Here is a 224,987-nt window from a genome sequence, read left to right as displayed (position 1 = left end):
AGCCTTGAGCGCTTAGCGCCCGAGCCCGCTTCGCCGATCGATTGGACACAGCACCCTGCCTATCTGTGGTCGGGCAGCGCGCCTCATGCTCTTGCAAAACTGGACGCGCTTCCATTGGATCGCTTGCGCGCAATTGACGCCCAGAAAAGCGCCGTGTGTGATAATCTTGGACGGTTGGCTGGGGGCGCTGCTGCACATGATATGCTCCTTTGGGGAACGCGCGGTATGGGCAAATCGGCGCTCATACGCTCTGCAGTTCATGCCTTGCAGGACGCCGGAGCAAACCTCACGCTGGTCCAGGTCACCACCGATGGTTTGGCAAGCATCGGGCATCTGATCGAAGCGCTTGCGGGTCAGCCGCGCAGCTTTGTGCTCTTCATCGACGATCTTGGCTTTGGCGAAGATGATTTACAGGCAAACCTCGGCCTTCGTAGCTTGCTCGATGGAGGCGCATTGGGTCGCCCTGCCAATATCCGGATCGCAGTGACTTCAAACCGCCGCGCGATTGTCCAAAGAGAGGCCACATCGCCAAGCGACCTGCACGAGCGCGATGAGCGCGACAATGCTCTGGCTTTGGCGGATCGTTTTGGTCTGACCGTTCCTTTCCACCCGTGTGATCAGGCGGATTATGTCGCGATAGTCCGCTCTTACTGCAAACCGCTCGGCCTCACCTTTGACGAGGTCGAAGCGCAAAGCTGGGCGATTGCGCGCGGCAACAGGTCAGGGCGCACAGCCTATCAATTCGCCTGCGAACTTGCCGGACGCGCGGGGCTTGCCCTTTAGAACGAGCGGCTAGCGGGCTCGCTTAATTGCCTTCAAGCTCAGCTGCCCGTTCGCGCAGATATTGTTCTTCGAATTGGGCGCGCGGATCAACCAATTCACGCTGCGGCCGAAGAGGTTCGCCTGTCACTCTGGTGATGCCAGCGCCCGGTTCACTGTCAGGAACCAGTGTCCGCCAAATGATGCCGGCTGTATCGTCCGAGACAAGAAGCGAGCCATCATTGGCCCATTCCACCCATGTCGGGCGGCCTTTTGTGCTGCCATCTTGATTGAGGAAACCGGTCAGAACGGGAATCGGCTTTCCTTGCGGATTGCCGCGCTCGTCAAACTCGACATAGACCACGTCATATCCCGAAGGCGGTTTGCGGTTCCAGGAGCCATGGCGCGCCACAAATGCGCCGCTGGCAAACTTGTCACCCATCCGGTGACCCTCGGTGGTAAAGACGAGGCCTAACGCGGCGACATGCGGACCCATCGCAAACTCGGGATAGCGCGTGTACTCGGCGTGGAAATTGGGCATGCGTGCCTCAACGCGGCGATCGACATTGTTTTTGTAATAAAGCCACGGCCAACCATATTGCGCACCAACGGGAACATTGGTGAGGTAATCCGGCACCAGGTCAGAGCCGAGCATGTCGCGCTCGTTCACGGTGGTCCAAAGCTCGCCCGACCACGGGCTGAAATCCAGGCCGTTGGGATTGCGAAGACCCGACGCAAAGGGCCGCGCGCTTCCATCCTCGATATTGTACTCCCAGATCATGGCCCGGCCTTCCTCTACCGCCATGCCCTGCTCGCCAATGTTCGAAACCGAGCCGACCGCGATGTAGATCAGGTCACCATCGGGATTCACTTCGATATTGCGCATCCAGTGGCCGCCGCCGCCCGGCAGATCCATCAGCTTGCGCGCTTCGCCAGAAACAGCATCCGCGCCCAGCTCATAGTCGAAAGCCATAAGCGCATTGTGGTTGGCGATATAAAGCGTGCCATCATTCCAGCTGATCCCTGACGGTGAATCGAGCCCATTATCGGCGTTGAGCAGCACCTCTTTGATCTCGGCAACGCCATCGCCGTCCGCATCACGCAGCAGGACAAGCTCGTTGGCAGAAGGGCCGGCAGCGCCTGCTTTGCTAAAGAGAAATCCTGCGATCCAGCCGCGAACCGTGTCAAAAAACCCTTGGCTCGCGGCGTCCTCGTCGCTCGCAGGTGCCCGGGTCAACGTGACAAGCACATCGCCATTGGGAAGCGCATAAAGCACGCGGGGGTGGTCCAGCCCTTCGGCAAAGCGATTGGTGACAAAGCCATCCGCGCCCACAGGTGCATCGCCTTCTTCCCAGCCGACGGGTTCAGCAATCTGTACTGTCGGAAAATTCTCGGCAGAAGGTTCTGCCAGGACAGGATCGGTCCCGGTCACTTCATCAACGGAAAGCTCGGCTTTTTGACCTTGTGCAAGGTAGAACAAGCCTGCTCCTGCAACGATCAGAAAAACGACTGCGCCAATTGCGACTTTTCGAAAAATACCCATGTCGGGCGCAATAATGCAGCCCCCCGCATGTTACAACCTTGTGCCTCTTTCAGGCATGCACTTGCCATAACCCCTCACCTGTCCAATAGCGCCCCGATACGCGATGCTGGCATCTTAGGAACCCGACCAATGTATGATTTCAAACCGGATCCAGCGCTGGGAAAAGCGGAAGTGTATCGCCAGTTGCGCGATGCGGGCGATGCGCTGACACACGGAGAAAGCGACACTGTTGCCAACATGGCGAATGTTGCCGCGCTTATGTGGGAGTTTCTGCCTGACCTTAACTGGGCAGGGTTTTATCGCATGGGCGCGGATGGGTCGGGTAAAGACGAGCTTGTGCTCGGGCCTTTTGCCGGAAGGCCGGCGTGCATCCGCATCCCGATCGGCATTGGCGTGTGCGGCGCAGCGGCAAAGACGGGTGAAACACAACTTGTGGAGGACGTTCACGCCTTTCCAGGGCACATTGCTTGTGACGCGGCGAGCGCGTCCGAACTGGTTGTGCCCGTGACACGCAATGGCAAAGTGATTGCGGTGATTGATCTTGATAGCCCCAACAAAGCCCGCTTCACGCCAGAAGATGCAGCCGGGATCGAAAGCCTTGCCACAATGCTGGCGGACCGGATCTAGCTTCTCCGGTCAATTCCACCTCTTACCATTCGCGCATCATTCGCCCCGTTTCGAGACACGGTGCTTCAGGCGGTTTGGCGTGCCGTGCGGCGTAATGGTAACGAATTGCTAAGTATTTTTCTTAGGCGTTCGCGCGATTCGCAAAGCAGCGATCCGTGGTTGGCGCAATAGGGGACCCATGATGACATTCACTGCTCTAACCCGCACAACTTTGACCGGGATCAGCCTGGCAACCGCTGCGATGGCTGTTCCAACAGCGGCTTTCGCTCAAGACTTCATGCCTGATGTTCAGCCGCTTAGCGTTGAAGAAACGCGCACTTTACCGCCTGAGCTGCAGACGGCTCCTGTGCCAAGCTCGCCCCTTTCGGAAACCACCATCGGCGCAGACGGGGTCGAGACCATCACTCGCACGCGCCGCATCACGCGGTCTGCGCCTTATCCCCAGGCGACCACTGAATATGTGACGCAGGAAGAATACGAAGTAGAGCTTCCCCCGCTTCCACGCGGGACAGCCCAGCGTCAGGTCCACACGACTCATGCCTATGCCCCGGCTTACGCCCCTGCATACGGTCATGCTTACGCGCCCGCCGCTCAGGTGTTTCAGCGTGAGCAATGGATTGCCGAATGCGAGCGTCGCACAGACGGCTATAGCGGCAAGCGCAAAGGCGGGATCATCGGCGGCCTGCTCGGCGCAGTTGCCGGCGGGATCATCGGGAACCGCGCATTCGATAGCGAACGGCTGGGTGGAACCCTGCTCGGTGTCGGCGTTGGCGGTATCGGCGGCGCCCTCTTGGGCAGCCTGATCGGTGGCGGGCGCAATGATCGCGGCGAATATGACTGCGAGGCCGCGCTTGACGCCTATCTGTCGCAATATGCAGCTGGCGGTCCGCGGATCGCAGCGCGCACAATTCCAGCCCCTGCACCTGTTTATGCAGCACCAGCATACGCACCGGCATACACTTACGCGCAGCCACAATATTACTATCAACCGCCACAGCAGATCACCTATGTGCCGGTCGAGTATCAGCAGCGCCAGCGTGTGATTGTGCGCGAGACCGTACGCGAAGAGGTCATTCCGGGCGCGCGCCGTGTCATTCCGGCCCCTCAGCCAGTGGCACCGCGGCCAGCACCACGCCCGATCAAGGGTGAGCCGCGCTACATCAAGGGCAATTAAGACCGATTATTCTGAACTCACTGCTGCAATAACCGGACCCGCTGGCCCAGATGGTGTTGGCGGGTCTGTTGCATCTGCGCGGATCAATTTGACGGTTCCAAAGCGGATGACATCTTCGTCCCGATTGAGCCTGAAGGCTGACCGGCCATCTTTCAGCGTCAGAGTGGGTTTGACATCCAAGGCCTTTGCCGCCTCATCAGAGATCCGCAGGCTATATTGCCCGTAAGGGATACGCTGGAAGAGGAAGAAGCCGTCGAACTCGCTGACCGTCTCGGCTGCAATCGCGCCTCTTTCATCTATCAGCTGTAGCCTCACGCCAGACTGGTCAGTGCCGGTCACGCTTAACAGCGAGCCTTCGATTTCCCCTGTTGGAGACACCGCCAGCTCGACCTGCGCCGCCACACCCGGGCGCGGTGTCACCACTATCCCTTTGGATGACGGCGCCAGAAACGGATCTTCGAGCGAACTTTCATCGATCCCGACCAGAACAGGCTGGAACGGGCGCAATTCGTCGACGATTGCTGTGCCATTTGCGCCGGTCACTGCATCGGTTGAGCGAAGGCCTGCCTCGACCAAGATGTTCTCGAGCAGCGGTTCACCGGCATCCCGGCGGTCGTTGCCATTGTCATCGCGGAACACCGTGACTGCGGCCTGACCGTTGCGCGCCAGTTTTGCGTGGGTCACCCGAACTCCGCCAGAGACGGGATCCGGACCAAGGCTAAAGGCTGCCTGTATGCCGGCACCAACACCGCCGTTCGAAGTGACAAAAGCGTCCCCGCGAAGGGAGAACTCTCTGAAACGGTGAGTATAACCAGCCGTCAGGCGGAATTCATCATTGCTCGCAAGGTAATCCAGATCGCCCTGGAGCGCACCGTCCTCTCCAATGTCGGCCTCGACCCGCACAGTGGCGGATTCAAGGCCTTTGTTTGGTCCATTTGCACGGAAAGTTGCGTTTCCGCGCACTCTAAAGTCGCGCCAACGCCGGTTCGCAATCAAAGTGACCTCTGTGTTGTCATTTTGTGGGCGCCCACTGTCTTTTTCGTGCGCAATCTGGGCGGAAAGTGACAAGCGGCCCGAGGTCACCGATGTGATGAGGTTGAATCCATTGATCGTGTCACCATTGTTGCGTTTTGCATGGGTCACGGCGCCCTGGATCGGGATGGACAATCGACCTGCGCGCAGAGCGGTCGAGAAATTGACCCCGCCAAGATAGGCAATGTCGTTCTCCGCGAACTCCCCTTCGAAGTCACCGAAGAACACTCGCGCATTCGCGCCAAAGTTGACGTTTCCAATACGACCCAGCGTGTTGAGGTTGGTCACGACCCCTCCCCCAAACTCGTGTGCCGCCGCCAGTTCAAATTGAGCGAACGACAAAGAGTGTGTGAGAGTGGCCTCGGTATAGGTATGCCGGGCTTCGTTCCGGAACAAATTGTGGACACCGAAGCCGACGCTCGTGCGCTTGCTGAGCCCACGCTCGACACCTGTGCCCCAGCGCCACTTTTGGGGCAGGGTCGCCTGCCGCACGGTAATTGGTTCGAGCTGAATCAGATCGCGATTGTCCTGCACGACCCCTGCCCAGTAATAGGTCTGGCCCGGCTCAATCTGGTTTACGCCCACAGGGACGGAGGATCGTTCCCGCCGGATTTGGCCTTGCGGACCATAAAGGACCACTTCGAAGTCGTTTCGACCAAAGAACAGTTCGATATCGATGAATTCATACCGGCCGTCCTGGCGCGAACCCTGGAATGCGATCAACTGACCATTGCGATAAAGCTCGGCGTCCCAACCCGAGGGCAAAGTGCCGCGAAGCACCGTAGTCGAGAAGCGCGAGGTTTGATTGAGTGGGCGGTTTGTGACGAATGCGCCGCGGCCCACTGCGGTCTGACCCACAAGTCTTCCCGGAACAGTCTCCACATCGCCAATTGCGACATCGGTCGCATCAAGTGGGCCCAACAGGCCGCCTTCTGCATTGCTGCGATAGGCTCTCACCCGGACCGCTTGCGGACGAAGCTGGTTATCGGTGCTGATCCGTGCGGTGTAGCTCGCGCCCAGCGCCTCGCCCGCTGCAAAGAATTCAACCCGGCCCGCAAGACCGCTCTCTTTGCGCGCTTCCACATCGGCAACCACATCCACCGAAGGCGTGCGCCAGTTGCGATATTCCATCTCGGACGTCGGGTATTGCGAGAGATCAAAGGTGACGTTGCGCGGCCTGATACGTTCCGCCCGCTTGCGCCGCTCGATCGCCTGCATAAACGGCAATTCGGTCTCGGACTCGAGCTTCACCGCAGCGTTGAAAAGATCCGGCGTAAAATCGACGCCAAACCACCGCGAAAGAGCGCGCGTATCGACACACCACCCCTCCGGCGTGTCGTAAATATCGTTGGCCAGAGGTGCCGGACCTGTGTTCACGTTTTGTACCGTATTGGAGTCACGGTCAATCGTGATTTCCTGATCCTCGGCGAACAACCACCCAGTTGCGCGGCGCGACTTCTTGTCGATGCGGATGGGAAGGTCGAGAGATTGCACAACGTCTGCCAGATCAAGGCAGACACCGCGATCGGTTTGATAACCGCGCACTTCGTAACTCAGTTTGAAGTTTTTGATCTTCATCTGGAGGAGAAGATAGTCATCCTCATTCGCCTGCCAGCCGCTCGGGTTGGTGGCGCTTTGCTGCGCTTTCGCCGGCGCAGCTGACGCAAACGCGCTAAGCGCCACTGCGGTAATCGCAGCGGCGCTTAGAATTCGTTGGCGTAATGCAGTCATGAGAATTGATCCGGGACCGGGTCCCGACTGATCCGGCCAGGTTTAGCCGATCATCCCGTCAACAGCGGCGATCAGTGCACCGCCCTGCTCTGGCAGTTCGCGATACTCGATCCGGCCAGGGCCCTTGATCTGTGCAACCTGTTCATCGGTGAGCTTGATCCGCACCTGGCGCGAACCGATTTCGGGATAAACCGCAATTCCACCCGCAAGAACAATGGATTCATCAAGGCCGGGCTTCACAACGCTCAAAACACCGTAGGTCGAGCTTTCACCCGAACGCTCGATAGACATTGCGAGTTCAGGACGACCATCATCGCCTGTAATGATGCTGGGCTGGGTGAGGGCAACCTGCGCCTCCACCCGGCCATGGCGCACGATAATCGGAATAGTGATCCCGTAGATCGGCACGAGTCGGAATGTCACTGCATCCGATTGGGGCTGTTCCTCGGTCACCTCGCGCGGACGCGGGATCGCTTTGAAAGACATGTGAACGCGGTATTCGCCATCAGGCAGTTCGGCTCCCGGGCGTGCGGCAAGCCGCACAGCCTGTGGTTGGCCAGGAGGAAGAGCGATGCGGCGAGGCGCATACCGGATCATGCCAAGCGAAGCCTCTTCAACGCCGTTGGCTTCGCTCTTTTCAACCTCAACCAGGCGACCCTCTTCCGTCATGCGGCGCAGTTCAAGGCCGATCCGGTAAGTCGCTTCTTCTGATCCGATATTGCTCAGGATGACTTCTGTCCCGCGCGAACCATCAAGGATCACCCGCGTAGGTGCGACCAGCAGATCCCCTTGGGCCTGCGCTGGCGCCGAAAGAACGCCTGACAATCCGGCCACCCCCAGTGCGACAGCACAAACAGCGGTTTTTATCGTTTTTTCGAATGACTTCAGTGACATGGTACCCGTAGCTCCCTTGTATGGAAGCTCATCACCACCTGAGCCTCCACGCGTTTTCACGTATAGGTGGTAAGCAAATAGGGTTAAGATTGGTTAAAGATGACACACTCAAAACCTTGAAACCCATAAGCAAAAAGCCGCAGCCCATGGTTAGGGTGCGGCTTCTTGTTCTGGTCTCTTGGCGAGCAGCAACCCGGTGGGCTGCGCTCGCCTCTAAGAGATTACTGGTACTGAACAGTTACGTCGAACGAACCTTCGTACGTGCCAGCGATTTCGGTTCCGTCGAGCGAGATCGTACCGCCAACGTTGAAGGTCTCGTTGCCGCTGAACGCGGTGAAGCCACCAAGCGAACCATCATTAAGCGCCGTAAGTTCGATCACGTGCTCGTTGTTGGTTGAACCCGCAAAGCCTGTGTGTGTCAGGACGACAGGATTTGCCACCAAGTCTTGCACCGCTACCGATACGTTAGTGCCTGCTGCACCTGTTACCGTGAACGCAGCAGCCTGCTCAGCGCCACCTGGGCCACAAATCACGTCGCCAGCACAGTTACGGAAACCGGCAGCGTCAACATCAACAGAACCACCAGTCGAACCAGCGTTCACAACAATCGCACCAAAGTCGAGGCCAGCGTCGTTGGTCAGCTGCAGAGCTGCAAGAACTTCTGCAGTCGCATCAGCGCTCTCAGTAACCTGTGCGTGAGCTGTCGAGCCGAGGCCTACAGCAGCGAAAAGTGCAACACCAGCAGCGGCAGTGCGAAACATTTTGGTCATTATATGGTCCTTCCGAAAATTCTTTTCCCGTAGTCAGGGTGAAGGACACTGCACTTTCGCGACCCGTCGCGAATCACTGCACCAATCCACCCTAACCGAACGAGTTTTCACCCCGTTCGCCACCCCTAGGTAGAAGCCCTGGGTTCCGCTTTCGTTTTTAGGTATGGTTAACAGTGCAGTAGGAATTGCGGCCAAAAAAGTGCAAACAACTGAAAAACAAGGGTATCGGTGAAGGCTGGTCGCGAATTTTCTTCTTAAAAATCGCCGCCAGTTAGGCGCTGACACAGCAGATCAAGCTGGTCGAGCGAGCCATATTTGATCGTAATAGCCCCGGACCGGGGGTCAGCATCCGCCTTGATCCGGACATTGAGTCCCAAAAATTCCTCAAGATGGCGCTGAACCGCAACGATATCAGCATCTTCACCCGCCGCAGCGATTGTGGGCTTGGAGGCTTTAGTCCCGCTGACCTCTTTGGCGACCTTGCGAACGAGCTTTTCGATCTCGCGCACAGACAAATTGTCATTCACCGCCTGTTTCGCAAGCACCGCCGCATCGTCATGCCCGACCAGCGCCCGGGCGTGACCCATCGAAAGTTTACCCCCCTCAACCAGATCAAGCACCGCTCCCGGAAGACCCAGAAGACGTTGAATATTCGCAACATGACTGCGCGATTTCTCGACCATGCGGGCAATCTCCGCCTGGGTCATACCTTCATCATCGGCCAGGCGCTGATACGCGCGCGCTTCCTCAACGGGGTTCAGGTCCTCGCGCTGGAGGTTTTCAATAAGGGCAAGCGCCATGACCTCGCGCTCGCTAAGTTCGCGAACAATTGCAGGGATCTGGTGCAAACGCGCCTTTTGGGCCGCTCTCCAACGCCGCTCACCAGCAACAAGCTGATAACGGCCCTTCCCATTGGGGCGCACGATAATGGGCTGAATGACCCCGCGCGAGGCGATCGAGGCAGCCAATTCTTCAAGCGCAGCCTCATCAAAGTGCTTACGCGGGTTGCCCGGCAAGGGCTGGATCGAGGCAATCGGCAGGGACTTTAGCGCAGAATCGCCTGAACCGCCTGTATTCTCCGCTGTTTGCGCAGCGTCACCATCGTTCGGCCCACCCCCGGCTTGAACAAGCGGTTCTTCGCGCTTTGTCTCACCCAGGAGAGCGCCAAGCCCCTTGCCAAGCTTCTTCTTGCGATCGGCCGGCGTGCGCTGTGGCACGGAAAAACGGATGGGGTCTGTTGTCTTGCCGCTCATGCTGCAGCCTGCCTTTCAGGAGGAAAACGTCCAATCAATTCGCGCGCAAGCGCAATATAAGCTCGGCTACCCACGCAATTGTGATCATAGACCAGCGCCGGAAGTCCATGGCTTGGCGCTTCGGAGAGACGCACGTTGCGCGGAATAACGGTCTCAAAAACCAGATCGCCAAGACAATCGCGTACATCGTCGGAAACCTGGTCGGTCAAACGATTCCGGCGATCAAACATCGTCAGCGCAACACCAATGATGTTGAGTTTTGGGTTAAAGCCCTGCTGGACACGCTCAACAGTCTGTAAAAGCTGACTTAATCCTTCAAGAGCAAAGAATTCGCATTGGAGCGGCACAAGGATAGAGTCCGCTGCGCAAAGTGCATTTAGCGTCAGCAAACCCAGCGAAGGCGGACAGTCGATAAAGCAGATTTCGTGCTCAGTGTGGCCTGCCAATGCCTTGCGCAGGCGCTCGGTTCGCTCTTCGACGGAAACCAACTCTACCTCAGCGCCGCTCAGGTCGACGGTCGCTGGAACAACGTCCAGGCCGGGAATATTCGTCTCCATCGTCGCCTCTTCGAGCGGGAGACCTTCGACAAGCAGATCATAGCTCGACACGTCCCGTGAAGCGGACTCAACACCGACGCCGGTGGAGGCATTCCCTTGCGGATCGAGGTCGATCAGAAGTGTGCGCCAGCCTGTTGCAGCCATTGCTGTGGCCATATTGACGGCGGTTGTGGTCTTACCCACCCCACCCTTCTGGTTCGCAATGGCAATTGTAAGCACTGGGCTCTCCTATGATTGGCGCTCGCGAGAGCTATTTGCTCACGATGATGCCTGCTTCGGCGTCGGTCAACGAGTGTTTCACGTGAAACATTCTCCGAATTGACGATTTCGCCTTCCCCAATTCGTGCGCCGCTGATCGGCCTTTGGGCAAGAGGTAGCGGGTTTGCTTTGTGGAGAAGGGTGAGGATAAACGCAGGAGCTTTTCAAGGGGAGCAAAGGCGCGTGCCGAAATGACACGCGCGTCAAAGGGCTCAACCCGCTCCAAACGCTCGCCGAGAACGGTGCATTTGCGAAGTCCGAGCTCTGCAACGCAACGCTCGAGAAACTCCGCCCGCCGCCCGCGAGATTCCACAAGCACAACTGTCATCTCAGGGCGCAGGATCGAAATAACAAGCCCGGGCAGCCCTGGACCACTGCCCAGATCAAGCCAGGGTCCTTGGTCGGTACCACCGGTAACGGGATCAATATGCTCAAGGAGCTGCGCGCTATCAGCAATATGACGGACCCAAAGCGACGCTTCGCTAGGCTTGCTTATCAAGTTCTGACGCTGGTTCTCTTCGAGTAACAGCCCTGCATAGCGCTCAAGCCGCTCACCAGCCTTTTCACCGCCAAGGCTCTTCGCATATGCGCGCGCGTCAGCTTCATTACTCAGGATTTGGCGCTCGCTCATGCAGCGCTTTGCCAGCGGCGGGCATGTACAAGCAATGCAGAGAGCGCCGCCGGCGTGATACCAGAGACACGGCCTGCAGCCGCCAGACTTACCGGGGCCGCCTTGGTCAAGCGCTCAACCATTTCATTGGAGAGACCAGGCACCTCTGAATAGGGAAAATTCGCCGGAAGGCCGAGCGTTTCGCTCGCCCGTAGATCGCGCAACTCCGCCTCCTGCCGCGCCAAATAGGGCGCATAGGCCGCATCCTCCGCCATTTCTGCGACAAGATCGGGGTCAACACCGTCCAAACCCTCGAGCCATGGCTCGAGCGTCGAGAGGTCCACACCGCCGTGCCGGAGCCACTCTTCTACAGGCTTCTCGCCGCCGTCCCTTCGCACATTCAAACCCGCGTCTGCCAGTTCGCGCGAATGGATCTTCACGCCAAAGGCCGCGCTGACTGTTTCACGTGAAACATCGCGGGCTTTGAACCACCTCTCCCGCTCTTCACCGACGCAGCCTGCATCGATGCCAAGCTGGGTGAGCCGCGTTGACGCGTTGTTTGCTCGAAGGCGAAGGCGATACTCGGCACGCGATGTGAGCATGCGGTATGGCTCCGAGACGCCTTGGAGTGTCAGATCATCGATCATGACCGCGACGTATGAGTTCGCCCGATCAAGCGTTGGAGCGCTCTTGCCCAGGCTCGCAGCGGCAGCCTCCAGCCCCGCAACCAAACCTTGTGCAGCGGCTTCCTCGTACCCTGTCGTGCCATTGATTTGGCCGGCGCAGTATAGGCCGGGGATGGCGCGCAGCTGCAAATCAGGGGTTAGTGCGCGCGGATCGATGTGATCATACTCCACTGCATAACCCGGAACAGCCATCTCGACCTCACCAAGGCCCGGCATCAATCTCAACATATCATGCTGCACATCGACCGGGAGAGAGGTGCTTATCCCGTTGGGATAAACAAGATGCGTGTCGAGACCCTCGGGCTCAAGGAAAACCTGATGTCCGTCGCGGTCGCCAAACCGGTGGATCTTGTCTTCAATCGAGGGGCAATAGCGCGGCCCTGCTGCACCAATAGCGCCTGAGAACAGCGGCGAGCGGTGCAGGTTTTCACGGATGATATCGTGCGCCGCCTGTGTTGTGCGGGTGATCGCACAGAAGACCTGTCGATTAACACGCGCCTTTGCCATGGCGGACATTGTCCAATTGTCGGCGTCTGAATGCTGCTCATCAAGCTGTGACCAGTCAATCGTGCGTCCGTCAAGCCGAGGCGGTGTTCCAGTTTTCAGTCGCGCCATCGGGAGGTCCGCGCCGCGTAATTGCTCAGCAAGCCGCGCAGCGGCGTTCTCGCCGATACGCCCGCCCTCAAAACGCTCTTCACCGCGAAAGAGAATGCCCCCCAAAAACGTTCCGGTGCACAAGATTACGCGCTCGGCGTGAATGATGGTGCCATCACCAAGCTCAAGCCCCGCAACCTTCCCACCCCTTAAGGAAAGCGCAGCAGCCTCCCCCTCGACGAGCGTAAGGTTTTCCTGCGCGCGCACGATGCGCTGCACTTCTGCTTTGAACAGCTTGCGGTCAGCCTGAACTCGCGGGCCCCAAACAGCGCTGCCCTTTGAGCGGTTGAGCATGCGGTAGTGGATTGCGCCTGCATCGGCAGCACGGCCGATTACTCCATCGAGCGCATCAACCTCGCAGACCAGATGCCCCTTGCCGAGCCCCCCGATAGCGGGATTGCAGCTCATTGTTCCGATTGCGTCGAGATCAAAGCTGATCAGAGCCGTGCGCGCACCCATGCGCGCCGCCGCGCAGGCTGCTTCAACACCGGCGTGCCCGCCACCGACCACAAGAACATCGAAATTGTGCATGGGCTGCCAAATAGTGACTCACCCCCGCCCCGTCAAAGACCTAATGCTTCAAAACTGTTCCACGTGAAACAATTGGCGTCGTCCAAGCACACCCAATCACTTGCCGATACAAAATCGCCCAAAGAGCGCATCGAGCATATCTTCGGTGGAAGTGCGACCAATCAGGCGATCGAATGCGAAGCGAACATTGCGCAAATCCTCACCGATGAGGAGAAAGTCGCCCTGCGCTTTGGCAGACATCAGCGCTTCATGAGCTTCGATCAGCCGTTCGCGTTGCCGCGCGTTTAGCGCCGCATCACCAGGTTTCGGTAGTTTATCGCGGCCAAAAGCAACCAACGCGTTCTTGAGCTGCGCCAACCCCTCGCCCGTTTTCGCCGAAACGCGGTGGCTGGCCGAAGGTTTCGCGACAAAGTCTGCACAATCAGACCGTGCCGCGACCTCCCATGCGCCTTGAGGTCCCTCGCCCTCTGCACCCAGCCACAGAACGCAATCTGCCCGTTCAAACTCGTCATTCGCGCGGCGAATTCCGATCGCTTCTATCTCGTCTGTCCCCTCGGAGCGAAGCCCGGCAGTATCGATGAAGACAAAGGGAACCCCTTTGATCGCGACACTGCGCTCGATCACATCGCGCGTTGTCCCGGCAATGGGAGAGGTAATGGCCGCTTCACTATCCACCAGAGCGTTAAAGAGCGTAGATTTGCCCGAGTTTGGGGGTCCGGCAAGGACAATGCGCAAACCTTCCTTCAGACGCTCGGCCCGCGGCCGTGTGAGCCAATCTTCGATCGAAGCGGCCAATTCATCTATATTCTGAGCAAAAGTGGGTGGCAGCTCGCTCACATCATCCTCGTCGGAGAAATCCAGCGCTGCTTCGATTTGTGCAGAGAGATGCAAGACACGCTCTCGCCAGCCCTCGACCTTATCGGAAATCGCACCGCTAACACTGCGCATGGCTGCTGCGCGTTGCAATTCGGTCTCTGCCTCGAGCAGATCAGCGAGACCCTCTGCCTGAGCCAAGTCTATCCGACCGTTTGCAAAGGCGCGGCGGGTAAACTCGCCCTCTTGTGCCGGACGAAGACCATCCATAGCCCCCAGAGCGTCGCACACTGCCGTGAGGACAGCGCGCCCGCCATGACAGTGAAGCTCGGCCAGATCCTCACCAGTCGCCGTCGCAGGGCCCGGAAACCACAAAACAAGCGCCTCATCGAGTGTTTCACCAGTGTTGTCCCGTAATTTGGCCAATGATGCGCGCCGTGGATCAATATCGCGTCCGGTCAAAGCGCGCAAAGCAACCCCGGCTCTGGACCCACTCACCCGAATGACACCGATGGCTGCCGGTGGAGCACCGCTCGAAATTGCGAAAATGGTGGGCAGGTCGCCGCTCATTTCAATGACACTCGCCCCTGCAATCTGCCCTAAGCCGCATCAAGATCAATCGTCGGCGCCACTTTTGGATTTTCCGCCGCCAACGCCGGCTCCGCGCATGCCGCCTTCGACAAAGCTTTGGAACATCTTGAGGCCCATTTGGCCCATAGGTGCCAGAGCAGAGGCGTATTCCTGTAATTGTGCAGGGTTTTGAACGCCTTTCATCGCTTTTGTGATGCTCTCGACATACATGCTGTTTGCTTCCGTCACATCGGGAAGGCCCAAGAATTCACGCGCCTCCTGGGGTGTGCAATCAAATTCTATGTTCACCTTCATCACACTCTCCCTGTGTTTACGCGCCCTTTTTTGAGAACACATTTGGGTTTGCATCAAACCCTGAGCAATGGCTAGGCTTGATTCGCCTCTGATTATGCCGAGCGAGATTTTGATGTCCCAGACCACTACAACAAGGCCCTCCACCACTAAACCTTCACCCGCAATCGCCGGACTTGCCCATTGGCACGAGGTTCTTGCCGGAGGGAGCAGCATCGAAGGGCTCACGTCCATCCTGCACGAAGATGTGGTTTTTCACTCTCCAGTTGTTCACACTCCGCAAGAGGGGCGCAAGATCACAACCGCCTATCTTTCTGCTGCGGGGAAGACCCTTGGCAATGACAGTTTTCAATACTTGCGCGAGGTCGCTAGCGACCATTCAGCCGTGCTGGAATTCCAGACTGTCATGGACGGAATTCAAGTGAACGGTGTCGACATCATCACCTTTGACGATGAGGGAAAAATCATTGATTTCAAAGTGATGGTCCGCCCGTTGCAAGCGGTCAACAAGGTTTGGGAGATGATGGGGGCCCAGCTTAAGAAGGGTTGACCAGAAAGTAGTCAGCTTTCCCTTGTGGGTGCACGGGTACCATGAATGTGTCCAACACCGCCAAACCAACCGGATAGACAGGTGTTGGGAGGCTGGTGCTAATCGAGCTTGTGATAAGGACGCCCAGTTTGATACCAAGCCACACCAACAAAAACCGGATTAGAGCCCAACGCGGCAATCTTCGCCTTGGTATGTCATCCAGTACTCGGGATTGCTGTATTATTTCAGAGGCAACCACATGATCGTCCTCTGATATCCAGAGCCGATATCCACCAAAAGCTTGCGACCAGTATTCGGTCGAGCCTTGTCGATCTCCACCGATGTGTACGGGAATGCCATAACCCTCGAGCATGGACGCAACAACCAGTGCCTCAGCCCGCGAAACAGCAATAGAAATCGTGACCAGATCAGTCACAAAAAGTCCTAATTCAGCATCGCAAAGTTCAGAACAAGCTTGCGGATGCCAGGCTCAATCGCGCTTGGCAGTTCCTCTTCGAGGCCCTGTTGCCGAACCTCGATGGCTTCGGCAATGGCGATCCGCTTCATCGCCCAATCAGGGCAAACGCGCGTCTCGACCTCGCCTTTATGCAGAACGGAAACACCGGCATGGCGCGGGTCAACCTCAATCGTGGACATCAGCCTGTCAAGAGCGCCCTTCTCCCCCTCCAGGAGTTGGAGAAAGTTGCGACCATTGTAGAGCAGAAGACCTGTAATGCCTTGCTCCACATTGTTGCGCGCACACGTATCAAGGATTGCGTCGATCTCTTCACGAGAAAGGCCCTGCGCAGTGCTGATATATACGTACTGACTAATCAAGCTTCGGCCCCTCCGTTGGCCCTGTCCAAGCCGCGATGCCCTACTGGTTCATCGTATCGAAGAAATCTTCGTTTGTCTTGGAATCCTTCATCTTGTCGAGGAGGAATTCCATCGCATCTACGGTGCCCATCTGCATGAGGATGCGGCGAAGGACCCACATTTTGGAAAGCTTGTCCTTCTCGACCAGCAGTTCTTCCTTGCGCGTACCCGATTTGCCCACATCGAGCGCCGGGAAGATGCGTTTGTCGGAAACCTTGCGATCAAGGACGATTTCCGAGTTACCGGTGCCTTTGAACTCCTCAAAGATAACCTCATCCATCCGGCTACCGGTGTCGATCAAAGCGGTTGCGATGATGGAGAGCGATCCGCCTTCTTCAATGTTACGCGCCGCACCAAAGAAGCGTTTTGGACGTTGCAGAGCGTTCGCATCCACACCGCCGGTGAGAACTTTACCCGAGGAAGGCACAACCGTGTTGTAGGCGCGGCCAAGGCGGGTGATCGAATTGAGCAGGATGACAACATCGTTCTTGTGCTCAACCAGACGTTTAGCCTTTTCGATCACCATTTCAGCGACTTGAACGTGACGCGTTGCAGGTTCGTCAAAGGTTGAGGAGATCACCTCACCCTTCACGCTTCGCTGCATATCCGTGACTTCTTCCGGGCGTTCGTCGACGAGAAGCACTATCAGGAACACTTCCGGGTGATTGTCGGTGATGGCTTTGGCTATGTTCTGCAGCAAAACCGTTTTACCTGTACGCGGAGGCGCAACGATCAAGGCACGCTGGCCTTTACCTTGCGGCGAAACGATATCGATGACGCGGGCCGATTTGTCTTTGACCGTCGGGTCAAGCGTATCGAGGCTCAGTTTCTCGGTCGGATAAAGTGCGGTGAGGTTATCGAAATTGGTCCGCATACGAACCGCATCAGGATCTTCGAAGTTTACGGTGCTAAGGCTGGTCAAAGCAAAATAGCGCTCGCCATCTTTGGGTGCGCGGATTTCGCCTTCGACTGTGTCACCTGTGCGAAGACCCCATTTGCGGATCTGGTTGGGCGAGACATAGATATCATCAGGCCCGGCGAGATAGTTCGCTTCGGGTGAACGCAGGAAGCCAAAGCCATCCTGCAGCACTTCAATCGTGCCGATGCCCATGATCTTCTCTTCATATTCTTCATCCTCGGCAAGCTCGCGCAGGATCGAGAACATGAGGTCCTGACGGCGCATGGTCGATGCGCCTTCGACACCAAGCTCTTCCGCCATGGCGACAAGATCGGCCGGGGTGCGTTCTTTTAAGTCTTTGAGATGCATGAGAAACAATATTCCAAATCAAAAGGACGCATGAATTTCGTGCGCCAGGGGATGACCGGTTGTCAGTACCTCTTTTGAGAAAGAGGCGCCTTTTCGCTTCAAAGAGACGAAAGGCTGGGCTTGGAGAAAGCAGACTGGCCGCCCATGAACTGGGCAAGCCTACCGGATGAGCGAAGAGTGAAATACGACCTGGGAGTGCCCGGGTCAATCCATCAATCGCGTAAGGCCATCAATCGCGCCAGGAAAGCGCAATCTGCTCTGTCAGGCCAGATGAATACGACCAATATAGAGCACGACGATAATCAGAATGAGGAGAATGCCAGGTATTTCACCCGCCAGGCGAAGCGCTTTCTCGCTCAGAGGTCGTTCGCCGCGTGCCATCTTCTTCGTCTTGCCAGTCAACCACCCGTGATAACCTGTCAAAAGCACCACGAGCGAGATCTTGATGTGCAGCCACCCTTGCGTGAACATCTCCATCGCAACGGCCTGTGTGAGGCCAAGGACCCACACAATGATCAGGCTGGGCGTTAGGATGATCTTGCGCAAAAGGCCCATACGGTGCGCCCACAAGGCCTCTTCGGGTGAGCCGGGGGCGGCATCATGCATGTAGATGCACTGGCGCGGCAACATGAAGAGACCCGCCATCCAGAACACCATGAAGATGACATGGCCCACAGTCAGCCATGGATAGATCGTCAAAAGCATCTCTTGCATGACAATCAGCCCCGCACCGCTTTCAGTAGTGCTTCGACATGCTCTATCGGGGTGAATTGGCCGATGCCGTGGCCCAGATTGAACACATGGGGGCGATCCTCGAAAGCTCTGAGAATAGTCTCGATGCGTTTGGGCAACATTTCGCCGCCAGCCTCTACCAGAAGCGGATCAAGATTGCCTTGCACCGGCATGCCTTCGGGAAGGTTTGCATTGGCCCAATTGGGATCAAGCGATTCATCAAGACCAACCGCATCAACGCCCGTTTCGCGGGCATAGGCAGGGAGCTTCTCGTTCGCGCCTTTTGGAAAACCGATCACCGGCGTGTCAGGGTGGCTTTCCTTGATCGCCGCGGTGATTTTTGCATTGGGTGCAATCACCCAGCGTTCAAACTCGTCAGGGGCAAGGGTCCCAGCCCAGCTGTCGAACAGCTGCACCGCTTCGGCGCCAGCGTCGATCTGGCCTCGCAAATAGGTGATCGAAACATCTGCAATGGCATCACAGATCGCCTGAAACCGCTCCGGATGCTGATAGGCCAGAAGCCGCGTCTTGCCCTGATCCTTCGATCCTTCGCCAGCCACCATGTAAGTCGCAACCGTCCACGGAGAGCCCGCAAAACCGAGCATTGTCACTTGGTCGGAAATTTGCGCGCGTGTTTGCCGCACAGTCTCGTAAATCGGATCGAACCGCTCATACTGCGCTGTGAAGCTATCAAGCTGCGTCTCGAGCAAAGTGGGTGAGAGCTTGGGTCCCTCGCCTGCCAGAAACTCCAACCCTTGTCCCATTGCGTGAGGGACAATCAGAATATCGGAAAACAGGATTGCCCCGTCAAAACCAAACCGCCTGATTGGCTGCACGGTAATCTCGGCGGCGGCCTCGCTGTCGTAGACAAGCGCGAGAAAGCCACCTTTTTCGGCGCGAAGTTCGCGATATTCAGGAAGATATCGACCCGCTTGGCGCATGAGCCAGACAGGAGCGGTTTCTTGGCGGTTACCCTTCAGGGTTTCGAGCAATGGACCAGGCATGGCGTTCCTCTAAACAAATAAATTATAATTATAAAAGGTTTGATGGAGTCTGTTGGCCCTGTGGATACCGGGAATTACCGTACTTTCCCCTATACAACCCGAAAGGTCCAGCAGGATTTACACATAGCGAATCCCCACGGGCTCTTGGTCAAGCGGTTTCTATCCCCAGTCTTCCCAGCCTGTGCACATTCGCGAAAATCCGTAGACAAATATCTTCAGGAAAAGCCCCGTATCGGGCACGAAAAACTGTCCCTAGCTTGTCGACGGTTCTCTCCCGTGGTTTATGCAGCATTCTGTCCACAAGCTGATCAGGACCACTCGCGAATCGATCTATGAGCCGCCTCAACCTCCATTTAGTCTCCGATTCCACGGGCGAAACTCTCGAAATGATCGCCAAAGCAGCGCTTGCGCAATTTGATGATCCCGATGTCAGCCGGCATTTCTGGCCGATGGTTCGCTCGCGCCAACATCTGGACCGGATTGTGCCTGATTTGGCGGATAATCCAGGCCTTGTTCTGTTTACCCTCGTAAATCCTGAAACGCGCGCCCGGCTGGAGGAGCATTGCCGGCATCTTGGCCTTCCCGCAGTGCCTGTTCTTGATCAGGTCACCGCCGCGCTTGAATCGCAATTGGGTCAAGAAGCCCACGGCCGGCCCGGTCGTCAGCATTTGATGGATGAAGACTACTTCAAACGCGTGGACGCTATCCAGTTTACCATCGCGCATGACGATGGCGTGGGATGGGAGAACTGGGAAGAGGCCGATATCGTGCTTGCCGGCGTATCGCGCAGCTCTAAAACACCGACCAGCATCTATCTTGCCAACCGCGGGTACAAAACCGCCAACATCCCGCTGGTTGTAGAAAGCCCGCCGCCAAAGGCTCTGTTTGGTCTACGCCACCCACTGGTGGTTGGTCTTACCACCGCGCCCGAACGGCTGGTTCAGATCCGCCGCAACCGCCTCTTGTCGCTGAATGAAGGTACACAAACTTCTTACGTCGACAATGACAAGGTGAAGGACGAGCTGACATTTGCGCGCCGTATGTTTGCCGATAATGGCTGGCCGGTGATTGATGTGACCCGCCGTTCAATCGAGGAAAGTGCAGCCGCAATCATCCGCCTTGTTCAGGAACGCCAGCGCAAAGACCGTCAGGTCGACGGGTTGAGTAAGCCGATATGACCAAACTTATACTCGCATCCAAATCGGCCTCGCGCCGGGCGATGCTTGATGCTGCCGGTGTGTCCTATGAGGCGGTGCCAGCCGATGTTGACGAGCGCGCGATTGAGGAAAGCTTGAATGGCGCTTCTCCAGCCGGGATTGCCGAGGCGTTAAGCGTCGCCAAGGCGGCTGAAGTTGCAAAGAGCTATCCCGAACACATCGTGTTGGGGAGCGATTCCCTTGTTGTGGTGGATGGCGAGCGTTTCGATAAGCCCACATCGCGCGAAAATGCGCGTGAGCACCTCACTTTCTTCTCGGGCAAGACCATCGAATTGCACAGCGCGGCCGCTTTGGTGCGCGGTGGTGGGTGCGAATGGAGCCATCAGGACTGCGCGCGACTAAAAGTACGTGAGTTGTCGGCCGAATTCATCGAGCACTACCTTGATGCAGAATGGCCTGAAATCGGCTACACCGTCGGCTGCTTCCGGATTGAGGCCATGGGGGTTCAACTGTTCGAGAGCATCGAAGGCGACCAGTTTACCGTTCTGGGTATGCCGCTTCTCGCTGCGTTGGGAGCATTGCGCGACCAGGGCGTTCTCGTCGCATGAGTTCTGAGACCCCGCTTGCGCATGTAATCGGCGATCCGATCGCCCATTCCAAATCGCCGCTTATTCACGGGTTCTGGCTCGATAAACTTGGAATTGCGGGGGAATACATACGCGTTCAGGTGACCCCCGATGAGCTCACCGATTATATCGCTGCGTCAAAAACTGACCCGCGTTGGATTGGCAGCAACGTCACCATGCCGCACAAGCAGGCGATCATCCCGCTGCTGGACCGGCTTCATCCTCAAGCCAGAAAACTGGGCGCGGTGAATACCGTGGTTCGGGCCAAGGACGGCGCGCTTGTCGGCTACAATACCGATACAGACGGGTTTCTTGAGCCCTTGCGCCCGGCCCTCGGGCAACAGCATTTGTTTCGAATGGCCCGCATCCTAGGCACAGGCGGGGCAGCGCGGGCCATTATCGCAGGCTTGGCTGATCATGGGTTCACATTGGTCGTTGCCGGACGCAATCCTGAAAAAGCGCGCGCTTTGCTGGATGAACTTGCACCAAGAGGCGAACATCATGCGATTTCCCTCGATCATTTTGCGCAAGTCACCGATTTTGAATTCGATGACCGGGATCAATGCTTTGATATCATCGTCAACGCGTCGCCTTTGGGGATGACGGGCAGTCCCCCCCTTCCCTTTGACTGGAGCCATGCCCCGCCGGGAAGCGTCGTCTATGATATTGTGACCAGCCCCAAGGACACAGCTTTCCTGCAAGCTGCAACCAAGGGCGGGCACGAGACGATAAACGGCTTTGCAATGTTGATCGGACAGGCGGCCTCCGCATTCGAGAAATTCTTCGGCGCGGCGCCCCCTCGCGAATATGATGCTGAACTAATGGAAATTTTGACCAAATGAGTAGCAGCTCTTCTCGACCGAAGATCATCGGTCTCACCGGCTCTATCGGTATGGGCAAATCAACCGTAGCCGCTATGTTTGAGCAGGCTGGCATCCCTGTCTTTGACGCTGATGCCGAGGTGCGGGCAATGCAGGGGCCTGACGGCGAGCTGGTTCCTGCCATCGAAGCGGCCTTTCCCGGGTCAACAGGCCCGGAGGGTGTAAACCGCGATGCCTTGGGCAAGCTGGTGTTTGCCGACAAGGAAAAGCTGGCAGCATTGGAGGCCATTGTTCACCCTGCAGTGGGCCTTAAGCGCGCACAATTTCTCGAAGACCATGCCAAAACGCCGCTGATCCTGTTCGACATTCCGCTTCTTTTTGAAGGCGGTGGTCATGCCATGGTCGATCATGTTGTGGTGGTCTCTGCCCCCGCCGATGTCCAACGCGCGCGGGTCCTTGCAAGGCCCGGCATGACGCCTGAGAAATTTGAGCATGTCTTGGGTCTTCAAACGCCCGATGAAGAGAAGCGTGCCCGCGCCGATCATGTCATCGACACCGGGGTAAGTCTTGAAGAAACCGAAGAGCAGGTGCGCGCGCTCATAAAGGTGCTCACCGCTTGATCCAAAGCCCTCAATCTTAAGCCCTTGCGCTATCCATCTGATGGGCCGATAGTCATGCAAATGCGCGAAGTGATATTCGATACAGAAACAACCGGTCTGGACCCCAAAACCGGGGACCGCATGGTTGAAATTGGGTGTGTCGAGATGATTGACCGGGTTGAGACCGGCAATAGCTACCACGCCTATTACAACCCCGAACGCGATATGCCTGCCGCTGCCGAGGCGGTGCACGGGCTTTCGGCTGATTTCCTCTCTGAAAAGCCGCTGTTTTCGCAAACTGCGGACGAATTGCTCGAATTTTTGGGCGATGCGCCTCTGGTTGCGCACAATGCCAGCTTTGATTTCGGGTTTCTCAACAATGAGCTTGAGCGGATTGGCCGCGAACCGATTTCCATGGACCGCATGGTCGACACGGTCGCTATCGCTCGCAAGAAGCACCCTGGCGCGAAACTATCGCTCGATGCGCTTTGCACACGCTACGGTGTGGATCGCAGCCACCGTGTCAAACACGGCGCGCTGCTTGATGCTGAACTGTTGGCGCAAGTTTATGTCGAGCTCAAAGGCGGTCGCCAGATCGGTCTTGAACTGGCCGCCGAAGCGCCAAGTGTAAGCAGCGAAATGGCCCCTTCACCCGGTCAGGATCGTGGATCTTCCCCAAGGCCTGATCGACCGCGAAGAGAGCCGCGCCCACACACGGCCAGTGCCGAGGAATTGGCGCGCCACGAAGTGTTTGTCGCCGAGATCAAGGAAGCGATCTGGGTGCAATGAATTGAATCAAGCAAAATTGGAGGATGAGCAAAAATGGAAATGCGTATCTCTGGCCATCAGGTCGAAACAGGTGCAGCCCTCCAAGAACATGCGTCAGACAGGCTTGGCGGCATTGTTGAAAAACACTTTGACCGCGCCCTTTCCTCCCATGTGACATTTGGCAAAGGTCCTGGCAGCGCTTTCACCTGCGACATTGTCATGCATGTGATGCAGGGCCTGATCCTAAAGGCACAAGGCCGGGCCCATGACGCGCACCAGGCCCTGGATGATGCGGCTACAAAGATCGAAAAACAGCTGCGCCGGTACAAAAGACGCCTCAAAGACCACCACGAGCAAGCAATGCATGCCAGAGCCGAAGAAGAGGCGGCCTACACCATCTTTGCCGTCGATGACGAGGTCGAAGAAGTTGTTGTCGATGCCCCGCCAATCATTGCCGAAACCAGCGTTGATGTCCCGGAAAGCAGTGTCGCAGATGCGGTGATGATGCTTGATTTGCGCGATACGCCTGCACTATTTTTCAAAAACGCTGGAACTGGACGGCATAATATGGTTTATCGCCGCGCCGACGGGTCGATTGGATGGGTAGAACCCAACTAAAGTCGCCCAAAAAAGGAAAAGGGAAATCCGGAAAAGCGGTTGGGAGCCGCCGGGAAAACCGGATCAATCCAAACCAGACAGATGAGTGAAAGCGCACGCCATAATTGCGGCACTTTTGCTCGTTATTGGCAAATTTCATTGTTCTCTTGGGGGAGGGAGCACGCAGATTTTTGGGATGTACATGGACGTTAATATTGCAGTTCAGCCTGAAGCGATTGCGGTCGCACGTGCTGAATCCAGCCAACAGATTTTGAGCCAGATCTCTGACTTGTTTGCATCGGTTTACGGACTGGATGCGGGCGATGTACTGGATGGTCTGGAACAGCGTGAAGCCTTGGGCAGCACCGGCTTTGGCCGGGGTGTTGCTATCCCCCACTGCCGTCTGGCGACAGTGACCCGCCCGACGCTCGTGGTGCTGAAACTTGAGCAACCGGTGGATTTCAAAGCTGCTGACGCTGTGCCTGTGACGATTGCTTTTGGCCTTGTCTCGCCTGAAAATGCGGGCGCAACCCACCTTCACGCTCTGGCCGCGATCTCGCGTCTGATGCGCGATGAGAATATGATCAATGCATTGACCGAAGCGCCTGATTCTGAAGCGGTTTATGCCTTGCTCACCAATCAGTTTCTAAGCCGCGATGCCGCCTGAAGAAACTGGGGCTGAGCAAACGGCTGCTGGCCAGGAGGGAGCGCAGCAGCATTACCGCGCGCTCGAACGGCTTTATGCGTCTGCGCCAGTAAACTCCAAGTTTCAATCAAACCTGGAAATCCCCGGTGAAGGCATTTCCCGGCTGACCTTTGCGATCACGCAAGATGTCTATCACGCGGCGGGCGCTGCGCATGGGACGATCTATTTCAAGATGCTCGATGATGCCGCCTTTTATGCGGCGAACACGCTGGCGACCGACACTTTCCTTCTCACCACCAGTTTCAACCTGCACTTCACCAAGCCTGTTCGCGAAGGCGAAGTTGTGGCTGAAGGCAAATGGGTTAGCGGCAAGCGCCGCGTTATGGTGGCCGAATCGCGGTTGGTCGATGCCGAAGGCGAAGAAATCGGCCGCGGAACCGGCACATTCATGCGTTCGCGCATCCCTTTGTCCAGCCTGCCCGGATATGTGAGCTAAGGCCCGCTGGATGAGCGAAAGGCTCCCGGCCCACCTTGAAGTTTCCAGCCTGATGCGCCTCGCCGAATTAAACGGCGGCTTTGCCATGGTGTTAGCTAAAGGCGAGCGCGATGCAGGTACTATCCTCATTGTAAGTATGTTTCGCGGGGCCGATGCGCGGCTTTACGAAAGGATGCCGCAATTGGATGGAACCCGGCCTTTCGTGCTCACAAAAACACAAGATATTGAAAATAAATCAGAATTTGACGACTATATTTCGCGAAGGCGGTTTCAGGACCCGGATATTTGGGTTGTGGAGGTGGATATCGATAATCCGGAACGGTTCATCGCGCTTTTGCCCAGGTGAGAGGTCGTTAACTTGACATAGTTTCGTTTGAGACTAATTGCCCCCCAGCTTCCAAACGCGCAGGCCTGATGCAGAGCAATTCAGCTTTGTCGACGGCACGCAGACGGGGGGCAGCCGGCAGGCTTTTGAACCACCTCTCCAAACCCGCGACATAATCGCACTTCAGGTTCCGCCTGCGTCTGGGCTCGCTCACCGCATAAAAAGTAAAGTTCATGAGTCGTAAGACTTATTCATATAGCGCGCTCGCCATTGCTGCGGTCGCCGGATTGAGTTTCTCCAGCGCTGACGGTGCTGAGGCCATCGCGCAAGATACCCTCGCCCAAGAAAGCGATGCGGTAAGCGAAGGCCAGACCTCTGAGGCTGAAACGATCGAGATCGTGCCTCAAACCCCTTCTTCTCAAGAAATCACCTTTGTGACCAATGAAGTGGTCCAACCTGTCGTCGAGCCTGCGGCTCCGGCTGATGTTGAAGCATCTTCTTTGCGCGAGCTTGTCTCGACCATCGACAAAGATGCCGAACTGACCGAACAGCTGCGCTGCCTGGCAGGCGCGGTTTACTTCGAGGCACGCGGTGAGCCACTTGATGGCCAGCTTGCGGTTGCCGAGGTTGTGATCAACCGGGCGCAAGATTCGCGTTGGCCTGCAAGCTATTGCGGTGTCGTTTATCAACGCGCGCAGTTCTCGTTTGTTCGCGGTGGCAGGATGCCGGCGATCAACACGTCGAAAGCGACATGGCGACGCGCCAAAGCTGTCGCAAAGATCGCTCATGAGAATCTCTGGCAATCAGAGGCGAACGAAGCTGTTTACTTTCACGCGAACTATGTTCGCCCCGCATGGAGCCGGAAGAAAACACGTGTCACACAGATTGACACCCACGTTTTCTATCGCTGAACCCGTTTCTATCGCTGAACATTGCATCAGCTGATGGCTTAAGGCCCTGTCCTCTCCCCCCGAGGGCGGGGTCCTTTTGCATCAAGGGTCAATCGCGAAGTATCGCCCATGTTGGAGCGTGGTCACTCGCTTTTTCGCGCCCGCGGTGTTCGCGGTCGACGCCAACCGCATCCAAACGGTCAGCCAGTTCGGGAGAAAGCAGGATGTGATCGATCCGGAAGCCGTGATCGCGTTGCCATGCGCCCGCTTGATAGTCCCAATAGGTCCACACTCCCCCGCGCGGGTTGAGAGTGCGCACGGCATCGGTCCAGCCATCGGCAAGCATCCGGCTGTAGGCTGCGCGCGATTCGGGTTGCATCAAAGCATCGGACGCCATGGCCTTGACCGCATAGACATCATCGTCTTGCGGAATAACGTTGTAGTCACCCAAAACCGCCGCCGGCACTTCTTCTGACCAGATTTGCGCCATGCGTGCCCGCAATTTTTCCATCCAGGCGAGTTTGTAATCGAACTTGGGTCCGGGCTGCGGGTTGCCATTGGGCAGATAGATACAAACGATCCGCACGGTTTCACCGTCTTTGGTGACATCGGCTTCGAGATAGCGGGATTGTTCACCCTCGCCCTCTTTGGGTCCATCAATGCCTAGCCCGCGCTGGACTTCGCTTAAGGAGTAACCCGCCCTGGTATCGACGAGGATAGCGACGCCGTTGAAGGACTTTTGCCCATGCCAAATGAGCGAATATCCCAGCGCCTCAAATTCGTGAGCGGGGAAGTCTTTATCCTGGCTTTTGATTTCCTGAAGGCAGGCGACAGAGGGCCGTGTCTCTTCAAGCCATTCCTTGAGCCGCGGTAGCCGCGCCTTCACGCCATTGATGTTGTAAGTTGCAATCTTCATGAGCGCTTTCATGAAGGATCAACGACGCCCCGTCCATAACTGGCGTCCACAATCGCGTCTGTCGCAAGTGTGATTAAATCCCGAAGCTGGAACCGCAGCCACAACCGGCTGCTGCATTGGGGTTTTCAACGCGGAACGCTGCCCCGCCCAGGGATTCGACAAAATCAACGACGCTACCACCGACCAGATCGAGGCTGACCGGATCGACTACAAGCTTCACGCCGTCGGTTTCGCTGACGCTATCATCGCCATCAGCGCCATCGGCCAAATCAAACTTGTACTGAAAGCCCGAGCACCCACCCCCCTCGACAGAAAGGCGCAGAATTGCAGGCTTCGTCTGTTTCTGAGCAATCAGGGCAACACGTTTTGCCGCTGCAGGGGTGAGGGTGAGTGTTTCTGCCATAGGCTCCATTTAAGTCTCGGGCGGTCAATCCTCAAGGGGAGTGATCGGTTTAGACGGTCTGAATATAGTCACGCAAAGCGGCAGCTTCGTGCTCTACCTCGTCAATCTTGTCCTTCACCAGATCGCCGATAGAGACAAATGCGACGAGAGCTTCGCCTTCGACCACAGGGAAATGGCGGAAACGCCGCTTGGTCATAAGGGCAAGCGCGTCGTCAATCTTTGTCGAAGGCTCGATCGTTACAGCCGGCGATGTCATGATCGCTTCGACAGGTCCGGTAAGGCACGAAGGACCAACACTTGCGAGCCGGTAGATAATGTCGCGCTCCGAGACGATCCCTGCGACCTTGCCTCCGCGCAAAACAGGCAAAGCGCCAATGCGTTTCCCTGCGAGCATTCCGATGACTTCATTAACCGGTGTGGCCACATCGCAAGAGATGATGTCCGTCTGATCGCGCTTATCGATGATCTTTGCAATTGTCATAGGACTCTCCTGTTTGATGCATCAAAATGCCATCAATCCCGCAAAATAGCGAGTCTGATAGGGATTGAACCCTAAGCGGGGCACCCTTCGTATCTAATCCATTGCAAAGTCCCCTCGCTCGCCGCATGGAGCCCCAATGGTCAACAAGTCGCCTCTCGATGATCCGGAAAACGCTGCTCACGCATGGGCGCGCTATCGGCAGATCATGCGTATTTTGATGTCGGTGACGGTGGTGACTGTTCTACTCGCAGTGGGTATTTTATATGCCTACAACGGGGCGATTTCGGTGCACTTTTACATCGCAGTCGCGCTCGGCATCAGCTTTACGATGCTTCTTGGCGGCGGCTTGATGGGTTTGGCGTTTCTTTCAAACGGGACAGGGCACGACGAGTCGGTCGATAACCGCCTGCCTGATCCCGATGAGCTTTGGTCACCAAAAGACGAGGATTAGTCCTCTTGCGGCTCTTCTTCGGGCTGTTTCAGCCAGCGATCAAGCCAGGCAAACACCGTTTCATGCCATTGCAGCGAGTTTGCAGCGCCCAAAACCCAGTGGTTTTCATCCGGGAAGACAAGCAATTGTGACGGGATGCCACGCTCTTGCAAGGCGGTGAAGCTTTGCAGGCCTTGGGTGTAAGGCACGCGGAAGTCCCTTTCGCCCGCAATCACGAGCATTGGCGTTTGCCATTTGTCGACGTGGTTTACCGGGTTCCACTTTTCATAGGTTTCCGGATTCTCTGCATAAGACCCGCCAAAATCCCAGCGCGGGAACCACAGTTCCTCGGTCGAATAATAGAAGCTGCGCATGTCAAACAGGCCATCGTGCTGGACCAGACAGTCGAAACGGTCCGCCCATTGGCCCGCGATCCAGTTGACCATGTATCCGCCATAGCTCGCCCCCATGGCGCATGCGCGCTCACCATCGATTTGGGCGTCGAGCTTGAGCGCAGCGGCCAGACCTTTTTGCAAATCTTCCAATGGTTTGCCGCCCCAATCACCATTGATTGAGTCCATGAATTCCTGCCCGTATCCCGATGATCCGTGGAAATCGACTGAGATCACGGCATAGCCTTGGCTTGCCAAAACACGCGGGTTCCAGCGCGAGGACCATCCATCAAGGAAAGAGCCTTGCGGGCCGCCGTGGATGTAAAGGATTGCCGGGATAGGGCCTTCCTGATCTTCCAAACGGGTGATCTGGCCCCAGACGGTGTCGCCCTCTGCCCCTTCAAAGCTGAAACGGGTTGTTACGGTTGAGGCCATGTCTCCGATGCGAGTGGTCACTACATCGGTCAGCGGCATTGCCTTGGCATTGCCTGTGGCGATGAAAAGCTCTTTTGCAGCGCCGATGGAATCGCGGGTGAAGAGCAGACGGTCGCCCACAATGGGGGTAAGCGCGCCAATATGCGCTTCGTTACCAGCGATAAGGTTGAGTTCTTTTACCGCCCCCGTCTTGGGGTCAATCCGGTAGGCCGGTACATCCAGAACATCGGTCGCTGTTGCAAGGAGTGCGCTTCCGTCTGCGGTCCAGCTTAGACCGCCAAAGGACAAATCGGTGTCCTGGGTAAGGGCGCGGGTCTCTCCGGTTTCAAGATTGCGAAGGTGCACAACCATGCGATCGGATTCGTATCCGGGGCGCGCCATTGCGAGATATGCGAGGTGTTTCCCGTCGGGCGAAGGTGCCGGGCTTGAATCATGCGCTTCATTGGCTTTGGTCAAATCCGTCGGAGCCTTGCCCGACAGGTCAGACCAATAAATGTCGAGATCGGTCGAGGTGGGCTCTTTCGCATCAGCGCTGCGCGCAACGAAGTACAGGCCCGATCCATCTGGTGCCCAGGCGATGTCTTCGCCTCCGCCAAACGGCTTTGTCGGGGTGTTGCCTATGGCTGTGCCACCATCGGCTGCAACGCCGTCGCCGGTGACTCCGCCATCTTCAAGGCCGAACACAAAGACGCGGCTAAGCAGATCGGGTTCAACCCAGTGGTCCCAGTGCCGGTAAAAGCCACCATCGCCTTGATACAGGCGGCCTGAGCCTGTGGATGCCTCTTCAGGAACGCAGCCAAAGCGCGGACAATCGCGGCCGATTTCAGCCCAAAGCGCGATTTTGTCGCCGCTAGGGGCAATTTTGAAGCCTGCGATGTCGGTTCCGGCAATATCGGCGACGGGCACAGGGCCTGTGACATTACCATTGCCTTCAAGTGCCACGCGCCAAAGGCGTGAGCGGGGCTCCGCACCCTCGAAAGTGCTTTGTGAACTCAGGAAGTAGAGGAAATTGTCAGGCCCGAAACTCAAGGAATGGCCCGGCAGACCCAATTCAAATTCAACCGGCGTAGAGCCAGGAATCGCAAGGTCGAGAAGGTAGTGTTTGGGCGCGCGTTCGAGCGTTTCGGGATCTGTATAAGTCACGGAATAAACCGCGTACCTGCCAAACGGCGTCACAGTCGGTGCACCAAGGCGCGGCATAGTGATCAGATCGCGCGCGGTCATGGCCGGCTTGGCCAAGCCCGGGATGGCGTTTTCGTCGCCAGAATGGTCATCAGCTGCAAGCGGTGATGTGAGGAAAAGCGGAGCAGCCCACAAAGGCAGCGATTTGTTGATCAGTCCCATGGGCCGAATGCTAACGCCAACGCCCGAAGGTTTCCAGTGAAACCGGAAGTTTGGCCGTGGTCGTTAGCTGCGCTTGCCAGCGATCCGTGCGATTTCTGCCTGCACAAGCTTCTCGACCATGCCGGGCAGATTCTTGTCGAGCCATTCGGCCAGCATCGGACGCATCAATTCGCGGGCCAAGCCTTCCAAAGAGGTTTCGCCAGAGCGCACGATTTGCGGCCTTGCACCCGGTTCTGCGAGCATTGCGAGGGCTGCGAGGTTTTCCTGCATCGCGCCGCGGGTTTCTTCGCGAATCAGAGGTGCATCTGCATCATCTTCGATTTCGGCCGCGTCGAAGTCGACCACATCCGACAATTCAAGCTCACCAAGATCGAGAACCTCGTCTTCTGAGGCCTCTTCAGCTTCGCCAATGCTCCGGTTTGCGGCCAATTCCTGACCTTCGGCGCGATTGCGGCGCTTGGCATCGGCGGCAGATGCGCGGCTGTCACGCTCCATCACGTTCTTGATCGATTCAAGGATCTCTTCGACCGAAGGTTCGCCGTTCTTGCTCAAGAAAATACCCCATTCTCTACGTTAACCATTACAAATCGCATATTAGCGCGCTCCGTCTGGCTCCAATACCGGCCCTATGAAAGCTTCAGCAGCTTCAATGTCAACGGTTCTCGTCGATTTTGGCTCGGGTTCCGGGTCGCGGTCCCAATCCCACAGCTTGCCGCGCACACGCTCGTAATTGACCTGCGGATCGTAGAGTGGCCCGCCTGTATCAAGGTTCAGATCGCGTGCTTCGGCGCGGCCCATAGCGGCAAGCAGGCTAAACCCTGCGACATAGGCATTGCGGCGGGCGGTCACGAGGTTAGCTCTTGCTTGGAGCAATTCCTGTTCAGCGTTGAGTACGTCGATAATGGTGCGATTACCGATCGAGTTTTCCGCGCGCACCCCTTCCAGACTGACTTCAGCCGCCGCAACCGCTTCTTTCGAGCTTTCGATGACGGCGTTCGAAGCCTGCCAGCTTGCGTATGCGGCTCTTGTTTGCTGGATAACGCTGCGTTCGGTTGCAATCACTTGTTCCAAAGCTGCGTTTTCACGCGCAAAGGCTTGACGTTGCAAGGCAGCGGGGCGCCCACCTTGAAACAGGGGAATGCGTAAAGAGATACCGGCGTTGATCCCGACAAAAGTCTGGTCGCTTTCAATCACACCTGCTCCTGGGTTGGCGGGATCAATGGGGAAATCGGGAATACTTCCAAGCGTATTGGTGTATTCATGACGGCCAAACAGAGACAGTGTCGGAAGTCGGCTGGATCCCGCAACCTCGCTGGCATAGCCCGCCGCATCAGCGCTTTCTTTGGCAGCGATAAGGTCTGGATTGTTCTCCAACGCTGTCACCACAGCCATGCCAACCGTTTCGGGAAGGCCGGGGAGGGGTGGAGGCGCCTCGAGGTTGTCTGGTGCCCGGCCGACCAGTTGAATATAGGTCTCGCGTGCGCTTACCAGATTGGCGTAGGTTGTGCGCAGATCGCCTTGCGCAACGGCAAGACGAGAGCCTGCCTGGGCAACGTCTGTGCGGGTCAGGTCACCGATTTCAAACCGGTCGCTGGTTGATTGAAACGTCACCTCAAGCACTTCGACCTGGTTTGCAGCCAACTGCGTCAGCGCTTGTGTGCGCAGAACATCCATATAGGCGGCGACGGTTTGGCTGAAGATGGTGCTTTCAGTCCCCCGAAGCTCTGCTTGTCCCGCCTGTACGAGCTCCTTGTCACGGCGAATGGAGTTTCGCACCGCGCCACCGTTGTAAATCGGAACGCTAATATCAGTGTTCGAGGTTATGAGACGGTTTGGGTTGAAGAAGTTAGCGCTGTTCTGCCGGATCAACTCATTGAAAGTCGTGTTGTTTGTGACTGACGGCAGGCCATCAGCACGCGAGATCGGCACACCTTCATCGGTTGCGCGCTGGTTTGCCCGCGCCGCTTCGAGCGTTGGATTGGTATTATAGACCGAGACCAGCGCATCGCGCAGTGTGTCTGCTTGAGCAGCACTCGCTCCCACCAACAGGGCCACGGCGCTTGTGCAGGAGGCGACCTTGAGGGCCCGAAGGAAACGAGTGTTTGCTGTCACGAAAAGGTCCATCCTTTGGGTTTGTCAAACGCATGAAGCACCGGAATTCCAAGGTCTTCGACAGGCTCAAGCGAGAGGTGACCGACAATCTTGCGACCTGATGCAAGGCGCGTGACTCCGCGAAGGAGCAGGCCGGACACAATCGTGCCCTCTTCTTCGAGTGCATCAACGAGGCTGTCAGTAAGGTCTTCGATCGCGCCATCGACAAGGATCATCGAATAGGTGCCCTTGAGCGCCGACCCTTCGGCTGCGTCCTTGGCAGAGATCACAGTCACTTCCGAAACAAGCGGGCGCACCAGTTCAGTGAGGTAACCCGTACCACCCTCGACAATCAGAACGCGGTCTGACCGGGCGGGCGCCGCTTCGAGAAGGAGTTTTCCGTAAAACAAAGGCGATGCAAGATGCGCATCAGGCCCGATAGGTATTGAGCGATCAATATAGGCAAGGCTGGCTTTGTCTTCGGGCAGAAACGCCTCGCGCGGGACGGAACTCATCCGGCCAAGCACAAATTCCTCGTTCACGCCGCTGGTGCGAAGCTGGCTATCGATCATCGCCTTGCGGGCGATATGGCTGTCCCCGGTTTGATTACTGGCGGTCTCGGTAAGTGACATGGTTGTATCGCTCATAAGTGTTCTAGGGCACTGTATTATTCATATAACACAGCTCGTCAACTCTATGTAGACGTCGCATGTGAGACTTCCAAGTCAATAGAGCAAACAGCGCTAGCTTCCCTTTGACCTGTCACCGTTTGGCGTCATATGGGGCGCTACGTATTACCGTTATCCCGGTTCGACCGAAGAATGGAGAGTTTCGATGAGTGACATGGATCAATCCGGCGGCGCTAATGGAAAAGATGCCCGCAGCGTGCACAATGATGGTTCCATCTTCGGTGCAACCGGCGAAGTGCGTATTGAGACCGACTCCCTTGGCGAAGTGGCTGTTCCGATCGACGCGCATTGGGGCGCGCAATCACAGCGCAGCTTGTATAATTTTGCCATCGGTACAGAGACAATGCCTGCGCCTTTGGTAAAGGCGCTGGGTATTCAAAAGCAATCGTCGGCGCGCGCCAATATGGAGCTTGGCGTTCTGGCTGACGAGATCGGCAATGCGATTGTGGCTGCGGCCGGCGAAGTGATCGACGGAACGCTTGCCGATCAATTCCCGTTGAGCGTTTGGCAAACGGGGTCGGGCACCCAGTCCAATATGAATGCGAACGAAGTGATCGCGAGCCGCGCCAATGAGATTCTCACTGGCGTTCACGGCGGCAAGGAGCCGGTGCACCCCAATGATCACTGCAATATGGGGCAAAGCTCCAACGACACATTCCCGACCGCCATGCATATTGCAGCCGGGTGTGAGACGATTGAGCAGCTGATCCCAGCGCTTCAGCATCTTCACGGCGCGCTTGATGCCAAAGCGAAAGACTATGCCGATATCGTCAAGATCGGCCGCACCCACTTGCAAGACGCAACGCCGCTGACCCTGGGTCAGGAGTTTTCAGGCTATGCGAAACAGGTCGAATATTCGATCGCCCGCATCGAGAACGCGCTTCCTCGCGTGCTTGAGCTTGCCCAGGGCGGCACGGCTGTTGGGACCGGCATCAATTCCAAGGCAGGCTTTGCTGAAAAGTTTGCCGCCCACGTTGCTGACATCACGGGCCATCCCTTTGTGACCGCGCCCAACAAGTTTGAAGCGCTCGCGGCGCATGACGCTTTGGTTGAAATGGCAGGCGCACTCAATTCTACCGCGGTCAGCCTGATGAAGGTTGCCAATGACATCCGCCTGCTCGGCTCTGGCCCGCGTTCAGGGCTCGGTGAGATTGCTCTTCCAGCCAATGAGCCAGGCTCTTCGATCATGCCGGGCAAGGTGAACCCGACCCAGTGCGAGGCGCTCACCATGGTGTGCGCGCAGGTCATGGGCAATGCGACCACGGTAAGCGTTGCGGGCAGCCACGGGCACCTTGAGCTCAACGTTTTCAAGCCCGTCATGATCTACAATGTTCTGCAATCGATCCGCCTGCTGTCTGATGCCTCGCGCAGCTTTGCCGACAATTGCGTTGTCGGGATTGAGGCCAACACGGCCCGCATCGATCAGCTGATGAATGAAAGCCTGATGCTCGTCACCGCATTGAACCCGCACATCGGTTACGACAATGCGGCCAAGATCGCGAAGAAGGCGCATGCTGACGGGACGACCCTTAAAGAAGCAGCGCTTGAGCTTGGTCTTCTGACCGAAGAGCAGTTTGCGCAGTGGGTGGTCCCTGCCGACATGATCAAGCCGCGCGCCTGATTTCGCTCGTTCAACGCAATAGTCTGTTCGACCAAACGGGTTTTGGCGCCGACGACCGGTTGGCGCTTTTGCTCGCAAAGCGCTATCTCGGCATCTGATTATGGATTTGAGCCGCACTCCCGACACGCAAACCAAACAAAGCTCGGCAAGCGTACCGTTTCGCAAGGTGCTCTTGTCGGCGGCGATGCTTTGGGGTGCGTATTTCCTTCTGATTACGCTTCGCACCTATGTCTTTGAACTGGACATGCAGGTGGAGATGGCGGCGAGGCGTTTTCTGGTCACGCTTGCCGGAATGGGGCTCACGCTTGTCTTGTGGGCAATCTTGCGGCTTGTTGATCGCAAGGCGCTCTGGATCAAGATCACCGCGGCCAGCCTGTTTGCAATCCCTGTCGCTATCGCAATTGGCCAAATCAACCATTTCGCGTTCAAGGATGTTCAAACCAAGCTTGAGCAAAAATTCGCCGAAGAGCGCGGCTTTCGCTTCGATGATGAGGGCAACCTTCTCTACGACCTTCCCGCAGGCGCTTCGATTCAGCCACCCGGGCCGGAGGGTTCGAACTCCTTTGACCAGTCCGAATCGCTCCTGATCGTCTCGGCCGAGCAGACACAAGGATCGTGGCGTTCGGTGTTGGAGATAGCGCTTGGGCGGTATTTCCTTTTGCTCGCGTGGGCCTCGACCTATTTTGCGCTTCTTGCAGGAACACAGGCGCGCGTTGCTGAACGGCGCGAGCAGCAGTTTCGCTCGGCAGCAAAGGCCGCGGAACTAAGGTCCTTGCGCTATCAGGTGAACCCGCATTTCCTGTTCAACACGCTGAACTCTTTGTCCGCCCTGGTGATGACCGGCAAAGCCGAACAGGCTGAACGCATGATCCAGACCATCAGCCGCTTTTACCGCCATAGCCTTGCCGACGAACCGACGAGCGATGTGACGCTCAAAGACGAGTTTGACCTGCAAAAGCTCTATCTTGACATCGAAGCAGTGCGCTTTCCCGAACGATTGAGGCCTGTCTTCGATCTTCCCGAAGATCTCGAAGAGGCGCGCGTGCCCGGCATGATCCTTCAGCCTCTGGTCGAAAATTCGGTAAAATATGCGGTTTCGGCGGTGACGCGTCCGGTGACCATCACTGTGGCCGCGCACGAAGAGTTTGACCGGCTGGTCATCACAATCAGCGATGACGGCCCCGGCGTTCCCGAAGGCGCGCCGCACGGGTTCGGCATCGGTCTTGCCAATGTCAGCGACCGCTTGGAAGCGCGCTTTGGTTCCGATATTGCTTTTACTTCAACCCCAATTCCGGGCGGCTATCGAACGCAAATTCGTATCCCGCTGTCCAAACCCAGAGAACCCCGGTCGAAAGACAGTTCAATCAAGAGGTGATTTTTGGCGATTGCTGAAAGCGACGATACCCAGGTCAAGCTTCGGACATTGATCGTAGACGACGAGCCCTTGGCGGTGGAGCGGATCCAGGTCATTTGCGCCGAATTGCCAGCCATCAGTGTTGTGGGCACCGCGAGCGACGGTGCAGCCGCGCTCCGCCTTGCCGAAAAGCTCGAACCCGATCTCGTTTTGCTTGATATGACAATGCCAGAGCTCGACGGGCTTGGTGTGGCGCGCAAATTTTCAGAAGACGACAATCCGCCCGCGGTGATATTTGTGACCGCTCACGATCATTTTGCGGTTGAAGCCTTTGATCTTGAGGCGATCGATTACGTCTTGAAGCCTGTTTCATCTGATCGCCTGGACCGGGCAATTGAACGCGCAGTGGCAAGGAAGGGCGAACGCAAAGCGCCGGCCAGCAAATGGCTCGACGAGCTTTGGGTCCCGCATCGGTCCGAACTGCTGCGCATCGCTGTGAGTGAAGTGCACCAGATCGATGCCGAGCGTGATTATGTGCGCCTTCATGTTGGCGATCCGGCCGAGTGCGCGGAGGCGGGTCGTTCTTACTTGCTGTTACAGACCATTGCCGGTCTCGAAGCGAGATTGGACCCCGAGCAGTTCATCCGCATCCACCGTTCAACCATCCTGCGCCGCGACAATATTCGGGGCCTTCGGCACGACGGGCTTGGTGTGTGGTCAGCGGAACTGCAAAATGGCGAAGCTTTGAGGATCGGGCGGACCTATCTCTCCAAAGTAAAGGCTATGGCGGGGCGCTAAGGGTATCAGCGCGACGGTGCTCTCGGACTGGAACAGTCCGCAAGCACGACCGTGCGCCCGCAGCCGGGAATAATCCCGGCGAAGGGACAGCGCCGAGGACCCCGAACAAGAAAACGGCCCGAACCCTGGGACTGAGTAGGGTTCGGGCCGCAGTGTTTGCGCTCTCATATCGGGGTATTGATCCGGAGCGCAGGAGTGAACGCGAGTGTTAGCCGCCGCGTCGTTGATCGGACATGATGGTTGCGACCTGCTTTTTGGCGCCAGCGCGGGCATTGGCGAGGCAGGCGTCAAGCTCTGGCGAGCGAAGGCGTGTGCCGATGCGGTTTTCGTAAACGCTGCAGACGCTGCGTGCAGCCGCCTCAATGCGTCGTTCGAGCCGCTCCTGACCTTCCGGTGAGCTGAGGTTCAGATCAGCGTAGTCAACCATCTTGGTGTGGACCTCGTTGCTGCCGGCCAAAGCGGGGCTGGCCGTAAATGCGAGGGCGAGGGTGGCGGTTGCCATTGTGGCAATGTTGCGGGTTTTCATATCTACTCTCCATCAAAGCAAAGACGGCGGAGTTCGAAGGGGGCCGAACCGAGCCAGAATTTGGGGATACCGCCATCTGTGCTGTGATCATTAAGTACCCAATGCCATTGGCGCGGTCATTTGATGCTCGACGAAACCGCTTGTAGTCGTCGATTGGCAGCGTGAGAAATGACCGAATGCCATGGTTCGCTGACGAACGGCCTATTTCAAAGGACGAGCGTTTACTTCATATTGTCATACGTGATTTTGGGCCTTGCCATCGTCTTCCTGCTCGGGGTTTTGAACTTTGTCCTGCACAGCGCGGTGCTTACAAGCGGTCACCCATTGATGGAAGAAATGCCTGATATCTGGCGACTTTTGGGCGGTAGACTGTCTTTGGTGGCGGAATTCCTTGTCCTGCTTGCAGCTATGCTTTTGGTCGCTAATGGGTGGGAAATCCTTGCCTGGGCCTATGGGGGCTACAGCGCGCTCAACGCTTTGTCGGCGTGGCTGATTCTAACGCGGCGGATATGATGCACCCTAGGTTCTACAGTTCATTCGCCGTGATGTGTGTGCCTTTTTGCTTGCATGAACGATGCGATAAGGCTTGGGCCTTACAGCTATGACGACCCGCCTTTTCCATATTAGCGATGTCCATTTCGGGGTTGAGAACCGCGAGGCTCTCGAAAGTGTTGCGCAGGCCGTGCACGATGAAAGGCCCGATGCGCTTGTCTGTACTGGCGACCTCACACAGCGAGCCACGCGGGCGCAGTACGCGGCAGCAGCGCAGTGGTTTGGCCAATTTGATGTGCCTGTCTGGGTCGACCCGGGCAATCACGACATGCCCTATTACAACTTGTGGGAGCGCTTCACGCGGCCTTACGACAGGTACAATGACTTGCGCAAAGCGGTGGCTGTCAGCCGATTTGAAACTGATGATGTGGTTCTGGTCCCGCTTAAAAGCACGGTGCGATCACAAAACAGGTGGCCTTGGTCTGACGGACACGTAACCGAGGCGTCCGAGGTTCGCACAACCCGGGAACTGGCGCAATTTGCGGATGATCCGCGCCACATTATCGTGACCGCACACCATCCGCTCCATGGCCCAAAGACCGAAGGGCCAAATGCCACAATTCGCGGGGACGAGGTGATGGCGAACCTTGCCTCGAAAGGCATGGATGCGGTCCTGACCGGCCATATTCACAAACCTTTCTCGCAGGTTCGGTCCGGGCCTGATTGGCAAACCCATGTGATCGGAGCGGGCACACTTTCAACCCGGCTGCGCGGCGGCATTCCTGCGTCCTACAATGTGCTCACTTGTGTGAAAGGCAGCGCGATTGAGGTCGAGGTCAGGTATTTTCCCGAGGGCTAATGTTTACCTCACGCGTACGAAATTTAACCTTTCTTAGGGGTTCGTACTTAACGCTTTCCTACCATTAATAGTCGGCCATGTGGTTCAGGCTTGGATCGCGATTCGGCGACTGTCGGCTCGTATCTATTGGCCAGTATTCATTGGAGTGTGATCGATGGACCTGTTCAAAGCGATGGGATTGAGCGCCCTTTTGACGCTCTGCATAGCGCTGGTGATTGGCTCTCAGGGGACCAGTGGTGGATCTCTGGCGATTTACGCCATCACAATCGACGGCCTGCGCTTCTTCTGGTCGTGGCCCGTGTTCATTTGTGGCAGCGGCCTTGGCTGGGGCATAATGTTGCTTCAGCGGTAGGCCAGATCAGGCACGGGCACAGTAGCGGCCAGAAAAAAGGGCGGCTCCCATATCGGGGCCGCCCTTTTTTGTTCCCACCGACGCACAAAGGCGCCGGAGAAGAGTTCGATTAACGTTTCGAGAACTGGAAGCTACGGCGTGCTTTCGCGCGGCCGTATTTTTTACGCTCGACCACGCGGCTATCGCGGGTGAGGAAGCCGGCAGACTTCACAGTGCTGCGCAGCTCAGGCTCATACTTGGTAAGAGCCTGGCTGATGCCGTGCTTTACCGCGCCAGCTTGACCCGAAAGGCCGCCGCCTTTGACGGTTGCAACGATGTCGTACTGACCAACACGGTCAGTGATGCTGAACGGCTGGCTGATGACGAGGCGCAGGGTAGGGCGCGCAAAATACACTTCCTGATCCTTGCCGTTGACGGTGATCTTGCCGGTGCCAGGCTTCAGCCAAACGCGGGCTGTTGCGTCTTTACGACGACCGGTCGCATAGGCGCGGCCCTGTGCGTCGAGCTCTTGCTCGCGCAAGGGAGCAGCCGGGTTCTGGGCAATCTCAGCTGCATCTGCAGCCGGTGCATCCGCAGCGATCTCTTTCAGATCCGCGAGATCGGAGACGGTTTCGTTATTGTCAGCCATTATGCAGACACCTTGTTCTTACGGTTCATCGAAGCAACGTCGAGCACGGCCGGCTTTTGGCCGTCATGGGGGTGCTCGGTGCCAGCGTAGAGGTGCAGTGCGCGCATTTGATCGCGGCCCAATGGACCACGCGGGATCATGCGCTCGATTGCTTTTTCAAGCACACGCTCAGGGAAACGGCCTTCGAGAACTTTCTCAGGCGTAGTTTGCTTGATGCCGCCGGGGTGACCGGTGTGCTTGTAATAGATTTTGTCGGTGGTTTTCTTGCCGGTGAACTTCACCTTGGCAGCGTTGATGATGATCACGTGGTCACCGCAATCAACGTGCGGGGTGTAGCTCGGCTTGTGCTTACCGCGCAGGATATTGGCAACGATCGAAGCGAGGCGACCGACCACAAGGCCGTCGGCATCGATAATGTGCCATTTCTTTTCGACCTCTGCCGGTTTCGCCGACGCGGTCTGTTTGCTTAAGCCCTTCATGGCTGATGCGTCCTTAAATCAAGGGTTTCTCGGAAACTGTTGCGCGCTCCGAACGGGCGAATCACGCGTGCGACCAACTGCAGCTGGTCACTTTGGAAAGGCGCATTTGTCGCCGATAGCCGCTTAAGTCAAGCAAATCCGGGCCTTGCAGGAGAGGTAAAATAGTACCTCATCCACTTTGCCGCACCCGATTTCACTTGTGCCCGGGCAATCCGCCGAGCCAGTTCAAAGTGTCCGGATGCGCTTTGTCGCATGTCCATCCAACGATTGCGGGCGTGTCGTAAGGGTGTTGCTCACCCAGCCGCGTCGTGGCCCGATCGAGCAAGGCCGCTGTTGTCTTCAAAAGCAGCCCTGCCTCGTTCTCGCTATGCGTCTCGCCCTCCCATTCGAAAACCGAGGTGATCTCTGGCACAATATTGGCGCAGGCTATGAGCTTTTCCTTGAGCAATTGCTCTGCAAGGCAGCGCGCGGTTTCGGGATCGGGGCAAGGGCACCATATCAGCGCGGCTTGCAGGCCATCGCTCATGCGCTGGCCTTGCGCTCGCCGTCTGAATGCATCGCCCATGCGGTTGAGGCGACCAGAAGCGCTCCGGTGAGTTGGTGGGCTGCTGCTACCCAAAGCTCAACCTCGGTGAGCACTGTGGTGATGCCGAGGATAACCATGACGCCGAAGGCGCTATGGACTGCTATTGAAGCGGCGCGGTCGCTCTTGCGCACACGGCGGGCAAGGTAAACCAGCGCTGCAACCGCGATCCATGCCCACCAGCGGTGGAGGAAATGCAAGAGGAAGGGGTCATTGGTCAGCGTTGCAAAGAACCCGCCCTCAAAGCTGACCTCTGGGATTAGGCGTCCATTCATAAGCGGCCAGTCATATGCGGCATGGCCAGCATTGAGCCCCGCCACCCATGCGCCAAGGAGCAGCTGGATAAACAATACGCCCGCTACAATCGCAGACGGGGTCGTGAGCTTTGCTGGTACCGCGTCGGGATTGCTCGCCAGATTGCGCAGGTCCCGCGCGGTCCAGACAAGCCCGCCGAGCAGGAATAGCGCGGTGAGCAAATGGGCGGACAGGCGGAAATGGCTGACATCGGTAAGGTCGGTGCCAACGCCCGAGTTCACCATATACCAGCCAAGCGCACCCTGACCGCAGATCAGGGCAAACATGGCGAGCAGGCGCGGTTTGTAGCCTGTCGGGATTGCTTGTTTCACCCAGAACCAGACCATCGGCAGCAAGAAGGCAAGTCCGATCACCCGGCCAAGGATGCGGTGGAACCACTCCCAGAAATAGATGAATTTGAACTTGTCCAGATCCATCCCCGCAGGGCCGCTTTCAAACTTGTATTCGCCCGTCTGCTTGTAAAGCTCGTATTCGGCCAGCCACCCAGCCTCGGTCAGCGGGGGGAGGATGCCGGTCACAACGCTCCAATGGGTGATCGAAAGGCCGCTTTCAGTGAGGCGGGTGATGCCGCCCACCAGAACGATAATCACAACGAGAAATGCGACAGCCTCAAGCCAGCGCCCAAGCGCGAGGGGCCGCGACAATGCGGTTGGCGAGGCTGGAGGAGCCGAAGAATGCGCGGTTGTGGCCATGACGCGGCTCTAAATGTGCGCTGACCCTCACGCAAGCAAGTGCAATTGCGGAAAAGCGCGAGGCATTCCATGCAAGCCCCCAATGGATGGTCCCACCCCAAGCAACACTTGCGCCGGTGTGCGAGGGCTCTATTTGAGGGGCCATGAGCGACACTATTTCCATCACGCTGAACGGCGAGCCTCGCCAGACCTCTGCCATCACTATCGCCGCGCTAGTGCGCGAGCTTGAATTGGAGCCTGCAAAAGTGGCGGTTGAGCGCAATCGGGAGATTGTCCCGCGCTCAACTCTGGAAGACGCGGCGCTGGCCGATGGCGACACGTTGGAGATCGTGCACTTTGTGGGTGGGGGCGACCATCAGGCTGATACTTGGACCGTTGCTGGCCACACCTTCACCTCGCGCCTGATCGTGGGCACCGGCAAGTATAAGGACTTTGAGCAGAACGCAGCCGCAGTCGAGGCAAGCGGCGCGGAAATCGTCACCGTGGCCGTGCGACGGGTAAACGTCACCGACCCCAAAGCGCCCATGCTCACAGATTTTATCGACCCCAAGAAGGTCACCTATCTTCCCAACACTGCAGGCTGCTTCAATGCTGACGACGCAATCCGTACATTGCGGCTGGCGCGGGAAGCAGGGGGCTGGGACCTCGTTAAGCTCGAAGTGCTGGGCGAAGCGCGCACGCTTTATCCCAATATGAAAGAGACCCTTGAGGCAACCGAAGTGCTCGCCAAAGAGGGGTTCAAGCCGATGGTGTACTGCGTCGACGACCCCATCGCGGCCAAGCAGTTGGAAGACGCAGGCGCGGTGGCGATCATGCCATTGGGCGCGCCGATTGGTTCAGGGCTTGGGATTCAAAACCAGGTGACCATCCGCCTGATCGTAGAGGGCGCGTCAGTGCCCGTGCTGGTCGATGCAGGCGTTGGCACGGCTTCAGATGCAGCGGTTGGTATGGAGCTCGGCTGTGATGGCATCTTGATGAACACCGCCATTGCAGAGGCGAAAGACCCCATCCGTATGGCCCGCGCCATGAAGCTGGCGGTCGAAGGCGGGCGCGAGGCTTATCTTGCTGGCCGCATGGGGCGGCGCAAATATGCCGATCCGTCCAGCCCGCTTGCTGGCCTGATCTAGCCTTTCAATATCCTGACCGATTTGTAAATTAGTCGCTCTGGTTACTACGTATTAACCATAGAGTGTCACACCCGTTTTCTGAAGTCAGGAGACGATGAATGACACTTGCCAGCACCTCGACCTTGACCATTGGCGAAATGCGCGAATTTGCAGGGTTTACCCCCGCCGAGCAGCGCTACATCAAGCGCAGCCTCGATATCGGGCTCTCGCGCTGTGATGCTTTTCGCCTGTGGGGCCGCACAGAGGACGAGAATGTCGCAATCCGCCGGCAATATGTCGCCTATCAGGACCTTCGTTCTTTGCGTGGTCTAGTCCCGCAAGAAGGCGGCATTGGCGAGATCGAGCGCTTCGTCGGCAAATGCATCCGCATCGCTGCTTTTGACCTCGGGCAAGAACGGATCGAAAGCTTCTCCGCCTTCCGCTTCCTTTATGAGCGGCTCTTGGGAGCCCAAGTGCGCCCCTATCTGCCAAGCGTATTTTGCGCCGCCGCAGCCCTACCGATCATCCGCCCAGACCATCGCAAAGTCCTCTTGCAGTCCCTGAGCGAAGCCGCTGCGACCGCCCCCGCTTGGTCAGACCGTCAGCCAAGCTTCCTCCCGGAATATGTCGAGGATGTTGAGGCGGCTTAGGAGGCGCTACTTCAAGTTGATGTAGAGCTTTAACCACGCATCGAAGGACTCGGCCACTAGCTCAATGGTGTCGAAATCATGGTCCCAAAACCAGATTTCATCCTCGTTTTTTGAGGGTTTGGTGTTGAAGGCAAACTGATTTCCTGAGCAATCATTCGCAATCGCGACTAAGTGCGAAGGCATTCCAGCTTCACGCCAACCCGTCGTCGAAGCTGCAATCTCAGCCGGGCCATGAAACTCGCTAATATCTGGCAGTTCGAGCTCTTCGTCATCGATAAACTCTAAGAGATCGATTGTGGTCTGAGGTAGTCCAAAACCCAGAACAGCAGTCTTGTAGGTAGCCGGAAGCGTAAATCCGATCTCCTGCTCCGCTGCCTCCAGTGCCAGCGGGTCAACCGTCTCGGGTGGATAGTTGATTGAACCCCAAGCCTTTTGGAAAGCCTCTAGTGCAAGAGCGCTCACCTCCGATACATCCCATCGATCCGCTCTTGATACCGATCACGGATCTTATGCCGACGGATCTTCATGCTTGGGGTCATCTCCTCGTTCTCAATGGTGAAGGCCTCGTCCGCAAAGGCGAAGCTCTTGACCTTTTCGACCACGGAGAGGTCTTTGTTTGTCCGGTCCACCGCTGCTCGTACAGCATTCTTGAACGCGGGTAGGTCTTGCAGGGCGGCGAGATCAAATTTCTCATCATTCGCGCGCGCCCATTCGAGCGCCCATTCGGCATCGGGCACGATCAGACCCACGACATAAGGCCGGTTATCGCCGCTCACCATCGCTTGCGCAATTTCAGGTTGCAGGGTCAGCATGCCCTCGACCTTTTGCGGGGCAACATTGTCGCCCTTGTCGTTGACGATCATGTCTTTCTTGCGGTCGGTGATCTTGATCCGGCCACCTTCGTCGATCAGGCCAATATCGCCTGTGTGGAGCCAGCCGTTCTGGATCGTGCGCGCGGTCTCTGCCTCGTTTTGCCAATAGCCGTGCATAACAAGCTCGCCCGCGCACAAAATTTCGCCATCGTCCGCGATCTTGATCTCAACGCCGCGCATCGGCGGGCCAACCGTATCCATACGAAGCCCGGTTTTGGGCCGGTTACAGCTCATGATCGGGCCAGCCTCGGTCTGACCGTATCCTTGCAACATGGTAAGGCCCATCGCTGCGAAGAAATTGCCAACCTCCGGGTTAAGCGGCGCGCCGCCCGAGACCATGGCTTTCAACCGCCCACCAAACTTTGCGCGGATTTTCGGGCGCAGGGTCTTTTCAACCAGCATATCCAGTGGCCGGTCGCGCAGCCGCTTTTTGCCGCCGCGCGATTTTTGGCTGATCTTGAGAGCGGCATCCATCATGAAATTGGCGACTTTGCCCTGTTTTTCGACCTGTTTCATGATGCGCGTGCGCAGCACTTCGAACAGGCGCGGGACCACGACCATGATGGTGGGCCGGGTTTCCTCGATGTTGGAGGCGAGCTTTTCGAGGCCTTCGGCGTAGAAAATCTCTGCGCCCACACCGATGGGCAGATATTGCCCGGCGGAGTGTTCGTAAGCGTGGCTGAGCGGCAGGAAGGACAAGAACCGCTCGTCCGAGATGCCGAAATCATTAATGAGAATTTCCGCAGCGCCCGAGACATTGCACAGGATTGCGCCGTGGTGCTGCATAACGCCGCGAGGTGCACCGCCCGTGCCGCTGGTGTAAATCAAACAGGCGGTGTCATTGCGGCTAATATCCGCAATCCGCGCATCGACCCCCGCACGTGCAGCTTTCGCGTCGCCAGCGGTCATATCGTCCCAATTGTGATACTCGAAGCTGCCGGCCTGATGACGTTTGAGGTCATCGATGCCGATCACAAAGTCGGTATTGCCCGTCTCACCAATCGCGCCGACCAGCGGGGCAAGCAGCTTCTCGTTAGAGACGATCACCGCGCGTGCGCCCGAGTTGTCGAGGATATGGGCGTGGTCGCGCTGTGTGTTGGTGATGTAAGTGGGAACCGAGATGCATCCGGCGGCCATGATTGCCAAGTCTGCGATGCACCATTCAGGGCGGTTTTCGGAAACCAGAGCCACACGCTCACCCGGCTTAAGGCCAATGCGGCGCAGGTTCTCGGCCAGCAAACACACCTTATCGGCGATTTCGCGCCAGCTTTGCGTAACCCACTCGCCATCTTCCTTGCGGCCAAGGAAAGGCGCATCGCCTTTTGCATCGGCGCGTTTCAGGAAAAGCTCGACCAGATTTCGGGCAGCGTCAACATCCTGCAAGATCGGGTCGTCATTCGGGTCAATGACAGGCGGTGAATAGGGTGCGTTCACGGCAATTGGCTCCTCTTCGCGCTCACTCACACCAAAGATGGATCAGATGGGCGCTCTTATCTCTCTCAAAAATTGAAATAAGCGATGATTGGCAGCGCTACAAGGTAGGGCGCGCGCGGCTATGGCGCGTTGGCCGCGCTTTCCTTTGGACCCTCTTCTGCAGGGACATAGGACAAAAGCTCGGCAATCCGCGGGTCTCCGGCAGCTTCCCAGCCCCCTTCGATACGGCGCAAAGCATTGGTTTTGCCTCGCGGCGCAATCACTCTGATCTGGTCATGTCCCAGAGCTTTCAGCTCATCCACCATATCGGCAATGGTATTGCCTTCTTCGGTGATGGCAACAGGTCCAAACGCCATGAACAACGGCAATCCCAGCGCCTCTTCAGCGGTCATGCCGAAATCGAGCACGCCGATGATGGAGCGGGTGACTTGTACGGGAATGGTCGGCCCGCCTGCAGCACCGATAACGAGTACGACTTCGCCCCGCTCATCGAAGACGATGGTGGGTGCCATGGAAGAACGCGGGCGCTTGCCCCCTTCGACACGGTTGGCGACAGGCTTTCCGTCCGCGACAGGGTTGGTGCTGAAATCGGTGAGCTCGTTGTTGAGGTAGAACCCGCCCCAATGCAGGCCCGATCCCCATGCGCCTTCGATGGTGGAGGTGTAGCTGATCGCATTGCCTTCCCCATCGACGATGGAGAAATGGGTTGTGCCGTTTTCAACCGGCTCATTTCCGTCCGCCCTGGCCAGCGGTGCGCCAGGCGGCGTTCCGGGTTCCGCTTTCTCAAGCGCTTTGGCGGGGTCCAACAGAGCGCTGCGGCTGGCGAGGTAGGCTGGATCAACCAGACCTGCGACAGGGACTTCGACAAAGTCGGCATCGCCGATGTAAAGCTCGCGATCGGCATAGGCTAGTCGCTGGGAATCGAGGAACAGATGCCAGAACTCCGGGCTGTTGGGGCCAAGGGCAGCGACATCAAAGCGCTCCAGCTGCGCCAGCATCTGGCCAACTGCGACCCCGCCAGATGACGGCGGGCCCATGCCGCAAACCTTGTAAACGCGGTAACGCACACAGACCGGTTCGCGTTCTTTGGCGGTGTAGCTGGAGACATCATCGGCGGTCATTGCGCCGTCTTGCGGGGTTTCGCTCGCGACATAGGCGGCGAATTCGGCGGCGCTTTCGTCGTAAAATGCGCCGGGCCCCCTGACCGCGAGGCGCACAAGCGTTTCGGCAAGTTCAGGCACCTTGACAGTTGTCCCGACGGGCAGAGCCTCACCATCACTGCCATAGAAAATTGCGCGTGCCGCTTCGGTTTTGCCAGCGCGTTCCTTGCGACCGCTCAGCGATGCGTGGAGCCGACGGTTCACAACAAAACCGTCCCGCGCCAAGGTGATAGCGGGCTCAAACAGATCAGCCCAAGGCAATTTGCCGTATTGTTCATGCGCTTTGGCAGCGAGGGCGAGATTGCCCGGAACGCCGACACTCAGCCCCGATATGACGCGGGTTTCAAACGCGAGGCGCTCGCCGTCTTCATCAAGGAAGCGTGTGCCGGTTGCCGCTGCGGGAGCTGTTTCGCGTCCGTCGAAAGTTACGATGCCATTGTCCCCCGCGCGGACCATAAATCCGCCTCCGCCAATGCCAGAGCTTTGCGGTTCGACCACAGTAAGCGCGAGCATTACCGCGATTGCTGCGTCGGTTGCAGAACCGCCTTTTGCCAGAATTGCTTCTCCCGCTGCCGTTGCGCGCGGATCAGCGCTGCTTACAGCTCCGGTTTCAGCAGCGGCGATAGGTGGGGGAGTGCTTGCAACCGATGGAGGTGCGTCTGCACAACTGGGCAGAGCAAGAGCAATCGGCGATAGAATAGCGACATGTTTTAGCATGGGATTGTTTGCTATTCGCTTCCCACCGCCTCCGCAATGGTTTCGAAGCCTTCGGATTCCATTATTCGCTCGAGACCCTTGGAAATTTGTTCGCCCAGCGTTGGCCCGTGATAGACCATAGCGGAATAGAGCTGGACGAGGCTTGCCCCTGCACAGATGCGTTCCCATGCATGTTCGGCTGTTGCAATTCCGCCCACCCCAACAAGCGGTATATCGCCCCCGGTTGCCTTTCGGAAATCACGCACCCGTTGAAGCGCAAGTTCGCGCAATGGTTGACCCGACAAGCCGCCGGTTTCGCCCGCGTGGCGAGAGGTTAGCCCCTCGCGGGAGATAGTCGTATTCGACACAATTAGCGCGCCAAGTTTCTTGTCGAGAGCGATGCGTGCAATCGCGTCAATATCCTGCGGCTGCAAATCGGGCGCAACCTTCAAAAAGATCGGAGGCAATGTGTCGCCTGCTGCCTGCGCGCGCGCCGCGATCACGCCATCAATCAAAGCTGACAGAGCGCCTTCATCCTGAAGCGCCCGCAAACCCGGCGTATTGGGGCTCGAAACATTGACAGCAAGATAGCTTGCATAAGGCGTCATCACCCGCGCCATTTCAGCGTAATCCGCGATCCTATCTGCGGAATCCTTATTGGCTCCGATGTTGATCCCGACCAACCCTGCCCGACCCTTGCGAGCTTCCAATCGCCCGACTGCGACCTCGGCTCCTGCATTGTTGAAGCCCATGCGGTTGATGACGCCTTGATCTTCGGTCAGGCGAAACAGGCGCGGTTTGGGATTGCCTGCCTGAGGGCGCGGCGTGATTGAACCGACCTCGGTAAATCCGAACCCGAGCGCCAGGAGCGCGTCCGGAACCTCTGCATCTTTGTCAAAACCAGCAGCGACACCGACGGGATTGGGAAAATCGAGCCCGGCGACATTTATTGCCAGTTTCGAAGGCTTCTGCGCCCGCTTGGTGGAGGCACTGATTGGCACAGCCTTCAACGCTTTGATCGCGAGCTTGTGGCCGGTCTCCGAATCGAGCGCAAAAATCGCGGGGCGGGCAAGGTCAAACAGTTTGAACGGGTTCAGCATTGCCCATCGCTAAGCCTTAAAATCGCGACGTTGTCGAGTGGAAACCCGAGCGTAAATACCGGAAAACGCGGCAATCATGCAATTTTTGCAATCAGCAAAGCTTGTCGCTTCAATACAATTAATTCCCTCGCACCTTCGCTAGATAAACATTGCGACCCGAAGGGCTCGAAGCAGTGATGCAAAGAGTTCCTCAACTCACATGGGCGGCTTTCCTCAAGTGAAAGCCGCCCTTTTTTTTGCGCAATCGCTCTGTTAACTCTACCTACGCTTGAAGGTAGGGGCGCAAATGGTTGAGAGTATTGACGCAATTCCCGGCCTTCAGGGGGTCGAGGCAGCTGATCTGGACGTTGAGCTTACCGCGAGTGATCTGATCACCGTTGACTACATAGCGCCGCCTTCTGCGATCAGCGACTTTGTGACCACGCTTTATCACTTCCGCTGTGATGAGCCGGAAATCTACGATATTCAGCCTGCATCTGTCGGGCATTTCGCGATTTTTCCAAAGGGACGAGGCGAGATGCTGTTTCGCGATGGGCGGCGCGATCCCAATCACGCAAGCGTTGTGATGACGCCCCAATCCAGTGCTCATCCGATCCAGGTCAAAGGCCCCATGCACACGATTGGCGCAGCGCTTTCGCCTCTCGGCTGGGCCGCGCTGACCGGACTTCATGCCGGTGACAATTCCGACCGGCTCCTTTGCGCAGGCGATGTCCTTGGGCAAGATGCGGTGGACTTGGGCGACACGCTTAATGCGCGCTACCTGGCGGGAGAATTGAGCGGGCATGAATGCGCATCTGCCATTGGCGATTTCTTGAAAGGCCGCGTGAAGAAGGTCAATTCGCGCCATGCGGAGTTGATCAAGACGGTCAACACCTGGCTTGGGTCCTCGCTCAACCCCGATCTTGACGACCTCACCAAGGCGGCGGCCTATTCAACGCGCCAGGTTCAGCGTTTGACCGAGAGGTATTTCGGCCTGCCACCCCAAGCGTTGGCGCGAAAATACCGTGCTCTTCGTGCTGCTGCCCTTTTGTCTTTTCCCAGCCTCACCCCCGAATTCGAGGCGCAGTTGGCAGGCGCCTTTTTCGATCAGTCCCACATGATCCGCGAGATCAATCTCTTCGTCGGGCGCACACCTGCGCGTCTGCAGGACCCGGATACGCCGTTCCTGTCCGAGATGATCGCCCCGCAAAACTTGCGCGAACTGGACAGCTGAGCCCTTCTTTGCCGGCAATATCGAGAGTGAGGCCCTGCCGGCGCTCCCGCTGCGCTTGAAATCGGAGCATATTGCGCGTATTTGAAATAGGAACGAATCAATCCGATTTAAGAACCACTCGCAATAAGGCCCCTTTTTCCTCTCTCATGCGCCTCTCCAATCTTACCGATTATGCCATCATTACGATGTGTCAGGCGGCGACTCATTGCGGGGATGGCCGGGTGAGCGCGGCTGAATTGGCGAATGAGACGGGGCTTCCTGTTCCTACGGTTCAACGTTTGGTGTCAAAACTCACCGCGGCGAGCCTTCTGCGTTCTGTGCGTGGAGCGGGTGGAGGTCTGCAATTGGGCCGTCCGGCTGCTGCGATCACGGTAGCTGACATCGTCGAAGCGGTGGAGGGGCCGATTGCCCTTACCGCCTGCCTCGACAACGGTGACTGCGATTACGAGGCTGGCTGCAACATGAAGCCGCACTGGCCGATGATCAACGCCAAGCTGCGCGGCGCGCTTGCCGAAATTACTCTGGACGATCTGCGTCCAAATTCACCCTCTCAAACAATTTCACAAAAAGAGCTTACGGCATGACCGACAATCTCGACCTTCAACCGGAAATCGATCAGGACGCCAAGGACGCAGCGGCGGCTGCGACCGAATATGAGCATGGCTGGTCCTCGGATATTGAGACCGAGTTTGCTGAGAAAGGCCTGACCGAAGACACGGTTCGGTTTATCTCTGGCAAAAAGGGTGAGCCTGAATGGATGCTCGACTGGCGCCTGAAAGCCTTCCGCATGTGGCAGGAAATGGAAGAGCCCGATTGGGCCAAGGTCGGCTATCCCAAAATCGATTACCAGGACGCCTATTATTACGCCGCGCCGACCAAGAAGGTAGAACTCGATTCGCTCGACGATCTCGATCCCGAGATTAAGCGCGTTTACGACAAGCTTGGCATTCCGCTTGGCGAACAAGAAGTGCTTGCCGGGGTCAAGGGCGCGAAGAAAGTCGCTGTGGATGCCGTTTTCGACAGCGTGAGCGTCGCGACCTCGTTCCGCGATGAGTTGATGCGCGCAGGCGTTATCTTCCGCTCGATTTCAGAAGCGATCAAGGAATATCCTGAGCTCGTCAAAAAGTGGCTGGGCCGCGTTGTGCCCACGCGCGACAATTACTTTGCCTGCCTCAATGCAGCTGTTTTCTCCGATGGCACCTTTGTATACGTGCCCGAAGGCGTGCGCTGCCCGATGGAGCTCTCCACCTATTTCCGCATCAATGCCGAGAACACCGGACAGTTTGAGCGCACTTTGATCGTGGCGGAGAAGGGCTCTTATGTCTCCTATCTCGAAGGCTGCACAGCGCCGATGCGCGACGAAAACCAGCTCCATGCCGCCGTGGTGGAATTGGTCGCGATGGAAGATGCGGAGATCAAATATTCGACCGTCCAGAACTGGTATCCCGGCGACGCTGAGGGCAAGGGCGGCATCTACAATTTCGTGACCAAGCGCGGGCTTTGCCAAGGCGACCGCTCCAAGATCAGCTGGACGCAAGTTGAAACCGGCAGCGCGGTGACGTGGAAATATCCGTCGTGCGTGCTCAATGGCGAAGACAGTGTGGGCGAGTTCTACTCAGTCGCGGTCACCAACAATTACCAGCAGGCCGACACCGGCACCAAGATGATCCACAATGGCAAGGGCTCGCGCTCGACCATCATCTCCAAGGGGATCAGCGCAGGCCATTCCAACAACACCTATCGCGGGCTCGTTCGCGTGGGGCCAAAGGCGGAAGGGGTGCGCAACTTCACCCAATGTGATTCGCTGCTTTTGGGCGATGAATGCGGCGCGCACACTGTACCCTATATCGAGGTGAAGAACCCCGGCGCTCAGATCGAGCACGAGGCGACCACCTCCAAGATTTCCGATGAGCAAATGTTCTACGCCCAACAACGCGGCCTCGACGAAGAGGAAGCGGTGGCGCTGATCGTCAACGGCTTTGCCAAGGATGTGCTCAAAGAGCTGCCGATGGAGTTTGCTGTGGAAGCGCAGAAGCTGCTGGCGATCTCGCTTGAGGGGAGTGTTGGGTAGTGTTTTTCGGTACTCCCAACCAAAACGAGAGCCCTTGGTGGCCGCTGTTCATGACGGTGCTTTGCGCTGGCCTTTGTGCGATATCTTTGTGGTATGAGCGCGCCCTAGGTGCATCTTTAGTCGGCCTTTTTGGGGCTCTCCAGCTGTGGCGTTTTCTGGCCGCTTGGAAACGGTGGCGTCTCGAACGAAACCTAAAACGCGATCCGGAACTTTGGCGTCTTTATCAAGAAAGGCGGCCCAATGACTGACCGCAAAACCCTAGGCCTGCGCGACACAAGCGACACTGACGCCCCCGAGCTCCCCAAAAAGGGGCGCGGCTGGAAGATTTCGGATAAGCGTCTCGATGCCCTTCACGACCGTGCGCGCGAAATGCGGCGGTTTGCCTCCCCTGCGAACAAGGCGCTCGCCAAGAAGTTCGCCGAGGCCGACCTTGGCCGCTACACTTTCAAGCGCTTTGCCGTCGTTGGCTCGGCCATTGTCGACTTCAACTGCCACAACCTCGGCATGGCGATCATGATCGACGAAGAGGATCAGGACGAAACGCTCGCCAAGCGGCGAGACAAGAGCCTTGAGAGCGTCGGTATTCGCATCATGCGGATCAAAGCGACCGATATTCTCGATGACATGGACGCCGTGCTCCAGCGCATTACCGCCGGTATGCGCATACGCATTGGCGACAGAAAAGACGCGGCCCGCGCCCACCGCGAGGCCAATCCCAATCAGGATTACTCCCGGCCAGATCGCAAAGACAATCGCGGACATGACCGCGATGACGGTGGCCGCCAATGACCCGTTTTACCCCCTCCCGTCATGCCGGATTTGATTCGGCATCCCGCTTTTTTGCCACTGCGCAAGAGGTAAGCTGGACCCCGGATCAAGTCCGGGGAGACGAAAATTGCTATGGAATTGAAACAGATGCTTAAGATCACTGACCTCCACGCAACCGTTGGCGAGGCCGACCCCAAGCCGATCCTAAAGGGCCTCAGCCTCGAAGTTAAGGCGGGCGAAGTCCACGCGATCATGGGCCCCAATGGCGCGGGCAAATCGACGCTCGCCAATGTCCTTGGCGGCAAGCCCGGATATGACGTGACCAGCGGCTCGGTTGAGTTTGCAGGCGAAGACCTGTTCGACCTCGACCCGCATGAGCGCGCGGCCACTGGCTTATTCCTTGGCTTCCAGTACCCGGTTGAAATCCCCGGCGTCTCCAACGTCCAATTCCTGCGCGAAGCTTTGAATGCTCAGCGCAAATTCCGTGGGCAGGAGCCACTGTCCGGCGGCGAGTTCCTGAAACTCGCCAAAGAGAAAGCAGCGCTCCTCAAAATGGACATGGAAATGCTCAAGCGGCAGGTAAACGTCGGCTTTTCCGGCGGCGAGAAGAAGCGCGCCGAGATGGTCCAGATGGGCATTCTCGATCCCAAGTTCGCTGTGCTGGATGAGACCGACAGCGGCCTCGATATCGACGCGCTTCGCATTGTTGGTGAGGGCATCAACTCGATTATGCGTGCGCCTGACAAGGGCGTGCTTCTCATCACCCACTACCAACGCCTGCTCGACGTAGTAAAGCCCGACAAGGTGAGCATCCTCGCCGATGGCCGGATCGTCCAAACCGGCGGTCCTGACCTTGCGCTTCGCCTCGAAGACGAAGGCTATGATGCTGTCATGGCAGAGGCCCTTGCATGACCGACACAGCAATCCTTCCCACAAAGCGCGACGAAGCTTGGCGCTACGCTGATATCGACGCGGTCGAACGGCTTGGCCTTGCCGGCATTTCCGAATGGCAAGACATCGCGTTGGCCGCTGGCGAGACCAAGCGCACGTGCATGGTTGTCGGCGGCGATGCTCCCGAAGTCACGCGCATCCGCTTGACCGTCGGCGATGGCGGGCGCGCCGAAGTCTTCGCGACCAGCGCTGGTGATGACTACACCCGCCTCGAGATCGAAGTGACCCTTGGCAAAGGCGCTCATTTCGAATTTGGCGGCGTGACGATTGGTGGCGGTGATGCAACCCGCGAATTTGTGACGCAAACTGTTCACGCTCAGCCCGATGCCACCAGCAACCAGATCGTCCGCAGCGTCCATTGGGGCACGGCTGCGGGTAATTTCCTCGGCGAGATCAAAGTCGCGCGCCACGCGCAAAAAACCGACGCCGCGCAGGATTTCAAAGGTTTGCTCCTCGAAGCAGGGGCCAGCGCCAATGCGGTCCCACAGCTTGAAATCTTCGCCGATGACGTGAAATGTGCGCATGGCGCGACCGTTGGTCAACTTGATGAGGCGGCGCGCTTCTACATGGCGGCACGCGGGCTTTCCCCTGAAATGGCACGGCGGCTTTTGGTGCAGGCCTTTATCGGTGATGCCTTTGTAGAACTTGAGGACGAGGAAAGCCGCGCGAAGCTTCTCGAAGCAGCGCTTTCTAAATTGGAGGGTAAACTATGATCATGAAAAGTTCGAAGCTGGCGGTTCTGCCCGTTATCGCATTGCTGGGCGGCGCGGCCGTGACGGCTTCAGCGCAAGACGAAACAAGCGCGCTTATGCTCCCGTCGAGCGAGTTTGCACCGATGCAGCGGTTCGACACCAATTACGAAAAGCCCAAGGACATGGCGGAGTTTTACGTCCGGATGCTTGGTCTTTCGGCACGCGATGCCGATTATGAAGAAGGACGCAACCCGCGCAATAACAGACACAAAGTCGTCATCGCGACCATCGAAGGCATTGATGATCCGAAGGTCACCGCGGTTCAATGGCGCCTTGAGCTAAAAGCGGAAAGCGGCGGCTGGGAAGCTGTTGAGGCGGGCCTTCGTCGCAAATGCCAGAATGGTCCCAACACAAATCAATGGACGAGAGAAGTTTGCCCCTAGCCCTTGCCAATCGACCTGCAGCCGACCTGCGCTCTGACTTTCCTGGTCTTGTAACCAGGGACGGCGCGCCTTGGCATTACCTCGATACCGCTGCGACAGCGCAAAAGCCGCAGGCGGTGATCGAGGCGATGTCGCGCGCGCTCGGGCAAGACTATGCGACCGTTCACCGCGGGGTGTACTCGCGCTCAGCGGATATGACTTTGGCCTATGAGAATGCAAGGCGCACGATTGCCTCGCTGATCGGTGGCGGAGAGGACGAGATCGTCTTTACCCGTGGCGCGACCGAGGCGATCAACCTTGTCGCCAAAAGTTGGGGCAAGGCGAACCTCAAATCAGGCGACCGCATTCTCCTTTCGCAATTGGAGCACCACTCCAACATCGTGCCATGGCAAATGCTTGCCGAGGAAGTGGGCGCGCATATTGATGTCGTGCCGCTCACAGATGATCACCAGATCGATCTGGATGCAGCCGAGGCCATGCTGACCGAGAGCCACAAACTGGTCGCCTTTGGTCATGTATCCAACGTTCTGGGCGGCGTGCTCGACGCCAAACGCGCGGCGGATCTCGCTCACAAAGTCGGCGCGAAATTGCTCCTCGATGGCTGTCAGGCGGTTGCGCATATGCCGGTCGATGTCGCAGCGCTCGATTGCGATTTCTATGTTTTCTCCGCGCACAAGCTTTATGGCCCCACCGGCATTGGTGCCTTGTGGGCGCGCTCTGAAATCCTGCTTGAAATGCCCGCCTGGGAAGGCGGCGGGGCGATGATCGATCGCGTGACCTTTGAAAAGACCACTTACGGCAGCGGACCCCAACGTTTTGAAGCGGGCACCCCTGCGATCACCGAGGCGATCGCTTTTGCCGCTGCCACTCAATACGTTCAATCCGTTGGCCTTGGCGCGATGCACGAGGCAGAAGGCGAGCTTGTCGCCAGACTTCGCCGCGAGCTGACCGCGATGAACGATGTGACCGTATACGGTCCTGAGGCAAGCGCAGGGATCGTCAGTTTTACCATCGACGACATTCACCCCCATGACCTTGGCACTATCCTTGACGAAGCCAATGTCGCCATTCGCGCAGGCCACCATTGTGCACAGCCATTGATGGATTATCTCGGCGTATCAGCCACGGCGCGCGCCAGCTTCGGGCTCTATTCCACTCAGGAAGACGTAACCGCGCTTCTTGAAGGCATCGCCCGCACTCGGCGGATTTTTGGAAAAGGCATTTGAGTATGACCACTCCCAACCAAACCCAGGAAAAACCACCCCGCGCTCGTGTTGACGACGCTGTCGATCCGGACACATCGGGGGCGACCGCGCCTCGGACCCGCGATTATCTCGACGGTTTCCTACACCAGAAGCCGGCCAGCGACGCGGCTGGCGGTCCGGGTGGCGATTTGCAGCAGGCAGTGATTGATGCCCTCAAAGAGATTTACGACCCCGAAATTCCGGTCAACATCTATGATCTGGGCCTGATTTACGGGGTTGAAGTGGATGATGAGTGCGATGCGACCGTCACGATGACGCTCACGACCCCGCATTGCCCGGTTGCCGAGACTATGCCGGGTGAAGTGGAGCTGCGTGCCGCGTCTGTGCCCGGCATCCGCGATGCGGAGGTGGAGCTGGTCTGGGATCCGCCATGGAGCCCTGAAAAAATGTCCGACGAAGCCCGTCTCGAACTGGGGATGTTGTGATGACCGAGACAACGACAAAGACCCGCAAACTGCCCGCAGCTGTGGTCCTGACAAAGGGCGCAGAGGAGAGGATTGCCCATCTGATGAGCCAGGCGCCCGATGATGCGATCGGCGTAAAGCTTTCAACCCCGCGCCGCGGGTGCTCCGGCCTTGCCTACTCGGTCGACTATGTCACCGAAGAGGCGAAGTTCGATGAAAAGATCGAAACCCCGGGCGGCACATTCTACATCGACGGGGCGAGTGTGCTTTATCTGGTGGGATCGACCATGGATTGGGTCGAAGATGACTTCACCGCCGGTTTCACCTTTGAAAACCCTAACGCCAAGGGCGCATGCGGGTGCGGTGAGAGCTTTATGGTCTGATGGCGCGGGATGTCGAATTGACGACAACGCTTGACTGCGGGCCTGACGAAGCGTGGACCTATTTGCGCACCTCCGCGCTTCTTGACTACATTGCAGCGCCGCTGATCCGGTTTGCGCCGCGTGGGGGGAAGCCGTTCCCGCCAGACTGGACCGTGGGTGAGCACCGCGCCTGGATGCTGCTGTTTGGCATCATCCCCATCGGCTGGCAGGCGATCGTCATCAGTTTTCCAGAGCCCCAAGGCGAGGTCCGGATGCTGCGCGATAATGGTTATGGCCCGATGATAAAACGCTGGGACCACTGGATCGAGATTGCGCCCGAGGCAGGCGGGGCCGCGACGCGCTACACCGACCGGGTGACTATCGATGCAGGCCTTCTAACGCCGCTCGTTGCAGGCTTTGCGCGCATATTTTACACGCATCGACAAAAGCGTTGGCGCTCGCTCGTGGCGAGCGGATTTGCACCAGTTAAGCGTTGAACTTTAGTTGCTTTGGGCGATGCGTGCGATCAGCTTGCGCTCAAGATCGTCGAGTTCACCGTCGGCGTCGACCATAGCGTTAACCCAGTCTTTTTCAGCCTGAGTGACCTGCGCTCCTTCGATGGACGCTGCGACAATATTTTCTCCAGCGCTTTCCGACATCGGACCGCCTTTGCGCTTCCCGAACACAACACCCATCGCATTTGCGAAGTTTTGCGACACATTGGGTGCGCCGCGGACCATGTTGCCCATAAAGCGGCCTACATTCGCCTCATTATCAGCAATGAAGTTTTGCAGCTCAACCTTGCGATCATGGCCCAGTTGAGCGTTGGCCATGGTGAAGCCTTTGAGATAGTTCTCGACCCCGTCGAGGAACAATTGCTCCCACTCAGGCGCGTTGGCAGAGGCCAGCGTCGCATCTTTCAGGCGGAATAGCATCTCGGCCTCGAAGCGGCTGACCGCAGCAGGGCCACAGCCACCGCTGGCAAACACCACACGGCGAAGGATATTGGCCTCGGTGCTGGTGATATGCGTGTCTGACAATTCACCGCCACAGCGCGTGGGGCCGGTGCCGGTGAGAACTTCTTTTTCAATCTGTGCAACCACATAGTCTTTAAGGAAGCCCGGCACATTCTCCGCACGCTCGATAATGCGCACGATTGTTTCCAGTTCAACCACGCTGTCCACCACGCCGTCATGGTCGATCTGTTCGATCAGCCAGCGGGCCTCCGCATCATCGCATTGCAGGCGCGGGGGTGTGCCGTTCAGGACGAATTCGCCGATCGCCTCAACGAAGAAGTCGCACCATTCCTCGTCGCGCTGATCGAGGGCATTGTTGAGCGCAAACAGCGCCTCTGCCTCGTCGCGTGCGATGATTCCGTCGCCCCAACCTTGGCGGCGAAGCGCGAGGACTTCTTGTGCATCGACCTTTCCATCGACGGCGGCAGCTTTGGCGAGTTCAGTAAAATGCGTGGTCATTTTGGTCGTAACCCCTTTGATATGGGCACTTTCATGACACAATGTGCTTAAAGCCGAGTTACCAAGCTGATCTATCCGCCCGCCTTATCCGTTCGCCCTATCCTCCTGCCCTATCCGCTCGCACGCGCGCTACGTTCGACTTCTGCGATACACCGCGCCCGGTCCGCACTCTCACCGCCCACTCGCCTTCGCGCCTCTACATGGGTCGCAACCGGCTGCGCATTGGATCTTAGGGGGTAGAGGAAGATATCGAGCACGCAGCCGTTCGAGACAAACTGCAATTTGCGCGCGTCCCCTTCGGACAGGTCAATGCGCGCATCGCCAAACCGTCGGGTCAGCGATAATGCATCCTTGCCGATAACGCTTTCAAGATCCTGTTCGCGAAGGATGCGCGGGGCCGAGACAGCGCCTGTCGATGGAGCAGGGCGTGCAGAAACCGAACCGCCACCAGATCCTGCCGAACAGGCGGAGAGGAACAGCGCGGTAAGGCTAAGGATTGCCCACCCCCTACGCATTGGATGCGGCCTCCCGATTGCCGGCCACCGCGCCGCCCATGGCGTTGTGCGCAAGATGCGTGCCCGCCGCTGCGCCCAGAACGGGGGCGATGAAGTTCACAAACGGCACCGTCATGATCGCAGCGATTGCCGCCCCCAGCAAGAACCGCTGAGTGCCCGGTACAGGAGTGGCTCCCGCACCCTCTCCGCCTTCTCCGCAATGCCGAAACCATGCCATATCGGTAAACTCGCGGCCCAACAGCACGGCATTGACGACGAGGAACACGATCGCAGGCCCCATCACGGTAAAGAACAGGACAATTGCAAATGGGAGCGCAAGAGCGTTGAACAGCAGCGCCCGGCCAATCCCGCGCACACTGTTCGCAAGGTCGCGGCGAAACGGCAAAGCGCGCGCCTGCAAAGCAGCCTCGGGATAGTGCATCTGCTCCACCGCAATCACGATTTCATCGGCGAAGAACTGCAAGACCGCCAAGGCAACGATCCTGAACAACAGCCAGAACATCACAATCGACAAGAAGAGTGCAAGCACCACAGCCGCTGGCCCTTCGTAGTCGTCCGGCAATATCGGAGCCATCGCCCATTGCAGCCCTGCATCAATCGCAATCCACAAAGCCCAGCCAAGCCCTGCAAACACCAAAAGCGTAACAAGGAGGCTCTTGAAAAGCACTTTCATCACTTTGGGATCGAGCAATTGGCCGATCGCCTTTGCCAGAGCTGAGAGAACTGCATTCATGGGCTTACTCGTGGTTCCTTCTCCTGGCCCAGTCAAACCGCTGCGGTGCGCTATCACCCCTTTATCCTCGCCTCCGGATTTGCCCACTCCCTGCTTTGCCACGCTTGTTTAGGCTTGGCCTCTCACCTCCTTGCCGCTAGGCGCACCCAAGCTTAGGCGCACAACATTCCCAATTATTCGATCCAAGGACCTCTCCATCGTGTCAGACACTTCCACCCGCTATGACGTACTCGCCATTGGCAACGCTGTTGTTGATGTCATCGCCTCTTGCGAGGAAAGCCTTATCGAAGAGCTTGGTCTCAATCGCGGTGGTATGACATTGATTGACGAGGCTAAGGCGGACGAGCTTTACGACGCTATGCCGCCAGCACGCGAGGTTTCCGGCGGGTCTGCTGCGAACACCTTGGCCGGGATTTCGACCCTCGGGCTTCAATGCGCCTTCATTGGCCAAGTCGCCGATGACCAGCTCGGCAAGGTATTCCGCCATGACATGCGCGCCACAGGTATTGACTTCGACACCGCTGCGCGTGCTGGTGAGCCGGCAACGGGCCGTGTTCTCATTTTCGTGACGCCCGATGGCGAGCGCACGATGAACACCTTCCTTGGCGCAGGCCAGTTCCTGCCCGCCGCGGCCCTCGACGAAGAGCTGATCGCGAGCGCCGCCATTCTCTATCTCGAAGGCTATCTGTGGGACCCCGAAGAGCCGCGCAATGCCATGCGCCGCGCCATGGGCGTTGCCAGAGCCGCAGGCCGCAAGGTCGCGTTCACCGCATCCGAAAGCTTCGTCATCGACCGTCACGGCGATGATTTCCGCGCCATGATCGAAGAGGGGCTGATCGACATCCTCTTCGTCAATGAAACCGAACTTGCGAGCCTCACGGGTGAAGACGATTTCGAAACCGGCTTCGACATGATCGCGCCCAATGTCCCCGTCCTCGTCGCTACCCGCAGCGCCAAGGGCGCCGTTGCCAGCGCATATGGCGAGCGCGCCGTTGTTGCCGCAGCGCCGGTTGCCAAGGTTGTCGACACCACAGGGGCAGGCGACCAGTTCGCTGCCGGTTTCCTTGCCGGTTTTGCCCGCGGCGAGAAGTTGGAAGTGTGCCTCAAGCGCGGAGCCATTGCAGCCGCCGAAGTGATTTCACACTATGGCCCGCGTCCAGAGGCCGATATGAAGGCGCTGATGGAGCAAAGTCTGTAAGCTTCTGAAATTGGGACAAAATACGCAAGTTTTGACACACTTGACACACTGTCCTGGGACAGAAAACCGTTCGATCAATCGGGCACTCACTTATCGGTTTTGCCGATTGAACCGGGTCCAGCATCTCGGGAAGTGAAAAAGCCATAGTTGAGGTTAGCGCGCTAAGCTCGAGTAGGAAAACTCGCTACTCCACCGGCACGTAATCGCGCCGCCTGAGCGTGATCATATAGTCCGCGACCTCGTCGATGTGCTCTTTGTCGAGGTCGAAATCCATGACCTCGGGATAATTGTGCGCGTTTCTGAGCCAGCTTTTGATCGTTGATCTGCTGACACCAGGCCGATTGGCAATCGCCTCGAAATTGGGCGCACGGGCATTGGGAGAGAGGAACGGCGGCTCCACCGCATGACACCCCCCGCACGCAGCTTCGACAAATGCGGGCGCTGGCGCAGGCGAAGCCGCCGCCACCCGAGGCGCATCCGGGTAAGCGGACTGGCAAGAGGCAAGAAGCAGACCTGCTGCGGCGGAGATGATGAGGCGATGGGTCATATTGGCTGTATGAAACCATAAAAGCTAAGTGTCTTTGACCTAGATCAAGTTTGATGTGCGTTTTGCTCGCGTATCAGGGTCAATATCCGGCCCAGAAGATTTGCCCCCTTCCACTCACCCGGGTTTTGATTAGCTGGGTCGTCAATTTGGAGGCCGTTTCCCCAATTCCAGTCGCGCGGATTGGCCTCGACCAGCATCGTTGGCGCTGTGTTGATCAATTGGCGCAAAGCTCCGGCGTTATGAGCAAATTTGGCGCGATTTGCCGTGTAGACGATATGCACCCTCCACCGGTGCCAAGCTCCATGGTCGAAATCCCGTACTTGGGCTCCAAGTCGCTTTTGGAGAGCGGGATCATCAGTTTCGGCGATCTTCGCAGCAATTCCGAGGTCTCCCATTAGAGCTGCTTTTGCCAGCATCATATATTGCTCGGCGCAGGTGTAAGTACGCCCTTCGACCTCGAATGGTGTCGGGTGCCATTGGCTGAAAACACCCTTGATGAAGGGGTGAAAGCTCGAAAATGTATCGGCTTCGGGCAGATCAGCTTCAGTGATTGCAGGCGAGGCAGGGAATTGAATCATCACCCCTCCCGCGCGACCTCTTTCCAGCCGATATCGCTGCGGTAAAAGCCGCTCGGGAAATTGACCTTGGCCACCGCTTCGTAGGCTGCCGCCTTTGCCTGTGTCACATTCGCGCCGCTTGCCGTCACGTTGAGCACGCGGCCACCGTTTGCGACCAGAGCGCCATCCACCAGCTTTGTGCCTGCATGGAAGACCTTTGCGCCGTTTGCTTGCGCCGTGCCCAGATCAATGCGCCCGCCTTTTTCCGGCGTTCCGGGATAGCCATTGGCGCACATCACCACGGTGAGAGCGGTTTTCTTGGCGAAACCGGCTTCGACCCCGGCAAGCTCACCATTGGCACAGGCCAGCATGACCGCTGCCAGATCGCCCTCGAACCGCGTCATCAGAACCTGACATTCCGGATCGCCAAAACGGCAATTGTATTCGATCAGCTGCGGGCCGGTCGCCGTCAGCATGAGGCCTGCGTAGAGCACGCCGGAATAAGGCATTCCCTCGGCGCGCATCGTGTCGACGGTCGGCTGGATAATTTCGGCGATCACGCGGGTCTGGAGTTCGTCGGTCAGGACGGGTGCGGGCGAATAGGCACCCATCCCGCCGGTGTTGGGGCCGACATCGCCCTCGCCCACCTGCTTGTGGTCTTGCGCTGTGCCAAAGGGCAGCACATTTGTGCCGTCGGTGATCGCAAAGAAGCTTGCTTCTTCGCCTTCGAGAAATTCCTCTATCACGACCTGTGCGCCTGCATTCCCGAATGCGCCATCGAACATATCGGCAAGCGCGGCTTTCGCCTCTTCGAGCGTGGCGGCGATGACAACGCCTTTACCTGCCGCAAGCCCGTCGGCTTTGAGCACGTAAGGCGCGGTGAATTTGGTGAGAGCCTCGCTCGCTTCTTCAAGCGAATGGGTGCGCACATATCCGCCTGTCGGGATATTGGCGCGCGCGCACAGATCCTTGGTGAAACCCTTGGAGCCCTCCAATTGCGCGGCCTTTGCGCTTGGTCCGAAAGCGGGGATGCTGGCGGCGGCAAGACTGTCGGCGAGGCCATCGACCAGTGGAGCCTCCGGGCCAATCACAACAAGGCCAATGTCCTTGGTCTTGCAGAAATCCACCACCGCTCCGTGATCGCCAATATCAAGGGTCACGATTTGCGCTTCCTCAGCGATGCCCGGATTTCCGGGGGCGGCGTAGAGCTTGGCGCAAGACGGGGATTGCGCGAGCTTCCAGGCTAGCGCATGTTCGCGGCCACCCGACCCGATCAACAGGATATTCATGGCTCGCAGCCCCTCTTCAAACGACGACAGTTCCGGCCTGCTAGCGCGCAGCAGACAGGGCGACAATGCCGAACCGCTCTCGATCAGCGAGATTTCCCAATGCTTGAAGCGCACGGTCGAGGATCGCTTTGGCTATGTCCGGCTTCGCGGGGAGCTTTCGGGCGTCAAACGTGCGGCCTCGGGCCATATGTATTGTGCGCTGAAAGACGACAAAGCGGTGCTCGACGGGGTGATGTGGCGCGGGAATGCGGGGCGGCTGGCGTTCGTGCCCGAAGACGGGCTTGAGGTGATCGCGACCGGCAAGCTGACGACTTATCCCGGCCGTTCCAAATACCAGATCGTGATGGACAGCCTCGAGATTGCGGGCGAGGGCGCTTTGCTGGCGCTTCTGGAGAAAACCCGCGCACGGTTGGACGCCGAAGGGCTGTTTGCACCCGAACGAAAGCGCCGCCTTCCGTTTCTGCCGCGCACTATCGGGGTGGTGACATCGCCTACAGGTTCGGTGATCCGCGATATCCTGCACCGCCTTGCCGACCGCTTCCCCAGCCATGTTCTGGTCTGGCCGGTTCTGGTTCAGGGGCAGGGCGCTGCTGAACAAGTGGCGGGCGCAATTAGAGGGTTCTCTGAAATTCAACCCGGCGGTCCGGTGGCGCGGCCCGATGTGGTGATTGTGGCGCGCGGGGGCGGGTCGATTGAGGATTTGTGGTCCTTCAATGAGGAGATTGTGGTTCGCGCTATCGCCGAATGTACCATTCCGGTTATCTCTGCCGTAGGTCACGAAACCGACACCACATTGGCTGACTACGCCGCAGACCGGCGCGCCCCGACACCAACGGCGGCCGCCGAGATGGCGGTTCCGGTGCGGGTCGACCTCGATGCGACCATCGCCGATTTCGCCGCCCGCCAACGCCGCGCAGTGCATCGCCCGCTTGAGCTTGGCCGTGAACGGCTGGAAGCGCGCGTGCGGAGAATGCCGAAGATCGAGGCGCTGCTGCAGCCCCAGGCGCAAAAGCTCGACGATCTGTCAGAGCGTCTTCGCCGTGGTCTTCGCGACCGGGCTGGGAAGGGGCGCGAGGAATTGGCCGGGACCGCCGCGAGGCTCAGCCCGCGTCTTCTCACCCAAGCGCTTGATGGCCGCCGTGACCGTTTGGGTCGGGTACGGCTGTCGCCCGATCTTGTCATGCGCCCGATTGAGCAAAGGCAAAACCGGCTCGACGCGCTTGCAAGACTGGCGGAGCAGCTTCACCCGAAGAAGCCGCTTGAGCGTGGATATGCGATGGTGCGGACCAGCGAGGGCAAGGTTGTCACGACCTTTCAAGAGGCTGCTTCCAAGACGGCCCTCAACCTTGAGTTCAAGGATGGCGAGCTTTCCGTGGGCGTTGGCGACGCACCGCCACCTGCGCAGACCGCATCACCACCGCCGCCATCAGCCCCTCCCAAACGCAAATCCCGCCCACCGGCTGCAAATCCGCGCCAAGATGATTTGTTCGGATAGCTTCGGCTTGCTATAGACCCGCCTATGTTGATGTCATCCGGCGATAAAACCGCCAAACTCCACTATGGCCCCTCCGGTTTCCGCGTTCTTCGGCCGGGCCACCATGTCATTTGCGCTGTCTCGGCGGCGGTGATTCCCTTGGAAGAGCTGCGCTATTGGAGCGCCGAGCATCAGGAGGCCTACGCCAGCCCTGAAATCGCGACCAAGCGCCTGCTTGAGCAAGACTGAGGCAGGAGCACGATGAGCCGGACGCTTGGAATTGTCGCAGCTATCGGCTTGCTTGCCCTTGCAAGTTGCACCGCAAGCGAGGCGGCGACGGAAGCGGCGGCGGAATCGGTGACTGGGGTGGCGACTGGGTCGGCAGCACCTGCTCCGTCCGGGGCGACCCCATCTGAGCCAACGGGAGAGTTATCTGCCGAGCCAGCCCCCGAATCTGCGACCGAGGCGCCATACCTTGGTCAAAACACACGGTTTTCCTTTTCCGGCGAGCTCACCCAAGGCGGCTTTATCCGCGGCCTGGTCCCCGATGGCACAGTCACAGCATCGCTGGGCGATCAAGTGCTGGATATTGCCGAAGACGGTTCATTCTTTGCGGCCTTCGACCGGGACAGCCCGGCAAGCCTAAGCCTTGCAGCACGGCTCGACAGCGGACAGATCCACGGAGAAACCCTCTCCATTACGACGCGCAATTGGCAGATCGAGCGGGTGAATGTCGCCAAGCGCCAGCTTCGTAATCCCGAAGCATATTGGCGTCAGCGCGAGCCGGAATACAATGCGATTGTCGCCGCGCGCGCCAAAAAAACCGATGCGCAAGGTTGGAAACAGGATTTCATCTGGCCGGTAAAGGGGCGCATTTCGGGCCGCTTTGGGCGCCAGCGTATCTATCGCGGTGAACCGGGCAGTTTTCATTCGGGCATTGATATCGCCAAACCCAATGGCACTCCTTTTGTGGCACCGGCGGACGGGGTCGTTGTCCTTGCCCGCACAGGTTTCAGCCTTGAAGGTGGCCTTCTGATCATCGACCATGGCAATGGCCTCAACAGCGCGTTCCTGCATTGCAGCGAGATCGTCGTGAAAGAGGGCGACACCGTGCGTCAGGGCCAGCACATTGGCGACGTTGGCTCGACCGGGCGATCTTCGGGGCCACATCTTCACTGGGGCCTTAAATGGCATGATGCGCGCTTTGATCCGATCCTTCTTACAGGCCCAATGAACTAGAATGTCTAGAGCAGTCCGGGTCATCGCGGCTCTGGCTGTGGCTGGTATGGTGGCACCGGGCACATGGCTGCGAACACCGGTTGAAAAGCAAAATCCCGAAAGCATTGAGCTCGCCCGGTTGGCTGGCGCTTCCCAAGTGGGCGTGCCCGGCTGGCGGGTCGAGGGCGTGTGGCATTATTCAACCGAGCCCACTTTACGCTTTGGCGGTTTTTCGGGGCTTTTGCCGGTAGGGGGAGGGCGATTGCGGGCCTTTTCCGACCGGGGTTTCCTCTTCACCTTTATCGAGCCCGACCGCGCCGAAGAAAGCGCCAATATGCGACTGATTGCGGGCCTGCCTTATGATGATCCTGATCTCTACCCGCTTTTGTGGGACATCGAATCGGTGACCCGCGATCCTGTTTCGAAGGGTGACTATTGGGTCGGTTATGAAAACACCCATGCGATCCACCGCTTCTCGTACCAGACCAGGCCGGAGAAGGTGCGGATCATTCAGGACGAGGTGGATTGGTACGCCAATGCCGGACTGGAGGCGATGGTGCGCCTGACCGATGGGCGATTTCTGATCATCCCGGAGCGGCACGAAGAGGCATTGATCTACGCCAGCGATCCTGTCGAGGGAGGCGCGCCGCGCATGCTGACTTTTGCCAACCCTGCTCCAGAGTTTGCGGTGACCGACCTTGCGCAATTGCCCGATGGCAGGCTGCTTTATCTGATGCGTGATGTGAATTGGGGCAATTACCCCCCATTTGCAGGGATGCTGGCGATATCCGATCCGCCCGCCGCAGGCTCGGCGGAGCCCTTGTCGCCGCAAGTGCTTTTCCGGTTTGACGATGTTCTGCCGCCCGAAAACTACGAGGGGCTAGCGGTGCGCCCGCTCGGCGATGGCCGGGCGGCAGTCTGGGTTATTTCGGATGACAACATCGCCGCGATGCAGCGGACTTTGCTGGTTAAGCTGATCTTTGATCCTGCTCTCAGGGAGTGAAGCGGTAGGACAACAAAAACGCAAAAAAGGCGTGAGCGCCTATTGCGCCACGCCTTTCCAGCAATTTCCAAACGCCATTAGGCGAATTAAGCGGTTGCGACAGCTTTCTTGAGCTCGCGCTTGACCTTTTGGGCTCTCGTCGAAAGCTTTTCGTCTTTCGTTTTCAGCAGCCAGTTGTCGAGCCCGCCATTGTGCTCAACCGAACGCAGACCGTGGGTCGATACGCGGAACTTGAAGCTGCGGTCCAGCTTCTCGCTCATCAGGGAAACGTTCTGCAGGTTAGGCAGAAAAACCCGCTTGGTGCGGTTCTTGGCGTGGCTGACGTTGTTGCCGACCTGGCGGCCTTTGCCAGTCAGTTCGCAAATGCGCGACATGATAAATCTCGTCTCGTTTACTAGAGGGGCGCTGCCGCCGTGATGGCGTCCCTTGTGACGATAAGCGCCATAAGGGTGTCCCGGAAAGCGCGCCGCATAACCCCCCATTGCCGAATCGTCAATTGATTCGTGCGGGTTTGAGAGTTAGCGCTGCGCTTGCATGACCCGCTGGCCAATCCCCCAACCGATGCAAACCGCGCTGGATGTTGCAAGAAAAGCGGCCGAGGCGGGCGAGGTGCCCGTTGGCGCGGTGATCGTCAAGAGCGGCGAAATTATCGCAGTTGCGGCCAATGCCACCCGCTCTCCCCCCGATCCCACCGGCCACGCAGAGATGCGCGCGATCCGCATGGCGGCGCAGGCCTTGGGTGATGACCGCCTAACCGGATGTCACCTCTACGTGACCTTGGAGCCTTGCGTGATGTGTGCAGGCGCGATTGCCCATGCGAGGGTTGTGCGGTTGTACTACGGCGCCAGCGACCCCAAAGGCGGCGGCGTGGAACACGGCGCGCGCGTTTTCGAACAAGAGCAATGCATGCACCGCCCCGAGGTTTATACCGGCATGGGTGAAGAAGAAGCGGCAGAATTGCTGCGCGCGTTTTTTCGAGAGCGGCGGTGAAATTGCCTTTCGTGACTGATTCTGCTCGGTTTTAGGGGATAGTGAGGCCACAATCGCGGCACGACGTGAGCGACTGCGCGGTTTGTTCAGGCGTTGCTCACGCCCCGGCTGCGAGACGGCCCAACCACATGCCAGAATTGGAGATTCTGTGATCTGGAAGTTTCGAATTTCAGCCTTTGTCCTCTTCGCAATTTGCCACGCATTGTCGGTTCGCCCTGCTTTTGCCGATGAGTATCCCGGTCCTGCCACAATGGACGAAGCGGTGCATGATACGGTCTTCAAAATAACCGCTGGCGAAGAGGCTGCGATTGACAGGATCATCGCTGATATTGGCGACCGGCGGATCGTAGCACTTGGCGAGATTTCGCACGGTGACGGCTCGTCTTTCCTGTTCAAGGCGCGTCTTATCGAACGTCTCCATCGCGATCACGGTTTTGATGTGCTTGCTATGGAAGGTGGGGTGTACGACCACATTCTTGCCGAGGCCCTTATCAAAACCGGAGCGCGGCCATCGCAGGCCTTTGCTCGCGCCAACTTTGCCATTTGGTCGGAGTCTGCGGAATTTGCTCCCTTGCTTAAGGTTGTCGACCAGGCGGCTGAATCAGGCCGCCCCTTTGCTCTAGCTGGGTTCGATTTTCAGCTATCTGGCGATTATCGCGAAGAAATAATGCAACGCCTCACAGCAATCGCCGATCGATTGGGTGATCAGGGCAATTCGGTCCGTTTTCTGTTAGGGGCATACGCCAGTCTCCCTCGCGCTCGTATGGGCACTCAAAGCGCGTTCGACGATGCCATCGATAGGATCAACTCGAACCGCGAAGCAGCCATTGCTGCGATCAGGACAACCGATTGGCCAACTGCCCGGACAGACGCGAGAATGATCGACAATTTCGGCCGATTGATCCGCTTTAACGCGCTCTACTCTAGGCTTGGTTTTGAGGGAATGGGATCCGAAGAGGTCAATGCACGCGACAAGATGATGGGAGCAAATCTCAACTTCCTTGCGACTGAAGTCTACCCGGACAAGAAGATTGTGATTTGGGGGGCGACTTCTCATCTGATCAAGGCGCGCGCTCCGGTGGATACTACGGTCTCGATGATCCCGATGGGCTACTACATTGATAAAGGACCGGTTTCAGATGAGTATTATGTCTTGGGCTTTTCGGCATTTGAAGGTGTGAATGGCTCATTCAGAGGCGAGAACTGGAAGCTTGAGACGGCGGATTCTGACAGCCTTGAAGCGTATGCGATCAATCAGTCCGAGCGCGCAGAAACCGCGTTTGTAGAGTTGCCAGCTTGCGGCAAAGCAAACGTCAAGATCAGAGCGCTTGGCCACAAGTATTTTGCGGGGGATTGGGGCTGTGTGATGGATGGATTGGTCGTCTTTCGCGAGATGCTCCCATCAACCTATCCAGCAAAGTAAGCTCAATTCTCCACATATGAAGAGGCGAGGCCCTTGTCCAAGAGCCACCTCGCCAATTGCCAGATTCCGCTAACTGGCTTCCACCACCGCCTCACCCAGCCACTCCAGCGCTTCGTCCTCTTCGTCCAGATCAAACGCCTTGATCTCGGGTCTGATCAGCAAGCCCATGGTTTCGGCCACGCCGCCGACCCAGCTTGGGCCCCCGACAATCGCATAGCGGTCGATCTTGTCGATCAGCTTGAGCTTTGAGGACATCAGGCGCGGGCTGAACAGCAATTCGGCCTCAAAGCCGTGCCAGTGGCGGATCACCATCATCAGCTTTGCGCATTGCGGATCACTCAGCCGCTCTTCGACCATGGCAAGGCCGCGTGTCGACTCGGGGCCATCAAGCCTCCCGACAACCTCAAACGCCGCTACATCTGCGCGGCCAAGGTCGAGCTCGCGGAAAGCGCCTTTGTGCGGGGCATCCTCTTCCCCAAGCACCCAGGCAAGCGCTGCCTCTTTCTCGTCGTCGTCATAGACCTGATAGGTGACGCCGGGCAAAAGCGCGCTTTCCAGCCGCGCGGCGGTGCGAATCCAGTCCTCGTCAGAGATGATCGCAATACGATCAAGCGAATAGAGCCATTTTACGAACAACGGCATATGCGCCAATTCGATGGTGACCGCAGAAAACGTAAAATCGGTGAGCGCGGTTGCATCGATCAGCAGATTTCCGCCGCCGCCATTATCGTAGTGGCCTTGAACGAATTCCACGAGGGTCTCGACATCCGCCTGGCAAAACTCGGCAATCGAGGTGATGCGAACGGCTTTGGGCGATAGGGTTTCGATATTGATCATGAGCGGCCTCCATGGTCCCTTTCTACGCCGCGAGTCGCACCGCTGTCGTTGACCCAGATCAAGTTTCGGCGGGTTTAAGCCGCCTAGAGCCCGCGCCAGATCTTTGCGCTTGCCTCATCTCTTGCGCCATAACGCCGGTCATCGCAGCGGGTGGGGCGAAAGCGTTTGTTGTAGCAAAGGCGCAGCTCTTCGAGCCAACCATCGCGGTTTAGCTTCACGCCGACATGGCTTGGCTGCCACATGCGGCCATTGGCATCGGCAAAGGCCTGGCGGATGCGGCCAGCGGTGAGGCCTTCCTCGCGGCTGATGCGGTCATAGTCGGGGATGCGCAAACTCTCCCACAGCACTTTAGTGACCGCAAAATAGGTCTCTGGCTTCTTGACCATGCAAGAGCCGTGCTTTGCCCATTGGCGCGCGATGAGGCGGGCAGAGGGCATCATGCACATATTTGCACGCACTTCGCGCGGGGTAAGGCGGTTTTGAACCGCGCACCACTGGGGCCAGGTGCGCGATCCTTGTGGCCACAGGCCATGCACAACAAAGCCAAAGCGGCCATTGTCGCCCGAGCATTGGACGCGGTGCGAGCGTGAGTCTTGGCGGGTGCGGCAGAAGGCAGGCGACCAGCTGAGCGCAAGAGTGTAGCCGGTGATCGGCACGACGCGGCGCTGCTGATCGGGCGCAATTTGCGGCACCGAAGACACCTGCGGCGCGCGGCATTGGTAGGCTTGGGCATTGGCTGTGGCTGGAATGGCTAGGGCGAAACCTAAGAAAAGCGCCAGACGTTTCATTCGAACACCTCCAGTGTGGGTTTTGGTTTTGGCTCGAACCAACCGCGCGCTGAGGGTGTGTAGAGTAGCAAGCACCCAATCACCAAAATCGCCCCTCCTATCGCTCCTTCCCAGCCCAAATCATCCAACCCTTCAGCAAGGTGTCGGATTATGCCCATTAAGGGGATGAGTGTGAACACACTGACCAGAACGCGAGCGACCACGCTTTTGTAGACCCAGATTGCCACAACGGGAATGCAGACGATAGAGAAACGGGCTGAAAGGGCGACGATGACCCAGTCGCGATCCCAAGGAAATTGTGGGGCAATTTCGCGATATTGGCCAAGCCAACCGTCGATGTCGCTCAACCCTCCGATAAGCGCCCACAGACCGACGCCCAAAAAAGCTATTGCGAAGCCATGGATTGACCAAGGTCGCTTGCGGATCGCTGAGATCATATCGGCTTGAAATCGAGCCCAACATCCGCCGCAGGCGCGCTTTGGGTGAGCCTGCCCACCGAGCAATAATCCACCCCGCTCGCCGCTTTCGCAGCGATGGTATCGAGGTTGATTCCCCCGCTCGCCTCGGTCTTGGCGCGGCCTGCTACCATTGCGACCGCCTCTTTGAGCATCTCCGGTGCCATATTGTCGAGCAGCAGGTGGTCCGCGCCTGCCTCAAGCGCGGGTTCAATCTGGTCGAGGCGGTCCACTTCGCAGATGATGGGGGAGACGCCCGCGTCCCGCGCGCGCCGCACCGCTTCGCCCACGGAGCCTGCGACCGCGACGTGGTTGTCCTTGATCATGGCCGCGTCATAGAGCCCCATGCGGTGGTTTTGAGCGCCACCTTGGACGGTTGCGTATTTCTCCAGCACGCGCAGGCCCGGCAGCGTCTTGCGTGTGTCGAGCAGGGTGCAGGTCGCGCTGCCCACGCGCATCGCGGTTACATATTCATGCGCCATGGTGGCAATGCCGGAGAGGTGCTGAACGATGTTCAAGGCGCTGCGTTCGGCGGTCAAAAGCGCGCGCGCATTGCCTTCAAGTCGCATCAGGTCTGCGCCCGGTGTCACTTGGTCGCCATCATTCACCAGTGTCTCGATCACGCAATTGGGATCAAGGTGCCGGAAAAACGCCTCAGCCAGAGGAAGCCCGGCCACCACAATCGCATCGCGGCTATCCATAACGCCCGAAAAGCGCGCATCGGCGGGGATTACGCTTTCAGAGGTAACATCCTTGCCACCGCCCGGAAGGCCTAAGCCCAAATCCTCGGCAAGCGTGTCGCGGATGAATGTGTCGAGGTCGAAGCCGGGAAGAGTGAAGGTCATGGCTCCGGGGGCTAGCCGGAATTTTTGCTGTGCGCCAGATGTCGAAGTCCAATCAGAAGAACCAAGGTAACTCCACCCAACAGAATACTTGGAGCATATCGAGGTATGCCGCCGTCTATCTCTACTTTGGCTGCCACTGGCAGAAAGAGAAAAGCGACTACAGCCACCGCTACTGAAGCGGCTCCGATTAGAATCCAAATCGCTGCTTCCAGCTTATTCATCAATGCACGAAACGCGCAACCACATCGCGGTAGCTGCGCGAAACCTTCACCTCTGCGCCTGAATCCAGCACGAGGAAGCATTCACCATTGGTGTGGGGTTTCACCTGGCGCACCTGGTCGAGGTTCACGATCCAGCTGCGGTGGACGCGCTGAAAGACGCGCGGGTCAAGGCGGCGCTCCAGATCCTTCATCGTCTCGCGCAGGACGAGCGAGTTTTCGGCGGTGTAAATGCACATGTAATCGCCTGCCGCCTCGATCCGTTCGATTGAGTCGACTTCGACGCGGAAAATCTGGCCGCGATCTTTGACATTGATGAGCTTTTCAAACCGGTCCGCGCTTTCGCCCGGCTCACCGGTAAAGTCGGCGGCAAGGTCAGGGGCAACTTCGGAAAGCACGCCCATCAATTGCTCTGCATCCTCGGCGGATTTCTTCTCGGCCAAACGCTGGCGCACGCGCTCTACGGTATCGGCAAGCTTGTCCTCGTCCACCGGCTTCATCAGGTAATTGACCGCATTGGCTTCAAACGCGCGGATGGCGTGTTCTTCGTAAGCGGTCACAAAAACGAACAGCGGGGGCTCGATTTCCATGACGCCTTTGACGACGCTGAAACCGTCGAAACCGGGCATTTGTATGTCGAGAAAGACGAGATCGGGTTTCTGTGTCTTGATCTTGCGGATCGCCTCGCGCCCATTGGCGCAAGTGTCGATAATCTCCACGTCTTCAAAGGCCTGGAGCCTGAGTTGAAGGCCTTGGATGGCGAGCTTTTCATCGTCTACGATGATAGTGCGAATGGTCATATTATGATTTTCCAATCACGCGTTGCGGGTTTTTCGGGGGGTTCAGGTTGATCACATTATCCGCTGCCTCATCATCAGGGGAAGTGTCGGGGGTTGAGGCGGTTTCATATGTGGGCGGGGGGGATTTTTGTGGCGAGTTTTGAGCCAAAGCGGCGGCCTGCTGGGATGGCTCGTAAGGGATTTCGATCAGGACGGTGAAGCCGCCGCCCGGCTGGGAGCGTGTTTCAAACAGATGGTCGGGCCCATACCCTTGGGCAAGCCGGTTCTGGATGTTGACGAGGCCAACGCCGGTAGAAACGGGCTCACCCGGGCGAGGGGGTGCGCTTGACGGGATCGGACGGTTCTGCCCACCAAGGATAGCGCCGGGCCCGGTATCCTCGACCGCAATTCTAAGCCGCTCACCAACCACGCGCGCGCTCAGCGAAATGCGCGCGCCTTCTTCTTGCGGGCTGACGGCATATTTGATCGCGTTCTCGACCAAGGGTTGCAAAAGCATGGCAGGAAGCCGCGCATGCATCGCTGCATCTTCGATGTCGAACTGGGTGCGAAGCCGCTCTTCAAACCGCATGCGTTCGATATCGAGATAAAGCTGCAGCGTCTCGATCTCCTGCTCCAGCGTGACCTTACTTCCCGGTTCCGCGATCAGCGTGTGGCGCAGAAAGCCCGACAGCCGCGTCAGCATCGCATTGGCGGGTTCTGTCTGTTTCAAAAGCACCAGAGTGCTGATGGAATTCAGAGTGTTAAACAGGAAATGCGGATTTAGCTGATAGCGCAGCATGGCAAGCTGGGCGGCGGTGGCCTGCGCTTCCAACCGTTGCAAGCGATCGGTCTGTTCCTCGACCCGCAGGAAGTAATTGATCGCGTAGTAAAGCGCGCTCCACCCGCCCAAAAGCGCGAGCGGGATAAAGCTTAAACCGATGAGGCGCTGGGCAAAGCTCGTCTCTGTCAAAGAGCCCTGGTAGAGCCCTTGCAGCCATGCCTCGATCGTGGAGTGGACCAGCACCGCGATAGTCAGGACGATAGCCGTTCCGCCCCATGTCACAATCGGTTGGCGGTCGATTAACTGGCGGTACACGACCGACAGGATCAGAGTGATGGTAAATCCGGTGATGGTGGTGACGAGCAGCACGACAAGCAGATCGAGCGGCTGGTCATTGGCGATGGCCACCACGCTGCGCAGCAGGAAATAACCGCCCCAGCCCGCAAGCTGGAGGTTCCAGAAGGCGCGGTTCTTGTGCGCAAAGAACGGGGCGGGTTGGAGTTTCACCATCGACATACGATGCGAGTGTAGCGCAAAAAACGGTTCGTCGCACAAATTAAGGCTTCGGCCAGCGCAGATGAACGCAAAGGCACAACCGCTTGCCGCAGGTCTTGCGGGATCAGGGCGGTTACAGGCCTTTGCCGGGATCGATCTCGCGAACAAAGTGCGTGCGCCAGTCGGCCGTGCCTTGGCTTTGCATAAGTGCCTCTATCCGAGGGATTTCTGCTTCGACAAATTCGGCGCGTTCGTCCCAGCCATCATGGCTGCGATTGCGGAAGAGGCCGCCGTCACCGCCCGGGCCCCACTTTTCGAAAAAGCGTTTGCCAGCGCGCGGGTCATAGCCGGCATTGGCGAGCAGCCACGGGATCAGCCGGTCCGCCTCGCGCTCTGTCATGCGAATATTGCGGCGTTTGCGTTTATTGCGGTCGAGCCAGGCGGTGTGGCCGAGAAGATTGTGCGCAAGCTCATGCGCGACCAGAGCGGCAAATTCGGCCTCTTCATATCGGAAGGCTGGAAATTCGATGCCGATAACCACGCGGCTGCCATCAGCGACAGCCTTTTTCCCCTCGCCCATCAGTTCGAACCGTGTGGCGCAAACAGGGACGGACGCGATGACCGAGACATAATTGTCGTGAAAATCAAACTGAATGGCATCGTAGCCTTGGACCGACGCATCGATAAGGTCATGCACGCGGGCAAGGCGCTGCCAGTCAAACGGGCCTTGGCTCTCCCAATCGTTGGGATTGATCCCGGCAAGCTTCACGATTTCGCGGTTGCTCGGGAAATTGCCGGAAAGGTCAGCGGGCGACCCCGCCGCCACTGTCTGCACCGCAAAATCACCCGAAAGCCCGAGCGCCCTGCGCGCAATCTCAGGGGAGCCATAGCTCGCCATGTCTTGCAATTGCAGGCCGATGGAGGGGATTACACGGTCGCAAAACTCGGCATTGGCCCGTACAAGCTTCCACCCGACGTTCTGCAAAAGCTGATCGTATCTTTGGTAGTCTTCGATCGCGCGGCGTTCTGCGGCGAGATCGATTTTGTCCCAATTGATCGTGTCGCGCGCATCAGCGGGGGCCTGCACTGCGCCAAGAGCGCTCAAGCCTACCCAAAAACCAAGGCCCCATGCGCGCAGCATTTATGAAGCGGTGCTCTCTCCGGAAACAGCCTCGGCGATTGCCTCTCGCAAGCGGTCAATGCCAACCGCGCCGGGCATAAGGATGTCGCCTGTGACAAAAGCAGGCGTCCCGCTGAACCCGAGGCTTTGTGCATAGGTCAGGTTGCGGACAAGCTCGACCGAGACCTCTTCGCTCATCGCATCTGTGCGCGCCTGTTCCATATCGAGGCCAACGGCGACCGCTGCGGCCTCGACGCCTTCGGGGCTGGTGTCACCGCGCTCGAACAGGGCGGAGTGAAACTCCTGATATCGCCCTTGCTTGGCCGCTGCGAGAGCCATGCGCGCTGCCAGTTCGCTGCCCTCGAAGATGGGCCATTCGCGCATGATCACTTTAAGCTCGGGGTCTTCGGCCACCAGACGGGTGATGTCCTGAAAACTGCCTGCGCAATAGGGGCAGTTGTAATCTGTAAACTCGACCAGAAGCTTGCTGCCGTCAGGGTTCCCCATCACTGCACCCGGGAAGGGGGTGTAAAGCTCTTCTTTGACCGAGGCCAAACGATCGCGCGCGTCTTCTGCTGCAAGGGCCTGTGCCACATCTTGCAGGATGCCGGGATTGTCCATCAGATAGGCGCGTGTGCGATTGTCAGCGAGGCCGGCGTAGGACCAGATCGCTGCACCGAGAAAGCCGAATGTGAGCGCGAGGAGCGCGGTCAGAAGCGATTGCCGCAAAGGCGAAGGACCAGTGTTTTCCGTCATGGCGGCTAGCCTTAGCGACTGTCGCGCAAGGCTTCCAGTTCTGCGCGCGCTTGAAGCCCGACATCTTGTGCACGGATCCAGTCGGGCGAGCCAACGGGCAATCCAGCCTCAGCGTCTTTTGCATTGCGCAGGGCCTCTGGATAGTTGCGGCGCATGATTTGCTGTTCCGCGCTGGCAAGTTTTGCGCGCGGAATATCGCCGCGCTGCGCATAGACAACGCCCAGCTGATACCAGGCAAACGGATTGAACCGGTCCTTGGCAACGGCTGCGCGAAGGACCCTTTCGGCCTCCTCGTAATTGCCTTCGTCTTCTGTCGCGATAAGGGCATGGCCGAACATGCCGGCAATCAATGGCTGGTTAAGCGTCAACTCTGTCGCCTGGCGAAGCGGTTTAAGCGCTTCCTGAGGGCGACCCGACTCGAGCAGGATCTGCCCCTTGAGCTCAAGGAAATACGGGTTTTTCTCATCCAATGCGAGCAAAGCGTCGGCCTCTGCCAGCGCCTTTTCGACCTGCGCATCCTTGTGGAAGGCATAGGCCCGCGCATATCGGGCAGGCGTGCTCTGGTCGCTTTCAGGATATTGCTGGAAGGTGCGTTTTGGTTCAGCCAGATAGCCATAAAGCTTGGCACGAACCGCGAGGAAGCGCGCTTGCAATTCGGGATCATCGGGCGCGTCCCAATGTTCGTCTTTGGTCAATTGATCGCGCAGGAACTGGATGCGGTCGCCCGAAAGCGGGTGGGTGCGGCTATAGGCGGCATCGTCCGACTGGCTGTATCCGCGGCGAATTTCAAAATTGCGCAGCTTCTCAAAGAAGCTGATCATGCCGCGGCCCGAAATGCCTGCGCCATTGAGATAACGTGCGCCTGCCTGATCGGTGGCGGCTTCCTGATTGCGGTTGAAGGCGAGGAAATTGCCGGTTGCCGCCTGTTGGCCCGCCACAATCGCACCCAAGGCTGCATCGCCTGCGCCTGCAAGCGCGGCGCCAACCCCGAGGATCAGCGAGAGGATCGAGATCCCCTGCGCGCCTTTCGTGCGCTCACCGAAACGAACGACGTGGCCTGCGGTGATGTGGCCAAGCTCGTGCGCGATCACGCCTTGCACTTCATTGGCGGTGTCAGCGGCGTTTAAAAGCCCTGCGTGGACGTAAACCACCTGACCACCGGCAACGAAAGCGTTGATGGATGGATCGTTGATGAGGACGATTTCGACATTTTCAGGCTCAAGCTCGGATGCCTCGATCAGCGGGTAAGCCATATCGCGAAGCAGCGCCTCGGTCTCTGCATCGCGCAGGATCGATTGGGCCGCGACCGGTTGAACGGCGAGCGCAAAAGTGGCGAAGAGTGCCAGCAGCGGGGCGATAAGGGTGCGGAAAAGGGGCATGTTACGCATGTGCTAACCCGTTTGGGCCTGAACGGGAACTGAAGTTTTACTCAGATGCGGTCTGTTGACGCACAAAATCGGCGATTTTTCCAACAACATCGCGCCTGTCACGCCACGGAGCAGCGATGGAAATCAGCGGGTCGGTGTGGTTTTTCTCAGGATAAAGGTGGAGGCGCGGGCTCTGCCCTGCCTCCTGCAATAGCGCGCTGAGGTTGCGCGAATGGAACACGCCGACGGTCGTGTCTTTCTCACCGTGCAGAAGCAGCATCGGCGGGCTGTCTTCGCTCACATGGTTGATCGGCTGGGTGGCTTCCAGATCGTCAACATGACCAAAGCTGGCGATTGTGCTCTCGCTATCGAGCGGAAGAAAATCATAGGGTCCCGATATGCCGACAGCGGCCGCAATGTCGGTTGGCGAAAGCCCGTGCGGTTTGAGCCAGCGGCTTTCCAATGCGACCATCATCATATTGTAAGCGCCCGCAGAATGCCCTGCGATAACAATGTTTTGCGGGTCGCCGCCATATTGCGCGATCTCTGCCCGAGCCCAGGCAAAGGCGCTTGCGGTGTCTTCGATCATGCCGGGATATTTGCCGGCAGGACCACGGCGATACCCGCTCAGGACGACGACAAAACCTTCTCTCGCAAAGGCGCGGCCAACGAAATCGTAGCTTTCCGGATCGCCTGAATTCCAGCTGCCGCCATGCACGAACAAGAGCACCGGCCTTGGCGGGTGCTCGCTTGAGTGGTCTTCTGCGCCCCAGACCAGCAGTTTTTGATCGGGATGGTCGCCGGTTGCTATTTTCGCTTTGAGCTCGGCTCCTGCTGTGCCGCCCGCGATCCGGTCGACCGCGCTCAAAACCGCAGGTCCGTCGCGCGAAATGGCGATCTGAAGGGCAATTGCAGACACAATTGCGATTCCCAAAAGAACGCCGAGGGTCCAACCGATTGTCGAGGCCATGCTTCGAGAACGTCCTTTGGTGTTGCGCGATGTCTGATTGCTCATTCGCACAGCATTTGAAGAGGGTTACGCGTCACGTAAAGCCCTCGTGCGGCCCAGCCATGAAAAAAGGCGCCCACTTGATGCGGGCGCCCTTTGGGGAGGTCGGTTTTTTCTATTGTGAGAGGATTACCCGACGAGCTTTTTCCCGGCGCGTTCGATCAGCGCCACATCATCGGCGATCTCGCCGATCATTGCGACATTGCCCTCGCCATCACGGCGCACCATGACGAGCGAAAACTCGGGTCCTTCAGCCGAAATGGCATCAAACATCATTTCTTCGAGTTCGCGCAGTTTCTTTGCAAGCTTGGCGCGAACATCACCCTCGTCCTCGACCACCTGGCCCGCTTCTTCGCGGCGCAGGCGGCGTTCGGAGGCGACGACGGCTTTAAGTCCGCCGTCCGCTTTGCCGAGATAGTCAGCAAGGCTGCCGCGCTCGAGTTCGAGGCGGTGGGCATGGCTCAAAACGGCGGCGTATTCGGTGAGGCGCGTCTTGTCGTAATCCTGTCCGAAAACAAGCTTGACCACAGGGGTCATGGGCGCGCGTTCCTGAACCGTCAGACCATTGTCTTCGATCAGCTCGTTGAATGCTTCAGGCTCGTCTTTTGCGGCCAGCGATACATCATAAGCGCGGCCAACGGCGGCATAAAGCGCCTGGCGGCTGCGGTCTTCGGATGCGCGGGCGGTGTGGGCCAGTTCGCGGGCCGAGGCGAGGCAGTCATGGAGCCCGGCGTCGGCATCGAGCATAAGAAGCTGCGCCATGTCGGGCGTGTCATTGTCCCCGATTTGACGATCGTCGGCGCCACGATCTTTGGCCGCAGGCACTTCGATCGCTTCAGAGCTCTCTTCGTCGCTATGGTCGTCATCGCTGCTGTCGTCAGCGGATTCTTCGACCTTGTAATCGTCCGGGTCAAAGCGCTCCGCTTCCAGATCGACAGCCTTCTTGGAAGGCACTTCGATGTAGTCGGTAAGTGAGGCAAAGCTGTAGCTTGCGCTTTGCGTGCTTTCGTCATCCTCGTCGATTTCTTCGCCGAATTCATCGACTTCCGGATCGTCGAGGTCAAAGCGGCCAAAATCCGGTGTCGGAAGTCCGCTATCGCTGCCGATACTGTTGGGCGCATCGCCGATCTGATCGGCAAAGCTTGCGACATTGTCATCGCTGTCATCGCCGAAGGTCGCCGCTGCGTCGCTGGCGAGCTCATCCGCCGACCCCTCAGCGGTATCGTCTTCGGTCCACAGGTCGAGTTCGCCTGCTTTAAAAATGTCGATTGGCTCGTCTGCGCTCTCATGCGCTGGAGAATCAGCCCATTCTGTAAGCGGGCCTGTCTGATGCTTCTGCGCTGTGTCTTCGTCATCGGCGCTCGCTGCGGCAAGCTTGTCATCGATTGCCTGATCAATCGCGAGCAGCAGCTCATCCGCCGTCGCCGCGTCAGCCATCTCTTTCCAGTTGATGACGCCATAAATGAAATCAATCGTCTCATCATCGCTGGAAAACGGCAGAAGAATACCGCGATAGAGCACATTGATGCCGCTATCGTTCACGAACTCCGCTTCAAACCCGATAGGCGCCTGATTGGCGAGGATTTGCATGTAATGGTCGGTGATCCGGCTCAATAAAGAGCGCGGCGGGACATCGGAGAGCTTCTCGATCCGTGCGCCATGTGTGCCGCATTCATCGGCAAGAAGGTCGCCCAAAAACTGAACCGCCGGGTCTTCGATCCCCTTCGAGAAGTCGAGCAGAACACTGTTGGGTCCAAAATCGGTCTGGTTCTCCGGATCAAGCGCTTCGATGGAAGGGAAGGTCGCATCACCCAGAAGGCTTGCCCAGTGGTTGTACGCGCGCACCTGCATGCGGCGCTCGTCCTGGCCGATTGCCTCTGGCGGCAATTCACGCACGGTTTCTTCTTCGCGCGCATCACTTTCCACACCCCAATCGGGTGTGTCATCAGCAGGTGTACCGCTTTCAAAAGGTCCGCGAAGTGTATCCATGATCAGGCCTAGTGCCCCCAAAAGTATGACAAGCTTTCAGGAGGTTTTGGCCCTACGTGGTAAATATCCCGTTAAGCGGTCGGCAAAACTTTGGGCGATTTGCGGGGCGCATCATGGAAACGCCGCAAAGGTGCATTTGCCGGCGTGTTTTAAAGGAAATACCGCATCTTGATCGTCAGTTTCTGTGACGCTTCGCCCACGGAGAAAACAGCATCCTTCCAGTCAGGTGGGGCCATACGAACCGGCGCATCGCGCGAAAAGCCATAGCCTTCCTTTGGCGCCATGCCGAGAACCCGGTTGGCTTTCCCGTCCTCGTTTTCATCATGCAAAAGCGCGATGGCATAATCACCCGGCTCCACATTATCGAAGCGGATGGTGATCGTGTTTGCTGCCTTGACGACGGTGCGATGCGAATTGGGGTCGCGCCGGCAACGCGGAAAGATGCTTTCCTTTGTCGTCATGCACGCGCGCACGACGCCTTTGGTGTTGCGAAGGTCGGTGACAGTGATGGTAACGGTGCCTGCTGATGCAGGCGCTGCGGCTGCCATAACGGCGCCGCCAATAACCAGGGCTGCCAAGCGGGTCATACGCTTTTCCTGAGGGCGACTTTCGCCTGTTTGTCGAACCGGCGCGATAGCCCGCGGTCGGTTCCGCAAACCTTGTCCCAGAAACGGAAATACAGTCCAAAATTGCATCGATATTCCTCGTGATGCCGCTCGTGATGGCTGGCTGTTATCACGCTTGCCCCAAACGGGGAATGAACAAGCCTGCGCGGAAATATCTCCCAGCCCATGTGGTTCACCACCCCCATGACCGTCGCAACCGTCAAAACCACGCCAAGCATCGCGAGATGGATCGGCACGAAGAACACGAGGATCGGAATGACGATAGCGCCGCTCACACTCTCCAGCGGATGAAAGCTCATCGCAGTCCAGGCGGTGGGCGGCTTGCTGTCGTGATGCACCTTATGCGCGAGACGAAAGAGGCTCGGCCAATGGTGCATGGCGCGGTGGCTCCAGTAAAACCACGTGTCCTGAGCAAACAGATAGATCAGCACAGAAACCGGCAGATACCAGAGCGGGTAGGCGGCCCAATCGGCATACACCAGCGAAAATCCATGATGTCGCCAAAGCCAGAACACCGCGCCCGCAGGCACGCCGTAAATCATCGCTGCGATCAGAGAATAGCGGATTTCCATTACGATCTGCCCGCGCTGTTTTTCATAAAGGCCGGGCCGCGCGCGGCTAGTGATCCATGCAAACATCCCGCTGCTTGCGAAATATCGGAGCGCGACCATGACGCTCATCGCGGTGCCCACAATCAGGAAGGCGAGCCAGACCGGGGTATCAGCAGGAACCATACCGCCAAGCTTATGACCGACAAACCGCCTGTGGGAAACCCTGGCCTGCGTGATTAGCCCGCGCTATCAAGGTCAGCGCATTGCGGATCGATCAAAACGGTGTTGCGGCGCATGGCGATGCGCGCCAGCCTCTCCACCTGTGCTTTTCGCCGTGCAGGCGCCAGCGGTTCGAGCGGGGCATGGCGCAGGATTTCCGCATCATACCCGTCAGCCACAATCACGCCGCAGCGTTCAGGACTATACGCTTCGCTTTCCAGCGGACTGCGATCCAGCTCCGGTGGGACACCCCAGAAGAACCGGTCGCAAAAGTCGAGATAGTCGGGCCATTTGTTGTCACCCAAAAGATCACCGCGCGCGACCTTGATCTCGACGATGATAACTTGCCCCTTGGCATCAATCCCCATCAGATCAGCGCGGCGATTGTTTTTGAGCGCCATCTCTTCGAGGCACCAGATACCGTTGCGCGCAAACAACCGTTTTATCCCGCGCGCAACATCTTTCGCACACGGAGCAATGCTCGGGCTGGCAGTCGCTTTGGAAGAGCCTTCCAGAATCGCGTTTCGGGTTTCATCCATTCAGTCTGGATGGAACATAATGCGAACACCGTCAAGGGTTCGATAGGTCAGGCGGCGACCGGCTCCATCACCGACAAAACGGCTTCGCGCGCATGATAAACCTCGCGCCACAGGGCAAGCGCGGGCGAGCCCGGATCCTGTCCTCGCGATTCGACTTCTTTGAGCGCGGCCAGCCCCATCTCGACAAGCATTTCCATATCCTCGACCCCGCGCTCGGCCGCGATATGTGTCGGGTTCCCGAAGAGCATTCCGGTGCGGGCAAGGGCATTCGCAAAACGGGTGTTCATCTCGCCCGTCGGTTCGGGTGAAAGCTGCGCCATATTTGCGATCTGACCCGCCTTTTCGAGCAACGCAGCCCAGCGCTGTGTGAGGGTCCCGACCTCACTTTGGCCGGACCGGTTAACTGGCCGGTCAATGGTCCGGTCAAGAGGGTTGTCAGGAATCGGCGGTGTTATCGTCATGGCAATGGCGTAGACCCAAGGCCGTTGCCGATTGGTTAAGCCCGGGCCCCGTGCGGATATCGTTGACGATTTATATCTGGCGCAGCCGTGTCCACCTTGCTAATCGGCGCCCGCAACCGCAAGTAAGCCTTGCGCAACGTCGTACCATCAACGACAAGCGCCTTGGTTCAAGCACCCGTAGCTCAGCTGGATAGAGCGCTGCCCTCCGAAGGCAGAGGCCACAGGTTCGAATCCTGTCGGGTGCGCCATCTCCCCTCGATTGATTGCCCATCTTTTTTGCGCACGGTCAGACTGTTGCGGGATTGAGACAAGCGGGCGACCGGTTTCAACGCGGGTGTGGTATTGTCTCGCCCATGTGCCTATAACAAGGCCATGGCATCGCGCATCTTCCAGTTTTCCAAGCTTCCTCAAGGGGGTGCGCCCGCCCCTGAGCGTTCGGATGCAAGGTCGGGAAGCGGACCTGTGCGAAAGCCCGGCGATCCACCCCGCGTTGGTGTTATTTATAACCCGCGCAGCCATGGCAATAAGGGTGCAGACTTTGATTGCGGCATGTCGCCTCAAGTCTACATCGCAAAGCCGGGTGATCGTTCGCAATTGCCCGAAGCTTTGGCCGAATTTGCGGCGCAAGGGATCGATCTTCTCGTCATCAATGGCGGAGACGGTACGGTTCGCGATGTTCTTACAAGCGGGGTTGCGATCTTTGGCGACGATTGGCCTGCATTGGCGGTGCTGCCCAAAGGCAAGACCAACGCTCTGACCGTCGACCTTGGCGTGCCCAAGGGCTGGTCCTTGCAAGAGGCGATTGATGCATTTGAAGACGGCGGCCGCGTGCGCCGTCGCCCGATTGAAATCACGCCGATTGGCGGCAGTCCGGAAGCGCGCGTGCTGGGGTTCATCCTTGGCGCCGGCGCGTTCACCACTGCCACGAGTGCAGGGCAAAGTGCGCACAAGCTGGGCGCGTTCAACTCCATGGCGGTGGCCGTTGCGACTTTGTTGGGAGTTTGCCAATGGCTGTTTGGCTCGCGCGAGAACGCATGGCGGCGGGGTGCAAAAATGGCGATCGGGTTGGGCATCAAGGATGTGCCGATGGAACATTCCGGTGTCGGGGACCCGGATTATCGCCAGCTTGTATTCGCATCAACGCTGGAGCAAATGCCCGCCGGAATGAAGCCCTTTGGCGATATGCGTGAAGGGCTGAAACTGGCCGTCACCGACCAGATTTCGCGCAAGTCCGCCCTGACCTTGTTCAGGATGATGCGCGGGCAAACGCCCAAAGGCATTCGTGAAAAGGGCTTCCATCAGGTCGGCACGCCGCAGTTTTCGCTTCGGATCGAGGACAGCTTCATTCTCGATGGCGAGGCTTTCCCTCCCGGTGAATACCGCATCGGACAAGGGCCAGAACTTGAATTTGTAAGCCCTTAGGGCAAAGCTTTGCAGGCCCTCTATGGCGAGCCAATCTCCCACTTTGCATGACCGGATCGAAGCGCGGCTTGAGGCGCAGGTCGATCCTGCGGTTGCGCGCTTTGCGGGCGCTCTGGCTAAAGAAGCGGGCGCGGCGGCGGTATTGTTCTACGGCTCAAACCTGCGCACGCGGTCGCTCGACGGGGTGCTCGATTTCTACATCCTGCTTCCCGGTGAGCAGCGCGACCGGATCTGGCCGCGGGTGAGCTATCAGGAGCGTGAGGAGGCCGATGGTACGGTTCTGCGCGCGAAGATCGCAACCATGTCGCTTGCCACTTTTGCAAAGGCTGCTTCGGGAGAGCTGCTTGATACGACAATCTGGGCGCGCTTTGTCCAGCCCAGTTGTCTTGTGTGGCAGGCCGATGATGCGGCGCGCGGTGGTGTCATCGAAGCTATTGCGGCGGCCGCGCAAACTGCGGTGCGCCTGGCCGCGGCGCTCGGGCCTCCATCGGGCACAGCGCAAGATTACTGGCGCGCGCTTTTCCGGGCGACATACAAGGCAGAGTTCCGGGTTGAGAAAGCGGGGCGCGAGAACGACATTCTCAGTGTCAACCAAGAGCATTTTGCAGGCCTTTTGCCGCTCGCATTGGAGGCAGCGGGGATCGCTTACACAATGAACGGGGAGCGCATATCACCTAGCCTTACGGCCAGAGAGCGCGCGGCGACGCTTACATGGTGGAAGCGGCGCGAACGCATGGGCAAACCGCTCAATTTCACGCGGCTGATCAAAGCGAGTACGACCTTTGATGGGGCAGCGCGCTATGCGGCGTGGAAGATCGAGCGTCACACAGGAATGCCGGTCGAAGTGACGCCGAGACGCGAAAAATACCCGCTGCTCGCCGCGCCAAGCGTTCTGTGGGCGCTCAGAAAGCACCGCAAGAACGCAAAATCCTAGCTGAAATACTTCCCTAGCTGAAGTATTTCATCGTGATGGCGATGGATTTGACGCCGTTGCCAACGCTAAAGCGGGTCTTGTCGATACCCGGTTTGCCAAGATTGAAGATGTTGATCGACGGGTCATTCGACATTGCGCCGCCATCTGTGCGGATGTCGGTTTTGCCATTGCCGTTTACGTCATGGCGCACGGCCACCGCGTAATTGCCGCTCTTTGGCACAGGCAGACAAATCGTCATCCGGCCGCGCCTTGCAGGCAATTCGACCCGATTGAGCCATTTACCGCTTTCCAGCCAGTCCGAGCTTGTTCCGTTATAGACTTGCGCGCGCACTTTTCCGCTCGCTTCTCGAATTCCGTTGATCGTCACACGCACAGCAGGCCCGCCGCCTGGTGCGCAGGATCGCATATTGTTGGCAACGATATTGCGGTAGTCGCTTGTGCCTGACGCCTGCGCCACTGCGGGGCTTGCAGGCGCAATTGCGCCCAAGCTTGCCAGCATGGCAGCGCCGACCAAAGCGGCAATGCTCCTGAATTTCGCCATCAAATCATGTCCTTCATCCCGGTGTATGGCCGGGTCCATTGCTTTTGGGATTTGGCCCAAACCGCATTGAATGTGGGGCACTTATGTCATTCGAGTGCTGAATTGTCGCTGAATTATACCGCTGGTACTTTGTTCAGCTCAAGAAAAGCGCGCCAAAAAGGGCGGGGAAAAGGCAAAACCCCAGCTTGCTGCGCGATTCGCGCCCGGAGTAAGGCGGAATCTACACAGTTAACGCGCCCGGGCCTTTCGATAGCGTGATCTCCAGCAAAGCGTCACACATGCCAGCACCGCTAATTTCACCAAGTATTCTCTCTGCAGACTTTGCCCAATTGGGCGAGGAAGTGCGGCGCATCGACGCAGCGGGGGCGGATTGGGTCCATATTGATGTGATGGATGGCCATTATGTGCCCAACATCACCATCGGCCCGGACGTGGTGAAGGCACTGCGTCCGCACACGAACAAAGTGTTCGACGTTCACCTGATGATTTCGCCGGTTGACCCTTACATCGAGGCATTTGCCGAAGCGGGCGCGGATATCATCACCGTACACCCCGAAGCAGGGCCGCATATTCACCGCACACTCCAGGCGATTTCAAAGCTGGGCAAGAAAGCGGGCGTTGTGCTCAATCCGGGTACACCGGTCGAGGTGCTCGATAATTTGATGGACCTGGTCGATCTCATCCTTGTGATGAGCGTCAATCCGGGATTTGGCGGGCAGACTTTCATCCATTCGCAGCTTGCAAAGATTGCCCGTATCCGGGCGATGATCGACGCGCATAAAGAATCTGGTGGCCGCGACATTCGTCTTGAGGTTGACGGCGGGGTCAACGCCGAGACAGCAAAACTTTGCGTGGAGGCAGGAGCCGATGTGCTGGTGGCGGGTTCGGCAACCTTCAAGGGTGGTCCGGACCAATACGCAGCCAACATCAAGGCGCTTAAAGGGGGGAATTGATGGACACGCTTTTCAGCGGGCAAAAATCAGCGAGCCTTACCGAGTTCGACGTTGCCGAGGGGCGCACGTCTGACGAAAGCAGCGCGCTGAAACTTGGGCAAGATACAGAAGCCTTTCGCGAAGAAGAGCCTGGTGCATTGGTCGAGGTGTCTTCGGACGATCGCCCGGCCTTTCCTGCCGAACCCATCGACAATTCGCGCGCGCTTGCTCTTAGTGATGTGATCGTGCCGCGTGCAAAGCCCGGAGAGGCTTTGATCCGGCTGGCGTATCGCATGGGCGTACCCGGCCACACGCTGACCGCGCCGTTCCGCCGCCCGCCTGCCAAACGGCTTTTAGCGACCGTGGAGAGTCCCACCGCTGGCAACCGTGCATCGGGCATTGCGCTGCGGGCCGGTCATTTTCAGGTGCACGGGGTAAAACAGCCTATTGGCACGCTTGATTTCACAGCGGGCACGCGGCTGGCCCCCGGTCTTGAACGCACCTTGCACTCCTTCTCGTGGCTAGCCGATCTTGCGGAATGTGGCCCCGCGAGCGATTGCGCGAGCGTTGCCGAGCGGATCACCAAGGGTTGGCTCGATGCGCATGAGGCGCGCCGCAAGCCATCGGCAAAGAGCCTGGCGTGGGATGTGGAGACATCGGGGCTGAGGCTCATGGCCTGGCTGACCCATGCGCCGTTGCTGCTGGGTGGTGAGCTTCGGCCGCGCCTGCTTGATGCGATTGAAGATACGGCAGCTTGGCTTGATCGCAAGGCGCTGCGCAGCGGGGCCGGACTTGGGCAGGTGGCCGGATGGGCTGCGGTGACGGCGGCTGGATTGCTCCTGCCGGATGGACGGCCACGGCGGCTTTATGGCGAGGCTGGCCTGATCAAGGCGCTAGGCGAACTGGTTGCAGAAGACGGCGGCGGGCTTGGTCGTTGTCCACGCGCGCAGATGGATGCCATCGGTGTGCTGACCGATCTTGTCGCCTGTTATGAGGCGGTGGAGCGTGATCCGCCCGAAGCGATCCTCGTGATGCGCGAGCTTTTGATACCGCCGCTTCTGGCGCTGCGCCACGGCGATGGCGCGCTTGGCAATTGGCAGGGTCAGGGCGCGATTTCAGCCAGCGAGGTCTCGGCCTTGATTGCGGCAAGCGGTGTGCGAACACGCCCGCTCAACGAGCCGAAGCACTGGGGCTATCAACGCATCAGAGCCGCGCAAACCACCGTGCAATTTGACGCAGGTCCCCCGCCGCGTGCGCGCCATACGCGCTGTGGTTGTGCATCAACCCTTGCGTTCGAGATGTCTGACGGGACATCGCGCGTCATCGTCAATTGCGGCGGTGCGGCGCTTGCCGGCGGGTTGGTTCCGGCCCACATCGGCCAGGGGCTTCGCGCGACCGCTGCGCACTCGACCCTTGTGCTGGACGATGCCAACTCAACCGCCGTCTTGCTTCACGGCAGGCTTGGCAGGGGTGCGGAAACGGTCGAGGTCGAACGCCGCGTGATCGGGCGCGGGTCCGGCTCCCAGCGGCGCGAAGGCACGCGTATCGAGGCACGCCACGATGGCTATGCCGCCCGCTTTGGCCTTATTCACGAGCGCATTCTTACAGTCGCCAATGACGGCAACGAGATCGTGGGCGAGGACATCCTTGTGCCCGCCTCGCGCAAGGGAAAGCGCGGCAAAGTCGGCTTTGCGATCCGTTTCCACCTTGGCAAAGGGGTCGAGACGCATCTTGCGGATGACGGGCTTGGCGCAAGCTTGCTCACCCCCGATGGCAAGCTGTGGCAGCTGCGGTTGCGCAGCGACAATCCGGGCGGCGAAGAGATCAAATTGACCCGCGATGACAGCATCTGGGTTGATGGCGAGGGATACCCTCATGCAACCGAACAATTGGTGGTAGAGGGGCTGGCCTCGCGTGGCGGGGGACAGTTCTCCTGGCTCCTTAAGAAAATGGGATAGACCAAACATGGGCTCAACAGTGATCAAACGGGCGCTTCTTTCGGTGTCCGACAAAAGCGGCTTGGCCGATTTGGGCAAGGCATTGGCCGCACGCGGGGTCGAGCTGGTGAGCACGGGCGGCACAGCGCGCACTTTGCGCGAGGCTGGCCTTGAGGTGAAAGACGTTTCCGACCTCACCGGCTTTCCCGAGATGATGGACGGGCGGGTCAAGACCCTCCATCCCACGGTCCATGGCGGGCTCCTGGCCCTTCGCGACAATGAGGATCACGTTGCTTCGATGAAGGAGCACGACATTGGCGCGATCGATCTGGTGGTGGTCAATCTCTATCCGTTTGAGGCAACCGTTGCCAAAGGGGCAGAGCGGGCCGAGATCATCGAAAACATCGACATCGGCGGGCCGTCCATGGTGCGCTCTGCGGCGAAGAACCATGGCTTCGTCACTATTATGACCGATGCGGCGGACTATGCCGAATTGCTTGAGGAACTCGATGCCAATCACGGCGCGACATCGGACGCATTCCGCATTCGTATGGCGGGCAAGGCTTATGCGCGAACCGCGGCCTATGACGCAGCGATTGCTAATTGGTTTGCCTTTGGCGATGCCTTTACCAATCCTTTGGGCATGGAAGCTCTGAAGGCAACCCCCTTCACCGACACCATGCCATTGGCGTTCAAACGCTCGGACACGCTTCGCTATGGCGAAAACCCGCATCAGTCGGCGGCGATCTACGTCCCGCAGGTCACCGGCACCAACGGTGTGCCTCAGGCAGAGCAGCTTCAAGGCAAGGCGCTTTCCTACAACAATCTCAACGATGCCGATGCCGCGCTTGAGCTGGCGGCGGAGTTTGATGGAGGCGATCCCGCAGTCGTGATCGTCAAGCACGCAAACCCTTGCGGTGTGGCGCAGGCTGGCTCTTTGCTGGACGCATGGAATGGCGCGCTGCAATGCGACAGCGTTTCGGCCTTTGGCGGGATTGTTGCGGTGAACACCGAACTGGATGGCGCGACGGCACAGGCGATTGCGAGCATCTTCACCGAGGTTGTGATCGCGCCCAAGGTCAGCGCCGAAGCGCGCGAGATCTTCGCCAAGAAGAAAAACCTGCGCCTGCTGGAATGCGGCACCCTGCCAGACCCGCGCCGTGGCGGCTTCTTTATGAAGACCATTGCAGGCGGAATGCTTATCCAGGGCCGCGACAATGGTGCGGTGACGATGGACGATCTGAAAGTCGTGACCAAGCGCGAGCCTACAGAACAGGAACTCAAGGATTGCCTGTTCGCATGGACCGTAGCGCGCCACGTGAAGTCAAACGCAATCGTCTATGCCAAGGATGGCATCACTGCAGGCATTGGCGCAGGGCAGATGAATCGGCGCGATTCGGCGCGGATTGCGGCAAGCAAAGCGGCAGAGGCAGCGCAAACCTATGAGTGGGGTGAACCCCGCACCAAGGGGAGCGCGGTTGCATCGGACGCGTTCTTCCCCTTTGCCGATGGTCTGATCTCGGCTGCCGAAGCAGGCGCGAGCGCTGTCATCCAACCGGGCGGCTCCATCCGCGACGAAGAGGTAATCGCAGCCGCAGACGAAGCGGGCCTCGCCATGGTCTTCACCGGAATGCGCCACTTCAGGCATTGATTTGTTTCAGGCACCCGCATCCGCGGGTGCGTCCTCGGTGCTGTTCCCTACAGTCGCTATGCTCCTTGCGGGGCACCTGCGGGCGGGCGGTCGCCCTTGCGGTCACTGGCGTGACCGTGCTCCGCAACGAGATTGCGATATAGCGCCGGTACGGCGCCGTAGACGTCGCAAGTCCGAAGTCGAAGCGAAGCGCAGACGGCCGTAGGCGACCTGCACCCGCGCCCGCACCGTGGGCAGCTTGCCTGCCCTTCTAGCGAGGATGAAGGCACGGATGTGCCTTCGGAAGACAGGCCATCGAAACAAAAAACGTAACCAAATCCTATGTCGCTACGTAACTGTTTACTGAGTGGTCCATTCATTTAGGCGCAAGTGAGCCGCTCCTATGAGGCAATTCCCCTAGGCGCCTGCCCTGATGAGACGACCATGAACCTGTTTACCCCGGACCTGTTTCGCAATTTCGCCCTTGGCTTTGTCGCCGGGGGCCTGATCATTGGCTTGTCGACCTTTGACGTGCTCGAGAACACTCTTGATGCCCCCGTCAACGCAGCAACGCCATTCGAAGCGCCCCAGCCCAGCAGCGAATTCGTGATCGTTCCTTTGGAGACCGAAGAATGAAGCGTTTCGGACTTTTCGCAGCGGCTGCCATTGCAGCGAGCGCAGTCTATGTCGCCGCGCCAAACTCGCCTGCATATGCTCTGGAAAAGCCAGTGAACGCGCCCGCCCCAAAACGGATTGCGCGGGAAGGCGCTGGCCTGAAAACCGCGATCTTTGCAGGCGGGTGTTTCTGGGGCGTCGAAGGTGTGTTCAGCCACGTCAAAGGCGTCAAATCCGCTGTCTCCGGCTATCACGGCGGCTCTGCAACAACAGCCAAATACAACCGCATCATCGCTGGCGGCACAGCCCATGCCGAGGCGGTCAAGATCACTTACGACCCCTATGTCGTGCGCTATGACGAGCTTTTGCGCATCTTCTTTTCGGTCGTCACTGACCCGACCTTGAAAAATCGCCAGGGGCCCGATGTCGGCGCGCATTACCGCTCCGCCCTGGTCCCGACCAACGCCGAACAGCGCGCTGTGGCAGAGGCGTATCTTGCACAAATGGAAGCGTCCAATGTGTGGAGCCGGCCTATCGTCACCAAGTTAGAAAACCAGCGCACATTCTACCGCGCGGAAACCTATCATCAGGATTTCATGGCGAAAAATCCGGGCCACGGATACATCGTTCGCTGGGACAAGCCCAAGGTCGATGCGCTCAAAGTCATGTTCCCGCGCGATTTCAAACGGACATTCCTGCGCGACAATTGAGGAATTTGTGCCGCCCGGGCGTTAGCCGTCTGGTGCTCGTCTCAAACACGCATTATATGTGCATCTATGGCGCGCGCCCACGATCATGATCACTCCCACGGCAATGTCGATACATTGAAAGTCCTGGCGCGTGATGCGCTGGTTGCTCGCGGTGAGCAATGGACCGACATGCGCGAGGCGGTGTTTCTCCAACTTGCGCGTCATGCTGGCCCTACGTCCGCCTATCAAATCGCAGATGACCTTTCGGCTGCCCGCGGGAAGCGGGTTGCGCCCAACAGCGTTTACCGCATCCTCGATCTGTTTGTGGCGAACAATCTGGCGGTGAAGATCGAGAGCGCAAATGCGTTTCTTGCCAATGCCCACCCGGGTGAAGAGCATGACTGCGTCTTTCTCGTGTGTGATGCGTGCGGCGGTGCCTCGCATATCGACAGCCACGAAGTTGGCCAGAGTCTGCGCGATATTGCGACTTCGCAAAAATTCCGCGCCCAGCGCCCTGTGTTAGAGATTCGCGGTACCTGCCACGATTGCGACTGATTGGCGCGCAGTTAGAAGGACTTGCGCCGGTTTTCCTGTGTGGGACGGCAGCCCATTCGCAAACCATTATCGACAAATGAAAATGTTCAATAAACTGGACAATTGTGCGAGAGGCCTGGTCGCAGCAGCGCAACCCTTTCATCGACATAGCCAAAATAGCAGTGTAACGTCGCGCACTATGAATCAACCACTGCAAACACCTCTGCTCGACACGGTTCCGACACCTGACGAGCTTCGCCAGCTCAAGCCTGAGCAATTGCGCCAACTCTCTGATGAACTTCGCGCCGAAATGATCGATGCCGTCAGCGTGTCCGGTGGGCACCTTGGCTCAGGGCTTGGCGTCGTCGAACTGACCGTTGCGATCCACTATGTCTTCAACACCCCCGATGATCGTCTGATCTGGGATGTGGGCCACCAATGCTATCCGCATAAAATCCTGACCGGCAGGCGTGACCGTATCCGCACCATCCGTCAGGGCGGCGGGCTGTCCGGTTTCACCAAGCGTAGTGAGAGCGAATACGATCCATTCGGCGCGGCGCATAGCTCGACCTCGATTTCGGCAGCGCTCGGCTTTGCGGTGGCGAACAAGCTCAATGACAAACCGGGCCGCGGGATTGCGGTGATCGGCGACGGCGCGATGAGCGCCGGCATGGCCTACGAGGCGATGAATAACGCAGCTCAGGCGGGCAATCGCCTCGTCGTGATCCTCAACGACAACGATATGTCGATCGCGCCTCCGGTTGGCGGCCTTTCCGCCTATTTGGCGCGCATGGTTTCCTCGTCCGAGTATCTTGGCCTTCGCAGCCTAGCCTCACGCGCGGTCAAGAAAATGAGCCGCCGCATGCACGAAGGGCTTCGCAAGGCGGAGGAATATTCACGCGGCATGGTGACCGGCGGGACTTTGTTTGAAGAGCTCGGCTTTTATTACGTCGGCCCGATTGACGGTCACAATCTGGATCACCTTATTCCGGTTCTGGAAAATGTGCGCGACACATCCGAGGGTCCGGTGCTGATCCATGTCGTGACCGAGAAGGGCAAAGGCTACAAGCCTGCTGAGGAATCCGCTGACAAGTACCACGGCGTGCCCAAATTCGATGTTGTGACCGGTGAAAAGCAGAAAGGTTCTGCTGGCCCGCCTGCCTATCAAAACGTCTTTGGCGATACGCTTGCGGATCTCGCCGACAAGGACAGTCGCATTTGCGCCATCACCGCTGCAATGCCGTCCGGCACAGGCGTAGACCGCTTTTCACAGCGTCACCCCGACCGCAGCTTCGACGTTGGCATCGCCGAACAACACGGCGTGACCTTCGCAGCAGGACTTGCCGCGCAGGGTATGCGTCCGTTTGCGGCGATCTATTCAACTTTCCTGCAACGCGCCTATGACCAGGTGGTCCATGACGTCGCGATCCAGAACCTGCCGGTCCGCTTTGCGATTGACCGGGCTGGCCTTGTGGGCGCGGATGGTTGCACGCACGCAGGCTCTTTTGACATTACCTATCTCGCGACTTTGCCGAATATGGTGGTGATGGCAGCGGCGGACGAAGCCGAGCTTGCGCATATGACCTACACCGCCGCGGAATATGACGAGGGGCCGATTGCCTTTCGTTATCCGCGCGGGAGCGGCACGGGCGCTCCGATTCCCGAAACGCTTGAGAAGCTGGAAATCGGCAAAGGCCGCGTGGTTCGCGAAGGCAGCAAAGTTGCGATCCTATCGTTGGGCGCACGACTTGAAGAGGCGAAGAAAGCCGCCGATCAGTTGGAGGCCAAGGGGCTTTCAACAACGGTTGCCGATATGCGTTTTGCCAAGCCTTTGGACGAAGATCTGATTGCCCGTCTTGTGCGCGAGCATGAGGTTGTGATTACGCTTGAAGAGGGCGCGATTGGCGGTCTTGGTGCGCATGTCCTGACCTTTGCGTCGGATGCGGGCCTGACCGATAACGGTCTGAAAATCCGCACTATGCGCCTGCCCGATGTCTATCAGGATCACGATTCGCCGGACAAACAATATGACGAGGCAGGCCTCAACGCCCCGCAAATTGTCGAGACGGCTCTAAAGGCGCTGAAGCACAATTCGGCTTCGGTCGAGGAAGAGGCGCGGGCCTGATGTTCTTCGCAGCGGGCTTGCTTGCGATGGTGCAAGCTGCCCCTGAAACCTTCGACTCCAACGCATATTACGAAACGTGGTCTCGAAAAGAGATGCGGGCCAAAATCGAAGAGTGCGGGTTTGAAGAGGTCAGGGTCTACAAGAACAAGGCCAAGGCTACGGTCGTTCAGGTCAAAGACACTAGCGCGACTGACGAGCAATTGCGCTGCGCGGCGGAGCGTATCGACAAGACGTTTTACGGCCATGAGTTTTCGCCCGAGCTCGCGGAGCGCTTTTTCGCAATCAAGGCCGAAGTCGCTCGTCCGCGTCAGGTGGCACAGGCCAGGGCAAGGTTCGCAAGAGAGCCTGAAAAAGGCCCTCCCCCCGAACGCCTCAATGGTGAAACCGATGCGGCATTGGCGAGCAGGATCGAGACATTTTGCGGCCCCAAGGCCAAAGGCGCACTTGACGCCGGGTTTGGCCCGGCAGGGATGGTTGCTATTTCTCCGGAATGGATGGCACCAATGCAAGGCAATCTGGACGCCATCGCTGATCTTGCAGAGACCATGGGATGCTTGATGCAAGCAGCTGTAATTGCTGACCTCGAAGTCGGCTTTGTCGGCAATGATGTAGCGGCAGGCTCTGCTGACTAGCGAGTAGTCGGCACCGTAATCGCAACTTGTTCAGGGTTCACCGCTGCCTCACCCATAATCGGCGGCGCATCGCTGGGCTGAACCTTGGGCTCATCCGCAGCTTCCCCGTCGAACTCTTCCTCCTCGAACTCCTCTTCATCGATCATGTCGAGGTCGAGCTCTCCATCCACTTCCTGCACAATCTCCGGCTTGGGCGGAACGGGATCGCCGCGCAGCAGCGCAATGTCGCGGTCGCGGGTCCACAAATAGCTGTCCCGGCGCGCGGCATAGGGGTCAATCATACCGTCAATCCGCTCCAATTCCTCGTCCACTTCAAGCCGCGCATCAAGCGAGCTGATGATGAAGAAGGGAATGGTGTATTCCGGCGTATTGAACGGCTTGCCCACCAGCACCGGCAGCGGCAACTGGTTGAAACCATTGCCGATCAAATCCCGCACCGTAGTGGCGCCTGTCACAGGCAGGTAGAGATAGGCCCCCGGCTTCACGCCGTAAAAGCCCAGCGTATTGGCAAATCCATTGCGGCGATAAGGCAGATTGATGCCCGGCTTGCCCGCCACATCGATCAGCCCGCCAAGCCCAAGCGATGAATTGATTGCAAACCGGCCAAGCGTCTCGAGCGCTTTACCGAATTTGAACTGCAGCAGGTAATTGATGAAGTTCGTGGGCTCGCTCAAATTGCGGACAACATTGCCCAATCCATCGCGCAAAGGCCCGGGCAATCCATCGCGGTAGGCATAGGCGACAGGCTCGAGGAAGACCTGGTCCAGGTCCTGCGTGATGCGATAGCTCTGCTCGTTAAAAACGGCGACCGGATCGCGCTCGCTCGGGCCATATTCGCCCTGGACGACGATTTCGTTATCGCCATCTGTGCCCTCACGTGGCGGTGTGTCGCTTTCATCGGGCGGGCCATTGTTGTCCTGCGCTGGGGTCAAAGACCAGTCGAGCGACAGAATATCGGTCGATTGCCGTTCCCACGGACGAGGCGTTTCGAGGGTGGTTGCCACTTCGATCGGGGTGATGGCAGCGGCTTCAAAAGCTGCGTTGACCGGCGCTGGTCCTGCTAGAAGCGGGCCCATCACCAGCGGGTTCGCCATCATCATTAGTGAAGCGCTCGGCAATCCAGATACTCCCTTTACGCCAGATTATGCTAGCTCATCCACGCTAGCACAGTTAGCGGCAATTCCCATGGCCCCCATGAACTTGCTATGACTTAGGCAGTTCAAAGAATAGATAAAGAGGTAACACCGCTCATATGTCCCTTTTGCAAATCGAGCGCCAAGGCGCTGTCACCATTCTGACGATTGACCGCGCAGAGACTATGAACCCGCTCGGCAGTCCGGGCGACGGGGATGAGTTTGCGCGTGTGTGTAACGAGATCAACCGCGACATGAGCGTTTCCTGCGTCGTGATGACCGGCGCGGGCCGTGCGTTTTCGGCTGGCGGTGACATTAAGGCGATGCGCGACAAGACAGGCACATTTGGTGGCAGCACGCCTGCGATTTCTGATGGTTATCGCAACAACATTCACATGATGCTGCGCGCGCTGCATTCGATCCGCGTGCCGGTGATTGCAGCCGTCAACGGTCCGGCAATCGGGCTTGGCTGCGATGTGGCGTGCCTCGCCGATATTCGCATTGCGAGCGACAAGGCGAAATTCGGTGTGACCTTCCTCAAGCTTGGCATCATCCCTGGTGATGGCGGCACCTGGATTTTGCCGCGCGTGATCGGGATGAGCCGGGCGGCTGATCTTTTCTATACCGGCGATGTGATTGATGCGGCCACCGCTCAGGACTGGGGTCTGGTGAGCAATGTGGTGCCCCATGACACCCTTTTGGATGAGGCCATGGCGAAGGCTGAAAAGATCGCGAGCATGCCACCGCATTCCTTGCGCCAATCGAAAATGCTGCTGCGTCAGGGGCAGCAGATCAATTATGACACCGCGCTCGAAATGGCAGCCAACACGCAGGCGATGATGCATATGACCGACGATCACGCGGAAGGTGTCGCCGCCCTGATCGAAAAGCGCAGTGCCCAGTTCAAGGGGCAGTAGTCAGAGCCAACTGCAATGCGCAAAGTCGCGACCAAGCTCCTGATCATTGTCGCTGCCTCATATTTGCTGGTGCTGATGATCCTGTTCGTCTTCCAGGCTCGCTTCATCTATCCCGCGCCGCAAACCCAATCAGCATTGCCTCAAGGTTTTGAGGAGGTGATGATCGATACGTGCGATGGTCTGAGCTTGCGCAGCTTCTATCGTGAAGCTGAACCTGATCAGCCAACGCTGGTCTATTTTCACGGCAATAGCGGGACTTTGACCGGTGCGAAGGTCGCAACGCAGCCTTTGGCCGAGGCGGGCGTCGGCCTGCTTTTGGTGGAGTATCGCGGGTATGCAGGTCACGCTGGTGAACCGGGCGAAGAGGGCTTTTATCGCGACGGTGACGCTGCGATGGCGTGGCTGGAAGCAAGGGGCATTGCGCGGGAGTTGACGATCATCCGGGGCAATTCGCTTGGCACCGGCGTTGCAACCGAAATGGCCTTGCGCCACCAGCCTGCCGCGCTGATATTGACAGCGCCCTTCACCAGCTTGCCGGATGTTGCTGCAAGCAGCCTGCCGATCTTTCCGGTGCGTTTGCTGATGCGTGATACGTTCGACAACGCGGCAAAGCTTCCCAAGCTTACCATGCCGATCCTGATCCAGCACGGCACGATGGATGAAGTGGTTCCGTTTGAACTGGGGCTTGCGCTTAGCCAAACCAATTCAGCTGTCGAATTCCAGCGCTTTGAGGGGTCGGGTCACGGTCTTGCCTTCGAGCGTGGATCAGGAGAGGCGCGGGCTCAGTGGATTAGAGGGCTTGGCCTTAATCGCGCGCGTTAAAACCAGCGCCAGATGCCAGCTGGAATCCCGCCAAGAGGCATGTGGAGCCAGGTGAAGAAGACGAAGAATATGAGGCCGACGGTCCAGGGCAGGGGCCCTGCTTTGGCAAAAGCTGAAAGACGCGGCCAGAAGCTGGTCTTTGCCTCCCATTCGCCCCACGCCTCACTCATCAACTCACGCTTTTTCCCGTCCTGAAGATGCGCGCCTACGAGCGCCAGAATACCCATTGCAGTTGCCGTGATGGTCGTGCGCCAGCTCCAATGGATCACAATATGCGCAAGCGCCCACAGGGCAAAGCTCCACATCATGGGATGGCGCGTGATCGTGAAAACGCCCTTGGGCTCGGCGCGCGCTTGCTCCTTTGCCATAGGTGTGGGGAGTGCCGGATTGCCGAGGAACGACCCTGCGAGCAGGATCATTGCCGGAAGACTCAGCAAAGTTGCGATCGCCCATCCGATCTCGCCCGAACCAGGCAAATCGGCAACCGGTGATGCGACGAAGGCAAAGTAAATCGCGGCAAAGGTCGCCAAACTCACCACGGAGTAGGCCACCTGGAACAATTGCTCTCCCAAAAGGCCGACCAGCGGCGCTCGCAATTGATGTGACATCAGGAAATGCGTGCCGACAAAGGCGATATTGGCGAGAACTAAGGCAATGAGCGATGGGTCCATAATGTAAAATGTAACATCGCTTCTCCGCAAAGCCTAGGGTTGCTGCGATATGTCAGTGGGTATGCCAGTGGGTATAATCGTCGCCTGAGCGACCGCGACGTGGATGGCATCATTGCCGGGGTTTTCCGCAAAGACATCGGCGCGCACAATCGCTTGGCGTTTGCCGGATTTGATGACCTGCCCCTTGGCGCGGAGCCGCTCCCCTTTGGCAGGGCGCAGAAAGTTGATCGTATAGCCTCCGGTCACGACATCGCCCAAGACCGAGGTACCCGCCCATGCACAGGCGTTGTCAGCCATCAGTCCCACGATGCCCCCATGGGCAAAGCCGTGATGCTGCGTCATCTCGGGGCGCATTTCGAGCAGCAATTCGGATTGGCCATCCCAAACCCGGATAGGCTCAACTTGCAGCCAATTGGAAAAGCCCGAGCGCGCCACGGCGACCCGCTTCATATATTCAATCGATGCCTCGGGACTGTCAAAACGGGATTGAGGCATTGGAACTCTCCTTTAAGTCTGATTTACAGACTTTATGCCTCTTGCCAGCCTCTATGGCAAGTCTGCTATACAGACTGAATGAAAAGCTATGAACCCTCCCGCTCCCCATGCCCCATTGGCCGCGCTGCCCGTGTGCTGGGTGATCGGTGGGTAATCCTGATAATGCGCGAGGTTTACCTTGGCGCAGAGCGGTTTGAGGATTTCATCGAACCGCTTGGCATTAACCGCGCGGCGCTCACTTCAAGGTTGAAGATGATGCAGGAGGCGGGACTGCTGAGGCGCGAGCCACCAGAGGGCAAGCGTGCGCGCTATCTGCTGACCGAAAAGGCGAAGGCCCTGGCACCGGTCTTTAAAGAAATGGCAAATTGGGGCGCGGAGCACCTGTTTGCAGACGGCGAACAGCCCACCCGCTGGCCTTCCTGACAGGTCTTAGCGTCCCTCAATAGAGATCAATTCTACCTTGAACAGCAGCGTTGCGCCGCCCGGAATGGGGCCACGTCCGCGCGGACCGTAGGCAAGGGTTGCTGGCGCTGCGAGCTCGATTGTTTCGCCTACACGCATCTGTGGGATCGCCATTTCCCATGCCGGGATAAGGCCGCTCAAGGGGAAGGTCGCAGGGGTGCCGCGATCAAAAGAGCTGTCGAATGTCTCGCCATCGACGAAAGTGCCTGCATAATGCACTGTCACTGTGTCGGAAGGCGTCGGGCTGTCCCCGGTGCCGCGATACTCAAGGTAGCGCCAGCGAAGACCGCCTTCCATTGTGTACCAACCATCCGAGGTTTGAAGCCCTGACAGATAGGCCTGTTGCGCATTGTGATAGGCGCGCTCGGCGAGCTCCGTGCTTGTTGAGGGGCCGGTGGGTTGCGCAGAATTAGCCGTGCTTTGGCCAAGCGCTGGGGCAGCGTACCCGAAGCCAATCAAAAGCGCAGCAGGCGAAAGGGCGAGCGCGCATGCCGGTTTGCTAAAAGCCATGAAGTTCAGGTTCCTATATCGGGCGGAGGCAGGTTCATTTCGGCCCTGCCTCCGAACGGCTTGCTTATGCAGTTGTAGCTGTCGCTTTCGCGGCATTGGCCATATCTTCTGAATGCTCCCCGGCATCGTCGGTCAGCGTGTCGAGATGCATCAGCTTTTTGACCAGCGGGCTGACAATGCAAACCAAGATACCAACGCCTGTCGCCACAAGGCCCATTGCCCAGTAAACTTCGAGCGCCGCCTCACGGGTCATCTCGCCGCCTTCGCCTTGGCCCATTAGCGCGCCCATCGCGCCCGCGACAAAATTGCCGCCCGCCGTGCCGAAGAAGAAGGCCGCCATCATAAGGCTGGCCATGTGCTTTACCGACAAACGGTTGATCGCAGACAAGCCAACCGGGCTGAGGCAAAGCTCACCCGTGGTGGAAAGCAGATAGAAGATGAAGATGAACAGTACCGGCGTCAGCAGAACGCCTGCGTCTCCCGTGGTGCTGAAGTTTTCAGCGCCCCAGACGGTGACGATGAACGCCAGGCCCATTTGCGCAATGCCAAGGCCCATCTTGGCAGGGGTTGAAGGCTCGATCCCCGTGCGCGCCATCCACTGCCAGCAAATCGCGAAGATCGGGCCTAACAGCACGATATAAATCGCATTGATCGACTGGAAGAAAGTGGTGGGGACACCGCCGCGATCAACATAGCGATCAGTAAACAGGTTCATCGAGCCACCGGCTTGTTCGAACAGGCCCCAGAAAAGTGGCATCAGGAGGATGAAAAAGATCATCGCATAAACCCGCTCGCGCGCCTCTTTATCGAGTTTGAAGCTTTCATAAAGAACGTAACCGAGAAGAGCGATTCCAGAGACCAGCAGGATGCCGCCGACCGCTTCCTGATACTGGATCAGGACCCAGATCACCGCAACGCCTGCAAAGCCGACACCATAAAGCAGCCATTCGAAATTGAAGCCTGCAACCTTCTCTTTGAGCTTGGCAGGCACAGGCGGTTCGCCATTGCCGCGCAGCAAGCTCTTGCCAAGAACGAAGACCACAAGTCCCAGCAGCATACCAAAGCCGGCAAGCCCAAAGCCAAGCGCCCAGCTCACCGTTTCACCAAGATAGGCAGCGATAAGGACACCAGTGGCCGCGCCCAGGTTAATCCCGACGTAAAAGATCGTGTAGGCCCCATCGCGGCGCGTATCCGTGCGCGAGTACAGCTGTCCCACGAGCACTGAGATGTTTGCTTTGAGGAAGCCTGATCCAACGATGATAAGCGCCAGCGCAAGCCAGAAAATGTTGAGCGTGGTGCCATCGCTTTGATAGCCGGAGCCATCGCCCTCGAATGCCATAAAGAAGTGGCCAAGCGTCAAAAGGATCGCGCCAAACGCCACCGCTTTTCGCTGGCCCAGATACCGGTCGGCCAGCCAACCGCCGAGCACCGGCGTGATGTAAACAAGGCTGGTGTAAGCGCCATAGATCAGGTTCGCGCTACCATCAGAATACAGCCAGTGCTTTACCAGATAAAGGATCAGCAAAGCGCGCATGCCGTAGTAGGAGAAACGCTCCCACATTTCGGCAAAGAAGAGCATATACAGGCCCTTGGGGTGACCCATGACCTCTTCTTGCTGACGGGTGAGCGCAAATGCACCTGCCACCAGAAAGCCTGCTAACGCGATAGTTGCGATTAATGCCGCCCAGTCGGCGTAATTCCACAAGGCAATGTCTTTGAGCTCGCCCATTTGCGTTCCCGATCCCTCATAAATTGTCACAGCCCGCATTCCCCGGCGGGCCTCTATGGGCGCGCACCCTAGCGGGCATTTTCCTCATGTGAAGCTTTTGTTTCGCCGCTCCCACACAATCTTGCGCCGCAAACCGCCGGTTCTGCGTTGCTTTACGCGAGTGAGTGTATTATGGCACTGAGGCACCGAATGAGGCGAATATGACAGTAAAACTCCCATGACCCAGGCTAGACCCGTTTATCTCAAGCTGCGCGATCAGATTGCCGCCGGCATTATCCAGGGCGATTACGCCGAAGGGGCCATGCTGCCCTCGGTGCGAACCTTGGCAGCAGAAGAAGGGGCGAACCCTTTGACTGTCGCAAAGGCCTATCAGCAGTTTCAAAACGATGGTCTGGTGGAGGTCCGGCGAGGTGTCGGCATGTATGTAGTCAAAGGGGCTGCCGCCGTGTTGCGCAAGCGTGAGCGCGAGCAGTTTCTGGCCGAGGAATGGCCCGAAATCCGCGCCCGGATGAAACGTCTCGGGATCAAAGCAGCGGACCTTGTCGAGCAGAATTAGGGCCTGATCGGGGCACTTATCCGGGTGGTAGGTCCATTGTGGGGCAATTTTGCACTCAGATAAAACCCTCTATCCTTGCGATTTCTCTCTTCCTCTGGCACTAATGAACTGTAGTCAGGGCTCTACGGGTCTGGGTCCGGACGCAAAAGACGGCTGTTAAAGGCCGCGGCGCCGATAGTGCACGGGCAGGTGCAAAACCTTAAGCTCGGAGGACATAATGATACGATCCGAATTGCTCAGCGAACTTCATAAAGACAATCCCGATCTTCGCGCGGACGAAGTTGAACAGGTTGTCGATATTTTCTTTGACGAAATCACACAGCGCCTTGCAGAGGGCGGCCGCGTTGAATTGCGCGGGTTTGGTGCGTTCTCGACCCGCGAGCGTGAGGCGCGCGTCGGTCGAAATCCGCGCACCGGCGATGCCGTGAGTGTACCGGCCAAGCGTGTCCCGTACTTCAAAGCGGGCAAAGAAATCAAAAACCGCCTCAACGGCGAGTAGATTTCGCAAAGTTCACGAGTTGCCCTTGGCGGCATCTCTGCTATCTCGCGCATCTGCGCGCCCGGTAAACATCGGGCCGCTCCCTTGAAGGCGGCCTAAGCTGCGCCTTTTCTCAGGGTTCTTTGCGGGTGTGGCGGAATGGTAGACGCCGGGGACTTAAAATCCCCTGATCCTATAGATCGTGTGGGTTCGAGTCCCACCACCCGCACCAATCCGGCCATAGCACGCGAGCAAGCGTCTCTTCTGTCACCTTTGGTGGAGATCAGGTTGATCCCTCCTAGGGGAGATTTCGCAAGAGACATTTCTCCTCCTTTAACGCTGTGTTTCCAGTCTTGACCTAAGTCTCAGTAAGATTCCCTTCCGCGCTGTGTTCTTGATCGAGCGAGCGTGATCTGACGGTGGTGTATGGATAGCATAACTGGCAGTCATCGAATGACGACGGAACCTGGCCAAGGCCGGGACGATGAAGCCTGCGCGTCCGAAATCGGATTTGCCACAGCGCAGCCTCAGCGCGCTCGCTCCGAGCGGCACAACCTCTTCATCCGGGCCGCGAAACTGGTTGGCCCACAAGGGGAATTTGTGTGCGTAGTGCGGGACGTGTCGACCACGGGTATCGGCATTCGTCTTTTTCATGCCCCGCCCACCGGGGAGCCTATCGAGCTGCACATGCCGGACGGCGGCATATACGAGCTTCGCCAGATGCGGCAGGATGGAAATCTTGCGGGATATGAGTTTGCGCAAGAGATCGATCTGGCAGGGTTTCTCGCAAACAATCCTGAATTTCCAAAGCGCGGGCTCCGGCTGAACCTCTTTTTTCCGGTATCGGTGCGAACTCTCACGGATGAGCAGGATGCGATTGTCGAAAACCTCTCCCAGCACGGCGCGCGCCTGTCATCTGAGGAAAGATATGCGATCGATCAAAGCCTGCTCGTCGAATGCCCTGAGGACGAGGTGAGCTTTGGTCAGGTGCGCGCAAAAGTGCGCTGGCGCCGTGACAACAATTACGGCCTCGCCTTTGACAGGACCCTCTCTCTTGAGGAATTCGCAAAGCTTGCGGCCGCGCTGCAATGTCCGGATCTTTTGAAGCCGGATCATCCGGGCCCTCACCCGTCAATCGGTTAGGCTGCGTAATGCGAGCCGAAATTTCGAGAAATTTACGGGTTTTACCGCCTGTGTTTACGGCTCGCTAACCAATTTCCTTCACTTCCGTTCGTGACCTGATCGCAAAGGTGCAGATCAGACGCTCAAACGGGGACCATTCATGACGCAAACGCGCGTTCAACAGCCTGGAACTAAAGACTGCGATGTTGCCATTATCGGGGCAGGACCAGCAGGTCTGACCGCCGGATATCTGCTGACCAAGCAGGGCAAATCGGTCGTCATCATCGAAAAAGATGAAACCTATGTAGGCGGAATCAGCCGCACGGTTGAGCACGAAGGTTACCGCTTTGACATTGGCGGGCACCGGTTCTTCTCGAAGAGCCAGGAGGTCGTGGACCTTTGGAATGAAATCCTTCCCGACGATTTTATCCAGCGCCCGCGCATGAGCCGCATCTATTATGAGGGTAAGTTCTACTCCTACCCCCTTCGCGCATTCGAGGCGCTTTGGAACCTTGGCATTTGGCGCTCGACAATCTGCATGGCGAGCTATCTCAAATACAAAGTCTTCCCGATCAAGAATGTGAAGAGCTTCGAGGATTGGACCACCAATCAGTTCGGCAAAAAGCTCTATTCGATTTTCTTCAAGACCTACACCGAGAAGGTGTGGGGCATGCCGTGTGACGAGATGAGCGCCGATTGGGCAGCGCAGCGTATCAAGGGCCTCTCGCTCTGGGGCGCGGTTGTTGACGGGCTTAAACGTTCGCTTGGCCTCAATAAGAAACCCAATGACGGGCAGGAAGTCAAAACCCTGCTTGAAACCTTCCGTTATCCGCGGCTTGGCCCAGGCATGATGTGGGATGCGGCGCGCGATCACATTCTGGCGACGGGCAAGGGCGAGGTCCTGATGGGTCATGCGCTTGAGCGGGTTGCGGACGATGGCAATGGCTGGACCATGACCGCGAAGGGCGAGAATGGCACTGCGCAAATCCGGGCGAAGCACGTTATCAGCTCGGCACCGATGCGCGAGCTTTCCAAGCGTATTCACCCGCTGCCGCAATCAACGCTCAAAGCCGATAAGCTGCGCTACCGCGACTTCCTTACGGTGGCATTGATGGTGAAGTCCGAGGACCTCTTCCCGGACAACTGGATCTACATCCATGACGAGCGCGTCCAAGTGGGCCGCGTGCAAAACTTCCGCAGCTGGTCGCCCGAGATGATCCCGGATGAGAGCATGGCCTGTGTCGGGCTTGAGTACTTCTGTTTTGAAGGGGACGGGCTGTGGTCTTCCTCTGATGAAGACCTTATTGCGCAAGCCACCCGCGAAATGGAAATCCTGGGTCTGTGCGATCCTGCCAAGGTGGTCAGCGGCGCGGTTGTTCGTCAGGAAAAGGCGTATCCCGTCTATGACGACGATTACGAAGCCAATGTCGATGCGATGCGTCATGAGCTTGAGGAAAAACACCCGAGCCTCCACCTCGTAGGGCGCAACGGCATGCACCGTTACAACAACCAGGACCACGCGATGATGACCGCAATGCTGACGGTTGAGAACATCATTGCTGGCAAGCGGGTTTACGATACGTGGTGCGTCAATGAGGACGCCGAATATCACGAGGCAGGTGATGAGGGCGCCGAAAAGGCGATCCCTGCAAGTGACGAGACCAAGCCTCTCAGCGAAGATCAGGTCGCAGCGCTCACCTCTTTGCGCGGTGTGCCAGAGCGCATTGCTCCAGAAAAAGCCGCCGAAGAGAGCAGAAAGCGCGCCTGATGCGTTACCGCCGGCCCTTGATCTGGCGGATCGCCGATGTGCGGTTCATCCGGTATCTGCTCGCGAGCGTTGGCGCGCTGGCGGTGGATTTCGGGAGCTTCCTTGCGTTGATGGCGCTTGGGGTCATGGCGGTCCCGGCCTCAGCCATCGGATATTCGCTAGGCATCTTCGCGCACTGGCTCATGTCCAGCAGAGCGGTGTTTCAGGACCGTGTCGCAGACGCTGGCTCACAGCGTTCGCGCCAAAAGGCGTTGTTCGTCATCTCGGCTCTTGTCGGCCTTGGCCTGACCACGTTGATTGTTGGTCTTGGTGATTGGAGCGGGCTTGACCCGCGCCTTGCCAAACTTGCAGCGATTGGCGTGAGTTTCTTGGCGACATGGGTGATCCGCGCGAAAGTCGTTTTCCGCGAGGAGGCCTCACCGAACCATTCGTCGCCGAACCACTCGCCAACTACAAGCGTATGACGCCATGTTGGGGGCCAGCCACATAGAACGCCGCCGATCTGCCTTTCCAAAGGCATTTCTGAAAAAAGCGGGCCTTGTTTGGGCCCTGGTCAGCGCGTTTCTGATTGCGATCAACTGGAACACGATTGCGAGCCTCCATTTCTCCGATCCAGACGATATCCTGCGCCTGATCCAGGTGCGCGATCTTTTGGCCGGGCAAAGCTGGTTTGATCTGACCCAATACCGCGTCGACGCGGCCGGCGGCGGGGTTGCCATGCATTGGTCGCGGCTGGTCGATATCCCTCTGGCGCTTGTCATCCTCGCGTTGACCCCGTTGATCGGCACCGCCATGGCCGAGACTGCGGCGATTGTTATCGTGCCACTGATCACGCTTGCTTGCGTGATGGTGCTGGCCTCGCGCATCGCCTGGCGTCTTTGGGGTGATGAGGAAGCGACGCTAACCGCTCTGGTGATTGTCATTTCGATCCCCGTCCTGTTTCAGCTTTCGCCCATGCGGATTGATCACCACGGGTGGCAATTGGTCTGCGCGCTTGCGGCGGTGAATGGCTTGCTTTCGCGTTCAGCGGTTCGCGGCGGCTGGATTATCGGGGCAAGTTTCGCTGCATGGCTTTCGATTTCCATCGAAGGCCTGCCCTTGGCCGCGATCACCTTTGTTGTTCTTGCCCTGCGCTGGCTTCGCGATCCCAAGGCGCACGGCTGGCTCGTCAGCGCTATTCAATCGCTTGCTCTGGTGAGCGCGGCCTTGTTTGCCCTCACGCGCGGGTTTGGCGATCTTGTCACCTATTGCGATGCCATCAGTCCGGTCCACCTTGCCATGTTCGGCTGGGGAGCGCTGTGTCTGACGCTTCTGGCTCAGCCTGCGCGCGTACCCTTCGGCCTGAGGCTCGCCGGCTTTGCGCTTGCGGGCGGCGGCGCGCTCGCAATGATGCTCTCAGCAGCGCCTGGGTGCGCAACCGGCGGCGGATTTGCGCAAGTTGATCCTCTGGTTGCCGATATCTGGCTTTCCAACGTGCTTGAAGGGCGGCCTTTGTGGGAGCAGGTTCTCGCAATCGCGCTCCAATATATCGCAGCGCCTTTGATCGCGATTTTTGCATGCCTTCAGTTGATGGTTCGCTCGCACGTGGGTCTGCGCGAATTCTGGCGTGACTATGCGTTGATTGTTGGCGGCGCTTTGGCGGTTTCGATCCTCGTCGCTCGTACAGGCGCAGTCGCTTGCGTTCTCGCCAGCCCGCTTGTCGCCTGGCAATTGCGCCGCTGGATGAAAACCATCCGCATGATGGAGAGCCCTCTCCCCCGAATGGCGGCCATGCTGGGCGTGGCCTGCGCGCTGCTGCCAGCGATCCCGGCCTTGCTCCTGACAAGCGCTATGCCCGTGCGTGCTTCGGTAGGGGGCGCAGCAGATGTGCCGATCCGCGTGGCCGATTGCCGGGTGCAGGATGCAGCCGATACTCTGAACGCATTGCCCGAAGGCGAGATCTACGCCCTGCTCGACATTGCACCCGAACTGCTTTTGGTGAGCGATCACACGGTCGTCGCAACCGGGCACCACCGGGGACACAGCGCGATGAAAGTGCTGATCGAAACGGCTATCGGCACGGGGGAAATGGCGCGCAAAACACTGATTGCGCGCGGATCAAGCTATGTTGCCATGTGCCCTGCGCTTTACGAAGCGCGCACTTATGCGAATATCGATCCAGCGGGCTTTGTGCCGCAATTGGCCAAAGGGGATGTGCCCGAATGGCTGGAGCCCGTGGCCGTGCCTGACGGGAATGGCCTGAAACTTTGGCGGGTTAAGCCGGAATGAAGTCCCCCTCGGCCTTAAGCCGGAATGAAGTCCATCGCGACGCCGTTGATGCAGTGACGCTTGCCCGTTGGACGCGGGCCATCGCCGAAAATGTGACCCAAATGCCCGCCACAATCGGCACAGTGCACTTCGGTGCGGGGATAGCCGATCTTGTAGTCGGTCGAGGTGCCAACCGCGCCTTTGTCGATCGGCTGCCAGAAGCTGGGCCAGCCCGTGCCGCTGTCATATTTGTGCGCGCTTGAATATAGGCGGTTGCCGCAGCCTGCGCATACAAAGGTGCCGCGGCGCTTCTCTTTGTCAAGGGGCGAGGAATATGCCCGCTCGGTCCCCGCATCGCGCAGCACGTAATATTCAGAGCGCGTAAGCTTGCGCCGCCATTGTGCTTCGGTCTTGGTTACGCGGAAATTGCCATTGGCCGTGCGCGCCTGAACTTCGGACCCGCATCCGCTTAAAAACGGCAGCATGGCAACGATCCCGCTGGTGGCGAGGAACGAACGGCGGTTGGTCTTTTGTGACGGCATGTGAGAGCCTCCAATAAACACTGGTTTCACTCAGTGAATACGTAAGCCAGGCGCAAAAGGTTACACTTTGGCCGCCGAAACAATCAAAATTCGGTGATTTCGACCTCGAGCTTGCGGAAACCGTGCACGAAATTGGCGCGCACCCGCTCGACATCACCGGCCACGTGAACCCGCATCCGCCGCTTGTGCATTTCTTCAAGAAGAATGCGCAATTGCAGTTCAGCCAGACGCGCACCCACACAGCGGTGAATGCCATAACCAAAGGCGATGTGACGCTTGGCATTTTCGCGGGTGAGGTCGAGCTTGTGGGGGTCAGGGAAGATTTCTTCCTCGTGATTGGCAGCCAGATACCAAAGAACGACCTTGTCGCCCTTCTTGATCGTCTTGCCAAACACTTCGGTGTCTTCGGTGCAGGTGCGGCGCATATGCGCAAGCGGTGTCTGCATCCGCAGCATTTCCTGAACCGCGTTTGGAATGATGTCGGGGTTCTCTTCGAACTTCTTGCGCTGATCCGGGAATTTGTCGAGCGCGTGGACGAAGCCGCTCATCGAATTGCGGGTGGTGTCATTGCCGCCCACGATAAGCAGGATGAGATTGCCCATGAATTCCTCGGGGCGCATCTGGTTCATCGCCTCGGAGTGGATCATCATCGAGATGAGATCGTCGCCGGGCTCTTTATCCTGCGTCCGCTCGATCCAGAGCGATTGGAAATAGGCCGCCATTTCGTGGAGGAAATTCCAGCGCATCTCGTCCAGCTCGCGCACGGTGGCAAGCTCCGTATCGCCTGCCCAATCCGACCAGAAAGTGAGCATCCGGCGGTCTTCCCATGGGAAGCCGAACAGGATGGCGAGCATGCCGGTCGTAAGTTCGATAGAGACCTTGTCGACCCAATCAAATACCTCGCCGCGCGGCAACGAATTGAGCAGTTCGCCGGTTCGTGCACGGATCTCCGGCTCCATTGCGGCCATGCCGGATGGCGTGAATTTTGGGGCAACGGTGCGGCGCTGGCCGGTGTGCTGCGGGCGGTCCATCGCAATAAACATCGGCAATTCGCGCCGGTCGGTGCCTGCCTCGGCGAGTTCTTCTTCGCTCAGCCGGTCAAGGATCGTGATCCCGCCATGTTCCCAACTGGATGAGAACACTTCAGGCAAAGCTTCGATATGCTGGATCGCCTTGTGGCCGACCACCGACCAATAGGGACCAAAGGGGCTGTCATCGATATAGTGGAGCGGGCCAGCCGCCTGCATCTCGGCAACAATTGGCTGCCATTTGTCCTCGTAGTAAATGTCCGAGCGGCTCAAATCCCATTTGTGGGAGTGCGTCGGAACATCCTCGGGATGCTTGGCGAAATGCTCGGTCAGCGCCTTGTAAGCGGTGGGCGAAGTGCGCACTTCGGGACGCGCCGTTGGATTGTGCGGTGCTACGGTGGCCATGTCTCTCTCCTGTAGGAAGCGCGACTCTTCTCTCGTCGCACTATCCCCTCAAGTGTCATCCTGCCTTAACTGACAGCAATGTCAATATGAGTTTTGATCCGCCACTTATCCGGCAAACTACTCGGCAGGCTCCATCCCGGTCCGTTTGCGGCCAAAGAACGAGCGCCGCTTTTTGGTGCCCCTCTGCGTTCCGGCATTGCCCGATTTCATAACCTTCTTGCGGAAGAGCATAGAGCCGCCTTTGACGAGCAGGCCGACCCAAAGCATCTGCCACGCAAGCGCACCGATGTGGGTCCACAAGGTCTCTTCCAAAGCCGCGCGGGCAAGCATCGCAAAGGGCGAAGACAACGGGAAGGCAATCGCCACCATCTCAAGCGCGGAGCCCGGCTGTGTGATGGTGTAGGCGGCAAGGAAGAACACCATAAGCTGCATCATGGTGACGGGCATGGACATGGTCTGCACTTCCCGCACTGTGCTCGCCATTGCGCCAATGGTGAGAAACAATGCGCCCAAAAGCAGATATGCCATGGAGAAATATAGGACGCCGAGCACAAGGAACATCGTCCAGCCAACCGCAGGGCCGGGAAGCTCGCGGAAATTTGTCTGTGTGACGGTCACAATCGCGTCTTCTGCAATCGCCCAAAAGCCCCAGCCAAGCGTGCCCCAAACGGCAATCCCGACAAATGATACGCCCAACATTGCGAACAATTTGCCCATGAATACCGAATCCATCGGGATCGCAGCGGCAAGGATTTCGATGACTTTGTTCCCCTTTTCTTCGGCGAGATTGGACAGCACCATTCCAGCCAAAAGCATGGTCAAAAGGAACATCACCATTTGCGCAGCTTGCGCTGTACGAATGCGGTTTGTGCGTTCGGACGCGGCGCTCGATGTGACTGTTGTCGTTTGCGAGGAGGGAACCGTAAGCGGGCTTGCCGCCATCGCCTCGGCTGCCATCAGTTCAACAGGGCCTTTCCACCGCCGGACTTGCCCTTCAGTGCCGACCACTTCGGGCGCGCTGAGAGTGCCCGTGATGATCGCAGCGTAATTGCCTCTGCGCTCTTCCATGAATGCGCGCGCGTCAAAAGCGGGATCGTCCGCTGCCTCGGTGACTTCGCGCAAAACCGGGACAGCGCCACCAAGCTGCGGGGCGAGCCTGTCGCGCGCTGCCATAAGGGCTGCGCTATCGTCTGCGGCCATTGCAACGCCCACTTCGATGACGGCGGCCTGGCGCGATACTTGCCCGCCAATGCTGCCAGCAAGCCCGCCTACCAGCACTGGAAACAGCGGGCCAATGAGGAAGAACAGGAACGCGCGGCTGAACAGGACAGCGACAAAATCGCGGCGCGCGATTACCCATGCCGCTTCGAGTTTTGACAGACGCGGCGATGCGTTGATTGCAGCTTGGCCGTCGGCGCTCATTTGGCGTCTCCTTGTTGATCCGCCTCAAGCTGACGGGCAGCGGCCTCGCCTGCGATAGCGACGAAAGCATCGTGCAGACCCGCACGCTCGATAGAGAGCGACAAGATACCCGCTTCCCCTTCGATCAAAGTCTTGAGCAGCGGTTCAACCCCTGTTTCGGGCAGCGGGAAGTAGAAGAAATCGCCTTCGCGCCGCGTCTCTTCGGGAAGGGCGCTGGTCCATCCTCCCTCGCGGGCCCGGGTTTCAAGCCGGACTTGTGCCGGGATGCGGTCACGCGCGGTTTCAACGCTGCCCGCATAAGGGACTTTGCCCCCGGCAATGATCGCCACGCCTTCACACAAACGTTCTGCATGGTGGATGACGTGAGTGGAGAAGATCACCGTCACGCCGTCTTCGGCAAGGTTGCGGATCATCCCTTCAAGTTTGCCCTGATTGATCGCGTCGAGCCCCGAGAAAGGCTCATCCAGCACCACAAGGCGCGGGCGATGGACCAGAGTGCCGAGCAATTGCACGGTTTGCGCCATGCCTTTGGAAAGCTGGCGGATGGTGCGGTTTGCGGCGTGCGCCAGATCGTGGCGCTCCAGCAATTCCATGCCCCGCTTGCGTCCTTCGGCCAGGGAAAGCCCGCGAAGAGCGCCCATAAAGGCAATCGCCTCGATGGACTTCATCGCAGGGTAAAGCCCGCGTTCTTCCGGCAGGTAGCCGATAAGGCGGCCAATATCGTGGGGTCGGTCGTGGCCAAAGATCATGCGCACGCCGTCATCAGGATCGATAATGCCCAGCAGCATCCGCAAAGTTGTCGTCTTGCCTGCGCCATTGGGGCCGAGCACACCGTAAATCGCGCCCTCGGGCACAGAAAGATCGACGCCATCGACGGCCTTCGTGCCGTCAAAGCTTTTGACGAGCCCGCGCGCCTCTATGGCCAAGGGACGATCCTCGGCATTCGCACCTGATTGGAGGCTTGTATAAAGTGGTGAGCCGTTGTCTGGCGTCATGTGATCATTTACCGGCATATGCATGAAAAGGGCAGTTAAGGCGTGAAACTGAACGGGAGCAACCCCAACCATGGTTAACGGGCCTGTAACTTCTGGGTTAGAAGAGCGCATTGACGCCAAGGCAAAAGAGCTTGGTTTCGCCAGTGTTGGCTTCACGACAGCTGCAGAAGATCCCTTGCGCGCCAAACGGCTTGAAGAATGGCTGGGGGAAGGGCGTCACGCCACCATGGAGTGGATGGAAAACCGCCTCCACCACCGCCGCTCTCCGCGAGGGTTATGGCCAGAGGCCAAGAGCGTCATAGCGCTTGGCATGAGCTATGCGCCTGCGCTTGATCCCCTCGCACTCGAAGAGGAGGCAACCCGCGCACGCATCTCTGTCTATGCGCAAGGGAAAGACTATCATGATGTCGTCAAGAAAAGGCTGAAAACACTGGCCCGGTGGCTGGTGGACGCGGTGCCGGGAACCGAGCTGAAGGTCTTCGTCGATACAGCGCCCGTGATGGAAAAACCCTTAGGCGAGGCCTCGGGGATAGGCTGGCAGGGCAAGCATACGAATTTGGTGAGCCCGGATCATGGCAGCTGGCTGTTTCTGGGCGCGATTTATACGACGCTAAAGTTGGAGCCATCGACACCTCACCGCGACCAATGCGGGTCGTGCCGCGCGTGCCTCGACAGCTGCCCCACCGATGCCTTCCCCAATGCGTACACTCTCGATGCAGGCCGCTGCATTTCATACCTCACGATTGAGCATAAAGGCCCGATTGCGGAGGAATTTCGCGCGCCCTTGGGCAATCGCATCTATGGCTGTGATGATTGTCTGGCGGTGTGCCCGTGGAACAAATTTGCCAGCGAGGCCTATGCCGCAAGCGAATTTCTGCCCCGCGCTGAGCTGACCGCGCCGCGATTGGCGGAACTGCTGGCGCTTGATGATGCAGGGTTTCGCGCGCTTTTTTCCGGCTCTCCGATAAAGCGGATCGGGCGCGACCGCTTTGTGAGAAACTGCCTTTATGCAGCAGGCAATAGCGGGGAGGCGGGGCTTGTCGTTCCGGTGGAGGCGCTTTTGAACGACCCCGACCCGGCAGTGGCCGATGCAGCCCATTGGGCAAAAATGCAGCTCACCTAGTCTTCTTCGTTGTGCTCGCCCAGGCGCGGTGCGTGGGGAAGCGGGCCTTGCTCCCAATCGCTAAACCGGTTGGGATCGCGCATTTGGTAAAGGGCCCCTTCGCTCGGGTGCTCAGAGTGTTCGAAGAAGCCGCTGGCGTGCAAGTGCTCGTCCTTGATAACGTCATCAAGGTCCACCGCCGGCATGCACGGAATGTTTGCAGCCCGCAGGATTTCCAGGCATTCAGCGGTGGTCTTTTGCCTAGTCAGCTCGCCAATGCGGGTGTAGAGTTCGGGCGCGGCACTGATAATGTTGCGCGGGTTTTTCCAGCGTTCGTCGGATGCCATTTCCTTGTCACCCAAAAGACCAACCACCAGCGGGAAATGCGGAAGGATATAGGGCACGATGCTGATCCAGCCGTCCTTGGTCTGGAAGGGCTGTCGGTTGGGGTCGACCTGCCTGCCATAGCCCGCGCCAGAATTGGGCGGGTCAAAGGTGTGACCGTCCAGATGCTCTTTCAGCATGAAGCTTGCGAATGCCTCGAACATCGGCACTTCGATGTGCTGTCCGCGCCCTGTACGCAGGCGGTGGGTGATCGCAGCCAGCGTGGCATAGGCGGCGTGCAGTCCTGCGACCTTGTCTGCGATGAGCGAGGGGAGATAGCGCGGGCGTTCATCCCCATCGACGCGCGGCAGGAGTGACGTCGTGCCGGTCGCGGCCTGAATGACGTCATCATAGGCTTGCAGGCCTGCATAGGGACCGCCTGATCCAAAGCCGACGCAGTGGACGTAGATAATGCCAGGATTAAGCGCCTTTACCGCTTCATAGCCAAAGCCGAGCCTGCCAATCGCCTCTTCCCGCACATTGTGGATGAACACGTCTGCTTCACTCAACAGGGTGCGCAACCGCTCCACGTCCTTCGCCTGTTTAAGGTCGAGCATCAATGATTTCTTGCCGCGATTGAGCGCAATAAAGCCGGGGCCCATGCCCGGTGTTTTCGCAGGCTTTGCCCCGTAGCGGTACACATCGCCGCCCGGCGCCTCGATCTTGGTGACGTGGGCCCCGTAATCGGCCAAAATCTGCGTTGCATAGGGGCCAAAGACAACGCTTGTGAGGTCAACGACTTTGATGCCTTCGAGCATAGGCTGGTTGTCTTGAATGCTGGCTGGCAAGGCTGGTCTCACATCATCTCTTTGATGGGGACATCTGCATCTGCGAGGAGCGCTGGATCGATGCGGTCTGGCCCGTTTTCGAGGAGTTTGCGACCCTGTACATAGTCCTTCATCGTTCCGACACAGTCAAAAGCGATAGGCCTGCCTTCCTTCATATAGACCACGGTGAATTTGCGGGTCGCAGGGTCCCCGCGCACGATCGTGTCGTCATATCCGATGTTCAGCCCGGCGGTCTGGAGCTTCAAATCATATTGGTTGGACCAGAACCACGGCAGAGCGTGATAGGGCTGTTTGTCGCCCATGATCGCCTTTGCCACTGTGTTGGCCATATCATTGGCGTTTTGCACCGATTCCAGGCGGATGACGGCGCTGTCAGCAAAGGGATTGGCGTGGGCTGCACAATCTCCAATCGCGAAAACATCGTCCAGTGTCGTGCGGCAGAAGACATCGACATCCACTCCGTTGGAGCCCGCTGCCCCTGCCGCGATGAGCGGGGCGACGGCCGGCACAATTCCGATCCCGACGATCACCATGTCGCAGGCAAGTGTTTCCCCATTGTCGAGCAAAACACCGGTGACTTTGCCGTCTTCGCCAATGACTTCGGAGACACCTTGCGAGAGGCGAATATCGACGCCCTGGCGTTTGTGCTCTTCGGCATAAAATTCTGAAATGGCCCGACCAGCGACACGGGCGAGCAAGCGGTCCTGCATTTCGACCACGGTGACGTCGCATTCGAGTTTGCGAAGGACAGCGGCTGCTTCGAGCCCGATGTACCCGCCGCCAATAACAACAGCGCGCTTCGCACCCGCTTCAAGCGCTGCCATCATGCCATCTGCATCGCGCTTGTCGCGGACATAGAAAATGCCCGTGAGATTGGCGCCCGGAATGCCGAGCCGCCGAGGATCCGCACCGCCCGCCCAAATCAATTTGCGATAGCCGATCTGCGATCCGTCCGAGAGGGTCAGGGTATGACGCATCCAGTCAATGTCTGTGACACCGCTTCCAAGACGAAGTTCTACACCCTTGTCCGCCCAGAACTTCTCAGGCCGGATCATGATGCGTTCAAACGCCTTGTCGCCTGCAAGATATTCCTTGGACAAAGGCGGGCGTTCATATGGCGGACTGGCCTCGCGCCCGATCATCATGATCGAACCTACGTGCCCTTGTTGGCGAAGGGCAATGGCCGCCTGGGCGCCGCCGTGACCGGTGCCAACAATCACGATATCGGCAGAGGCCGAAGCTGTTCCTGTGTCGCTCATAGACTGCGCGTTCGCCCAAAAACGGCCCTTACGTCAAGTTTGAAGCGCCCAAGTGAGGGCGCGCGCTCATCGCTCCAGCAGGTTCCGCGCCTGGGCCGCGATCTGGGCAAGCGCCGCAGGGGCCACAGGAGGAGAGCTTTGCGCCCGCGCGATCATCGAGCGGAACTGGACAATCGCGGGCTCATTGCTTTGTGCCCATTTGGCAATCGCACCTTGCGGGTCGTCCTTGCCGGATTTGCGGCGGGTCAGGCGATGCAGGAATTCTGTGCGCATATGCTGGAAGTCGCGGGCAAGCCCGTCGACAAGCAAGCGCTCCCACACATCGGACGGCGACATATGGGCCGCCACCCCTTGCGCCCAATCAATCCCGATGCGCCTGCCAATATCGCTGAATGCACGGGTAAGCTCGGCTGGATCAATCCCGGTTTTGAGGGCGAGATTGGCAAGACCAACGGACCCGTCATAATCGAACAGATCGGCAACCCTGTTCGCCAGATCGACAGGTGCGCCCTGATCGACAAAACCTGCCCTAAGCGCCTGCGACCGGTCAAGAGTGTCACCGCTCAACAGGTTGGCGCGTTGATTGTTGAGCACCTCAACACCGGCACCAAGGTCAGCGACCATTACGCCTGCCTCGACCCTGCCACCTGTGGTGCGAAGCACGTCTGACATGAGATTGCCGACCGCTGCGGCTGCCCGTTCGAGCAGGGTGATGCGCGCAGGTTCCGGCATTTTCGAAGCGTCAATATCGGCCCACAGTGCTTTGAGATTGTAGAGCCGTTCAACAACCACAAATGCAGCGGCGACATCGCTTAGCGCGACCCCTTCTTCTTCGGGCAATTCAAACGCATGGATCAGGCCCAGCCGGTTGACGATCCGGTTGGAAAGATCGGTTGCGATAAGCTCGCGCCGGAGTTGGTGATCGCGGATGAAGCCGGCGTATTTGCCCTGCATGGGCTGAGGGAACAGCGCGATGAGATTGCTCTCGAGCACCGGATCATCGGGAAGCCCGCTTGCCTCGATTGCGTCCTGAAGGGCGAGTTTGGTGGATGACAGGATCACCGCAAGCTCTGGCCTTGTCAGCCCGTGTCCATCCGCTGCCCGCCTCGTGTAAGCTTCAGCATCGGCAAGCCCTTCGGTCCGGCGGTCAAGCGCGCCCATTTCCCCAAGGCTTTCGATGAGGCGGATGTAGGATGCGGTTGCACCTGCACCGCCGGCCTCTGCGATCGAAAGGGCGAGCGCTTGAAGACGATTGTCCTCCAGCACGATCTCGCCAACTTCATCGGTCATCTTCGCCAAAAGAGTGTTGCGCTTGGACGTGGTGATCGCGCCATCGCGCGTCGCGGCGGCAAGCGCGATCTTGATGTTCACCTCATTGTCCGAGCAATCGACCCCGGCCGAATTGTCGATAAAGTCGGTGTTGATGCGGCCCCCGTTTAGCGAGAATGCAATGCGTCCAGCCTGCGTGATGCCAAGATTCGCGCCTTCGCCAATGACCTTGGCCCCGACCTCGCGCGCATCGACCCGCAAGCTGTCGTTAGAAGGATCGCCCACTTCGATGTGGTTCTCGTTTTCGGCCTTGATGTAAGTGCCAATGCCGCCAAACCAGAGAAGGTCAACTTGCGCCTTCAGAATTGCCGAAATCAGATCGTCTGGCCCGATTTCCTTCTCCTCAATCCCCAGCATGGTGCGCGCTTTTTTGGAGAGCTTGATGCTTTTCGCCGAGCGCGAGAAAACGCCGCCACCTTTGGAGATGAGGTCCGGATTGTAATCCTCCCAGCTTGAGCGCGGCAGGTCGAACATGCGCTTGCGCTCCTTCCAGCTGGTGGCGGGATCAGGATCGGGATCGATAAAGATGTGGCGGTGATCGAAGGCTGCGACCAGCTTAATCGCTTTGGACAAGAGCATCCCGTTGCCGAACACATCGCCCGACATATCGCCGCAACCTGCAACGCGAATGCTGTCCTTCTGAACGTCGATGCCCATTTCGAGGAAGTGGCGCTGGACGCTGACCCAGGCGCCGCGCGCTGTGATGCCCATCGCCTTGTGGTCGTATCCGTTGGACCCGCCGCTTGCGAAAGCATCGTCGAGCCAGAATCCGGCGTCTGCTGCAATGCCATTGGCAACGTCGGAGAAGGTCGCCGTGCCTTTGTCAGCGGCAACCACGAAATAGGGATCTTCGCCATCGTGCACGCGCACAGCCTTGGGGTGCACCACTTTACCGTTCACGATGTTGTCGGTGACAGACAGAAGCGTGCGGATGAACACCTGATAGCTCGCCCGCCCTTCCGCGGCCCACGCGTCGCGGTCGATTGCGGGGGATGGCAGTTCTTTTGGATAAAATCCGCCCTTTGCCCCGCTTGGCACGATCACGGCGTTCTTCACCTTTTGCGCCTTCATCAGGCCCAGAACCTCGGTGCGGTAATCATCGCGCCGGTCCGACCAGCGAAGCCCACCGCGCGCGACCGCGCCAGAGCGCAAGTGAATGCCCTCGACCCGCCGCGAATATACAAAGATTTCGCGCCACGGCACAGGTTTTGGAAGACCAGGGACTTGGGCAGAATCGATCTTGAAGGCCAGCGCCTCTTCGGCCGCTGGTGCAAAGGCATTGGTGCGCAACATCGCATCAATCACCGCGCGGTATAGCCGCAAAAGACGGTCGTCATTGATTGCGCTGACTTTGGAAAGGCCTCTCGTAAAGGCCGTGATCGCCGCTTCGATTGCGGAAGCCCGGTTGCCGGAAAACTCGGGGTCGTGGCGGGCTGAGAACAGATCGATCATTGCGCGCGTCACATCGCTTGCCCGCTCCAGCGCATCGACCACCGGATAGATGGTGAAATTCACACCCGTCTGGCGCAAATACCGATAGATTGCCCGCAGCCACACTGTTTGCTGTGCGCCCAATCCATTGGCGACAACAAGGCGGTTGAAGGGGTCATTTTCCGAATGCCCGTTGAGCACTTCGGCAATGGCGTTTTCGACCTGGTCAGAGCGTTCCAGCAAGCCATCGATAGCGGCCCCTTGCGGCGCGATCAGAGTGTATTCGTGGATTGTGCCAAGCGTGCCGCCCTCAAGCCGGGTGGGCACTTCGGACAGGACGCGAAAACCAAAGTTTTCAAGCGCCGGAACCGCATCGGAAAGCGCAACGCGCCCTTCCATATGATAGATTTTAAGACGCAGATCACCGCGTGTGTCATTGTCGAGCTTGTACAAACGGCACGAACGCGCTTCGGGGTTTTCGCCGGTCGCGATTGCGTGCAGCTCAGTGATATCGAGCGCGGCCTCTGCCGGACCGTAACGCAGGCGGTAACCAGGGGAGAACGCGCCTGCATAACGCTGCGCAATCGCAGTCATGCGGGCGCTCTCTCCCGCCTTTGCAAGATGCGTTTCGACCGCTTCGTTCCAGCCTTTGAGAAGATCGACCAGCTGGTGCTCGATCGCATCGGCATCCGGCATTTGCGCGATGGTGCGCGAATCGAGCAGGAACTGGAGCATCGCCATGGAGCCGCCATCGACTTCGAGGTTCCAGCTGAGCAGGTCGAGACCGGTTGTCTTTGTCAAAAGGTCCTGAACCTGAAGGCGGACCTGTGTCGAAAGGTCATCGCGCGGCAACCATACGAAGGCAAAAACGTGGCGGCCAAGAGGCGATTGGACCAGAATGATGCGCGGGCGCGGCCTGTCAACAAGGCTCATCATCGCGCTGGCAAGGCGGGCGATATCCTCTTCTTCGAACGACACCAAAAGATCGCGCGGCAGAGCGCTAAAGGCATGGGCGAGCGCTTTGCCCGCATGGCCTCTGGGATCAAAGCCGAGGTCCTCAGTCATAGTGGCAAGCGCATTGCCGATGATCGGAACCCTGGATGGCGGCGCGGCGAGGGCGGCGCTGGTCCATACGCCGGCATGAACGCTGAGCGCGGTGACTTTCTTGCCATCCCGCACTGGCACAAGGAACACATCCAGAGGCGTGCGGCGGTGCACGTTGGATATCTGGTTGGCTTTCACAGCCAGAAGGTTGCGGCCTGATCCGGCGTTTTCGAACCACTCAAATGCGCGCTCGAAAGAGGCGTCGGCAAGGATTGCCTTTGCGCTCTTGCGGCAGATACCAAGCGCTGCGCTGGTCTCGCCATCACGGCTGCGGGTCAAAGAGCCAAGCTGTGTCAGCATGCCGCCATTGAGCCAATCGAGAAGCTTTGCGCTGTCGCTATCGCCAAGGGTTCCAGCATCGCGGGCCATGGCAGTGCGCATGCGCGGCCAATCGGAAACGGCCGCGCGTACATCCTCGAGCACGGTGCGAAGATCGCTCAAGAGTTCGCGCCGCAGCTTTGCATCTACGCGCGGTGTTTCGATGTAGATCAGCGATTCTTTGGGCGCATCCTTGCCGCCAATAGCAGTGAGCACGCCCTCGTCATCGCGCGTGACCGGTGCGATCGGGTGAAGCAATTGGTCAATGCCAACACCCGAAGCGGTGATCATTGCCGAGATCGAATCCACCAGAAACGGCATATCGTCATTGATGATCGCGATGCGCAGGCGCCGCTCGCTCGTATCGGATTCGTGATGGATGATCGCGCGCGAAGTCGCGCGTTTTTGAGACGCAGCGAGCAGAAACTGCGCCGCGCTTTCAAGCTCGGCTTCTTCGATTTGCACCTCACCGGGGAGGATCGAGGCCACAAGGTGCTTTTGTAGTGCCTTGTGAAGTGGCTCGTGCACGGTCTTTGCCCGTGCCTTAGATGGCCCTGAATTCGCTTCAGACTTCGCACTCATCGCCTAGGGCTCCTCTCCTGGTCTTGCGACCTTGGCCACCTGATCCCGGCTCGTACCCACGCATCAAAACAAGGCGTGTAATTATATTATGCCGAGTTGTTCTTATCGTACCGGCCAATACAGCCCTTTGGGGTCACCGTGCAAGCACGATTAGCCCTTAGGCGGCAACAGTTTGGCACGCGTCGACGGTGAGCAGAAGCGAGCGCAGGCGGGCTGCGGGATCGTAGGTCGCGCCGCACAGTATGATCTCGTCTGCACGTGTGCGTTTGATGAAGGCTTCGATATCGGCGCGCACCATGTCAGGGGTGCCAACCGCCGCTGCCTGACCCAAATGATCGAGCATGGCGCGCGCAGGCGCGGGAAGCGTGTCTGTATAGTCTGCAATAGGAGGTTGCAGCTTGCCCGGAGTACCTGAGCGCAGCGCAACGAAGCTTTGCTGTTGGCTTGAAGCAAGCAGCTGTGCTTCTGCCTCGTCATCCGCGGCAAAGACGTTCATCGCGACCATCACATGGGGCTTTTCAAGAGCCTCGGACGGCTGAAAATCCCGCCTGTAAACTTCCAAAGCGCTGTCGAGATGGTCGGGGGCAAAATGTGCGGCAAAGGCATAAGGCATGCCGAGTTTGGCGGCGAGCTGCGCACCGAACAGGCTGGAGCCGAGCATCCAGAACTCGACATTGGAGCCAAGGCCCGGCGTCGCTTTGATCGGCAAGTCAACATCGCCCGTCATAAGCGCGCGCAATTCGAGCACATCTTGCGGGAAGTATTCAGACGCCTTGTGAAGGTCCTTGCGCAGCGCGCGTTGCAATTGCGGCCCTGCACCAGGAGCGCGGCCTAAACCCAGATCGATGCGCCCGGGAAACAGCGCGTCCAGCGTGCCGAATTGTTCTGCGATCTGAAACGGTGTGTGATTGGGCAGCATGATCCCGCCCGACCCGATACGGATGGTGCTGGTCGCATTGCCGATATGGGCAAGCACGACGGAAGTTGCTCCGCCAGCAATCCCCTCCATCGTGTGGTGTTCGGCGACCCAAAACCTTTTGCAGCCATATTTTTCAGCATGCGTGGCAAGTTCGGCTGCATTGTTAAGGGCTTCGGAAACCGTCCCGCCTTCGCGAACAGGCACAAGATCGAGAACTGAAAACTGCGTCAATTGGCCTCTCCCAAAAGCAGCTAACTCGCCGCTGGCTCAATCTGCGCAAGATAGCCTTGCGCGGTCAAGGCTTCCGGGCTCGAAGGGGCCAGATCAATCACCGATTGCCAGCTTGTACGGGCCGCTTCCTCGCGGCCGGAAAGGATTGCGATGACGCCCGCCTCCAATCCGATCGGGGCCTCGGTGGGGGCAAGTTCGCTTGCGCGTTCGATCGCGGTTTGCGCCTCCGCCAAGCGGTCCAGCCGGCGCAGGAGTGTTGCTTTCAACAGCCATGTGCCAGCCTCGTCAGGCATTAACTGGCTCGCCAGATCAAGCTCGATCAAAGCTTCCTCGGGCCGTTCCAATGCCACCAGCACACGCGCCATATCACTGGCAATGATCGCCTGCATCGGCGCAGACGCGGCTGCTTTTGCATCGGTTCTTGCGGTCGCGAGAAGCGTGCTGGACCGTTCCAGATCCTGCGCTGCCAAAGCGGCATTGCCAGCCATCGCGCCAAAGCGCGCCTTGGCCCGTAATTCTCCAGCAGGCGTTTCATCGCGTGCGGCGATGAAGGCCGAGATCGCATCGTCCCAAAGCTTCAGCTCGGTTGCGGCAAGGCCCAGACAATGGTTGGCAAGAATACGGTCACGCCCCGAGCTGTCATTGCGCCTGACCTGCGATAATGTGTGCGCACGCGCTGCTTGATCGGGAAGCATCCCCAGGCACTCCGCCAGCCAGAGCGCGGAAGGGTCCTGCTCTATGCTCTTTTCTTGCGGGGCGCGTTCGGGTCGATTGCGCAGGTCGCCGCCTGCACCCAAAGTGTCGTTTGCCGAAGGGTTAGGGCCAACCTGAAGGGCAAGAGCCAGAAGGGATGTGATGAGGGTCAAGTTCGGAGATTCCGTTAGTAAAAGCTGTCCACCAGCCGCAAAAGCTGCGCGATATCGGCATCGCGCGACAGGCGATGGTCGCCGTTCTTTATCAATGTTACCTGTACATCGTCCGAACGCAGTGCTGCGGCAAGCTTGATACTGATTGCCCACGGCACGTCGTCATCGCGCTGGCCATGGACCAGGCGCACGGGCGCATCAATCGGAATTTCACTCAGCAGCTGCAAGTGATCCTGCGCATCGGCATAAAAGCCGGGATGCGTGGGCGTGGGTTCGGGGCCGTAGGGGTTTTCTTCGAGCACCACTTCGCCTTTGAGCAAGCGGTCACGCTTGTCCTCGCTAAAGCCCCAGACTGTGAAATCGGGTGCAGAAGCAATGCCGATAATCCCGGCGAGGCGTTTGCCCAAGGCCGCTCCCACCAAAAGCATCAACCAGCCACCCATCGAAGAACCCGTCACAAGCACCTGCCCTTCGACATATGCGTCGGTCAGCGCCATCACTTCCTCGCACCAGCGTGACAAAGCGCCATCGGCAAAGTCGCCCGAGCTTTCCCCGCAGCCGGTGTAATCCAGCAGCAAGCACCCGCGTCCTTTGGCCTTGGCGTCTTCGAAGATCGCGGTCGCTTTGCCGCCTGCCATGTCGGACATATAGCCGGGGAGGAAAACGAGCGTTGGGCCCGAAGATGATGGACTCCCGGCGGTGTGCCTGAATGCAACCCGCCTGCCATCGGGCATTTCGTGAAAACGTGTGTCTGTCATCAGCTTTTCTTGCCCCCAAGAGCGCATCTGGTGCAAGCGTTGTCATAAAGCTGACCGCAAAAGCCGCCATAAGAGGCCTGTTATGACAAAGACATCAAAATCATCCGGCACACCAACCGTCACGCGCCGGGGAATCTTCGCGCTCGCAGGAGCCTCCGCAGCGGTCGCCGCAACGCCTTCTGTCGCGACAAACCATGGCAAGGGCTTCACCCACAGCGTGGCAAGCGGCGAACCGCAAAGCTCGAGCGTGCTTTTGTGGACACGTTATGTCGCAGGCAAAGAAACCATGCTTGCTTGGCAAGTTTCGGACAGCGAGGACTTCGCAAATATCATAAGCGAGGGCGAGGTGATCGCCTCTGCTTCTCGCGACTATTGCGCCAAAGTCGTCGCCGAAGGCCTCACTGCAAACTCCTGGTATTTCTACCGCTTTATCGCCCCCTCCGGCGCAGCCTCGCCCATTGGGCGCACGCGCACATTGCCACTTGGCCCAACGTCAAATTTCCGCATGGCGGTGTTCTCGTGTGCAAACTTTGGCTTTGGCTATTTCAATGCCTATGCGCACGCGGCCGAGGTCAATGACGTCGATCTTGCGGTGCACCTTGGCGACTATATTTACGAGTATGGCGGAGACACTTATCCGTCCGAAAACCAACGCCACCCTGATCGCAGCGTTGCGCCGGGCGATGAGATTGTCGCTTTGGCCGATTACCGCCTGCGCTATGCCTCTTACCGTGCCGATCCCGACCTTCAGCGCCTTCATCAAGTTTTGCCTATGATCGCAGTGTGGGATGACCACGAAAGCACCAATGACAGTTGGAAAGACGGCGCACAGAATCACCAGCCTGAAACAGAGGGCGATTGGGAGACCCGCAAGGCCATAGCCAAGCAGGTTTATCGCGAATGGATGCCTGTCTCCGATGAACCCTACGCCGCCTATGATGTGGGCGATTTGGCAACGCTTTTCCGTATCGACACACGGCTGGAAGGGCGCGAGCAGCAGTTTGACCTGGTCGGGATGATCAGGGATGCACAAGGGCCCGATGAAATCCGCGAAATCTTCCGTCAGCTTCGCGATGGCCCATGGGCAGACCCCAAGCGTCAGTTGCTGGGCGAACGTCAGGAAGAGTGGCTTATCGAAGGTTTCCGTAATTCAAAAATGCGCGGGGCAAAGTGGCAGGTGCTTATCCAGCAGGTGCTGATCGGAAAACTCTCGGCACCTCAGGGGATTGCCGGCCTGTTGGGTGACAATGTGCCCGAATTTGCCCGCAAACGCCTTACCGCTGCGAGCCTAGCGGCTGAAGTCGGCCTGCCGCTCAATATGGATGCATGGGACGGTTATCCCGCCGCGCGTGACCGCGTCTTCCAAGGCGCACTTGATGCTGATGCCAATCTGGTCGTGCTTGCGGGCGACACCCACAATGCGTGGGAGTTCGCCCTCAAGCATAAGGGCGCACCGGTCGGCGTCGAGTTCGCCACAAGCTCGGTCAGTTCGCCCGGGTTCGAGAGCTATCTTTCGGGCTTTCCTCCCGAGGCGCTTGCCGGTCTTTTGGTCAGGACCAATGAGGAGCTTCAATGGGCCGACACATCGCAGCGCGGATATATGGTGGTGGACCTCACCCCTGATGCCGCGACCAGCGAGTGGCGGTTTATCAAAGGGCTCAAAACCCGCTCCACCGAGATCGCCGGGACGAGGACAGCCGTGGCCGAGCCTCGTCCCGATATCTTAATCTAGCTGGTCAATCCCGACTGAAAATCTGTTCAATTGCGAGTTCGAAAACCTCTGCGATGGAGAAGGCCAGCGGGAGCGAAGGGTCATAGCGGCCCTTCTCGATGGCGTTGACGCTTTGGCGCGACACGCCGAGGCGGTCGGCCAAGTCCTGCTGGGACCAATCGCGCTCTGCACGCAGCACTTTGAGGCGGTTGTTCATACTGCGCCCCACGTTCCGTAAGTAATGCGATTGACAACCGAACCCACAGCAAGACCGCCAAACCAGATGATCGCGTACCAATAGGCGTCCACATGCGGGACAAGGTCTGCGCTCTCCAACATTCCCCACACAGAGGCTGCACTCATGGCAAGGGCCGATGCGATAAGCGTCTGGCGTATGGTGAGCATGCGGATGAATTCGTCGGTTTCTTCCACGATCAGCCGCCCGATCGCCCAAAAGAAGCCTGTAACCGCAAGGCCTGGCAAAACGCCGATTGCCATCTGGACCGCATTGGGCAGGTCGCCAAGCCTGTCCATAAAGGTGAGGGCTGCAAATGACGCAAGGTAAAGCGAGGTGAAGACCCCGACGCGCTTTATGTAATTGCGCTGTGCCTCGCCCTTTGTGACGCAGTTTCCGCTCCCTGCCTCGTTCTTGTTAAGCATCGCGACAAAAGCGGCGAACATCGGGAGGATTGGCGCCACCATAAGAGTGAGGATCACGCCTTTGCTCTCAATCGCTTTGGTCAGTGCAAGGGCAACCACCACGGCAGTGCCGACAAAGGTCATGCCGATCCAGAACAGCGGGCCACGGCCCAGAAATCCGGCGGCTTTGCCAGGTTTTGCGGTTTGCTCAACTGATTGATCGGCCATTATACGCACCCGTCGCAGGACCTATCGCGGCCACTCAACAATGTGCCCAAAGCGGCCCCCGAAAGTCCCGATACGATGCCAAAGCTTGCCCCTTGGCTGACGCCGAGGCTGTATAGATAAAGCGCGGTAGCAATAATGATCCCGGCCCAGATGAGCGCTTTGATTTTCATTTCCATTGGTCAAGTGTCCTTTCAACTATGGAAAGCATACTTGTCATTGATTCGAGAGAATGTCAAGCCTGCTTTCCATAATGGAAAAGGGCTTTGCCTTCTTGGGCTGTCTTGCATGAACGAAGGGGGCTGACTTTTTACCCTTGCAGTCTTATCTGGGCGCGATGGCATTGCTGCTCACCACAACGACAACCACTACGACCTCGGATCTCCGGGGGCGGTTGCTGTTGGGTTAGGCCCAGGCACCTGCCACCCGGTTTCAGGGTGGCGCAGGTTGCCCCCCTGAAATCGGTAAGAACGCAAACACCGCCCTTTCGGTGCGCGACTTCATGTCCTAAAGCGCGCCAAACGATACGGAATTGACGATGACCGAATTGCTTAAGATCAGCCTTCCCGATGGATCTGTGCGCGAAATGGAGCCCGGAGCCACGCCTTACGATGTCGCCGCCGCGATTGGCCCCGGCTTGGCGAAAGCCGCTCTGGCGGCGCGGGTAAATGGCGAAGTGCGCGATATTGGCCGCCCGTTTGATGGCGACGCTGAGCTTGCTCTTATCACCGCAAAGGATGAGGAAGACGCGCTGGAACTGGTGCGCCATGACTTTGCGCATATCCTGGCAGAGGCGGTGCAGGCCCTGTGGCCCGGCACGCAGATCACCTTTGGCCCTGCAACCGATGATGGTTTCTATTACGACGTGATGGCCCCTTCGAGCCGTGAGCCTTTCGGCCTCGAAGACTTGCCCGCGATCGAAGAGAAGATGCGCGAGATCATCAAGGCGGACAAGCCGCTGCGCCGCGAAGTGTGGTCCCGAAATGACCTCATCGCCAAATGGGAAGCCGAGGGCGAAGCGTTCAAGGCCGAATGGGCAAAGGAACTGCCTGAGGGCGAGGATCTGACGGTCTATTGGTCAGGGGATGACTGGCTCGATATGTGCCGTGGCCCGCACTTGGCATCGACCGGCAAGCTCGATCCGCAAGCTTTCAAGCTGATGCGCACCGCTGGCGCTTACTGGCGCGGCGACCAGAAGAATGCGCAATTAACGCGCATTTACGGCACCGCTTGGCTCAACAAAAAACAGCTTAAACAGCACCTCCATAATCTCGAAGAAGCGGGCAAGCGCGATCACCGCAAGCTTGGCCGAGAGATGGACCTGTTCCACCTTCAGGAAGAGGCGCATGGCAGCGTGTTCTGGCACCCCAAAGGCTATCGCATCTGGCGCGAGCTTGAGGCCTACATGCGGCGCAAGATGGACGGTGCTGGCTACCGCGAGATCAAGACCCCGCAGGTAATGGACGCGCGCCAATGGGAGCAGTCGGGCCACTGGGGCAAGTACCGCGAGAACATGTTCGTGATCCCAGATGAAGTGCCCAACACCGAGGATGAGGGCGACATCGTCTCCAAGGATGCGGACTGGATGGCGCTAAAGCCGATGAACTGCCCCGCGCACGTCATGGTGTTTAAACAAGGCATCACCTCCTACCGCGACCTGCCAATTCGGCTGGGCGAAATGGGCTGTTGCCACCGCAACGAGCCGCACGGCGCGCTCCATGGCTTGATGCGCGTGCGCCAGTTTACGCAGGACGATGCGCATATCTTCTGCACTGAGGATCAAGTCGTGGAGGAGGTTCAAGCCTTCATCACGCTTGCCGATGAGGTCTACCGCGACTTTGGCTTTGAGTACAAAATCAAGCTCGCTCTGCGGCCAGAGCAACGCTTTGGCTCGGACGCGGATTGGGACAAGGCGGAGCAGGAACTGCGCGATGCGCTCACCGCCAATGGCCTCGAGTGGGAAGAGCTTCCCGGCGAAGGCGCGTTTTATGCGCCCAAGCTCGAATGGCACCTCACCGATGCAATTGGGCGCACATGGCAGGTGGGCACGATCCAGTCGGACCGTGTGCTGCCCGAACGCCTCGATGCGACATATATTGGCGAGGATGGTGAGAAGCACCGCCCCGTCATGCTCCACCGTGCGATCTTCGGCTCTTACGAGCGCTTCATCGGCATCTTGATCGAGCACTTTGCGGGCCGTCTGCCCGTGTGGCTTGCGCCTATGCAGGCTGTCGTAGCGCCAATTGTCTCGGACATTGATGGTTATGCCACCGGTATTGAGGCGAAGCTTGAGGCGGCTGGCATTCGCGTGTCGAGTGACCTTCGCAATGAGAAGATCAACTACAAGATTCGCGAGCATTCCCTTGCCAAGGTTCCGCACCTTCTGATCGTAGGCAAACGCGAAGAGGAAGAGGGCACAGTTGCGATCCGCACATTGGGCGAGAAGGACCAGAAAGTCCTGCCCCTGGATGAAGCGATTGCGATGCTGACCAGGGCCGCTTCTGCGCCCGACTTGGCGTCGTAAGGATACTCCTGACGTGAAGCTGATGATCTATCTGTCACTGGCGCTAAACGTCTTCGTTTTAGTGCCGGTGACTTATGGAATCTTCACCAAGGCAGACTGGATAATCGACGCTTATGGCGTGGAAACACCGGCACGGAGCATATTGCTGGCGGTCTATCTGGCGATCCTGATTGGCTCCGTTGGCCTGATGATGAAGCCGGTTCCCGCCATGGTGGCGGCGCTTTTAATGGTTCAGATCATCTACAAAGTGATTACGCCGTTCACCGTTGGAGCTTTGGGCAATCCTGTGGTGACGAGCAACCTTGCGATTGCAGCGTTCCATTGTGTGACCCTCGGCCTCATCGCTTACAAAGCGGGCCAATAGGTGGAATTTCTCGACGGGTTTAGCGCGGTTCAAATCGCGGTTGCGATTGCGGCCACTCTGGGCGCAGCCTTCATTCGCGGGCTGACAGGGTTCGGCTTTGGCATCTTGCTGGTGCCGATTCTTGCGCTTGCCTTGACCCCGGTAGAGGCCGTGCTTGCAATTAACATTATGGCGGGGCTTTTGGCTTTGACCGAAATCCGCCTGATCCTGCGCGAGGCCGAGCGCAGTGCCTATGTCATCGGAGCTTTGGTCGTCGTTGCGACGGCTCCGGGGCTAATGCTGCTCGATGCGACGCCCGCCAATTTGGCCCGACTTTTGATCGCACTGATTGCGCTCTCTGCCTTTTTCGCCATCCTTTTGCCAAAGCGTAGCGCCGCGCAGCCGGGAGCGGTTACAACAGGTGCCGTGGGGCTGTCCGCAGGGGTACTCACCGGATTCGCCGCCATGCCGGGTCCGCCAGTGGTGCCTTACTATGTGGGCCGTGACATCCCGCGCCTGACCGCCAAGGCATCCATGATCGGCATCTTCGGAATTGCAGCGATGGCGGGCATTGGCTCGGGCGCTGCCATTGGCGTGCTTGAGTGGCGCATTGTAGTGCTTGGCCTTGCGCTCTTTCCCCTCGTCATGCTCGGGAATTGGGTTGGCAGCTTGGCATTTGGCAAAGTGAGCGACCCGGTGTGGCGCGCCTGTGTCGGCATTGTTCTAGGCGCAGCGGCAATCGCTGCACTGGTGAAGTTGATTTAGATCATAGCACGCAGGCGTGGCTTTCCGGCCCGCGGTTACAGCGGCAGAGCTTGGCCAGCAAAGATCAATGCCGCCGCACAGCCAAGAACGATAACGCTTCCCAACGCTTCGTTCTGGCGGGCTTTTGTCGCTGCAAATGTGCTGCGCGAAAGGGCGATTGCTCTGCTCATTGGCGTCATAATCGGCCCAAAATCCTAATGATGCGTTAACTCATCCACCTCAGGCAGAGGGCATTTGCTGGCTGGCGCAATGAAATCCGCCACCGCCTGCCAGGATCGCATCTGCCGGAAGGCCCACTGTCGCGCGGTCGGGGAAAAGCCCGGCAATAGCCGCCACGCCCGCTTCGTCATGCGGCGAGCCGAAAGTGGGCACCACCACCAGATGCGAGGTGATCGCAAAGTTCACATAGCTTGCAGGCTCGATTGCGCCATCGCGGGTGATGAGGCCGGGAGAAGGGATGGTGATCACATCCACTCCAAAAGCTTCGGCCCGGGCCTTCGCATCGGCATAAATCCTCGCATTGGGATCATCTTCGCCCGTTGCCTCGGGCACCACCAATCGGCCCGGCCCCACAAAGCGTGCAAGATTGTCGACATGGCCATCGGTGTGATCATTGATCAGCCCTTCGCCTAGCCACAACATCCGCTCAAACCCCAACATACGGGCAAGCTCAGCCTCGATTGCCTCGCGGCTCATGGCTGGGTTGCGGTTCGGGTTGAGAAGGCATTGCTCAGTCGTCGCGGCAAGGCCGGTCCCGTCACCGTCGACTGCCCCGCCTTCAAGGATCATTGGCGATGCTTTGAGCGGCAGACCAGCGTCACGGGCAAGCTCTCCCCCGATCACCTGGTCGCCTTCCATCAGATACTTGCCGCCCCAACCGTTAAATCCGAACCGGCAGGCTGTGCGCCCATCGTTTCCATTCACCACCAAAGGTCCGGTATCGCGCAGCCATATATCGCCATAGGTGCGGCGCTCAAGCGTGACAGCCTCGCTGACCATCGAGCGGGCACGCGCTTCATTGGTTTCATCGCGGACCAGAAGGCGGACCTCCTGACCGCTATCCGCGACAGCATTGGCAAAACCGGCGATCTGTTCTTGCGCAGGCCCAAGCCAGCCCGGCCATTCCTCTGCTAGATGCGGGAAGCCGATCCACAACCAATCCTGCGGTGCCCATTCTGGCGGCATCAATGCCGGCTTTTGTTGAGCGTTCAAAATCTGGCCTCTCGCAACATTAGACCGGTTTCTCTTACAGATGAGCTTGCAGGCAGCAAGCAGCTTGGCCAAGTGTGTGGCCGATGGCGGATTCTGGAAAAACCGACTGGCAAGGCGCGTTGGCAAGGGCCCGTGCCCATGCGCCCTTTCTCGCCCGCGCTCTTGATCGGCAAGAGGAGTTGGAGGCGCTGCTGTCGGCAGGTCAGGGTGAAGAGGCGCTCAAATGGTCGCGTTCTCGCGGCGATCACGAGGATGCAGGAATTGGCCTTCGGCGCCACAGGCTCGGCCTTGCGGCCACACTTGCGGTTGGTGATTTGGCCGGTGCCTTCCCACTTTCCCGTGTGATGGAAGAGCTCAGCGGTTTTGCGGATTACGCTTTGGATAAAGCTATTCGAACCGCAATCGCCGAGCGCACGGGCGAGGCGCGCTGCGACGGGATGATTGCGCTCGCCTTGGGCAAGCAGGGGTCAAGCGAGCTCAATTACTCATCCGATATTGATCCGATATTGCTCTACGACCCAAAGACGCTGCCCCGCCGCGAGAATGACGACGCTGGCGAGGTGGCACAGCGTTATGCGCGCAAAATTGTCAAGCTGCTCTCGGAAAACACGGCCGAAGGATATGTTCTCCGGGTTGATCTGCGCCTGCGTCCGGCATCCGAGATCAGCCCGCTTGCGGTACCCATGGCTTCGGCCATGACGCATTATCAGGGTCAGGCGCTCGCATGGGAGCGCGCCGCCTTTATCCGCGCCAGAGCAGCATCGGGAGATATCGCATCGGGAGAAAAATTCCTCTCCGAGATCGCCCCCTTTGTTTGGCGGCAACAGCTTGATTTTGGCGCCATTGAGGAAATCCGCGCTCTTACGCATCGTATCCGCGAGGAATACGACGGACCGCCCAATCCGGGCCCCGGCTACGATGTGAAGCGCGGGCGCGGCGGTATCCGCGAGGTCGAATTTTTCGCACAGACCCATCAATTGATCCATGGTGGCCGCGACCCTTCCTTGCGGGTGCGCGGCACAAGGGATGCGCTTGATGCTTTGGCCAAGGCGGGCCGTATTGAAAGCGATCACGCGCGTATTCTGGGCGAGGGCTACGACCGGCTGCGGGTGATCGAACACCGATTGCAAATGGTCGAAGACCGGCAAACGCATAGCCTTCCCGAAGATGAAAAGTTGGACCGGGTGGCGCAGCTTGACGGGCTGGAAAGCGGCGCGGCGCTCGTTGAAGAACTGACCCGGCTTACAGCGCAAACTGGTGCCATTTATGACGAGCTTATCGGGCAAGAGGCACCGGCACCCTATCCACCGCCTCAACCACTGGATCGGGCCCGCGCGCTTGAACAGATGGGTTTCGATGCCCCTGATGCGCTCGCTCAGCGGATTGAGGGTTGGCGCGACGGGCGATACGCGTCGATCCGGACGCCTCAAGCGCTGGAAGCGTTTGACCGATTGCTTCCATCATTGTTGGACGTCATGCTGAAAAGCGACGATCCCGAGCGGGCGATAACGCGGTTTCAGGGCATTATCGAGCGCACGCAAAGCGCGATCAATCTCTTCCGCCTGCTCACAGCAGAGCCTGATTTGATCGATCGGCTGGTTGCTGCCTTGACCCTTTCCCCCGTGCTTGCCGACACTCTTGCGAGGCGTCCCGAAACGCTGGATGTCCTGCTCGAACGCGTGCCGATTGATTTTAGCGCCACCTATACCCGCACGCTTGAACAAATGCGCAAAGGTGCCGAGCGCGACGATTATGAGGCGAAGCTCGACCAGATCCGGCATGTGATCAGCGAAGCCCGCTTCACCCTCGGGATCAGCCTGCTTGAAGCAGAGCATAAGCCCTCGCGCATTGCTGCGGCTTTGTCCGAAATTGCAGAGGCAGCGATCACCGCAGCGCTCGAGGCTGCACAAGAAGAATTTGCGCGGGCGCACGGGGTTATTGCTGACAGCGAACTGATAATCATCGGCCTTGGAAGGTTAGGCGGAGGCGCGCTTTCTCCTGCCTCTGACCTTGATATGATTTACCTGTTCTCCGGTGATTTTGCGGCTGAATCGGACGGGCAAAGGCCTCTTGGGGCCACGCTCTATTTCAACCGTCTTGCAAGCCGGGTGAGCGCTGCTCTCAGCGTGCCCACGGCGCAAGGTGCGCTTTATGAAGTGGACACGAGGCTACGCCCGCAAGGAAAGCAGGGACCGCTTGCCGTATCGGTTGAGGCCTTTGCCAAATATCAGGCGACAGCTGCGTGGACCTGGGAGCATATGGCATTGAACCGTGCGCGGGTTCTGGCAGGGTCTGCTGAGGCGCGCGCGGATGTGGAGCGGGTCATCGCCGATACACAGTGTCAGAAACGCGATCCGCAAAAGCTTAAATCAGACGTACTCCAAATGCGTGCTGACATGGCCGCGCACAAACACCCCAAGGGCGAGCTTGACGTGAAGCTCCTTCGCGGCGGTTTGGTGGATGTCGAGTTTCTCGTCCATTTCCTCCAACTTCGCCATGCGGCGGTGCATGCGAAAGAGCATCCCGCAATGCTGGCCCCCGATTTTGCAACCGCGATCCCGGCGCTGATCGACCTTGATCTGCTCGAACGGGAACTTTGGCCGTCCTACGACCTTATGACTGATGTGCTTGTTGCAGGTCGGCTTCTTGCCCCGGAAGGCAAAGAACCCCCGCCAGCAGCTGCCAAAGCCCTTGCGAAGAGCTGTGGGCGCGCTAGCTACGCCGAGCTTCTTGCCGATGTAGCAACAGCGCGCCAATGCGTCGCGCGGTGTTGGGCGAAGAGTTTTGACGAGAATTTGGAGATTTAGACGATGACCGATTTTCCAACCGCGGGTGACACGCTTCCCGATATTGCGATGGGCACACCCGAAGGCGGCACGGTGAAGCCGTCCGATTTCGCCGGCAAGAAGCTTGTTCTGTTCTTCTACCCCAAGGACAACACGCCCGGGTGCACGACCGAGGCAAAAGACTTCACCGCTCTTAAAGGCGAGTTTGATGCAGCGGGCGTTGAGCTCCTCGGCATTTCCAAAGACAGCGCGAAAAAGCACCAGAACTTCATCGCGAAGCACGAGCTGACAACGCCGCTTGCGACCGATGCAGAAGAGGGCGGGCTTTCCGATGCTCTTGGCATTTGGACCGAGAAGCAGATGTACGGCAAAACCTACATGGGCATGGTTCGTACCACCTATCTGGTCGATGCCGATGGCAAAATCGCCCAAGTGTGGAACAAGGTGAAGGTCAAAGGTCACGCCGAAGAAGTGTTGGCCGCCGCGAAGGCTCTTTAAGCACCCATGCAATCGGTCTCTTCAGCGATCCGCGAAGCGCTCCTGACGGGCGAGCCGCGTGCCAAATGTTTTGCCACGCGCGATGTTGCGCGGCGCTGGCGCAAGGGCGAGCTTGCTTTCACTTTCGATGAGGCAATGCCAGATGAGCCCGCGCGGCCTGACCGCCCGGAGCTTCTTCCTCCCAACAAAATGCCAAAACGCGGCAAGTTCGGATCAGAGCGGGGCCGGATCGCCTTGTGGCATAGCCTTGCCCACATTGAATTTGTCGCGATTGATCTGGCGCTCGATATGGCGGGCCGTTTCGGCGGGCAGATGAGTGAGGAGTTTGTTTCCGACTTTCTGTATGTCGCCGCCGATGAAGCGATGCACTTTGCACTGCTTGCCCGGAAACTGGAAAGCATGGGCAGCTCCTACGGTGCGCTCCCTGCTCACGGCGGGCTTTGGGAAGCGGCACATGACACCCGCCGTGATGTGGCAGCACGGCTTGCGGTGGTTCCGATGGTGCTCGAGGCGCGTGGTCTGGATGTGACGCCTGCGACGCTTGAGCGGGTTAAAGCCGCCGGTGATGAGCACGGTGCAAAGATTTTGGCCCGCATTCTTGACGATGAAATTCGCCATGTCGGTTTTGGCACCAAGCACTTTTTGAGAGTCGTTGCCGATTCTGGCGAGGAACCCGAATCTGCCTGGAAATCCCTCGTTCGCAGGCATTTCAGAGGCCCGGTTAAGCCACCGTTCAACGACTCAGCCCGTCTTGCTGCCGGTTTATCGCGGGGTTTCTACGAAGACATTGCGGTTTAACGAATCAGGCCGATAACGATTTCTTACAAGTTTCGGGTCAGGACCTGATTCTGAAGCGTTAACCACGCTAACTGAGGTTTTTGGCCTTTTACAGAACAAAATAGCGGTGTGGTTATAAACTGTGAGTGGCGTCGAAAGCGCCGGATTGGACCGGGTCATTATGAGCACGCTTTGGCGTCCCATTTCGAAAGCAGCCAGCGCATTGTGCGCTGCGGCCATGCTTCTTGTGAGCCCTGTCGCTCATGCAAATTCTTCTGCAAACACCGCTGCTGACATCACCGCGCCAGTGCGCGAGGCGAAGGCTGAAACTCTCGCCAATGGCGATGAACGTTTCCGCGATCTGTTTGCCAGCTGGACCGCGCTCGATACTGCGAAAGCGCCTCAAGAGAACGAGCCGATTTCCGTTTTTGAACGCCCGACTGTTTTTGTGCCTTCGCTGACACCGGTGAACGGCGCGCGGATGACCAGCAGCTTTGGAATGCGTAGCCACCCGGTTCGCGGTGGCCGCCGGATGCACAAAGGCATTGATCTTGCGGCTCCTACCGGCACGCCCGTTTATGCTGCTGCTGATGGTCTTGTAAGTCTTGCACGCCGAGGCCGCGGTTATGGTCTCTACATCAAAATCGATCACGGAGCGGATCTCGAAACCCGCTACGCGCACCTTTCACGCCTTGCTGTTTCAGCAGGTGAACGTGTCGAAAAGGGCGAAGTGATCGGCTATGTCGGATCCACCGGCTGGTCGACCGGGCCGCACCTTCATTATGAAGTGCGCGTCGATGGGGTTGCAGTTGACCCAATTCACTATATGGTAGCAGACAGAGAGCCCACCAGGCTTGCCGAAACACAGCAGACCGAAACAGATCGGACATTGCTTGAAGGACGGCGCCGGGTTGGTGCGGGCGGAGAGTAATCTTCGCAAGTCGAGTTTAGGCCCGCTGATGCGGGCAAGAGCTATCCGCCAATGAGCGGGTCGGACATTGGAGAGGGTGTCCGAGATTGGGCGGCGGGTTATCCCGCCGCCTATTTTTTTGCCTCTCTGCGCCCTCCTGTCATAAAATCGGTTGAGCGCGGCGCGCCCTGCGTTAGGTTGCTCCAAGAGACTGTTCGCTGGTGCCCTCGCGAGAGGGCGCAGTGACTGGAATGGAGAGAGACATGAGTTTGCACCCGATCGCCCATGCGGCGGCGCGCCCCGACCATCCTGCCGTCATCATGGCCGGAAGCGGTGCGCAGATGACGTTCAAGGAAATGGACGAGGCATCCAATCGCTTTGCGCATTTGCTTCGCGACCGAGGCTTTGGTCCATCGTATGCCTTTGGGGTGCTCCTTGAGAACCGGATGGAGTATTTCACCCTTATCTGGGGTTCGCAGCGGTGCGGTGCGATGTTGGTGCCGATCTCAACCCGTCTGACCGCTCCTGAAATCTCCTACATCTTGCGTGATGCGGAGGCGAAGCTGCTGATCACCTCGCCTGCCTACGCCGAGGTAGTCGAGGGCATTCGGGCTGAACTGCCCGAGCTTGAGATCCTTGTCTTGGACAGCGGCGGCGATGATGATTTCGATGCAGCGCTTGCTGCGCAATCGGCTGACAAAGTCGCGGACCCGACGCCTGGTCAGGTGATGCTCTATTCCTCTGGCACCACGGGCCGCCCCAAGGGCGTGCGCCCACCGCCCCCACCTGATCCAGATGTGCAAGCGCCAGTCCCGCTGATGGGCTTGGCGATGATGGGCGCAGGAATGCCAGCGGATGGTTCGATGGTCTATTTGTGCCCTGCGCCGCTCTACCATGCTGCGCCCATTGGCTGGGCCTCCACCGCTCAGCGTCTGGGCGGCACAGTGGTGGTCATGGAGAAGTTCGATCCCGAAGACGCGCTTGCCGCAATCGAGAAATACAAGATCACCGACAGCCAATGGGTGCCCACCCACTTTGTGCGCTTCCTCAAGCTCGATGAGGCGGCTCGCAATCGCCACGATCTTTCCAGCCACCAGCGCGCGCTGCATGCAGCGGCCCCTTGCCCTGTGCCGATCAAGCACGAGATGATCAGCTGGTGGGGACCGATCATCAATGAATATTACGCCGGCTCTGAAGGCATCGGTATGACGCTTGTAAAGTCCGAGCAATGGCTTGAATATCCCGGCACCGTTGGAGCAGCGATTTATGGCAAGCTCCACATATGCGGCCCCGATGGCGAAGAGGTGCCGGCGGGCACAGACGGTCTCATCTATTTCGAAAACGATCTCCTGCCGAGCTATCACAAGGACCCGGAGAAGACGAAAGAGGCGATGCATCCCAAGGGCTGGATGACGCTTGGCGATATCGGCCATGTGAATGAAGCGGGCTATCTCTTCCTGACTGATCGCAAGAGCCACATGATCATTTCGGGCGGGGTCAATATCTACCCGCAGGAGATCGAGAACCTGCTCGTCACCCATGACAAAATCATGGACGCAGCCGTCATCGGCGCGCCTTGTCCTGAGCTGGGCGAGAAAGTCGTGGCTGTGGTGCAACCCATGACGATGGACGATGCGGGCGATGCGCTTGAGGCGGAGCTTCGCGATTTTCTTGCGCCCAATCTTGCCCGCATCAAAATGCCCAAACAGTTCGACTTCCGCCCCGAGCTGCCGCGCGAGGCCAATGGCAAACTCTATAAGCGCGAGCTTCGCGACGAATATGCAGCAAAAGCGGAAGGGTAAGTCATGAGTACACCGGCTATCCTTCCCGAAGACGTCGCCCGCGAAGTGATCGCTCCTGAAAGCTATGCCGAATGGAATGGCGTGCTCGATACATTCGACCGGCTTCGCGAAGACATGCCGGTTGCGAAAGTCGTCGCGGAAGATGACACCTTCGAACCCTTCTGGCTGATCACACGTTACGAAGACGTGATGCGGATTTCGAAGGACAACAAGACCTTCCTCAACAACCCCAAGCCGGTGGTTTTCTCGACCCGAGAGGCGACCGCATTCTCGCAAGCCGCGACCGGCTCGAACATGCTGGTCGATAGCCTGGTGGTCTTCGATGCGCCGATCCATCCGAAATATCGCAAGCTCACCATGGACTGGTTCATGCCGCGCAATCTGGGCAAGATCGAAGCGGAAATCCGTGCTCTGGCGCATCGCACGGTGGACCGGATGATTGAAGCCGGGCCCGAGGTGGACTTCGTCAAAGAGGTGTCGGGTCCGTATCCTTTGCATGTGGTGATGCAGATCCTCGGCGTTCCCGAAGAGGATGAGCCGCGCATGATGATGCTGACCCAGCAGATGTTTGGCGGGCAGGACGCTGACCTATCAGGCACCGGCATGGAGAATATGACGCCTGAGCAAGTGCTCCAGCTTGTTTCTGGCGCGGTGAAGAGTTTTGAGGATTATTTCGCCGCTTTGGCCGAGGACAGACGAGCGAACCCCACCGATGATGTGGCAAGCGTCATCGCCAACGCACTGGTCGATGGCAAACCGCTGCCGCCGCGCGATCTGGCTGGGTATTACATCATCGTCGCAACCGCCGGTCACGACACCACCAGCGCGTCGACCGCAGGAGCGATGATGGCGCTTGCCAATGATCCGGAGCAATTCGCGCGGGTGAAGGCGGACCGCTCCCTCCTTCCTGGTATCGTCGAAGAGGCGATCCGTTGGACGTCGCCGGTACAACACTTCATGCGCACTGCAGCCGAAGACGTCGAAGTGGGCGGGCAACAGATCAAGGCGGGCGACTGGATGATGATTAACTATGTCGCGGCCAATCACGACCCGGCACAGTTTGATAACCCGCGCAAGTTTGATGCGGCCCGCTCTCCCAATCGACACCTGGCGTTCGGAGCGGGGGCTCACCAATGTCTGGGGCTGCATCTGGCGCGGCTGGAAATGCGCATTCTGTTCGAGGCGCTGCTTGACCGGGTCGAGAGCATTGAGTCTGCTGGCGAGGCCAAGCGCTCGAACAGCACATTTGTCGGCGGGCTAAAGACGCTGCCATTGCGGATAACGCCCGCGTAAGTTGCCGGGTAACTGCAGCCGGTCCGGCAAGTCTCGCGCAACTAAGCTCTATATATGGTGATGCATTCGCAACAATTCAAGTGGCGCGTCGACATATCTGTTCGGCATACGTATTATTGAAACAACATTTTCGATTTTACTGTCTTCTCCTGACAATATGTGTTAATCACCCATTCATGGGAGAAACTTGGAAGCGCGCCGCTTTTTGTGAAGGTGGAGGCGTTTTGACGAGCAATAAGTCTTTCGACTTCAAATTCGTGAAAACCGCCTCCCTTTATGAAAAGGAGGTGAGTGTATGACTTTGTTAGAAGCCCACAATCTGCCATTTGCCGGGGCTGCGATATTGCTGATATTTATCGCACTCGCGCAGGTTATCGGCATGGGCGATATCTTTGAAGGTGCGGATGCCGACATCGATCTTGATGTCGACACACAGGTGGACTCCACCGCGCCCAGCGGCTTTTTCAATGCCTTGATGAGCGTCTTCGGCGTGGGCCGTGTGCCGTTCCTGATCTGGCTCGCGGTACTGCTTTTTGCATTCGCAGGAATCGGTGTGGCGACGCAGCAGACTCTGATTGGCACTGTCGGTGCGCCTTTGCCCACTTGGCTTGCCGCGATTGGCGCCGGGGTCGCAGCTCTTCCGGTAACGGGCGTTTTGACCCGTCCGCTTGAGCGCATTTTGCCCAAGGATGAAACCAGCGCGGTCGGGCTCGACACCCTTATTCGCCGCGATGCTGAGATCCAAACCGGCAGCGCAACTGCCGGCTCGCCTGCACGCTCCAAGGTGATCGACCGGCATGGCCATCCACATTATGTGATGGTCGAGCCGCACGATCCCGAGACAACGCTCAAAGAAGGCGAAACCGTCATGCTCGTCCGGCGTGAGGGTGAGACATTTTACGCCGTTCAATATGAAAACCCGATGCTGGCTTTGAGTTAGTTCAATCGAGCCGGTGGACCCGGCGGCAAATTCGGGTCACAACATACCCAACTTCGCGCGCGGCCCGGTTCTGGATACGAATGGTCCCCGAAACACGCCTGCGCGCGAGCACGCAAACAGGAGAGAAAATGGAAAACCTAATCGATCTGGCCATATGGATTGGCCTGGCCTTTGTGGTCCTGCTGATCATCTTTATCGTCCTCACCTCGCTCTATCGCCGCGCATCCAAGGAGATTGCCTTTGTGCGGACCGGTGTTGGCGGTGAGAAAGTCGTGATGAACGGCGGTGCCCTGGTGCTGCCCGTGTTCCACGAGACAATGCCGGTCAACATGAACACGCTTGTTCTCGCGGTTGTTCGCCGCGATGCAGAGGCCCTTATTACGCTCGACCGTTTGCGGATTGACGTGAAGGCGGAGTTCTACGTCCGCGTTCGCCCTGATGCAGGCGCGATTGCAATGGCAGCGCAGACTCTGGGTCAACGCACCATGCAACCTGAAATGCTCAAAGACTTGGTCGAGGGTAAATTCGTCGACGCGCTGCGGTCTGTGGCCGCTGGCATGAGCATGAATGAGCTCCACGAACAGCGCGCAGACTTCGTGCAAAAGGTGCAGCAGGTGTCGTCCAACGACCTTGCGATGAACGGTCTTGAGCTGGAATCGGTCTCGCTCACCGGTCTTGACCAGACTTCGATCGAGCACTTCAACGCCAACAACGCCTTTGACGCCGAGGGTCTCACCAAGCTCACCGAGCAGATCGAGGCGCGCAAGAAACTGCGCAACGATATCGAGCAGGACACCCGCGTCCAGATGGAAACGAAGAACCTCGAAGCGGACACCAGATCGTTCGAGATTGGCCGCGATCAGGAATATGCGCGGCTTTCTCAAGAGCGTGAGGTTGAGGTGCGCCGTGCGGCTCAAATGGCGGAGATCGCCCGCGAGCAGGCCGAGCGTCAGCGCGAAGCCGATGCTGCCAAGATTGAGGCGAAGAAGCAGGTTGATGCGCAGCAGATTGAAGCAGATCGCTTAGTCGAGGAAGCTCGGATTGATCAGACACGGGCGCTTGAAATTGCCCGCCAAGAGCAGCAGATCGCGGTGCAGAACAAGTCACGCGAGGAAAGCCAGGCGAAAGCCGAAGCAGACGCCGCAAGGGCTCTGGCAGTGGCCGCTGAAGAGCAGGTTGTGACCTCTCGTGAGAGTGAGGTCGCCGAGCGTCAAAAGAAGATCGAGCTGATCGAGGCAGCGAAGGTCGCAGAACGTGACGCAATTGCGATCAAGGTCGAAGCGGAAGCAGAGAAAGACGCAGCGACCAACCGTGCAGAGGCCTCACGGCTGGAGGCGAAAGGTGAAGCCGATGCCGAAATCCTTCGCGCAGAAGCAGATCGTGTGCGCTTTGAAGTCGAGGCCGCCGGTCAACAGGCGGTCAACGAAGCGGCGAATATCCTCTCGATGGATCAGATCAGCCTTCAGACGAAGCTGGCTCTGCTTAAGGTCCTGCCCGAAGTGATCAAGGAAAGCGCGAAGCCGATGGAGGCAATCGACTCGATCAAGATCGTTCAGGTCGATGGGCTTACCCAAAACGGCGGCGGTTCCTCGGGTGCCTCTGCGGGAGCCGGAGGTGGCTCGGGAAACCTGGCGAGTGACGCGGTGTCCGCAGCGCTGGCCTACCGCGCTCAGGCCCCTGTGCTTGACGGGCTGATGAAAGAGCTTGGCCTTGACGGGTCTTCGCTTGGCAACCTCGCGCAAGGTGCAGCGGATGAGATTGCTCCAGCGAACGACAAGAGCTTGGCTGAGATCATGAGCGATGTCGCTGAGCAGGTCGAAGAGGCCGAAGATCGTCTAGGCGGTGCCGAAGGCGAAGCGGCTGAGTAAGCCTCGGTTCTGAACCAACAAAAGACCCCGTCGTTCCTACAGGTTCGGCGGGGTTCTTTACGCCTCCCAGTCCTCATTGATCGTCGGTAATCGGTCCCCGAAAAACACTCCAATCATTCCGGCGTCCTCAATCCGTGCTTTCACTTGGTCAGTCACATATGGCCCACCGATAAGATGTTTTTCGTGCCAGAACTTTGTATCTCCAATCATCTGGAGATCGAAAGCTAGGCGCGGCGTTTCGACAAGGGGCGGGCGCCAAAGAGCGCGCGATGTGTCGAAATCTGTTTGATCTTTGCTTGCGCCTTCGAGCCGATTGCAGACCTGCCAGAACCATCGCTCTTGGAGGAGCGAACCGTCCTTTTTGACGAACTGTATCGGCTCAAATTGATGCACCCCTGGCTCAATGTTCTCAATCAAGTCACGAAAGCGCGAGGAGACTGAACGACAAAGAGCATTCTCTAGATCGAGGAGCTTTCGCGTGCTTTTCCATTGGATAACCTTTGGAATGCAATCTGGTTTGACGCGCCTCCCTGAATCGCCAGCACTCAACAGAAGATTACCACCTCCGTCGAGACTTTTGTCTTCGAGGACCAGCTCGCGCGCGCCCTCAATGAGCTCGACAGGAGGGTAACTGTCCGGCTTTGGGCGATAAGACAAAACCCAAACCATTACCCCAACAGGCGTTCTGCCATCGCCCGCACATCCGCACCCATATCCTCCCGCTCCAAAGCAAGCGCCAAGGTCGCCTCGACGAAGCCAAGCTTGCTGCCGCAGTCGTAGCGATTGCCGTCAAACGTCACCGCGTGGAACGGTTGGGTTCCGATCATCTTGGCCATGGCATCGGTAAGCTGGATTTCGCCCCCTGCACCCTTCTCCTGCGTCTCAAGCGTGCGCATCACTTCGGGTTGAAGGATATAGCGGCCCGAGACGATCTTGTTGGACGGCGCCTCGGCTTGCGGGGGCTTTTCGACAAGGCCCTTAACCTCGGTCAAAGCGCCGTTTTCCGCGCCCGGATCGATCACGCCGTAGCTGGAAACCTCCTCCATCGGGACTTCGAGCACGCTGATCAAATTGCCACCGACCTCTTCATAAGCGTCAACCATCTGCTTCATGCAGCCCGTGCCGCCCTTCTTGCCAATCATCAGCTCATCGGGAAGGAAGATCGCAAAAGGTTCATCCCCCACAATCGCGCGCGCGCACCAGATCGCGTGGCCCAAACCCATGGGCACTTGCTGGCGTACGGTGATGATGTCGCCCGGGGTCGCGCGGGTGGGTTCAAGCACGCCCATGTCCTTACCGCGAGAGCTCATCGTGTCTTCAAGCTCGTAGGCGACATCGAAATGCTCAACGATGGCTGTCTTGCCGCGGCCCGTCACAAAGATCATTTGCTCGATTCCCGCCTCGCGTGCCTCGTCCACAGCATATTGGATCAGCGGGCGGTCAACGATAGGCAGAAGCTCTTTCGGGATCGCCTTGGTCGCAGGCAGGAAACGTGTGCCAAGCCCTGCAACGGGAAAGACAGCTTTCTTGATCGGTTTTTGGCTCATTAAATGCGCTCTTGGGTCTACCTCAACTGTATGAAAGTCCGTGCCCTGTGCACTGAGCTGCGTCAATGATGCGGAAGAGGCGCCGGCTTGATGTTGCGCGATAGCGAGGTTTCGTTAAGGCACGCCTTATGGACAAATTGATTATCAAGGGCGGCAATCGCCTCTCGGGCACTATTCCGGTTTCTGGTGCGAAGAACGCGGCGCTTACGCTTATTCCGTGCGCGCTTTTGACCGAAGAGCCACTGACTTTGCGCAACCTTCCGCGGCTTGCGGACATCGACGGCTTCCAGCATTTGATGGGGCAGTTTGGCGTCACGGTAAGCATTCAGGGCAATAACCGGCCAGAGGACTTTGGACGGATTGTCACCTATCAGGCCGCCCGTGTGACCTCGACGGTTGCGCCTTATGATCTGGTCCGCAAAATGCGTGCCTCGATCCTTGTGCTTGGGCCTATGCTTGCGCGGATGGGCGAGGCGACGGTGTCGATGCCGGGCGGTTGTGCGATCGGGAACCGACCGATTGATCTGCACTTGAAAGCGCTTGAAGCGTTTGGGGCGGAGATCGAACTTGCTGCAGGTTACGTGAAGGCGATTGCGCCCAAAGGCGGGCTTCCGGGCGGCGATTTTGATTTCCCCGTGGTTTCCGTCGGCGCGACAGAGAACGCGCTTATGGCAGCGGTCCTTGCCAATGGTACAAGCCGCCTCACCGGTGCTGCGCGCGAACCCGAGATTGTGGACCTGTGCAATCTGCTGACCGCGATGGGCGCGGAGATTGAGGGGATTGGCTCATCCGAGCTTACTATCCATGGGGTGAAGCGGCTTCATGGTGCAACCTACCGCGTCATGCCCGACCGGATCGAAGCGGGGTCCTACGCCTGCGCTGCGGCGATTACAGGAGGCGAGGTTCGCCTGGAGGGAGCTCGCGAGGAGGACATGATCTCCACCCTTTCCGCGCTTCGCACCATCGGTGTCGAGGTTGAGGCGGACAAGCGGGGCGTGCGCGTCGCGGCCAATGGAGCACTAAAGCCTGTTGATCTTACGACTGCGCCTTTCCCGGGTCTTGCCACCGATATGCAGGCCCAGTTGATGAGCCTGCTTGCCAAAGCGGAAGGCACCAGCGTCCTGAAAGAGACGATCTTCGAGAACCGCTTCATGCACGTGCCCGAGCTCACCCGAATGGGGGCTGATATATCAACCGAAGGGCGAACTGCCGTGGTGAAAGGGCCAGCGGACCTTACCGGCGCAGAGGTGATGGCAACCGACCTTCGCGCCTCGATGAGCCTCATCATCGCAGCGCTAGCTGCAGAAGGTGAGACGACGGTGCGCCGCATTTATCACCTCGATCGCGGGTATGAGCGGCTGGAGGAGAAGCTCCAATTGCTCGGCGCTGACATTCAGCGGGTGGACGATTAGCGCTCGCTGATCAACCACACCCGAATGGCGCTCGCTAAACCCGGCGGCGTGTCGGACTGAATGCGCTCTGCATCGATTTCAGCCACCAGCTTGCTCACTGGCGTTTCTGCGTCGGCGGCTGCCTCTTTGAGCATGTCCCAAAACACCGGCTCCAGACTGATCGAGGTTTTGTGCCCGTCGATCGCAATCGAGCGTTTCACCGGCGGGTGATAAGGCGGCTTCGGCCTTTGGCTCATTTGTAATGCTCGCGCCGGTCAGAGAATGTCCGCACACGCTTGCGCCATGCGCGGTAGCTTCCCGGCTTCAGATTATCGCGCATAAGCTCTTTGACCTCGCGCTCCTTGAGACCGAATTCCGCCTCAATCACGGCAAAGGGCATGTGATCGCTAAGCGCCATTTCGATGACGGCGCTGATGTCGGATTGGGAGAGGTCGCTTGGCATTTTTTCCTTCAGGCTCTCGGTTTAATCGATGTGCCAGTCCTCGTAAGACACACGAACCACGGTAGAGGTTCCGACGCGCCGCTCGTCGCCATGCTCACCGCCTGTAATTGTCATCTCGTAAGATTCCGTGCGCTTGAGGATCAGCCCGTCGTTATCAACCGTGAAAGTGACTGTAACCTCGCCTTCCGCAGTGATTGAGGCGGTTTGGTCGAGCGCATCTTCAATGGTGAGTTCTTCGCCGCTTATCTGGGCCGTAATGACCTTGGTTTGAGCAGCTTGCCTTCTGATTGCGGCACTGTCGATTGGCGCGCGTGCGGTAAAAACTCTCCCTAGATCATCGCGTCCTGCTTCGCTCAGGACAGCCTCGGTCCCGGACTTGGGTAAGCGGATTGTCGCTCCTGCCGCGATGGGCCCGGGCCGCATGTCATCGCCCTCTATCTGATCGATGACCTCAAGAGGATCACACAGAATCTGGAAAGCGGTCCAAGTGAAGATCCACTGCCCGCACACCTCCCTCGGCCATTCCGCGCGTTCAAGCCAAGCACTTACTCGCTCTTCCAGTTCGCTTGCGTTGAGGAGTGTTTTGGTACCTGAAGGGGCAACCAATACCCGTGCGGGGAACATCCACATAGCGTTGCCGCGTACCTTGGAGAAGTCGCCGGGTATCGAATACTCGATCTCTAGGCTGTCGCCTTGGCTTTGGATAATGCGCTCTGCAAGGATAGAGCCACCACTGCCCGAACCGCTGCTGTCACCATCAAGACTTTCGCTCGAATATTCGTACCTGTGAACAAGCACGTAGTCCGGCTCATTCGCAACGGCATGTGTCGTAAACGTCAGCGCTGCGAGGGCAGCAGCAAGAATTTGGCGTAACGTCATTGCTCAGCGATAATTCACCGAGGCTTTCCTGTCACGCGCCTTACGCCGCGCGCGCTTTTGCCAGAAGCTTGGCAAAGCGGCTTTTCTTCGCATCGCCGAAAGGTTGGAGTGTCATTGCGCACTTGGCCAATTCCTCGGTCGAGAGCGGGTGTTGGAATTGGAGGCCATAATGGTCTCCTTTGTTCCAGCGAACCTGCGCCAGTTGGGGCGCCATGCCGGGAAGCTCAAAGCTGATCAGGCCGCGGGCCCGGATCTCGTCTTCGCAAACGACCTTCGCGCCTTCACACGAAAGGTCGACCAAAAGTGCCTCCATAGCTGCGCGGCGATCCTGGATGCGGGCCCTGCCTTCGAGGTTCAGGCGTAAAGGGCGTACGGGATGAGGACCATCTTCACGAAGTAATTCCCCCAAAGTGACTGTGCAGCCAAAGCGGTAGCCTGCCTGGCGTGACTGCGCCCAAACGCGCTCGATGGGATAGGTCATGCCATTGGCCAGCTGCAGGAGAACGCGCGGTTCGAGCGGCACATCGTGCAAGAACCCGAGGCCAATGCCTTTTTCCGAAACGTCACGAATGAGGCAGAGGTATTCGCCGCTTTGACACACCAGCTTTGCACGGCGCAGCATCATGCTCGCGCGGTGCGATTGGCGCTGTTGGGCGCCGGATTCTCTTGGGCTAGACTGATCCACCGTCTTCGCTCCTCAAGTGCTGACGAAGGCGGCGCGCGTGAGGAGAGGCCCCACGGCATTCACACCTTCGTAACCTGTATTAAGAGAATTTAGGCGAAGAGAGTTAAAAAAGTCCTAATCCGCAGTGCGCCCGGCTACGTGATCAATGCCCAATCGAAGCTGCTTTGGTCTCACGACAGGCTTGTGAAACCGGGTTAGGCCAGCCGCTTTACGCGACCGCGGTTCCCTCGATCTCGATCATGATGTCGGGGTGATAGAGGTCTTTCACGCCAAGCAATGTCGAAACGATTTCGGCCCCCGCTTCGCCATGGATCGGCATGATCTGTTCTGCCGCTTCCATAAAGGTAGCCACATCGGTCACGTAGAAATTGAGCCGCACCAGATTGCTTGCATCCATCCCGGCCGAGGCGAGAGCGTCGAGAAGGCATTGCCACGCGGCCTTGTACTGCGCGACCATATCGCCCGGATGCAGCGGCGCGCCTTCGGCATCGCTCGCGGTCTGGCCGGAGAGATAAAGCGTGCGCTCGCCGCCCTTCACCTCGATCCCGTGGTTGAGCCCGAAGCCTTGCAGCCAGCCGGTCGGATTGTGTGTTGTCTTTTGCATATGTCCCTCCCTGGTCCCCATGATCGGTAGATATACCTTAATACATGTGCTGGCCGCCATTGATACTCATGGTTGAGCCGGTCATGAATGCCCCATTGTCAGAGGTCAGAAAAGCAACGCCGCGCGCAATCTCTTCTGCATGGCCCAGTCGGCCGACGGGGATTTTGGCGACGATCTTCTCAAGCACGGGCTCTGGCACCGCTGCGACCATATCGGTGTCGATATAGCCCGGCGCAATTGCATTCACGGTGACGCCAAACTTCGCGCCTTCTTGCGCGAGCGCCTTGGTAAAGCCGTGAATGCCGGATTTGGCGGCCGCGTAATTGACCTGACCATATTGCCCAGCCTGTCCGTTGATTGAACCGATATTGACGATCCGCCCCCATTTCCTCTCACGCATTCCGGGGAAGGTTGCTTTCGCCATATTGAAGCATCCGCCAAGGTTGACGCGCATGACATCGTTCCAATCGTCATAGCTCATCTTGTGAAGCGTGCCGTCGCGGGTGATCCCGGCATTGTTGACCACGATATCGACAGGCCCATGCTCTTCGGTAACCTTGGCGCAACCTGCAAGGCAGGCCTCATGGTCGCCTACGTCCCATTTGTATGAAGGAATTCCGGTCTCTTTCGTAAAGGCAGCCGCGGCCTCGTCGTTGCCACCATAGTTGGCGATGACGGTGTGGCCCTGGCGTTTGAGGCGCTGGCAGATGGCTTCGCCAATTCCGCGGGTCCCTCCGGTGACGATGGCTACTTTGCTCATAATTGATCCCCTCCATGTGATGAAGGGCAAGCCTAGCCGTGCCGTAGCGTCAGGCAATAAAAAACCCCGCTGAGGAGCGGGGTTGCATACGAATGTCTAATGGTTTGCCTGATCTTGGGCCTGATATTCGGCGAAATAGGCGGCCTCATTCCGGGCCTGCGCGATCAGAAGCGGATTTGCGTTCCCACGTAAACAGCCTGACTGTCTTTGACCGAATTGGTCAGCGGGTCGAGGCGATCCAGACGGTCGCGCTCTTGGCTAAGGCGAACACCAGCGGTCACATCGAGGTTTGGCGATAGACGGAAGGTACCACCAAGATCGACAGTTTGCGCAGATACTGCGTCCAAAGTATTGCTCGAACGACCAGCGGTGCGCTCACCTTCAAGCTCGATCCGTGGCTGAAGGCGGCTGGGCTTGTCCACGCGATTAGGCTGTGCAGGCTCGAACTGGGCAAGATCAGGCATGCCCAAGTCTTTCAGGCCACCACCGGTGATGGTCCGGGCTGATGGCACGGCTGCTGGCGTTTGGGCGCGGGCAAAACTTGTGTAGCCGCGCGCAGTGCCAAGGTTGAAACGGTTCGCCTGTACACCGGCGAGTTGCGTTCCCTTGCCCGGCGCAGAATCGATAGCCGAGCGAACTGAAATCGCGCGCGCAACATCATCATCGAGCCGCACTGCAACGGTTACTGTGCGCTCATTGTTTGAAATATTGGCACCCAGCGGTGTGAAACGAATACCGCGCTCACGCGCTTTTTCCGCCACTCGCGCCGCCAAGGCGGGGTCGACAGAGGCTGGTGTGAAAAGCTCAAACGCAGAAGCGTTGCCCGCGATGTCGCTTTCGCCAAGGCCGACCACTGCAAGTCCGGTTGACGGCAAAGCAAGCGCGAGAGCGGCAGCCAATCCAAGCAGCGACCTGGAGGCGCGCTTGTGCTCGCCCCCTTTGCCCACTGTCTTGATTGTGCCCTGTTTCACTACTTTTCCAATTCTTGAGCCTGATCGAGCCCTGTACTTTAGACCAGAACCATCCTGAACCTTCACTGACGACGACATCCCATCGTTTCTGGGGGCATCGACTGCGCGGGTACAAAGAGCGACTCGGTCTTTGTATGATTTAAAAGTGTTAGAAGTATGACAGCGCCCCTCGCAATCATTTCCGATACAGTCCCGGCGGTTAACCTTACACCTGTTGCGAAGAGCACACACGCCGGTTGGCCTACGCCGCAACAATACCGGTGATTCGCCTTTGCTCGAGGGGAGAATTGGGCCGCGCGTCTATGATCAATTCAGCTATTGTAAATCGCCCGATTTCTAGCGCCCCCAGTTATCATAACCGAAACTTGTCGGTGAAAGTGCGCTTGCCGCAAGGCCTGCGCCCGTTATAGAGCATAACGCAGGACGTTAAGAGGGACACCCATTCGCCGTGATACGCGCAAAACAAGCATTTACCCCAAACCTAGCTACCAAAGCTGGTAAACTCGCAATCGGTGCAGCCGCTATCGCAGGCCTTGCTGCGTGCGGTGGTTCTGAGCGCCCTCGCACCGAGCTTGCGGCGGCGCAAATCAACACGATTGGCGTGAACGCTTATCTTTGGCGCGGCGCGCTTGAGACCTTGAGCTTTGCTCCGCTTGCAACCGCGGACAGCAATGGCGGCCTGATCGTGACCGATTGGTATGCCAACCCGTCCAACACGAGCGAGCGGGTGAAAGTGACTGTGGCGATCCTCGATCAGGACCTTCGTGCCGACGCTCTTCGCGTAACGGCCAACCGTCAGGTTTCGCAAAGCGGCACCTGGGTCGATGCGCCGGTGCAAGCAGCAACCGTGCAGAAGCTCGAGGATATCATCCTCACCAAAGCGCGCGACCTTCGCCGCCAAGCGCTTTCCGGTAGCTAAGCCAGTGCAGGCCTGCGGGCCTCATGCATCAGTTTGATTGTAAACAGGGGGCAGCGGTGCGCGGCCTCTTGCGCTTAAACGCGGGCGCGTTAGCGAGTTCGCTATGACCGATACACGATTCGATCCCGGAAAAGCCGATGTGCGCTGGCAAAGCGCTTGGGATAAGGCTGGCACTTTCAACGCTGATTCGAACAGCGATAAGCCAAAATCCTATGTGCTTGAGATGTTTCCCTACCCTAGCGGCCGCATCCACATGGGTCACGTGCGCAATTACACGATGGGCGATGTGCTGGCGCGCTATAAGAAGATGCGCGGCTATGAAGTCCTCCATCCGATGGGTTGGGACGCGTTCGGCATGCCGGCGGAAAACGCCGCGATGGAAAAGAAGGTGCACCCGGGCGCCTGGACCAGATCCAATATCGAGGCGATGAAAGCGCAGTTGAAGCGCATCGGCTTTGCGCTGGATTGGACCCGCGAATTTGCGACCTGTGATCCGGAATATTACGGGCATGAACAAGCGCTCTTCCTCGATATGTATGAAGCCGGATTGATTGATCGGCGCAGCAGCGAGGTCAATTGGGACCCGGTGGATATGACCGTGCTCGCCAATGAGCAGGTGATCGACGGCAAAGGCTGGCGCTCTGGCGCAGAGGTCGAGAAGCGCAAGCTTGATCAGTGGTTTTTGAAGATCACCGACTTCGCTGAGGACTTGCTGGACGGGCTGGGCGACCTCAAGGACTGGCCTGAGAAGGTCAAGCTGATGCAGGAAAACTGGATCGGGAAAAGCTCAGGGTTGGAGTTCAGTTTCGACCTTTCCAACGGGGAAAAGTTGCCGGTTTACACCACGCGGCCCGACACGATCTTCGGCGCAAGCTTTGTGGCTGTCGCTGCGGACCACCCCGTGGCGCAGGCGCTTAAGGAAGACCCAGGGGTCGCGGCCTTCATTGAAGAGTGCAAGAAAGGCGGCACCACGGCGGCGGCTCTCGAAACCGCAGAGAAGCTGGGCCTGCGCACCGACATCACTGCCAAACATCCCTTCACGGGCGAGGCCATGCCGCTCTTCATAGCGAACTTTGTGCTGATGGATTACGGCACGGGCGCGGTCATGGGCGTGCCGGGTCACGATCAGCGCGACTTCGAATTTGCGACCAAATATGAGCTTCCCATCACCCGTGTGGTGGCGAAAGACTTGGACAGCGCGAGCGCGCCAATGGGCGACGAAGCGGAGCCGGGCGATGGCGTCATCGTCAACTCCGACTTCCTCAACGGCCTCAGCGTCGAACACGCCAAGGCCGACGTCATCAAACGCGCTGAAGAAGGCGGCTGGGGCGAGGGCACCACCGTCTGGCGGCTGCGCGATTGGGGCATTTCGCGCCAGCGCTATTGGGGTACACCGATCCCCTTCATCCACTGCGATGCGTGCGGGATTGTGCCCGTTCCCAAGGATCAGCTCCCCGTGACGCTGCCCGAGGATGTGGACTTTGAAACGCCGGGCAATCCTCTGGAGCGACACCCCACGTGGAAGCACACCTCCTGTCCCAAATGCGGCGGCGAAGCCCGTCGTGAGACCGATACGCTCGACACTTTCACCAACTCATCGTGGTATTTCCTGCGCTTTGCCTCGCAGCCATCGGACAAACCATTTGACGCTGAAGAAATCGCCAAGTGGATGCCGGTTGAGCACTATATCGGCGGGATTGAGCATGCGATTTTGCACCTGCTCTATGCGCGCTTCTGGACGCGGGCGCTGGCGCACATCGGCAAGTTCGATGTGAAAGAGCCCTTCGCCTCGCTGTTCACGCAAGGCATGGTCACGCATGAGACGTACCAATCGGGTGACGGCTCGTGGCTCTCTCCTGCAGACGTGAAGATCGAGGGCGAGAAAGCCTTCGCCCTGGAAGGCGGCGCAGAGGTAGAGCGTGGCCGCGTGGTCAAAATGTCGAAATCGAAGAAGAACGTCGTAGATCCTGACAACATCATACGCGATTACGGTGCGGACGCTGTGCGCTGGTTTATGCTCTCCGATTCGCCGCCAGAGCGCGATTTGCCGTGGTCCGAGGCGGGAATTGAGGGCTGCTATCGCTTTGTTCAGCGCTTGTGGCGCCTGTTCGACCAATTGGATGAGAGCGCGACCGGCGAAGACAAGCAACTCGCCCGGCGCGCGCACCAGACCATTGTGGCGGTGGCCGAGGACATCGAAGCGCTTTCCTTCAACAAGGCGGTGGCGCGCATTTATGAGCTCACCGGAGCCGCTGAAAAAGCCGCGCCAAGCGAGTCTCGTAATTTCGCCATCCGCGCGTTGCTCCATATGGTCAGCCCCATGATGCCGCACCTCGCCGAAGAAGCGTATGCCAAGATGGGCGCAGACCACCTGCTCGCTGACGCCCCATGGCCGACATACGACGAAGCCATGCTGGTCGAGGATGAGGTAACCATCGCCGTCCAGCACAAGGGCAAATTGCGCGATACCCTGACTGCCCCCAAAGGCGCGTCCAAAGAAGATTTGGAAGCGATGGCGCTCGCCTCAGAGAAGGTCCAGCGCTCACTCGATGGTGCAGAAATCCGTAAAGTCATTGTCGTGCCCGACCGGCTCGTTAATATCGTTACCTGATGAAGCTGCGCCCTTCTTTCTTGGCCACCTTTATGGCTTTCGCCCTTTGCGTGCCCTTGTCCGGCTGCGGGCTTCAGCCTTTGTATTCGGGCGGCGCGTCCAGCAGCGTGGCGCAGGGTCTTGCTGCTATTGAGGTCCCCTCGATACCGGGCCGCGACGGCTGGCTTGTGCGCAATGCCCTGCAAGATCGGTTGGGGGCGGCCGGTGATCAGGGCGGCTATCGCTATCGTCTTGATGTGCGCCTTGATGATGCGCTTGAGGCTTTGGGCGTGCTCAACGATGACACGATCAGCCGCGAGCTGCGCATTTTGCGTTCGCGCTACCAATTGGTCGACCTTGCCACAGGCGAAATATTGCTCGATGCGACCGCCGGCTCGGATGCCGGGATCGACGTGGTCTCCTCCGAATATGCCACTATCGCTGCCGAACAACGCGCGCTTGAAAACCTTGCGCAAGAAGTCGCGAGCCGGATGGTGACGCGGGTTGCGCTAACGCTCCGGGAGCGTGAGCGTACTTCAGCCCAATGAAGGCCCGGTTCTCTTGAAAGCGAAGCACTCCGAATTTGCTCGCGGTCTCCCCCGTGCGGCATCCCAGGCCTCGATCTTCTTTTTCTGCGGACCCGATGAAGCAGGCGCCTCTGCTGCTGCCAACAAAGTCATCGCTGCGCTTCCCAATGCAGGCGAACGGATCGAGCTATCGGGTGGCGATCTAAAACGCGATCCGGCGCTGCTTGGTGACGAAGCGCGCTCCGGTTCACTTTTCGGTGACAACCGTCACATCCTTGCGCGGGTTTCGGGCGACGAGGCGCATGACGCTTTGAAGGTCCTAATCGAGACCAGTGACGCAGGCGCAGGTGACTCGGCCCCGATCCTAGTCGTTGCGACCTCTGCAACTGACAAGTCGCGCACCGCAAAGCTGCTTGAGAAGCGTTCGGACGCTTTGGTCACTATGTTCTACCCGCCCGACCTGCCTAGCGTCGCCGGAGCGGTGCGGACGATGGCGGATGCCGCAGGATTGCGACTCGGTGGCGATATGGCAGAGCGAATCGCGCGGGCCAGCGGTCTCGATGTCCGCCTCGCCCAGTCCGAAGTCGACAAGCTCGCGCTCTATCTGGATGCGTCTTTGCAAACGCCCAGGACTGCCAGCCCGGAAGATTTTGCCGAGATTGGTGCACCCACCGAGGATGACGGCTTTGGCCCCATCGTTAACGCGGTTTTCGGGGGCGACCTCGGGAAATTACCGAGCGAACTCAAGCGCATGAAAGAGCTCAGTATCAATCCGGTTGGCCTCTTGCTGGCGCTCGAACGGCGCGCCACGCAGTTGACTCAGATCACCGCAAAGCTGGGCAATCGCGGCAATTTTGATCAATTGGGCAAGGGCGAAAAGGCGCAACTTGGTATCTTCTGGAAAGAAGAGCGCGAAATACGCCAACAGCTTGGCCGCTGGCCTCGGGTGAAGCTTGATCGATTGATCCCACGACTCACGGCTCTTCATCAAAGCCTGCTTTCGAACAGCCAGGCCGCAGAGCTCCTGCTTGCCCAAGATCTTACCCAGATCGCCAGATTTGCTGCGAAACGGTAGCATTATCGGACAAGTGCGACTTTTCGCACCTGCAATAAATTCCCCTCTTACGTAGAATCAGCTAAGGGATATTAACGGTGCAGCGTTAGGGGAGTTTGCTGTGGCAAACGTTAAGATATGAATCAACAAACCGGTGTCCTGCTTGATGCGGCACAGTCAGAAAAGCTAGCGAGACCCATCGCGCCGTCACTGGAAAAGCGCCGTTTGCGTGCTTTCGCGGTGATGATGATCGTGGATGCGGCGCTTTTGCATCTGGCATTTGCAGCGGCTAGTTTGATTTACCATGGGACGTGGGCTTCGCCCAATAACATGCTCGCAGCACAGACCATGCTGCCGGTCTTCTTTACCATCGCTCTTTACAATGGAAGTTACGGCGGACAGGCGCTAGGCGACTGGATTTTCGCTTCCAAGCGCGCTTTGACGGCGCTTCTGGTTTCCACCGCGCTCATCAATTTCCTCGCGTTCTATACCAAGTCGAACGCCGAATTCTCGCGCGTTTCGGTCACGCTTGGCCTGATTTTGTCGGCGCTCGCAATCGTCTCCTTCCGCCGGGTTTTGTTGATGGTCATCAACAAATTCTGGAATGGCAGGACAACCAATCAGCTTGTCATCGATGACGGCGGCCCCAGTTTTTCCGCCCAACACGGCGAGACAATCCGGGCTTCCGACTACGCGCTTGATCCGACCAGTCATGATCCTTTCATGTTCGATCGTTTAGGCAAGCTATTGCAAAACCAGGACAAGGTCGTGGTCAGCTGTCCGCGCGAACGGCGCGCGCAATGGTCTTTCCTGTTGAAGTCGGCAGGCGTCCACGGCGAAATTGTCAGCCAACCTGCGCACGAATTGGGCGCTCTTGGCGTGCAGCATTATGAGTCGCAGGATCGCACAACTTTGATCGTTTCAAACGGGCCGCTCAAGCTGCGCTCACGCATCTCCAAGCGCCTGTTTGACACCGCCATTGTGGGCGGCGCTTTGCTGGTGTTGTCACCCTTGCTGATTTTGGTCGCTATCCTGATCAAGCTTGAGGACGGCGGGCCAGTTTTCTTTGTTCAGCGTCGCATGGGCCGGGGCAACACATTCTTCAACATGTTCAAATTCCGCTCGATGAAGGTCGACAAAAACGATGCCGACGGTGCGCGTTCGACCGGGCGTGAAGACGACCGGATCACCAGGATTGGTGCATTTATCCGCAAGACCAGCATCGATGAGCTCCCGCAGCTTATCAATGTGTTCAAAGGGGACATGTCGATTGTGGGCCCGCGTCCCCATGCGTTGGGCAGCCGGGCGAACAACAAGTTCTTCTGGGAAGTCGATGCGCAGTATTGGCGCAGGCATTGCCTGAAGCCTGGCCTTACAGGCCTTGCACAAGTTCGCGGTCACCGCGGCGCGACCGAGAAGGAATCGGATCTAACCGACCGTCTGCAATCGGACCTTGAATATATCTCGGGCTGGTCGCTGCGCCGGGATATCGAGATCGTGTTCAAGACAGCCTTGGTCCTCAGCCACGATAACGCGTATTAAAGTCTGATCGCCGAGTTAGGCGATTTCTCCGGTAGTCCTTCCTGCATTCGCTGTGCTGATTGCGGAGCGTCTGCGGGCGTGGGCAAACAACAATTAGTCTTGAGGCACGCTGAAGGTACCGGTGACCCGGCCTCCCGATCCTTCTTCACCAGCAGTTCTGCCGCCGGCTGAGCGTCCGTCGATTGTGGACAGCCCGCTAGCCAGATCGATCACCAAACGCCCGCCGCTAAGTGTGTCGCCGCCCCGGCTAAGCGAGACATTGCCCGCCATTGTGATGATGCGCTTGTTAAAGTCATAGACCGCCACATCGCCAGACGCGCGCTCGTTCCCGCGTGTCACGACAACGCCGCCGTTTGCGGTAATGCGCTGTACGTCCAAAGAGCCATCGTCGGTGTAATTGGCAAGCATCCGGTTGGAGCGCACGATAAGCCCAGCTTGATTGACAGTGACGCCGCCGCTCAAAACGACGCGGTTGGCGCGGTCGTCGAAATCGATGCTGCCAGCGTCAAAAGACACAGGTGCGCGGGTGTTGTGCGAGGCGATGCTTTGTGCTTGCAACGTCATACCGCCTGCCAAAACGGCGCCCAGGGCAAGACCGCCAGCGGCCCAGCTCAAAGCAACTTTTGCGAGCGCGGTCTTACCCAGTTTTGCGTGTTGTTTGCGTTCCATTACGGTACCCTCAATTCACCCGGCACCATAGTGAGCCTTGCATTCCCATCAAGCGAGATTGTGCGTGCATCGAGGTCGCCGCTCATGGTGTTGGCGGAAAAATTGCCGGCGGGTACTGTGCCTTCGACGCCGTTTGACCCGCTCATTGTGCGGGTCTCGAGATTGAACTGCACCCCGCTTGCGCTGATTGCATAACCATCGGCGGTGCGTACGCGCATTGTGCCTTCGACATCGACGACTTCGCTGTTGATGTCATAGACGCCCCCTTGTGCCGACAGACGCGCTGGCCCGTCTTCCAGAAGAAGCTGCGCCAGCAAATCTTGCATTCTCACTTTGCCCTCGGCGCTTGATCGCTGCACCGCTTCGCCAGCAGTGATGGAGAACGGCCGGCCGCTGTCATCACGCCCGCGGTACATTGCATTGTCGACGCTCAAACGCTCTTCGATCACCGAAACCTGCGAGCGATCGAGCAGAAAGCTGACCTCGCCGCGCGGTGATAGAGGCGTGATAATCATCAGGGCCGCCAGAACGCCCACACCCATGGGCAATGCACGCGCGAGGAAGCCGACGAGCTTATCGTGGCTGCCCCCCGGCGTCGCAAAGTCTTGTCTTTTGCTGCGAAGCGCCTGTGCGCGCGTGGTTTCGATGCGGCGTTTTATGACCATGGTGCGCCAAGCTTAGTTGGTGAAACCTTCATTGTGGCTGAATATGTCGCGTCCATCCCAACCCGCAATGTCGAGCGCTGCGCGCGTAGGAAGAAAATCAAAGCAGGCCTGGGCGATTTCCATTCGACCTTCACGCTCCAACCGTACAACAAGTTCGTCGCGCAGACGATGGAGGAAACGCACGTCTGATGCCGCATAGTCGCGCTGTGCATCGTTCAATACCGGTCCGCCCCAATCCGAAGATTGCTGTTGCTTGGAAATGCTCTCGCCAAGCAGTTCCTCTGTAAGGTTTTTGAGGCCATGCCGGTCGGTATAGGTCCGCACGAGCTTGCTGGCGATCTTTGTGCAGAACACAGGGCCCGCGGTGACGCCGAGATAATATTGGATCGCGGCGAGATCGAACCGGCCAAAGTGATAGAGCTTTACCCTGTTTTCGTCGGCCAATATCCGGCTGAGGTTCGGCGCATCATATTCGCTTCCCGGCGAAAAGCGCACGAGGTGCTCGTCGCCTGAACCATCAGAGATTTGAACGACGCAAAGCCGGTCTCGGTGAGTGATAAGACCCATGGTCTCTGTGTCGACCGCAAGATCGCTTGTGCCTTCAAGGACGCCGTCTGCCAGGTCTTCTTCGTGAAAATGTACTGTCATATGTTTGCGGCCACTACGCCACATTGAAGCAGAGGGAAAGAGGGGGCCGGAAAGAGGGGGATAGAGCGTCACGCCTGTCTCGCCTCAAACCGCCTGGTCTGTGTAGCGTAAGCCCCATGGCAAGCGATCAAATTCCGGAAAGCTGGCGCGCGGCGTTGGAGCCGGTGCTAGGTACGCCCGAGGCGCGTAAACTTGGCGGTTGGCTCAGCGCTGAAGAGAAGGCGGGCAAGGTCATCTATCCCCCGCGCGGGACCCGTTTGGCAGCTTTGGAGGCAACGCCGCTCGATCAGGTGTGCGTGGTCATCCTTGGGCAGGATCCCTACCACGGGCCGGGACAGGCGCACGGGCTCAGCTTCTCGGTGCGGGACGGGGTCAAACAGCCGCCGAGCCTTGTCAATATCTTCAAAGAGCTTGAAAGTGACCTTGGTATCCCTCGCCCGCAAACCGGCAATCTGTCTCCTTGGGCAATGCAAGGCGTGCTGCTGCTCAACAACACCCTGACCGTCGAAGCGGGGCAGGCGGGAAGCCATGCTGGGCGCGGATGGGATGCGATCACGGATGCCTGCGTTGCAGCAGTGGTTGATGCAGGGAAACCGTGCGTTTTTGTATTGTGGGGCAGCCATGCCGCGAAGAAGGCGGGCCGGGTCAAGGGGCTTGGACGAGCGAACCATCACCTTGTCCTCAAATCCCCGCACCCATCGCCGCTTTCTTCCCATCGCGGGTTTTTCGGCTCGAAACCCTTTAGTAAAGCCAATGCCTTTTTGGAAAGCCAGGGCTGCGGGGCTATAGATTGGTCGCTATGACCAAGGACGAAGCCCGCGCAGCCTTGCTTGCCCGCCAGGAGGCGTTGGCAAAGGAGGACGCGGCCAATGCAGATTCGCGCGAAACGGTGGAATTGCAGCAAGACAGCGTCGGGCGCCTCAGCCGAATGGATGCAATGCAGCAACAAGCGATGGCCCAGGCCAACGAACGGCGCAGGGCTGCCGAGGCTGTGCGGATCAAGGCCGCGCTGGAACGTATTGAAGAGGGCGAATGGGGCTATTGCCTTGGCTGCGGTGAAGAGATTGCGCGAGGCCGCCTGCGGTATGACCCGAGCACCCCGACATGCATCAAATGCGCGGCATAAAGACCTGAGAGGAGAGCCATTGAGATGACCCAGAACCCGTCCGATGTCGTATTATACGAGGTAAACAATGGCGTCGCGCTGGTCACGCTCAATCGGCCCCAGGCCATGAATGCCATCAATAAGGCGCTTCGCAGACGCCTTTATGAAGTGATGCGGATGGCTGACGCAGACGGGGCGGTGAATGCGGTTGTGTTGACGGGGGCTGGCACGCGCGCGTTCACGGCTGGATTGGACCTCAAAGAACTGGGCAGCGAAGAAGGCGCGCTTGGCGCTGCGAATGACACGGACCCTGCCAATAATCCTGTCAAAGCCATTGAGGTGTGCCGCAAGCCGGTCATCGGTGCGGTCAACGGCGTTGCGATCACAGGCGGTTTCGAGGTGGCGTTGGCGTGTGATTTCCTGATTGCGGCGACCAATGCCCGCTTTGCCGATACGCATGCGCGCGTCGGCATTGTGCCGGGCTGGGGGCTCTCCCAGAAACTCTCGCGAATGATTGGTATAGGGCGGGCAAAGGAGCTCGCCTTTACGGGCAATTTTCTCGACGCTGAAACGGCTCTTAAATGGGGCCTGGTCAATCATGTGGTGGAGCCAGAGGAGCTGCTTCCAAAGGCACTCAAGCTTGCCCAGGACGCGGCGAGCATCGATCCGCAATTCCTGCGCAGCTACAAGCGGCTTATCGACGATGGCTTTGCCGTGACCTTTGGCGAGGGGATGGCGATCGAGGCGGAGAGATCATTGTCCGCCAATTCGCAAGTTGCGCCCGGTGAGGTCGAAGCGCGCCGTTCAAAGGTGCAGGAGCGGGGGCGCTCTCAATAAAGAGGGTTATTCGACGGAAGGCGGCGGAAGCTTGCGCAAGGTCATCGCGCCAAGGCTGCTCTCCACGCGCAATTCGCCGTTTTCCAACCAGCCCATCACCCCGTCGAAATCAGCAACGCCCAAATCGTTGCGGTGAAAATCAAAGACAATGGTCTGGCCCTCGCCCACTTTGCGTTCGCCGCTGAGCTCAAAAGGTCCGGAAAGCACCTGATAACTTCTGAGATAGAGTTCGATTGTCTCCGGCTTGTCGCAAGTGTCGCCGGGCGACCATTCGCCGTCTATAACTGGTGTCACGATGAGTTCGCCATTGGCACAAAGCCCGCGCACATCCGCAAAGGAAAAGGGCTTGCCGCTGTCCGCCCACTCAATGCGCAAGAATGGGCCGCCGGGCGTAGTCTCCACCTCTCGCCAGACGAACTCAGGCGCAACCGGCTTGGGCTCGCTTATGAAAAGGATGGCGCCGTTTATCTCTTGCCAAGTGCCCTTGGCGCGCAGGTCAAGGCCGCCTACAGAAAGGCCCCATCCAAACGTCCCGTCTTCGCGCACTATCATGCCCATGGCTGTTTCAAAGCTGTTGCCGTCATACCGGCCGACAAACTTTGATTGTTCCTGGGGTTGCGAAGCTTCTTTCGCTTCACTTTGATCGGGCGAAGGCGTGTCTTGGGCAAGGGCCGTCGAAGGAAGGCTGGCCACTAAAGCGAGCAACAGAGGTCTCAAATGCATCACCGGACGATAGCAGGCCTGTGATGCAAAAGCGAAGCCTGGTTCAAAATACGCTCGTCAGCCTTAGCCCGACCGTGACGCCTGTCTTGCGCGCGGCAATGGCGCTGTCGTCGACTTGAATGTCAAAGGTGAGCCCGTGTTTGTCGGCGAATTGATAGGTGTAAAACGCCTCCAACCCCTGCTCGTCCTCAAGACCTAACCGGAAGGCGACATCCTCGACCAGTTCATCGGTCAGAGAATATTGAAAATAGGCGAGGCCAAAGCGGTCCTGCGGGCGGAAGCGCGGGTTTCCTGATACCCCGATGTAGCCGGAATAATCGAGGAAAGTCGGGTCTCCCATGGATGCCTGGAAACGCGCGATAATACCCCAACCTTTGCCAGGAGCCTCGGCATAGCGGGCGACATATTGATAGGCGGAAAGCTGCACCGCGAGCTCGCCGCTTTCATTGCCGAATGTGCCAATTGGCTGCGGGGGCGGGGTGAGCGCGCTTGGCAGGATATCGCGGGCAAAATCGTCGCGTGTCGAACCGACAAGAGCAAAGGTGTAATAGCCCGGATTGCCCCCGATACTGGTGATTTTCGTGGCGGATGCCAGGAACGCGACGCCGTTCCTGAACGGGTCTTCCAGTCCGCTGCGCTGGTATTGGGAATCCACATCAAACACCCAAAGCCGGTACAGCGTTTTGCCCTTCGGCACCGTCAGCATTGCGCCTGTGACCGTGTTCGGGGCAACGCCAGAGGGCGGCAATGCGATGCCAAGATTTTGAAAGCCGAAGTGACCGTTGCTTTCGATCAGCGGGATAGCGGCAGAGACATCCAGAAGGTTCATCTTGCCCACTTCGAGAGTGGTGCCGTTCTTCCATTTGTATTCAAGGCTGGCGGACAAATCGACTTTGCCTCTGCCCTCGCCCCTGAACAAGGCGGTGTTGCCCGGGACAAGGCCGATTTCTCCATTGGAATCCTCGCCCCAACGAAATTCTGGGCGCAGATTCAAAGTGAGGTTGGATGACCCGCCAATTGCGCTTGCATTGGCTCTGATGAAACCGTCGATGCGCCCACCATAGCGCAGGGTCGTATCGGCATCCCCCGAGACGGGTAAGTCGGCAATGTGGGAGGCAACAAATTCAACATCGACCGGATCTGTTTTTTCAGCAAGCGGCGGCGGGGTGACATCTGCTTCGGGCAAAGGCTCTGCGTCTTCGGGAGTAGCTTGCGCCAAAGCGGGCGCTGCGGCCGCCAATGCAACCGAGCTAAAAAACACCTGGCATACGCGCATTGCGCTGCCCTTGCAGATAATCATTGCCTCTTTGATCCTCTCTCAGAGGCACCCTGCACTGTGCCTTCCTTATCGGCAATATAGATGGCCGATTAAGGAAGTGAAAATCAAGGCAGTTCGTTAGACTATTCTGACGCGGACTGCACTTTATGTACCGCTGTATCAATAATATCACCGCAACGAGTGCGTGGTATTTATCGCGGTAATTCAGTCACTCCCATGAGAGCTTCGTCGACGGCGCGTGCACACTGGCGTCCTTCGCGAATGGCCCAGACCACCAGGCTTTGGCCCCTGCGCATGTCGCCGCAGGCGAACACGTTCTCGACGCTGGTGGCGTAGTTTTCTTCATTCGCTGCGACATTGCCGCGATCGGTAAGCTCTACACCCGATTGGTCGAGAAGGCCCGCTTTGATCGGACCAACAAAGCCCATTGCAAGGAAGATGAGGTCCGCTGGGATCGTGAATTCGCTGCCGACAACTTCGCGCATCTGGTGCTGGCCGTTGTCATCTTTCACCCATTCGACCCGCGCGCATTCAAGGCCGGTGACTTTCTCGCCGTCGCCCACAACGCGTTTGGTCAGGACCGCCCAATCGCGCTCGACGCCTTCTTCGTGGCTCGACGAGGTGCGAAGTTTTAACGGCCAGTTCGGCCACGTCATTGCCTTGTCCTCTTTTTCAGGAGGCTTGGGCATGATCTCAAGCTGTGTAACCGAAGCGGCGCCCTGACGGTTGGAGGTACCAACACAGTCAGAGCCCGTGTCACCGCCGCCGATCACGACGACATGCTTGCCTGTGGCCTTGAGTGTTCCGCGCGGAGCGGCTCGGGCTTCGTCGTCGCCTGCGTTACGCTTATTCTGCTGGGTCAGGAATTCCATCGCCAAGCGAACGCCATTCAATTCAGCGCCAGGAATCTGCAACTGGCGTGCATTCTCCGCGCCGCCTGATAGCACCACTGCGTCATAGTTTTCCTGCAAGGACTGGAACGAGATATCGACGCCCACTTCTTTGCTGGTTTTGAACGATACCCCTTCGGCTTCCATCTGCTGACAGCGCCGGTTGATGAGGTGTTTTTCCATTTTGAAATCTGGAATGCCATAACGAAGAAGCCCGCCGATGCGGTCGTTCTTCTCGAACAGCGTGACCGAGTGGCCGGCGCGCGCCAATTGTTGGGCGGCGGCCATACCAGCGGGGCCTGAGCCCACGACGGCAACTGATTTGCCGGTCTTTTTCTCAGGCACTTGCGGCGTAACCCATCCCTCTTTCCACCCGCGATCGACAATCGCGCATTCGATGGATTTGATCGTGACGGGCTGATCGACGATGTTGAGCGTGCACGACGCCTCGCAAGGCGCGGGGCAAATACGACCAGTGAACTCCGGGAAATTGTTGGTTGAATGGAGAACGTGCAAAGCGTTCTTCCAATCGTTTTCGTAGACGAGGTGGTTCCAGTCCGGGATCATATTGTTCACCGGACAGCCGTTGTGACAATAGGGGATTCCGCAATCCATGCAGCGCGAGGCCTGACTGGTCAGCGTCTCGTCATCGGGCTGCACCACGAATTCGCGGTAATTATTGAGCCGTTCTTTGGGGTCGAGATAATCGCGATCACGCCGGTCGAGTTCGAGGAAGCCTGTGTCTTTACCCATCTGTCTAACCTTTATTCCGCTGCCACGCTTGCCGCTTCAAGGCGTTCGGCCTCAAGCGCTTCGAGGGCGCGTTTGTAGTCGGTTGGCATTACCTTCACGAATTTGGTGAGCGCGTTGTCCCAGTCGGCGAGCAGGTCAGAGGCGACCTTGCTGCCGGTGTGAAGCTGGTGGCGCTCTACCAAGATACGCAGCCGCTCTGCATCGTGACGCAGCATGTCTCCCATGCCGAGATCATTGACCGAGCGGGTGCGATGGGTGGGACGACCCATTCCTTCATCCTCGTCCGGCTGGTTTGAGATCGCCTCCAATTCAACCTGCGCGCGGTTCACGAGGTCGGAAAAATTGCCTTCCGCGTCATAGACATAGGCGACACCGCCGCTCATGCCTGCTGCGAAATTGCGGCCCGTCTTGCCGAGCACGACGACAACCCCGCCGGTCATGTATTCGCAGGTGTGATCGCCCGTTCCCTCGACGACAGCAATCGCGCCCGAGTTGCGAACGGCGAAACGCTCTCCGCCAACGCCCGAGAAATAGGCCTCGCCCGAGATCGCGCCGTAGAGCACGGTGTTGCCAACGATGATATTCTCATTCGCTGCGCGCGGTGCATTTTCGGGTGGGCGAACGACGATGCGACCGCCCGATAGGCCCTTGCCGACATAGTCATTGGCGTCCCCGACAAGGTCGAGCGTGACGCCATGGGCAAGCCATGCGCCAAAGCTTTGGCCAGCAACGCCGGTCAGATTGATGCGCAGCGTATCGACGGGAAGCCCTTCGTGCCCGTGCATCTTGGCAATCTCACCAGACAGCATGGTGCCAGCGGTTCGGTTGACGTTGCGGATCTCGTAATTGAGCTCCACCGGTGTCTTGGCGCTGATCGCTTCGTGCGCGTCCGCGATGAACTTGTTGTCGAGCGCTGCGGCAAGCCCGTGGTCTTGCGTCTCGGTGTGGTTGAGCGGCGTGCCTTCTTCGAGGGCTGGTGCGAACAGCAGCCGGTCAAGATTGATCCCGCGCGCTTTCCAGTGGCGGTGCATCCGGGTCATGTCGAGACGGTCGACCCGGCCCACCATCTCATCAACCGTGCGGAAGCCCATTTCGGCCATGATCTGACGCAGTTCTTCGGCGACGAAGAACATGTAGTTGACCACATGCTCTGGCTGTCCGGTGAATCGCGCGCGAAGGACAGGGTCCTGTGTCGCGACGCCCACTGGGCAGGTGTTGAGGTGGCATTTGCGCATCATGATGCAGCCAGCTGCGATCAGAGGCGCGGTGGCAAAGCCGAACTCATCCGCGCCAAGCAGCGCGCCGATAGCCACATCGCGGCCCGTGCGAAGCCCGCCGTCAACCTGCACCGCGATACGGCTCCGCAAATCGTTAAGAAGCAGCGTTTGCTGCGTCTCGGCAAGGCCGATCTCCCAAGGAGAGCCCGCGTGTGTCAGCGACGTCAGCGGTGATGCGCCGGTTCCGCCGTCATAGCCCGAGATCGTAAGGTGATCGGCTTTGGACTTCGACACGCCAGCTGCAACTGTGCCCACGCCAACTTCGGAAACAAGCTTGACCGAAATGCGCGCAGATGGCTGCACGTTTTTAAGGTCGTGGATCAGCTGCGCGAGGTCTTCGATCGAGTAGATGTCGTGGTGCGGCGGCGGGGAGATAAGGCCCACGCCCGGCGTCGAGTGGCGCACCGCGCCAATGCGCTTGTCGACCTTGTGACCCGGAAGCTGACCGCCTTCGCCCGGCTTTGCGCCTTGCGCCATCTTGATCTGGATATCGTCGGAATTGGCGAGATATTCAGCGGTCACACCAAAGCGGCCCGAAGCCACCTGCTTGATGCGGCTGCGCATCGAATCGCCGTTTTCCATAGGCTTGAAGCGGAACGGTTCCTCGCCCCCTTCGCCCGTGTTCGAGCGCCCGCCGATGCGGTTCATCGCGATTGCCATGGTGGAGTGCGCTTCGTGGCTGATCGAGCCCAGGCTCATCGCGCCGGTGGAGAAGCGCTTGACGATTTCAGACGCGGGCTCGACTTCATCAAGAGGGATGGGATCATCGGCCTTCTTGAATTCCATCAGACCGCGGATCGAGAGCAGGCGCTCGTTCTGATCGTTTACGCTTCGTGCAAACTCTTCATAATTCGACCAGTCATTGCCGCGCACAGCGTGCTGCAATTGCGCAACGTTTTCGGGCGTCCAGGCGTGCTCTTCACCGCGCAGACGGTATTGGTAGATACCGCCCACATCGAGCATGCCTTTGTAGAGCGGATTGTCACCATAGGCTTGCGCGTGGCGACGGATGGCTTCTTCGGCGACTTGCTCAAGGCCAACACCTTCGATGGTGGTCGCGGTGCCGGTGAAATACTTTGCGACAAATTCGGACGACAGCCCGACCGCGTCAAAAATCTGCGCCCCGCAATAGGACTGATAGGTCGAGATGCCCATTTTGGACATGACCTTGCGGATGCCTTTGCCGACCGCTTTGATGTAGTTCTGCTGGACCTCTTGCTCTGAAAGCTCGGAGTGTTTCTTGGCGCGGATGTCCTCAAGCGTTTCGAATGCGACGTAAGGGTTAATCGCCTCAGCGCCGTATCCTGCGAGCACACAGAAGTGGTGTACTTCGCGCGCTTCGCCGGTTTCAACGACGAGCCCGGTTTGCATCCGCAGGCCCTGACGCACGAGGTGGTGGTGCACGGCAGCCGTCGCGAGAAGCGCTGGCATGGGTACACGGTCCTGGCTTTGTGCGCGGTCAGAAATCACAAGGATGTTCTGGTCCTGCAGCACCGCTTCGGTCGCGGCCCAGCACATTTCCTTGATCGCCATCTCAAGACCCTCGGCCCCGGCGCTCGCATCCCATGTCATGTCGATGGTGGTGCAACGGAACGCGCCGTCGAGATTGGCTTCGACTGAGCGGATTTTCGCCAGATCGTCATTGGTGAGGATCGGCTGTTCCACCTCAAGCCGCTTGTGCGTCCCCGCATCATGGCCCAGCAAATTGGGGCGCGGACCGATCATCGACAGAAGGCTCATCACAAGCTCTTCGCGGATCGGGTCAATTGGCGGGTTGGTCACCTGCGCAAAGTTCTGTTTGAAGTAGTCGTAGAGCAGACGCGCCTTGTTCGAGAGCACTGCAATCGGCGTGTCGGTGCCCATCGAACCAATCGGATCATCGGCCTTGACCGCCATCGGCTCCAAAAATTTGCTCACATCTTCCTGAGTGTATCCAAAGGCTTGCTGGCGTTGGAGCAGGGTCGTTTCGCTCACCGGCACTTCGGAAAGCTCAGGCTCGATCTCGCTGATTTCGGCAAGCTTATACTGCGCTTGCTTCAGCCAATCGGCATAAGGTTCTGCGTTCGCAAGGTCCGCTTTGAGCTCTTCGTCCTCGACAATGCGGCCTTGCTCAAGGTCGATCAGGAGCATTTTGCCGGGCTGCAAACGCCATTTGCGGGTGATGTCTTCCTCAGCAAACGGCAGAACGCCGCTTTCCGAGGCGAGGCACACGATATCGTCTTTGGTGACACAGAAACGCGCCGGGCGAAGGCCATTGCGGTCCAATGTCGCACCGATTTGGCGACCATCGGTAAAGCACACCGCTGCCGGACCATCCCAAGGCTCCATTAGGGCGGCGTGATACTCGTAAAACGCGCGGCGAGCCTGATCCATCTGGGTGTTTTTGGCCCATGCTTCCGGGATCAGCATCATCATGGCGTGCGCGAGGCTGTACCCGCCTGCAAGCAGCAATTCCAATGCGTTATCAAGGCAGGCGGTGTCCGATTGCCCGTGCGGGATGATCGGCCACATCTTATCAAGGTCCGGCCCCAGAAGGTCGCTCTCCATCGTGCGGCGGCGCGCGTTCATCCAGTTCACATTGCCGCGCACGGTGTTGATCTCACCATTGTGCGCGATCAGGCGGAATGGGTGAGCCAAACGCCAGCTTGGGAAAGTGTTGGTCGAGAAACGCTGGTGGACGAGGCCTAACGCCGAGATGCAATCCGGATCGCGCAAATCATCGTAGAAACTGCGCACCTGCTCACACAAAAGAAGCCCTTTGTAGACGATTGTGCGGCTGGAGAAGCTCGGCACATATAGGTCGGTGAGACCCGGCAGATCGTGCTTTTCGGCGAGTTTCGCGAGTGGGTTCTGCACCTGCTTGCGGATCACGAGGAGCTTACGTTCAAACGCGTCTTGGTCTTCGCAATTGTCGCCTTTGCCGATGATCGCTTGTTGGATGACGGGCATCGAATCGATAACCGCCTTGCCAAGGCCATCAAGGCTCGTGGGTACATCGCGCCAGCCGAGCAGGACTTGCCCTTCTTTGGCGGTGAATTTCTCAAACTGTTCGGTGACGAACGCGCGCGCAGCCTCATCCTGCGGCATAAAGCACATGGCAACGCCGTATTCGCCCGCTGGGGGTAGGTTTACATCGTGTGCGTCTGCCCATTTGCGCATGATTGGATCGGGGATCTGCATAAGCAGCCCTGCGCCATCCCCCAGAAGCGGGTCAGCACCCACCGCGCCCCGGTGGTCAATCCGCTCAAGAATCTGGAGCGCCTGCTCGATAATGGCATGGCTTTTCTCGCCCTTGATATGGGCGACCATGCCTACTCCGCAGGCGTCATGTTCATTGACCGGGTCGTAAAGACCCTGGGAATCTGGGTATCCCATGGCGAGGTTCCAATCTGTCAGATGCCACTGCTCGATGGCTCATGCGCTCATGGCGCGGCAGTGGCGAAAACATCGGCCCCACGCACCTCAAGGTAAGTGGGCTCCGCTTGGAACCTCTATTGCAGATGGAATATCTGTATTGCAACCGCGAACAGTGAAATTTTATTTCACCATGGCCCAATTTTTGGTTTCTTTACGCAAGACCAGTTGCAAAAAACGCGCAATCTCAGTCAGAATCGCGTGCTTAAGCCGCTCCGCGTAGGTCCTGCAAACGTGCCAGGGCGCTGCGCAATTCTTCCTCGGTCTGGCCAAGCACATTGTCGTTCGTGCGTGCCTTTGCGCTTTGATCAAAGCCGCGCTCTGTAAACAGGGCCAGCGCCTTCAGCGCTTCTGCCAGGGCAGCTTCACGAGCGATCTCGCTGCCGGCTGCGTGCGCGCGTTCTTTGGCTTGGTGATCGTGTAACGCGCCAGCAAAACGCTCGACCATTTCGACCAGGCTCAAGTTTTCGGCAGGCTTTTGGCGCAGTTTCTCCAGAGCGTTCTCTGGTTCTTTGGCGACGGTTTCGACAGCTTCGACTTCGGTCTCAGGTGCAGTGGCGACAGGAGTGCTCGCTTCGGGAGTTGCGGGAGCTTCCGGCACATCTTCGACCCAAACACCGTTACGCTTTGGCATCGACGCAAATTCACCAAGATCAAGGGAGCGAGGTTTTGGTGAGGCGTTTTGTGGTTCCTGCGCTCCGACTGGCTGAGCAGCCGTGTCAGGGCTCTGAGCGGCTTCACATGTTGCACCTTCGCATGATTCGATCAGCGCGTCCTTGAAATGCTTGCGGGTAAAGGCCCATCCGCCCTTTTCTTCGCGCTCATTTGCGCGCTCATTTGCATGGTCGATGTCCTCTGGCGCTTCGATATCATAGCCGCGCTGTGCCAGTTCGCCGAGCTTGGGTTCACGCTTCGAGTTATCGTCGCCCGCCGCTTCACAGGCGAAAGCTCCATCTTCCATCTCGGAAAATTCAGCAGGCTCGGCAATTTCGCTTGGCTTGGATGCATCGAGCGGCGCATCGAGGCTTTCGCTGCCCAGATCAGAGGCGGGATTGATTGGTTGGAGATCGCGCGACTTGAAGGCCGATACGACACCGCCGTCGCCGTCCATCAGCTTTGCCCTGTGCGAAAGCGCGCTTGCAACGATGTAACCAAGAAGCGCGCCGGCAAGACCGATCCCGACACAGACGATTATACGCGTCATCAACAAGGGAAGGTAAATACCGGTGAGTGATGAAACGCGTGCAATCGGTTGATCGGGCAAGACCGCGGTCATCAACGCCAGAAGCAAACCGCCCCAGATCGTCACCATCGGCACAAAAGCACGGTGCTTGGGGACGGCTGCGAACGAAGCAAGCTTGCTCGGGCTACTTTTGCCCTTGCTTTTGCGTGACACAGATTTGCCGTGCTCCACGGCCACTGCGTGCTGCCTTACAATTTTGCCGATATGATTGCTCGATCGCATTGCGCTTATTTGCCTTTTTCTCGGCCCGTTGGCGCTTATGCTCGCGCCTTAGGCCTGTAACCCCTGATCGCGGCCCACCACTTGCGGTGTGCTCACGTCCAGGCTTTGCGCTAAAAGGATATGGTAAACATCGAGATAACGCCGCGCATTCAAAAGCCAGTCATGCCGTGTTTTTACGCAGGCAAGGCCGTTGGCCTTTAACCTGTCCCACTCTGAACGACGCTCGAAGAGGTCGGCGAGCGCTTCTGCGCAGGCCGCTGGATCATCGGGTTCAAACAAAATGCCTGTTTCACCGTGGGTGATAAGCTCACGGTGACCGCCCACGTTCGAGGCCGCCACCAACCGTCTCTGTGCCATCGCCTCAAGCGGCTTCAAAGGCGTGACGAGGTCGGTAAGCCTTGAGTGTTTGCGAGGGTAGGCCAGCACATCGATGAGTGAATAATAGCGTTCAACCTGATCATGCGGCACGCGTCCGGTGAAGATCACAGCCTCTGGTTCAGGAAGAGCGGCAGCCGCGGCCCGCCACTCCTCATCTAGATTGCCTGCGCCCACCAAAAGCAGGCGCGCATCCGGATGCGACTGGCGCAATATGGGCATCGCTGCGATCAGATCATCGACGCCTTCGTAGTCGTAGAAACTGCCGATGTAGCCGATGACAGGTGTCTTAGGTGACAGCCCAAGTTCAGCCGCAAGGCTGTCATCGCGCGGGCCGGGTTCTCCGAACAAAGTGAGGTCCACGCCATTGGGCATCACACCGATCTTGCCTCCGGGGATGCCGCGCTCGATCAGATCATCGCGAAGGCCGTTGCAAATAGTGAACACCGCATCAGCTCCCGACGCAATTTGTGTCTCGAGCGTTCGGGTCAGGCGGTACTTGATCGACCCTTCGCTGCCGGTGAGGTTGCCCACCGCTGCATCTTCCCAAAAGGCGCGGATTTCATAGACAAACGGCACGCCAAGCTGGCGCGCTGCCCGCATTGCGCCGCCGCCGCATAGGGCTGGCGAATGGGCATGGATCACATCGGGGCGCCAATCTTTGGCAAGCTCGAGGATTGCATCCTTCAGCGCCGCCATCTCGCGAAATTCTGACACTCCTGTAAAGCCCCGCGGCGTTCCAGCGGTGCGGTGAAAGGTGAGGCCATCAAAGGTCTCTTCTGCGGTTGTCCATTCCGCTTCGTTATTGTGGCGCTGCGAAGTAATTCCACGCACTTCCAGCCCCGCCGCTTCCTGAGCTTTCAAGATGGCGCGCGTGCGGAAAGTGTATCCGCTGTGAAGCGGGAGCGAATGGTCAAGAACGTGCAGAATCCGTGTCATGGCCAGCGATATAAACCGATTGTGCTTAACGCCGCGTCAACCGCATTGCCGTAAAGCGCAGGGCGATGATTGACTATTTTGCTCTCGCGCTCGGGCATGGCCTGCTTGTGCTCGCATTCTTGCGGCTGGTGATGCGCGACAGTCTCGATGTCGATCCTGCGATCAGCGAGCTCAAAGCAGCAGCTGAAGCCAAAAAGCCCAAAACGGGGACCAATCGGCGAAAGAGCAAGGCACCTTCTCCAAATGAAGAGGCCGCGCCAGGGCAATGATCGATTTCGTCTTCCTCGCCTTTATCGGCTTTGTGTTGGCCCTTGGCCTCAAGCGCCCGTATTTATGGGTGCTGCTCTATGTCTACATCGACATTCTGGCACCCCAACGTATTGGCTATGGCGTCATCCAGAGCGTGCAGGTGTCCCTCATCGCCTTTGGAGCAGCCTTCGTAGGCTGGTTACTGTTCGACAAAAAAGAGGGTGCACGTTTTAGCGTCAGGCAGGGGCTTTTGCTGCTCTTGCTGATTTGGTGTTTTGTCACACTGCAATTTGCCGATTTCCCCGAGGAGGCGGCAACCAAATGGGATTGGGTGTGGAAGGCGATGGTCTTTGCCATCTTCCTGCCCTTCACAATCACGACAAGGCAACGCATCGAAGCGCTGGCGCTCACATTGGTCTTGACCGTAGGGATGATCGTGATCTCGACCGGTATGAAGACGGTGTTGGGAGGGGGCGGTTATGGCTCGCTTAAATTCTTCGTCAAAGACAACAGCGGGATTTACGAAAGCTCTACGCTTGCGACCGTCGCGATTGGCCTGATCCCTGTGATCATGTGGTTCACCCGGTTTGGGACCATTATCAAGCCGCATTGGACGGTGACGGTCTTTGCTGTAGCCCTGTGTTTCGCGTGCCTACTGATCCCTATCGGAACCGAGGCGCGCACCGGCCTGTTGTGCATCGCTGCGCTTGGCGTTTTTCTGCTGCGCTATACCGAAAAGCGGCTGATGTTTATCGCAGCGGCTCCCGTGCTTGGCCTTATGGCTCTGCCGTTTTTGCCGCAGAGTTACTATGAACGCATGGCCACCATTGCAGAGCCCGGCGGCGATGAAAGCGCCTCGACGCGGATGCAGGTTTGGAAATGGACTCTCGATTATGCGTCGGAAAATCCGCTTGGTGGCGGGTTTGACAGCTATCGTGCCAACTCGTTCACTTACACCATGCCCGTGCGCGAGCAGAACGGCAACACGACCACGACGCAATATCGCGAAATCACCGATGAGGGACGCGCCTTCCATTCGTCCTTCTTCGAATTGCTGGGCGAACAAGGCTATCCCGGTCTCATCCTGTGGCTGCTGCTCCACGGACTTGGCGTGTGGCAGATGGAGAAGACCTACAGGCGTTGGAAAGGCAAGACCGAGGAGAGCGAAGCCTGGATTTCGCCGCTTGCGGCTGCCCTGCAAATCGCAAGCCTGATCTACCTCGTGGGCGCAACCTTCCAGGGGATTGGCTATCAGCCGGTTATGCTGATGATCGTCGGGCTTCAGATCGGGCTTTACTCTTATGTCACCCGGCTTGATTCGGCCAAACGCGAGCTGGTCGCCGACAGCGTCTCTGATCACCCGAGAGGACGCACTCCTCGCCGCGCAAGTTCCCGCAAATCCAGTCCTGATCTAGCCCAAATCTAGGCATGCCGTAACGGCACAAGGCTCCAAGCCCTTCAGCCCCAAATCATTCCGGCGCTTTATCGTTGCGTTTGGCGCTTGCGCCTGCCAAAGATGCTCCCAACTTAACGTAAACGTAAACCGCGCGAGCGTGGCTTTCGCCCACGCCGCACGAAGGGAAGGGAGCCCAGCACATGACACCACAAGATCTGGCCGCCAAAGTCGGCGAAAACATCGGCACATCCGAGTGGGTCGAGATGACTCAGGAAAAGGTCAACATGTTCGCCGATGCAACCGGCGATCACCAGTTCATCCACATCGACGAAGAAAAAGCCAAGATGACCCCGTTCGGCGGCACTATCGTGCACGGCTTCATGACCCTCTCGATGATCCCGTACCTCTCCGCCAACAGCGACATGCCAAAGATCGACGGCGTCAAAATGGGCGTGAACTATGGCGGCAACAAAACCCGCTTCATCGCACCTGTGCGCGTGGGCAAGCGTATCCGCGGTCACTGGAAGCTGGCTGAAATGATCGAGAAGCGCCCCGGTCAATGGCAGCAAACCGCAGAGATCACGATCGAGATCGAGGGCGAAGAAAAGCCTGCGCTCATGTGTGAGTGGATCACCCAGTTTTTCGTATAACTCTACCCTCGTCACCCCAGCGAAAGCTGGGGTCTAGGGCTTCAAACACCCCAATTTGCCGCAAGAGATCCCAGCTTTCGCTGGGATGACGAAATTCGCGGCACTAGAATAAGGACACCCCCAATATGTCACGTGACGCAGTCATCGTCTCCACCGCCCGCACGCCGATTGGGCGCGCTTACAAAGGCGGCTTTAACGCAACCCCGGGCGCAACGCTTGGCTCATTCTCATATGCAGCAGCCGTAGAGCGCGCAGGCATCGAAGGCGGCGAAGTCGACGATGTTGTCTGGGGCGCAGTGCTGACCCAGGGCACGCAGGCTGGCAACATCGGTCGTCAGGTCGCTCTTCGCGGCGGCGCTCCGGTAACTGTCGCTGCGCAAACCATCGATCGTCAGTGTTCATCGGGCCTGATGGCTATCGCAACAGCCGCTAAGCAAATCATCGTCGACGGCATGGACGTGGTTGTTGGCGGCGGTCAGGATTCGATCTCGATGGTGCAAACCCCCGAGATGCGTGTCGCTCCTGACAAGTCGCTGATCGCGATGCACAAGGATGTGTACATGCCCATGCTCGGCACCGCCGAGACGGTCGCTGCGCGCTACAACGTCAGCCGCGAGGCGATGGATGAATACGCGCTCCAATCGCAGCAACGCACCGCCGCTGGCCAAGAGGCTGGCCACTTCGATGCTGAAATCGTGCCTGTTACCACCACCATGATGGTGAAAGACAAGGCAACTGGCGAAGTCAGCCAACAAGAGGTCACCATCACCAAGGATGAAGGCAACCGTCCGTCGACCACGCTCGAAGGTCTCCAAGGCCTCCAGCCGGTGATGGGCCCGAACATGACCATCACGGCAGGTAACGCATCACAGCTTTCCGATGGTTCTTCGGCCAGCGTTCTGATGGAAGCCAAGGTTGCTGAGCAAAAGGGCCTCGAGCCGCTTGGCCGTTATGTCGGTATGGCGGTGGCCGGCACCGAGCCTGATGAAATGGGCATCGGTCCTGTCTTCGCCATTCCAAAGCTTCTGAAAGCCAACGGCCTTACCATGGATGATATCGGTCTGTGGGAATTGAACGAAGCGTTTGCAGTGCAGGTGCTTTACTGCCGCGACAAGCTTGGCATCGACAACGACATCCTCAACGTCAACGGCGGCTCGATTTCGATCGGTCACCCTTACGGCATGACGGGCGCTCGTTGCACCGGCCACGCTCTCATCGAAGGCAAGCGCCGCGGCGCGAAATACGCAGTCGTCACCATGTGCGTCGGCGGCGGCATGGGCGCAGCGGGTCTGTTCGAGATCTTCTAAGAAGCCTCAAAAACATGCTCAAGACGGGCGGTGCAGGAGCAATCCTGTGCCGCCTTTTCTTTGCTCCGCTTTACTGAGGTGTGATGCGCGGATCGTTTTGGGTCTGCCATTGCGGAAGCCACTCTCCGGGTGGGCCGCCGCGGCATTGGTCAAGAGACGCATACGAGGCGAGCCTGAAAACCGCTCCATCCCAAGCCCACGACGCGCTCATCCCGCAATCGGTCAGCCCGCGCCCCTTGGAAAAGCTGCGCAGCAACAGCGTGTCTGGCGCAAAATGGGCTGTTGTGACAGATGACGCGTCCCACGCGGTGGCACCGTCCCACAAGGGCCCCGCCTGTTCGAGAGGCGCCCTCGACCAAGCGCCATCTTCATCAATAAGCACTGCGACGGAAAAGCCTTGATAAGCGCCCATTCCGCAAGCGATCAGTCCCAAGCTGTGCGTTTCATCGAGCCGAAAAAATTCGTGCGTTTCAGACGTCGCGAAGCAATCCGCTTGCTCCTTGATCCTCTCGATCTGTTCGCTTTCAAGTTTCGCGGGTGCTGCTGCGTTGCGCGCAGGCGTCTTGATCTCGGGCAGTGGTGGCAAAGCGGGCACTGCGCTACCCGGCCTTGGACCGTGCGCGACCAATGCTGATACGGTGCCCACACGCTTTTGCTGGTCATCAATCCAGCGCAGCGAGGCTGCTGCGCCGTTGACCGGGAGGGTGCCGATCACCCTTCCATCTTCGTCCACAAGTTCTGCCCGGCGCGCTTTCGCCATCGCTCTCAGGAACAGTCTTGGGTCACCTTTCAAATTGCCGCTTTCGGTGATGCCAAACGGGCCCATTCGACCATCGAAGGTGATCCGGGCCGGGCCAACAGCCCCCTCAAAGGCGGCGAAAAGCAAGACCGCCGGCTCACTGTCAGCCGTCCCGTCCCTCGAAACGATCACCACCATGGAGGAGCCCGCGTGGCTATCGCCAAGTGCCGCCTGTGCCGCGCAATACCGCATATTGTCGCACGACACAGTCCAATCGCGGAACGTCTCTGGTTGCGGTATGCTTGCCACCAGCGCCAAGGCTGTACCCAGACTTGCAAAAATACTCATAGGGCGGTCTCTAATGCGTGTTGGATGAACAGACATTGCATAGTCGCTCCACCTGAAGCAAACTGTCACTTATGGGGATCATCGAAATCATCGGCATTGCTGGGAGCGTCAGCCTTCTCTCGGGTTGGCGGCTCTATCTGTGCATCTTTGCAACCGGGCTTGCGATGCGGTTGGACGCGTTGCCAGTGCCAGAGCACCTGGCCAGCCTTGGTGTGCTCGAAAATCCTTGGGTGATGGGGATCGCCGCGATTGGCGCATTGGCTGAATTTTTCGCAGATAAAGTCATGTGGCTCGACAGCGTTTGGGACACCATTCACACTCTGGTGAGGCCTGTTGGCGGGGCGCTTCTCGCGCTGGCGATTGTCGACCCTTCAGATCCAGCCACCCAAGTGATCGCCTTCCTGCTCGGCGGCGGTGCGAGCTTTTTGGCGCATGGCGGCAAAGCCAGCGCGCGCGCCGTGGTCAATACCTCGCCCGAGCCGGTGAGCAATGTCGCCGTTTCGGCAACCGAAGATGTCGCCACCGTTGGCCTCCTGTGGCTCGCTTACGAGTATCCATTTGCCGCAGCAGGCATTGCTGCCTTCCTTTTGCTGCTGGTCGTGGGCCTTTTGTGGATGACACAGCGAATTATCAAACGCCTGTTCTTTCGCGCTCCTAAGGGCAAACCCTCGGGTTAAGGCTCCTCTCCCAAAGGCCGTTCTGGTCCAGAGACGGGAGAATTTATGGCGCATTACGACTTCATCGTTCTGGGGGCAGGACCGGCGGGCCGACGTGCAGCCATCCAGGCTGCCAAGCTTGGCAAATCGGTGGTGGTGGTCGATGACCGCGCCAAAGTGGGTGGTGTGTCTGTGCACACAGGCACGATCCCCTCCAAAACCCTGCGCGAGACGGCATTGAACCTCTCAGGCTGGCGCGAGCGTGCATTCTAAGGTCAAGGCTATCGCACCCGTGCCACCATCTGCTCGGGCGATCTCGACCAAAGGATCGGCAAGACATTCGATTATGAAGTTGCGGTTCTGGAGCATCAATTTGCGCGCAACGGGGTGCAGACAATCGCCGGGCGTGGATATTTCAAAGGGCCCAACACCATCGCGGTTCTGCGCGACCTTGGCGGCTCGCAAATCGAAGAAGTGATCGAGGGCGATAAAATCCTCATCTCCGTGGGCACAAGGCCTTATCGCCCGGGTCATATCCCATTTAACAAAACCAACGTCTTCGACAGCGACAGCTTTATCCTCCAACCGCAAATGCCAAGCAGCCTTACCGTTGTTGGTGGCGGCGTCATTGGCCTTGAATATGCGACGATCTTCAGCGCGCTCGACATTCCGGTGACGCTGATCGAACCCAATGAACAATTGCTGCCGTTTATGGACCGGGAAATCGTCGATCATCTTGTTCAATCCATGCGCGAGCGCGGTATGGTCCTGCGACTTGGATGTTCGCTGTCCTACATCCAGTTCAGCGAGAACGGCGACCCAATTTGCCAACTGGCCGACGGGCGTTTGATCGGTTCGAAAATGGTGCTGTTTGCGGCAGGCCGCGAAGGTTCTGCCGCCAGCCTCAATCTGGACGCCTGCGGCATAGAGACGGACCGTCGTGGCCGGTTGGACGTGGATCGCACCACGTTCCAGACAAATGTTCCCAACATCTACGCCGCTGGCGATGTGATCGGCTTCCCGAGTCTTGCCTCCACCTCGATGGAGCAGGGGCGAGCGGTGGCCTGCCATGCCTTTGGTGAGCCTATCTCCGCCGATGATCAAAAGCCGCCCTATGGCGTCTACGCAGTGCCTGAACTGTCCTCTGTCGGCATGAGCGAGGATGATGCGCGAGAGGCGGGCGTCCCTTACGAATGCGGCATCGCGCGGTTTAAAGAAACATCGCGCGGGCATATCATGGGGCTTGAGGCGGGTATCTTGAAGCTCATCTGTCACCGTGAAACGCGCAAGCTCATCGGAGTGCATGTCGTTGGCGAGGGCGCGTCCGAGCTCGTCCATATCGGGCAGGCGGTTTTGAATCTTGGCGGGACTATCGACTATTTCGTCGAGAACAGCTTCAATTACCCCACCTTGGCCGAAGGTTACAAAGTGGCTGCGCTTGATCTATGGAACCGTTTGCAGGTGCCGCCCGCCGCGGCGGACACACAGGTTGAGCCAAAGCCCAAAGCCAAGCGGTCGCGGCGCAAAAAGAAGGCGGCCTAGCTTACTCGCCCGAGCCGTCGTCTTCGCTGGTGCTTGTCGCCATATTGCCATCAAGGCCTTTGACCACAGCGGCTTGCATCGGACGGTCGAGCTTCGAGTGATCTTCTGATGGACCAAACAGCCCGGTCACATACTCGACCATTTGGGTGACCATGCCTTGCTCTTGAGCAGGCTTGATCCGCACGGTCTTGCCGCCCTCAACCACGACAAAGTCATCGCCGCGCACAAGGACCGCATTGGCCGCGCCGCTGGTTTTGACAAGATCGCCGACTTGCAATTGTGTGCCCTCGGCACCGTAAAGCGACTTGTCGCCGCGAATGACGGAGACCTGACCATCGGCTTCGGAAATCCGCCAGCCGGAGTTCTCAGCCGTAGCCGCGCTGCCCATGCAAAAAGCCGCCGCCACACAAATTGCTTTTGAAATCTGGATCATCATTGCCCCCATGGCTCAAACTCGGTTCAGTAACGGGGATAGCAAGAAGGGTTTACCCGAGCCTTGGGGCTTATCCCTAAGGCGAGGTAAATGGCGTTAACCCAATAACTTGCGCGCCGGTGTGTCGATCCGGGCGATTACATCGGCGGCTTCGCGGGCATCCTCGATCAGGCCAATACTTTCACCAATGGAACCTTATGAGTGGTTGGCGACAAATTCCTCGACCACAGGTGCGACCTTGGTGCGCCAGCGGCTCCCGTTGAAAATGCCGTAGTGGCCAGCGCCGTCCGCCATGTAATAGCGCTTTTTGTCATCGGCTAATCCCTTGGCGAGCTTCAAAGCGGCCTTGGTTTGGCCGAGGCCAGAGATGTCGTCGCGCTCACCTTCGATGGCAAGAAGCGCTGTGTCAGTGATCTGGGTGATGTCTACGACCTCGCCCTTATGCTCGAATGTACCATTAGGGATGGAGTGCTTCTGGAACACTTCCTCGACCGTCTGGAGGTAAAACTCTGCGGTCATATCGCACACGGCACGGTATTCGTCGTAGAAATCCTTGGTCGCCTGGGCCGATGCATCATCGCCTGTCGTGAGGTGTTTGAACATCTCGAAGTGGCTCATCATGTGGCTTTGCAGGTTCATGCTCATAAAGGCCGACAACTGCATGAAACCGGGATAGACTTTACGCCCCGCACCGCGATATTGCATCGGCACGGTGGCGATCACGGAATTGCGGAACCATTCAATCGGACGGTTCATCGCGTGGTCGTTAACGGTGGTGGGGCTTTCGCGCGTATCAATCGGCCCGCCCATCATGGTGAGCGTTGCAGGGGTCGCGGGCGATTTGTGCTGGTTCATCAGCGCGGTCGCCGCAAAGGCAGGCACGGATGGCTGGCACACGGCGAGCATATGCGGGCGCTGACCAGGGGTTACCTGCTCGATATATTCGAGAAACTCGATGAGATAGTCGATGTAATCGTCAAGGTCGAAAGACCCCTCGTGCACCGGCACCGTCTTCGCATCTGCCCAATCGGTGATGTAAACCTCGTGGCTTTGCAGCATCCGCTCAACCGTCCCGCGAAGGAGTGTCGCAAAGTGCCCGCTCATCGGGGCTACGATCAGCATTTTGGGACGATTATCGTCGACCCCATCAAGACGGAAGCGTTTCAGGTCGCCAAAAGGACGGTTCATAACCGTCGCCTCAATGACGGGGAAGATCTTCCCGTCGACGTCAACCTCGGTGATACCAAAGGCCGGTTTGCTATACGGGGCTGTTGCGTGAGCAAACACGTCAAGCGCATTGGCCGTCATTGTGCCCAAGCCCAGTCTGGACCATGGGTTTGCCGGATGCGTCAGCATTTCCGAGCTTAATGAAGCAACCGTGCTCACGGAATTGAGCCAGCTGCGCTGGAGTTCATAGGCTTTGTAAAGCATGTCTGCCCCGTCTGTTTTCTGGGCGCGCGACATTGATTTTTGACCCATCACGCGGCGTTATTATGATCCCCTAGATGGGCAATGGCAGAAAATTGTGCAATGCACAATAACCGACTTCTTTGCCCAAGCCCCAACTTTTCGCGCATTTACAGGTGAAATTTGTGATCATCGCGCCTACGTGGAAGGGAATATGAGTGGGCACACAACATCCGATCCAATCAGTGACGGCGAAGTAAATGAGCACCTTGAGGGCGAAAAAGACGCCCTTCAAGCGGCGCCCTTAGACGCGCCCCTGGACGCACCCCTCGACGCACCCAAGTCGCGTTCGCTTGCGCCTCTGAAAATGGTTTATCGTGAGGCCGCAAAATATCCCCGTGAGGTGATCTTTGCGCTGATCGCTCTGTCTGTGACCGCAGCGGGCACTCTCGCAATTCCGGCGGCGATACAGCTTATTGTCGACCGCGGGTTTGGCGCAGGGCAAGGCGAGGTCGAAATCGCACGCTGGTTCCGTTACCTTGGCATGATCGTGGTGGTCATCGCTTTGGGCACAGCGGCCCGGTTCTATTTCGTCAGCTGGATCGGAGAGCGCGTAGTCGCCGACATCCGTCGCAAGGTGCACCGCAATCTCTTGCGTTTGTCGCCTGCCTTTTACGAAGAAAACTCACCCAAAGAGATTTCAAGCCGGATGACGTCCGACACCGCGATTATTGAAACGGTTGTCGGCACAACGGTCTCCGTTGCCTTGCGCAATGTGTTTTTGGGCATCGGCGGCACGATTTACCTCTTTTACCTCCTCCCCGGCTTTACCGTCTGGTTGGTGGTGGGCATCCCGATAATGGTACTGCCTATCGTCGTTTTCGGGCGGCGCATCCGGAGCATTTCGCGTGACAGCCAGGACCGCGTGGCCGATGTCGGCGCGATGGTGACCGAAGTGCTTTCGGCGATGAAGATCGTCCAGAGCTTTGGCCAGGAGTCACGCGAATCCGACCGGTTCGGCGATGCGGTGGAGCGCACGTTCAACACGGCGCGCAAGCGGATCATTTTGCGCGCGGTCATGACATCGGCTGTGATCTTCGCCCTGTTCGGCTCGATTGTGTTCCTTTTGTGGCGCGGTGCAGAGGCGGTTTCGGTTGGCGATATGACCTCGGGCACACTGCTCGCGTTTCTTGTGGGCGCGATGATCGTTGCCGGCGCATTTGGCGCCCTCACCGAAGTGTATGGCGACCTCTTGCGCGGAGCAGGGGCGGCCAGCCGTTTGGCGGAGCTTTTGGACACCGCACCTGTGATTGCGCCGCCCGCGCGCCCGGAGCAATTGCCAAGCCCTGCGCGGGGGAGCCTTTCATTCCGGAACGTGACATTCCGTTATCCAGCGCGGCCTGAAGATACGGCGCTCGGTGACTTCAATCTCGAGATTGAACCGGGCGAAACGATTGCGATTGTCGGCCCCTCTGGCGCAGGCAAATCGACCATCTTCCAGCTGGTCGAACGGTTTTATGACCCTCAAGGCGGGACTATCCGTCTGGACGGCGTGCCGCTGACGAAGGCCGACCCTGCCGATATTCGTGAACGCCTTGCATTCGTGCCGCAAGAGGGCGTGTTGTTCAGCGCCAATGCACGCGACAATCTTCGTTATGGCAATTGGTCGGCGAGCGATGAGGACATTTGGGACGCCGCTCGCGCTGCCAATGCCGAGGAGTTCCTGCGGGCGCTGCCACAAGGGCTCGACACCTATCTTGGCGAAGGGGGCACACAGCTGTCCGGCGGTCAGCGCCAGAGGGTGGCCATTGCCCGCGCTCTGCTTCGTGATGCGCCAATTCTGCTGCTTGACGAAGCGACCAGCGCATTGGACGCGCAGTCCGAGCAATTGGTCCAGTCTGCGCTAGATGAGCTGATGAAAGACCGCACCACGCTTGTGATCGCTCACCGCCTGGCGACAGTGCGCGCAGCGGACCGCATCATAGTGCTCGACCAAGGCAGAATAGCTGAGCAAGGCACGCATACCGAGCTTTCCGCTGCTGGTGGGCTCTACTCGCGCCTTGCCAAGTTGCAATTTGCGGCCAACGAGGCGGCCTGATCCTTTCCGGGCATTGTTTCGACGAACCGCGCCTTGCCCGCGACCAATAACAACTCTGCTTCGGCGGTTGCGTTAGATATATTCACAGAGCAACGTCTCAAACCATCCAATCGGGGACTTATCGCATGATCCGTACAACCAAACTCCTGCTTGCAGGCACCGCTGCATTTGCGCTTGCCACCGGCGCATATGCGCAGGACGCACATCACGACCATTCCAATCACAGCCCCTCTGGCGAACCGCATGGCATCGCTGACCACCTTGAGACCGCGACCGAAACCGGCAGCGAAGTGACCGCGCCAACCATGGATTTCGGCACTTGGGGTGTCGGGCTTGACACGATCGATTCCGGGATCCACCCGGGCGATGACTTCAACGCCTACGTCAACGGAAAGTGGATTGCCGCCAACGAAATCCCGGCGGACCGCCAGCGCTATGGCGCGTTCGATATGCTTCGCGAAGGCGCCACGCAAGACGTAAAGGCGCTGGTTGAAGAGCTTGTCGCTTCAGACCCCGCTCCTGGCACACAGGCGCGCCGGATCGTTGATGCCTATGCGTCCTACATGAATGTCGAGGCCATCGACGCAGCCGGTCTGGCGCCGGTTCAACCCTACCTTGGCCAGATTTTTGGTGCAGCCGACCTTGATGCTTTGATGCGCGTCTCGGCACAGCCGGGCTTTCCCTCGCTGGTGAGCGCCAATGTCACCATCGATGCCCGTAATCCGACCGACTACGCGGTTGGCATCGGCTTTGATGGCATGGGTCTGCCAGACCGCGACTATTACCTTGTCGATTCTGAGAGCAATCTCGAGATTCGCGAAAAGTACAAGGCCTTCCTCGCAATCGTGTTTGGCGCGGCAGGTTATCAGGACCCCAAAGGCGCGGCCGACGCTGTCTATGCGTTCGAGGCCAAAGTTGCAGCGCTTGAATGGGCGCGCCCCGTCCTGCGTATGCCGCAGCTGACCTATAATGTGCTCACCCCCGAAGAGCTGACCGAAATGGCTGGGGACTTCCCGATTCAAGGCGTGCTTGAAGCCTCCCAGCTTGCCGGGCAGACACGCTTCCTCGCGCGTCAGCTTCCTCCGACCGAGGAAGAGGTCGAGACCATGGGTATAACCGAGGCACAGCTCGATATGATCGGCGGCGGTCTTCCCGCCATGATGCAGTTGCTCACAGAAACCCCGCTTGCAACGATCAAGGCCTATATGGCGAAGAGTATGCTCGGCAATCTTGCGCCGGTTATCTCCAGCGAGCTCGATGAGGCAAATTTCGACTTTTACGGCCGCACGATCAGCGGGCGCGAAGAGCAGCAAGAACGCTGGAAACGTGCAATCGGCGCGGTTGAGGGCGCGATTGGCGAACAACTGGGCGCGCTCTACGTCGAGAAATACTTCCCGCCTGAAAGCAAGGCGCGGATGGACAATCTCGTCGCCAACCTCACCAAATCGATGAACGAAGCGCTCGACCGCAATGAGTGGATGACCGAGCCAACCATCGAAGAGGCGCGCGCAAAGCTCAACGGCTTTGTCCCGATGATCGGATACCCGGATGAGTTCAAAACCTATGACGGAATGACGATCACTGCCGACAACCCTGTCGCCAATGCGATGTCGGTTGCCAGTTGGTGGGACGCGGAAATGCGTTCGCGTCTCGACAAGAAAGTCGATCCGACCGAGTGGGGCATGACCCCGCAGACGGTGAACGCTTATTATTCACCGCTGACGAACCGTATCGTCTTCCCGGCGGCCATTCTTCAGCCGCCGTTCTTCAACGCTGATGCTGACCCTGCGGTCAATTATGGCGGTATTGGCGCTGTTATCGGCCACGAGATCGGCCACGGCTATGATGACCAAGGCTCGCAATTCGACGCCTCGGGCACATTGCGCAATTGGTGGCAGCCCGAAGACCGCGAAGGGTTTGTCGGATTCACCGAGCAGATGGGCGAGTTCATCTCGGCCTATTGCCCGGTTGAAGGCTCGAACGGCCCCGAGTGCCTTCGCCCCGGCCAATCAATGGGCGAGACGTTGGGCGATGTGGTCGGCCTCCAGATGGCGTATCGCGCATACAAAATGTCGCTGAACGGCGAAGAGGCTCCGATCATTGATGGCCTGACGGGCGATCAGCGCTTCTTCCTTGGCTTTGCCCAAATCTGGCGCGGGATGGAACGCGAGGAGAGCTTGCGCAACCGGGTCATGACGGCGAACCACCCTCCCGGCGAATTCCGTTTGAACAACGCGGTGCGTCACAACGACGCATGGTACGAGGCGTTTAACGTGACCGAAGAGCACGAGCTCTATCTTCCACCAGAGAAGCGCGTGAAGATCTGGTAGAAAAACGCCCGCTTCAGCACCTGAAAAAATTGACATGGCCCGCGCTTCATTCATGGAGTGCGGGCCATGACGTTTTTACAGCTTCTCATTATTGCCGTGGTGCAAGGGATCACCGAGTTCCTGCCGATTTCCTCGTCAGGTCACCTCATCCTGATCCAGTTTTTCACTGGCTATCCCGACCAGGGCCCACTGATTGATGTGGCGGTGCATGTGGGCTCGTTGCTCGCGATTATTGTCTATTTCTTCAAAGATGTGCTGGTGCTGGCGCGCGGCGGTTTTGCCAGCATTGGTGTGGGTGCAAAGGCGCCCAATGCCCCGCACGAGCGACGGCTGTTCTGGTGGATTGTGCTGGGCACTATTCCTGCCGTCCTCTTCGGCCTTTCGATCAAGATGGGTCTGTTTAACGGCATCGCGAGCGGTGTGTTCGGGGTCGAGATCGTGGATGACGATCTGATGGCCTCGATCCGTTTTACCGATCTTATTGCATTTAACCTGATCTTCTATGGCGTCCTGTTGGGCCTTGCCGACAAGATTGGTCAGGAGGTCAAAGAGTTTGAAGATATGAGCTGGCGCGATGGGCTTATCGTGGGGATTGCTCAGGCTCTAGCGATTATTCCCGGCACGTCACGCTCTGGTGTGACGATGACGGCGGCGCGCTTCCTCGGGTACAAGCGGGTAGAAGCCGCCCGCTTCTCGTTCCTGCTGTCGATCCCGGCGGTTGCGGGCGCAGGCGTGTTGATCGTGCCAGAGATTTTCGATGCAGGGATGGAACTCGCGCTCGATGCGCTTATCGCAGGCACGCTGACCTTTGTGGCGGCCTTTGCGACGATGTATTTCCTGATGAACTTCCTCAAGCGCGCATCAATGATGGTTTTTGTGCTTTATCGGGTGGCTATGGGCGTCGCCCTGCTCTATTTCTTCTAGCCATGGCACTCATACTCCTATTCAATCTTGGCGCATTCTTGGGCTGGGTCGGCTCCATCATTTTGCGGCTGGAGATGCCCGGCGCGGTGCTGCGCATGATGGGTGTTGGCATCGTTGCAAGCCTTGTCGCAGGGCTCATCGCCAATGGCGGCACATTTCTGGGCTCGCTTAGCCTTTTGGGATTTGCGGCTGCGGTCGGCGTCACGCTTCCGGCTATTGTTGGCTATTACGCTTTTGCGACCAGGAATGCTTAGGCCGCGAGGCCTAAACCGGATCAGCCCCTGAACCATTACCGCCGCGCAGGTGATATTCCTGTGTTCCGCGATTCACCACATAATCAACGTCAATCACAGCCGAATTGGCATAGGTGAAGCCGGGCGCAAGGTTCTTGTAGAGCCGGTCAAAATCACGCTCCACCGTCTGGCGATAGAGATCGTCAAAGCTCTCGATCACAAAATATGTCGGTTGCAGATCGCTGATTACGTAATCGGTGCGCATGACCCGGTCGACGTTGAGCATGATGCGATTGGGGCTCTTGGCCTCGACCGCAAACTTCGCCTCCGTCGGACCTGAGAGAATACCGGCACCGTAAGCGCGGATGCCTTGCGCCTCTTCGATCAGGCCAAACTCCACCGTGTACCAGTACAGCGCACCCAGCGATTTGAGACGATTGTAGCGCATCGCCTTCCAACCCGCGCGGCCATATTCCTGCATGTAATCGGCGAACACCGGATCGGTCAGCATCGGCACATGGCCGAACACATCGTGAAAGACGTCGGGCTCTTGAATATAGTCGAACGTCTCGCGTGTGCGGATGAAATTGCCAGCGGGGAAGCGGCGGTTGGCAAGGTGCCAGAAGAACACGTGATCAGGGATCAGCATCGGCACCGGAATGACGCTCCACCCGGTAAGCTTGTCCAGCTCCTCAGACAATTCGCCAAACTCGGGGATGCCGCCGCGTGACAGATCAAGTTTGTCGAGGCCTGCCAGAAAGGCGCTTGCGGCGCGGCCTGGAAGCACGTCCATCTGACGTGCGAAGAGATCGTCCCAAACGGCGTGATCTTCACTCGAATAGTCGGTTTGCGTCGGCTCAACCCAATCTTCGCCCACATGTGCCGGTCTGGCGAGCGGGGCGGTGAACACCTCTGCTCCCAGCTCTGGAAGTGCGGTGTAATCGGTGTCAGGATGCGCTTTCGTGGCCATAAAGTATCATTTGATACTACTGGCCCACTAAGGCAAGCACAATAAGGGGCAATCCATGGCGCTTAAGGGCAAAGAATACCGCGAACTCCTCGAGCCGATGACCGAAGAACTGGTGGGCATGGCGCGCTGGGCGAGGGCGACAGGCGCGCGAATTGTCGTGATCTTTGAGGGGCGCGATACGGCGGGCAAGGGCGGCGCGATCAGAGCGGTGCGCGACAAGCTGAACCCGCGCCAATGCCGCACTGTGGCGTTATCCAAGCCGAGCGAGGATGAGCAGACCCAATGGTATTTCCAGCGCTATGTGACCCACCTCCCCCATGCGGGTGAAATCGTGCTGTTCGACCGCAGCTGGTACAACCGCGCAGGGGTTGAACGGGTGATGGGGTACTGCACCGACGAGCAGGCAGAGGCGTTTTTGACGGTCGCCCCGACGTTCGAGAAGATGCTGACCGATGATGGCATTTTGCTGTTCAAATATTGGCTCACCACTGATCAGGACCGCCAGGAAGAACGCCTCAAGGAGCGGGGTGAAGACCCGTTGAAGCGTTGGAAACTCTCGCCTGTCGATCTCGCAGCGCGGGAGAAGTATCAGGCCTACACCGATACGCGCGAGGCAATGTTGAAAGCAACGCACACGGACTACGCACCCTGGACACTGGTCGATTTCAACGATCAAAAACGCGGGCGATTGACGCTCATCCGCGACCTGCTCGACCGCATGCCCGATATGCATATTGAGCCGCCGAAGATCGAATTTCCCGACCTTGGGCATGAACCCTATGCGGAAAGCTACGGCCTGATCGATCCGATCAAGGACTACCCGATAGATTGACAATTCTCTTTCTTCGATATAAAGATGATATCATAATTATATCGAAGGAGTTTATCTATGTCTGATCACTCTGTGGCCATGACGTCCAGCCGAGAGAGGGCCGGTTCTGCCTATAATGGCTATCTAATGCTGGCAATCTTCAGCGCCATCACCTTGGCGGTGATCTTTATGATCATTGGCGCTATCCCGCCCGAAGGTGCAGCCAAATCGGTCAAGCTTGCCTTTGTCGGGACGCTTGTCACGGGCGCGCTTGTAGTGCTCTTCGGCCTCATCGGTTTCTTTATGATCCAGCCCAATCAGGCGGCTGTCATCACCCTGTTTGGCGAGTACCGCGGGACCGTTCGCAAGGAAGGTCTCCAGTGGGTTTGGCCATGGATGATCAAGCAAAAGGTCAGCGTTCGCGCCCACAACATCCATTCCGAAAAGGTCAAGATCAACGATCTGCGCGGCAACCCGATCGAAATTGCCTGTAACGTGGTCTGGCGCGTTTCGGACACCGCACAGGCCGTTTTCGACGTTGATGATTACAAGGAATTTGTGAACATCCAAATCGAGGCTGGGCTTCGCACTGTGGGTGCACGCCACCCTTACGACGATATGTCTGATGAGGATGAAACGACCCTTCGTGGTAGTGCTGATGTAATTGCAAGCGAGCTACGCGAGGAGCTGAACGAGAGGCTCGCCGTAGCAGGGATCGTGGTGGATGAAGCGGGTCTTACCCACCTTGCCTATGCGCCCGAAATTGCTGGCGCTATGCTGCGTCGCCAACAGGCGGACGCGGTGATCGCGGCTCGCAAGAAGGTTGTGATCGGTGCGGTTTCAATGGTCGAGGATGCTTTGGCCAAGCTTTCACAAGATGGCATCATCGACCTTGATGACGAGCGCAAAGCCGCCATGGTCTCCAATCTGATGGTGGTCCTGTGCGGTGACCGCGAGGCGCATCCGGTGGTCAACACGGGCACACTTTATCAGTAACCTGCAAACCTGAAGGAGGCAGCGATGGCTGCACCCTCAAACAAACCGCCTGTAAAAAAGGCATACGCATTGCGGCTCGATCCGGCGGTTCATGCTGCGGTCGAGCGGCTCGCGAGTGCAGAACTGCGTTCTGCCAATGCACAGATCGAGATGCTTTTGCGCGAAGCGTTGGAGGCGCGCGGGATCACGGTGGAGAAGACCAGAACGCCCAGGCGCGGCCGGCCACCCACGAGCTAGAGCTGCGCGCTGGCCTTGGTGATTTGACGCCCGTCACTGGCAAAAGCGCCCAGATCAAAGCCGTCTTCGCCTTTGCGTATAACCAGGTTGAGCTCTTCACCTGCAATCGCTGGCGAGACGCCTCTAAACGAGAATTTGCGCAAGCGGTTGTCGCCAAGCTCGCTTGCCGCAAGTTGTAGCAGCAGCGATGCGGTGAGGGGCCCATGCACCACAAGCCCGCGATACCGCTCGACCGCGCTCGCATAAGGCGCGTCATAGTGGATGCGGTGGGTGTTGAATGTCAGCGCGGAATAGCGGAACAGCAGGCGCTCATCGGGTACGATAAGCCGGTGCGCGTCCCACTCGCTTGCATCGAAAACGCCTTCTCCCGGTTCAGGCGGGCTCAGCGGCGCATCAGCAGCAGCGGCCTCGCGGTAGACGAGCGTCTGTGTCTCGCGCACTGAAAGCGTGCCATTGGCCTTGGTCTCATGCTCGACATTGACGAAAGCAAGCTTGCCGGAACCGCCCTCTTTCTCAGCTATCGAGGCAACCCTGCTGGTGCGCTCAACCACGGCTCCAATGGCGATGGGAGCGATAAAGCGCACGTCGCTTGAGGCCCACATCCGGCGCGGGACGGGCACGGGTGGAAAAAAGCTGCCTTCGCTCTCATCACGGGCGGGGTGGCCATCTTCACCAAGCGCGGCGGTGGGCGCATCAGGCGTGCACAACGCAAAGTGGATACCTTGCGGCATGATCCATCGCTCGGGAACGTCGATATCGAGTGTCGCGCACCACTGCGTCGCGGTTTGCGGGGTCAGCGTATCGTGAGACTTTTGCTCGCGCCCGATCCAGGTCTGAAAGCTCATTGGGCCCTCTCAAACACAGCAGCGATGCCTTGCCCACCGCCGATGCACATTGTCTCCAATGCGTAGCGAGAACTGCGCCGGTGCATTTCGGCTGCCATATCGGCAAGAATACGCCCGCCGGTCGCCCCAATCGGGTGGCCGAGCGAGATGCCGGAGCCGTTGACGTTGAGGATCTCGCGGCGCGAATCGTCATCGCTCCAGCCCCAGCCTTTGAGGACGGCGAGCACTTGCGGGGCAAAAGCTTCGTTGACTTCGACAAGGTCCATGTCGTCCCAACTGTATCCGCGCCGTTCAAACAAACGCTCGGTTGCGGGGACAGGACCAATGCCCATGCGCGAGGGATCGCAACCCGCCGCTGCCCAGCCGCCAAACCAGAGCGATGGGGTGAGGCCGAGTTCTTCGAGTTTATCTTCGGCGACGACAAGGCACGCGGCGGCCGCATCGTTTTGCTGGCTCGCATTGCCCGCTGTGACGATGGCGTCAGGGTCGCGCTTGCCGTCGATAGGGCGAAGCTTGCCAAGCGTTTCCATCGAAGCGTCTGCGCGGAAACCCTCGTCACGCGCAAAGGTTACCGGATCACCACGACGCTGAGGCACATCAACGGGGACGAGGTTATCGTCAAACTTGCCCGCTTCCCATGCGGCGGCGGCCTTCTGGTGCGAGCTTACGGCGTAAGCATCGGCCTCCTCGCGTGTGATGTTGTAGTCCTTGGCGAGGTTTTCGGCGGTCTCAATCATGCCGGTGATGATGCCAAAGCGCTCTATTGGCTGGCTCATCAGGCGGCCTCGCGAGAGGCGATCATGCAGCGTGATATCGCCCATCCGCGCCCCGCCGCGCCCCTGCAACGTGTAGTGCTCAACATTGGACATGCTCTCACACCCGCCAGCGACAACCACGTCCGCCATACCGGTCTCGACCATCATTGCCGCATTGGCGACCGCTTGCAGCCCTGACCCGCAGCGTCGGTCGAGCTGGTAGCCGGGAACTTCGAGAGGCAGGCCAGCGGCGAGCCACGACCAGTGGCCGATGGCGGGAGCCTCTGCGTTACCATACCCTTGGGAGAAGACGACATCATCCACACGGCTTGGGTCGATCCCGCTGCGCTCCACCAGCGCCTTCAAGATGATCGCACCAAGCTCGCCTGCATTGAGGCTGGAAAGCCCGCCAAGGAACTTGCCCACGGGCGTGCGGAGGGGCGATACGATTGCTGCACGTCTAGACATTAGCGGCTCCTGTAGTCGGCGTTTTCATCGGACAGAGCAACGGTCCCTGCATCAATCAGCTTGGCGATTGTGCCAGAAGATAGGCCCAGTTTCTCGGCCAGCACTTCTTCAGAATGTTGCCCAAGGAAGGGCGCAGGGGCAGGGTTGCCTGCTTCGTATTCTGGCATATTGGCAAAAGAGCGCGTGGCAGGATATTCCAAACCTGATGGGTTGGCTGGAGAAAGCCCGAAGAGCGGGTTTTCCGCTACGAGCACTGGATCGGTTGATGCCTCGTGGTGCGAGCGATATTTCTCAAAAGTGCACCCTTCAGATGCCATGCGCCCGGAAAGTGTTTCGTAATCATAGGTTTGCGCCGCCGCTTGGAAGAGGTCGAACAGGCGGTGGCGATTTTCGAAACGCACGCGGTCGCCGGAATTGAAATCCAAACCCAGCTCCCGCTCCAGTGCGGCGATACTCTCGGCCACATCAAACGCTGCAACAAGGCCATGCCACTGCTTGGGCGTCAGCGCTGCAACCATGAAACGAGTGCCGCATTTCGTCTGGAAATCACGCCCAAACGCACCCCAGATTGCATTGCCAAGCCGCTCCCGATCAGAGCCGCGATAGAGCATTTCGGCCATCGTCCCCGAATTCGCGAGCGTCCCGATCGCAACATCGCCCAAAGGCACGCGCATTTCTGCACCCTGTCCGGTAGCGGTGCGGTTGTGGAGCGCTGTCATCAAAGCAAACGCGCTATACGCCCCGGTGATGAAATCCCACGCGGGCAGCGGTTGGCTGATGGGGGGCGCGGTCTTGGCGTCCCATTCCTCAGGCCCCGTCATCAGCGGGTATCCAGCCGCCGCGTTCACAGTAAAATCCATCGCCTGACGACCATCGTGCCAGCCCATGATGCGCACGCTGATCATGTCATCCCGCCCCAATTCTTTAGTTCTTCGGGCCTGTATCGCAGCGTGGCTCATAAAGCTCTTTTCGGGCAGGTTTGTGATGCACTGACCCGTCTTGGCGGCCAATTCGACGCACAACTCGCGCCCCTCTCCACTGCGCAGGTCGAGGGCAACCGACTTCTTGGCGCGATTCAAATTCTCCCACGAAAGCGACCGTCCGTTTTCGGTCAGCATATATCGATCGTAATCGAGCCCGCCTGCCTTGTGATCGACGCGAATGACCTCCGCGCCCATTTGCGCGCAATAGAGGCCCGCTGTTGGCGAAGCGACGAAGCTGGAGACTTCGATGATCGATAGGTCGTTTAGTAGATTGTACATGTCGTTCTTGGCCCACCCCCAACCCCTCCCGCAAGCGGGAGGGGAGCGAGACTTAGCAAGCCGTAGGCGCGCTTAGTCGCAGCGGGGTGGGCGCTGATCTCCCTTACCCGTTTGCTGCCTGCCATTCGCGCAGCATATGCTTGGCGATTTGAAGTTGGAGGATTTGCGTTGTGCCCTCGTAAATGCGGTAGATGCGCGCATCGCGGTAGAAGCGTTCGGCGTCGTATTCGGCCAGATACCCCGCGCCGCCATAAACCTGCACAACACGGTCCACTACGCGCCCACACATCTCGGATGAGAACACCTTAAAGGCGGCGGCTTTGATGAGGATGTTTTCACCCCGGTCTGCGCGGCTTGTCACGTCGCGCATCATCGCTTCGGCGGCGTAAATCTCGATCTCGCTGTCGGCGAGCATTTGTTGGATAAGCTGGAAGTTCGCGATGGGTTCGCCAAAGGCCTTGCGCTCATTGGCGTATCGGATCGCTGAATCAAGCGCCCGGCGTGCATAGCCTGCTGCTGTTGCGCCCACAGAAATTCGCCCGTTATCAAGGCTCTGCATCGCAAAACGGAAACCTTTGCCGGTTTCCCCGCCCAAAAGCGCCTCTCCGGGAACCTCCACATCGTCGAGCATAATATCCGAGATGTGGCTGCCCGACTGGCCCATTTTCTTGTCCGGTGAACCCGTTGAAACACCGGGCGCATTCATAGGCACCAGAAACGCGCTGACGTGCGCATTCTTGGGAAGGTTTTCCTTATCCGTGCGCGCCATAATCAGAGCAACATCGGCATGCGGCGCATTGGTAATGTAGCGTTTTGAGCCATTGAGTACCCAGCCATTGCCGTCCGCACTTGGGCGCGCTGTGGTCTGCAGGCCAGCGCTGTCCGAACCCGAGCCCGGCTCCGTCAGCCCGAAACAGGCAATCTTGCCCTCTGCAAGCTTGGGATACCATTCCGCACGCTGTGCTTCGGTTGCACCGTTCTTGAGCGCGCTAGCGAACATGCCCACATTGATCGAGAAGATTGAGCGGTATGCGGGCGCTGCATAGGCCATGATGTTCACGGTGCGCGCATATTGCGTCATGTTTAGCCCCGCGCCGCCGTGTTCTTCGGGCACGGTCAGGCCAAACAGGCCCATCTCGCGCATCTCCTGGACGATATCGGCAGGGACCGCGTCATCCTCGATCACTTGAGGTTCCGCCGGGATCAAGCGTTCGCGAACGTAACGCTCGAGCTGCTCGGCGAATTGCTCGAAGGTTTCTTCATCCATGCCCGGATTGAAGGTGCCTTTGGCGTGGGGTGCGTTCATTCGCTTAATTCCTCTGGGGTCTCAGCCGTCTGCACCCCGACGGGTGTAGCGCCAGGTGCGGCGACAGGTTCTCCGACAGGGGGCAGTGTCCCTTCGGGAAGGCGGCGCTCTTCCAGCATTTCGGCAGCATCATCGAGCGCCTCGGCCTCGTCCGCGCTAACCGAGCCCGGACCGTCCGCCCCGCCTGATCCACAGGCGGACAGGAGCAATCCGGACATGAGAAGTGAGACGAATGCGTGCCGCTTCGCCATCATGATTTAGTTGATCTCTTCAGAGATTTCCGCAGCAGCAGCGGCAGCCGCATCAGCCGCGCCGGTTGCTTCCGCTGCGGCGGCTTCTGCAGCAGCAGCCGCTTCGGCGGCAACATCAGCAGCAGCATCGGCTGCTTCTTCGGTTGTCTCAAGACTTGGCGCATTGTCCGCAGGATCAACGTCTTCGAGCACTTCAGCATCTTCCACCGGCTCTTCGGCCACTGGCTCAAGCGCCTCGTCAGCGGGCATTTCAACCGTGTCAGGCATCGCCTCGGTTGATGCATCGTCAGTGCTGCCACATGCGGCAATGCCAAGGCTGCCAAGAGCGGCGATTACTGCGAGTTTCTTCATGTGGGTATCCTCCTACCAAACTTCGTAATGTGTTCGCGCAAGTGTGTAGCGGGCGAGGCGGCGTTAAGCCAAGCCCCAATTGATGGACCGAAACGGTACACTGGCCAAACCACGGCTCCCGCTGCGTTGGTTTGCCCGATATGTCGCGAAATATGAGAAGTTATCTGAAACCCTCCGCCCCTCCCATGCCGCAACGCATTGCCAATGCGTTTGACCACGGGTTTTTCCTCGCTGTTCTTTTGATGGCAGTCTTCCTCTTCGCAGGAACGGCCGCGAATGCACAAAGTGCTCAGCCGTTTGTGATAAAGGAAAACGGGCGCAGTTTCCCGACGCTTCAGGCAGCAGTCGATGCGATTGGCGACCGGCGCGGAACGATTGAAATTGCACCTGGCACCTATCGCCAATGCGCCGTCCAGACCGCTGGCGTTGTGATCTACGCAGCGCGCGAAGCGGGAACAGTGATCTTTGACAGGCGCGCTTGCGAAGGCAAAGCGGCATTGGTGCTGCGCGGCCTTGGCGCAGAAGTGCGCGGTCTTACCTTCACCAATATGGCTGTGGGCGACGGCAATGGAGCTGGCATCCGGCTTGAAAAGGGCGCACTCAACGTCGCCTATTCACGCTTTTTGAACAGCCAGCAGGGTATTCTCACCGCCGACAACCCCACAGGCCGCATCTATATCCTGCGCTCCACGTTTAGCGGTCTTGGCACTTGCGAGCATTCAGCGGGCTGCGCGCATTCGATCTACATCGGAAATTATGGCGAGCTGACGGTGCGCGAAAGCCGTTTTGAAAAGGGCCGGGGTGGCCACTATGTCAAAGCGCGCACGGCCAATGTGATCCTCGAAGACAACAGCTTCGACGATGCACAAGGCACCGGCACCAATTACATGATCGACCTTCCCGCAGGCAGCAAAGGTACGATCGCCAACAACTGGTTCGTCCAGGGCCGCGATAAAGAAAACTACTCAGCGTTTATCGCGCTGGGTGCCGAAACCCTGCTGCACGATCCTGATGGTCTTGTGGTCAAAGACAACACTGCACGCTTTGTGCCGGGCCTTAACCGGGCAAGCGTATTCCTTGCCGATTGGACCAACTCCCGCGTCGTGATGAGCGGCAACAAGCTGGCGCGCGGTTTGACGAAATACGAGTTACGCTAAAGGCTTAGCTCATCCGCGATTTCGTTGGCGCGCTGGCCAATTACCTCGATCTCGAGTTTGCTCATTCCCTCGGTCAATAAAGTGAAATCCGAGGCTGCTTCTTTATTGCCCTGTGCGGCGGCAACTTCAAACCAAGCTGCCGCCTCATATGTGTCCTGCTCGACGCCTTGGCCAAGATGAAACAGAACGCCAACGCCGCGCACGCCATGCGATTCGCCAGCATTAGCAGCGCGCATGTAACTCTCGAGACAAGCCGCGAAGTCCTGCGGTGTCCCCCGTCCGGTTGCATGCATAACGCCAAGGCTAACCATCGCCTCGGTTTGCCCCTGTTCGGCTGATAGTTCAAACAGGCCGAACGCCTCTTCTAGCGTCCCTTCCGCTTTGCCCTGATCGATCAGGACACCGATCCGCCATTGGGCATAGCTCTGCCCCCCGCTAGCGATTGCTACACGATAGTGGTGGATCGCTTTGGCAAGGTTTGCTTCAACCCCAACGCCGTCTTCATAGAAATAGCCGAGCCATTCGTGCGCTTTCAAATCGCCGGCCACAGCTCCTGCGCGCGCCTTTTTGAATGCGGCTGAATAATCGCCGCTGTCGTATAGCGCTGTGATGGCTTGGTTGGTCTCATCCGAAGAGTTGGCGACGCTAAAGATGAGGACAAAAGCGAGCAGAGCATTGCGGATCATGGCAGTTTTCCTTGTTGCCAAGGGAGGTTAGCCAAACCCGCGAGCAAACGCCACCTTGCCGCTGGGCATGTCGCCGTCCAGAAGCAGCGCTTGGAAAAACTCAGGCGGCGGGCCGGGGTAGGTGAGCTGGGGCACGTGTTCAAAACCAAAGCGCGGGTAGTAGATATTGCTACCCAGCAGCACGATGCCCTTGGCTCCCATCATTCTCATATCGGCGATGCCGCGGGTGATCAGCGCGCCTCCGATGCCGCGATGGTGAAGCTCGGGCCAGACGGAAACGGGGCCCAGACCATACCATTCGCTGGCACCATCGCTGATCGTGACGGGTGAAAAAGCGATATGACCAACAATGCGGGCCTCGTCTTCCGCCACCAGCGACAGCGTCAGATCGCCATCGGCGCGAAGGCGGTCGATCACATGCTGCTCATCGCCGTCGCTAAACGGCATTTCCTTAAACGCCGCCTCGGTGAGCGCGTGGATTGTCTCTTCATCGCCCGGTGCCTCGGGGCGGATGGTGACGGCGATTTCCGGCCCTTTCATCTCAGCAGATGTCCTGATTTGTCGCGTTTGGTGGCGAGATACTTGGCGTTGTGGGGATTGTCGGGCAGCTGGTGGTGGACCCGCTCGCTCACTGTGATCCCGGTCGCTTCAAGGCTTTTCACCTTGGCCGGGTTGTTGGTGAGAAGACGGATAGAGCGCGCCCCGATCAGTTCCAGCATTCGTGCCGCCACGGGAAAATCGCGGGCCTCATCGGGAAGGCCGAGGCGTTCATTGGCCTCAACCGTGTCGAACCCCTGATCCTGAAGACGGTAGGCGCGCAGCTTGTTGATGAGGCCAATTCCGCGCCCCTCCTGGCGCATATAGAGCAAGATGCCCCAGCCGCCGTCTTCGCGTGCATGGGTCGCCATAGCCTCAAGGCTTGCATCCAATTGCGGGCCGCAATCACACTTCAGACTGCCCAGAACATCGCCGGTCAGGCATTCGGAGTGAAGGCGCACCAGCGGTTCACGGTCACCCGACTGCTCTCCGATGATAAGCGCCACATGCTCGCGCGTGTCAGCGGTGGAGCGGAAGGCGATGATCTCGCCCGTGTCGCTGGCCGATACCGGCAGGCGCGCGCGGGTGATGATATCTAGCCGCCCTGCATCGGTGTATGCGGCAAGGTCACTGGCCATCAAAGGGTGGGGCTCGCCCCCTTCGACTGGGTCCACCATAAAGGCGGGCAATATCCCTGCAATCCGGGCATATTCCATCGCCGCCACCGCTTCATCCGCCCAATCGATAGGTTCGGCCTTGAACGGGCCTTTGAGTGGGTAGTTTAAATCGAGCGACGGGTCGGCGATGGGCCGGGCAACGTCGAGCTTGATCGGTTCGCCCGAGCGAATGAGGATAGGTGTATGCGGCAAGTCACCGCGCGCCGCTTCGCGCTGATTTACAAGCTTCAATGTCGCTGCGCGTGCTGCCGAAATGAGCAGATGGCTCGATCTTGCCCCGCTCGCAATCGCCGTTTCAATCGGCAAAAGCACCGGCCCGCCCGCAAAATCCAGCGCCCAGCCATGTCTCAGGGCGTCCACCGCTTGCGCTGCGCGGCGCTCTGGCGAAGGGCTTTTCAGATCGGGGGCAGGCTTGTCAGGCATCGAATTTAGATATCGAACTCGGTCACAAGCGGAATGTGGTCTGACGGTTTCTCCCAATCGCGCGCGTCTTCCAACAGGCTGTGCCTTGTTGCTCTGGCGGCAAATTCGGGAGAGGCCCACATATGGTCAAGGCGCCGGCCACGGTCATTTACGCGCCAGTCCTTGGAGCGATAGGACCACCAGCTAAAATACCGTTCCGGATCGCGGATGTGTTCGCGGCCAATATCGACCCAGCCGTGTGCTTTTTGAAAGCGCCCCAGTGTTTCCACCTCTACCGGCGTGTGGCTGACAACTTTCAAAAGCTGTTTGTGGTTCCACACATCGCTTTCAAGCGGGGCAATGTTGAAATCGCCCACAATCAAGGTAGGCGCGTCAAGCGTCGTGGCCCAATCGGTCATGCGCTCCAAAAAATCGAGCTTTTGGCCGAATTTGGGGTTCTTTTCGCGGTCGGGTTCATCGCCGCCAGCAGGCACATAGACATTGTCGATGCGAATGCTCTTGCCGCCAACTTCGCGGCCAACAACCTCCACGCCCACATGACGCGCTTCGCCATTGGCCTGCCAATCATGGCGCGAGTCTTCAACGATGGGTACGCGCGATACAGTCGCTACACCGTGATACCCCTTTTGGCCGCAGATCGCCTGATGCTCATAGCCAAGCGCCGCCAAAGCGTCGGCAGGAAACTGGTGTTCCTGACATTTGATTTCTTGCAGGCACAGCACATCGGGCCCCTGCATTTCGAGATATTTCTCAATGATAGGAAGGCGCAAACGCGCAGAGTTTATGTTCCATGTGGCAACGCTAAGCATGGACACTCAACTAGGCGTAAGTGTCAGCGCCGACAAGCTCTTGACGTCTGCGATAGGCGACAAAAAACCCCAGTACCGGGGGGCGTTGGCACTGGGGCTTTCATGTTAGCGTTCGTCACGCTTGGTCAAGACGAAACATTTGAAGAGAAGGGCAACAGGGGGGAAACCCTTTCTCGTCCGTCTTGATGTCCAGTATTACCGGCACTTGGCTTTCACGTAAATGAACGTAAAATCGGGTTTGTCGCAAAATTCCAACTTTTCGCGGGCGAAGCGTTCAACCCGGTCGACGAGAAGAGCGACGCGGATCGCGGAACCTGAATGTTGAGTCAGGCACCGCCACGCCATAGCGATGATTCCTCAACCGCACAGTCGTTCGATGGTTTTGCGCATCAAGCGCGACCCAGTGCGTAAGCTCCAGCCCGCCGGGCGCTCCGGGCTTGCGCACGAAGATCAGATTGATCCGGCCAAATTCCGGTTTGTTCGGGTCCTGTACATCAATGCTCAGAACATCGCTGCTGCCGGTGGGGATAAGCGTTCCGAACTGCGCAACATCGCGGTTCGGATCAAGCAGCGCCCCCAAAGGCGAGCTTTTGATCGGCCAGCGTTCGACCTGATTGACCTCATAATCGATCATATAAAGCGAGCGGCCATTGGAGACCACGAGCAGGTCGGCATCCTTGCCATAGTCGAAGCGAATCTTGCCTGGGCGCTTTAAAGTCATTGTGCCAGTGGCGACATTGCCAGCGCGGTCGATCTGGTTGAAGTCGGCCTTCATCGTCGAAATCGCGCGAAGGGCGGTCACGGCCCGGTTAAGATCTGCGCTGGATTGCGCGAATGCAGGAGGCGCAAAAACGGGCCCATTGCTGCTGGTCGATGCGCTTGAATTTCCAAGCGATAGTCCAAGCGCAACTGCGCCCGCAGCGGCGAATGTGATGCCGAGCGGGCGAAAGAGTGTCTGAGGTTTCATGTGAGCACAGTTACGCAAGTTGCATTGAACTGTCGATGAATTTGCAAGGTGCCTGCCGTTCAGCGGACGAAGCCGATCTTACTTGATCTTGGCTTCCTTGAATTCAACGTGCTTGCGAACCACTGGATCATACTTGCGGAAGGTCATCTTCTCGGTGATGTTGCGCGGGTTCTTTTTGGTCACATAGAAAAAGCCGGTGTCGGCAGTCGACACGAGACGGATTTTCACGGTTGCTGGCTTCGCCATTGCATATTCCTACAAAAAACTGGTGAGGCCAAATGGCCGTAAAAATAAAGAGCGGCGCGAGCCCTCAGGGGAAGCGCCGCCTTACAGACGCGCGCCTCTGAGCGATTCACGGGTAAAAGTCAAGCAGAGTCACCAATCCGAGCGCGACACTTTGCCGCGCTTGGACTTTACATCGGCCCGTGCCTTTTTCGCCTTGAGGCGCTGGGTCTTGCCCACGCGGTTCACGCGCGACTTGGCCCGTTTTTTGGGCTGGCGATGCGCAGCCTCGAGAATTTCTTCCAAACGCTGGCGCGCAAGCTGCCAATTCGCTTCCTGCGTCCGGTGTTGGCGTGCGGTGATCAGGAGGTCGCCAGCTGTGGTGAGCTTGGACCCTGCCAACTCCCGTAATCGTGCAAACACTGGAGGTGGCAGGCGCAGCGCATAGATATTGACGCGCAGCTGTACCTCGGTTGCGACCTTGTTGGCGTTCTGACCGCCCGGGCCAGAGCCAGCAAGGAAGCTCTCCTCGGCCACCGCATGGGCACGCTCGAGAAGGGCCTTATCCATGGCTTTCGGATGAGGAGTCTGCGGGCGACGCATCTGGGGCATCCTGCAGTGTTTCGTGCTCGAACACGGGCGCCGTTGGCGCGGTTAGTGCGGCGCGCAAGAAATCCTCGGGGAAGGGCGCCACGGCAGTGATCGCAGGTTTGCCGCTACGCTCAACCGTGATCGTCTCTGCGTGGAGCATGGTGCGAGGGGCACCTTTATTTTGGCCGCGAACAGGTCCGTAAACGGGATCACCCAAAAGCGGCGCGCCAAGGCCCAGAAGCGAGTGAACGCGCAGCTGGTGGGTGCGCCCTGTCTCGGGGCGAAAACGGATAAGCGAGCGCACTTTACTGCCTTCACCAATCGTCTCGATCAGCTCCCAATGCGAAATCGCAGGCTTACCCTTTTTGGCCGCAATCATCCGCCAGCCCTTTTCGGCCGAGCTGATTTTAGCAAGCGACAATTCAATCGTGCCCGAGGTTTCGGCAGGGGCTGCGTCCACTATGGCAAGATAGGTCTTGCCCACCAGGCGATCTTCAAACGCCTTGTTAAAGCGCTTCAATGCCTTGGGATTGCGCGCCAGCAGCAGGCAACCAGATGTATCGGTGTCGAGCCGGTGAACGGGCACCGGACGGCGTTGAAAGCCGAACTTCAGATCATCGAGATGGTCGTTCAGGCACGGTCCCCCTCGCTTGGGGCGATCAACGGGCAGGCCGGCGGGCTTGTTAATCACAAGCGCTTCGCCGTCTTCAAAAAGAATGGGGATGGAGGTCATAGGGGTTCCCCTATCCGTTCGCTCGAGGCTTGTCGAAGGGTGATTGGCTAGACGAGTTTCGCCGCAAAGAGCCCGCGCACCGCATTTCCAAGCTGAAATCCGTCCGCCAGATCATCAAGCGTCAACTCAGCCTCGTGCGCCTGACCTTTCTCGATCAGATATTCGCGAAGGATCCCCGGCAAGAGGCCATGTGAGGTCGGCGGGGTGAGGAGCACGCCATCACGCTCCACGAACACATTAGTAAAGCTGCCCTCGGTGACAAAGCCATCCTCGCGCACCAACAGCGCTTCTTGGCCGCCATGGGCCTTGGCCGCTTTCAGAGCGTCCTCGTAAAATCCGCGATCAGATGTCTTATGGGAAAGGCGCCAATCGCTCGGGTCAAGCGGGTTAGGCAGAGCCACAACGCGAACAGGCCCGCCGAAAGGCTTTGGCAGAGCGTCGGTCTCGATCACGCTCGCCCCGCTTTTGGAGACGAGGAGGCGCACCTTGGCTGGATCTGATAACTCAAAGACCAGCGCCTGGATCTTGTTGCGCAATGCGTGGCGGTCGAACTCGAACCCGAAGGCATTCGCGCTGCGCTTCATGCGCGCGAGGTGCAGTTCGAGAAGGGCAATCCCCTCTTCAGGGTCAAAGGCCATCGTCTCGATAAGGTCAAAGCCCCCAGCGCCCGGCCCTCTGGCAAAGCCCGCTTTTACCTCGCACTCGCGGCGCTCGGCCAAGGGCTCGCTATCGGCGACAATCGCAGAGCCCACGCCTAGGATTGCGCTGCCCTGCCCGTTTTCAATCGGGGTGAGCCTTAATGTGCGGATCGCTACGCTGAAGGCGGCTGAACCGTCTGAACCGATGCGTCCGATTGCCCCGCAATAGGCCCCGCGCGCATCGCGCTCTACCTCCTGAATAAGCTCCATTGCCCGGATCTTGGGCGCGCCGGTTATCGAGCCGCAGGGGAACATCGCGCGCACCAGATCGCTTGCGCCCATGCCTTCTGCAAGCTTGGCTCGCACACTGGACACCATTTGATGGACGGTTGGATAGCTCTCGATCGCAAAGGGAGCATCGACCCGAACGCTTCCCGGCACCGCAACGCGCGAGAGATCATTGCGGATGAGGTCCACGATCATCAAATTCTCGGCCTTGTCCTTGACCGATCCTGCCAGTTCCTGCGCCAAGGCGGCGTCTGCCTCGACATCATTGCCGCGCGGGCGGGTGCCCTTCATCGGTTTGGCCTTGGCGTTGCCTGCAGGGTCGAGCGCGACAAACAGCTCTGGTGAGAAGCTCAACAGCCAATGCGAGCCATCAAAGATCGCGCCGCCATACCCCGCATTGGCGCTGCTGCGCAGCTGCGAATAAAGGGTCAGCGGATCGCCGCGATAGGACCCGCCAAGCGGATAGGTGAGGTTTGCCTGATAGATGTCGCCGTCGCGAATAGCCTCGCGTAGTGTCTCGAACGCGGCCTCATATCCGGCAGGCGACACTTGCGGTTCGAGCGGGCCAAGGCTTGCCTCCCCATCGCTGAGCGCGGCCAACCATGCCGGCATATCTGCCGCCGCTATGCGTTCAGGTTTATCAAAAAGGCCAAGCCAGACCAGCGGGCCCGCCGCACCCGTTCGGACATCGGCGAGAGGCGCGAGTTTGCCTTCAAGAACGAGCCCCGCTTCGTAAGCGATCATCCCTGCAAGTTCGCCGCCGTCGGCCTGTGCGTTCTTTCGCGCGGCCTCTGCCGCTTCGAGAGCGGGGATCACGTCTTGCGGCCGGTAGGCTACAAACACCTCGTGCGGGGCCGAAAACAATAGCGCATCGGCAGGACCGCCCGCGCTGCCTTCTTGCGGCGCGCGTGCATCGTCTAGCAATACGAAACACTCATGGTGCGGTGTCTGACCCATCTCCTGTGCTTTAAGCCGCTCCACCCTCCAAGTCGATAGCGCCTTTCGGGTAAATCGGACGAGCAGGTTGACCACGCGGCCACGCGTCGCCACACCTTGTCCGGCATTTTGTCGCGAAGGATAGTAAGGGTAATGGGCGAGATATTTCTGGGTCTTGGGGGCAATGGCGAAAACCAAAGCCTCGCTTTATCGCGGGCAAACCGGCACGGCCTTATCGCAGGCGCAACCGGTACGGGTAAGACGGTGACACTCCAAGGCCTGGCCGAGAGTTTCTCTGCCGACGGTGTGCCGGTCTTTGTTGCTGACGTTAAAGGCGATTTGTCCGGGATCGCCATGCCCGGAAGCTCTAAGTTCAAGCATGCCGACAAACTTGAGGGTCGCGCCAAAGAGCTTGGCATGGACGATTACGCTTATTCCGATAATCCGGTCATCTTCTGGGACCTTTACGGTGAGCAAGGCCACCCGATCCGCACCACCATCACCGAGATGGGGCCGCTGCTTCTGGCGCGGTTGCTCGACCTCAACGACACGCAGGAAGGCGTCCTGCAGATCGTTTTCCGCTATGCCGATGACAACGGGCTTTTGCTGCTTGATTTTGGCGATCTGCAATCGCTTCTTCAATGGGCGAACGAGAACGCGAAAGAGCTGTCGGGCGCAGGATACGGAAACGTGTCGCGGCAATCGGTGGGTGCGATCCAGCGGCAATTGCTGTCGTTTGAATCGCAGGGCGCCGATCATTTCTTTGGTGAGCCAGCGCTTGAGATCGACGATTTTCTGAAAAAAGACGAAGAGGGCCGCGGCTACGTGAACGTTCTGGCGGCTGACCAGTTGATGCGTTCGCCTAAGCTTTATGCGACCTTCCTCCTGTGGCTTCTCGCCGAGCTGTTCGAGAGCCTTCCCGAAGTGGGCGATCCTGAAAAGCCAAGCCTCGTCTTCTTCTTTGATGAAGCGCACCTTCTTTTCGACGACGCTCCCAAAGCATTGCAGGAGAAGATCGAGCAGGTCGTGCGCCTGATCCGCTCCAAAGGCGTGGGCGTCTATTTCGTGACCCAGAACCCGATCGACATTCCCGAAGAAGTCGCAGGGCAATTGGGCAACCGCGTGCAACATGCCCTTCGTGCATTCACCAAACGCGATCAACGCGCGATCAAGGCGGCGGCGGAAACCTTCCGGATCAATCCTGACCTCGATGTCGAGGCGGCTATTACCGAGCTCAAAGTGGGTGAGGCGCTTGTCTCCACTCTCGATGAAGAGGGCGCGCCTACAATTGTGCAGCGCACGCTTATCAAGCCGCCGCGCTCACGCCTTGGACCGGTGAACAAGAAAGAACGTGCGATCATCCAGTCGGTGAGCCCTTTTGACGGCAAATATGACGAAGTCGTCGACCGTCAAAGCGCCGAAGAGGTGCTCGCGCAAAAAGCCGCCGACGCGGTTGAGACCGCCAAAGAGGTCGAGGAAAAGGGCGAGGTCGAAGTCGCCAAACGCTCTCGTAAATCCAAGTCAATCTGGGAAAAGGCCATCTCGCGCGGCACCAAGGTTGCAGCCGGCGGCATGGCGGGAGCCGCAGCCGCAGCGGTGCTCGGCAAGAAATCCCGGTCCAATCCCGTCGCCTCTGGCCTAACCTCCGCCGCAGGCTCGATTGCGACCGACCTTGCAGGCCCAATTGCCGGACGCTTTGTGCGCAATCTTATCGGCGGGTTGATGCGGTAATTGAGGGGCCTGAGGCGTGTTGAAACGAATAGTCTGCGGTGCCGGTCTTGGCCTTGCCCTCACATCCTGTTCCTATGAGGCGAGCGTTGCCGAAACGCCTGTGCCTGCGACCGTCGTGGTCGCGTTTGACCGCGAGGCTATCGACCCGCTGATCGTCGAAGGCGTGGCCGATCGCAGCAATGGCCGTCTGGTCGAAGCCAATGATCCGGTTCGCATCGCCAGCATTTCCAAGCTGATTATGGCCCTTGCTGCCATGCGCCTTGCCGAAGAGGGCGTGGTCGATCTGGACGCGGATGTTTCGAACTATCTTGGCTACGAAGTGCGAAGCCCGGGTTACCCGGACACCCCTGTGACGCTCACCCAATTGCTCTCCCACCGATCCGGCCTTCGCGACGCAGGAGGTTATGTGATTTCCCTTGGCGAAAGCCTTGAGGACAAACTCGAAGATCCGGCAAGCTGGTACGCCGATGCAGCGCCCGGTGAGGCGCCGTTTGAATATGCCAATATCGGCTCTCCCGTGGTCGCCAGCGTTCTTGAGGCGGCGAGCGGCGAGCGGTTCGACGCCCTGCTTGACCGGCTGGTTTTTGACCCGCTTGAAATCGACGCATGCGCAAACTGGATCGGCTGTTCGCCCGAAATGGTCGCGCGCGCTGTCACGCTCTATCGCGACACTGGCGAAGTGGCCCGCGATGATAGCGATGGCTTGCCGCCCAATTGCACCATACCTGTGGCAGAGGGGGTGGAGTGCTCGCTTGAAGGCTATGCGCCGGGCTCCAATGCATCGGTGTTCAGCCCGCAAGGCGGCGTGCGCATCGGCATGGTGGACCTTGCAAAGATCGGACAGGCTTTGGCGCGCGAAGGCGGTGCCTTGCTTTCGGATGCGTCGCTTCAAGCCATGCTCGCCTCGGCTGATCCGCTGATTGAGGGTCAGGAGTTTTTCTGCGGCTATGGCCTCCATTTCCAAGCGCTTGAAACACCAGACCGCGAATGCATGGACGCACTCTTCAAGGATGGTGTCACACGGTATGGCCATGCAGGCGAGGCCTATGGCCTTCGCTCAGGCCTTTGGTTTGATCCCGAAAGTGGCACCGGCATCGCCTATTTCATCACCGCCGTACCGCCCCGGCAAAGCGCCGAGGATGAGGGCGGATTTGATGAAAGAGAGCTGGCTCTCGTTGCAAGAGCGCAGGAATTACTCGCTCAACGGTAGCAGGATTTCTGCGCGCAATCCGCCTACTTTGGGGCCGCCTTCTTTCCGGTTTGCCAGAACAAGCTTTCCGCCGTGCGCCTCGGCAATGGCCCGCGCCAATGTGAGACCTAGCCCTGCGCCTCCTGTGGCACGATTGCGCGATTGCTCGCCTCTGCTGAACGGCTCCAACATGGCGTCGATTTCGTCTGCGGGTATGCCGGGGCCGTTGTCCTCGACCCGCAGTATTGCGTGCGCCTCTCCGCGCACCATGGAAACTTGCGCTCCCCCGCCATAGCGCACGGCGTTGGAGATGAGGTTGCGCAAAGCCCGCTTGACCCATGTGACCTGAACCTGTGCAACAAGGCGTTGTGGGTCGATCATGGTGACCGGCTCGCCAAGGTCTTCGAATTCTTCAACGACACCGCTTGCCAAAGCGCCAAGGTCCACCGCTTCGGTTTCGAGCGATCCCTTGCGACCCATCCGGGCGAGCATCAGGATATCGTCGAGCGTCGCTGTGATATCCTCGATCGAAGCGGCCATCTTTGCGCGTTGTTCCTGATCCGACACGCTTTCAATCCGCACCCGCAACGCGGCGAGCGGCGTTTTGAGATCATGCCCGATTGCGCCCAGCATTACGTCCTTTTCATCGAGCAAGGCGACAATGCGCGCTTCCATTTTATTGTGCGCAGCGATGAGACGGCGCGTGTCGGCCGGGCCTGTCTCTTCAAGCTCCACGGCCGTATCGGGGTCGCGCGAAAACTCGGCCACCCGCGTAGTCAGTGTCGCCAGGGGCCGGGTCAGACGGCGAAGGACGAAGAACAGCACAACGAGTAGAAAAACGAATGTGAAGATTGTCTGGACCAGCACAATTCCAACGCCCCCTTGAGGGCGCTGCGGGGCAAGCAGCCTTGCCGCTTCCCATTGGCCATTTGGCTCACGCTGGATCGCTGCGACCAAAAGCTGTCGGTCCTGCCAGGTCTGGTTCGCTACAAGCCTTGGCCGGCGCTCTGCCAAGCGTTGAAGCCCCGGGTCATCGCCTGCTCGAATAACGGATACGAACATTTGATGAGGCGTAACCCCTTCGCCTTCGAGAACAGTCCGAAGGCGCTCGGTGAGATCGGGGCGTCTGAGATCAGTCTGGTCTCGCAAGGGGACTTGCGCTGACACGGTGTAGCGCAAACGGAGGGGCAAGCGGTCGCGGGCGACTTGTTCAGCCATCGGTCCGCCTGCCTCGAAGATCCGTTCACGTTGTTCGCGAAGTTGGCGTCGGTTGGCTCGCCGGTCACGTCGTTCATCAACCGGTTCATCCCCGCGTTGCCCGGCGCGCTGCGTTCTTTCCGCGCCATTGATCAGGCGAAAGGCAGCGGTTGTGACCACCGCATTTTCGCGCCTCTCTTCTCCGGCCCTGTACAACAAAGTGACGGAGATCAGTTGCGAAACAAGCAAGGCGAGCGCAACGCTTGTCATCACCTGACCAAAGAGGCTGGAAGGCAAAAGACGCTTCATCATTGCATAGAGCCGGGCGGGACGCGTTTAACGCCCGCTGCAAAACGATAGCCGCCGCCGCGAACTGTCAAAATGAGCTGCGGATTGCTGGTGTCTGTTTCGATCTTGCGGCGCAGGCGGCTGACCTGATTGTCCACCGCCCGGTCGAACAATTGCGCGGTGCGCCCTTGCACAAGATCCAGCAGAAGGTCGCGGTCCATCACCTGACGCGGCGCATCGAGGAACGCTCTGAGCAGCCGGAATTCAGCGGTAGAAATCGGGACTGTCACGTCTTCGGGATCGGTGAGTTTGCGCTTTAGCGGGTCGAGCTGCCAGCCTTCAAACTGGTAGTGCCAATCCTCCATCTCTGCCTGCGGCGTTATTGTCCGGTCCACCCGGCGAAGGACAGTGCGGATGCGGGCGACAAGCTCGCGCGGTTCGAAGGGTTTGACGACATAGTCATCTGCCCCAAGCTCAAGCCCAAGGATGCGGTCCATTGCCTCTCCCTTGGCGGTGAGGAAGATGACCGGCAGTCCTTGCGTTTCGACCAGGTGACGGCAGAGCGAAAGCCCGTCTTCGCCCGGCATCATGATGTCGAGCAGCACGATGTCGGGCCGCGATGTGGTGAGGTGCGAGCGAGCAGCTGCAGCGCTCTGTGCTTCGGTTACCGCAAATCCTTGACCTTGCAAGTAATCCGCAAGCGGCTCACGCAGGGTCGCCTCGTCGTCGACCAGAAGGATTTTGGGTTCGTCGTCAGTCATTGCTCTGGTTCATGATAGGTGTCGGCCCGGCACGCAAGTTTTGGGGAAAAGCCTGCGCGGCCGGGCCGGGTCATTGGCAATTGCAGAAGGAACCGGGGGAGGGGTAAGCAACCTTCACAAGTGCCAAACTGGTTAGGTGATATCAGCGCGAACGACGGTTTTGCCGTTTCTCGCGGGCTGCTGCACGCTCCTCGGCGGTGATCGTGCCAGAGCCGTCTGTATCGAGACGATTGAAGCGTGCCTCAACGGTTGCATCAAATTCGGCTTGGCTCACGACCTTGTCGCCATTGGTGTCGGCGCGGGCCAGCATCCGCATTGCGCGATCGCCGCGGCCACGGCGCATTTCGCCCCGTTCAGCACGGCGTTCAGCGCGGCGTTCTGCGCGTGCTTCGCGGCCGGCCATCATTTCAGCCTCTGAAAGACCTCCGCTGCCATCGTTGTCGAGCCGCTCAAACATGCGGGCTTGACGCTCGGCTGCGCGGGTTTGGCGCGCCGCGGTCATTTCGGCAGGGGTCACCTCACCATCACCATTGGCATCGGCCTCGGTGAAGCGGGCCTTGGCGCGTGCTGCGCGGTCATCCTGGCTAAGTTCGCCGTCGCCATTGGCGTCCATCCGGGCAAAGCGCGTCGCTGCGTGGGCTTTGGCTTCGGCAAGGGTGATTTCGCCATCGCCATTGGCATCGGCGCGGGCCATGCCGCGTTCTTGCTGCTGTGCGTATGCGAGGCCTGCTCCGCCTACGAGAAGGGCGGCGGCTGTGAGAGAGAGGGTTACTTTGCGCATGGGGTGTTCCTTTCAGGTTCCTGTCGCGGGGTTTTATGTTTCTCTTTTTGCGGAGTTGCGGAAAGGTCCCATGGTGCAAAGCAAGGTCCCTTGCGGGCCCTGACTTGCACCAACGAGTGATCGACTGGCCCCCTTCGCTTACGCGGGTCAAAGGGATTGGGGAGCAGTCTTTCGAACCTCGCCGCAACTCACAATGCCCTTTCTAGGGTGTCATTGTCGCAGGAATATGCCGGAGAGACGCCATTGTGTCGCGGTTTGTATCAGCTTCGCCCGCGCGTTCATTTGCGCGCAAACTTTGCTCGATTGTCGCCTCTTTAACCGGTGCTAACTGCCTGGGTGGGCGGGCAAAGCAATCTCGCCGCCCCCCTCATCACGAAGGCGGCGTCATGCAAAAGACATTGAGCTTGTTGCCGTCCATATCGCGGAAGTATCCGGCGTAGAAACCATCATCACCGCGCGGGCCCGGTTCGCCTTCATCGCTCGCCCCATTGGCGATGGCGACATCATAGACGGCCTTCACCTTCTCAGGGCTGTCGACCATCAAAGCGACCATTGTGCCATTGCCAACGCTTGCCGCTTCGCCATCGAATGGCTTGGTGGCTGCGATGCCTGCGGTGCCGTCTTCAAAGCTGCCCCAAGCGATAAATTCGCCCTCTTCCATCATCCGGCCATATCCCATGGCGCCTGCAACCTTGTCATAGAAGGCCGCCGCGCGAGGCAGGTCGTTGGTGCCCAGTGTTACATAGCCGATCATGTGAGTTCTCCCTTAACCGTGAGTCGCGTGTTGCGACTCGGAATAGGGAGAACATTAATAGAACATCGGGTTTTGTGCAATTAGGTTCAAAGCGGCTGTGTCTCGCGTTCGACCCAGGCAAGATCATCGCCTTCAAGCTGCGGAGCAAGCAGAGCGCGCACCTTCGCGTGATAATCGTCTAGCCACGCAATCTCGGACGCGGTCAGCAGGCTTTTCTCGATCAAACGACGATCAATCGGCACCCATGTCAGGCAATCAAAGCCGAGATATCGGCCTTCCGCGCCTTCGATTTCCTTCTCGACTGTCAGAACGAGGTTCTCGATCCGGATGCCGAATGCGTCCGGCTTGTAATAGCCCGGCTCATTGGAAAGGATCATGCCAGCGTGCAGTTCCGCGTTTGTGCCTGCCTGACCGCCAGTGGGTTTGGCGATGCGTTGTGGCCCTTCGTGAACGGCGAGGAAACTGCCCACACCGTGGCCGGTACCATGTGCATAATCGACGCCCGCTTCCCAAAGGTATTGCCGCGCGAGCACGTCGATCTGGCCGCCGCAGGTTCCTTGCGGGAAGATCGCGTTATCAATCTGGATATGACCTTTCAGAACGCGGGTGAAGCGGTCGCGCATTTCGGCTGTTGGCGCGCTGCCTTGGGGCGTGTTGATCCACACCGTGCGGGTGATATCGGTTGTGCCAGCGGGATATTGCCCGCCTGAATCGACCAGATAGATCGAGCCGGGAGGGATGAGGATATTGCTGTCCTCATCGACCTTGTAGTGCGGCAAAGCGGCATGCCCTGCAGCCGCGGAAATCGTGTCGAAGGATGTGTCGCGCAGATCGCCATGTTCGCGCCGGAAGCCTTCGAGCTTGGCCGCAGCGGTAAGCTCGTCGATCTCGCCAGCGGGAGCAGTCACTTCGAGCCAGCGCAGGAAGCGGCTGACCGCTGCGCCATCGCGGGCTTGTGCGTCCTTGTGCCCTTGCACTTCGGCTGGGTTCTTGACCGCTTTGGCAAGGATTGTGGGGTCCTGGCGGAAGGAGAATTTCGCACCCCCTGCACGAAGCGCCTGGGCGATACCGACCACACCGTAGTTGGGGTCAATGCTGACCTTCTTGCCCGAATATTCGCCCAAAGCGCCGTTAAAGGCGCTGCGGTCGCGGACAGTCACTGCATTGCCCAGATGCTGAGTGAGTTCAGGCGTCACCTTTTCAGGCGCTATGAAGAGCTCTGCCGTTCCGTCAGATTTCACGATGACATAGGACAGGGCAACCGGCGTGTGGTCCACGTCCTTGCCCCTGATATTGAGGAGCCACGCAATCGAATCGAGCGCAGGCACCACAACAGCATCGAGGCCTTTGTTGGTAAGCCAATCGGCGATCTGGGCGCGCTTGTCGGCGGATGACCTGCCAGCGAGGCTCTCTTCATGAACGAACGCTTGCGCCCCGGAAGGCGCGGGCTGATCCGACCACACCGCGTCCAAGGGATTGCTGTCCGCTGGCACCATGGTGATGCCCGCTGGTTCAACCTGCTTCTCCAGCGCCTCTACCCAGCCCCATGTATGGAGCCACGGGTCATAGGCAATTTTCGCGCCGTCCTCGCTCACTTCCCTGAGCCACGCGCCGAGGCTGTCGCCCGGAATGCTGCGATACTCAAAGAGGTTGCCATCCACCTGATCGCGGACCTGCACGGTGTAGCGGCCATCCACAAAGATCGCCGCATGGGTGAGCGTAACGCAGGCAAACCCTGCTGACCCGCCAAAACCGGTGAGCCAATGGAGGCGCTGGGCATAGTCGCCCACATATTCGCTCATATGCTCGTCACTGATCGGGATGACGAAACCATCGAGCCCGCGGCGTTTCAATTCCTCGCGCAGAGCCTGAAGGCGCGCTTCGTGGGTTTGCATCAGCATTTTGTCGGCTCCTAATTGGCACGTGCGTTAGTCCTGGACGAGGGCTTGCCCCTGAGGTGTCTCGCACTACAAGCTTCACACATAGTCGTAAGGCTTGCTGCTTTCCAGCAAAGGCTTTGCCCCAAGGAGGAGAACTTTTGCATGTCGCAATCGCTTAAGCGCGTTCTTACATGCGCTGCCACACTGGCGGTGCTCGTCGCCGGCCCTGCAACAGCCAACCCACAAGAGGACAGTAACTCAGTGTCAGCCATTACCCCTCCCATCGCGGAAAAGCGCGAGCACACCTACACCCACCACGGGATCACGATCAGCGACCCCTATGACTGGCTTTATGACAAGTCGTACCCTGTGATCGATGACGAGGACGTGCTCGATTACGTAAAGGCCGAGAACGCCTATTTCGAGGCGAAGATGGGAGGCCAAGAGGCGTTGACTGAAAGCCTGTTCAAAGAGATGCGCGCGCGGATCAAGGAAGACGATTCGACCGTCCCTCAGCGCAATGGCGACTATATGTACTGGTCCGAGTTCGAAGAGGGCGCGCAATATCGCAAGCATTACCGCAGGCCTGTGGGCGCACCGGAAAGTGCCGAGCCTCAGCTGATCCTGGACGAGAACGAGCTTGCCGAGGGTCTTGAATATTTCCGCCTTGGTGCTCTCAGCGTTAGCAAAAACGGGCGTTTCCTCGCCTATTCGACCGACACCAACGGGTCGGAGCGCTACACTGGCCGGATCAAGGATCTGGAGACGGGTGAGCTTCTTTCCGATGAAATGCCAAACCTTCGCGGCGGGCTTACCTGGGTCGCGAAAGACACAGCGCTTGTCTACACCCCATCGACCGAGGAATGGCGCAGCCTCGAGATCAAGCTGCACACCATTGGTCAGCCCAATGACACCGATGTGTCGCTCTACCTAGAAGAGGATCAGAGCTTTAGCGTTGGGGCGGGACTTTCTGCCCAAGACAATTGGCTCATTATCGCGACCGGCGACAACGAGACCAGCGAAGTGCGGTTTGTAGAGGCCGACAATCCAACGGGTGACCTCACATTGGTGCGTCCGCGAAAAAAAGGGGTCGAGTACAGTATCGATATTCGACTGGATGCGACTGACTCTGATGAACTCTTCATTCTGACCAATGATGAGCACATCAACTTTCGTCTTGCCAAGGCGTCGATCAAGACACCCGGCGAATGGCGTACGTTGATCGAAGGCTCAAACGAATTTTACCTCACCGATTTCGACCTTTTCGAGGGCTTTTTCGTTACGGAAGGACGCTTGAACGGTCTCGATCAGGTGCAAATCCGGCGCTACGACGCGCCGCTGGAAATCGAGCCGATCAGCTTTCCCGAGGCGAGCTATGATGCAGGGCTGACCTACAACCCCGAGTATGATCAAACCGTCCTGCGCCTGTCATATGAGAGCATGGTGACGCCCGACACCGTCTATGACTATGACGTTGCGGCAAAGACGCTCACCACGCTGAAGACTCAGGAAATCCCGAGCGGTTATGACGCCTCGCTCTACACCACCGAGCGTGTCGAGATCGAGGCTCGCGATGGCACCATGGTTCCGGTCAGCATTGTGATGCGCAAGGACCGCGAGGAAATCTTGGCGAAAGCCGGGATCGAAGGGCCGGGCCCGCTGCATCTCTATGCCTACGGCGCATACGGCTATGCCGTGCCTCCGGGCTTCTCGACAACGCGCCTTAGCCTCGTGGATCGCGGCTTTGCCTATGCCATTGCGCATATTCGCGGCGGGGATGACCTTGGGCGGCGCTGGTATCTGCAAGGCAAGATGTTCGAGCGTACCAACACCTTCAACGATTTCGTCGATGCAGGGCGCGGCCTTATCGCCAAGGGTTACACCGCAGAAGGCATGGTGACCGCGAGCGGCGGCTCAGCAGGCGGCGAATTGATGGGCGCGATCATCAACCAAGACCCCGCGCAATACGGCGCAATCGTTGCCCACGTCCCCTTTGTCGATGTGCTCAACACGATGCTCAACAAAGACCTCCCGCTGACGCCGGGCGAATGGCAGGAATGGGGCAATCCGATCGAGAGCAAAGAGAGCTTTGCCTACATCCTCTCCTATTCGCCATATGATCAGGTGAAGGCACAGGATTACCCGCCGATGCTGGTCACCGCTGGCCTCAACGACCCGCGGGTCACCTATTGGGAGCCTGCCAAATGGGTCGCCAAATTGCGCGACACGAAGACCGACGACAATTTGCTGCTCATGAAAACCAATATGGGCGCAGGGCACGGCGGCCAATCGGGCCGCTGGAATTCCTTAAAGGAAACGGCGGAGGAATACGCCTTTATCCTGTGGCAAATGGGGATGGCCGAGGACGCTGAGTGAGCGGACACAACACCTACACCCAAACCTTCACAGCCGAGCCTCATCACATCGATGAGCTTGGCCATGTGAACAATTCGGTCTGGGTTACTTGGGTGCAGGAAATGGCGACCGCGCATTGGTCTGCGGTCGCCGATCCTGCGCATCAAGAGCAATTCTTCTGGGTCGTGATCCGCCACGAGATCGACTATCGCGGCAATATAACGGTGGGCGCGACCGCCACCGGCACGACCTATATCCCGGGCGATGCCAAGGGGGCAAAATCCATTCGCATGGTCGAATTCACCGATGCTGATGGGAAGCCGCTTGTGACTGCTCAAACCACATGGGCAATGCTCGAACGGGAAAGCGGCAGGCTCGCCCGTGTTCGACCGGAAGTCCTCGCGCCCTTTCGCAGTTAGGCTTCTGCCCCGCGGCGTTTCTTCAAAATGCCTTCGGTACGGGTGAAATCGCCCGGATTATCGACGTCAATCGGCGCATCGGCAAAGGGCATGCGGATCACCTTCACCTTGACACCCCAGCGCCTGGCGAGGTGGGCGGCCATGCCGTCAATCGTTGCAAGGCTGAATTTGTACATCAGCATGAAGCGAAGCCCGAAAGCCTTGAGGATGCGCCGGGGCTGCTTGCCGAACTGCCCGCCTGTTTCAAACACCTTGGCAGCAGCGACCGCATCGGCGGACGTGGCGGCGTAAAGATTGCAGCTCGACCATCCGCCGTCTTTAAGCTCGTGAAAGGCGCGTTTGCCGTCGGGATAGGCTTCAAGAATGGTCGAGGCAGGCGTCATCGCCACCGCAACCTCTGCCCCGCTTGCCAGCACTTCGGCACAGAAATGGTCGAACATTTCCGAGGTGTGGAGCGCATTGTCGCCGGTCGACACCACCAGCGGATAGGCATTGGGAATGGTCGCAGCCGCCTGCTCGATACTGGCAAACAGGTTTGCGCCAGCGGCCACGAATTTCAGCCGTCCTGCTTCCATCATGTCATTGAGATAAGGCACGCCTCGCATCAATTCTTCGCTCTCGATCGAGACGTAGATATCGCCTGCGTGCGCACTTTCGGCAATTTCGCGCACCACCCGCTGGAGCATGACTTCGCCGTCAATCTCGACAAGGCATTTGTGGCTTACATTCTGAAGCTTGGCGACCGCGTCCTGGGGACCAGCGCGGCTTGCGGCGAGGACGAGGACGGTGACTTTTGTTTCGGGCTTGGCGGCCATGGTGAACCTATCTGTCAGGATTGAAGCGCTGCGGTCAATTGGCGGGCTGGTTTGGCCGGGTCAAGTTCTGCGAGCTCCTTGAGCAGCGCATCGGCGGCAAATCCTGTGGCCGCTGCAAGGCAGGTTTCGAGCTTTTGCCACAATTGCGCATCCGACATGGGGTGCGCTTTGCTGCCAACAGGCATGGCTAGCGCGGTTTGCACGGTGCGCCCGTCTTTGAGCGTGATATGCACTTGCGTAGGAAATTCGCTTTCGAGCTTCTCGACATATTCCTTGGTAATCAGCGGCATCAGCGCGCGAACTTCGGGTCGCTGAATTGCGCCGGGTTCGTAATTACCAAGACCCACTTCGCCAGCGTGCAGTGCGGCGGCAAGGCTGTATTCAAGGCTGAATTTCGCCTCTGCCGGCGTTTGCGGGTTTTCATGCATCAGATTGCGCAAATGAGCAGCGGGCGCGCGCACGAGAACGGTTTGGACCGTATCTGCGATGATCGAGTTTTCCTCCATAAGCGCAAGCAAGCCATCAAGCGCGCGGTGCAGGCTCCCGCAATTGGGGAAACGTTTGATCTTGAGGCCATGCTTGGTCACGTGGAGTGGCTCGCCCACATTGGCGGTGTTGAAGCGCATGGTCTGACCGTGCTCGGCCTTGCCCTCCATCGCCACTGCCAGCTCTTCAACGTCTTGCCCGACCATAAGCGTGCGAAGCCCGGTGGGACCGTCGAGTGTTTCACTGCCTGCGGTGATCCCGGCTCTCGCCATCAATGCCGCTTGGACCCCGCCGCTTGCTGCAAACCCTGCGTGGATGGGCTTCGTATCAGAGCCAAACTGGCTCATAAATCCGCCCGCAAGGCTCGTGGAAAGCGAGATGGCATGAGCGGCTTTTGCAGCATCAAGGCGAAGTAGCCTTGCGCACCCCGCCGCCGCGCCAATCGCGCCCAGTGTTCCGGTCGCGTGCCAGCCACGGCTTCGGTGAAACGGGTTCACGCCCTGGCCGACCAGACCCATGATCTGCAAACCCACGATGTAGCCATCCAGCACATCGCCAACGCTCGCATTCTCGGTATCGGCCACTGCCAGAAGCGCCGGAATCAGCACAGCGGAGGCATGCGCCTTTGCGGGATCGAAATTGTCATCGAAATCGAGCGCGTGAGCACAGGTACCATTGAACAGAGCCGCGCCGGGTGCAGACAGACTGTCCCTGCGCGCCACAGCTCGCGCATCGCCGCTACCCCAGCTTTGCACCACCGGCCAAAGCTTGGAAGGCGCGCTATCATCGGCGCCCGGCACCATGCATGCAACCGTATCGATCAGCGACCGCTTGGCGATGTGGAGCGCGTCTTCAGGCCAATCGCGCGGAGCTTCGGCTACCCATTTTGCGTAGGCAGTCAGCGGTGATGAAGTGTCAGCAATCATGGCCTTTTACACTAATCTGCTTTCCCCAATTGTCGCCCAAAATTTTCTGCGTGTTGGTGCGGGTGCACCGTTCGATCAACCAATATTTAAGGCTAAGGACTTAAGAACTCGCCGGAATTTGGAGGGTTGTATGAAAGAGCTTTATCTCGGTGTCGGCGCGCTGATCCTCGCGGGCGTCTATTTTGGATCTGAGAGTTTGGATGCCATCGGCGGAGGGGGAAGCTCGATCGCCTATTCGGACAGTGATATCATCATGACCCCTGGTGTCTATGAAATCGAACGGCACGAAAATTTCACAAACGGCAAAGGGGATTCGGTTAGCCGGTCCATGCGGCACGATGTTGCTGCAATTCCGGACTATCAGGTTGATCGCTGGCCGGAAATGTACCTCAAGACGACCTTCGAAAGACTGGCACAAGGTTCCGGCGATTGCTCCGTATTGGTCTCGTCGAGGGAAGGAAATCGGATAGCGGGAAGCGTCTCGTGCGCCAAGCGTGGCTCGGGCGGGTTTGCTGGTCGAACCACCATGGAGGCGCAGTTCGAAGCCTTGCGTGACGAAACCGGTTTCGTAATCCGGGCGAAAGGGGGCGATGGCCTGAGCCGGAGCGGTGAACCCGATCTGACTTTCGATAACAGCTGGGTCGGGCGTCGCCTTACTCGCGAAGAGATGGAAGAAAATGACGCGCCCGAAGCGCTGATGGATGCCTATCAGTAAAACGATCAAGCGTGTGCCGGTTGGTCAGAGCGGATTGCCGTCCTGGTCCCGGAAAATCTCGCGGCGGCCCACGTGGTTCGCAGGACCGACCAGTCCTTCGCTCTCCATCCGCTCGATCCATTTGGCAGCGGTATTATAGCCCACGCCCATCTGGCGCTGGAGCCAGGAGCCGCTCGCCTTCTGGTTTTCGATCACGATCTGGCAGGCCTGGCGATATTTGCGCTCTTCCGGATTGTCGGACGCGGTGAGTTCATCCTCGAAGTTCAAACCGCCGCCGTCTTCGGGTTCTTCGGTCACGGCATCGACATATTCAGGCGCGCCTTGGGCCCGCCAGAAATCGGCGACTGCCTCGACCTCATCATCACTGACAAAAGGTCCGTGGACGCGCACGGTCGCGCCGGTGTTGGGCTTGTAAAGCATATCGCCCTTGCCCAGCAGCTGCTCCGAACCTTGCTCACCCAGAATGGTCCGGCTGTCGATCCGGCTGGTGACCTTAAAGCTGATACGCGTGGGCAAGTTTGCTTTGATGACGCCGGTGATGACGTCAACCGAAGGACGCTGCGTCGCCATGATGAGGTGGATACCCGCGGCCCGTGATTTTTGCGAGAGACGCTGGATCAGGATCTCGATTTCCTTGCCCACGGTCACCATCAGATCGGCAAGCTCATCGACGATCAGAACGATTTGCGGCAGAGGTGCGTAATCGAGCTGTTCTTCCTCATACAGCTGCTCGCCCGTATCCGGATCAAATCCGGTTTGAACGCGGCGGCCCAATGGCTTGCCCTTGGCAATCGCGCTGCGCACTTTCTCGTTGAAGCCCGACAGGTTCCTCGAATTGATCGAGCTCATCATCCGATAGCGACGCTCCATCTCTTCAACCGCCCATTTAAGCGCGCGCACCGATTTGTGCGGCTCTGTTACGACGGGGGAAAGGAGGTGGGGGATATCGTCGTAGGTCTTAAGCTCCAAAACCTTGGGATCGATCAGGATCAGGCGGCATTCCTCTGGCGTAAAGCGATAGAGGAGCGACATCAGGATGCAGTTGAGGCCCACCGATTTACCCGAACCCGTGGTCCCCGCCACCAGCAAGTGAGGCATGGCGGCAAGGTCTGCGACAATCGGTTCGCCTGCGATATCCTTGCCCAGAATGATCGGCAGCGCGCCCTTGCTTTCTGCAAAGTCGGCGCACGCAGCGAGTTCCTTCAGCGCGACCATCTGGCGGTCTTTATTGGGCAGTTCGATGCCCATCACGGTCTTGCCGGGAATCGGCGAGACGCGCGCTGAAATCGCGCTCATATTGCGGGCGATGTCTTCGGCCAAACCCACAACACGGCTCGCCTTGATGCCGGGGGCCGGCTCCAGCTCGTACATGGTCACCACAGGGCCGGTGCGCACCGCCGTAATCTCGCCCTTCACGTTGAAATCGTCGAGCACGTTTTCAAGCAGGCGCGCATTGCGTTCGAGCGCCAGCTTATCAAGCTTGGGCGCGGTATCCTCTGGCGGATCGGCAAGCAGATCCAGGCTCGGCAATTCGTAATTTGCGAACATATCGCGCTGGTTTTTCTTTGCCGCGGGATTGGCGCGTTTGGGAGGCGCGGACGGATCGGTGATCTCTGGCGAGCGGCGCGGTGCGGGCTCTGCCTTTGGTTCGATGATTTCAGCCTTTTTACCGCGCCGTGCCTTGGTCGCAGGAGCAGCGGTTTCATCATCCTCATCGACGAAGGTGAGCGCTGGCTCCCTGTCTCGCAGAAAGGGGATACGTGCCGCGATTGCGCTGCCTATGCTCGAATTGCGCACGAAATTGGGCAGGGTCAAAAGCAGGCGCCAATCGATGGCGAAAACGCGGGTGAGCAAGGTTGTACCGGCAGCAAGGCAAACGAGCGCTGCGACCAGAGTGATCCAGCCAGACGCGCCCTCACCAAAGCGGGAGGCCGCCGCTTCGATGCCGGTCGCGCCCAACAGGCCGGAAACACCGCCCAATTGCGCAGGCAAGGAGCCCGTGCTGGTGTCGAAGGCAAGCGACAAGACCGTACCCAGCAAAACCATAGCGATCAGCAAGAGCCCGGTTGGCAGCCACCAGCGGGTGCGCTCGCCTTCTTGCGTGTCGAGTTCTACCGAACGCCACAAACGCCGGGCCGAAATGTAGAGCAACGGCAGCAACAGAATTCCGGTGAGCCCGAAAGCGAACAGCACGCGGTCCGCGACCCATGCGCCCCACGTGCCCATCCAATTGCTGACTTGCGCCGGATCAGCCGCGGTCGAAGGGCTGGGGTCGGTCTGCGTATAGCTTGCCAGCGCGAGCCCGAGGAACACCATGGCCGCCAAAAGCACAGCTGCGCCCGTCATCTGAGCGGTGCGGCGGATGCTGCGGCGAAGGCCGACGCGCCAATCTGCGGTAGGGGGCTTGCGGGTGCTCACTGCTCGGGTCGCCATAGGGCGCTTCCTAAATAGACAAAAAACGAGAACACACCATGAATCCTCGAGGGACTCGGGTCAAGCAAAGAGCGTTAATTGATTGGCCTCAAGCGCCGGCATTCGCATCCGCTCATTTGGCTTTCCTCGCGTCGATGCGGACGGGTGCTTTCGGTTCTTGGCACCCTTGCGGCCTTACAGGCCGTTCTCGACTGAGTCCGTCGATTGCCGCCCAGAAGGGCCAAACAAGAGTGCGAGCACGATGTTGTGTCATCCCGCCAAGGGCAATGACCGGCACACAGGAATGCTGCGCCAACAGACGAAAGCGCGCAGGCCCAAGCGTGCGGCCACCGGGATGAGAATTGGTCGGGAAAACCGGCGACAAGAGGACGGCATCTGCGCCCAACCTGTTGGCAAGACCGATCTCTTCCAGATCGTGGGCGGTTGCCAGATGGAGTAACCCTTCGCGCCGCGGGTAGAGCGAGCGCGGGCTTCCGTAAATGCCGTCTGCGCCCCATTCCCTGGCGGTAAGAGCGCTGTCGGCAAGGATTACCGTGTGGCCTTGCGCTTTGGCAATATGGCGGAGCTCGCGAAACCGCTCCCACCGCTCAGGGTCACCCAGGTGATAGTGGCGGTAGATGAACCCGCTCCCACGGGGCAGCCGCGCAAGGGTTTGCTCAAGCACTGCATCATTACGCTTGTCCGAGATTGCCCAAATTTCGGGAAGAGAGATTGAGTTTCGCACGCTGCCACTATAGCGCGGCCCACATGGAAAGTGCAGCCGATAAACTCGATACCGTCCGCGCCAATATTGCCCGCATGTGCAAGCCATCGCGGCGCAAACCCGAAGATGTGACTCTGATCGCGGTCAGCAAGACCCATCCTGCCGAGCGGATCATCCCATTGCTGGAAGCAGGGCACCGCGTATTTGGCGAAAACCGCGTACAGGAAGCGCAGGGCAAATGGCCCGCATTGCGCGAGGAATATCCCGATCTGGAACTGCACCTCATCGGTCAGCTTCAATCGAACAAGGCCGAAGAAGCGGTCGAACTTTTTGATGTCATCCATTCGCTTGACCGACCCAGCCTTTTGAAAGCGCTTACCAAAGCGATGGATAAGGTCGGCCTGCGTGTGCCCTGTTTCGTGCAGGTCAATATTGGTGATGAAGAGCAAAAAGGCGGTTGCCCGATTTCTGAGCTTCCCGAGTTCCTTGCCAAGGTGCGCGCTGCCGATATTCTTTTGGCAGGCCTGATGTGCCTGCCGCCTTCGGGAACCGAGCCTGCGCCCTTCTTTGCGTTTCTCGCAAAGCTTGCAAAAGACAACGGCGTGGAGGGTCTCTCCATGGGGATGAGCGGCGATTATGAAACCGCTGTCCAATTGGGCGCAAGCCATGTGCGGGTCGGCACCGCGCTGTTTGGTGCACGTGGGTAAGCAATCCGGGATGAGCGAGAGGGCAAGCGCCTTTATTGAGCGCTGGCGTCCTGTTCTAGAAAGCGGCGCGCTCGTCCACTTCGCTTACGGACCGCGCGCAGGGGAAACCGGCAATCACTGCCAGGTTGCGGACCGATTTGTGGAGACGCTGGGCCTCAAATCCATAGGCTTCAATTGGCAGCTTCTCGATACCTATGCCCCCGAACGCGAGGTGCGTTCGGGCGTGGGTGAGCTTGTAAAGGCGTTCACCGAAGATCTGGCAAATCCAAGCCAGCCCTGGCTTTCACGCGATGAAGGCGAGGCTTGTGCGAAGGGTTTCCTGAACCTGTTCGACCCTGCCACCCTGACCCTTGTTTCCAACCGCTATGACGGACTTTGGAACCCGATTGCGGGAGGGGCAACCGAATGGGGTTTTGTCGGATTTGACGACGAAATGATCGCGCTTTTGCTGCTGGCTGAACGCTAGGCGTCTTCACTAACCCCAAACAAAAAGGGCGCCTCCGTTTTTCGGAAGCGCCCCTTTTTATTTTTGCTGTGCCAACCTTTTAGATGCCAGCGATAATGCCAACGGTCACAAGCGTACCGCGCGGGTCGTGGACCCGGCTGTCAAAGCCGCCATTGGTGGCAACGCGCGGTGCGGTCACACCAAACAGGTTGCGCACACCAGCGGTCAGTTGCAGCTGGTTGTCCATATCGAGCACTTCAGCCAGATCGAGCGAGTATTGCGCATCGACACGGAAGTCGCTGTCGATGTCAGCGCCTGCGTTCTGATCGTCCTGATAGCTGTCGATGTAACGGCCAAAAACGTTGAAGGCATGTGCACCAGCAGCGATCTGGAGCCCTGCGTTGAAACGCAGTTCCGGTGTTGGTGAACCAAAGTTGGTGAAGTTGCGGTTGCCTGCACCTTCGATCACCGGACCATTCACTGACGTTTGCAGATCGTAGTTGAAGACGTAGTTACCTTCGAAGCTAGGCGTAATCGTGAAGGCACCAACGTCAGCACGGTAACGAACCAGGAAGTCGATACCGGTAGTCTCGACACTTGCAGCGTTCACATAACCGTTGTTGACCTGAATGATTGTGCCGGCCGGACTACGAATAATGTTCGGGGCGTTTGGATCTGCATTGATCAGTTCCTGTGGCGCCGTTTGAACGATCGCATCGTCAAATTCAAAGCTGTAATAGTCAGCTGTGATTTCCAAACCGGGTACCGGTTCAAGAGTGAAGCCCAGGTTGTAGGCGGTCGAGGTTTCAGGTGTCAGGTTAGGGTTGCCCACTGCACGGATTGCGGCAAAGACGTTGCCGCCTGCGTTGTTCGGGTCCGAAACCTGCTGAAGCGTCGTTGACTGACCCACCAGCTGGAAGGTCGAAGGCGCACGGAACGAGGTCGAGAACGACCCGCGCAGCGAGATCCAGTCAGCTGGACGCGCCAGAAGTGCAATCTTCGGATCAAGCGTATCGCCGCCATCGGTGCCATAATCTTCATAACGAAGGGCCAGTTGGAGATCGAGCCAGTCTGTGACCGGTGCGTTCGCCTCACCAAAGACGGCATAGACGCTTTGTGAACCGCTAAAGGGCTGTTCACCGATCAGGAAGGCAAAGCCATCAGATGACGTGATGCTGTCAAAGCGCGCACCAATCGACTGGTTGCGGTATTGAACGCCAAGAGCAACGCCGACGGGGCCTGCTGGCAGTTCGAACAGATCGCCCGAAACAAAAGCTTCACCAACGAACAGCTCGGAACCGCGATCTGCAGTCGAGAACTCCGTGATGTAATCGAGCAATGCCGCATTGGCATTTGTTCCACCGGCCAGCGCAGTTGCAAACGGGTTGAAGAACGTCCCGTCAGCCGGAATTACCGCCTGGTTTGCAATCAGGAATGCGTTTTGCGCCGAACAATCAAGCCCGGTGGCATCGTTGAATGCCGGAACCGCGTTAAACCCGCGAAGGGCACAGGCGAAACGATCGCGCACTGTGTCTTCTGTCATCGTGGTGAAGTTGTTTTCGGCATAGGTGAAGTTCACGTTCCACAGGCCGTTGGACAAAAGCCCATCGAACTCACCTTCAACTTCGGTTGAGAAGCGGAAGGTTTCGCTTTCGGTAAACTGCGGTGAAACATCACCGCCTGTGCCGCTTGCACGGCCGAGGAATACCACGTTCTCGCCGAAGATATTGTTCGGGTTGAATGATGGAACAACGGCCTGGCCAAGTTGCAGGAACGGGAAGGTCGGCGAGTTACCGCGGGTCGCATTGTTATCGGCGTAACCGAATTCAGCAGACCAGCGGATGTTATCCGACAGATCAGCATCGGCTGACACGAATACGGTCAAACGCTCTTCTTCAGGTACGAGGTTGAAGAATTCGCCAAAGTCAAAACCGCAGAAACCGATGCCAGCTGGCAAAAGCGGTGCTGCTGCTGCGCTTGCTGGCAGAGGCGTTCCGCCCGCATCGGCACAGCCTGGATCAAGTGTCGGTGCACCGGCAGGCGCTCCGGGAACGCCGATGAATGCGCCAGGATTACCGAGGATCGATGTGTCATCCCCGGGAACCGAAAGGCGACGCTCTGCGGTGGTAAGAGGCGAACGGTCGATGTAGCTGACCGCAGCCAACAGGTTCACTCCGCCAAATTCTGCGCCGGCGAGTGCTTGAATGTTGTATTCTGAATAATCACCACGGCTGGTGTGGTCGGTGAATTCGCCCGACACAGTGAAGCCTTCGTAATTTTCGCGGGTGATGAAGTTCACAACGCCTGCAACAGCGTCAGAACCGTAGAGCGATGATGCGCCGTCTTTCAGGATTTCGACCCGGTCGACTGCGATCAGCGGCACGAGTGATGCGGTGTCAACAAAGTTGATGCCATCATTGGTTGGACCTGATGAAAGCGTCTGGCGCTTGCCATTGAGCAGGATCAAGGTCGAGGCAACACCAAGACCGCGAAGGTTGATGTTGGACGTGCCGGTCGTACCGCCTTGGGTAAACGCATCCGGGTTGTTTTGTGCGCCCGTGTTAATTGTGAGCGACTGCGTGACGTCTGCAATGTTCTGCGCGCCGATGTCAGAAATGCTCTCGCTTCCGATGGTTGCCAGAGGCGATGCAAGGTCAGCTTGTGACTGGCGACGAATGCGCGAACCGGTCACGAGGATGGTGTTGCCCTCGTCTTCCGAGGCAGCAGTATCGACGTCATTGTCTTGGGCGAGTGCGGCTTGGGGCGCCATGGCCATGCCAGCACCCAAAAGTGCCAACGCACGCAGCGAAGTGAAGGAACGCATAGATGTCTCTCCGTATTTAGGTTCTCTTTGTGAAACCCATTTAGGGGGGAGGCCCGCGTTACAACCCATGTCCGACGAAAAACAGTCCTAAAGCGACGGGATGTAACAAAACCCGCACAATATAGGCAATTTGGTCACACTTTTTCGAGTTCCAGCTGCCTCTCGTCGCTCGACGCCTCAAGCAGAACAGCTTCGATCTCGGCCAGACGCTGCGGCAAGGTGACTTTCGAGCCTGTCAGATCGGTCACGTAAAACGTGTCTGCCGCGCTTTCGCCATAGGCGGTGATATGGGCAGATTGGACAATGAGGTTGCAGGTAAAGAGAGCGTGCGCCAACCGGTTTAGAAGCGCCGGCCTGTCGCGGGCGGTGACTTCGATCACGGTAAAGCGATTGGACGCTTTGTTGTCGAAGTTCACCGTTGGTGCGACCGCAAATGCCTTGGCCCGCGAATGGGAAAGCGGCCGCGCTGCCAGTTTGGGGACCAACTCGACTTGCGCAAACAAGGCATCGTGAATGCCTTTCTTGAGCCGGGCAATCTGGGCAGGCTCCCTGAAAGGTCCATTGCTCAGATCCTGCACCAGGAAATTGTCGATCGCATAGCCATTGGTCGCGGTATGGATGCGCGCGTCAATGATATTGGCGCCCGCCAAATGAATGCCGCCTGCGATACGATAGAACAGCCCGGGATGATCGCTTGCGATGACGCTGACGAGAGTTGCGCCGCGTTCCTCGTCAACCTCGCAGTGGATCGAGAGCCGTTCTTCAAGGCGGCGCGCCTCTTCATACTGGATAAGGTTTTTGGCGATGATGTCTTCAGGTTCTGCAATCCAAAAGGCATCGGACAAAAGGTCGCCGACTTCTTGGGTGAGATAGGCCTTTTCGCCCAAAATCTCGCTCACCGCAGTCTTGCGTGCGGTGACACGGTGTTCCCGCCCGTTGCGTTTGTGACCAAGGCGCAGGCGTTCTTGAGCGGCGTCATAAAGCTCGCCCAGAAGCTGCCCTTTCCAGCTGTTCCAGGTGCCGGGGCCCACAGCGCGAATGTCGACGCAGGTGAGGATGGCGAGATTGCGCAAACGTTCAACCGATTTCACCTCGGAGACAAAATCCTCAATCGTCTTGGGATCGGTGAGGTCGCGTTTTTGCGCGGTTGAACTCATCAGCAAATGTTGCAGGATCAGCCATGCGACCAGATCGGTCTCTTTTTGGTCAAGGCCAAAACGTGGGCAAAGCTTATGCGCGATGTCTGCACCGATCACCGAGTGGTCACCGCCGCGCCCCTTGCCGATATCGT

At 58.4% G+C, this 224,987-nt stretch carries 224 protein-coding genes, 2 tRNA genes and 1 pseudogene (2 of these 227 only partly in view); 105 read left to right on the top strand and 122 right to left on the bottom strand.

The window, feature by feature from the left end; translation table 11 throughout:
* Positions 1-783, top strand: partial view of a DUF815 domain-containing protein gene (locus tag AC0V6Q_RS11670; protein WP_486168549.1) — the 3' portion only. Its footprint begins 51 nt before the window's first position; 783 of the gene's 834 nt are visible here — the last part of the coding sequence; the start codon falls outside the window, past its left edge; the stop codon is at positions 781-783.
* 22 nt (positions 784-805) lie between these two features.
* On the opposite strand, the gene AC0V6Q_RS11665 is transcribed toward AC0V6Q_RS11670, so the two are convergent.
* A complete protein-coding gene (locus AC0V6Q_RS11665) occupies positions 806-2,302 on the bottom strand; it encodes a PQQ-dependent sugar dehydrogenase (RefSeq protein WP_486168548.1) in 1,497 nt (498 codons plus the stop codon).
* A 129-nt stretch (positions 2,303-2,431) separates the two neighbouring features.
* Here AC0V6Q_RS11665 and AC0V6Q_RS11660 point away from each other — a divergent pair, with 129 nt between their 5' ends.
* The gene (locus AC0V6Q_RS11660; RefSeq protein ID WP_486168547.1) at positions 2,432-2,929 is read left to right on the top strand and encodes a GAF domain-containing protein; all 498 of its coding nucleotides are present in this window, start codon (positions 2,432-2,434) and stop codon (positions 2,927-2,929) included.
* Positions 2,930-3,107: 178 nt separating this feature from the next.
* Positions 3,108-4,103: a hypothetical protein gene (locus AC0V6Q_RS11655; RefSeq protein ID WP_486168546.1), complete on the top strand. Its 996-nt coding sequence runs from the start codon at positions 3,108-3,110 to the stop codon at positions 4,101-4,103.
* Positions 4,104-4,109: 6 nt separating this feature from the next.
* On the opposite strand, the gene AC0V6Q_RS11650 is transcribed toward AC0V6Q_RS11655, so the two are convergent.
* The 9 genes from AC0V6Q_RS11650 to AC0V6Q_RS11610 form a co-directional block, all read right to left on the bottom strand.
* On the bottom strand, positions 4,110-6,866 hold the full coding sequence (locus AC0V6Q_RS11650; protein ID WP_486168545.1) for an MSCRAMM family protein: 2,757 nt from the start codon (positions 6,864-6,866) through the stop codon (positions 4,110-4,112).
* Positions 6,867-6,908: 42 nt separating this feature from the next.
* Positions 6,909-7,760, bottom strand: coding sequence for a fimbrial biogenesis chaperone (locus AC0V6Q_RS11645; RefSeq protein WP_486168544.1), 852 nt, complete (start codon positions 7,758-7,760; stop codon positions 6,909-6,911).
* Positions 7,761-7,981: 221 nt separating this feature from the next.
* On the bottom strand, positions 7,982-8,530 hold the full coding sequence (locus AC0V6Q_RS11640; RefSeq protein ID WP_486168543.1) for a DUF4402 domain-containing protein: 549 nt from the start codon (positions 8,528-8,530) through the stop codon (positions 7,982-7,984).
* 254 nt (positions 8,531-8,784) lie between these two features.
* Complete coding sequence (locus AC0V6Q_RS11635; RefSeq protein ID WP_486168542.1) at positions 8,785-9,783, bottom strand: ParB/RepB/Spo0J family partition protein; 999 nt, start codon at positions 9,781-9,783, stop codon at positions 8,785-8,787.
* Complete coding sequence (locus AC0V6Q_RS11630) at positions 9,780-10,559, bottom strand: ParA family protein (protein WP_486168541.1); 780 nt, start codon at positions 10,557-10,559, stop codon at positions 9,780-9,782. Before AC0V6Q_RS11630 ends, AC0V6Q_RS11635 begins: the two co-directional genes overlap by 4 nt.
* A gap of 31 nt (positions 10,560-10,590) precedes the next feature.
* The gene (gene rsmG / locus AC0V6Q_RS11625) at positions 10,591-11,229 is read right to left on the bottom strand and encodes a 16S rRNA (guanine(527)-N(7))-methyltransferase RsmG (RefSeq protein WP_486168540.1); all 639 of its coding nucleotides are present in this window, start codon (positions 11,227-11,229) and stop codon (positions 10,591-10,593) included.
* The gene (gene mnmG, locus AC0V6Q_RS11620) at positions 11,226-13,079 is read right to left on the bottom strand and encodes a tRNA uridine-5-carboxymethylaminomethyl(34) synthesis enzyme MnmG (protein ID WP_486168539.1); all 1,854 of its coding nucleotides are present in this window, start codon (positions 13,077-13,079) and stop codon (positions 11,226-11,228) included. The genes rsmG and mnmG overlap by 4 nt, the downstream gene beginning before the upstream one ends.
* A 96-nt stretch (positions 13,080-13,175) precedes the next feature.
* Positions 13,176-14,462 carry a tRNA uridine-5-carboxymethylaminomethyl(34) synthesis GTPase MnmE gene (mnmE, locus tag AC0V6Q_RS11615; RefSeq protein WP_486168538.1) on the bottom strand — a complete coding sequence of 429 codons (1,287 nt, stop codon included), beginning with the start codon at positions 14,460-14,462 and terminating at the stop codon, positions 13,176-13,178.
* A 45-nt stretch (positions 14,463-14,507) separates the two neighbouring features.
* Positions 14,508-14,777: a DUF6489 family protein gene (locus AC0V6Q_RS11610; protein WP_486168537.1), complete on the bottom strand. Its 270-nt coding sequence runs from the start codon at positions 14,775-14,777 to the stop codon at positions 14,508-14,510.
* Between the two features lie 112 nt (positions 14,778-14,889).
* Here AC0V6Q_RS11610 and AC0V6Q_RS11605 point away from each other — a divergent pair, with 112 nt between their 5' ends.
* Positions 14,890-15,324 (top strand): nuclear transport factor 2 family protein, encoded by a 435-nt coding sequence (locus AC0V6Q_RS11605; protein ID WP_486168536.1) that lies wholly within the window; start codon positions 14,890-14,892, stop codon positions 15,322-15,324.
* Here the strand turns inward: AC0V6Q_RS11605 and AC0V6Q_RS11600 are convergent.
* The 5 genes from AC0V6Q_RS11600 to hemE all read right to left on the bottom strand — a co-directional run bounded on the left by AC0V6Q_RS11600 (position 15,311) and on the right by hemE (position 19,182).
* On the bottom strand, positions 15,311-15,739 hold the full coding sequence (locus AC0V6Q_RS11600) for a hypothetical protein (protein ID WP_486168535.1): 429 nt from the start codon (positions 15,737-15,739) through the stop codon (positions 15,311-15,313). The genes AC0V6Q_RS11605 and AC0V6Q_RS11600 overlap by 14 nt on opposite strands.
* A gap of 8 nt (positions 15,740-15,747) precedes the next feature.
* Positions 15,748-16,140, bottom strand: a complete 393-nt coding sequence (locus AC0V6Q_RS11595; protein ID WP_486168534.1) for a BLUF domain-containing protein — start codon at positions 16,138-16,140, stop codon at positions 15,748-15,750.
* A gap of 40 nt (positions 16,141-16,180) precedes the next feature.
* Entirely contained in the window at positions 16,181-17,446 is a 1,266-nt protein-coding gene (gene rho, locus AC0V6Q_RS11590) for a transcription termination factor Rho (protein ID WP_486168533.1), read from the bottom strand.
* Between the two features lie 261 nt (positions 17,447-17,707).
* Complete coding sequence (locus AC0V6Q_RS11585) at positions 17,708-18,160, bottom strand: CopD family protein (protein ID WP_486168532.1); 453 nt, start codon at positions 18,158-18,160, stop codon at positions 17,708-17,710.
* Positions 18,161-18,165: 5 nt separating this feature from the next.
* Positions 18,166-19,182 (bottom strand): uroporphyrinogen decarboxylase, encoded by a 1,017-nt coding sequence (gene hemE, locus AC0V6Q_RS11580; protein ID WP_486168531.1) that lies wholly within the window; start codon positions 19,180-19,182, stop codon positions 18,166-18,168.
* Between the two features lie 332 nt (positions 19,183-19,514).
* On the opposite strand from hemE, the gene AC0V6Q_RS11575 reads away from it, so the two are divergent.
* From AC0V6Q_RS11575 to AC0V6Q_RS11530, 10 genes are all read left to right on the top strand, one after another.
* Positions 19,515-20,360: a pyruvate, water dikinase regulatory protein gene (locus tag AC0V6Q_RS11575; RefSeq protein WP_486168530.1), complete on the top strand. Its 846-nt coding sequence runs from the start codon at positions 19,515-19,517 to the stop codon at positions 20,358-20,360.
* Entirely contained in the window at positions 20,357-20,947 is a 591-nt protein-coding gene (locus tag AC0V6Q_RS11570; protein ID WP_486168529.1) for a Maf family protein, read from the top strand. The genes AC0V6Q_RS11575 and AC0V6Q_RS11570 overlap by 4 nt, the downstream gene beginning before the upstream one ends.
* A complete protein-coding gene (gene aroE / locus AC0V6Q_RS11565) occupies positions 20,944-21,807 on the top strand; it encodes a shikimate dehydrogenase (RefSeq protein ID WP_486168528.1) in 864 nt (287 codons plus the stop codon). The genes AC0V6Q_RS11570 and aroE overlap by 4 nt, the downstream gene beginning before the upstream one ends.
* Positions 21,804-22,406 (top strand): dephospho-CoA kinase, encoded by a 603-nt coding sequence (gene coaE / locus AC0V6Q_RS11560; RefSeq protein WP_486168527.1) that lies wholly within the window; start codon positions 21,804-21,806, stop codon positions 22,404-22,406. Before aroE ends, coaE begins: the two co-directional genes overlap by 4 nt.
* 60 nt (positions 22,407-22,466) lie before the next feature.
* Complete coding sequence (gene dnaQ / locus AC0V6Q_RS11555) at positions 22,467-23,174, top strand: DNA polymerase III subunit epsilon (RefSeq protein ID WP_486169304.1); 708 nt, start codon at positions 22,467-22,469, stop codon at positions 23,172-23,174.
* A 33-nt stretch (positions 23,175-23,207) separates the two neighbouring features.
* Positions 23,208-23,771: a ribosome hibernation-promoting factor, HPF/YfiA family gene (hpf, locus tag AC0V6Q_RS11550; protein WP_486168526.1), complete on the top strand. Its 564-nt coding sequence runs from the start codon at positions 23,208-23,210 to the stop codon at positions 23,769-23,771.
* Positions 23,772-23,952: 181 nt separating this feature from the next.
* Positions 23,953-24,417, top strand: a complete 465-nt coding sequence (locus AC0V6Q_RS11545; RefSeq protein WP_486168525.1) for a PTS sugar transporter subunit IIA — start codon at positions 23,953-23,955, stop codon at positions 24,415-24,417.
* A complete protein-coding gene (locus AC0V6Q_RS11540) occupies positions 24,407-24,892 on the top strand; it encodes a PaaI family thioesterase (RefSeq protein ID WP_486168524.1) in 486 nt (161 codons plus the stop codon). The genes AC0V6Q_RS11545 and AC0V6Q_RS11540 overlap by 11 nt, the downstream gene beginning before the upstream one ends.
* 10 nt (positions 24,893-24,902) lie before the next feature.
* Positions 24,903-25,238, top strand: coding sequence for a DUF1491 family protein (locus AC0V6Q_RS11535; RefSeq protein WP_486168523.1), 336 nt, complete (start codon positions 24,903-24,905; stop codon positions 25,236-25,238).
* A gap of 212 nt (positions 25,239-25,450) precedes the next feature.
* Entirely contained in the window at positions 25,451-26,128 is a 678-nt protein-coding gene (locus tag AC0V6Q_RS11530) for a cell wall hydrolase (protein WP_486168522.1), read from the top strand.
* 88 nt (positions 26,129-26,216) lie between these two features.
* On the opposite strand, the gene xth is transcribed toward AC0V6Q_RS11530, so the two are convergent.
* The 3 genes from xth to AC0V6Q_RS11515 all read right to left on the bottom strand — a co-directional run bounded on the left by xth (position 26,217) and on the right by AC0V6Q_RS11515 (position 27,907).
* On the bottom strand, positions 26,217-27,023 hold the full coding sequence (gene xth / locus AC0V6Q_RS11525; RefSeq protein WP_486168521.1) for an exodeoxyribonuclease III: 807 nt from the start codon (positions 27,021-27,023) through the stop codon (positions 26,217-26,219).
* Between the two features lie 73 nt (positions 27,024-27,096).
* Positions 27,097-27,426 (bottom strand): iron-sulfur cluster insertion protein ErpA, encoded by a 330-nt coding sequence (erpA, locus tag AC0V6Q_RS11520; protein WP_486168520.1) that lies wholly within the window; start codon positions 27,424-27,426, stop codon positions 27,097-27,099.
* A 49-nt stretch (positions 27,427-27,475) separates the two neighbouring features.
* Positions 27,476-27,907: a CBS domain-containing protein gene (locus tag AC0V6Q_RS11515; RefSeq protein WP_486168519.1), complete on the bottom strand. Its 432-nt coding sequence runs from the start codon at positions 27,905-27,907 to the stop codon at positions 27,476-27,478.
* A 136-nt stretch (positions 27,908-28,043) separates the two neighbouring features.
* Here AC0V6Q_RS11515 and AC0V6Q_RS11510 point away from each other — a divergent pair, with 136 nt between their 5' ends.
* On the top strand, positions 28,044-28,358 hold the full coding sequence (locus AC0V6Q_RS11510; protein WP_486168518.1) for a hypothetical protein: 315 nt from the start codon (positions 28,044-28,046) through the stop codon (positions 28,356-28,358).
* Here the strand turns inward: AC0V6Q_RS11510 and AC0V6Q_RS11505 are convergent.
* From AC0V6Q_RS11505 to AC0V6Q_RS11490, 4 genes are all read right to left on the bottom strand, one after another.
* Positions 28,355-30,508: a dipeptidyl-peptidase 5 gene (locus AC0V6Q_RS11505; protein ID WP_486168517.1), complete on the bottom strand. Its 2,154-nt coding sequence runs from the start codon at positions 30,506-30,508 to the stop codon at positions 28,355-28,357. The genes AC0V6Q_RS11510 and AC0V6Q_RS11505 overlap by 4 nt on opposite strands.
* Before the next feature lie 63 nt (positions 30,509-30,571).
* Complete coding sequence (locus AC0V6Q_RS11500) at positions 30,572-31,060, bottom strand: DUF2497 domain-containing protein (RefSeq protein WP_486168516.1); 489 nt, start codon at positions 31,058-31,060, stop codon at positions 30,572-30,574.
* A gap of 42 nt (positions 31,061-31,102) precedes the next feature.
* Positions 31,103-32,632 (bottom strand): TolC family outer membrane protein, encoded by a 1,530-nt coding sequence (locus tag AC0V6Q_RS11495; RefSeq protein WP_486168515.1) that lies wholly within the window; start codon positions 32,630-32,632, stop codon positions 31,103-31,105.
* A complete protein-coding gene (locus AC0V6Q_RS11490; protein ID WP_486168514.1) occupies positions 32,617-33,246 on the bottom strand; it encodes a protein-L-isoaspartate O-methyltransferase family protein in 630 nt (209 codons plus the stop codon). Before AC0V6Q_RS11490 ends, AC0V6Q_RS11495 begins: the two co-directional genes overlap by 16 nt.
* Positions 33,247-33,433: 187 nt before the next feature.
* Between AC0V6Q_RS11490 and fumC the strand changes: the two genes are divergently transcribed.
* From fumC to AC0V6Q_RS11475, 3 genes are all read left to right on the top strand, one after another.
* Positions 33,434-34,909 carry a class II fumarate hydratase gene (gene fumC / locus AC0V6Q_RS11485; protein ID WP_486168513.1) on the top strand — a complete coding sequence of 492 codons (1,476 nt, stop codon included), beginning with the start codon at positions 33,434-33,436 and terminating at the stop codon, positions 34,907-34,909.
* A gap of 100 nt (positions 34,910-35,009) precedes the next feature.
* Positions 35,010-36,284, top strand: coding sequence for a sensor histidine kinase (locus tag AC0V6Q_RS11480; protein ID WP_486168512.1), 1,275 nt, complete (start codon positions 35,010-35,012; stop codon positions 36,282-36,284).
* A 3-nt stretch (positions 36,285-36,287) separates the two neighbouring features.
* Positions 36,288-37,061, top strand: coding sequence for a LytR/AlgR family response regulator transcription factor (locus AC0V6Q_RS11475; RefSeq protein WP_486168511.1), 774 nt, complete (start codon positions 36,288-36,290; stop codon positions 37,059-37,061).
* Positions 37,062-37,269: 208 nt separating this feature from the next.
* Here the strand turns inward: AC0V6Q_RS11475 and AC0V6Q_RS11470 are convergent, their stop codons facing one another.
* Positions 37,270-37,587 (bottom strand): UrcA family protein, encoded by a 318-nt coding sequence (locus tag AC0V6Q_RS11470; RefSeq protein ID WP_486168510.1) that lies wholly within the window; start codon positions 37,585-37,587, stop codon positions 37,270-37,272.
* 240 nt (positions 37,588-37,827) lie between these two features.
* Between AC0V6Q_RS11470 and AC0V6Q_RS11465 the strand changes: the two genes are divergently transcribed.
* From AC0V6Q_RS11465 to AC0V6Q_RS11455, 3 genes are all read left to right on the top strand, one after another.
* The gene (locus AC0V6Q_RS11465; protein ID WP_486169303.1) at positions 37,828-38,100 is read left to right on the top strand and encodes a hypothetical protein; all 273 of its coding nucleotides are present in this window, start codon (positions 37,828-37,830) and stop codon (positions 38,098-38,100) included.
* An 88-nt stretch (positions 38,101-38,188) separates the two neighbouring features.
* Complete coding sequence (locus AC0V6Q_RS11460) at positions 38,189-38,938, top strand: metallophosphoesterase family protein (RefSeq protein WP_486168509.1); 750 nt, start codon at positions 38,189-38,191, stop codon at positions 38,936-38,938.
* A gap of 154 nt (positions 38,939-39,092) precedes the next feature.
* The gene (locus AC0V6Q_RS11455) at positions 39,093-39,290 is read left to right on the top strand and encodes a hypothetical protein (protein WP_486168508.1); all 198 of its coding nucleotides are present in this window, start codon (positions 39,093-39,095) and stop codon (positions 39,288-39,290) included.
* Positions 39,291-39,399: 109 nt separating this feature from the next.
* On the opposite strand, the gene rpsI is transcribed toward AC0V6Q_RS11455, so the two are convergent.
* From rpsI to AC0V6Q_RS11435, 4 genes are all read right to left on the bottom strand, one after another.
* Positions 39,400-39,918 (bottom strand): 30S ribosomal protein S9, encoded by a 519-nt coding sequence (rpsI, locus tag AC0V6Q_RS11450; RefSeq protein ID WP_486168507.1) that lies wholly within the window; start codon positions 39,916-39,918, stop codon positions 39,400-39,402.
* Positions 39,918-40,397 carry a 50S ribosomal protein L13 gene (rplM, locus tag AC0V6Q_RS11445; RefSeq protein WP_486168506.1) on the bottom strand — a complete coding sequence of 160 codons (480 nt, stop codon included), beginning with the start codon at positions 40,395-40,397 and terminating at the stop codon, positions 39,918-39,920. The genes rpsI and rplM overlap by 1 nt, the downstream gene beginning before the upstream one ends.
* A 193-nt stretch (positions 40,398-40,590) precedes the next feature.
* The gene (gene cutA / locus AC0V6Q_RS11440) at positions 40,591-40,923 is read right to left on the bottom strand and encodes a divalent-cation tolerance protein CutA (protein ID WP_486168505.1); all 333 of its coding nucleotides are present in this window, start codon (positions 40,921-40,923) and stop codon (positions 40,591-40,593) included.
* The gene (locus AC0V6Q_RS11435; RefSeq protein ID WP_486168504.1) at positions 40,920-41,987 is read right to left on the bottom strand and encodes a COX15/CtaA family protein; all 1,068 of its coding nucleotides are present in this window, start codon (positions 41,985-41,987) and stop codon (positions 40,920-40,922) included. Before AC0V6Q_RS11435 ends, cutA begins: the two co-directional genes overlap by 4 nt.
* A 143-nt stretch (positions 41,988-42,130) precedes the next feature.
* On the opposite strand from AC0V6Q_RS11435, the gene thiS reads away from it, so the two are divergent.
* On the top strand, positions 42,131-43,114 hold the full coding sequence (gene thiS / locus AC0V6Q_RS11430; RefSeq protein ID WP_486168503.1) for a sulfur carrier protein ThiS: 984 nt from the start codon (positions 42,131-42,133) through the stop codon (positions 43,112-43,114).
* Positions 43,115-43,212: 98 nt separating this feature from the next.
* The gene (locus tag AC0V6Q_RS11425) at positions 43,213-43,743 is read left to right on the top strand and encodes a hypothetical protein (protein WP_486168502.1); all 531 of its coding nucleotides are present in this window, start codon (positions 43,213-43,215) and stop codon (positions 43,741-43,743) included.
* A gap of 6 nt (positions 43,744-43,749) precedes the next feature.
* Here the strand turns inward: AC0V6Q_RS11425 and AC0V6Q_RS11420 are convergent, their stop codons facing one another.
* The 4 genes from AC0V6Q_RS11420 to AC0V6Q_RS11405 all read right to left on the bottom strand — a co-directional run bounded on the left by AC0V6Q_RS11420 (position 43,750) and on the right by AC0V6Q_RS11405 (position 49,005).
* On the bottom strand, positions 43,750-44,205 hold the full coding sequence (locus AC0V6Q_RS11420) for an SMI1/KNR4 family protein (protein ID WP_486168501.1): 456 nt from the start codon (positions 44,203-44,205) through the stop codon (positions 43,750-43,752).
* Positions 44,202-46,049: an AMP-dependent synthetase/ligase gene (locus AC0V6Q_RS11415; RefSeq protein WP_486168500.1), complete on the bottom strand. Its 1,848-nt coding sequence runs from the start codon at positions 46,047-46,049 to the stop codon at positions 44,202-44,204. The genes AC0V6Q_RS11420 and AC0V6Q_RS11415 overlap by 4 nt, the downstream gene beginning before the upstream one ends.
* A 119-nt stretch (positions 46,050-46,168) precedes the next feature.
* Positions 46,169-47,926 carry a gamma-glutamyltransferase gene (ggt, locus tag AC0V6Q_RS11410; protein ID WP_486168499.1) on the bottom strand — a complete coding sequence of 586 codons (1,758 nt, stop codon included), beginning with the start codon at positions 47,924-47,926 and terminating at the stop codon, positions 46,169-46,171.
* A gap of 11 nt (positions 47,927-47,937) precedes the next feature.
* On the bottom strand, positions 47,938-49,005 hold the full coding sequence (locus AC0V6Q_RS11405) for a quinone-dependent dihydroorotate dehydrogenase (RefSeq protein ID WP_486168498.1): 1,068 nt from the start codon (positions 49,003-49,005) through the stop codon (positions 47,938-47,940).
* 286 nt (positions 49,006-49,291) lie between these two features.
* On the opposite strand from AC0V6Q_RS11405, the gene AC0V6Q_RS11400 reads away from it, so the two are divergent.
* From AC0V6Q_RS11400 to AC0V6Q_RS11350, 11 genes are all read left to right on the top strand, one after another.
* Positions 49,292-50,218 (top strand): helix-turn-helix domain-containing protein, encoded by a 927-nt coding sequence (locus AC0V6Q_RS11400; RefSeq protein WP_486168497.1) that lies wholly within the window; start codon positions 49,292-49,294, stop codon positions 50,216-50,218.
* Positions 50,219-50,364: 146 nt separating this feature from the next.
* The gene (locus AC0V6Q_RS11395; protein WP_486168496.1) at positions 50,365-50,802 is read left to right on the top strand and encodes an SUF system Fe-S cluster assembly regulator; all 438 of its coding nucleotides are present in this window, start codon (positions 50,365-50,367) and stop codon (positions 50,800-50,802) included.
* On the top strand, positions 50,799-52,289 hold the full coding sequence (sufB, locus tag AC0V6Q_RS11390) for a Fe-S cluster assembly protein SufB (RefSeq protein WP_486168495.1): 1,491 nt from the start codon (positions 50,799-50,801) through the stop codon (positions 52,287-52,289). Before AC0V6Q_RS11395 ends, sufB begins: the two co-directional genes overlap by 4 nt.
* Positions 52,290-52,529: 240 nt before the next feature.
* On the top strand, positions 52,530-53,078 hold the full coding sequence (locus AC0V6Q_RS11385) for an endonuclease domain-containing protein (RefSeq protein WP_486168494.1): 549 nt from the start codon (positions 52,530-52,532) through the stop codon (positions 53,076-53,078).
* 126 nt (positions 53,079-53,204) lie between these two features.
* Positions 53,205-53,969: a Fe-S cluster assembly ATPase SufC gene (gene sufC / locus AC0V6Q_RS11380; protein WP_486168493.1), complete on the top strand. Its 765-nt coding sequence runs from the start codon at positions 53,205-53,207 to the stop codon at positions 53,967-53,969.
* The gene (locus AC0V6Q_RS11375) at positions 53,966-54,721 is read left to right on the top strand and encodes a SufD family Fe-S cluster assembly protein (protein ID WP_486168492.1); all 756 of its coding nucleotides are present in this window, start codon (positions 53,966-53,968) and stop codon (positions 54,719-54,721) included. The genes sufC and AC0V6Q_RS11375 overlap by 4 nt, the downstream gene beginning before the upstream one ends.
* A 2-nt stretch (positions 54,722-54,723) precedes the next feature.
* On the top strand, positions 54,724-55,143 hold the full coding sequence (locus tag AC0V6Q_RS11370; protein WP_486168491.1) for a hypothetical protein: 420 nt from the start codon (positions 54,724-54,726) through the stop codon (positions 55,141-55,143).
* On the top strand, positions 55,119-56,369 hold the full coding sequence (locus AC0V6Q_RS11365; protein ID WP_486168490.1) for an aminotransferase class V-fold PLP-dependent enzyme: 1,251 nt from the start codon (positions 55,119-55,121) through the stop codon (positions 56,367-56,369). Before AC0V6Q_RS11370 ends, AC0V6Q_RS11365 begins: the two co-directional genes overlap by 25 nt.
* A 2-nt stretch (positions 56,370-56,371) precedes the next feature.
* On the top strand, positions 56,372-56,833 hold the full coding sequence (locus AC0V6Q_RS11360; protein ID WP_486168489.1) for an SUF system Fe-S cluster assembly protein: 462 nt from the start codon (positions 56,372-56,374) through the stop codon (positions 56,831-56,833).
* Positions 56,833-57,195, top strand: a complete 363-nt coding sequence (locus AC0V6Q_RS11355; protein WP_486168488.1) for a HesB/IscA family protein — start codon at positions 56,833-56,835, stop codon at positions 57,193-57,195. The genes AC0V6Q_RS11360 and AC0V6Q_RS11355 overlap by 1 nt, the downstream gene beginning before the upstream one ends.
* A 17-nt stretch (positions 57,196-57,212) precedes the next feature.
* A complete protein-coding gene (locus AC0V6Q_RS11350; RefSeq protein WP_486168487.1) occupies positions 57,213-57,671 on the top strand; it encodes a hypothetical protein in 459 nt (152 codons plus the stop codon).
* Between the two features lie 3 nt (positions 57,672-57,674).
* On the opposite strand, the gene AC0V6Q_RS11345 is transcribed toward AC0V6Q_RS11350, so the two are convergent.
* The 3 genes from AC0V6Q_RS11345 to AC0V6Q_RS11335 form a co-directional block, all read right to left on the bottom strand.
* Complete coding sequence (locus tag AC0V6Q_RS11345; protein WP_486168486.1) at positions 57,675-58,649, bottom strand: hypothetical protein; 975 nt, start codon at positions 58,647-58,649, stop codon at positions 57,675-57,677.
* Between the two features lie 110 nt (positions 58,650-58,759).
* Complete coding sequence (locus tag AC0V6Q_RS11340) at positions 58,760-59,164, bottom strand: hypothetical protein (protein ID WP_486168485.1); 405 nt, start codon at positions 59,162-59,164, stop codon at positions 58,760-58,762.
* Positions 59,157-59,897, bottom strand: a complete 741-nt coding sequence (locus AC0V6Q_RS11335; RefSeq protein ID WP_486168484.1) for an EI24 domain-containing protein — start codon at positions 59,895-59,897, stop codon at positions 59,157-59,159. Before AC0V6Q_RS11335 ends, AC0V6Q_RS11340 begins: the two co-directional genes overlap by 8 nt.
* A 199-nt stretch (positions 59,898-60,096) precedes the next feature.
* Here AC0V6Q_RS11335 and AC0V6Q_RS11330 point away from each other — a divergent pair, with 199 nt between their 5' ends.
* Positions 60,097-61,095: an adenosine kinase gene (locus AC0V6Q_RS11330; RefSeq protein WP_486168483.1), complete on the top strand. Its 999-nt coding sequence runs from the start codon at positions 60,097-60,099 to the stop codon at positions 61,093-61,095.
* 184 nt (positions 61,096-61,279) lie between these two features.
* On the opposite strand, the gene AC0V6Q_RS11325 is transcribed toward AC0V6Q_RS11330, so the two are convergent.
* From AC0V6Q_RS11325 to purD, 3 genes are read right to left on the bottom strand one after another with little or no spacing between them, the layout of a single operon-like run.
* A complete protein-coding gene (locus tag AC0V6Q_RS11325) occupies positions 61,280-61,642 on the bottom strand; it encodes a c-type cytochrome (RefSeq protein ID WP_486168482.1) in 363 nt (120 codons plus the stop codon).
* Between the two features lie 44 nt (positions 61,643-61,686).
* Positions 61,687-62,220, bottom strand: coding sequence for a riboflavin biosynthesis intermediates N-glycosidase (gene ybiA / locus AC0V6Q_RS11320; protein WP_486168481.1), 534 nt, complete (start codon positions 62,218-62,220; stop codon positions 61,687-61,689).
* Positions 62,220-63,488, bottom strand: a complete 1,269-nt coding sequence (gene purD, locus AC0V6Q_RS11315; protein WP_486168480.1) for a phosphoribosylamine--glycine ligase — start codon at positions 63,486-63,488, stop codon at positions 62,220-62,222. Before purD ends, ybiA begins: the two co-directional genes overlap by 1 nt.
* Here purD and xseA point away from each other — a divergent pair.
* From xseA to AC0V6Q_RS11295, 4 genes are read left to right on the top strand one after another with little or no spacing between them, the layout of a single operon-like run.
* The gene (gene xseA / locus AC0V6Q_RS11310; RefSeq protein WP_486168479.1) at positions 63,487-64,983 is read left to right on the top strand and encodes an exodeoxyribonuclease VII large subunit; all 1,497 of its coding nucleotides are present in this window, start codon (positions 63,487-63,489) and stop codon (positions 64,981-64,983) included. The genes purD and xseA overlap by 2 nt on opposite strands.
* Positions 64,984-65,007: 24 nt before the next feature.
* Positions 65,008-65,211, top strand: coding sequence for a DUF2093 domain-containing protein (locus AC0V6Q_RS11305; RefSeq protein ID WP_486168478.1), 204 nt, complete (start codon positions 65,008-65,010; stop codon positions 65,209-65,211).
* A gap of 12 nt (positions 65,212-65,223) precedes the next feature.
* Positions 65,224-66,201, top strand: a complete 978-nt coding sequence (locus AC0V6Q_RS11300) for a M23 family metallopeptidase (RefSeq protein ID WP_486168477.1) — start codon at positions 65,224-65,226, stop codon at positions 66,199-66,201.
* A 1-nt stretch (position 66,202) separates the two neighbouring features.
* Entirely contained in the window at positions 66,203-67,183 is a 981-nt protein-coding gene (locus tag AC0V6Q_RS11295; protein WP_486168476.1) for an esterase-like activity of phytase family protein, read from the top strand.
* Between the two features lie 86 nt (positions 67,184-67,269).
* On the opposite strand, the gene rpmB is transcribed toward AC0V6Q_RS11295, so the two are convergent.
* Positions 67,270-67,557 carry a 50S ribosomal protein L28 gene (rpmB, locus tag AC0V6Q_RS11290; RefSeq protein WP_486168475.1) on the bottom strand — a complete coding sequence of 96 codons (288 nt, stop codon included), beginning with the start codon at positions 67,555-67,557 and terminating at the stop codon, positions 67,270-67,272.
* Positions 67,558-67,717: 160 nt separating this feature from the next.
* Here rpmB and AC0V6Q_RS11285 point away from each other — a divergent pair, with 160 nt between their 5' ends.
* Together AC0V6Q_RS11285 and AC0V6Q_RS11280 are read left to right on the top strand one after the other, a co-directional pair.
* Positions 67,718-68,173 (top strand): nucleoside deaminase, encoded by a 456-nt coding sequence (locus AC0V6Q_RS11285; RefSeq protein ID WP_486168474.1) that lies wholly within the window; start codon positions 67,718-67,720, stop codon positions 68,171-68,173.
* A 148-nt stretch (positions 68,174-68,321) separates the two neighbouring features.
* Positions 68,322-69,596, top strand: coding sequence for an erythromycin esterase family protein (locus AC0V6Q_RS11280; protein WP_486168473.1), 1,275 nt, complete (start codon positions 68,322-68,324; stop codon positions 69,594-69,596).
* A 69-nt stretch (positions 69,597-69,665) separates the two neighbouring features.
* Here the strand turns inward: AC0V6Q_RS11280 and AC0V6Q_RS11275 are convergent, their stop codons facing one another.
* The 15 genes from AC0V6Q_RS11275 to AC0V6Q_RS11205 all read right to left on the bottom strand — a co-directional run bounded on the left by AC0V6Q_RS11275 (position 69,666) and on the right by AC0V6Q_RS11205 (position 83,431).
* Complete coding sequence (locus AC0V6Q_RS11275; RefSeq protein WP_486168472.1) at positions 69,666-70,433, bottom strand: SpoIIAA family protein; 768 nt, start codon at positions 70,431-70,433, stop codon at positions 69,666-69,668.
* 83 nt (positions 70,434-70,516) lie between these two features.
* Complete coding sequence (locus AC0V6Q_RS11270) at positions 70,517-71,221, bottom strand: ribonuclease T2 family protein (protein ID WP_486168471.1); 705 nt, start codon at positions 71,219-71,221, stop codon at positions 70,517-70,519.
* Positions 71,218-71,658, bottom strand: coding sequence for a hypothetical protein (locus AC0V6Q_RS11265; RefSeq protein WP_486168470.1), 441 nt, complete (start codon positions 71,656-71,658; stop codon positions 71,218-71,220). The genes AC0V6Q_RS11270 and AC0V6Q_RS11265 overlap by 4 nt, the downstream gene beginning before the upstream one ends.
* Complete coding sequence (gene nadC / locus AC0V6Q_RS11260) at positions 71,655-72,521, bottom strand: carboxylating nicotinate-nucleotide diphosphorylase (protein ID WP_486168469.1); 867 nt, start codon at positions 72,519-72,521, stop codon at positions 71,655-71,657. Before nadC ends, AC0V6Q_RS11265 begins: the two co-directional genes overlap by 4 nt.
* Before the next feature lie 220 nt (positions 72,522-72,741).
* Positions 72,742-73,539 carry a LytR/AlgR family response regulator transcription factor gene (locus AC0V6Q_RS11255; RefSeq protein ID WP_486168468.1) on the bottom strand — a complete coding sequence of 266 codons (798 nt, stop codon included), beginning with the start codon at positions 73,537-73,539 and terminating at the stop codon, positions 72,742-72,744.
* A gap of 1 nt (position 73,540) precedes the next feature.
* A complete protein-coding gene (locus AC0V6Q_RS11250) occupies positions 73,541-74,815 on the bottom strand; it encodes a sensor histidine kinase (protein ID WP_486168467.1) in 1,275 nt (424 codons plus the stop codon).
* Between the two features lie 112 nt (positions 74,816-74,927).
* Complete coding sequence (locus AC0V6Q_RS11245) at positions 74,928-75,935, bottom strand: M48 family metalloprotease (RefSeq protein ID WP_486168466.1); 1,008 nt, start codon at positions 75,933-75,935, stop codon at positions 74,928-74,930.
* Positions 75,936-76,670, bottom strand: a complete 735-nt coding sequence (locus AC0V6Q_RS11240; RefSeq protein WP_486168465.1) for a DsbA family protein — start codon at positions 76,668-76,670, stop codon at positions 75,936-75,938.
* An 11-nt stretch (positions 76,671-76,681) separates the two neighbouring features.
* The gene (locus AC0V6Q_RS11235) at positions 76,682-78,058 is read right to left on the bottom strand and encodes a M48 family metalloprotease (RefSeq protein ID WP_486168464.1); all 1,377 of its coding nucleotides are present in this window, start codon (positions 78,056-78,058) and stop codon (positions 76,682-76,684) included.
* Positions 78,059-78,095: 37 nt separating this feature from the next.
* On the bottom strand, positions 78,096-79,052 hold the full coding sequence (locus AC0V6Q_RS11230) for an alpha/beta hydrolase (protein ID WP_486168463.1): 957 nt from the start codon (positions 79,050-79,052) through the stop codon (positions 78,096-78,098).
* Between the two features lie 123 nt (positions 79,053-79,175).
* Positions 79,176-81,035, bottom strand: a complete 1,860-nt coding sequence (locus AC0V6Q_RS11225) for a PAS domain-containing protein (protein WP_486168462.1) — start codon at positions 81,033-81,035, stop codon at positions 79,176-79,178.
* Between the two features lie 149 nt (positions 81,036-81,184).
* Positions 81,185-81,622, bottom strand: a complete 438-nt coding sequence (locus tag AC0V6Q_RS11220; RefSeq protein WP_486168461.1) for a DUF2141 domain-containing protein — start codon at positions 81,620-81,622, stop codon at positions 81,185-81,187.
* Positions 81,619-82,395, bottom strand: coding sequence for a sterol desaturase family protein (locus AC0V6Q_RS11215; RefSeq protein ID WP_486168460.1), 777 nt, complete (start codon positions 82,393-82,395; stop codon positions 81,619-81,621). The genes AC0V6Q_RS11220 and AC0V6Q_RS11215 overlap by 4 nt, the downstream gene beginning before the upstream one ends.
* A 53-nt stretch (positions 82,396-82,448) precedes the next feature.
* Positions 82,449-82,970 (bottom strand): MmcB family DNA repair protein, encoded by a 522-nt coding sequence (locus AC0V6Q_RS11210; RefSeq protein ID WP_486168459.1) that lies wholly within the window; start codon positions 82,968-82,970, stop codon positions 82,449-82,451.
* A gap of 47 nt (positions 82,971-83,017) precedes the next feature.
* Entirely contained in the window at positions 83,018-83,431 is a 414-nt protein-coding gene (locus AC0V6Q_RS11205; RefSeq protein WP_486168458.1) for a hypothetical protein, read from the bottom strand.
* 171 nt (positions 83,432-83,602) lie between these two features.
* Here AC0V6Q_RS11205 and AC0V6Q_RS11200 point away from each other — a divergent pair.
* The 3 genes from AC0V6Q_RS11200 (at position 83,603) to AC0V6Q_RS11190 (ending at position 85,787) form a co-directional block, all read left to right on the top strand.
* Positions 83,603-83,679: transfer RNA gene (locus AC0V6Q_RS11200), tRNA-Arg, on the top strand.
* A 124-nt stretch (positions 83,680-83,803) separates the two neighbouring features.
* The gene (locus AC0V6Q_RS11195) at positions 83,804-84,853 is read left to right on the top strand and encodes a diacylglycerol/lipid kinase family protein (protein WP_486168457.1); all 1,050 of its coding nucleotides are present in this window, start codon (positions 83,804-83,806) and stop codon (positions 84,851-84,853) included.
* Positions 84,854-84,875: 22 nt separating this feature from the next.
* Positions 84,876-85,787 (top strand): hypothetical protein, encoded by a 912-nt coding sequence (locus AC0V6Q_RS11190; RefSeq protein ID WP_486168456.1) that lies wholly within the window; start codon positions 84,876-84,878, stop codon positions 85,785-85,787.
* Positions 85,788-85,800: 13 nt separating this feature from the next.
* Here the strand turns inward: AC0V6Q_RS11190 and AC0V6Q_RS11185 are convergent, their stop codons facing one another.
* On the bottom strand, positions 85,801-86,328 hold the full coding sequence (locus AC0V6Q_RS11185) for a DUF2141 domain-containing protein (protein ID WP_486168455.1): 528 nt from the start codon (positions 86,326-86,328) through the stop codon (positions 85,801-85,803).
* 278 nt (positions 86,329-86,606) lie between these two features.
* Between AC0V6Q_RS11185 and rpe the strand changes: the two genes are divergently transcribed.
* The 8 genes from rpe (at position 86,607) to AC0V6Q_RS11145 (ending at position 95,422) form a co-directional block, all read left to right on the top strand.
* Positions 86,607-87,281 carry a ribulose-phosphate 3-epimerase gene (gene rpe / locus AC0V6Q_RS11180; RefSeq protein WP_486168454.1) on the top strand — a complete coding sequence of 225 codons (675 nt, stop codon included), beginning with the start codon at positions 86,607-86,609 and terminating at the stop codon, positions 87,279-87,281.
* The gene (locus AC0V6Q_RS11175) at positions 87,281-89,218 is read left to right on the top strand and encodes a heparinase II/III family protein (protein ID WP_486168453.1); all 1,938 of its coding nucleotides are present in this window, start codon (positions 87,281-87,283) and stop codon (positions 89,216-89,218) included. The genes rpe and AC0V6Q_RS11175 overlap by 1 nt, the downstream gene beginning before the upstream one ends.
* Before the next feature lie 7 nt (positions 89,219-89,225).
* Positions 89,226-90,848, top strand: coding sequence for a bifunctional phosphoribosylaminoimidazolecarboxamide formyltransferase/IMP cyclohydrolase (gene purH, locus AC0V6Q_RS11170; RefSeq protein ID WP_486168452.1), 1,623 nt, complete (start codon positions 89,226-89,228; stop codon positions 90,846-90,848).
* Between the two features lie 423 nt (positions 90,849-91,271).
* The gene (locus AC0V6Q_RS11165; RefSeq protein WP_486168451.1) at positions 91,272-91,463 is read left to right on the top strand and encodes a hypothetical protein; all 192 of its coding nucleotides are present in this window, start codon (positions 91,272-91,274) and stop codon (positions 91,461-91,463) included.
* Entirely contained in the window at positions 91,460-92,152 is a 693-nt protein-coding gene (msrA, locus tag AC0V6Q_RS11160) for a peptide-methionine (S)-S-oxide reductase MsrA (protein WP_486168450.1), read from the top strand. Before AC0V6Q_RS11165 ends, msrA begins: the two co-directional genes overlap by 4 nt.
* Before the next feature lie 66 nt (positions 92,153-92,218).
* The gene (locus AC0V6Q_RS11155; protein ID WP_486168449.1) at positions 92,219-92,686 is read left to right on the top strand and encodes a Fur family transcriptional regulator; all 468 of its coding nucleotides are present in this window, start codon (positions 92,219-92,221) and stop codon (positions 92,684-92,686) included.
* Positions 92,687-92,864: 178 nt separating this feature from the next.
* Complete coding sequence (gene dxs, locus AC0V6Q_RS11150) at positions 92,865-94,790, top strand: 1-deoxy-D-xylulose-5-phosphate synthase (protein WP_486168448.1); 1,926 nt, start codon at positions 92,865-92,867, stop codon at positions 94,788-94,790.
* On the top strand, positions 94,790-95,422 hold the full coding sequence (locus AC0V6Q_RS11145) for a hypothetical protein (RefSeq protein WP_486168447.1): 633 nt from the start codon (positions 94,790-94,792) through the stop codon (positions 95,420-95,422). The genes dxs and AC0V6Q_RS11145 overlap by 1 nt, the downstream gene beginning before the upstream one ends.
* On the opposite strand, the gene AC0V6Q_RS11140 is transcribed toward AC0V6Q_RS11145, so the two are convergent.
* Positions 95,419-96,540 carry an MlaA family lipoprotein gene (locus tag AC0V6Q_RS11140; RefSeq protein ID WP_486168446.1) on the bottom strand — a complete coding sequence of 374 codons (1,122 nt, stop codon included), beginning with the start codon at positions 96,538-96,540 and terminating at the stop codon, positions 95,419-95,421. The genes AC0V6Q_RS11145 and AC0V6Q_RS11140 overlap by 4 nt on opposite strands.
* A gap of 134 nt (positions 96,541-96,674) precedes the next feature.
* Here AC0V6Q_RS11140 and AC0V6Q_RS11135 point away from each other — a divergent pair, with 134 nt between their 5' ends.
* Both AC0V6Q_RS11135 and AC0V6Q_RS11130 read left to right on the top strand, forming a co-directional pair.
* Positions 96,675-97,472 carry a crotonase/enoyl-CoA hydratase family protein gene (locus tag AC0V6Q_RS11135; RefSeq protein WP_486168445.1) on the top strand — a complete coding sequence of 266 codons (798 nt, stop codon included), beginning with the start codon at positions 96,675-96,677 and terminating at the stop codon, positions 97,470-97,472.
* Positions 97,473-97,487: 15 nt separating this feature from the next.
* Positions 97,488-98,294 (top strand): alpha/beta hydrolase, encoded by an 807-nt coding sequence (locus AC0V6Q_RS11130; protein ID WP_486168444.1) that lies wholly within the window; start codon positions 97,488-97,490, stop codon positions 98,292-98,294.
* Here the strand turns inward: AC0V6Q_RS11130 and AC0V6Q_RS11125 are convergent.
* Together AC0V6Q_RS11125 and AC0V6Q_RS11120 are read right to left on the bottom strand one after the other, a co-directional pair.
* The gene (locus AC0V6Q_RS11125; protein ID WP_486168443.1) at positions 98,291-98,965 is read right to left on the bottom strand and encodes an NnrU family protein; all 675 of its coding nucleotides are present in this window, start codon (positions 98,963-98,965) and stop codon (positions 98,291-98,293) included. The genes AC0V6Q_RS11130 and AC0V6Q_RS11125 overlap by 4 nt on opposite strands.
* A 33-nt stretch (positions 98,966-98,998) precedes the next feature.
* Positions 98,999-99,460: a PaaI family thioesterase gene (locus AC0V6Q_RS11120; RefSeq protein ID WP_486168442.1), complete on the bottom strand. Its 462-nt coding sequence runs from the start codon at positions 99,458-99,460 to the stop codon at positions 98,999-99,001.
* A 78-nt stretch (positions 99,461-99,538) separates the two neighbouring features.
* Here AC0V6Q_RS11120 and AC0V6Q_RS11115 point away from each other — a divergent pair, with 78 nt between their 5' ends.
* Positions 99,539-99,883, top strand: a complete 345-nt coding sequence (locus AC0V6Q_RS11115; RefSeq protein ID WP_486168441.1) for a winged helix-turn-helix transcriptional regulator — start codon at positions 99,539-99,541, stop codon at positions 99,881-99,883.
* A 6-nt stretch (positions 99,884-99,889) separates the two neighbouring features.
* Here the strand turns inward: AC0V6Q_RS11115 and AC0V6Q_RS11110 are convergent, their stop codons facing one another.
* Both AC0V6Q_RS11110 and AC0V6Q_RS11105 read right to left on the bottom strand, forming a co-directional pair.
* Positions 99,890-100,432: an FKBP-type peptidyl-prolyl cis-trans isomerase gene (locus AC0V6Q_RS11110; RefSeq protein WP_486168440.1), complete on the bottom strand. Its 543-nt coding sequence runs from the start codon at positions 100,430-100,432 to the stop codon at positions 99,890-99,892.
* Positions 100,433-100,496: 64 nt separating this feature from the next.
* Positions 100,497-102,161, bottom strand: coding sequence for a peptide MFS transporter (locus AC0V6Q_RS11105; protein ID WP_486169302.1), 1,665 nt, complete (start codon positions 102,159-102,161; stop codon positions 100,497-100,499).
* 217 nt (positions 102,162-102,378) lie between these two features.
* Between AC0V6Q_RS11105 and AC0V6Q_RS11100 the strand changes: the two genes are divergently transcribed.
* From AC0V6Q_RS11100 to AC0V6Q_RS11070, 7 genes are all read left to right on the top strand, one after another.
* Positions 102,379-102,717 (top strand): GntR family transcriptional regulator, encoded by a 339-nt coding sequence (locus AC0V6Q_RS11100; protein ID WP_486168439.1) that lies wholly within the window; start codon positions 102,379-102,381, stop codon positions 102,715-102,717.
* Positions 102,718-102,934: 217 nt separating this feature from the next.
* A complete protein-coding gene (locus tag AC0V6Q_RS11095; RefSeq protein ID WP_486168438.1) occupies positions 102,935-103,216 on the top strand; it encodes an integration host factor subunit beta in 282 nt (93 codons plus the stop codon).
* A 124-nt stretch (positions 103,217-103,340) separates the two neighbouring features.
* Positions 103,341-103,427, top strand: a tRNA-Leu gene (locus tag AC0V6Q_RS11090).
* Between the two features lie 221 nt (positions 103,428-103,648).
* Positions 103,649-104,338, top strand: coding sequence for a PilZ domain-containing protein (locus AC0V6Q_RS11085; protein WP_486168437.1), 690 nt, complete (start codon positions 103,649-103,651; stop codon positions 104,336-104,338).
* Between the two features lie 139 nt (positions 104,339-104,477).
* Positions 104,478-106,085 (top strand): NAD(P)/FAD-dependent oxidoreductase, encoded by a 1,608-nt coding sequence (locus tag AC0V6Q_RS11080; RefSeq protein WP_486168436.1) that lies wholly within the window; start codon positions 104,478-104,480, stop codon positions 106,083-106,085.
* Positions 106,085-106,549, top strand: coding sequence for a GtrA family protein (locus tag AC0V6Q_RS11075; protein ID WP_486168435.1), 465 nt, complete (start codon positions 106,085-106,087; stop codon positions 106,547-106,549). Before AC0V6Q_RS11080 ends, AC0V6Q_RS11075 begins: the two co-directional genes overlap by 1 nt.
* Before the next feature lie 4 nt (positions 106,550-106,553).
* A complete protein-coding gene (locus tag AC0V6Q_RS11070; protein ID WP_486168434.1) occupies positions 106,554-108,353 on the top strand; it encodes a hypothetical protein in 1,800 nt (599 codons plus the stop codon).
* A gap of 14 nt (positions 108,354-108,367) precedes the next feature.
* On the opposite strand, the gene msrB is transcribed toward AC0V6Q_RS11070, so the two are convergent.
* From msrB to AC0V6Q_RS11050, 4 genes are all read right to left on the bottom strand, one after another.
* Entirely contained in the window at positions 108,368-108,874 is a 507-nt protein-coding gene (gene msrB, locus AC0V6Q_RS11065; RefSeq protein WP_486168433.1) for a peptide-methionine (R)-S-oxide reductase MsrB, read from the bottom strand.
* Between the two features lie 83 nt (positions 108,875-108,957).
* Positions 108,958-110,307: a cytochrome P450 gene (locus AC0V6Q_RS11060; RefSeq protein ID WP_486168432.1), complete on the bottom strand. Its 1,350-nt coding sequence runs from the start codon at positions 110,305-110,307 to the stop codon at positions 108,958-108,960.
* Between the two features lie 117 nt (positions 110,308-110,424).
* Positions 110,425-111,729, bottom strand: a complete 1,305-nt coding sequence (locus AC0V6Q_RS11055) for an ABC transporter permease (RefSeq protein WP_486168431.1) — start codon at positions 111,727-111,729, stop codon at positions 110,425-110,427.
* On the bottom strand, positions 111,726-112,724 hold the full coding sequence (locus tag AC0V6Q_RS11050; RefSeq protein WP_486168430.1) for an ABC transporter ATP-binding protein: 999 nt from the start codon (positions 112,722-112,724) through the stop codon (positions 111,726-111,728). The genes AC0V6Q_RS11055 and AC0V6Q_RS11050 overlap by 4 nt, the downstream gene beginning before the upstream one ends.
* Positions 112,725-112,794: 70 nt before the next feature.
* Here AC0V6Q_RS11050 and queG point away from each other — a divergent pair, with 70 nt between their 5' ends.
* Entirely contained in the window at positions 112,795-113,847 is a 1,053-nt protein-coding gene (gene queG / locus AC0V6Q_RS11045; RefSeq protein ID WP_486168429.1) for a tRNA epoxyqueuosine(34) reductase QueG, read from the top strand.
* Here queG and AC0V6Q_RS11040 read toward each other — a convergent pair.
* From AC0V6Q_RS11040 to AC0V6Q_RS11015, 6 genes are all read right to left on the bottom strand, one after another.
* Positions 113,844-115,010: a CaiB/BaiF CoA transferase family protein gene (locus AC0V6Q_RS11040; RefSeq protein WP_486168428.1), complete on the bottom strand. Its 1,167-nt coding sequence runs from the start codon at positions 115,008-115,010 to the stop codon at positions 113,844-113,846. The two genes, queG and AC0V6Q_RS11040, sit on opposite strands and share 4 nt — an antisense overlap.
* Complete coding sequence (locus tag AC0V6Q_RS11035) at positions 115,007-116,257, bottom strand: NAD(P)/FAD-dependent oxidoreductase (RefSeq protein ID WP_486168427.1); 1,251 nt, start codon at positions 116,255-116,257, stop codon at positions 115,007-115,009. The genes AC0V6Q_RS11040 and AC0V6Q_RS11035 overlap by 4 nt, the downstream gene beginning before the upstream one ends.
* A 66-nt stretch (positions 116,258-116,323) precedes the next feature.
* A complete protein-coding gene (locus AC0V6Q_RS11030; RefSeq protein WP_486168426.1) occupies positions 116,324-121,021 on the bottom strand; it encodes an NAD-glutamate dehydrogenase in 4,698 nt (1,565 codons plus the stop codon).
* 157 nt (positions 121,022-121,178) lie between these two features.
* Positions 121,179-122,171 carry an LLM class flavin-dependent oxidoreductase gene (locus AC0V6Q_RS11025; RefSeq protein ID WP_486168425.1) on the bottom strand — a complete coding sequence of 331 codons (993 nt, stop codon included), beginning with the start codon at positions 122,169-122,171 and terminating at the stop codon, positions 121,179-121,181.
* A gap of 20 nt (positions 122,172-122,191) precedes the next feature.
* The gene (locus AC0V6Q_RS11020; RefSeq protein WP_486168424.1) at positions 122,192-123,037 is read right to left on the bottom strand and encodes a tetratricopeptide repeat protein; all 846 of its coding nucleotides are present in this window, start codon (positions 123,035-123,037) and stop codon (positions 122,192-122,194) included.
* 14 nt (positions 123,038-123,051) lie between these two features.
* On the bottom strand, positions 123,052-123,795 hold the full coding sequence (locus AC0V6Q_RS11015; protein ID WP_486168423.1) for an alpha/beta fold hydrolase: 744 nt from the start codon (positions 123,793-123,795) through the stop codon (positions 123,052-123,054).
* A gap of 82 nt (positions 123,796-123,877) precedes the next feature.
* On the opposite strand from AC0V6Q_RS11015, the gene AC0V6Q_RS11010 reads away from it, so the two are divergent.
* On the top strand, positions 123,878-125,527 hold the full coding sequence (locus tag AC0V6Q_RS11010; RefSeq protein WP_486168422.1) for an alkaline phosphatase D family protein: 1,650 nt from the start codon (positions 123,878-123,880) through the stop codon (positions 125,525-125,527).
* A 4-nt stretch (positions 125,528-125,531) separates the two neighbouring features.
* On the opposite strand, the gene AC0V6Q_RS11005 is transcribed toward AC0V6Q_RS11010, so the two are convergent.
* From AC0V6Q_RS11005 to AC0V6Q_RS10995, 3 genes are read right to left on the bottom strand one after another with little or no spacing between them, the layout of a single operon-like run.
* A complete protein-coding gene (locus tag AC0V6Q_RS11005) occupies positions 125,532-125,723 on the bottom strand; it encodes a helix-turn-helix transcriptional regulator (RefSeq protein WP_486168421.1) in 192 nt (63 codons plus the stop codon).
* A complete protein-coding gene (locus AC0V6Q_RS11000; RefSeq protein WP_486168420.1) occupies positions 125,720-126,373 on the bottom strand; it encodes a hypothetical protein in 654 nt (217 codons plus the stop codon). The genes AC0V6Q_RS11005 and AC0V6Q_RS11000 overlap by 4 nt, the downstream gene beginning before the upstream one ends.
* The gene (locus tag AC0V6Q_RS10995) at positions 126,373-126,549 is read right to left on the bottom strand and encodes a hypothetical protein (protein ID WP_486168419.1); all 177 of its coding nucleotides are present in this window, start codon (positions 126,547-126,549) and stop codon (positions 126,373-126,375) included. The genes AC0V6Q_RS11000 and AC0V6Q_RS10995 overlap by 1 nt, the downstream gene beginning before the upstream one ends.
* Positions 126,550-126,908: 359 nt before the next feature.
* On the opposite strand from AC0V6Q_RS10995, the gene thrS reads away from it, so the two are divergent.
* From thrS to AC0V6Q_RS10980, 3 genes are read left to right on the top strand one after another with little or no spacing between them, the layout of a single operon-like run.
* Positions 126,909-128,894, top strand: coding sequence for a threonine--tRNA ligase (gene thrS / locus AC0V6Q_RS10990; RefSeq protein WP_486168418.1), 1,986 nt, complete (start codon positions 126,909-126,911; stop codon positions 128,892-128,894).
* 22 nt (positions 128,895-128,916) lie between these two features.
* The gene (locus AC0V6Q_RS10985; protein WP_486169301.1) at positions 128,917-129,258 is read left to right on the top strand and encodes a hypothetical protein; all 342 of its coding nucleotides are present in this window, start codon (positions 128,917-128,919) and stop codon (positions 129,256-129,258) included.
* A complete protein-coding gene (locus AC0V6Q_RS10980) occupies positions 129,259-130,002 on the top strand; it encodes a sulfite exporter TauE/SafE family protein (RefSeq protein WP_486168417.1) in 744 nt (247 codons plus the stop codon).
* 35 nt (positions 130,003-130,037) lie between these two features.
* Here the strand turns inward: AC0V6Q_RS10980 and AC0V6Q_RS10975 are convergent, their stop codons facing one another.
* The gene (locus tag AC0V6Q_RS10975) at positions 130,038-130,172 is read right to left on the bottom strand and encodes a hypothetical protein (protein WP_486168416.1); all 135 of its coding nucleotides are present in this window, start codon (positions 130,170-130,172) and stop codon (positions 130,038-130,040) included.
* A gap of 49 nt (positions 130,173-130,221) precedes the next feature.
* Entirely contained in the window at positions 130,222-131,187 is a 966-nt protein-coding gene (locus AC0V6Q_RS10970; protein ID WP_486169300.1) for an agmatine deiminase family protein, read from the bottom strand.
* 110 nt (positions 131,188-131,297) lie between these two features.
* On the opposite strand from AC0V6Q_RS10970, the gene glnE reads away from it, so the two are divergent.
* The 8 genes from glnE (at position 131,298) to AC0V6Q_RS10930 (ending at position 142,088) form a co-directional block, all read left to right on the top strand.
* Positions 131,298-134,021 (top strand): bifunctional [glutamate--ammonia ligase]-adenylyl-L-tyrosine phosphorylase/[glutamate--ammonia-ligase] adenylyltransferase, encoded by a 2,724-nt coding sequence (glnE, locus tag AC0V6Q_RS10965; RefSeq protein ID WP_486168415.1) that lies wholly within the window; start codon positions 131,298-131,300, stop codon positions 134,019-134,021.
* 3 nt (positions 134,022-134,024) lie between these two features.
* Positions 134,025-134,498, top strand: coding sequence for a peroxiredoxin (locus AC0V6Q_RS10960; protein ID WP_486168414.1), 474 nt, complete (start codon positions 134,025-134,027; stop codon positions 134,496-134,498).
* 6 nt (positions 134,499-134,504) lie between these two features.
* Positions 134,505-135,296, top strand: a complete 792-nt coding sequence (locus AC0V6Q_RS10955; protein WP_486168413.1) for a ferritin-like domain-containing protein — start codon at positions 134,505-134,507, stop codon at positions 135,294-135,296.
* A gap of 160 nt (positions 135,297-135,456) precedes the next feature.
* Entirely contained in the window at positions 135,457-136,206 is a 750-nt protein-coding gene (locus AC0V6Q_RS10950; RefSeq protein WP_486168412.1) for a M23 family metallopeptidase, read from the top strand.
* 242 nt (positions 136,207-136,448) lie between these two features.
* Positions 136,449-137,987: an acyl-CoA synthetase gene (locus tag AC0V6Q_RS10945; protein WP_486168411.1), complete on the top strand. Its 1,539-nt coding sequence runs from the start codon at positions 136,449-136,451 to the stop codon at positions 137,985-137,987.
* Positions 137,988-137,990: 3 nt separating this feature from the next.
* A complete protein-coding gene (locus AC0V6Q_RS10940; RefSeq protein WP_486168410.1) occupies positions 137,991-139,280 on the top strand; it encodes a cytochrome P450 in 1,290 nt (429 codons plus the stop codon).
* 295 nt (positions 139,281-139,575) lie between these two features.
* Positions 139,576-140,220, top strand: a complete 645-nt coding sequence (locus AC0V6Q_RS10935) for a YqiJ family protein (RefSeq protein WP_486168409.1) — start codon at positions 139,576-139,578, stop codon at positions 140,218-140,220.
* A gap of 128 nt (positions 140,221-140,348) precedes the next feature.
* Positions 140,349-142,088 (top strand): flotillin family protein, encoded by a 1,740-nt coding sequence (locus AC0V6Q_RS10930; RefSeq protein WP_486168408.1) that lies wholly within the window; start codon positions 140,349-140,351, stop codon positions 142,086-142,088.
* A gap of 57 nt (positions 142,089-142,145) precedes the next feature.
* On the opposite strand, the gene AC0V6Q_RS10925 is transcribed toward AC0V6Q_RS10930, so the two are convergent.
* Together AC0V6Q_RS10925 and galU are read right to left on the bottom strand one after the other, a co-directional pair.
* Positions 142,146-142,637 carry an imm11 family protein gene (locus AC0V6Q_RS10925; RefSeq protein WP_486168407.1) on the bottom strand — a complete coding sequence of 164 codons (492 nt, stop codon included), beginning with the start codon at positions 142,635-142,637 and terminating at the stop codon, positions 142,146-142,148.
* 119 nt (positions 142,638-142,756) lie between these two features.
* A complete protein-coding gene (galU, locus tag AC0V6Q_RS10920) occupies positions 142,757-143,635 on the bottom strand; it encodes a UTP--glucose-1-phosphate uridylyltransferase GalU (protein ID WP_486168406.1) in 879 nt (292 codons plus the stop codon).
* 128 nt (positions 143,636-143,763) lie between these two features.
* Here galU and murA point away from each other — a divergent pair, with 128 nt between their 5' ends.
* Positions 143,764-145,047, top strand: a complete 1,284-nt coding sequence (gene murA, locus AC0V6Q_RS10915) for a UDP-N-acetylglucosamine 1-carboxyvinyltransferase (protein ID WP_486168405.1) — start codon at positions 143,764-143,766, stop codon at positions 145,045-145,047.
* On the opposite strand, the gene AC0V6Q_RS10910 is transcribed toward murA, so the two are convergent.
* The 7 genes from AC0V6Q_RS10910 to AC0V6Q_RS10880 all read right to left on the bottom strand — a co-directional run bounded on the left by AC0V6Q_RS10910 (position 145,044) and on the right by AC0V6Q_RS10880 (position 149,388).
* Positions 145,044-145,283: a ribbon-helix-helix domain-containing protein gene (locus AC0V6Q_RS10910; RefSeq protein ID WP_486168404.1), complete on the bottom strand. Its 240-nt coding sequence runs from the start codon at positions 145,281-145,283 to the stop codon at positions 145,044-145,046. The genes murA and AC0V6Q_RS10910 overlap by 4 nt on opposite strands.
* A complete protein-coding gene (locus AC0V6Q_RS10905) occupies positions 145,280-145,489 on the bottom strand; it encodes a TIGR03643 family protein (protein ID WP_486168403.1) in 210 nt (69 codons plus the stop codon). Before AC0V6Q_RS10905 ends, AC0V6Q_RS10910 begins: the two co-directional genes overlap by 4 nt.
* Before the next feature lie 21 nt (positions 145,490-145,510).
* Entirely contained in the window at positions 145,511-146,368 is an 858-nt protein-coding gene (locus tag AC0V6Q_RS10900; RefSeq protein WP_486168402.1) for a hypothetical protein, read from the bottom strand.
* Between the two features lie 40 nt (positions 146,369-146,408).
* The gene (locus tag AC0V6Q_RS10895; protein ID WP_486168401.1) at positions 146,409-147,053 is read right to left on the bottom strand and encodes a PilZ domain-containing protein; all 645 of its coding nucleotides are present in this window, start codon (positions 147,051-147,053) and stop codon (positions 146,409-146,411) included.
* Positions 147,054-147,261: 208 nt separating this feature from the next.
* Positions 147,262-147,657, bottom strand: a complete 396-nt coding sequence (locus AC0V6Q_RS10890; RefSeq protein ID WP_486168400.1) for a RidA family protein — start codon at positions 147,655-147,657, stop codon at positions 147,262-147,264.
* A 37-nt stretch (positions 147,658-147,694) separates the two neighbouring features.
* The gene (gene phbB / locus AC0V6Q_RS10885) at positions 147,695-148,417 is read right to left on the bottom strand and encodes an acetoacetyl-CoA reductase (RefSeq protein ID WP_486168399.1); all 723 of its coding nucleotides are present in this window, start codon (positions 148,415-148,417) and stop codon (positions 147,695-147,697) included.
* Positions 148,418-148,581: 164 nt separating this feature from the next.
* Positions 148,582-149,388, bottom strand: coding sequence for a hypothetical protein (locus AC0V6Q_RS10880; protein WP_486168398.1), 807 nt, complete (start codon positions 149,386-149,388; stop codon positions 148,582-148,584).
* A 508-nt stretch (positions 149,389-149,896) separates the two neighbouring features.
* Here AC0V6Q_RS10880 and AC0V6Q_RS10875 point away from each other — a divergent pair.
* From AC0V6Q_RS10875 to AC0V6Q_RS10855, 5 genes are all read left to right on the top strand, one after another.
* Positions 149,897-150,307, top strand: a complete 411-nt coding sequence (locus AC0V6Q_RS10875) for a DUF3576 domain-containing protein (RefSeq protein ID WP_486169299.1) — start codon at positions 149,897-149,899, stop codon at positions 150,305-150,307.
* A 103-nt stretch (positions 150,308-150,410) separates the two neighbouring features.
* On the top strand, positions 150,411-152,918 hold the full coding sequence (gene leuS, locus AC0V6Q_RS10870; protein ID WP_486168397.1) for a leucine--tRNA ligase: 2,508 nt from the start codon (positions 150,411-150,413) through the stop codon (positions 152,916-152,918).
* A 32-nt stretch (positions 152,919-152,950) separates the two neighbouring features.
* Positions 152,951-153,445 (top strand): LPS assembly lipoprotein LptE, encoded by a 495-nt coding sequence (gene lptE / locus AC0V6Q_RS10865; protein ID WP_486168396.1) that lies wholly within the window; start codon positions 152,951-152,953, stop codon positions 153,443-153,445.
* 13 nt (positions 153,446-153,458) lie between these two features.
* Positions 153,459-154,499, top strand: coding sequence for a DNA polymerase III subunit delta (gene holA, locus AC0V6Q_RS10860; RefSeq protein ID WP_486169298.1), 1,041 nt, complete (start codon positions 153,459-153,461; stop codon positions 154,497-154,499).
* Positions 154,500-154,616: 117 nt separating this feature from the next.
* Positions 154,617-156,020, top strand: coding sequence for an exopolysaccharide biosynthesis polyprenyl glycosylphosphotransferase (locus AC0V6Q_RS10855; RefSeq protein ID WP_486168395.1), 1,404 nt, complete (start codon positions 154,617-154,619; stop codon positions 156,018-156,020).
* A 93-nt stretch (positions 156,021-156,113) separates the two neighbouring features.
* On the opposite strand, the gene AC0V6Q_RS10850 is transcribed toward AC0V6Q_RS10855, so the two are convergent.
* Genes AC0V6Q_RS10850 through AC0V6Q_RS10840 form a run of 3 tightly spaced genes read right to left on the bottom strand, consistent with a single transcriptional unit; the run spans position 156,114 to position 158,002 of the window.
* The gene (locus AC0V6Q_RS10850; RefSeq protein WP_486168394.1) at positions 156,114-156,689 is read right to left on the bottom strand and encodes an LptA/OstA family protein; all 576 of its coding nucleotides are present in this window, start codon (positions 156,687-156,689) and stop codon (positions 156,114-156,116) included.
* Positions 156,689-157,354 (bottom strand): LPS export ABC transporter periplasmic protein LptC, encoded by a 666-nt coding sequence (lptC, locus tag AC0V6Q_RS10845; protein ID WP_486168393.1) that lies wholly within the window; start codon positions 157,352-157,354, stop codon positions 156,689-156,691. The genes AC0V6Q_RS10850 and lptC overlap by 1 nt, the downstream gene beginning before the upstream one ends.
* A 12-nt stretch (positions 157,355-157,366) precedes the next feature.
* A complete protein-coding gene (locus AC0V6Q_RS10840; RefSeq protein ID WP_486168392.1) occupies positions 157,367-158,002 on the bottom strand; it encodes a ribonuclease D in 636 nt (211 codons plus the stop codon).
* 116 nt (positions 158,003-158,118) lie between these two features.
* Between AC0V6Q_RS10840 and ung the strand changes: the two genes are divergently transcribed.
* From ung to AC0V6Q_RS10825, 3 genes are read left to right on the top strand one after another with little or no spacing between them, the layout of a single operon-like run.
* Entirely contained in the window at positions 158,119-158,805 is a 687-nt protein-coding gene (ung, locus tag AC0V6Q_RS10835; RefSeq protein ID WP_486168391.1) for a uracil-DNA glycosylase, read from the top strand.
* Positions 158,802-159,128, top strand: a complete 327-nt coding sequence (locus AC0V6Q_RS10830; RefSeq protein ID WP_486168390.1) for a TraR/DksA family transcriptional regulator — start codon at positions 158,802-158,804, stop codon at positions 159,126-159,128. Before ung ends, AC0V6Q_RS10830 begins: the two co-directional genes overlap by 4 nt.
* Positions 159,129-159,152: 24 nt before the next feature.
* Complete coding sequence (locus AC0V6Q_RS10825; RefSeq protein ID WP_486168389.1) at positions 159,153-159,944, top strand: enoyl-CoA hydratase; 792 nt, start codon at positions 159,153-159,155, stop codon at positions 159,942-159,944.
* Between the two features lie 6 nt (positions 159,945-159,950).
* On the opposite strand, the gene AC0V6Q_RS10820 is transcribed toward AC0V6Q_RS10825, so the two are convergent.
* The 6 genes from AC0V6Q_RS10820 to AC0V6Q_RS10795 form a co-directional block, all read right to left on the bottom strand.
* Positions 159,951-160,649: a hypothetical protein gene (locus AC0V6Q_RS10820; protein ID WP_486168388.1), complete on the bottom strand. Its 699-nt coding sequence runs from the start codon at positions 160,647-160,649 to the stop codon at positions 159,951-159,953.
* Positions 160,650-160,710: 61 nt separating this feature from the next.
* The gene (locus AC0V6Q_RS10815; RefSeq protein ID WP_486168387.1) at positions 160,711-161,967 is read right to left on the bottom strand and encodes a carbohydrate porin; all 1,257 of its coding nucleotides are present in this window, start codon (positions 161,965-161,967) and stop codon (positions 160,711-160,713) included.
* 170 nt (positions 161,968-162,137) lie between these two features.
* Complete coding sequence (locus tag AC0V6Q_RS10810; RefSeq protein WP_486168386.1) at positions 162,138-163,589, bottom strand: glutamate synthase subunit beta; 1,452 nt, start codon at positions 163,587-163,589, stop codon at positions 162,138-162,140.
* A gap of 11 nt (positions 163,590-163,600) precedes the next feature.
* Positions 163,601-168,241, bottom strand: coding sequence for a glutamate synthase large subunit (gene gltB, locus AC0V6Q_RS10805; protein WP_486168385.1), 4,641 nt, complete (start codon positions 168,239-168,241; stop codon positions 163,601-163,603).
* Positions 168,242-168,485: 244 nt separating this feature from the next.
* Complete coding sequence (locus AC0V6Q_RS10800) at positions 168,486-169,745, bottom strand: hypothetical protein (protein ID WP_486168384.1); 1,260 nt, start codon at positions 169,743-169,745, stop codon at positions 168,486-168,488.
* Between the two features lie 48 nt (positions 169,746-169,793).
* Positions 169,794-171,059 (bottom strand): TIGR04063 family PEP-CTERM/XrtA system glycosyltransferase, encoded by a 1,266-nt coding sequence (locus tag AC0V6Q_RS10795; RefSeq protein ID WP_486168383.1) that lies wholly within the window; start codon positions 171,057-171,059, stop codon positions 169,794-169,796.
* A 65-nt stretch (positions 171,060-171,124) separates the two neighbouring features.
* On the opposite strand from AC0V6Q_RS10795, the gene AC0V6Q_RS10790 reads away from it, so the two are divergent.
* From AC0V6Q_RS10790 to AC0V6Q_RS10775, 4 genes are all read left to right on the top strand, one after another.
* Positions 171,125-171,328: a hypothetical protein gene (locus tag AC0V6Q_RS10790; protein WP_486168382.1), complete on the top strand. Its 204-nt coding sequence runs from the start codon at positions 171,125-171,127 to the stop codon at positions 171,326-171,328.
* A complete protein-coding gene (locus AC0V6Q_RS10785; protein ID WP_486168381.1) occupies positions 171,325-172,734 on the top strand; it encodes a putative O-glycosylation ligase, exosortase A system-associated in 1,410 nt (469 codons plus the stop codon). Before AC0V6Q_RS10790 ends, AC0V6Q_RS10785 begins: the two co-directional genes overlap by 4 nt.
* Before the next feature lie 170 nt (positions 172,735-172,904).
* Positions 172,905-173,354, top strand: coding sequence for a MaoC family dehydratase (locus AC0V6Q_RS10780; RefSeq protein WP_486168380.1), 450 nt, complete (start codon positions 172,905-172,907; stop codon positions 173,352-173,354).
* 125 nt (positions 173,355-173,479) lie between these two features.
* The gene (locus tag AC0V6Q_RS10775) at positions 173,480-174,661 is read left to right on the top strand and encodes an acetyl-CoA C-acyltransferase (RefSeq protein ID WP_486168379.1); all 1,182 of its coding nucleotides are present in this window, start codon (positions 173,480-173,482) and stop codon (positions 174,659-174,661) included.
* Between the two features lie 70 nt (positions 174,662-174,731).
* On the opposite strand, the gene AC0V6Q_RS10770 is transcribed toward AC0V6Q_RS10775, so the two are convergent.
* On the bottom strand, positions 174,732-175,748 hold the full coding sequence (locus AC0V6Q_RS10770; RefSeq protein ID WP_486168378.1) for a DUF1176 domain-containing protein: 1,017 nt from the start codon (positions 175,746-175,748) through the stop codon (positions 174,732-174,734).
* Positions 175,749-175,819: 71 nt separating this feature from the next.
* Between AC0V6Q_RS10770 and AC0V6Q_RS10765 the strand changes: the two genes are divergently transcribed.
* Entirely contained in the window at positions 175,820-176,425 is a 606-nt protein-coding gene (locus AC0V6Q_RS10765; protein WP_486168377.1) for a DUF4126 domain-containing protein, read from the top strand.
* A gap of 45 nt (positions 176,426-176,470) precedes the next feature.
* Positions 176,471-177,946: pseudogene (sthA, locus tag AC0V6Q_RS10760) on the top strand (Si-specific NAD(P)(+) transhydrogenase).
* 1 nt (position 177,947) lies between these two features.
* Here the strand turns inward: sthA and AC0V6Q_RS10755 are convergent.
* Positions 177,948-178,379, bottom strand: coding sequence for a hypothetical protein (locus AC0V6Q_RS10755; RefSeq protein ID WP_486168376.1), 432 nt, complete (start codon positions 178,377-178,379; stop codon positions 177,948-177,950).
* Positions 178,380-178,574: 195 nt separating this feature from the next.
* Complete coding sequence (locus AC0V6Q_RS10750) at positions 178,575-179,810, bottom strand: polyhydroxyalkanoate depolymerase (RefSeq protein ID WP_486169297.1); 1,236 nt, start codon at positions 179,808-179,810, stop codon at positions 178,575-178,577.
* Between the two features lie 343 nt (positions 179,811-180,153).
* Here AC0V6Q_RS10750 and AC0V6Q_RS10745 point away from each other — a divergent pair, with 343 nt between their 5' ends.
* The 4 genes from AC0V6Q_RS10745 (at position 180,154) to AC0V6Q_RS10730 (ending at position 185,392) form a co-directional block, all read left to right on the top strand.
* Complete coding sequence (locus tag AC0V6Q_RS10745; protein WP_486169296.1) at positions 180,154-181,884, top strand: ABC transporter transmembrane domain-containing protein; 1,731 nt, start codon at positions 180,154-180,156, stop codon at positions 181,882-181,884.
* A gap of 125 nt (positions 181,885-182,009) precedes the next feature.
* Positions 182,010-184,214, top strand: coding sequence for a M13 family metallopeptidase (locus AC0V6Q_RS10740; protein ID WP_486168375.1), 2,205 nt, complete (start codon positions 182,010-182,012; stop codon positions 184,212-184,214).
* Between the two features lie 66 nt (positions 184,215-184,280).
* A complete protein-coding gene (locus tag AC0V6Q_RS10735) occupies positions 184,281-185,138 on the top strand; it encodes an undecaprenyl-diphosphate phosphatase (RefSeq protein WP_486168374.1) in 858 nt (285 codons plus the stop codon).
* 2 nt (positions 185,139-185,140) lie between these two features.
* Positions 185,141-185,392: a hypothetical protein gene (locus AC0V6Q_RS10730; protein ID WP_486168373.1), complete on the top strand. Its 252-nt coding sequence runs from the start codon at positions 185,141-185,143 to the stop codon at positions 185,390-185,392.
* A gap of 10 nt (positions 185,393-185,402) precedes the next feature.
* On the opposite strand, the gene phhA is transcribed toward AC0V6Q_RS10730, so the two are convergent.
* Positions 185,403-186,341, bottom strand: a complete 939-nt coding sequence (gene phhA, locus AC0V6Q_RS10725) for a phenylalanine 4-monooxygenase (RefSeq protein WP_486168372.1) — start codon at positions 186,339-186,341, stop codon at positions 185,403-185,405.
* Between the two features lie 55 nt (positions 186,342-186,396).
* On the opposite strand from phhA, the gene ppk2 reads away from it, so the two are divergent.
* The 3 genes from ppk2 to AC0V6Q_RS10710 are packed head-to-tail and all read left to right on the top strand — an operon-like array spanning position 186,397 to position 188,385.
* A complete protein-coding gene (ppk2, locus tag AC0V6Q_RS10720) occupies positions 186,397-187,173 on the top strand; it encodes a polyphosphate kinase 2 (RefSeq protein ID WP_486168371.1) in 777 nt (258 codons plus the stop codon).
* Between the two features lie 57 nt (positions 187,174-187,230).
* Entirely contained in the window at positions 187,231-188,148 is a 918-nt protein-coding gene (locus AC0V6Q_RS10715; RefSeq protein WP_486168370.1) for an SPFH domain-containing protein, read from the top strand.
* 24 nt (positions 188,149-188,172) lie between these two features.
* Positions 188,173-188,385 carry a type II toxin-antitoxin system antitoxin gene (locus tag AC0V6Q_RS10710; RefSeq protein ID WP_486168369.1) on the top strand — a complete coding sequence of 71 codons (213 nt, stop codon included), beginning with the start codon at positions 188,173-188,175 and terminating at the stop codon, positions 188,383-188,385.
* Here AC0V6Q_RS10710 and AC0V6Q_RS10705 read toward each other — a convergent pair.
* The 6 genes from AC0V6Q_RS10705 to AC0V6Q_RS10680 form a co-directional block, all read right to left on the bottom strand.
* Positions 188,382-189,230 carry an HTD2 family dehydratase gene (locus tag AC0V6Q_RS10705; protein ID WP_486168368.1) on the bottom strand — a complete coding sequence of 283 codons (849 nt, stop codon included), beginning with the start codon at positions 189,228-189,230 and terminating at the stop codon, positions 188,382-188,384. The genes AC0V6Q_RS10710 and AC0V6Q_RS10705 overlap by 4 nt on opposite strands.
* Positions 189,227-190,453, bottom strand: a complete 1,227-nt coding sequence (locus AC0V6Q_RS10700) for an acetyl-CoA C-acetyltransferase (protein WP_486168367.1) — start codon at positions 190,451-190,453, stop codon at positions 189,227-189,229. The genes AC0V6Q_RS10705 and AC0V6Q_RS10700 overlap by 4 nt, the downstream gene beginning before the upstream one ends.
* The gene (locus AC0V6Q_RS10695; RefSeq protein ID WP_486168366.1) at positions 190,453-191,715 is read right to left on the bottom strand and encodes a CoA transferase; all 1,263 of its coding nucleotides are present in this window, start codon (positions 191,713-191,715) and stop codon (positions 190,453-190,455) included. Before AC0V6Q_RS10695 ends, AC0V6Q_RS10700 begins: the two co-directional genes overlap by 1 nt.
* A 103-nt stretch (positions 191,716-191,818) precedes the next feature.
* Positions 191,819-193,021 (bottom strand): acyl-CoA dehydrogenase family protein, encoded by a 1,203-nt coding sequence (locus AC0V6Q_RS10690; RefSeq protein ID WP_486168365.1) that lies wholly within the window; start codon positions 193,019-193,021, stop codon positions 191,819-191,821.
* Positions 193,018-193,275, bottom strand: a complete 258-nt coding sequence (locus tag AC0V6Q_RS10685) for a hypothetical protein (protein WP_486168364.1) — start codon at positions 193,273-193,275, stop codon at positions 193,018-193,020. Before AC0V6Q_RS10685 ends, AC0V6Q_RS10690 begins: the two co-directional genes overlap by 4 nt.
* A 3-nt stretch (positions 193,276-193,278) precedes the next feature.
* Entirely contained in the window at positions 193,279-193,623 is a 345-nt protein-coding gene (locus tag AC0V6Q_RS10680) for a hypothetical protein (protein ID WP_486168363.1), read from the bottom strand.
* Positions 193,624-193,775: 152 nt separating this feature from the next.
* Here AC0V6Q_RS10680 and AC0V6Q_RS10675 point away from each other — a divergent pair, with 152 nt between their 5' ends.
* Positions 193,776-194,780 carry a right-handed parallel beta-helix repeat-containing protein gene (locus tag AC0V6Q_RS10675; protein WP_486168362.1) on the top strand — a complete coding sequence of 335 codons (1,005 nt, stop codon included), beginning with the start codon at positions 193,776-193,778 and terminating at the stop codon, positions 194,778-194,780.
* On the opposite strand, the gene AC0V6Q_RS10670 is transcribed toward AC0V6Q_RS10675, so the two are convergent.
* The 9 genes from AC0V6Q_RS10670 to pabB form a co-directional block, all read right to left on the bottom strand.
* Entirely contained in the window at positions 194,777-195,466 is a 690-nt protein-coding gene (locus AC0V6Q_RS10670) for a tetratricopeptide repeat protein (protein WP_486168361.1), read from the bottom strand. The genes AC0V6Q_RS10675 and AC0V6Q_RS10670 overlap by 4 nt on opposite strands.
* 27 nt (positions 195,467-195,493) lie before the next feature.
* Entirely contained in the window at positions 195,494-196,006 is a 513-nt protein-coding gene (locus AC0V6Q_RS10665; RefSeq protein ID WP_486168360.1) for a GNAT family N-acetyltransferase, read from the bottom strand.
* On the bottom strand, positions 196,003-197,103 hold the full coding sequence (ribA, locus tag AC0V6Q_RS10660; RefSeq protein WP_486168359.1) for a GTP cyclohydrolase II: 1,101 nt from the start codon (positions 197,101-197,103) through the stop codon (positions 196,003-196,005). Before ribA ends, AC0V6Q_RS10665 begins: the two co-directional genes overlap by 4 nt.
* Positions 197,104-197,108: 5 nt before the next feature.
* A complete protein-coding gene (locus tag AC0V6Q_RS10655) occupies positions 197,109-197,912 on the bottom strand; it encodes an exodeoxyribonuclease III (protein ID WP_486168358.1) in 804 nt (267 codons plus the stop codon).
* Positions 197,913-198,186: 274 nt separating this feature from the next.
* Positions 198,187-198,879, bottom strand: coding sequence for a LolA family protein (locus AC0V6Q_RS10650; protein ID WP_486168357.1), 693 nt, complete (start codon positions 198,877-198,879; stop codon positions 198,187-198,189).
* Between the two features lie 78 nt (positions 198,880-198,957).
* A complete protein-coding gene (gene rpmG / locus AC0V6Q_RS10645; RefSeq protein ID WP_034961594.1) occupies positions 198,958-199,125 on the bottom strand; it encodes a 50S ribosomal protein L33 in 168 nt (55 codons plus the stop codon).
* Between the two features lie 129 nt (positions 199,126-199,254).
* Positions 199,255-199,671, bottom strand: a complete 417-nt coding sequence (gene arfB / locus AC0V6Q_RS10640; RefSeq protein ID WP_486168356.1) for an alternative ribosome rescue aminoacyl-tRNA hydrolase ArfB — start codon at positions 199,669-199,671, stop codon at positions 199,255-199,257.
* Positions 199,664-200,425: an RluA family pseudouridine synthase gene (locus AC0V6Q_RS10635; protein WP_486168355.1), complete on the bottom strand. Its 762-nt coding sequence runs from the start codon at positions 200,423-200,425 to the stop codon at positions 199,664-199,666. Before AC0V6Q_RS10635 ends, arfB begins: the two co-directional genes overlap by 8 nt.
* A 47-nt stretch (positions 200,426-200,472) precedes the next feature.
* Positions 200,473-202,308: an aminodeoxychorismate synthase component I gene (gene pabB / locus AC0V6Q_RS10630; RefSeq protein WP_486168354.1), complete on the bottom strand. Its 1,836-nt coding sequence runs from the start codon at positions 202,306-202,308 to the stop codon at positions 200,473-200,475.
* 132 nt (positions 202,309-202,440) lie between these two features.
* Here pabB and AC0V6Q_RS10625 point away from each other — a divergent pair, with 132 nt between their 5' ends.
* Complete coding sequence (locus AC0V6Q_RS10625; protein ID WP_486168353.1) at positions 202,441-204,018, top strand: helicase HerA-like domain-containing protein; 1,578 nt, start codon at positions 202,441-202,443, stop codon at positions 204,016-204,018.
* Positions 204,019-204,034: 16 nt separating this feature from the next.
* Positions 204,035-205,228 carry a serine hydrolase domain-containing protein gene (locus AC0V6Q_RS10620; protein WP_486168352.1) on the top strand — a complete coding sequence of 398 codons (1,194 nt, stop codon included), beginning with the start codon at positions 204,035-204,037 and terminating at the stop codon, positions 205,226-205,228.
* On the opposite strand, the gene AC0V6Q_RS10615 is transcribed toward AC0V6Q_RS10620, so the two are convergent.
* From AC0V6Q_RS10615 to AC0V6Q_RS10595, 5 genes are all read right to left on the bottom strand, one after another.
* The gene (locus AC0V6Q_RS10615) at positions 205,211-206,716 is read right to left on the bottom strand and encodes a sensor histidine kinase (RefSeq protein WP_486168351.1); all 1,506 of its coding nucleotides are present in this window, start codon (positions 206,714-206,716) and stop codon (positions 205,211-205,213) included. The genes AC0V6Q_RS10620 and AC0V6Q_RS10615 overlap by 18 nt on opposite strands.
* Positions 206,713-207,453: a response regulator gene (locus AC0V6Q_RS10610; RefSeq protein ID WP_486168350.1), complete on the bottom strand. Its 741-nt coding sequence runs from the start codon at positions 207,451-207,453 to the stop codon at positions 206,713-206,715. Before AC0V6Q_RS10610 ends, AC0V6Q_RS10615 begins: the two co-directional genes overlap by 4 nt.
* Before the next feature lie 142 nt (positions 207,454-207,595).
* Entirely contained in the window at positions 207,596-208,234 is a 639-nt protein-coding gene (locus tag AC0V6Q_RS10605; RefSeq protein WP_486168349.1) for an EF-hand domain-containing protein, read from the bottom strand.
* A 370-nt stretch (positions 208,235-208,604) separates the two neighbouring features.
* Positions 208,605-208,988 (bottom strand): VOC family protein, encoded by a 384-nt coding sequence (locus AC0V6Q_RS10600; protein ID WP_486168348.1) that lies wholly within the window; start codon positions 208,986-208,988, stop codon positions 208,605-208,607.
* An 86-nt stretch (positions 208,989-209,074) separates the two neighbouring features.
* On the bottom strand, positions 209,075-210,889 hold the full coding sequence (locus AC0V6Q_RS10595; protein ID WP_486168347.1) for an aminopeptidase P family protein: 1,815 nt from the start codon (positions 210,887-210,889) through the stop codon (positions 209,075-209,077).
* Between the two features lie 141 nt (positions 210,890-211,030).
* On the opposite strand from AC0V6Q_RS10595, the gene AC0V6Q_RS10590 reads away from it, so the two are divergent.
* Complete coding sequence (locus AC0V6Q_RS10590; protein WP_486168346.1) at positions 211,031-213,244, top strand: S9 family peptidase; 2,214 nt, start codon at positions 211,031-211,033, stop codon at positions 213,242-213,244.
* Positions 213,241-213,642, top strand: a complete 402-nt coding sequence (locus AC0V6Q_RS10585) for an acyl-CoA thioesterase (protein WP_486168345.1) — start codon at positions 213,241-213,243, stop codon at positions 213,640-213,642. Before AC0V6Q_RS10590 ends, AC0V6Q_RS10585 begins: the two co-directional genes overlap by 4 nt.
* Here the strand turns inward: AC0V6Q_RS10585 and AC0V6Q_RS10580 are convergent.
* Together AC0V6Q_RS10580 and AC0V6Q_RS10575 are read right to left on the bottom strand one after the other, a co-directional pair.
* A complete protein-coding gene (locus tag AC0V6Q_RS10580; RefSeq protein ID WP_486168344.1) occupies positions 213,639-214,457 on the bottom strand; it encodes a nucleotidyltransferase family protein in 819 nt (272 codons plus the stop codon). The genes AC0V6Q_RS10585 and AC0V6Q_RS10580 overlap by 4 nt on opposite strands.
* 14 nt (positions 214,458-214,471) lie before the next feature.
* Positions 214,472-215,869 (bottom strand): MmgE/PrpD family protein, encoded by a 1,398-nt coding sequence (locus tag AC0V6Q_RS10575; RefSeq protein WP_486168343.1) that lies wholly within the window; start codon positions 215,867-215,869, stop codon positions 214,472-214,474.
* A gap of 130 nt (positions 215,870-215,999) precedes the next feature.
* On the opposite strand from AC0V6Q_RS10575, the gene AC0V6Q_RS10570 reads away from it, so the two are divergent.
* On the top strand, positions 216,000-216,584 hold the full coding sequence (locus AC0V6Q_RS10570; RefSeq protein WP_486168342.1) for a hypothetical protein: 585 nt from the start codon (positions 216,000-216,002) through the stop codon (positions 216,582-216,584).
* A gap of 24 nt (positions 216,585-216,608) precedes the next feature.
* Here the strand turns inward: AC0V6Q_RS10570 and AC0V6Q_RS10565 are convergent, their stop codons facing one another.
* Together AC0V6Q_RS10565 and AC0V6Q_RS10560 are read right to left on the bottom strand one after the other, a co-directional pair.
* On the bottom strand, positions 216,609-219,017 hold the full coding sequence (locus AC0V6Q_RS10565; protein ID WP_486168341.1) for an FtsK/SpoIIIE family DNA translocase: 2,409 nt from the start codon (positions 219,015-219,017) through the stop codon (positions 216,609-216,611).
* 112 nt (positions 219,018-219,129) lie between these two features.
* Positions 219,130-219,741, bottom strand: coding sequence for a thiamine phosphate synthase (locus AC0V6Q_RS10560; protein WP_486168340.1), 612 nt, complete (start codon positions 219,739-219,741; stop codon positions 219,130-219,132).
* A gap of 23 nt (positions 219,742-219,764) precedes the next feature.
* On the opposite strand from AC0V6Q_RS10560, the gene AC0V6Q_RS10555 reads away from it, so the two are divergent.
* Together AC0V6Q_RS10555 and AC0V6Q_RS10550 are read left to right on the top strand one after the other, a co-directional pair.
* Complete coding sequence (locus AC0V6Q_RS10555) at positions 219,765-220,427, top strand: YggS family pyridoxal phosphate-dependent enzyme (protein ID WP_486168339.1); 663 nt, start codon at positions 219,765-219,767, stop codon at positions 220,425-220,427.
* Positions 220,428-220,437: 10 nt separating this feature from the next.
* Entirely contained in the window at positions 220,438-220,893 is a 456-nt protein-coding gene (locus AC0V6Q_RS10550; RefSeq protein WP_486168338.1) for a hypothetical protein, read from the top strand.
* A gap of 79 nt (positions 220,894-220,972) precedes the next feature.
* On the opposite strand, the gene AC0V6Q_RS10545 is transcribed toward AC0V6Q_RS10550, so the two are convergent.
* Both AC0V6Q_RS10545 and AC0V6Q_RS10540 read right to left on the bottom strand, forming a co-directional pair.
* Positions 220,973-223,696: a TonB-dependent receptor domain-containing protein gene (locus AC0V6Q_RS10545; protein WP_486168337.1), complete on the bottom strand. Its 2,724-nt coding sequence runs from the start codon at positions 223,694-223,696 to the stop codon at positions 220,973-220,975.
* A 134-nt stretch (positions 223,697-223,830) separates the two neighbouring features.
* Positions 223,831-224,987 carry the 3' end of a [protein-PII] uridylyltransferase gene (locus AC0V6Q_RS10540; protein ID WP_486168336.1) on the bottom strand. Its footprint extends 1,618 nt past the window's final position, so the window shows 1,157 of its 2,775 coding nt (coding positions 1,619-2,775); the start codon falls outside the window, past its right edge; it ends in the stop codon at positions 223,831-223,833.

This window comes from Erythrobacter sp. S227 (assembly GCF_057364925.1).
Note: the sequence above shows the minus strand (reverse complement) of the source record. Positions and strands in the feature narration are given on the sequence as shown.

Coding starts and splice junctions, on each gene's coding strand:
- AC0V6Q_RS11665 (WP_486168548.1), bottom strand. CDS start 2,302: ATGGGTATTTTTCGAAAAGTCGCAATTGGCGCAGTCGTTTTTCTGATC.
- AC0V6Q_RS11660 (WP_486168547.1), top strand. CDS start 2,432: ATGTATGATTTCAAACCGGATCCAGCGCTGGGAAAAGCGGAAGTGTAT.
- AC0V6Q_RS11655 (WP_486168546.1), top strand. CDS start 3,108: ATGATGACATTCACTGCTCTAACCCGCACAACTTTGACCGGGATCAGC.
- AC0V6Q_RS11650 (WP_486168545.1), bottom strand. CDS start 6,866: ATGACTGCATTACGCCAACGAATTCTAAGCGCCGCTGCGATTACCGCA.
- AC0V6Q_RS11645 (WP_486168544.1), bottom strand. CDS start 7,760: ATGTCACTGAAGTCATTCGAAAAAACGATAAAAACCGCTGTTTGTGCT.
- AC0V6Q_RS11640 (WP_486168543.1), bottom strand. CDS start 8,530: ATGACCAAAATGTTTCGCACTGCCGCTGCTGGTGTTGCACTTTTCGCT.
- AC0V6Q_RS11635 (WP_486168542.1), bottom strand. CDS start 9,783: ATGAGCGGCAAGACAACAGACCCCATCCGTTTTTCCGTGCCACAGCGC.
- rsmG (WP_486168540.1), bottom strand. CDS start 11,229: ATGAGCGAGCGCCAAATCCTGAGTAATGAAGCTGACGCGCGCGCATAT.
- mnmG (WP_486168539.1), bottom strand. CDS start 13,079: ATGCACAATTTCGATGTTCTTGTGGTCGGTGGCGGGCACGCCGGTGTT.
- mnmE (WP_486168538.1), bottom strand. CDS start 14,462: ATGAGCGGCGACCTGCCCACCATTTTCGCAATTTCGAGCGGTGCTCCA.
- AC0V6Q_RS11610 (WP_486168537.1), bottom strand. CDS start 14,777: ATGAAGGTGAACATAGAATTTGATTGCACACCCCAGGAGGCGCGTGAA.
- AC0V6Q_RS11605 (WP_486168536.1), top strand. CDS start 14,890: ATGTCCCAGACCACTACAACAAGGCCCTCCACCACTAAACCTTCACCC.
- rho (WP_486168533.1), bottom strand. CDS start 17,446: ATGCATCTCAAAGACTTAAAAGAACGCACCCCGGCCGATCTTGTCGCC.
- AC0V6Q_RS11585 (WP_486168532.1), bottom strand. CDS start 18,160: ATGCAAGAGATGCTTTTGACGATCTATCCATGGCTGACTGTGGGCCAT.
- hemE (WP_486168531.1), bottom strand. CDS start 19,182: ATGCCTGGTCCATTGCTCGAAACCCTGAAGGGTAACCGCCAAGAAACC.
- AC0V6Q_RS11575 (WP_486168530.1), top strand. CDS start 19,515: ATGAGCCGCCTCAACCTCCATTTAGTCTCCGATTCCACGGGCGAAACT.
- AC0V6Q_RS11570 (WP_486168529.1), top strand. CDS start 20,357: ATGACCAAACTTATACTCGCATCCAAATCGGCCTCGCGCCGGGCGATG.
- aroE (WP_486168528.1), top strand. CDS start 20,944: ATGAGTTCTGAGACCCCGCTTGCGCATGTAATCGGCGATCCGATCGCC.
- coaE (WP_486168527.1), top strand. CDS start 21,804: ATGAGTAGCAGCTCTTCTCGACCGAAGATCATCGGTCTCACCGGCTCT.
- dnaQ (WP_486169304.1), top strand. CDS start 22,467: ATGCGCGAAGTGATATTCGATACAGAAACAACCGGTCTGGACCCCAAA.
- hpf (WP_486168526.1), top strand. CDS start 23,208: ATGGAAATGCGTATCTCTGGCCATCAGGTCGAAACAGGTGCAGCCCTC.
- AC0V6Q_RS11545 (WP_486168525.1), top strand. CDS start 23,953: ATGGACGTTAATATTGCAGTTCAGCCTGAAGCGATTGCGGTCGCACGT.
- AC0V6Q_RS11540 (WP_486168524.1), top strand. CDS start 24,407: ATGCCGCCTGAAGAAACTGGGGCTGAGCAAACGGCTGCTGGCCAGGAG.
- AC0V6Q_RS11535 (WP_486168523.1), top strand. CDS start 24,903: ATGAGCGAAAGGCTCCCGGCCCACCTTGAAGTTTCCAGCCTGATGCGC.
- AC0V6Q_RS11530 (WP_486168522.1), top strand. CDS start 25,451: ATGAGTCGTAAGACTTATTCATATAGCGCGCTCGCCATTGCTGCGGTC.
- xth (WP_486168521.1), bottom strand. CDS start 27,023: ATGAAGATTGCAACTTACAACATCAATGGCGTGAAGGCGCGGCTACCG.
- erpA (WP_486168520.1), bottom strand. CDS start 27,426: ATGGCAGAAACACTCACCCTCACCCCTGCAGCGGCAAAACGTGTTGCC.
- AC0V6Q_RS11515 (WP_486168519.1), bottom strand. CDS start 27,907: ATGACAATTGCAAAGATCATCGATAAGCGCGATCAGACGGACATCATC.
- AC0V6Q_RS11510 (WP_486168518.1), top strand. CDS start 28,044: ATGGTCAACAAGTCGCCTCTCGATGATCCGGAAAACGCTGCTCACGCA.
- AC0V6Q_RS11505 (WP_486168517.1), bottom strand. CDS start 30,508: ATGGGACTGATCAACAAATCGCTGCCTTTGTGGGCTGCTCCGCTTTTC.
- AC0V6Q_RS11495 (WP_486168515.1), bottom strand. CDS start 32,632: ATGGACCTTTTCGTGACAGCAAACACTCGTTTCCTTCGGGCCCTCAAG.
- AC0V6Q_RS11490 (WP_486168514.1), bottom strand. CDS start 33,246: ATGAGCGATACAACCATGTCACTTACCGAGACCGCCAGTAATCAAACC.
- fumC (WP_486168513.1), top strand. CDS start 33,434: ATGAGTGACATGGATCAATCCGGCGGCGCTAATGGAAAAGATGCCCGC.
- AC0V6Q_RS11480 (WP_486168512.1), top strand. CDS start 35,010: ATGGATTTGAGCCGCACTCCCGACACGCAAACCAAACAAAGCTCGGCA.
- AC0V6Q_RS11470 (WP_486168510.1), bottom strand. CDS start 37,587: ATGAAAACCCGCAACATTGCCACAATGGCAACCGCCACCCTCGCCCTC.
- AC0V6Q_RS11460 (WP_486168509.1), top strand. CDS start 38,189: ATGACGACCCGCCTTTTCCATATTAGCGATGTCCATTTCGGGGTTGAG.
- AC0V6Q_RS11455 (WP_486168508.1), top strand. CDS start 39,093: ATGGACCTGTTCAAAGCGATGGGATTGAGCGCCCTTTTGACGCTCTGC.
- rpsI (WP_486168507.1), bottom strand. CDS start 39,918: ATGGCTGACAATAACGAAACCGTCTCCGATCTCGCGGATCTGAAAGAG.
- rplM (WP_486168506.1), bottom strand. CDS start 40,397: ATGAAGGGCTTAAGCAAACAGACCGCGTCGGCGAAACCGGCAGAGGTC.
- cutA (WP_486168505.1), bottom strand. CDS start 40,923: ATGAGCGATGGCCTGCAAGCCGCGCTGATATGGTGCCCTTGCCCCGAT.
- AC0V6Q_RS11435 (WP_486168504.1), bottom strand. CDS start 41,987: ATGGCCACAACCGCGCATTCTTCGGCTCCTCCAGCCTCGCCAACCGCA.
- thiS (WP_486168503.1), top strand. CDS start 42,131: ATGAGCGACACTATTTCCATCACGCTGAACGGCGAGCCTCGCCAGACC.
- AC0V6Q_RS11425 (WP_486168502.1), top strand. CDS start 43,213: ATGACACTTGCCAGCACCTCGACCTTGACCATTGGCGAAATGCGCGAA.
- ggt (WP_486168499.1), bottom strand. CDS start 47,926: ATGCTAAAACATGTCGCTATTCTATCGCCGATTGCTCTTGCTCTGCCC.
- AC0V6Q_RS11405 (WP_486168498.1), bottom strand. CDS start 49,005: ATGCTGAACCCGTTCAAACTGTTTGACCTTGCCCGCCCCGCGATTTTT.
- AC0V6Q_RS11400 (WP_486168497.1), top strand. CDS start 49,292: ATGGTTGAGAGTATTGACGCAATTCCCGGCCTTCAGGGGGTCGAGGCA.
- AC0V6Q_RS11395 (WP_486168496.1), top strand. CDS start 50,365: ATGCGCCTCTCCAATCTTACCGATTATGCCATCATTACGATGTGTCAG.
- sufB (WP_486168495.1), top strand. CDS start 50,799: ATGACCGACAATCTCGACCTTCAACCGGAAATCGATCAGGACGCCAAG.
- AC0V6Q_RS11385 (WP_486168494.1), top strand. CDS start 52,530: ATGACTGACCGCAAAACCCTAGGCCTGCGCGACACAAGCGACACTGAC.
- sufC (WP_486168493.1), top strand. CDS start 53,205: ATGCTTAAGATCACTGACCTCCACGCAACCGTTGGCGAGGCCGACCCC.
- AC0V6Q_RS11375 (WP_486168492.1), top strand. CDS start 53,966: ATGACCGACACAGCAATCCTTCCCACAAAGCGCGACGAAGCTTGGCGC.
- AC0V6Q_RS11370 (WP_486168491.1), top strand. CDS start 54,724: ATGAAAAGTTCGAAGCTGGCGGTTCTGCCCGTTATCGCATTGCTGGGC.
- AC0V6Q_RS11365 (WP_486168490.1), top strand. CDS start 55,119: ATGGACGAGAGAAGTTTGCCCCTAGCCCTTGCCAATCGACCTGCAGCC.
- AC0V6Q_RS11360 (WP_486168489.1), top strand. CDS start 56,372: ATGACCACTCCCAACCAAACCCAGGAAAAACCACCCCGCGCTCGTGTT.
- AC0V6Q_RS11355 (WP_486168488.1), top strand. CDS start 56,833: ATGACCGAGACAACGACAAAGACCCGCAAACTGCCCGCAGCTGTGGTC.
- AC0V6Q_RS11345 (WP_486168486.1), bottom strand. CDS start 58,649: ATGACCACGCATTTTACTGAACTCGCCAAAGCTGCCGCCGTCGATGGA.
- AC0V6Q_RS11340 (WP_486168485.1), bottom strand. CDS start 59,164: ATGCGTAGGGGGTGGGCAATCCTTAGCCTTACCGCGCTGTTCCTCTCC.
- AC0V6Q_RS11335 (WP_486168484.1), bottom strand. CDS start 59,897: ATGAATGCAGTTCTCTCAGCTCTGGCAAAGGCGATCGGCCAATTGCTC.
- AC0V6Q_RS11325 (WP_486168482.1), bottom strand. CDS start 61,642: ATGACCCATCGCCTCATCATCTCCGCCGCAGCAGGTCTGCTTCTTGCC.
- ybiA (WP_486168481.1), bottom strand. CDS start 62,220: ATGATTCAATTCCCTGCCTCGCCTGCAATCACTGAAGCTGATCTGCCC.
- xseA (WP_486168479.1), top strand. CDS start 63,487: ATGGCTCGCAGCCCCTCTTCAAACGACGACAGTTCCGGCCTGCTAGCG.
- purD (WP_486168480.1), bottom strand. CDS start 63,488: ATGAATATCCTGTTGATCGGGTCGGGTGGCCGCGAACATGCGCTAGCC.
- AC0V6Q_RS11305 (WP_486168478.1), top strand. CDS start 65,008: ATGTTGATGTCATCCGGCGATAAAACCGCCAAACTCCACTATGGCCCC.
- AC0V6Q_RS11300 (WP_486168477.1), top strand. CDS start 65,224: ATGAGCCGGACGCTTGGAATTGTCGCAGCTATCGGCTTGCTTGCCCTT.
- AC0V6Q_RS11295 (WP_486168476.1), top strand. CDS start 66,203: ATGTCTAGAGCAGTCCGGGTCATCGCGGCTCTGGCTGTGGCTGGTATG.
- rpmB (WP_486168475.1), bottom strand. CDS start 67,557: ATGTCGCGCATTTGCGAACTGACTGGCAAAGGCCGCCAGGTCGGCAAC.
- AC0V6Q_RS11285 (WP_486168474.1), top strand. CDS start 67,718: ATGACCCGCTGGCCAATCCCCCAACCGATGCAAACCGCGCTGGATGTT.
- AC0V6Q_RS11275 (WP_486168472.1), bottom strand. CDS start 70,433: ATGATCAATATCGAAACCCTATCGCCCAAAGCCGTTCGCATCACCTCG.
- AC0V6Q_RS11270 (WP_486168471.1), bottom strand. CDS start 71,221: ATGAAACGTCTGGCGCTTTTCTTAGGTTTCGCCCTAGCCATTCCAGCC.
- AC0V6Q_RS11265 (WP_486168470.1), bottom strand. CDS start 71,658: ATGATCTCAGCGATCCGCAAGCGACCTTGGTCAATCCATGGCTTCGCA.
- nadC (WP_486168469.1), bottom strand. CDS start 72,521: ATGACCTTCACTCTTCCCGGCTTCGACCTCGACACATTCATCCGCGAC.
- AC0V6Q_RS11255 (WP_486168468.1), bottom strand. CDS start 73,539: ATGACCATTCGCACTATCATCGTAGACGATGAAAAGCTCGCCATCCAA.
- AC0V6Q_RS11250 (WP_486168467.1), bottom strand. CDS start 74,815: ATGTCGATGGTGAAACTCCAACCCGCCCCGTTCTTTGCGCACAAGAAC.
- AC0V6Q_RS11245 (WP_486168466.1), bottom strand. CDS start 75,935: ATGCTGCGCGCATGGGGCCTTGGTTTTTGGGTAGGCTTGAGCGCTCTT.
- AC0V6Q_RS11240 (WP_486168465.1), bottom strand. CDS start 76,670: ATGACGGAAAACACTGGTCCTTCGCCTTTGCGGCAATCGCTTCTGACC.
- AC0V6Q_RS11235 (WP_486168464.1), bottom strand. CDS start 78,058: ATGCGTAACATGCCCCTTTTCCGCACCCTTATCGCCCCGCTGCTGGCA.
- AC0V6Q_RS11230 (WP_486168463.1), bottom strand. CDS start 79,052: ATGAGCAATCAGACATCGCGCAACACCAAAGGACGTTCTCGAAGCATG.
- AC0V6Q_RS11225 (WP_486168462.1), bottom strand. CDS start 81,035: ATGGATACACTTCGCGGACCTTTTGAAAGCGGTACACCTGCTGATGAC.
- AC0V6Q_RS11220 (WP_486168461.1), bottom strand. CDS start 81,622: ATGACCCGCTTGGCAGCCCTGGTTATTGGCGGCGCCGTTATGGCAGCC.
- AC0V6Q_RS11215 (WP_486168460.1), bottom strand. CDS start 82,395: ATGGTTCCTGCTGATACCCCGGTCTGGCTCGCCTTCCTGATTGTGGGC.
- AC0V6Q_RS11210 (WP_486168459.1), bottom strand. CDS start 82,970: ATGGATGAAACCCGAAACGCGATTCTGGAAGGCTCTTCCAAAGCGACT.
- AC0V6Q_RS11205 (WP_486168458.1), bottom strand. CDS start 83,431: ATGACGATAACACCGCCGATTCCTGACAACCCTCTTGACCGGACCATT.
- AC0V6Q_RS11195 (WP_486168457.1), top strand. CDS start 83,804: ATGGCATCGCGCATCTTCCAGTTTTCCAAGCTTCCTCAAGGGGGTGCG.
- AC0V6Q_RS11190 (WP_486168456.1), top strand. CDS start 84,876: ATGGCGAGCCAATCTCCCACTTTGCATGACCGGATCGAAGCGCGGCTT.
- AC0V6Q_RS11185 (WP_486168455.1), bottom strand. CDS start 86,328: ATGGCGAAATTCAGGAGCATTGCCGCTTTGGTCGGCGCTGCCATGCTG.
- rpe (WP_486168454.1), top strand. CDS start 86,607: ATGCCAGCACCGCTAATTTCACCAAGTATTCTCTCTGCAGACTTTGCC.
- AC0V6Q_RS11175 (WP_486168453.1), top strand. CDS start 87,281: ATGGACACGCTTTTCAGCGGGCAAAAATCAGCGAGCCTTACCGAGTTC.
- purH (WP_486168452.1), top strand. CDS start 89,226: ATGGGCTCAACAGTGATCAAACGGGCGCTTCTTTCGGTGTCCGACAAA.
- AC0V6Q_RS11165 (WP_486168451.1), top strand. CDS start 91,272: ATGAACCTGTTTACCCCGGACCTGTTTCGCAATTTCGCCCTTGGCTTT.
- msrA (WP_486168450.1), top strand. CDS start 91,460: ATGAAGCGTTTCGGACTTTTCGCAGCGGCTGCCATTGCAGCGAGCGCA.
- AC0V6Q_RS11155 (WP_486168449.1), top strand. CDS start 92,219: ATGGCGCGCGCCCACGATCATGATCACTCCCACGGCAATGTCGATACA.
- dxs (WP_486168448.1), top strand. CDS start 92,865: ATGAATCAACCACTGCAAACACCTCTGCTCGACACGGTTCCGACACCT.
- AC0V6Q_RS11145 (WP_486168447.1), top strand. CDS start 94,790: ATGTTCTTCGCAGCGGGCTTGCTTGCGATGGTGCAAGCTGCCCCTGAA.
- AC0V6Q_RS11135 (WP_486168445.1), top strand. CDS start 96,675: ATGTCCCTTTTGCAAATCGAGCGCCAAGGCGCTGTCACCATTCTGACG.
- AC0V6Q_RS11130 (WP_486168444.1), top strand. CDS start 97,488: ATGCGCAAAGTCGCGACCAAGCTCCTGATCATTGTCGCTGCCTCATAT.
- AC0V6Q_RS11125 (WP_486168443.1), bottom strand. CDS start 98,965: ATGGACCCATCGCTCATTGCCTTAGTTCTCGCCAATATCGCCTTTGTC.
- AC0V6Q_RS11120 (WP_486168442.1), bottom strand. CDS start 99,460: ATGCCTCAATCCCGTTTTGACAGTCCCGAGGCATCGATTGAATATATG.
- AC0V6Q_RS11115 (WP_486168441.1), top strand. CDS start 99,539: ATGAAAAGCTATGAACCCTCCCGCTCCCCATGCCCCATTGGCCGCGCT.
- AC0V6Q_RS11110 (WP_486168440.1), bottom strand. CDS start 100,432: ATGGCTTTTAGCAAACCGGCATGCGCGCTCGCCCTTTCGCCTGCTGCG.
- AC0V6Q_RS11105 (WP_486169302.1), bottom strand. CDS start 102,161: ATGGGCGAGCTCAAAGACATTGCCTTGTGGAATTACGCCGACTGGGCG.
- AC0V6Q_RS11100 (WP_486168439.1), top strand. CDS start 102,379: ATGACCCAGGCTAGACCCGTTTATCTCAAGCTGCGCGATCAGATTGCC.
- AC0V6Q_RS11095 (WP_486168438.1), top strand. CDS start 102,935: ATGATACGATCCGAATTGCTCAGCGAACTTCATAAAGACAATCCCGAT.
- AC0V6Q_RS11085 (WP_486168437.1), top strand. CDS start 103,649: ATGACGACGGAACCTGGCCAAGGCCGGGACGATGAAGCCTGCGCGTCC.
- AC0V6Q_RS11080 (WP_486168436.1), top strand. CDS start 104,478: ATGACGCAAACGCGCGTTCAACAGCCTGGAACTAAAGACTGCGATGTT.
- AC0V6Q_RS11075 (WP_486168435.1), top strand. CDS start 106,085: ATGCGTTACCGCCGGCCCTTGATCTGGCGGATCGCCGATGTGCGGTTC.
- AC0V6Q_RS11070 (WP_486168434.1), top strand. CDS start 106,554: ATGTTGGGGGCCAGCCACATAGAACGCCGCCGATCTGCCTTTCCAAAG.
- msrB (WP_486168433.1), bottom strand. CDS start 108,874: ATGCCGTCACAAAAGACCAACCGCCGTTCGTTCCTCGCCACCAGCGGG.
- AC0V6Q_RS11060 (WP_486168432.1), bottom strand. CDS start 110,307: ATGGCCACCGTAGCACCGCACAATCCAACGGCGCGTCCCGAAGTGCGC.
- AC0V6Q_RS11055 (WP_486168431.1), bottom strand. CDS start 111,729: ATGAGCGCCGACGGCCAAGCTGCAATCAACGCATCGCCGCGTCTGTCA.
- AC0V6Q_RS11050 (WP_486168430.1), bottom strand. CDS start 112,724: ATGACGCCAGACAACGGCTCACCACTTTATACAAGCCTCCAATCAGGT.
- queG (WP_486168429.1), top strand. CDS start 112,795: ATGGTTAACGGGCCTGTAACTTCTGGGTTAGAAGAGCGCATTGACGCC.
- AC0V6Q_RS11035 (WP_486168427.1), bottom strand. CDS start 116,257: ATGAGCGACACAGGAACAGCTTCGGCCTCTGCCGATATCGTGATTGTT.
- AC0V6Q_RS11030 (WP_486168426.1), bottom strand. CDS start 121,021: ATGAGTGCGAAGTCTGAAGCGAATTCAGGGCCATCTAAGGCACGGGCA.
- AC0V6Q_RS11015 (WP_486168423.1), bottom strand. CDS start 123,795: ATGACAGACACACGTTTTCACGAAATGCCCGATGGCAGGCGGGTTGCA.
- AC0V6Q_RS11010 (WP_486168422.1), top strand. CDS start 123,878: ATGACAAAGACATCAAAATCATCCGGCACACCAACCGTCACGCGCCGG.
- AC0V6Q_RS11005 (WP_486168421.1), bottom strand. CDS start 125,723: ATGAACAACCGCCTCAAAGTGCTGCGTGCAGAGCGCGATTGGTCCCAG.
- AC0V6Q_RS11000 (WP_486168420.1), bottom strand. CDS start 126,373: ATGGCCGATCAATCAGTTGAGCAAACCGCAAAACCTGGCAAAGCCGCC.
- AC0V6Q_RS10995 (WP_486168419.1), bottom strand. CDS start 126,549: ATGGAAATGAAAATCAAAGCGCTCATCTGGGCCGGGATCATTATTGCT.
- thrS (WP_486168418.1), top strand. CDS start 126,909: ATGACCGAATTGCTTAAGATCAGCCTTCCCGATGGATCTGTGCGCGAA.
- AC0V6Q_RS10985 (WP_486169301.1), top strand. CDS start 128,917: ATGATCTATCTGTCACTGGCGCTAAACGTCTTCGTTTTAGTGCCGGTG.
- AC0V6Q_RS10975 (WP_486168416.1), bottom strand. CDS start 130,172: ATGAGCAGAGCAATCGCCCTTTCGCGCAGCACATTTGCAGCGACAAAA.
- AC0V6Q_RS10970 (WP_486169300.1), bottom strand. CDS start 131,187: ATGCCGCCAGAATGGGCACCGCAGGATTGGTTGTGGATCGGCTTCCCG.
- glnE (WP_486168415.1), top strand. CDS start 131,298: ATGGCGGATTCTGGAAAAACCGACTGGCAAGGCGCGTTGGCAAGGGCC.
- AC0V6Q_RS10960 (WP_486168414.1), top strand. CDS start 134,025: ATGACCGATTTTCCAACCGCGGGTGACACGCTTCCCGATATTGCGATG.
- AC0V6Q_RS10955 (WP_486168413.1), top strand. CDS start 134,505: ATGCAATCGGTCTCTTCAGCGATCCGCGAAGCGCTCCTGACGGGCGAG.
- AC0V6Q_RS10950 (WP_486168412.1), top strand. CDS start 135,457: ATGAGCACGCTTTGGCGTCCCATTTCGAAAGCAGCCAGCGCATTGTGC.
- AC0V6Q_RS10945 (WP_486168411.1), top strand. CDS start 136,449: ATGAGTTTGCACCCGATCGCCCATGCGGCGGCGCGCCCCGACCATCCT.
- AC0V6Q_RS10940 (WP_486168410.1), top strand. CDS start 137,991: ATGAGTACACCGGCTATCCTTCCCGAAGACGTCGCCCGCGAAGTGATC.
- AC0V6Q_RS10935 (WP_486168409.1), top strand. CDS start 139,576: ATGACTTTGTTAGAAGCCCACAATCTGCCATTTGCCGGGGCTGCGATA.
- AC0V6Q_RS10930 (WP_486168408.1), top strand. CDS start 140,349: ATGGAAAACCTAATCGATCTGGCCATATGGATTGGCCTGGCCTTTGTG.
- galU (WP_486168406.1), bottom strand. CDS start 143,635: ATGAGCCAAAAACCGATCAAGAAAGCTGTCTTTCCCGTTGCAGGGCTT.
- murA (WP_486168405.1), top strand. CDS start 143,764: ATGGACAAATTGATTATCAAGGGCGGCAATCGCCTCTCGGGCACTATT.
- AC0V6Q_RS10910 (WP_486168404.1), bottom strand. CDS start 145,283: ATGAGCCAAAGGCCGAAGCCGCCTTATCACCCGCCGGTGAAACGCTCG.
- AC0V6Q_RS10905 (WP_486168403.1), bottom strand. CDS start 145,489: ATGCCAAGCGACCTCTCCCAATCCGACATCAGCGCCGTCATCGAAATG.
- AC0V6Q_RS10900 (WP_486168402.1), bottom strand. CDS start 146,368: ATGACGTTACGCCAAATTCTTGCTGCTGCCCTCGCAGCGCTGACGTTT.
- AC0V6Q_RS10890 (WP_486168400.1), bottom strand. CDS start 147,657: ATGCAAAAGACAACACACAATCCGACCGGCTGGCTGCAAGGCTTCGGG.
- phbB (WP_486168399.1), bottom strand. CDS start 148,417: ATGAGCAAAGTAGCCATCGTCACCGGAGGGACCCGCGGAATTGGCGAA.
- leuS (WP_486168397.1), top strand. CDS start 150,411: ATGACCGATACACGATTCGATCCCGGAAAAGCCGATGTGCGCTGGCAA.
- lptE (WP_486168396.1), top strand. CDS start 152,951: ATGGCTTTCGCCCTTTGCGTGCCCTTGTCCGGCTGCGGGCTTCAGCCT.
- AC0V6Q_RS10855 (WP_486168395.1), top strand. CDS start 154,617: ATGAATCAACAAACCGGTGTCCTGCTTGATGCGGCACAGTCAGAAAAG.
- AC0V6Q_RS10850 (WP_486168394.1), bottom strand. CDS start 156,689: ATGGAACGCAAACAACACGCAAAACTGGGTAAGACCGCGCTCGCAAAA.
- lptC (WP_486168393.1), bottom strand. CDS start 157,354: ATGGTCATAAAACGCCGCATCGAAACCACGCGCGCACAGGCGCTTCGC.
- AC0V6Q_RS10840 (WP_486168392.1), bottom strand. CDS start 158,002: ATGACAGTACATTTTCACGAAGAAGACCTGGCAGACGGCGTCCTTGAA.
- ung (WP_486168391.1), top strand. CDS start 158,119: ATGGCAAGCGATCAAATTCCGGAAAGCTGGCGCGCGGCGTTGGAGCCG.
- AC0V6Q_RS10830 (WP_486168390.1), top strand. CDS start 158,802: ATGACCAAGGACGAAGCCCGCGCAGCCTTGCTTGCCCGCCAGGAGGCG.
- AC0V6Q_RS10825 (WP_486168389.1), top strand. CDS start 159,153: ATGACCCAGAACCCGTCCGATGTCGTATTATACGAGGTAAACAATGGC.
- AC0V6Q_RS10815 (WP_486168387.1), bottom strand. CDS start 161,967: ATGATTATCTGCAAGGGCAGCGCAATGCGCGTATGCCAGGTGTTTTTT.
- AC0V6Q_RS10810 (WP_486168386.1), bottom strand. CDS start 163,589: ATGGGTAAAGACACAGGCTTCCTCGAACTCGACCGGCGTGATCGCGAT.
- gltB (WP_486168385.1), bottom strand. CDS start 168,241: ATGGGATACCCAGATTCCCAGGGTCTTTACGACCCGGTCAATGAACAT.
- AC0V6Q_RS10800 (WP_486168384.1), bottom strand. CDS start 169,745: ATGCGATCGAGCAATCATATCGGCAAAATTGTAAGGCAGCACGCAGTG.
- AC0V6Q_RS10795 (WP_486168383.1), bottom strand. CDS start 171,059: ATGACACGGATTCTGCACGTTCTTGACCATTCGCTCCCGCTTCACAGC.
- AC0V6Q_RS10790 (WP_486168382.1), top strand. CDS start 171,125: ATGATTGACTATTTTGCTCTCGCGCTCGGGCATGGCCTGCTTGTGCTC.
- AC0V6Q_RS10785 (WP_486168381.1), top strand. CDS start 171,325: ATGATCGATTTCGTCTTCCTCGCCTTTATCGGCTTTGTGTTGGCCCTT.
- AC0V6Q_RS10780 (WP_486168380.1), top strand. CDS start 172,905: ATGACACCACAAGATCTGGCCGCCAAAGTCGGCGAAAACATCGGCACA.
- AC0V6Q_RS10775 (WP_486168379.1), top strand. CDS start 173,480: ATGTCACGTGACGCAGTCATCGTCTCCACCGCCCGCACGCCGATTGGG.
- AC0V6Q_RS10770 (WP_486168378.1), bottom strand. CDS start 175,748: ATGAGTATTTTTGCAAGTCTGGGTACAGCCTTGGCGCTGGTGGCAAGC.
- AC0V6Q_RS10765 (WP_486168377.1), top strand. CDS start 175,820: ATGGGGATCATCGAAATCATCGGCATTGCTGGGAGCGTCAGCCTTCTC.
- AC0V6Q_RS10755 (WP_486168376.1), bottom strand. CDS start 178,379: ATGATCCAGATTTCAAAAGCAATTTGTGTGGCGGCGGCTTTTTGCATG.
- AC0V6Q_RS10750 (WP_486169297.1), bottom strand. CDS start 179,810: ATGCTTTACAAAGCCTATGAACTCCAGCGCAGCTGGCTCAATTCCGTG.
- AC0V6Q_RS10745 (WP_486169296.1), top strand. CDS start 180,154: ATGGTTTATCGTGAGGCCGCAAAATATCCCCGTGAGGTGATCTTTGCG.
- AC0V6Q_RS10740 (WP_486168375.1), top strand. CDS start 182,010: ATGATCCGTACAACCAAACTCCTGCTTGCAGGCACCGCTGCATTTGCG.
- AC0V6Q_RS10735 (WP_486168374.1), top strand. CDS start 184,281: ATGACGTTTTTACAGCTTCTCATTATTGCCGTGGTGCAAGGGATCACC.
- AC0V6Q_RS10730 (WP_486168373.1), top strand. CDS start 185,141: ATGGCACTCATACTCCTATTCAATCTTGGCGCATTCTTGGGCTGGGTC.
- phhA (WP_486168372.1), bottom strand. CDS start 186,341: ATGGCCACGAAAGCGCATCCTGACACCGATTACACCGCACTTCCAGAG.
- ppk2 (WP_486168371.1), top strand. CDS start 186,397: ATGGCGCTTAAGGGCAAAGAATACCGCGAACTCCTCGAGCCGATGACC.
- AC0V6Q_RS10715 (WP_486168370.1), top strand. CDS start 187,231: ATGTCTGATCACTCTGTGGCCATGACGTCCAGCCGAGAGAGGGCCGGT.
- AC0V6Q_RS10710 (WP_486168369.1), top strand. CDS start 188,173: ATGGCTGCACCCTCAAACAAACCGCCTGTAAAAAAGGCATACGCATTG.
- AC0V6Q_RS10705 (WP_486168368.1), bottom strand. CDS start 189,230: ATGAGCTTTCAGACCTGGATCGGGCGCGAGCAAAAGTCTCACGATACG.
- AC0V6Q_RS10700 (WP_486168367.1), bottom strand. CDS start 190,453: ATGTCTAGACGTGCAGCAATCGTATCGCCCCTCCGCACGCCCGTGGGC.
- AC0V6Q_RS10695 (WP_486168366.1), bottom strand. CDS start 191,715: ATGTACAATCTACTAAACGACCTATCGATCATCGAAGTCTCCAGCTTC.
- AC0V6Q_RS10690 (WP_486168365.1), bottom strand. CDS start 193,021: ATGAACGCACCCCACGCCAAAGGCACCTTCAATCCGGGCATGGATGAA.
- AC0V6Q_RS10685 (WP_486168364.1), bottom strand. CDS start 193,275: ATGATGGCGAAGCGGCACGCATTCGTCTCACTTCTCATGTCCGGATTG.
- AC0V6Q_RS10680 (WP_486168363.1), bottom strand. CDS start 193,623: ATGAAGAAACTCGCAGTAATCGCCGCTCTTGGCAGCCTTGGCATTGCC.
- AC0V6Q_RS10675 (WP_486168362.1), top strand. CDS start 193,776: ATGAGAAGTTATCTGAAACCCTCCGCCCCTCCCATGCCGCAACGCATT.
- AC0V6Q_RS10670 (WP_486168361.1), bottom strand. CDS start 195,466: ATGATCCGCAATGCTCTGCTCGCTTTTGTCCTCATCTTTAGCGTCGCC.
- AC0V6Q_RS10665 (WP_486168360.1), bottom strand. CDS start 196,006: ATGAAAGGGCCGGAAATCGCCGTCACCATCCGCCCCGAGGCACCGGGC.
- ribA (WP_486168359.1), bottom strand. CDS start 197,103: ATGCCTGACAAGCCTGCCCCCGATCTGAAAAGCCCTTCGCCAGAGCGC.
- AC0V6Q_RS10655 (WP_486168358.1), bottom strand. CDS start 197,912: ATGCTTAGCGTTGCCACATGGAACATAAACTCTGCGCGTTTGCGCCTT.
- AC0V6Q_RS10650 (WP_486168357.1), bottom strand. CDS start 198,879: ATGAAACCTCAGACACTCTTTCGCCCGCTCGGCATCACATTCGCCGCT.
- rpmG (WP_034961594.1), bottom strand. CDS start 199,125: ATGGCGAAGCCAGCAACCGTGAAAATCCGTCTCGTGTCGACTGCCGAC.
- arfB (WP_486168356.1), bottom strand. CDS start 199,671: ATGGATAAGGCCCTTCTCGAGCGTGCCCATGCGGTGGCCGAGGAGAGC.
- AC0V6Q_RS10635 (WP_486168355.1), bottom strand. CDS start 200,425: ATGACCTCCATCCCCATTCTTTTTGAAGACGGCGAAGCGCTTGTGATT.
- pabB (WP_486168354.1), bottom strand. CDS start 202,308: ATGGGTCAGACACCGCACCATGAGTGTTTCGTATTGCTAGACGATGCA.
- AC0V6Q_RS10625 (WP_486168353.1), top strand. CDS start 202,441: ATGGGCGAGATATTTCTGGGTCTTGGGGGCAATGGCGAAAACCAAAGC.
- AC0V6Q_RS10615 (WP_486168351.1), bottom strand. CDS start 206,716: ATGATGAAGCGTCTTTTGCCTTCCAGCCTCTTTGGTCAGGTGATGACA.
- AC0V6Q_RS10610 (WP_486168350.1), bottom strand. CDS start 207,453: ATGACTGACGACGAACCCAAAATCCTTCTGGTCGACGACGAGGCGACC.
- AC0V6Q_RS10605 (WP_486168349.1), bottom strand. CDS start 208,234: ATGCGCAAAGTAACCCTCTCTCTCACAGCCGCCGCCCTTCTCGTAGGC.
- AC0V6Q_RS10600 (WP_486168348.1), bottom strand. CDS start 208,988: ATGATCGGCTATGTAACACTGGGCACCAACGACCTGCCTCGCGCGGCG.
- AC0V6Q_RS10595 (WP_486168347.1), bottom strand. CDS start 210,889: ATGCTGATGCAAACCCACGAAGCGCGCCTTCAGGCTCTGCGCGAGGAA.
- AC0V6Q_RS10590 (WP_486168346.1), top strand. CDS start 211,031: ATGTCGCAATCGCTTAAGCGCGTTCTTACATGCGCTGCCACACTGGCG.
- AC0V6Q_RS10580 (WP_486168344.1), bottom strand. CDS start 214,457: ATGGCCGCCAAGCCCGAAACAAAAGTCACCGTCCTCGTCCTCGCCGCA.
- AC0V6Q_RS10575 (WP_486168343.1), bottom strand. CDS start 215,869: ATGATTGCTGACACTTCATCACCGCTGACTGCCTACGCAAAATGGGTA.
- AC0V6Q_RS10570 (WP_486168342.1), top strand. CDS start 216,000: ATGAAAGAGCTTTATCTCGGTGTCGGCGCGCTGATCCTCGCGGGCGTC.
- AC0V6Q_RS10565 (WP_486168341.1), bottom strand. CDS start 219,017: ATGGCGACCCGAGCAGTGAGCACCCGCAAGCCCCCTACCGCAGATTGG.
- AC0V6Q_RS10555 (WP_486168339.1), top strand. CDS start 219,765: ATGGAAAGTGCAGCCGATAAACTCGATACCGTCCGCGCCAATATTGCC.
- AC0V6Q_RS10550 (WP_486168338.1), top strand. CDS start 220,438: ATGAGCGAGAGGGCAAGCGCCTTTATTGAGCGCTGGCGTCCTGTTCTA.
- AC0V6Q_RS10545 (WP_486168337.1), bottom strand. CDS start 223,696: ATGCGTTCCTTCACTTCGCTGCGTGCGTTGGCACTTTTGGGTGCTGGC.